This window comes from Paenibacillus mucilaginosus 3016, assembly GCF_000250655.1.
GTDB classification, from domain to species: domain Bacteria; phylum Bacillota; class Bacilli; order Paenibacillales; family NBRC-103111; genus Paenibacillus_G; species Paenibacillus_G mucilaginosus.
Window position 1 is genome coordinate 6,449,632 of record NC_016935.1, and the last position, 230,686, is coordinate 6,680,317.

220 protein-coding genes, 1 other RNA gene, 12 pseudogenes and 1 other annotated feature (1 of these 234 cut by a window edge) are annotated in these 230,686 nt (G+C 58.7%); of the genes and pseudogenes, 28 read left to right on the top strand and 205 right to left on the bottom strand.

All coding sequences use genetic code 11. The features are described 5' to 3' along the window. From PM3016_RS26495 to PM3016_RS26675, 37 genes are all read right to left on the bottom strand, one after another. Window positions 1-351: the 5' portion of a phage holin, LLH family gene (locus PM3016_RS26495; protein WP_014371554.1), read on the bottom strand. It extends 45 nt beyond the left edge of the window; 351 of the gene's 396 nt are visible here — the first part of the coding sequence; the start codon lies at window positions 349-351; its stop codon lies off the left edge, out of view. A 2-nt stretch (window positions 352-353) separates the two neighbouring features. Further along, on the bottom strand, window positions 354-1,745 hold the full coding sequence (locus tag PM3016_RS26500; protein WP_014371555.1) for a phosphodiester glycosidase family protein: 1,392 nt from the start codon (window positions 1,743-1,745) through the stop codon (window positions 354-356). A gap of 37 nt (window positions 1,746-1,782) precedes the next feature. Further along, window positions 1,783-2,157, bottom strand: coding sequence for a hypothetical protein (locus tag PM3016_RS26505; protein WP_014371556.1), 375 nt, complete (start codon window positions 2,155-2,157; stop codon window positions 1,783-1,785). Between the two features lie 3 nt (window positions 2,158-2,160). Continuing rightward, on the bottom strand, window positions 2,161-2,343 hold the full coding sequence (locus PM3016_RS26510; RefSeq protein ID WP_041619249.1) for a hypothetical protein: 183 nt from the start codon (window positions 2,341-2,343) through the stop codon (window positions 2,161-2,163). A 6-nt stretch (window positions 2,344-2,349) separates the two neighbouring features. After that, entirely contained in the window at window positions 2,350-2,622 is a 273-nt protein-coding gene (locus PM3016_RS26515; RefSeq protein ID WP_014371558.1) for a hypothetical protein, read from the bottom strand. Window positions 2,623-2,689: 67 nt separating this feature from the next. Then, complete coding sequence (locus PM3016_RS40925) at window positions 2,690-5,215, bottom strand: fibronectin type III domain-containing protein (protein WP_014371559.1); 2,526 nt, start codon at window positions 5,213-5,215, stop codon at window positions 2,690-2,692. Between the two features lie 103 nt (window positions 5,216-5,318). After that, entirely contained in the window at window positions 5,319-5,486 is a 168-nt protein-coding gene (locus PM3016_RS38865; protein WP_014371560.1) for a hypothetical protein, read from the bottom strand. Next, window positions 5,483-5,725 carry a hypothetical protein gene (locus PM3016_RS26525; protein ID WP_014371561.1) on the bottom strand — a complete coding sequence of 81 codons (243 nt, stop codon included), beginning with the start codon at window positions 5,723-5,725 and terminating at the stop codon, window positions 5,483-5,485. The genes PM3016_RS38865 and PM3016_RS26525 overlap by 4 nt, the downstream gene beginning before the upstream one ends. 10 nt (window positions 5,726-5,735) lie before the next feature. Continuing rightward, window positions 5,736-7,235, bottom strand: coding sequence for a hypothetical protein (locus PM3016_RS26530; RefSeq protein WP_014371562.1), 1,500 nt, complete (start codon window positions 7,233-7,235; stop codon window positions 5,736-5,738). A gap of 15 nt (window positions 7,236-7,250) precedes the next feature. Continuing rightward, window positions 7,251-7,889 carry a hypothetical protein gene (locus PM3016_RS26535; RefSeq protein ID WP_014371563.1) on the bottom strand — a complete coding sequence of 213 codons (639 nt, stop codon included), beginning with the start codon at window positions 7,887-7,889 and terminating at the stop codon, window positions 7,251-7,253. Next, window positions 7,886-9,061 carry a baseplate J/gp47 family protein gene (locus PM3016_RS26540; RefSeq protein WP_014371564.1) on the bottom strand — a complete coding sequence of 392 codons (1,176 nt, stop codon included), beginning with the start codon at window positions 9,059-9,061 and terminating at the stop codon, window positions 7,886-7,888. Before PM3016_RS26540 ends, PM3016_RS26535 begins: the two co-directional genes overlap by 4 nt. Beyond that, window positions 9,051-9,422, bottom strand: a complete 372-nt coding sequence (locus PM3016_RS26545; protein WP_014371565.1) for a DUF2634 domain-containing protein — start codon at window positions 9,420-9,422, stop codon at window positions 9,051-9,053. The genes PM3016_RS26540 and PM3016_RS26545 overlap by 11 nt, the downstream gene beginning before the upstream one ends. After that, complete coding sequence (locus tag PM3016_RS36840; protein WP_014371566.1) at window positions 9,419-9,802, bottom strand: Gp138 family membrane-puncturing spike protein; 384 nt, start codon at window positions 9,800-9,802, stop codon at window positions 9,419-9,421. The genes PM3016_RS26545 and PM3016_RS36840 overlap by 4 nt, the downstream gene beginning before the upstream one ends. Continuing rightward, a complete protein-coding gene (locus PM3016_RS26555; protein WP_014371567.1) occupies window positions 9,802-10,698 on the bottom strand; it encodes a phage protein in 897 nt (298 codons plus the stop codon). The genes PM3016_RS36840 and PM3016_RS26555 overlap by 1 nt, the downstream gene beginning before the upstream one ends. Further along, window positions 10,695-11,000, bottom strand: coding sequence for a phage baseplate plug family protein (locus PM3016_RS26560; RefSeq protein ID WP_014371568.1), 306 nt, complete (start codon window positions 10,998-11,000; stop codon window positions 10,695-10,697). The genes PM3016_RS26555 and PM3016_RS26560 overlap by 4 nt, the downstream gene beginning before the upstream one ends. Continuing rightward, window positions 11,000-11,548: a LysM peptidoglycan-binding domain-containing protein gene (locus tag PM3016_RS39160; protein ID WP_202948957.1), complete on the bottom strand. Its 549-nt coding sequence runs from the start codon at window positions 11,546-11,548 to the stop codon at window positions 11,000-11,002. The genes PM3016_RS26560 and PM3016_RS39160 overlap by 1 nt, the downstream gene beginning before the upstream one ends. Before the next feature lie 31 nt (window positions 11,549-11,579). Then, complete coding sequence (locus tag PM3016_RS36850; protein WP_014371570.1) at window positions 11,580-13,661, bottom strand: phage tail tape measure protein; 2,082 nt, start codon at window positions 13,659-13,661, stop codon at window positions 11,580-11,582. A gap of 147 nt (window positions 13,662-13,808) precedes the next feature. After that, window positions 13,809-14,108, bottom strand: a complete 300-nt coding sequence (locus tag PM3016_RS26575) for a hypothetical protein (protein WP_014371571.1) — start codon at window positions 14,106-14,108, stop codon at window positions 13,809-13,811. 44 nt (window positions 14,109-14,152) lie between these two features. Further along, window positions 14,153-14,557, bottom strand: coding sequence for a phage structural protein (locus PM3016_RS26580; RefSeq protein WP_014371572.1), 405 nt, complete (start codon window positions 14,555-14,557; stop codon window positions 14,153-14,155). 12 nt (window positions 14,558-14,569) lie between these two features. Next, entirely contained in the window at window positions 14,570-15,586 is a 1,017-nt protein-coding gene (locus PM3016_RS26585; RefSeq protein WP_014371573.1) for a DUF3383 family protein, read from the bottom strand. Between the two features lie 5 nt (window positions 15,587-15,591). Continuing rightward, a complete protein-coding gene (locus PM3016_RS26590; RefSeq protein WP_014371574.1) occupies window positions 15,592-16,071 on the bottom strand; it encodes a phage neck terminator protein in 480 nt (159 codons plus the stop codon). Then, window positions 16,064-16,459, bottom strand: coding sequence for a hypothetical protein (locus PM3016_RS26595; RefSeq protein ID WP_148279712.1), 396 nt, complete (start codon window positions 16,457-16,459; stop codon window positions 16,064-16,066). Before PM3016_RS26595 ends, PM3016_RS26590 begins: the two co-directional genes overlap by 8 nt. Continuing rightward, a complete protein-coding gene (locus tag PM3016_RS26600; RefSeq protein ID WP_014371576.1) occupies window positions 16,438-17,064 on the bottom strand; it encodes a hypothetical protein in 627 nt (208 codons plus the stop codon). Before PM3016_RS26600 ends, PM3016_RS26595 begins: the two co-directional genes overlap by 22 nt. Then, window positions 17,064-17,426 (bottom strand): DUF4054 domain-containing protein, encoded by a 363-nt coding sequence (locus PM3016_RS26605; RefSeq protein ID WP_014371577.1) that lies wholly within the window; start codon window positions 17,424-17,426, stop codon window positions 17,064-17,066. Before PM3016_RS26605 ends, PM3016_RS26600 begins: the two co-directional genes overlap by 1 nt. 14 nt (window positions 17,427-17,440) lie before the next feature. Further along, window positions 17,441-17,854 (bottom strand): hypothetical protein, encoded by a 414-nt coding sequence (locus tag PM3016_RS26610; RefSeq protein WP_014371578.1) that lies wholly within the window; start codon window positions 17,852-17,854, stop codon window positions 17,441-17,443. Beyond that, the gene (locus PM3016_RS26615; RefSeq protein ID WP_014371579.1) at window positions 17,854-18,750 is read right to left on the bottom strand and encodes a DUF2184 domain-containing protein; all 897 of its coding nucleotides are present in this window, start codon (window positions 18,748-18,750) and stop codon (window positions 17,854-17,856) included. The genes PM3016_RS26610 and PM3016_RS26615 overlap by 1 nt, the downstream gene beginning before the upstream one ends. 16 nt (window positions 18,751-18,766) lie before the next feature. Continuing rightward, window positions 18,767-19,249, bottom strand: a complete 483-nt coding sequence (locus tag PM3016_RS36855; protein ID WP_014371580.1) for a structural cement protein Gp24 — start codon at window positions 19,247-19,249, stop codon at window positions 18,767-18,769. A gap of 3 nt (window positions 19,250-19,252) precedes the next feature. Beyond that, the gene (locus PM3016_RS26625; RefSeq protein WP_014371581.1) at window positions 19,253-20,365 is read right to left on the bottom strand and encodes a DUF2213 domain-containing protein; all 1,113 of its coding nucleotides are present in this window, start codon (window positions 20,363-20,365) and stop codon (window positions 19,253-19,255) included. A 74-nt stretch (window positions 20,366-20,439) separates the two neighbouring features. After that, window positions 20,440-21,450 (bottom strand): YecA family protein, encoded by a 1,011-nt coding sequence (locus PM3016_RS26630; RefSeq protein WP_014371582.1) that lies wholly within the window; start codon window positions 21,448-21,450, stop codon window positions 20,440-20,442. Window positions 21,451-21,592: 142 nt separating this feature from the next. After that, complete coding sequence (locus PM3016_RS26635; protein ID WP_041619253.1) at window positions 21,593-21,880, bottom strand: hypothetical protein; 288 nt, start codon at window positions 21,878-21,880, stop codon at window positions 21,593-21,595. 216 nt (window positions 21,881-22,096) lie between these two features. Next, the gene (locus PM3016_RS26640; RefSeq protein ID WP_014371584.1) at window positions 22,097-23,467 is read right to left on the bottom strand and encodes an ADP-ribosyltransferase; all 1,371 of its coding nucleotides are present in this window, start codon (window positions 23,465-23,467) and stop codon (window positions 22,097-22,099) included. Further along, window positions 23,464-24,858 carry an anti-CBASS protein Acb1 family protein gene (locus PM3016_RS26645; RefSeq protein WP_014371585.1) on the bottom strand — a complete coding sequence of 465 codons (1,395 nt, stop codon included), beginning with the start codon at window positions 24,856-24,858 and terminating at the stop codon, window positions 23,464-23,466. Before PM3016_RS26645 ends, PM3016_RS26640 begins: the two co-directional genes overlap by 4 nt. A 10-nt stretch (window positions 24,859-24,868) precedes the next feature. After that, complete coding sequence (locus PM3016_RS26650; protein WP_014371586.1) at window positions 24,869-26,152, bottom strand: PBSX family phage terminase large subunit; 1,284 nt, start codon at window positions 26,150-26,152, stop codon at window positions 24,869-24,871. Further along, entirely contained in the window at window positions 26,139-26,663 is a 525-nt protein-coding gene (locus tag PM3016_RS26655) for a terminase small subunit (RefSeq protein WP_014371587.1), read from the bottom strand. The genes PM3016_RS26650 and PM3016_RS26655 overlap by 14 nt, the downstream gene beginning before the upstream one ends. A gap of 550 nt (window positions 26,664-27,213) precedes the next feature. Continuing rightward, window positions 27,214-27,459 carry a hypothetical protein gene (locus tag PM3016_RS26665; protein ID WP_014371589.1) on the bottom strand — a complete coding sequence of 82 codons (246 nt, stop codon included), beginning with the start codon at window positions 27,457-27,459 and terminating at the stop codon, window positions 27,214-27,216. Between the two features lie 110 nt (window positions 27,460-27,569). After that, on the bottom strand, window positions 27,570-28,181 hold the full coding sequence (locus PM3016_RS26670; protein WP_014371590.1) for a hypothetical protein: 612 nt from the start codon (window positions 28,179-28,181) through the stop codon (window positions 27,570-27,572). Between the two features lie 342 nt (window positions 28,182-28,523). Then, window positions 28,524-28,895: a hypothetical protein gene (locus PM3016_RS26675; protein ID WP_014371591.1), complete on the bottom strand. Its 372-nt coding sequence runs from the start codon at window positions 28,893-28,895 to the stop codon at window positions 28,524-28,526. A gap of 379 nt (window positions 28,896-29,274) precedes the next feature. Between PM3016_RS26675 and PM3016_RS38270 the strand changes: the two genes are divergently transcribed. After that, the gene (locus PM3016_RS38270) at window positions 29,275-29,628 is read left to right on the top strand and encodes a hypothetical protein (protein WP_014371593.1); all 354 of its coding nucleotides are present in this window, start codon (window positions 29,275-29,277) and stop codon (window positions 29,626-29,628) included. A 59-nt stretch (window positions 29,629-29,687) separates the two neighbouring features. Here the strand turns inward: PM3016_RS38270 and PM3016_RS38870 are convergent, their stop codons facing one another. The 19 genes from PM3016_RS38870 to PM3016_RS26770 all read right to left on the bottom strand — a co-directional run bounded on the left by PM3016_RS38870 (window position 29,688) and on the right by PM3016_RS26770 (window position 39,508). Continuing rightward, window positions 29,688-29,861 (bottom strand): hypothetical protein, encoded by a 174-nt coding sequence (locus tag PM3016_RS38870; protein ID WP_014371594.1) that lies wholly within the window; start codon window positions 29,859-29,861, stop codon window positions 29,688-29,690. Continuing rightward, on the bottom strand, window positions 29,858-30,280 hold the full coding sequence (locus PM3016_RS26685) for a hypothetical protein (RefSeq protein ID WP_014371595.1): 423 nt from the start codon (window positions 30,278-30,280) through the stop codon (window positions 29,858-29,860). Before PM3016_RS26685 ends, PM3016_RS38870 begins: the two co-directional genes overlap by 4 nt. A gap of 2 nt (window positions 30,281-30,282) precedes the next feature. Then, complete coding sequence (locus tag PM3016_RS38875; protein ID WP_014371596.1) at window positions 30,283-30,441, bottom strand: DUF6906 family protein; 159 nt, start codon at window positions 30,439-30,441, stop codon at window positions 30,283-30,285. Between the two features lie 12 nt (window positions 30,442-30,453). Further along, the gene (locus PM3016_RS38880) at window positions 30,454-30,603 is read right to left on the bottom strand and encodes a hypothetical protein (RefSeq protein ID WP_014371597.1); all 150 of its coding nucleotides are present in this window, start codon (window positions 30,601-30,603) and stop codon (window positions 30,454-30,456) included. 4 nt (window positions 30,604-30,607) lie between these two features. Beyond that, a complete protein-coding gene (locus PM3016_RS26690) occupies window positions 30,608-31,279 on the bottom strand; it encodes a hypothetical protein (protein WP_014371598.1) in 672 nt (223 codons plus the stop codon). Between the two features lie 6 nt (window positions 31,280-31,285). Next, on the bottom strand, window positions 31,286-31,774 hold the full coding sequence (locus PM3016_RS26695; RefSeq protein ID WP_014371599.1) for a hypothetical protein: 489 nt from the start codon (window positions 31,772-31,774) through the stop codon (window positions 31,286-31,288). Beyond that, window positions 31,767-31,952 (bottom strand): hypothetical protein, encoded by a 186-nt coding sequence (locus tag PM3016_RS26700; protein ID WP_014371600.1) that lies wholly within the window; start codon window positions 31,950-31,952, stop codon window positions 31,767-31,769. Before PM3016_RS26700 ends, PM3016_RS26695 begins: the two co-directional genes overlap by 8 nt. Beyond that, on the bottom strand, window positions 31,952-32,113 hold the full coding sequence (locus tag PM3016_RS38885) for a hypothetical protein (RefSeq protein WP_014371601.1): 162 nt from the start codon (window positions 32,111-32,113) through the stop codon (window positions 31,952-31,954). The genes PM3016_RS26700 and PM3016_RS38885 overlap by 1 nt, the downstream gene beginning before the upstream one ends. 189 nt (window positions 32,114-32,302) lie before the next feature. Next, complete coding sequence (locus PM3016_RS26710) at window positions 32,303-33,580, bottom strand: replicative DNA helicase (RefSeq protein WP_014371603.1); 1,278 nt, start codon at window positions 33,578-33,580, stop codon at window positions 32,303-32,305. Further along, window positions 33,580-34,563 carry a replication protein gene (locus PM3016_RS36860; RefSeq protein ID WP_014371604.1) on the bottom strand — a complete coding sequence of 328 codons (984 nt, stop codon included), beginning with the start codon at window positions 34,561-34,563 and terminating at the stop codon, window positions 33,580-33,582. The genes PM3016_RS26710 and PM3016_RS36860 overlap by 1 nt, the downstream gene beginning before the upstream one ends. A 24-nt stretch (window positions 34,564-34,587) precedes the next feature. Beyond that, window positions 34,588-35,208 (bottom strand): 3'-5' exonuclease, encoded by a 621-nt coding sequence (locus PM3016_RS26720; protein WP_014371605.1) that lies wholly within the window; start codon window positions 35,206-35,208, stop codon window positions 34,588-34,590. A gap of 190 nt (window positions 35,209-35,398) precedes the next feature. Beyond that, the gene (recT, locus tag PM3016_RS26730) at window positions 35,399-36,298 is read right to left on the bottom strand and encodes a recombination protein RecT (protein WP_014371607.1); all 900 of its coding nucleotides are present in this window, start codon (window positions 36,296-36,298) and stop codon (window positions 35,399-35,401) included. A gap of 2 nt (window positions 36,299-36,300) precedes the next feature. Continuing rightward, window positions 36,301-37,173: a YqaJ viral recombinase family nuclease gene (locus tag PM3016_RS26735; RefSeq protein ID WP_014371608.1), complete on the bottom strand. Its 873-nt coding sequence runs from the start codon at window positions 37,171-37,173 to the stop codon at window positions 36,301-36,303. Window positions 37,174-37,289: 116 nt separating this feature from the next. Further along, a complete protein-coding gene (locus PM3016_RS26740; RefSeq protein WP_014371609.1) occupies window positions 37,290-37,496 on the bottom strand; it encodes a hypothetical protein in 207 nt (68 codons plus the stop codon). Between the two features lie 84 nt (window positions 37,497-37,580). Then, complete coding sequence (locus tag PM3016_RS36865; protein ID WP_014371610.1) at window positions 37,581-37,874, bottom strand: AbrB/MazE/SpoVT family DNA-binding domain-containing protein; 294 nt, start codon at window positions 37,872-37,874, stop codon at window positions 37,581-37,583. A 546-nt stretch (window positions 37,875-38,420) separates the two neighbouring features. Beyond that, a complete protein-coding gene (locus tag PM3016_RS26755; RefSeq protein ID WP_014371613.1) occupies window positions 38,421-38,660 on the bottom strand; it encodes a helix-turn-helix transcriptional regulator in 240 nt (79 codons plus the stop codon). Between the two features lie 141 nt (window positions 38,661-38,801). Continuing rightward, window positions 38,802-39,080: a hypothetical protein gene (locus PM3016_RS26760; protein ID WP_014371614.1), complete on the bottom strand. Its 279-nt coding sequence runs from the start codon at window positions 39,078-39,080 to the stop codon at window positions 38,802-38,804. Further along, the gene (locus tag PM3016_RS26765; RefSeq protein ID WP_014371615.1) at window positions 39,046-39,270 is read right to left on the bottom strand and encodes a hypothetical protein; all 225 of its coding nucleotides are present in this window, start codon (window positions 39,268-39,270) and stop codon (window positions 39,046-39,048) included. The genes PM3016_RS26760 and PM3016_RS26765 overlap by 35 nt, the downstream gene beginning before the upstream one ends. A gap of 10 nt (window positions 39,271-39,280) precedes the next feature. Then, on the bottom strand, window positions 39,281-39,508 hold the full coding sequence (locus tag PM3016_RS26770) for a helix-turn-helix domain-containing protein (protein WP_041619257.1): 228 nt from the start codon (window positions 39,506-39,508) through the stop codon (window positions 39,281-39,283). Window positions 39,509-39,667: 159 nt separating this feature from the next. Here PM3016_RS26770 and PM3016_RS40930 point away from each other — a divergent pair, with 159 nt between their 5' ends. The 6 genes from PM3016_RS40930 to PM3016_RS26795 all read left to right on the top strand — a co-directional run bounded on the left by PM3016_RS40930 (window position 39,668) and on the right by PM3016_RS26795 (window position 45,037). Further along, window positions 39,668-40,039: a helix-turn-helix domain-containing protein gene (locus tag PM3016_RS40930; RefSeq protein ID WP_081484346.1), complete on the top strand. Its 372-nt coding sequence runs from the start codon at window positions 39,668-39,670 to the stop codon at window positions 40,037-40,039. Window positions 40,040-40,048: 9 nt separating this feature from the next. Further along, on the top strand, window positions 40,049-41,113 hold the full coding sequence (locus PM3016_RS26775) for a COG1361 family protein (RefSeq protein ID WP_014371617.1): 1,065 nt from the start codon (window positions 40,049-40,051) through the stop codon (window positions 41,111-41,113). A 99-nt stretch (window positions 41,114-41,212) separates the two neighbouring features. After that, window positions 41,213-41,701: an ImmA/IrrE family metallo-endopeptidase gene (locus tag PM3016_RS41185; protein WP_081484347.1), complete on the top strand. Its 489-nt coding sequence runs from the start codon at window positions 41,213-41,215 to the stop codon at window positions 41,699-41,701. Between the two features lie 6 nt (window positions 41,702-41,707). After that, the gene (locus tag PM3016_RS26785) at window positions 41,708-42,793 is read left to right on the top strand and encodes a tyrosine-type recombinase/integrase (protein ID WP_014371618.1); all 1,086 of its coding nucleotides are present in this window, start codon (window positions 41,708-41,710) and stop codon (window positions 42,791-42,793) included. 284 nt (window positions 42,794-43,077) lie between these two features. Beyond that, window positions 43,078-43,752, top strand: a complete 675-nt coding sequence (gene dapD / locus PM3016_RS26790; protein WP_238540638.1) for a 2,3,4,5-tetrahydropyridine-2,6-dicarboxylate N-acetyltransferase — start codon at window positions 43,078-43,080, stop codon at window positions 43,750-43,752. A gap of 148 nt (window positions 43,753-43,900) precedes the next feature. Then, a complete protein-coding gene (locus PM3016_RS26795; RefSeq protein WP_014371620.1) occupies window positions 43,901-45,037 on the top strand; it encodes an N-acetyldiaminopimelate deacetylase in 1,137 nt (378 codons plus the stop codon). Between the two features lie 105 nt (window positions 45,038-45,142). On the opposite strand, the pseudogene PM3016_RS26800 reads toward PM3016_RS26795, so the two are convergent. The 3 genes and pseudogenes from PM3016_RS26800 to lspA form a co-directional block, all read right to left on the bottom strand. Then, window positions 45,143-46,308: pseudogene (locus PM3016_RS26800) on the bottom strand (aminotransferase A). A gap of 18 nt (window positions 46,309-46,326) precedes the next feature. Further along, window positions 46,327-47,316 (bottom strand): RluA family pseudouridine synthase, encoded by a 990-nt coding sequence (locus tag PM3016_RS26805; RefSeq protein ID WP_014371621.1) that lies wholly within the window; start codon window positions 47,314-47,316, stop codon window positions 46,327-46,329. Then, on the bottom strand, window positions 47,313-47,849 hold the full coding sequence (lspA, locus tag PM3016_RS26810) for a signal peptidase II (protein WP_013917733.1): 537 nt from the start codon (window positions 47,847-47,849) through the stop codon (window positions 47,313-47,315). Before lspA ends, PM3016_RS26805 begins: the two co-directional genes overlap by 4 nt. Window positions 47,850-48,014: 165 nt before the next feature. Between lspA and PM3016_RS26815 the strand changes: the two genes are divergently transcribed. After that, window positions 48,015-48,776: a TraR/DksA C4-type zinc finger protein gene (locus PM3016_RS26815; protein ID WP_014371622.1), complete on the top strand. Its 762-nt coding sequence runs from the start codon at window positions 48,015-48,017 to the stop codon at window positions 48,774-48,776. Window positions 48,777-48,812: 36 nt separating this feature from the next. On the opposite strand, the gene PM3016_RS26820 is transcribed toward PM3016_RS26815, so the two are convergent. The 23 genes and pseudogenes from PM3016_RS26820 to PM3016_RS26930 all read right to left on the bottom strand — a co-directional run bounded on the left by PM3016_RS26820 (window position 48,813) and on the right by PM3016_RS26930 (window position 74,031). Further along, complete coding sequence (locus tag PM3016_RS26820; RefSeq protein ID WP_013917735.1) at window positions 48,813-49,163, bottom strand: DUF5665 domain-containing protein; 351 nt, start codon at window positions 49,161-49,163, stop codon at window positions 48,813-48,815. 148 nt (window positions 49,164-49,311) lie between these two features. Next, a pseudogene (ileS, locus tag PM3016_RS26825) lies at window positions 49,312-52,079 on the bottom strand (isoleucine--tRNA ligase). Between the two features lie 79 nt (window positions 52,080-52,158). Next, window positions 52,159-52,414, bottom strand: a binding site (T-box leader). A gap of 132 nt (window positions 52,415-52,546) precedes the next feature. Then, entirely contained in the window at window positions 52,547-53,026 is a 480-nt protein-coding gene (locus PM3016_RS26830) for a DivIVA domain-containing protein (RefSeq protein ID WP_013917737.1), read from the bottom strand. A gap of 215 nt (window positions 53,027-53,241) precedes the next feature. Then, window positions 53,242-54,024 (bottom strand): YlmH family RNA-binding protein, encoded by a 783-nt coding sequence (locus PM3016_RS26835; RefSeq protein ID WP_014371623.1) that lies wholly within the window; start codon window positions 54,022-54,024, stop codon window positions 53,242-53,244. Between the two features lie 15 nt (window positions 54,025-54,039). After that, window positions 54,040-54,309, bottom strand: coding sequence for a YggT family protein (locus tag PM3016_RS26840; protein WP_013917740.1), 270 nt, complete (start codon window positions 54,307-54,309; stop codon window positions 54,040-54,042). Window positions 54,310-54,335: 26 nt separating this feature from the next. After that, a pseudogene (locus PM3016_RS26845) lies at window positions 54,336-54,762 on the bottom strand (cell division protein SepF). Window positions 54,763-54,796: 34 nt separating this feature from the next. Beyond that, window positions 54,797-55,486, bottom strand: a complete 690-nt coding sequence (locus PM3016_RS26850) for a YggS family pyridoxal phosphate-dependent enzyme (RefSeq protein ID WP_013917742.1) — start codon at window positions 55,484-55,486, stop codon at window positions 54,797-54,799. A 64-nt stretch (window positions 55,487-55,550) separates the two neighbouring features. Beyond that, a pseudogene (pgeF, locus tag PM3016_RS26855) lies at window positions 55,551-56,404 on the bottom strand (peptidoglycan editing factor PgeF). 96 nt (window positions 56,405-56,500) lie between these two features. Continuing rightward, complete coding sequence (locus PM3016_RS26860) at window positions 56,501-56,800, bottom strand: YlmC/YmxH family sporulation protein (protein ID WP_238540326.1); 300 nt, start codon at window positions 56,798-56,800, stop codon at window positions 56,501-56,503. A 271-nt stretch (window positions 56,801-57,071) separates the two neighbouring features. Then, window positions 57,072-57,854, bottom strand: coding sequence for an RNA polymerase sporulation sigma factor SigG (gene sigG, locus PM3016_RS26865; RefSeq protein WP_013917745.1), 783 nt, complete (start codon window positions 57,852-57,854; stop codon window positions 57,072-57,074). Window positions 57,855-58,027: 173 nt separating this feature from the next. Then, window positions 58,028-58,750 carry an RNA polymerase sporulation sigma factor SigE gene (gene sigE, locus PM3016_RS26870; protein ID WP_013917746.1) on the bottom strand — a complete coding sequence of 241 codons (723 nt, stop codon included), beginning with the start codon at window positions 58,748-58,750 and terminating at the stop codon, window positions 58,028-58,030. 95 nt (window positions 58,751-58,845) lie between these two features. Further along, entirely contained in the window at window positions 58,846-59,745 is a 900-nt protein-coding gene (gene spoIIGA, locus PM3016_RS26875) for a sigma-E processing peptidase SpoIIGA (protein WP_014371627.1), read from the bottom strand. A gap of 351 nt (window positions 59,746-60,096) precedes the next feature. Continuing rightward, complete coding sequence (ftsZ, locus tag PM3016_RS26880) at window positions 60,097-61,248, bottom strand: cell division protein FtsZ (RefSeq protein WP_013917748.1); 1,152 nt, start codon at window positions 61,246-61,248, stop codon at window positions 60,097-60,099. Between the two features lie 47 nt (window positions 61,249-61,295). Next, window positions 61,296-62,549 (bottom strand): cell division protein FtsA, encoded by a 1,254-nt coding sequence (gene ftsA, locus PM3016_RS26885; RefSeq protein WP_014371628.1) that lies wholly within the window; start codon window positions 62,547-62,549, stop codon window positions 61,296-61,298. 220 nt (window positions 62,550-62,769) lie between these two features. Further along, window positions 62,770-63,633 (bottom strand): cell division protein FtsQ/DivIB, encoded by an 864-nt coding sequence (locus tag PM3016_RS26890; protein WP_013917750.1) that lies wholly within the window; start codon window positions 63,631-63,633, stop codon window positions 62,770-62,772. Between the two features lie 379 nt (window positions 63,634-64,012). Then, a complete protein-coding gene (gene murA / locus PM3016_RS26895) occupies window positions 64,013-65,281 on the bottom strand; it encodes a UDP-N-acetylglucosamine 1-carboxyvinyltransferase (protein WP_014371629.1) in 1,269 nt (422 codons plus the stop codon). A gap of 15 nt (window positions 65,282-65,296) precedes the next feature. Then, window positions 65,297-66,202, bottom strand: coding sequence for a UDP-N-acetylmuramate dehydrogenase (gene murB / locus PM3016_RS26900; protein ID WP_014371630.1), 906 nt, complete (start codon window positions 66,200-66,202; stop codon window positions 65,297-65,299). A 205-nt stretch (window positions 66,203-66,407) separates the two neighbouring features. Next, complete coding sequence (locus PM3016_RS26905; RefSeq protein ID WP_014371631.1) at window positions 66,408-67,484, bottom strand: undecaprenyldiphospho-muramoylpentapeptide beta-N-acetylglucosaminyltransferase; 1,077 nt, start codon at window positions 67,482-67,484, stop codon at window positions 66,408-66,410. 64 nt (window positions 67,485-67,548) lie between these two features. Continuing rightward, window positions 67,549-68,646, bottom strand: coding sequence for a stage V sporulation protein E (spoVE, locus tag PM3016_RS26910; protein WP_016362883.1), 1,098 nt, complete (start codon window positions 68,644-68,646; stop codon window positions 67,549-67,551). 80 nt (window positions 68,647-68,726) lie between these two features. Beyond that, window positions 68,727-70,148 carry a UDP-N-acetylmuramoyl-L-alanine--D-glutamate ligase gene (murD, locus tag PM3016_RS26915; RefSeq protein WP_014371632.1) on the bottom strand — a complete coding sequence of 474 codons (1,422 nt, stop codon included), beginning with the start codon at window positions 70,146-70,148 and terminating at the stop codon, window positions 68,727-68,729. A 2-nt stretch (window positions 70,149-70,150) separates the two neighbouring features. Beyond that, window positions 70,151-71,113, bottom strand: a complete 963-nt coding sequence (gene mraY, locus PM3016_RS26920; protein WP_013917756.1) for a phospho-N-acetylmuramoyl-pentapeptide-transferase — start codon at window positions 71,111-71,113, stop codon at window positions 70,151-70,153. A gap of 4 nt (window positions 71,114-71,117) precedes the next feature. Further along, window positions 71,118-72,509, bottom strand: coding sequence for a UDP-N-acetylmuramoyl-tripeptide--D-alanyl-D-alanine ligase (locus tag PM3016_RS26925; protein WP_014371633.1), 1,392 nt, complete (start codon window positions 72,507-72,509; stop codon window positions 71,118-71,120). A gap of 75 nt (window positions 72,510-72,584) precedes the next feature. After that, window positions 72,585-74,031 (bottom strand): annotated as a pseudogene (locus PM3016_RS26930) (UDP-N-acetylmuramoyl-L-alanyl-D-glutamate--2,6-diaminopimelate ligase). Here PM3016_RS26930 and PM3016_RS40260 point away from each other — a divergent pair. Continuing rightward, window positions 73,924-74,166, top strand: a complete 243-nt coding sequence (locus PM3016_RS40260; protein ID WP_238540662.1) for a hypothetical protein — start codon at window positions 73,924-73,926, stop codon at window positions 74,164-74,166. The pseudogene PM3016_RS26930 and the gene PM3016_RS40260 sit on opposite strands and share 108 nt — an antisense overlap. A gap of 88 nt (window positions 74,167-74,254) precedes the next feature. Here the strand turns inward: PM3016_RS40260 and PM3016_RS26935 are convergent, their stop codons facing one another. The 8 genes from PM3016_RS26935 to bshC all read right to left on the bottom strand — a co-directional run bounded on the left by PM3016_RS26935 (window position 74,255) and on the right by bshC (window position 85,022). Then, window positions 74,255-76,213, bottom strand: a complete 1,959-nt coding sequence (locus PM3016_RS26935; RefSeq protein ID WP_014371635.1) for a stage V sporulation protein D — start codon at window positions 76,211-76,213, stop codon at window positions 74,255-74,257. Between the two features lie 126 nt (window positions 76,214-76,339). Continuing rightward, complete coding sequence (locus PM3016_RS26940; protein WP_014371636.1) at window positions 76,340-78,778, bottom strand: peptidoglycan D,D-transpeptidase FtsI family protein; 2,439 nt, start codon at window positions 78,776-78,778, stop codon at window positions 76,340-76,342. 30 nt (window positions 78,779-78,808) lie between these two features. Beyond that, window positions 78,809-79,240: a septum formation initiator family protein gene (locus tag PM3016_RS26945; protein WP_014371637.1), complete on the bottom strand. Its 432-nt coding sequence runs from the start codon at window positions 79,238-79,240 to the stop codon at window positions 78,809-78,811. 14 nt (window positions 79,241-79,254) lie between these two features. Then, complete coding sequence (rsmH, locus tag PM3016_RS26950; protein WP_013917762.1) at window positions 79,255-80,214, bottom strand: 16S rRNA (cytosine(1402)-N(4))-methyltransferase RsmH; 960 nt, start codon at window positions 80,212-80,214, stop codon at window positions 79,255-79,257. A gap of 35 nt (window positions 80,215-80,249) precedes the next feature. After that, window positions 80,250-80,687 (bottom strand): division/cell wall cluster transcriptional repressor MraZ, encoded by a 438-nt coding sequence (gene mraZ, locus PM3016_RS26955; protein ID WP_014652279.1) that lies wholly within the window; start codon window positions 80,685-80,687, stop codon window positions 80,250-80,252. Window positions 80,688-80,812: 125 nt separating this feature from the next. Then, window positions 80,813-81,916, bottom strand: coding sequence for a DUF4349 domain-containing protein (locus PM3016_RS26960; protein ID WP_164923397.1), 1,104 nt, complete (start codon window positions 81,914-81,916; stop codon window positions 80,813-80,815). Between the two features lie 162 nt (window positions 81,917-82,078). After that, window positions 82,079-83,344, bottom strand: coding sequence for an adenosylhomocysteinase (locus tag PM3016_RS26965; protein ID WP_013917765.1), 1,266 nt, complete (start codon window positions 83,342-83,344; stop codon window positions 82,079-82,081). A gap of 49 nt (window positions 83,345-83,393) precedes the next feature. After that, on the bottom strand, window positions 83,394-85,022 hold the full coding sequence (gene bshC / locus PM3016_RS26970; RefSeq protein WP_236628849.1) for a bacillithiol biosynthesis cysteine-adding enzyme BshC: 1,629 nt from the start codon (window positions 85,020-85,022) through the stop codon (window positions 83,394-83,396). A 196-nt stretch (window positions 85,023-85,218) separates the two neighbouring features. Here bshC and PM3016_RS26975 point away from each other — a divergent pair, with 196 nt between their 5' ends. Beyond that, on the top strand, window positions 85,219-85,911 hold the full coding sequence (locus tag PM3016_RS26975) for a DUF4085 family protein (RefSeq protein WP_476638830.1): 693 nt from the start codon (window positions 85,219-85,221) through the stop codon (window positions 85,909-85,911). Window positions 85,912-85,988: 77 nt separating this feature from the next. Here PM3016_RS26975 and PM3016_RS26980 read toward each other — a convergent pair whose 3' ends face one another. From PM3016_RS26980 to PM3016_RS27015, 8 genes are all read right to left on the bottom strand, one after another. Continuing rightward, on the bottom strand, window positions 85,989-86,945 hold the full coding sequence (locus PM3016_RS26980; RefSeq protein WP_013917768.1) for an ABC transporter ATP-binding protein: 957 nt from the start codon (window positions 86,943-86,945) through the stop codon (window positions 85,989-85,991). Beyond that, a complete protein-coding gene (locus tag PM3016_RS26985; RefSeq protein ID WP_013917769.1) occupies window positions 86,942-87,979 on the bottom strand; it encodes an ABC transporter ATP-binding protein in 1,038 nt (345 codons plus the stop codon). Before PM3016_RS26985 ends, PM3016_RS26980 begins: the two co-directional genes overlap by 4 nt. 15 nt (window positions 87,980-87,994) lie before the next feature. Then, window positions 87,995-88,912 carry an ABC transporter permease gene (locus PM3016_RS26990; protein WP_014371641.1) on the bottom strand — a complete coding sequence of 306 codons (918 nt, stop codon included), beginning with the start codon at window positions 88,910-88,912 and terminating at the stop codon, window positions 87,995-87,997. A 5-nt stretch (window positions 88,913-88,917) separates the two neighbouring features. Continuing rightward, on the bottom strand, window positions 88,918-89,847 hold the full coding sequence (locus PM3016_RS26995) for an ABC transporter permease (RefSeq protein WP_013917771.1): 930 nt from the start codon (window positions 89,845-89,847) through the stop codon (window positions 88,918-88,920). A gap of 94 nt (window positions 89,848-89,941) precedes the next feature. Further along, window positions 89,942-91,603, bottom strand: coding sequence for a peptide ABC transporter substrate-binding protein (locus PM3016_RS27000; protein WP_014371642.1), 1,662 nt, complete (start codon window positions 91,601-91,603; stop codon window positions 89,942-89,944). A 368-nt stretch (window positions 91,604-91,971) separates the two neighbouring features. Next, window positions 91,972-92,364: a DUF3397 domain-containing protein gene (locus tag PM3016_RS27005; protein WP_013917773.1), complete on the bottom strand. Its 393-nt coding sequence runs from the start codon at window positions 92,362-92,364 to the stop codon at window positions 91,972-91,974. Beyond that, on the bottom strand, window positions 92,361-93,377 hold the full coding sequence (locus PM3016_RS27010; protein ID WP_014371643.1) for a ketopantoate reductase family protein: 1,017 nt from the start codon (window positions 93,375-93,377) through the stop codon (window positions 92,361-92,363). Before PM3016_RS27010 ends, PM3016_RS27005 begins: the two co-directional genes overlap by 4 nt. A gap of 206 nt (window positions 93,378-93,583) precedes the next feature. Continuing rightward, window positions 93,584-94,231 carry an RsfA family transcriptional regulator gene (locus PM3016_RS27015; protein WP_014371644.1) on the bottom strand — a complete coding sequence of 216 codons (648 nt, stop codon included), beginning with the start codon at window positions 94,229-94,231 and terminating at the stop codon, window positions 93,584-93,586. Window positions 94,232-94,538: 307 nt separating this feature from the next. On the opposite strand from PM3016_RS27015, the gene PM3016_RS27020 reads away from it, so the two are divergent. Then, window positions 94,539-94,769, top strand: a complete 231-nt coding sequence (locus tag PM3016_RS27020; RefSeq protein WP_014371645.1) for a DUF2626 domain-containing protein — start codon at window positions 94,539-94,541, stop codon at window positions 94,767-94,769. Between the two features lie 152 nt (window positions 94,770-94,921). Here the strand turns inward: PM3016_RS27020 and PM3016_RS27025 are convergent, their stop codons facing one another. Further along, the gene (locus PM3016_RS27025; RefSeq protein WP_014371646.1) at window positions 94,922-96,088 is read right to left on the bottom strand and encodes a class I SAM-dependent methyltransferase; all 1,167 of its coding nucleotides are present in this window, start codon (window positions 96,086-96,088) and stop codon (window positions 94,922-94,924) included. Between the two features lie 117 nt (window positions 96,089-96,205). Here PM3016_RS27025 and PM3016_RS27030 point away from each other — a divergent pair, with 117 nt between their 5' ends. The 3 genes from PM3016_RS27030 (at window position 96,206) to PM3016_RS27040 (ending at window position 98,974) form a co-directional block, all read left to right on the top strand. Beyond that, complete coding sequence (locus tag PM3016_RS27030; protein ID WP_014371647.1) at window positions 96,206-97,126, top strand: hypothetical protein; 921 nt, start codon at window positions 96,206-96,208, stop codon at window positions 97,124-97,126. 98 nt (window positions 97,127-97,224) lie between these two features. Beyond that, a complete protein-coding gene (locus PM3016_RS27035) occupies window positions 97,225-98,379 on the top strand; it encodes a hypothetical protein (protein ID WP_014371648.1) in 1,155 nt (384 codons plus the stop codon). 76 nt (window positions 98,380-98,455) lie between these two features. After that, the gene (locus PM3016_RS27040) at window positions 98,456-98,974 is read left to right on the top strand and encodes a hypothetical protein (RefSeq protein WP_014371649.1); all 519 of its coding nucleotides are present in this window, start codon (window positions 98,456-98,458) and stop codon (window positions 98,972-98,974) included. A 238-nt stretch (window positions 98,975-99,212) separates the two neighbouring features. Here the strand turns inward: PM3016_RS27040 and PM3016_RS27045 are convergent, their stop codons facing one another. Beyond that, window positions 99,213-100,547: a PhoH family protein gene (locus PM3016_RS27045; RefSeq protein WP_013917781.1), complete on the bottom strand. Its 1,335-nt coding sequence runs from the start codon at window positions 100,545-100,547 to the stop codon at window positions 99,213-99,215. Between the two features lie 111 nt (window positions 100,548-100,658). On the opposite strand from PM3016_RS27045, the gene PM3016_RS27050 reads away from it, so the two are divergent. Next, window positions 100,659-101,213, top strand: a complete 555-nt coding sequence (locus tag PM3016_RS27050) for a YhcN/YlaJ family sporulation lipoprotein (RefSeq protein WP_014371650.1) — start codon at window positions 100,659-100,661, stop codon at window positions 101,211-101,213. Window positions 101,214-101,994: 781 nt separating this feature from the next. On the opposite strand, the gene PM3016_RS27055 is transcribed toward PM3016_RS27050, so the two are convergent. From PM3016_RS27055 to PM3016_RS27105, 11 genes are all read right to left on the bottom strand, one after another. Then, window positions 101,995-102,267, bottom strand: a complete 273-nt coding sequence (locus tag PM3016_RS27055; protein WP_013917784.1) for a hypothetical protein — start codon at window positions 102,265-102,267, stop codon at window positions 101,995-101,997. A gap of 6 nt (window positions 102,268-102,273) precedes the next feature. Continuing rightward, window positions 102,274-102,708, bottom strand: a complete 435-nt coding sequence (locus PM3016_RS27060; RefSeq protein WP_014371652.1) for a hypothetical protein — start codon at window positions 102,706-102,708, stop codon at window positions 102,274-102,276. A 59-nt stretch (window positions 102,709-102,767) separates the two neighbouring features. Next, entirely contained in the window at window positions 102,768-103,046 is a 279-nt protein-coding gene (locus tag PM3016_RS27065) for a YlaH-like family protein (RefSeq protein ID WP_014371653.1), read from the bottom strand. 178 nt (window positions 103,047-103,224) lie between these two features. Further along, window positions 103,225-105,063 (bottom strand): translational GTPase TypA, encoded by a 1,839-nt coding sequence (gene typA / locus PM3016_RS27070; RefSeq protein ID WP_013917787.1) that lies wholly within the window; start codon window positions 105,061-105,063, stop codon window positions 103,225-103,227. A gap of 224 nt (window positions 105,064-105,287) precedes the next feature. Further along, the gene (locus tag PM3016_RS27075; RefSeq protein ID WP_013917788.1) at window positions 105,288-105,953 is read right to left on the bottom strand and encodes a TerC family protein; all 666 of its coding nucleotides are present in this window, start codon (window positions 105,951-105,953) and stop codon (window positions 105,288-105,290) included. 30 nt (window positions 105,954-105,983) lie between these two features. Then, a complete protein-coding gene (thiI, locus tag PM3016_RS27080; protein ID WP_014371654.1) occupies window positions 105,984-107,195 on the bottom strand; it encodes a tRNA uracil 4-sulfurtransferase ThiI in 1,212 nt (403 codons plus the stop codon). Then, window positions 107,192-108,364: a cysteine desulfurase family protein gene (locus PM3016_RS27085; protein ID WP_041618752.1), complete on the bottom strand. Its 1,173-nt coding sequence runs from the start codon at window positions 108,362-108,364 to the stop codon at window positions 107,192-107,194. The genes thiI and PM3016_RS27085 overlap by 4 nt, the downstream gene beginning before the upstream one ends. A gap of 152 nt (window positions 108,365-108,516) precedes the next feature. Then, window positions 108,517-109,221 (bottom strand): lytic transglycosylase domain-containing protein, encoded by a 705-nt coding sequence (locus PM3016_RS27090; protein WP_014371656.1) that lies wholly within the window; start codon window positions 109,219-109,221, stop codon window positions 108,517-108,519. A gap of 164 nt (window positions 109,222-109,385) precedes the next feature. Then, window positions 109,386-110,321: a hypothetical protein gene (locus tag PM3016_RS27095; RefSeq protein WP_014371657.1), complete on the bottom strand. Its 936-nt coding sequence runs from the start codon at window positions 110,319-110,321 to the stop codon at window positions 109,386-109,388. 52 nt (window positions 110,322-110,373) lie between these two features. Then, the gene (locus PM3016_RS27100) at window positions 110,374-110,577 is read right to left on the bottom strand and encodes a DUF1540 domain-containing protein (RefSeq protein WP_013917793.1); all 204 of its coding nucleotides are present in this window, start codon (window positions 110,575-110,577) and stop codon (window positions 110,374-110,376) included. A gap of 212 nt (window positions 110,578-110,789) precedes the next feature. Then, a complete protein-coding gene (locus PM3016_RS27105; RefSeq protein WP_013917794.1) occupies window positions 110,790-111,290 on the bottom strand; it encodes a YpuI family protein in 501 nt (166 codons plus the stop codon). 235 nt (window positions 111,291-111,525) lie between these two features. Between PM3016_RS27105 and PM3016_RS27110 the strand changes: the two genes are divergently transcribed. Beyond that, a complete protein-coding gene (locus PM3016_RS27110; RefSeq protein WP_014371658.1) occupies window positions 111,526-113,478 on the top strand; it encodes a S8 family peptidase in 1,953 nt (650 codons plus the stop codon). A 118-nt stretch (window positions 113,479-113,596) separates the two neighbouring features. Here PM3016_RS27110 and rnpB read toward each other — a convergent pair. From rnpB to PM3016_RS27220, 25 genes and pseudogenes are all read right to left on the bottom strand, one after another. Continuing rightward, window positions 113,597-114,017, bottom strand: an RNA gene (gene rnpB, locus PM3016_RS36890) — RNase P RNA component class A. Window positions 114,018-114,112: 95 nt separating this feature from the next. Next, window positions 114,113-115,228: a Nif3-like dinuclear metal center hexameric protein gene (locus PM3016_RS27115; RefSeq protein ID WP_014371659.1), complete on the bottom strand. Its 1,116-nt coding sequence runs from the start codon at window positions 115,226-115,228 to the stop codon at window positions 114,113-114,115. Continuing rightward, the gene (locus PM3016_RS27120) at window positions 115,195-115,968 is read right to left on the bottom strand and encodes a tRNA (adenine(22)-N(1))-methyltransferase (protein ID WP_014371660.1); all 774 of its coding nucleotides are present in this window, start codon (window positions 115,966-115,968) and stop codon (window positions 115,195-115,197) included. Before PM3016_RS27120 ends, PM3016_RS27115 begins: the two co-directional genes overlap by 34 nt. A 1-nt stretch (window position 115,969) precedes the next feature. Beyond that, complete coding sequence (locus tag PM3016_RS27125) at window positions 115,970-116,803, bottom strand: hypothetical protein (RefSeq protein WP_013917797.1); 834 nt, start codon at window positions 116,801-116,803, stop codon at window positions 115,970-115,972. A gap of 124 nt (window positions 116,804-116,927) precedes the next feature. Continuing rightward, complete coding sequence (gene rpoD, locus PM3016_RS27130) at window positions 116,928-118,064, bottom strand: RNA polymerase sigma factor RpoD (RefSeq protein WP_013917798.1); 1,137 nt, start codon at window positions 118,062-118,064, stop codon at window positions 116,928-116,930. Window positions 118,065-118,114: 50 nt separating this feature from the next. Further along, window positions 118,115-119,950, bottom strand: a complete 1,836-nt coding sequence (gene dnaG, locus PM3016_RS27135) for a DNA primase (protein WP_014371661.1) — start codon at window positions 119,948-119,950, stop codon at window positions 118,115-118,117. A gap of 40 nt (window positions 119,951-119,990) precedes the next feature. Continuing rightward, window positions 119,991-120,452 (bottom strand): YaiI/YqxD family protein, encoded by a 462-nt coding sequence (locus tag PM3016_RS27140; protein ID WP_013917800.1) that lies wholly within the window; start codon window positions 120,450-120,452, stop codon window positions 119,991-119,993. Window positions 120,453-120,543: 91 nt separating this feature from the next. Then, on the bottom strand, window positions 120,544-121,356 hold the full coding sequence (locus tag PM3016_RS27145) for a pyruvate, water dikinase regulatory protein (RefSeq protein WP_013917801.1): 813 nt from the start codon (window positions 121,354-121,356) through the stop codon (window positions 120,544-120,546). A gap of 281 nt (window positions 121,357-121,637) precedes the next feature. Beyond that, window positions 121,638-122,384 carry a DNA repair protein RecO gene (gene recO, locus PM3016_RS27150; RefSeq protein ID WP_014371662.1) on the bottom strand — a complete coding sequence of 249 codons (747 nt, stop codon included), beginning with the start codon at window positions 122,382-122,384 and terminating at the stop codon, window positions 121,638-121,640. Between the two features lie 35 nt (window positions 122,385-122,419). After that, window positions 122,420-122,563 carry a YqzL family protein gene (locus PM3016_RS37615; protein WP_013917804.1) on the bottom strand — a complete coding sequence of 48 codons (144 nt, stop codon included), beginning with the start codon at window positions 122,561-122,563 and terminating at the stop codon, window positions 122,420-122,422. Between the two features lie 157 nt (window positions 122,564-122,720). Next, the gene (gene era / locus PM3016_RS27155; protein WP_014371663.1) at window positions 122,721-123,632 is read right to left on the bottom strand and encodes a GTPase Era; all 912 of its coding nucleotides are present in this window, start codon (window positions 123,630-123,632) and stop codon (window positions 122,721-122,723) included. Next, window positions 123,629-124,045 carry a cytidine deaminase gene (cdd, locus tag PM3016_RS27160; RefSeq protein ID WP_013917806.1) on the bottom strand — a complete coding sequence of 139 codons (417 nt, stop codon included), beginning with the start codon at window positions 124,043-124,045 and terminating at the stop codon, window positions 123,629-123,631. Before cdd ends, era begins: the two co-directional genes overlap by 4 nt. 38 nt (window positions 124,046-124,083) lie before the next feature. Further along, window positions 124,084-124,785, bottom strand: a complete 702-nt coding sequence (locus tag PM3016_RS27165) for a diacylglycerol kinase (protein ID WP_013917807.1) — start codon at window positions 124,783-124,785, stop codon at window positions 124,084-124,086. Continuing rightward, entirely contained in the window at window positions 124,782-125,351 is a 570-nt protein-coding gene (gene ybeY / locus PM3016_RS27170; protein ID WP_013917808.1) for an rRNA maturation RNase YbeY, read from the bottom strand. The genes PM3016_RS27165 and ybeY overlap by 4 nt, the downstream gene beginning before the upstream one ends. Further along, window positions 125,348-127,614: pseudogene (locus PM3016_RS27175) on the bottom strand (HD family phosphohydrolase). Before PM3016_RS27175 ends, ybeY begins: the two are co-directional and overlap by 4 nt. 20 nt (window positions 127,615-127,634) lie before the next feature. After that, window positions 127,635-128,597: a PhoH family protein gene (locus tag PM3016_RS27180; protein ID WP_013917810.1), complete on the bottom strand. Its 963-nt coding sequence runs from the start codon at window positions 128,595-128,597 to the stop codon at window positions 127,635-127,637. A 255-nt stretch (window positions 128,598-128,852) separates the two neighbouring features. Continuing rightward, entirely contained in the window at window positions 128,853-129,908 is a 1,056-nt protein-coding gene (yqfD, locus tag PM3016_RS27185; RefSeq protein WP_337999642.1) for a sporulation protein YqfD, read from the bottom strand. Between the two features lie 61 nt (window positions 129,909-129,969). After that, window positions 129,970-130,053: pseudogene (locus tag PM3016_RS41480) on the bottom strand (hypothetical protein); the annotation flags it as partial. A gap of 21 nt (window positions 130,054-130,074) precedes the next feature. Further along, complete coding sequence (gene yqfC / locus PM3016_RS27190; RefSeq protein WP_013917812.1) at window positions 130,075-130,353, bottom strand: sporulation protein YqfC; 279 nt, start codon at window positions 130,351-130,353, stop codon at window positions 130,075-130,077. Between the two features lie 280 nt (window positions 130,354-130,633). Beyond that, the gene (locus PM3016_RS27195) at window positions 130,634-130,999 is read right to left on the bottom strand and encodes a hypothetical protein (protein ID WP_014371665.1); all 366 of its coding nucleotides are present in this window, start codon (window positions 130,997-130,999) and stop codon (window positions 130,634-130,636) included. Window positions 131,000-131,033: 34 nt separating this feature from the next. After that, window positions 131,034-132,026, bottom strand: coding sequence for a flotillin-like protein FloA (gene floA / locus PM3016_RS27200; protein WP_013917813.1), 993 nt, complete (start codon window positions 132,024-132,026; stop codon window positions 131,034-131,036). Window positions 132,027-132,053: 27 nt separating this feature from the next. Further along, window positions 132,054-133,458 (bottom strand): annotated as a pseudogene (locus PM3016_RS27205) (NfeD family protein). Between the two features lie 132 nt (window positions 133,459-133,590). Then, window positions 133,591-134,034 (bottom strand): GatB/YqeY domain-containing protein, encoded by a 444-nt coding sequence (locus PM3016_RS27210; protein WP_013917815.1) that lies wholly within the window; start codon window positions 134,032-134,034, stop codon window positions 133,591-133,593. A 14-nt stretch (window positions 134,035-134,048) separates the two neighbouring features. Next, on the bottom strand, window positions 134,049-134,222 hold the full coding sequence (gene rpsU, locus PM3016_RS27215; RefSeq protein WP_010491812.1) for a 30S ribosomal protein S21: 174 nt from the start codon (window positions 134,220-134,222) through the stop codon (window positions 134,049-134,051). Window positions 134,223-134,335: 113 nt separating this feature from the next. Beyond that, window positions 134,336-134,677: a histidine triad nucleotide-binding protein gene (locus tag PM3016_RS27220; protein WP_013917816.1), complete on the bottom strand. Its 342-nt coding sequence runs from the start codon at window positions 134,675-134,677 to the stop codon at window positions 134,336-134,338. A gap of 331 nt (window positions 134,678-135,008) precedes the next feature. On the opposite strand from PM3016_RS27220, the gene PM3016_RS27225 reads away from it, so the two are divergent. Then, on the top strand, window positions 135,009-136,940 hold the full coding sequence (locus PM3016_RS27225; protein ID WP_013917817.1) for an FAD-dependent oxidoreductase: 1,932 nt from the start codon (window positions 135,009-135,011) through the stop codon (window positions 136,938-136,940). A 348-nt stretch (window positions 136,941-137,288) separates the two neighbouring features. On the opposite strand, the gene PM3016_RS27230 is transcribed toward PM3016_RS27225, so the two are convergent. The 6 genes from PM3016_RS27230 to addB form a co-directional block, all read right to left on the bottom strand. Beyond that, the gene (locus PM3016_RS27230; RefSeq protein WP_014371666.1) at window positions 137,289-139,493 is read right to left on the bottom strand and encodes a stalk domain-containing protein; all 2,205 of its coding nucleotides are present in this window, start codon (window positions 139,491-139,493) and stop codon (window positions 137,289-137,291) included. A gap of 84 nt (window positions 139,494-139,577) precedes the next feature. Next, the gene (locus tag PM3016_RS27235; RefSeq protein WP_014371667.1) at window positions 139,578-141,269 is read right to left on the bottom strand and encodes an SbcC/MukB-like Walker B domain-containing protein; all 1,692 of its coding nucleotides are present in this window, start codon (window positions 141,267-141,269) and stop codon (window positions 139,578-139,580) included. Beyond that, window positions 141,266-142,999 (bottom strand): AAA family ATPase, encoded by a 1,734-nt coding sequence (locus PM3016_RS41485; protein WP_014371668.1) that lies wholly within the window; start codon window positions 142,997-142,999, stop codon window positions 141,266-141,268. Before PM3016_RS41485 ends, PM3016_RS27235 begins: the two co-directional genes overlap by 4 nt. A gap of 174 nt (window positions 143,000-143,173) precedes the next feature. Next, on the bottom strand, window positions 143,174-144,352 hold the full coding sequence (locus PM3016_RS27240; RefSeq protein WP_013917820.1) for an exonuclease SbcCD subunit D: 1,179 nt from the start codon (window positions 144,350-144,352) through the stop codon (window positions 143,174-143,176). A 45-nt stretch (window positions 144,353-144,397) separates the two neighbouring features. Then, on the bottom strand, window positions 144,398-148,552 hold the full coding sequence (gene addA / locus PM3016_RS27245; RefSeq protein WP_014371669.1) for a helicase-exonuclease AddAB subunit AddA: 4,155 nt from the start codon (window positions 148,550-148,552) through the stop codon (window positions 144,398-144,400). A 120-nt stretch (window positions 148,553-148,672) separates the two neighbouring features. Beyond that, window positions 148,673-152,260, bottom strand: coding sequence for a helicase-exonuclease AddAB subunit AddB (gene addB, locus PM3016_RS27250; RefSeq protein ID WP_014371670.1), 3,588 nt, complete (start codon window positions 152,258-152,260; stop codon window positions 148,673-148,675). Between the two features lie 43 nt (window positions 152,261-152,303). On the opposite strand from addB, the gene PM3016_RS40275 reads away from it, so the two are divergent. Both PM3016_RS40275 and PM3016_RS27255 read left to right on the top strand, forming a co-directional pair. Next, window positions 152,304-152,732, top strand: a complete 429-nt coding sequence (locus PM3016_RS40275) for a hypothetical protein (protein ID WP_238540330.1) — start codon at window positions 152,304-152,306, stop codon at window positions 152,730-152,732. 224 nt (window positions 152,733-152,956) lie between these two features. Next, window positions 152,957-153,838 (top strand): hypothetical protein, encoded by an 882-nt coding sequence (locus PM3016_RS27255; RefSeq protein WP_013917825.1) that lies wholly within the window; start codon window positions 152,957-152,959, stop codon window positions 153,836-153,838. A gap of 658 nt (window positions 153,839-154,496) precedes the next feature. Here PM3016_RS27255 and PM3016_RS27260 read toward each other — a convergent pair. From PM3016_RS27260 to PM3016_RS27345, 19 genes and pseudogenes are all read right to left on the bottom strand, one after another. Continuing rightward, window positions 154,497-155,082, bottom strand: a pseudogene (locus PM3016_RS27260) (nitroreductase family protein). A 260-nt stretch (window positions 155,083-155,342) separates the two neighbouring features. Beyond that, window positions 155,343-156,713, bottom strand: coding sequence for a class I SAM-dependent rRNA methyltransferase (locus tag PM3016_RS27265; protein WP_014371672.1), 1,371 nt, complete (start codon window positions 156,711-156,713; stop codon window positions 155,343-155,345). Window positions 156,714-156,858: 145 nt separating this feature from the next. Further along, a complete protein-coding gene (locus PM3016_RS27270; RefSeq protein ID WP_013917828.1) occupies window positions 156,859-157,287 on the bottom strand; it encodes an NUDIX hydrolase in 429 nt (142 codons plus the stop codon). A 174-nt stretch (window positions 157,288-157,461) separates the two neighbouring features. After that, window positions 157,462-158,868 (bottom strand): tRNA (N(6)-L-threonylcarbamoyladenosine(37)-C(2))-methylthiotransferase MtaB, encoded by a 1,407-nt coding sequence (gene mtaB / locus PM3016_RS27275; protein ID WP_014371673.1) that lies wholly within the window; start codon window positions 158,866-158,868, stop codon window positions 157,462-157,464. After that, window positions 158,869-159,639: a 16S rRNA (uracil(1498)-N(3))-methyltransferase gene (locus tag PM3016_RS27280; RefSeq protein ID WP_013917830.1), complete on the bottom strand. Its 771-nt coding sequence runs from the start codon at window positions 159,637-159,639 to the stop codon at window positions 158,869-158,871. It lies immediately after the preceding gene. Between the two features lie 134 nt (window positions 159,640-159,773). Further along, window positions 159,774-160,451 (bottom strand): site-2 protease family protein, encoded by a 678-nt coding sequence (locus PM3016_RS27285; protein WP_013917831.1) that lies wholly within the window; start codon window positions 160,449-160,451, stop codon window positions 159,774-159,776. 10 nt (window positions 160,452-160,461) lie between these two features. Continuing rightward, entirely contained in the window at window positions 160,462-161,436 is a 975-nt protein-coding gene (gene prmA, locus PM3016_RS27290) for a 50S ribosomal protein L11 methyltransferase (protein ID WP_013917832.1), read from the bottom strand. A gap of 252 nt (window positions 161,437-161,688) precedes the next feature. Next, window positions 161,689-162,084, bottom strand: coding sequence for a hypothetical protein (locus PM3016_RS27295; protein WP_014652293.1), 396 nt, complete (start codon window positions 162,082-162,084; stop codon window positions 161,689-161,691). 15 nt (window positions 162,085-162,099) lie between these two features. Then, entirely contained in the window at window positions 162,100-162,249 is a 150-nt protein-coding gene (locus PM3016_RS37625; RefSeq protein ID WP_013917835.1) for a YfhD family protein, read from the bottom strand. Between the two features lie 378 nt (window positions 162,250-162,627). After that, window positions 162,628-163,746 (bottom strand): molecular chaperone DnaJ, encoded by a 1,119-nt coding sequence (dnaJ, locus tag PM3016_RS27300; RefSeq protein ID WP_013917836.1) that lies wholly within the window; start codon window positions 163,744-163,746, stop codon window positions 162,628-162,630. A gap of 165 nt (window positions 163,747-163,911) precedes the next feature. Then, complete coding sequence (gene dnaK, locus PM3016_RS27305; RefSeq protein WP_013917837.1) at window positions 163,912-165,750, bottom strand: molecular chaperone DnaK; 1,839 nt, start codon at window positions 165,748-165,750, stop codon at window positions 163,912-163,914. A gap of 56 nt (window positions 165,751-165,806) precedes the next feature. Continuing rightward, entirely contained in the window at window positions 165,807-166,397 is a 591-nt protein-coding gene (gene grpE / locus PM3016_RS27310) for a nucleotide exchange factor GrpE (RefSeq protein ID WP_013917838.1), read from the bottom strand. 132 nt (window positions 166,398-166,529) lie between these two features. Beyond that, window positions 166,530-168,074: a TCP-1/cpn60 chaperonin family protein gene (locus PM3016_RS27315; protein WP_013917839.1), complete on the bottom strand. Its 1,545-nt coding sequence runs from the start codon at window positions 168,072-168,074 to the stop codon at window positions 166,530-166,532. After that, window positions 168,071-169,105 carry a heat-inducible transcriptional repressor HrcA gene (gene hrcA, locus PM3016_RS27320; protein WP_013917840.1) on the bottom strand — a complete coding sequence of 345 codons (1,035 nt, stop codon included), beginning with the start codon at window positions 169,103-169,105 and terminating at the stop codon, window positions 168,071-168,073. The genes PM3016_RS27315 and hrcA overlap by 4 nt, the downstream gene beginning before the upstream one ends. A gap of 190 nt (window positions 169,106-169,295) precedes the next feature. Then, window positions 169,296-169,763 (bottom strand): N-acetyltransferase, encoded by a 468-nt coding sequence (locus PM3016_RS27325; protein ID WP_013917841.1) that lies wholly within the window; start codon window positions 169,761-169,763, stop codon window positions 169,296-169,298. 201 nt (window positions 169,764-169,964) lie between these two features. Then, window positions 169,965-171,134 (bottom strand): radical SAM family heme chaperone HemW, encoded by a 1,170-nt coding sequence (hemW, locus tag PM3016_RS27330; RefSeq protein ID WP_014652295.1) that lies wholly within the window; start codon window positions 171,132-171,134, stop codon window positions 169,965-169,967. A gap of 166 nt (window positions 171,135-171,300) precedes the next feature. After that, window positions 171,301-173,115, bottom strand: coding sequence for a translation elongation factor 4 (lepA, locus tag PM3016_RS27335; protein ID WP_014371675.1), 1,815 nt, complete (start codon window positions 173,113-173,115; stop codon window positions 171,301-171,303). A gap of 202 nt (window positions 173,116-173,317) precedes the next feature. After that, on the bottom strand, window positions 173,318-173,689 hold the full coding sequence (locus tag PM3016_RS27340; RefSeq protein WP_014371676.1) for a hypothetical protein: 372 nt from the start codon (window positions 173,687-173,689) through the stop codon (window positions 173,318-173,320). Window positions 173,690-173,746: 57 nt separating this feature from the next. Then, complete coding sequence (locus PM3016_RS27345) at window positions 173,747-174,994, bottom strand: stage II sporulation protein P (protein ID WP_013917846.1); 1,248 nt, start codon at window positions 174,992-174,994, stop codon at window positions 173,747-173,749. 228 nt (window positions 174,995-175,222) lie between these two features. Here PM3016_RS27345 and PM3016_RS41490 point away from each other — a divergent pair, with 228 nt between their 5' ends. Both PM3016_RS41490 and PM3016_RS37635 read left to right on the top strand, forming a co-directional pair. Beyond that, the gene (locus PM3016_RS41490) at window positions 175,223-175,765 is read left to right on the top strand and encodes a methyl-accepting chemotaxis protein (RefSeq protein WP_420798976.1); all 543 of its coding nucleotides are present in this window, start codon (window positions 175,223-175,225) and stop codon (window positions 175,763-175,765) included. Then, window positions 175,662-175,904, top strand: a pseudogene (locus tag PM3016_RS37635) (methyl-accepting chemotaxis protein); the annotation flags it as partial. The gene PM3016_RS41490 and the pseudogene PM3016_RS37635, both read left to right, overlap by 104 nt. A 171-nt stretch (window positions 175,905-176,075) precedes the next feature. Here the strand turns inward: PM3016_RS37635 and gpr are convergent. Beyond that, window positions 176,076-177,074, bottom strand: a complete 999-nt coding sequence (gene gpr / locus PM3016_RS27355) for a GPR endopeptidase (RefSeq protein WP_013917849.1) — start codon at window positions 177,072-177,074, stop codon at window positions 176,076-176,078. A gap of 193 nt (window positions 177,075-177,267) precedes the next feature. Between gpr and rpsT the strand changes: the two genes are divergently transcribed. Continuing rightward, window positions 177,268-177,540, top strand: coding sequence for a 30S ribosomal protein S20 (gene rpsT / locus PM3016_RS27360; protein ID WP_013917850.1), 273 nt, complete (start codon window positions 177,268-177,270; stop codon window positions 177,538-177,540). A 191-nt stretch (window positions 177,541-177,731) separates the two neighbouring features. Here the strand turns inward: rpsT and holA are convergent, their stop codons facing one another. The 10 genes from holA to PM3016_RS27415 form a co-directional block, all read right to left on the bottom strand. Further along, a complete protein-coding gene (gene holA / locus PM3016_RS27365; RefSeq protein WP_013917851.1) occupies window positions 177,732-178,751 on the bottom strand; it encodes a DNA polymerase III subunit delta in 1,020 nt (339 codons plus the stop codon). A gap of 253 nt (window positions 178,752-179,004) precedes the next feature. Next, window positions 179,005-180,366 (bottom strand): zf-HC2 domain-containing protein, encoded by a 1,362-nt coding sequence (locus PM3016_RS27370; RefSeq protein WP_014371680.1) that lies wholly within the window; start codon window positions 180,364-180,366, stop codon window positions 179,005-179,007. A gap of 82 nt (window positions 180,367-180,448) precedes the next feature. Continuing rightward, on the bottom strand, window positions 180,449-181,006 hold the full coding sequence (locus PM3016_RS27375) for an RNA polymerase sigma factor (protein WP_014371681.1): 558 nt from the start codon (window positions 181,004-181,006) through the stop codon (window positions 180,449-180,451). A gap of 328 nt (window positions 181,007-181,334) precedes the next feature. After that, entirely contained in the window at window positions 181,335-182,261 is a 927-nt protein-coding gene (locus PM3016_RS27385) for an EamA family transporter (protein WP_236628764.1), read from the bottom strand. A 173-nt stretch (window positions 182,262-182,434) separates the two neighbouring features. Beyond that, complete coding sequence (locus tag PM3016_RS27390) at window positions 182,435-183,304, bottom strand: formate/nitrite transporter family protein (protein WP_013917855.1); 870 nt, start codon at window positions 183,302-183,304, stop codon at window positions 182,435-182,437. A 111-nt stretch (window positions 183,305-183,415) separates the two neighbouring features. Further along, the gene (gene nirD, locus PM3016_RS27395; protein ID WP_013917856.1) at window positions 183,416-183,751 is read right to left on the bottom strand and encodes a nitrite reductase small subunit NirD; all 336 of its coding nucleotides are present in this window, start codon (window positions 183,749-183,751) and stop codon (window positions 183,416-183,418) included. A 15-nt stretch (window positions 183,752-183,766) separates the two neighbouring features. Then, complete coding sequence (nirB, locus tag PM3016_RS27400) at window positions 183,767-186,202, bottom strand: nitrite reductase large subunit NirB (protein ID WP_013917857.1); 2,436 nt, start codon at window positions 186,200-186,202, stop codon at window positions 183,767-183,769. A 634-nt stretch (window positions 186,203-186,836) separates the two neighbouring features. Next, entirely contained in the window at window positions 186,837-189,482 is a 2,646-nt protein-coding gene (locus PM3016_RS27405) for a DNA internalization-related competence protein ComEC/Rec2 (protein ID WP_238540331.1), read from the bottom strand. A gap of 62 nt (window positions 189,483-189,544) precedes the next feature. After that, window positions 189,545-190,054 (bottom strand): deoxycytidylate deaminase, encoded by a 510-nt coding sequence (locus tag PM3016_RS27410; RefSeq protein ID WP_013917860.1) that lies wholly within the window; start codon window positions 190,052-190,054, stop codon window positions 189,545-189,547. A 102-nt stretch (window positions 190,055-190,156) separates the two neighbouring features. Then, window positions 190,157-190,816, bottom strand: coding sequence for a ComEA family DNA-binding protein (locus PM3016_RS27415; RefSeq protein ID WP_014371683.1), 660 nt, complete (start codon window positions 190,814-190,816; stop codon window positions 190,157-190,159). A 100-nt stretch (window positions 190,817-190,916) separates the two neighbouring features. On the opposite strand from PM3016_RS27415, the gene comER reads away from it, so the two are divergent. After that, window positions 190,917-191,750 carry a late competence protein ComER gene (gene comER, locus PM3016_RS27420; protein WP_014371684.1) on the top strand — a complete coding sequence of 278 codons (834 nt, stop codon included), beginning with the start codon at window positions 190,917-190,919 and terminating at the stop codon, window positions 191,748-191,750. A 656-nt stretch (window positions 191,751-192,406) separates the two neighbouring features. Here the strand turns inward: comER and leuS are convergent. The 20 genes from leuS to PM3016_RS27520 form a co-directional block, all read right to left on the bottom strand. After that, window positions 192,407-194,857 (bottom strand): leucine--tRNA ligase, encoded by a 2,451-nt coding sequence (leuS, locus tag PM3016_RS27425; RefSeq protein ID WP_014371685.1) that lies wholly within the window; start codon window positions 194,855-194,857, stop codon window positions 192,407-192,409. A gap of 795 nt (window positions 194,858-195,652) precedes the next feature. Continuing rightward, window positions 195,653-196,441 (bottom strand): class I SAM-dependent DNA methyltransferase, encoded by a 789-nt coding sequence (locus PM3016_RS27430; protein ID WP_013917866.1) that lies wholly within the window; start codon window positions 196,439-196,441, stop codon window positions 195,653-195,655. A gap of 83 nt (window positions 196,442-196,524) precedes the next feature. Continuing rightward, window positions 196,525-197,424: a CvfB family protein gene (locus PM3016_RS27435; RefSeq protein WP_014371687.1), complete on the bottom strand. Its 900-nt coding sequence runs from the start codon at window positions 197,422-197,424 to the stop codon at window positions 196,525-196,527. Next, complete coding sequence (gene rsfS, locus PM3016_RS27440) at window positions 197,421-197,765, bottom strand: ribosome silencing factor (protein WP_013917868.1); 345 nt, start codon at window positions 197,763-197,765, stop codon at window positions 197,421-197,423. Before rsfS ends, PM3016_RS27435 begins: the two co-directional genes overlap by 4 nt. 100 nt (window positions 197,766-197,865) lie before the next feature. After that, complete coding sequence (yqeK, locus tag PM3016_RS27445) at window positions 197,866-198,447, bottom strand: bis(5'-nucleosyl)-tetraphosphatase (symmetrical) YqeK (RefSeq protein ID WP_013917869.1); 582 nt, start codon at window positions 198,445-198,447, stop codon at window positions 197,866-197,868. After that, on the bottom strand, window positions 198,437-199,024 hold the full coding sequence (locus tag PM3016_RS27450; RefSeq protein WP_014371688.1) for a nicotinate-nucleotide adenylyltransferase: 588 nt from the start codon (window positions 199,022-199,024) through the stop codon (window positions 198,437-198,439). Before PM3016_RS27450 ends, yqeK begins: the two co-directional genes overlap by 11 nt. 42 nt (window positions 199,025-199,066) lie before the next feature. Then, on the bottom strand, window positions 199,067-199,360 hold the full coding sequence (gene yhbY / locus PM3016_RS27455; protein WP_014371689.1) for a ribosome assembly RNA-binding protein YhbY: 294 nt from the start codon (window positions 199,358-199,360) through the stop codon (window positions 199,067-199,069). 24 nt (window positions 199,361-199,384) lie between these two features. Beyond that, on the bottom strand, window positions 199,385-200,293 hold the full coding sequence (aroE, locus tag PM3016_RS27460) for a shikimate dehydrogenase (protein WP_014371690.1): 909 nt from the start codon (window positions 200,291-200,293) through the stop codon (window positions 199,385-199,387). Between the two features lie 73 nt (window positions 200,294-200,366). After that, window positions 200,367-201,473 (bottom strand): ribosome biogenesis GTPase YqeH, encoded by a 1,107-nt coding sequence (gene yqeH / locus PM3016_RS27465; protein WP_014371691.1) that lies wholly within the window; start codon window positions 201,471-201,473, stop codon window positions 200,367-200,369. A gap of 10 nt (window positions 201,474-201,483) precedes the next feature. Beyond that, the gene (locus PM3016_RS27470; RefSeq protein WP_013917874.1) at window positions 201,484-201,978 is read right to left on the bottom strand and encodes a YqeG family HAD IIIA-type phosphatase; all 495 of its coding nucleotides are present in this window, start codon (window positions 201,976-201,978) and stop codon (window positions 201,484-201,486) included. Window positions 201,979-202,301: 323 nt separating this feature from the next. Beyond that, complete coding sequence (locus tag PM3016_RS27475) at window positions 202,302-202,871, bottom strand: manganese catalase family protein (RefSeq protein ID WP_013917875.1); 570 nt, start codon at window positions 202,869-202,871, stop codon at window positions 202,302-202,304. 12 nt (window positions 202,872-202,883) lie between these two features. Next, window positions 202,884-203,156, bottom strand: coding sequence for a spore coat protein CotJB (locus PM3016_RS27480; RefSeq protein ID WP_013917876.1), 273 nt, complete (start codon window positions 203,154-203,156; stop codon window positions 202,884-202,886). Window positions 203,157-203,160: 4 nt separating this feature from the next. Continuing rightward, the gene (locus PM3016_RS27485) at window positions 203,161-203,400 is read right to left on the bottom strand and encodes a spore coat associated protein CotJA (RefSeq protein WP_013917877.1); all 240 of its coding nucleotides are present in this window, start codon (window positions 203,398-203,400) and stop codon (window positions 203,161-203,163) included. Between the two features lie 226 nt (window positions 203,401-203,626). After that, window positions 203,627-205,861 (bottom strand): transglutaminase TgpA family protein, encoded by a 2,235-nt coding sequence (locus PM3016_RS27490; RefSeq protein ID WP_014371692.1) that lies wholly within the window; start codon window positions 205,859-205,861, stop codon window positions 203,627-203,629. Continuing rightward, on the bottom strand, window positions 205,858-207,102 hold the full coding sequence (locus PM3016_RS27495; protein ID WP_041619264.1) for a DUF58 domain-containing protein: 1,245 nt from the start codon (window positions 207,100-207,102) through the stop codon (window positions 205,858-205,860). Before PM3016_RS27495 ends, PM3016_RS27490 begins: the two co-directional genes overlap by 4 nt. 4 nt (window positions 207,103-207,106) lie before the next feature. Then, window positions 207,107-208,066 (bottom strand): AAA family ATPase, encoded by a 960-nt coding sequence (locus PM3016_RS27500; RefSeq protein WP_014371694.1) that lies wholly within the window; start codon window positions 208,064-208,066, stop codon window positions 207,107-207,109. Between the two features lie 315 nt (window positions 208,067-208,381). Continuing rightward, window positions 208,382-208,747 carry a stage V sporulation protein AE gene (spoVAE, locus tag PM3016_RS27505; RefSeq protein WP_014652310.1) on the bottom strand — a complete coding sequence of 122 codons (366 nt, stop codon included), beginning with the start codon at window positions 208,745-208,747 and terminating at the stop codon, window positions 208,382-208,384. A gap of 4 nt (window positions 208,748-208,751) precedes the next feature. After that, window positions 208,752-209,774 carry a stage V sporulation protein AD gene (gene spoVAD, locus PM3016_RS27510; protein WP_014371696.1) on the bottom strand — a complete coding sequence of 341 codons (1,023 nt, stop codon included), beginning with the start codon at window positions 209,772-209,774 and terminating at the stop codon, window positions 208,752-208,754. Between the two features lie 3 nt (window positions 209,775-209,777). Then, the gene (spoVAC, locus tag PM3016_RS27515) at window positions 209,778-210,257 is read right to left on the bottom strand and encodes a stage V sporulation protein AC (protein WP_014371697.1); all 480 of its coding nucleotides are present in this window, start codon (window positions 210,255-210,257) and stop codon (window positions 209,778-209,780) included. Window positions 210,258-210,283: 26 nt separating this feature from the next. After that, entirely contained in the window at window positions 210,284-211,150 is an 867-nt protein-coding gene (locus PM3016_RS27520) for a DUF421 domain-containing protein (protein ID WP_014371698.1), read from the bottom strand. A 481-nt stretch (window positions 211,151-211,631) separates the two neighbouring features. Between PM3016_RS27520 and PM3016_RS27525 the strand changes: the two genes are divergently transcribed. Beyond that, window positions 211,632-211,796, top strand: coding sequence for a DUF1328 domain-containing protein (locus tag PM3016_RS27525; protein WP_013917885.1), 165 nt, complete (start codon window positions 211,632-211,634; stop codon window positions 211,794-211,796). A gap of 234 nt (window positions 211,797-212,030) precedes the next feature. Here the strand turns inward: PM3016_RS27525 and PM3016_RS27530 are convergent, their stop codons facing one another. From PM3016_RS27530 to PM3016_RS27545, 5 genes are all read right to left on the bottom strand, one after another. Beyond that, the gene (locus tag PM3016_RS27530) at window positions 212,031-212,267 is read right to left on the bottom strand and encodes a hypothetical protein (protein ID WP_013917886.1); all 237 of its coding nucleotides are present in this window, start codon (window positions 212,265-212,267) and stop codon (window positions 212,031-212,033) included. Between the two features lie 421 nt (window positions 212,268-212,688). Then, complete coding sequence (locus PM3016_RS27535) at window positions 212,689-213,252, bottom strand: L,D-transpeptidase (protein ID WP_238540332.1); 564 nt, start codon at window positions 213,250-213,252, stop codon at window positions 212,689-212,691. Between the two features lie 134 nt (window positions 213,253-213,386). Beyond that, window positions 213,387-213,620, bottom strand: coding sequence for a 1-acyl-sn-glycerol-3-phosphate acyltransferase (locus tag PM3016_RS40935; RefSeq protein WP_274379988.1), 234 nt, complete (start codon window positions 213,618-213,620; stop codon window positions 213,387-213,389). Next, complete coding sequence (locus PM3016_RS40940; protein WP_274379989.1) at window positions 213,610-213,939, bottom strand: lysophospholipid acyltransferase family protein; 330 nt, start codon at window positions 213,937-213,939, stop codon at window positions 213,610-213,612. Before PM3016_RS40940 ends, PM3016_RS40935 begins: the two co-directional genes overlap by 11 nt. Window positions 213,940-214,219: 280 nt before the next feature. Then, on the bottom strand, window positions 214,220-214,945 hold the full coding sequence (locus tag PM3016_RS27545; RefSeq protein WP_014371700.1) for a Crp/Fnr family transcriptional regulator: 726 nt from the start codon (window positions 214,943-214,945) through the stop codon (window positions 214,220-214,222). A gap of 289 nt (window positions 214,946-215,234) precedes the next feature. Between PM3016_RS27545 and PM3016_RS27550 the strand changes: the two genes are divergently transcribed. From PM3016_RS27550 to PM3016_RS38900, 3 genes are all read left to right on the top strand, one after another. Next, complete coding sequence (locus PM3016_RS27550; protein WP_013917891.1) at window positions 215,235-215,621, top strand: response regulator; 387 nt, start codon at window positions 215,235-215,237, stop codon at window positions 215,619-215,621. Then, window positions 215,621-216,484 (top strand): cyclic di-GMP-binding domain-containing protein, MshE-related, encoded by an 864-nt coding sequence (locus PM3016_RS27555; protein ID WP_014371701.1) that lies wholly within the window; start codon window positions 215,621-215,623, stop codon window positions 216,482-216,484. The genes PM3016_RS27550 and PM3016_RS27555 overlap by 1 nt, the downstream gene beginning before the upstream one ends. Before the next feature lie 313 nt (window positions 216,485-216,797). After that, window positions 216,798-219,257 carry a TPM domain-containing protein gene (locus tag PM3016_RS38900; protein ID WP_014371702.1) on the top strand — a complete coding sequence of 820 codons (2,460 nt, stop codon included), beginning with the start codon at window positions 216,798-216,800 and terminating at the stop codon, window positions 219,255-219,257. A gap of 256 nt (window positions 219,258-219,513) precedes the next feature. Here the strand turns inward: PM3016_RS38900 and PM3016_RS27565 are convergent, their stop codons facing one another. The 5 genes and pseudogenes from PM3016_RS27565 to PM3016_RS27585 form a co-directional block, all read right to left on the bottom strand. Further along, the gene (locus PM3016_RS27565; RefSeq protein WP_014371703.1) at window positions 219,514-219,723 is read right to left on the bottom strand and encodes a hypothetical protein; all 210 of its coding nucleotides are present in this window, start codon (window positions 219,721-219,723) and stop codon (window positions 219,514-219,516) included. Between the two features lie 84 nt (window positions 219,724-219,807). Then, window positions 219,808-220,731 (bottom strand): annotated as a pseudogene (locus PM3016_RS27570) (class I SAM-dependent methyltransferase). Then, window positions 220,691-221,269: a GNAT family N-acetyltransferase gene (locus PM3016_RS27575; RefSeq protein ID WP_014371704.1), complete on the bottom strand. Its 579-nt coding sequence runs from the start codon at window positions 221,267-221,269 to the stop codon at window positions 220,691-220,693. Before PM3016_RS27575 ends, PM3016_RS27570 begins: the two are co-directional and overlap by 41 nt. After that, entirely contained in the window at window positions 221,269-222,051 is a 783-nt protein-coding gene (locus PM3016_RS27580; protein WP_013917897.1) for a DUF3891 family protein, read from the bottom strand. Before PM3016_RS27580 ends, PM3016_RS27575 begins: the two co-directional genes overlap by 1 nt. 107 nt (window positions 222,052-222,158) lie before the next feature. After that, window positions 222,159-222,446: a GNAT family N-acetyltransferase gene (locus PM3016_RS27585; RefSeq protein ID WP_014652320.1), complete on the bottom strand. Its 288-nt coding sequence runs from the start codon at window positions 222,444-222,446 to the stop codon at window positions 222,159-222,161. 495 nt (window positions 222,447-222,941) lie between these two features. Between PM3016_RS27585 and PM3016_RS27590 the strand changes: the two are divergent. Then, window positions 222,942-223,962, top strand: a pseudogene (locus PM3016_RS27590) (LacI family DNA-binding transcriptional regulator). A gap of 1,521 nt (window positions 223,963-225,483) precedes the next feature. Here the strand turns inward: PM3016_RS27590 and PM3016_RS27595 are convergent. From PM3016_RS27595 to PM3016_RS27605, 3 genes are all read right to left on the bottom strand, one after another. Further along, the gene (locus tag PM3016_RS27595; protein WP_014371706.1) at window positions 225,484-228,333 is read right to left on the bottom strand and encodes a glycosyl hydrolase; all 2,850 of its coding nucleotides are present in this window, start codon (window positions 228,331-228,333) and stop codon (window positions 225,484-225,486) included. Between the two features lie 541 nt (window positions 228,334-228,874). Continuing rightward, window positions 228,875-229,906 carry an NAD-dependent epimerase/dehydratase family protein gene (locus PM3016_RS27600; protein WP_014371707.1) on the bottom strand — a complete coding sequence of 344 codons (1,032 nt, stop codon included), beginning with the start codon at window positions 229,904-229,906 and terminating at the stop codon, window positions 228,875-228,877. Between the two features lie 180 nt (window positions 229,907-230,086). Next, complete coding sequence (locus PM3016_RS27605; RefSeq protein ID WP_014371708.1) at window positions 230,087-230,605, bottom strand: DUF3231 family protein; 519 nt, start codon at window positions 230,603-230,605, stop codon at window positions 230,087-230,089. Window positions 230,606-230,686: the final 81 nt, after the last annotated feature.

The window sequence follows — 230,686 nt, forward strand, 5'->3', positions numbered from 1 at the left end:
GGCGGGCTGCACCTTGGCATTGTGATCCAGCCAAGCTGTATGGATCGACGCCTTAATCTCGTCCACGGAGAGATTGATACCCAGTTGCCCAAGCTTCTTGGATGCATACTGATAGGCTGCGTCCAGCTTGGCATCCCCGCCCATTCCCTTGTACAGCGTTTCGGCGTGAGCAAATGCCTCTGTGCCGACTTTATTAAGGACTTCACGCTGTGCATCAGTAGTCTGTGCTTTGTACAGCTCCAGAGCTTTCTTTTTGACTTGCCGGAGGCCCGCAAGTGCAATCAATGCGGCAATGGTAAGAACGGACTGCGCAATTTCTGTGATATGAGGTTGAATGATTTCCAGGATCATGATTAGATCGCTCCCTTTTCAATTAAGTTTTTGAGAATGACAGCCAGTTCGGCGAATTCCACCGATTCATCGGGCGAATGATCGTCTTCAATACCGCCCACTTCTTTCAGCCAGGCGACCGACTTCTGCTTCCAGTTATCACCCGATGGGGAGGCAGCCGGCGGCGTGATCGGCCCGTTCTCCACGATCCAGATCAGAAGAGCATGGTTCACCACACGCTCCCCGGCCCCCTGGTTCTGACCCAGGCTGCCCTTGCCCTTCTGGGCCAATACGCTGGAGCCGCCTCCATCGAAGTTCAGCGCCCAGGTGCATCCCTTCGACTGCATGTACAGCGTAGCTTCCTCGAGCGTCAGGCCCTGATCGTACTGCGTCCGACCGTCTGCCACAACAATATGCAGATCTCCCGACGCATCCAGGCCGAATACTGTCCGTTGCGCGCGGCTCATGCCTATGTCATCAGGCACTTCCTGGAGTACGCGGTAGTAATCCCAGCATGGGTTGCCATTTTCGATCAATAGGGGCGCCCCCTGCACCAGAACATCCCATTGCACGGTCGGGTCCAGCTGCCCAATCTGTGGCCGCCCACCCTTGACACCAAACTCGTACCAGCTAAGCATCTTGCCGTAGGCCTGGGCTATCACCTGGCCGTCAGCGACCGCATCCCCCAGCACTTTTCCGTCCCAGAAATACGGTGCATTAGTTGCAAAATCCGCTCCGTATTCCGCGAGCAACTCAGAGACCTTGGCGCCGGTCCGGGCCACAAACTGAAACCGAAGCTTTTTACCATCAAGCTTCAGGTACCGGACATCTGTGGCCTTAATCTTGTAATCCCCATCGCATCGCTTGAGCACGCCACTCTGGGCATAGATCCGTTCTTTCAAAACCGCAGGAAGCAACTTCAACCCCATCCTTTCAAATACATCCCTTTTGAATCTGTTGTGATCAAATAACGTGTGGTGTGGGCAATCCTTGCCGTATACCACTTCGTGCGGTTGCAGATTTTCCCATGACGTAAATCCTTGCTGAAGCATAATTTTGGCGACCACATCGACCGCGTTGCGGTATGTAGCCAGATCAAGCGGCTCTCCTGGTTCCACTGCCTCGCAGGCAATCTCCACGCCGATCCAGTAGGTGTTATAGTCGCCATTGCCGTCGCCGGCGTGGTACGCATTCTCATCATAGGGAATGTGCTGAGTGGCACTGTCCTTATCGACTGTCACATGCCAGCTGACGACCCGGTCCTTGACCGTGGCCATATACTCCCCATGCATTTCATCGCCCGCCCCGTCCTTCCAGTTGTTCGTGGTATGAAAAAGGACGCCGCGCGGCTGGCGCTTGCGTCCTGGACGATTCTTGCTCCCTGCAGGGATAAATTTTTGCTTGATTGTGATCATAGGGTCCTCCTTATGGATTGAACGTCTTCCCTCTTCTTCATGGCTGCTCTCCTTTCTTGTCGATCTTACGCAGGCAGATGAACAGGTCGAATTTATTCTTGTAAGTCATGACCGCGAGGATCACCAGCCCCGCCGTTGTCCCCACCTGTGCGAGCAGCCACGCGAGTAGCTGCCATGCTTCAATGTCAGGATTCCAAAAACCAAAGACTTCCGACGCCCGGATCCAGACCGCCACGAGCATCTTGACGGTATAGGCGGACAAAAAAAAGAGCATCGCCAGCAGAAATGCGCTGACAACACCCTTCTTGAATCTCTCCAGAAAGTACTTCCGATGCGCGGAGATGATATAAATCGAGCTGCTGAGCGTTACGGTGTACAGCAGCAAAAGCATCATGTCGATGAATTCGATCATGGGCTATTCTCCTTTTTCATAGATCAGGTATTTCGCAAAGTTGTTCCGCTGTATTTCCTCCTGCAGCTCCCGGGACACGTCGCGATAGCGGTCTATGCTGATAGAAACTCTTCTGGATGCATGGTTAAGTTCTATCTCTTTGTCCTGGAGCCACGGGGCGAGTCGTTTCAATAATCGCATAATCACGACGCCTCATCCTCCCCTAGGTTTATCCCTCTTCAAGTTCTTAACCACGTCGCGTATCTCTTCTAACGGCCCCCTGATCTCATTGATCGTTTTGGTTAGCTCATCACGGTCCTCTTCCGCCTTGTCCAGCAGTTCCCGCGGCACGATCTTGCCGGTCATGAAGAGCCGCAGGACGTAGAGCACAACGACCAATAAAACGATCGCCAGTATCAGGGCTACGCCATATCTTTCAGCGAGTCTTGCCGTCTGCTCCACTTGAACTAATTGATCCGGAGTCATCCCCTCGCTCCCCTCTCGGTCTATGATAATAGCCCCGATCGGCTCGGGGCTAACTTGTTTAGAGGTATTAAGCTGTGTTGCTTTGAACTGTGACTTCGTTCCATTGCGACTGGTTTTCGCCGCCCGCATACATACCAAATTTGGTTCTGCCGGCATACTCTGTCGCATCCGCTGCGGCGAGCGTGAAGTCCATAACAGCCGTCGCACTTCCTTCGAGGTACACCTTGATGTTGTTACCAGACACTACGATTTTGATTTCATGGCTCGTTGTCGTGTTGATCGTGGCGGCCACCTCGTGCAGCAACGTGGTGGTTGCGGCTCCCGTGGCGTCACTGCGTTTATACAGCTTGAGCTCTTTCCCCGCTGCAGCAGCATCGTACCTGACGTAGAGGTAGTTCGTGCCGTTCAGGCCACGGAATACGAAACCTTGTTTGCCTCCGGCCGCGAAGACTTTATAAATGAGCGTGTAATCTCCGGAAGGAGCTCCTGATTCGTTATAAATCTTGTCCCCGGTGGTTCCGATATATTTTGCCGAACCGTTGACAAGCTGCCAGTTAGCTGGCGTGGTAGCCACCAAAGTATCCCAAGGCTGTCCGGTTTCTGGTGTATGCCCATCAAGCGAACCGTCGGGACCAGAGAAGGTATCCCTGAAGTACACTGTAGGCCCACCTGTCGGCGCTGCATCCGTTGTGACGGCCAGTGCCGGTGAAGCTGTAGATGTATTTCCGTTCGCATCCCGAGCTTTTAAGGTGAAGTTGTACGGGGTCTCCGGGTTCAATCCTGGGATGGTCGTCTGTGTTTCCGTACCCACCGTAACCGCCGTAGGGCCTCCTTCGATAATGTAATTCGTGACGCCAACGCCTCCCGGATTAGGGTTATCGGTGACAGCAGTCCAGGAAAGCGTGACACTGTTATGTGTCTTGCTGACCAGTGTAGGCCGTGCCGGCACATTCGGTGCGGTGTTATCCGTTACAGGAGTGCTTGTCGCAGCGTTGCTTTGTACAGTGAGCTCGTTCCATTGGCTGGTATTTTCCCCGCCTGCATACATCCCTACTTTGGTTCTTCCCGCGTATTCCGTCGCATCCGCTGCGGCGAGCGTGAAGTCCATAGCAGCCGTCGCACTTCCTTCGAGGTACACCTTGATGTTGTTACCAGACACCACGATTTTGATTTCATGATTCGTTGTCGTGTTGATCGTGGCGGCCACCTCGTGCAGCAACGTGGTGGTTGCGGCTCCCGTGGCGTCACTGCGTTTATACAGCTTGAGCTCTTTCCCCGCTACAGCAGCATCGTACCTGACGTAGAGGTAGTTCGTGCCGTTCAGGCCACGGAAGATGAAGCCTTGTTTCCCGCCGGCTGCATAAACGTTATATAGGAGAGTGTAATCCCCCGAAGGCGCGCCTGATTCGGTGAGAATCTTATCTCCCGTTGTTCCGGTATACTTCGCCGCGCCGTTGATAAGCTGCCAGTTAGCTGGCGTAGTTGCTATTGAGGTATTCCATGGTGCCCCGGTCTCTGGCTGGTGTGCATTGAGGGGACCATCAGCACCGGTAAACGTATCCCTGAAGTACACTGTAGGCCCGCCGCCTGCCGGGGCTGCGTCGGTTGTGACTGCCAGCGCTGGAGAGGCCGCGGATGTATTTCCGTTCGCATCCCGGGCCTTCAAGGTGAAGTTGTATGAGGTTTCTGGATTAAGGCCGGAAATGGTAGTTTGAGTGCCGGAACTAACAGTTACGGGTGACACCCCACCTTCCACAATGTAACTTGCTACGCCGACGCCTCCCGGATTAGGGTTATCAGTGACCGCCGTCCAGGAAAGCGTGACACTGTTATGTGTCTTGCTGACCAGTGTAGGCCGTGCCGGCACATTCGGCGCGGTGTTATCCGCTGCTACTGGGGGCTTAAGCGTTGCAAGGAATCCGACTCCGGAATCAGCCATTTTCGTGCATCCCAATGGATTCGGATGGACACGGTCCCGCTGATAGTCCGTGTCATAGTCCATGCCAATACCGAACATGTCCCACACTGGGCATTTCATGTCGTAGGCGAGCAAACGCGCCTCCGCGTTATGGTCCATGAGGCTGTTGCCTAATTCGTTCTTATCTTCATTTCTTACCAGATCCTCTGGTGGGCCATCCCGCGGTAGGGAAATGGCAATGACGACGATTGCGTTAGGATTCCAACTCCGGATCAGGTTCACCGTTGCCCTAATCGTTCCCATATGGTTGTCGTCCGTCGTGGTATCGGTGTAGACACCTTTTTTAATCCTAAGCCTTGGATCGTTGCCGCCAGAGTACAGAATGTACACATCCCCGGTTCTATCCCATGAATTCCGGTTGGAGTAGATCGAGGTATTCGTCGCGCCAAGGGCTGTCTTCCAAGACCAGGGCTTCCCCGGGTATCCATATTTAATAACGGTCGCCCCTGATTTGGCCGCAAGTTTGGTAGACCATCCCTGGCCGTCAGGCACGTCCACTTCAGCAACTACAGAGTTACCGATCAGGATAATTTTTTTGCCTTTGAACGGTTGGGCAATGATAACACCTCCGCCATCGCCCCCCACCCCCTCTATAACCCCGGTGACACTACGCATTAGCCTTCCTGAACTTGTTTTGACTGGCGTTCGTTTCCTAACCCTGCTCATAACAAAATCACGCCTTTCTTCTGGATTTATGCAGAAAAAAGCAAGCAGCCGGCTATTCGGTGCTTGCTTCTAATGCCTTCTCTTCAGTTCCCTTTTCTTGATCGATCTGCTCTTGCCTCTCCAGTACAGAAAGAGCTGTGTACAATTCCCGCTCTTCCTGTTGCAGTACATACATTTGTGACTGAATCTGCATGATCCGTTGTTTGATCCCATCTTTCATCGCTGATTCTCCTCCTGTGTGGATATGCCCTCTTTAAGATTAATCCTCTCGGTAACAAACCCTTGAACTCCCTGCGTTGCTACTTCAATAGGACCGATCGCGTCCGGCTTGAGCAGCAACATTGCATTGGAGGAGAGCATGTTTCCCTCATTATCAAATTTCTGATAGGTGACTCGATACTGCATCAGCTCACCATCTTTATTGAAATTCTGAGTGATAGACATGATATTGATCTTCATGGTTTACCTCCTATCCCGCCGCGTAATTGAACCGTAGGTTGTGATATCCAAGACGCCATGCAAGAACCCTGTACATGAACTTCTTCCCGGCTGGCCCGTGAATCGTAAAGCTGTCCGCGCCCCGGACAGGTACGGTAAACCCGTTACCGTCAATCCCCGTAACATGAACCTGGTAATCATCCCCGTAAATCTCGACGGTCTCCAGGAAGATAGGGTCCATCTGGATCACAACGGATCCGTCATCCCCGATCTGCCCCTCACCAAAGTCCTCGAATCGGTTCTCTGGACTCTCCATGGCATACAGCAGCTGCTCGCCATGGCTGGCCGTTTGGACAAACGCTGATTTTGTACCGCCTACGCTAAAAGCTTTCTCTACGCGGAATTGGGTAGTGTTCCACCAAGCCGTCACCTGATTGTTCGCGAAAATCTCCATCTGTCCGTCCGAGTTCCAGTTAAACCCGGTGTCATGGTCGCCAATTGCTACGGATATCGCAGGCGCACTGTTCATGGGGTTTTGGGCCGCTCCGTTATGGAGGAACGTCTTTCCAAATACGTTAACCTGGCCACGGCCGCGTACGGAGAACATAGGATTCCAACCGTTAAACAAGCTCACCGCCTCGAAGATACTTGTATCGTCATTGGCATATCGATTCGCCACGATTGCACCAACTGAAGAAGTCGAATCCTCGTAGTTGACGATATATGCCCCGAGTTTTACTCCTGCTGGAACCCCAATGAAAGTATCTGCTTGAATTTGCCTCCCTGGTTGCCGGCGGACATCAAGCGAAATGTTGTAAAAATCATTCGCTATAGTTACGGTTGGATGAAATACACCTCCATTTGTTGCCCCATGATCCATGGTGCCTAACTGTACACCGCGGTTACCAGCAATACGGGTACCATCAATGTTTTTCGTTGAGGTCTCATCGAAGTAACGAATAAAGTGATTCGTATCGGCACCATTTGTACTCCGGAGGTAAAGCGGTCCTTCATTCAGGTTGAGGGAGTATCCGGTGCCTAGATTGAGATTCCGGCCGCTGGTCCAGATATCTCCGGTATTACCGCTTAGCTTCCAATCAACCGTCCGGCCATCGCTCGGCCTTACCGCCCGGAAAAGAAAACCCTCGCCACCCATTCCATCATTGGCGGTATTAAAAATCTGCTTAATCCGGTATTTGTCAGTACCCATCGTTTCATTTTCCATGTTAAGGACTACATCGTGGCCCGAAGCTCCAGTCGCCTTAACGGTGAGAAAAGCATTATCGGCATCTCTTGTAACGGTAAGACCGCTGAACTGAACAGCGTCAGCCTTCTTCAGTGATTGATCAAAGTCGCTCTTATGAACAGCATTCTTCTGCAGCTCATCAAGTGCGGCATATGTTCTGTGCCATTGCCAGTTAAGCCAATTCGCTGGCAAGGGGTCGTCAATTTTGTGACCTATGGTTTTGTCGTCCTCTGGCGGTTCCACCCCAGAAGCGTACCACTCTGCTAATGGTGAATTGAATGCCATAGCGCCTCTCCTTTCTTAAATCGGCAATTCTGGAGTATCATCGCCGGCATACACATTGCCGAGGGTTCCGCCCGTTGTTTTCGCATCGTCGCCAAGTCCAAGCCCTGGTCTCTTTGCCGCCCCTACATCGGACAGCCGCAACGTACCAGAGAACTCGATCGATTCCACTTGGACCCCCGGGGAAACAACGCTCTTCACCAGCTGCAGAAACTGTGTGGTGCTGATCCCCATGGTATCCAATCGATTGTACGGCAGGCCGGCCACCCGGATCGCCGCCGGCTTTGGATCCACCTCATCCTCCGACAGCTCCTCCAGCTTGATCGTGGATGGATCAGAATCCAACGCGAGAGCGAGCACCTCGATGATCGAATCGAGCGTCCCGGTGGAAAGGTTCCGTGCGATCTTTGACCGGATCAGGGCCCTATAGATCGGGTCGCTTACGACGCCCCGCGGCTGCCCGACGTTGGAGCCGATCAGGTCGAGCGTCGTGCCCTCTGCCTGGTCCAAATCGCGCCAGGCGTGGATCTGCCACAGTACAGCCTCGATTTCATCCATTGGCTCCGCGGCCAGCCTTAAAAACTTGCTGATGTTGCTCTCTGGATTTTTCTTGAACACGTCAGTAAGTCGTTTCCTCATTTGCTCCCAGAAGCTCATGCCACCGTCACCCCGATATCTGCAGCATTGATCTGTGCCACCTGCTGCTCCTGGATCCCGATGTCATTCGTGGAGTAACTGCCGGCGGTCGTTCCGATGCCTCCATGCACGTTTTCCACGCCTGTGACGGTGTATGCGGCCCGGATGATCTTCGCCCACAGGACGTCCTCTCCCATGGTGCCCCCGGCGTACACCGTGCCGTCCGCAGTTTCTCCGCCGATGTACTGCACGATGGCATCTTTCACCTGATCGGCCACGTTAGAGGCTGCCGAGGAGTTTGTCTCCACCTGCAGGTTGGCGAAGATTGGAACCGTCGTCGGCCGGCTGAAGCGAATGGTCCGCAACGTGCCGGATATGTCCGCAACCTGTTGGGTAATGCTTCCCCAGGTCCGTATTCCGCCCGCTTTGTTGTCAAAGATTGCCCGGGCGATAGCAGCCTGCTCTCCGCCCAAGACATAGGTCTCAAAGGAATTGGGAGGTCGTCCTTCACTGTCAGGCACTTCTTCTTCGTTCTCGACTACCTTTACAGCTCGGACGCCGGGCAGGGCAGCGACGGAAGCCTGCAGGGAGTTCAGCGTCGCGGATCCGCGAGCTGCCCGGGAGGTCCGGAAGCGGGCACGGAATGCTGCGTCGCTTTCGCGGTCGGCCCCGTTCTCGATGGCCTCAAGGTTGGTTATGGCTGTAAGATTCGCGTCCGGATTGACCAGGACGCTGATCTCCCCGACGTCTGCGTTCCCGCTGCTCCCTGGGTTTACGGCCTGCACGGTTGTAATGCCCTTGCCGTTGCCGCCGAGCGTGACCGCATTCGTGATCACATACTGCGTGCCCGAGGGCTTTTGCGCGAGCAGTCCCGGGTTTACCATATAGCCGGCTGTCCCTGTCAGCTCAACCGGCCCGCTGGCGTAGGTGTCCACGATTCTCCTGACGCCCGCCTGGACGCCGAGGCGGTCGAGGGAGACACCTTCCGCCGTATCAACGAATGCAGATAAATATACTTTCTCGGCAACCATCCAGAGCACGGAGAGAAACCAAGCAAAAACCCGCAAGACTATGCCCACGGGTGACATTCTTGATGTATTGATATCTTCGCCGAACAACTCGCGGGCTTTTGCTTCGCCCTCTGCAAGCAGGTCGGCATACGTCTTACGTTTGAAGCCGCTGCTATCCAGCACCAGGTATCACCTCGCTTGACTCCAACGTCCGGCCATTCCAGGCCGTCGCCTTAAATTTGATGGATAGCACCCGCTTCGCCCGGTCGAAATTGACGAATTCAATCTGGTCCACCGTGCGGATCCGCGGCTCCCGCAGAATGGCTGCCGTCAGCTCCGCCTTGATTACGGCGTAATTGGGGCTCTTAACAAGAATCTTCCCGTAATAGTCGACGCCCATATTTGAGTCGAGGAACCACTCGCCCTTGTAGGTTGAGAACTCGATGCGGATACACTGCAGCAGCTCCTCGTCACCTTCGACCATCAGCAGCTCGCCGTCCTGGATGACTAGGTCGCCATCCTCGCCCAGTTTGAAGCTCTTCATCCTCCAATCACTCCTATCACGATCGCGTCGGAAAGGTGGTGAGTGCGGTTGATCTTAGGGTCTGCCGGCTGTCCGGCCAGCACGTGATCGATCGCCCGCTCCGCGACAACCGTGAGGACGATGTCACCAGCCTGGTAGTGCGGCGAATACTCCCGCACCTCGCCGCCCTCTACCCGGTACCGCTGCCTCAAGCAGGGAGCATTCGTGATCGGAGGGAGAGTGAAGGCCGTCCCGTCGATCCGCACCTGCTGGAAGAGCGGCTGCAGGTCACACGTCAGGCTCCCCGAATCGAAGGAGAGCACCCGACAAAGCTGGGCCGTGTGCAGGTTAAGAACCGCCCGGTCAATCATGCTGCGCAGCATGTTCTCGAAATCCCCCATCACATCAGCTCCATTTCCGTTGTGAATTCTGAATCGTTGCAGATATGCCGGCCCCGGCAAATGCGGTACACGAAATTGTAGTTCACGCTGAGCACCTGCAGGATCTTCGCGGTACCGAACCGGTGATTCAGCAGGCTCTGAACCGTGAACTGCTCCTCCTGCTCCTCGTCCTTCTTGCCATAGGTGACCCGGGCGGTCGTGGACCGCTTACGTTTCGTCTTCGGCTGCTTAGCGACGTAATCCAGGTTGGTCTTCGCGATATCAACCATGGTCAGCCGCGGCGAGCCAATCAGCCCTGTGTCCTCGCTCAAGGTGAAGTCCGTCTCCTCCCCGAAGAAGCGGGAGCAGACATACACCTGGCCGCGCGCCATGAAGGCGAGAGCAGCGCAGTCTGTAGCCACCTGCTTGAGAGAGTCAACGATCCGGCCGTAAACCGAATAGCCCCGCGGATACGTGACATCGTCCGGGAGCTCTATTTTGCCGATCGGCAGACCGAGTTGCCTGATCAAATCGTTTATTATGGTGCTCCCGGTTGTGCCCGGGCCGTACGTTTTCTCGAGCTGGGCCTCCACATAAACGTGGCTGTCGATACCCTTGATCATGATCCGGCTGTCAGGTTTCTCATGGAACGGCATCATCTCGGATACTTCGCCGACAAAGATGCTGCCCCGGTCGCCGCGGTACCCGGCATTGATGATCAGCTTCTGGCCGGCACTGATCTGGTTGTAGGTGTCGGAGGAGACATTGTAGATCGTCACGGTCGCCTCGTTCGGGATGACGTCGTCGTCGAAGGGGACGTCGAATTCGATGTCCAGCCCGCTCTGGCCGTCCATGTAAAAGCGCAGGTCCCCGACCAGCACCTCCACCTCGCGACCGAATGCGTTGATCTGCGTCACGGCTCCACCTCCAGGAAGACTGTCTCCTGCAGTGTGCCCCAGGTGACCGTCTCGACGATCCCGCTCTGGTCCAGGGGAGTGATCGTGAAGCGGGGAAAGCGCTCATCGCCCATGGACTGAAAGAGGGAAGAGCCATAAACCAGGGGCTCGCCTACAACGAGCACTTCTCCGCCGGTGGAAAGGTCCACCGTGAAGAAATCGAACATGTCGTTATAGCGGATCTCCCACTGGTACCGGACGTTTGCGATCACCACTTCGAATCGATAGGGGACCGCGGCCTTGTTGATGTTCAGCCGGTACATTACACCACTCTCACTTTCTGCCCGACCTGCAGCTTACGCGGATCTACTCCTGGGTTCAGCGCCTGAATGGCTGCCGTGGTCGTTTTGAACGTGCCGGCCAGGCGCCAGAAGCTATCCCCGGACTTGATGGTCGCATACACCTCGCCAGTTTTCTGCTCGAGCTGCTGCATGCCTTGGTTGCCGGTCGCCGCGGCTGCCGTGCCGGTAGGGTCTGTGGACTCCGGTACCGACTGGGTCACCGTTACGATCCGAGCTTCCTCGAGCTCCAGAGTGAAGCGGAAGCCATTGGCGATCTTATAGTCATGCTCGGTCGGCATGCTTTTGATCAGCATGGTATAGGCGGCGTTCCGGCCGTCATACACGACCAGATCACCACGCTCGGCCATGGCCCAGATCTGAATCCGTTTATCGCCGGCATCCGGACCGACGACTTCGCCAGTGAGGGAAAGGCGCCTGGCCGTCCTTTTGACATGGTCAGCAATATCCTTGCCCTTCTCGACAGGCCTTGTCGGGATCTGGACTTCAAACGGTACCCGCTCCTCGACCACGTGTATCTCGATTCCGTTCAGCGCCGCCATGTCATCTCACCACCGGTTGAGGATCTCGTCTCATAATGCTACGGGCATAGGCATCGAGAGCTGCCATGGTTCCGTTGTACGCATCCTCCCGGCTGGTATTACCGTGAAAGTGCTGAACAATTGGAGGCAGCTGCATTCCGCCGCTAGGTGTTTGCCCGGAGTTGTATGCTCGGTTCTCTTCTGCCGTGAGCACCCGCTCTCCTTTATGGAGTTCCGCCCGATAACCATCGAATGGGATGTACGGATGTCCGTCTTCATGAGAACCGTCAAATTGGCGACCAATCTCCATCTGTTCGGCATTGTATGCCTCAGAGTTTGCGGTCGAACCGTACCCGTTATAATGGTTATTGACCATTGTTACAGCGGCATCGTAGGTGCTCTTTACATCCCCAATCGCTTGGAAAAGATCACTGACTCCCGTACTTACCTCTTGTACCAAAGGTCCAAGTATAGGTACAGATTTTGCAGCATCAGCGACACCCTGTGCCACGCCCTTAACAATACCTGCGCCTAGAGATACGCCAATTTGCGTTAAGGGACCCGAGGCTTCTGCGAGAGAGGTTGCAAGTGTACTTGTTATTTCACGAGATATGTTATACGCTTTTTCCCTTCCGGTTTTGTTATACCAAGCCATGAAGGTATCTTCAATGTCGTTAAATACGTAATCGACCTTTGCCTCAAAACTCAAATCTCTAAACGCTTGATTATCAATGTACTTTTCCCTAAGATAATCAGCCATCCGATTAGCAGAGGAAACGATACGGTCCTCATTGCGTTCAACCACGTTACCAAGTCCATCAAACAGCTGTCGGGCAAATGGAAGAAAAGGCTTGAGGGTACGGATCTGCAAGGTCTCGAATGCACCCTTTAATTCCTCGATAGAACCTCGTGTGTTATCCATTTTCTTTTTTGCGACATCATAAGCGGTTACGTTTAACATGTCTTTCTGGAACTGCCGCACGCCTTCGCTTCCATTCTTAAACAACATGGAAGCCGCTCGGATACCATCTGATCCAAAAATCTCATCAAACATTTTAAGTCGTTGTTGATCATTCATCGGTGCAAAAACCTTCTGAATTGCGTCCGCAATACCCTCTAGGTTTTTTATTTTTCCGTTGTCGAAGAACAGGTTTTTAGCGTCATTTCCAAGTCCAATCTCGTCAAAAAGGCCTGACTCTTTATCGCCCGATGCCTGCAGATTAAGAAGGAGTGACTTGATGCTTGTGCCGGGGTCAGATCCACCTATTGCCCCGTCATTCGACATAAGGCCTATCGCCGTAATTACATCCTTTAGGTTTCCTCCGGTCATATCCTGAACACCACCCACGGAAGCCAGCGCATAACCCAGTTCATGAACACTGGTAGCCGAGGTATTGGCCGCACCTGCAAGGATATTGGCTACGTCCGCTGCTTCAAGCCCATCCTTTTTGAACGTGTTCAGCGTACGCCCGAGCGTGGCCGCTGCTTCTTCGAGACTTAGCCCGCCTGCAGTAGCAAGATCGAGTCCAGCTTGAAGACCTTCACTCACAACTCGCTCGATCTTCATACCTGCTTTCAAAAGTTCTTCCGATCCCCGAGCTGCCTCGAGAGCAGAGTACTTCGTGGCAGCCCCTACAGCCAGCGCTTTATCTTCCACTGCTTTCATACCCTCATTCGAGAGACCAGTGAGTGCTTGTATGGAAGAGAGCTGGGCCTCAAAGTCCATTGCCCTACTCATTGAATTGCTAGCTAATAGTGTAGCTCCAGCTGCCGCGGCGACTCCGGACCCTACTGCAGTATTTCTCAACATACCCGTAGCAGAACCTGTAACCCTTTGAATGCTCTGAAAAGCACCTGTTGCACTCTTCTTCAGGGCATCCATAGCCGAGCTCGATTGGCAGATGCTACTTGTAAGCTTGTCCATTGATCGACTGGATTGGGTAGCCTTCGATCCTGCGCTGGCAAGCTCTCGTTCAAACTTCCTGGCAGTTCCGTCTCCCATCCTGCGTTTGAGCTCATCCATTGCCTTGTTGGCTTTACGTAGTGGGCCATCCTCAATCTCCCAGGCGACGGAAAGGGCGAGCTTCCGCAGGTACTTGTCCATTAAAAGTCACCTCTCTTTGCCTTCAGCCTTTGCCAGATTGTGACGGCCGCATTGGCCTCGTTCAGCTCATCCATATCCATTGCAAATGCTTCACTGTAGGAGATTCCTCCTGTCTCAAGAACCGGTCTCCAGAACAGCCAGTTCCTCTCAGCTTTCTTCTCCCACTCTTGCTGGCTCATCTTTTGGCCGGACGATAAGAAATCGCAGCGCCTCCGCGAAGACCTCCTTCATAATGTCTTCCCGCTCCGGCTCCGCATCCCACCACTCCCATGTGGTTTTAGGAAAAACGATGACGTGCTCCATCAACTGGGTGAACAGCGGCTCGTCTGCCAGGTGACCGTGCTGATCACGGCTAGTATCCTTGATCCTTGTGGCTAGTCGCAATCCTGGGTGCTGAAACGTGAACTCGATCCCGCCAGCGGTATATTTCATCTGTCTACGTTGCATACGTATTTCCCCCTTTAGAAAAGAGGCCCCATTCGGGCCCCCGATTATTGAGTATAATCAAACACTTGGAACTCGAAGGACCGATTACTATCTGTTGCATCATCGGAATAGTTCACGGCAGCCGGACGCTTGATTCGAGCTTGTGTTCCACCAATCTTCTCTTTTGGACGCCCGTTGTAGAACACCCAGATAGGAACCATCGTCTTGCTCACGGCCAGGCGGTTGAGGTATTCGACATACGGGGAGGATTGCTGGAGAGTGACGGTGATCGTCCCCAGCGGGTTGTTTACCTCCGACACGCTTACGTCTCCCTGGGCGCCGACGCTGGTCGTGAATTCGTCCTCGTCCTTGCTAGCGGTGACGAAAGAGTCCTCAGCAACGCCGGTCAGGAAGATGTTGTTGACTGTTATTGCAACGTCCTTCGCGTTGAACGTGCTTACGTTCTTCAATACTCACACCCCCTATGCGCTAACCGTGCCGGTGATCTCTGCTGCATGGATCGCCCCGGCCAGCTCGTATTTGAATTTTGCGTTACGCAGGATCCGCTCCGCCCGGTCGATCGTGGTCGTCTCTGCTCGCGATGGGAAGTCGGTGGAGTAGAGCGGGATGCCGTCCGCATCCTCGGCGATGATCTCCTGGCGATAGGCGATGCCCAGCACCGTCCGAACGACGCTCTCGATCTGCGAGATGCCGCCGTTCGTATAGCTGATCTTCTCGCCACTATTGAAGAGCGCCTGCACCTGCTCCTCGATGTTGGCCGCCACCCAGTGGTTGCCCATAATGACGTCGATGTATTCGCCAGTCAGCACCTGTCCTTCGCTCGTCACCGGCGTGCCAGCTTTGGTCACGTAGGCGTTCCCGCCGTTGTCGTGGACATCCTGCAGTCCCGCTGCGTCCAGGTCGTCCGGCAGGATTCCGACCAGCCTGTGGCCCTTCCAGGTCACGGTACCGACCGTGCGGCTGCCTACCCGGCCGACCCAAGCTGCATCTGGATACTTTGCAACCTCATCCGGATCGCTGTGGTACATGACGAAGGTCAGCTCGTTGCCCGTAGCTTTGAGGTCGACCAGATCGGTCAGGTTACTTGTCCGGGTGACGAAGAGCTTGCGGCCCTGGCCCTCCACGTAGTTGGAGAGTTCGATGACTTCCGCCTTCACCGTGGAGGTGCTGATGAGGAAGTACCAGTCCTTGCTGTAATTGGCCGTCAGCACATCGAGTGCGTCGCTCGTACTACCGCTATCGTAGGCAGCCACCGCGAACACCTGTGGCCGGTTATCTCCCTGGCCCATAACAGCTGCCGCCGCTTTGTATACCTCGCTGCCTACCGCGAAGCCATCCGCCACCAGTGCGGTAAGGTCGCTGTAATTCTTGTATGCCTGGCCGCCAGTCTTCGGACCGATGATCAGCGGCTTGCCGAAGCCGATCAGGCCCGCCGGCCGCGAGAGGCTGATCGTGACTTTCACGTCTTTTAAAGGCAATGCCTTCAACTCCCTTCTGTAATTTCTGCTTGCTCGATGAATTCTCCGGGCCCAACATGCCAATCTAAGGCCCTGAACCTGACGTCGGCACCATAGCGGCGTTCGTAGTGCTCAACGAGCGCTACGCTCCGATTCTGAACGTCTGAGATGCGCACCACAACCAAACCTTGCTCCGCCAGAACTTCGCGGTCCTCCCGGTTGAAATGATCCAGGATCCGCATGCACAGCTCTTCTGCCTCGTCGATATCCTCGGAGTAGACTGTAAAGGAGGCGACGAGTTCCACCGTGCGCACCCGCTCCAGGTTTTCGCCGACAACCTGCTCGATGTCCTTGCCGAAAATATCAATGTACGGAGATGTCAGGCTGTACACAACATAAGGGTAGGGCGGCACATCTCCCTCGTCATCGGCGCGGATCACGGGCTGCTGCAGCTTGGCATACAGCCCGGCCACGATCATCGAACGAATCGCTCTTAGATCAAGCATCCGGCCCCCGTCCTTTCGTGCTTACTCGTTTGGCGATATAGATCCGGTGATCTGAATATTCATCGTATGGCTTGGCCTCGAGCACTCGGTACTCCAGACCCTTATGCATAATCCGGTCATCGATGGCCAGCTCAGCCGGCAGTCGCACGTAAATCTTCCGGTCGTCCCGGGTATACGTGCCGCCAGTCTCCAGCTGCAGCTCTTCAAATGACATCGGAACGATGATCCCTTCCATTTCTACCGGTGCGCCATACCCCGGCACCCACTTTCCGCCGTTGGCATAGTCGTAATACCCCCCGCCTTTAGGGAAGCGGTGGAATTTCTTCCCCCACTCACCAAACACTTCGGCAAAATCAAAATGCGGCATCAGCTGCTCACCACCTTCCATGTCACGGACTGCCGCAGACGGCCGGTATCGATGAGCGGGCTGCTACTCTTCTTCCTGGAGCGGGTGATAGGGGCGTTCTCAGGCTCCATGTCACGCATGGTCTCCTGAATATCCCCGACGATGCGGGCGCCGAGTCGCTCATAGAACGTCTCCACACTCATCTTCCCGTCCAACACATCGGCCAGGAATCGCCCGGCCAGCTTGTTCCATTCGGCCTGCTTGGCATCGGTGGTGGAACGAATAAAGGAGCGTTCGGGTATCTTCACAGACGGGACCAGGATAAACATGATCTCCGACCGGGCGCCTACCTTCCCGCTCCTTTGCCGGTCCCGCACCAGGAGACCCTTCCGGCCGCCGTCGATCGGTACGAACCGAAGGTCATTAAACTCCCGTGCCGTCTTATCCCCGGCCAGCGCCGTTGGGATCGTCAGGAACCGCTTCTTCGCATTAATGGTCAATCCGAACTCGTGGACGCTGGCCAGCATAGCCATAAACGAATCGTCGGAGCCGAACACGCCGATCTCGATCGCCTTGCTGTTCAGTGCCCGGATGGTCCGGATTACGTCCGGTATCCGGTTGGTGTCCTTGATCGTGATCCTGGCCATCAGAGCACCATCAGCCCGAGCCCCGGGCCAGTCTCCGGCGGCTTCAGATCCAGGAGATCCAGCAACCTAAGGTACTCCTGGCCGTATGGCGTGGAGGCTAGGCCTTCGCCCTTGGCGCCGGTACCGGAGTCGTACGTGACTTTCATGTCCCCGACCTGCTGGGAAGTCGAGCGGCGGACGTTCATGCTTGCCAGGTGCGCGGCCAGGTACCGCGGCAGCCGCTCCTCATAGCCGGCGATCTTCTCAGCCGGGAAGGATGCGATCTCAATTATGGCGTCATCAATGAAGAGCTGCAGCTGCGGATCCGTAAGCGCACCGAGGTGCGAAGCGATCGCCCGCACCCTATCTGGAGTCGTTGGCATAAGCCGGCAGCCTCCTATTCGTTCGCCTTTTTGGCTTCTTTCTCGCGCGCTTCCTGGAAGGACTTCTCGATGTCCTCCAGCTGCTTGTCGATCGCTGCCAGTACAGTCTTTCTGTTCTGGCCAGCAGCCTCTTCATCACGGAGATCCCCAAGGAGCTCGCGGGAGAAGGTGTCCTTAACCAAGGATGCAACCTCTGCAGCGGTCATGTCAGCCAATCCCGCCGTCTTCTGTTCCCTCGTCACCTGGTTACCTTCAATACGTTCCACTGTACGGATCTGAGGAACGATCTCACCCTCATCGACCAGTCTCTGATTGAGCGGATGGGCAATAAAATCCGCCCAGTCCTCATCAGAAATGTTGTTGACGCCTGGCACAAGACGGACGCCGTTTTGATTGCGGACATAATTTCCCTTGTTGTGTACCAGCATTAGATTCCATCTCCTCTCGCAATAGCCATAGGATAGCGGATTACGACGCCGCCGCAGCGCTCTTCAACAACGAACTTCCATTTCGGGAACTCCCACTCCGGATCATGGCGCATCATGTCCATAGGAAGCAGCAGCTCCATGACCTCAGACGATGCGTCGAAGATCAGCATGGAGTCCGTGCCACCCGTGCCTGCGCCTCTCAGCTCAGGTGCACGGTCAATCGATCTGAACCAGTTGTAGCTCTGGATCACCTGCAGGACAGTACGGGAATCGTACTCGTTGTATCGGCTGTTCAGAATCTCGAACTGATTCGGAGGCAGGGCGAGAGCCAGTGGAGCGGTCATGTGTCCAGGGAGGACCGAGACCAAGGAGCGAACGATACGAACGTCTTCGACGATTTCTTCGCCCGTCTTATCCTTCCACTTCGTGCTTGTTCCGTCCGCTCTTGGCGGGACGTTCGTCGTCTGGATGCCCGTAGCGTTGATCAGGCCGGGGATATTGAAGTCCGGGTCACCGATCCAGGCCAGACGGTTCTCTTTCTCGGCCACAGCACGGCGGGCGACACCTGCTTTCGTCGAATCAATAGTCTGGCCGGTCATTTGAGCTGCGCGCTGTTCCTGAACCGTGTAGGCGAAGCCTGCCACGATGGAATAGATGCGCTGGAACTCCCGGCGCGTGTCAACGTCTACGAACGGCACGTCGTCTGCGTTGTTGGCCAGAATCTTGGCCACACCGGAGCGGGTCATGACATCATATGCATAGGTCTCTGCCCCTGCAGGGATATCAGTCTTGAGGTTCAGAATACGGCGAGCTGTGAGCTCCTCATATTTCAGTTCATATAATCTGCGGTCGATTGCCTCGAGGTCCATACCTCGGAAAGCTACTTGGTTCATCATTCAGGGGACACCTCCATTATTGGTTTGGCAGATTGAGTTCAAGTTGTGCAAGGCCGTTAGCGAGTGCGGAGGTTTTGAACTCACCCAGTACCCCCGACTTGCCGGTAGTCGCCGTAGTGGATGGGCGGAAGTCGCCGGTTGCGTTGTCCGCAACGGCCAGGTCGCCCTTAACCACGTCTTCCAGCACCTGCACCCAGATCACGCCTTTGCGCAGGATCGACGCAGCGTCGTTAGTCTCGTACTGGCCGACAATTTCGTTATTGATGTTCGTGACGCGGTTCTCAGCGTAGTGGTTAGCGATGGCCACGCCGGCCACTTTGCGGGCCCCGGTATACACCTCGCCGCGGTTCTGATTCGTTGCCGTGTAAGAGACCGCTTTGCCCCAAGGAACTACGCCGGCAGCTCCCACCGTATCAGCCCGGTGCTCAGGATAAAGAGCGACGCGGCCTTTACCTGTCGGTTCCTGCATGTACTGATCGTATCCGCTAGTGATAGGCATGGTTTATTTCCCCTCTTTCCAGTGGTCTTTTACGTTCAAACGAGCGGACTTTGCCTTCGCGATCTCGTCCTGTGTGTCAGAAGTGTAGCTTCCAGTGATTACACTGTTGGCGCCGGTGGAGGTGAATCCATCAGTGCGGGCCCGCTCTACCGATGCATCGTAGAAAGCATCGATGTACTCATCGCTCTTGCCATCTGCTTTGAAATCAGCGCCCTTCACCTTCTGGATCACAGCCACCTTCACATCGCGATCTGTCTTACCGGAGAAGTCAAAGGAATCGCCGAGGAACTTTCGGGCTCCGTCGATAAGAGCCACACGAGCAGCAATAGCTGCGTCAAGTTTGTCCGCCGTGAGAACCTGCTTTTTTGCATTCTCCAGATCTCCCTTCAAAGTATCGCGCTCTGCTTCCAGGGCGTCATACCGGCCCTGCAGCTTATCGTACTCGCCGACTTTCGTATTGGCTGCGTCCAGGCGGGCCTCCAGGACATCAAGCTTACTCTTCACTTCACTCGGCACCTCAAACTCCTTGCCGTCAATCGTGTACATTGCCATAGTTTGGCCTCCTTCGTTAATGTCTTCTTCATCAATCTCAAAGGCGGAATCTCCGCGGATTGCCACATGCGGGCCGGCGCGGCCCCGGGCCACGATAGCAATATGGTTGATCGCGATGTTCGTCTGTTTTGCGTCGTAACGCTGGCCCATGTATTCACCAGGCTCCTGGATCAGGTCGGTCTCAAAGCCGATGCTGATCTCCTTCTGCTTCCCGCTCCGGACCCGCTCGATCAAGGACCGGTCCGTCACCGTCATCGTGACCACAATCTTGTCATCTTCGACTCGGCTATCCGTATGGCTCATGCCCCGGGAGTATTTCTGAATGTTATCCAGGGTGACCGGCTCAGGAGGATGCTCGTCGGTGACCGGCTTTGCTCGGGCGCTTTGCACCACAGCATCAGAAAGAATGTCCTCCGGCAGCTTAGCTTCAAACTGGATCCCTCCGTCGCCGCGACGGTAAGGGAATACCCCCGGCCGAGTAATGCCGGCCCGCACGGTCAAGAAGCCGGCAGCGTCTTCCTGGTAGTCAAGCACCATGGCCCGATCAAATCTTTGCAGTTTCATCTTCGTTATCACCCCCTTTCCGGGTAACAAAAAAAGGACTTCTAAAAAGAAGTCCCTTTTTGTTGTCTAATATTCTATTCAAAAATCTCAAACATACTTTTTCTTACGTTTTCTGGATGTAGACCGTACTGTATTGGCTTAAGGATATTATAGTTTTTTTCTTTAGTGTACATATTCGCCGAAATTGTTTCAGGATCAATCTCTACAATTAGAGAATTATAATCTAAATCATAGTATTCTTTATACCCTGAATGATTGACATCTGGAAAGTTATTCTTAAGTTTGTCATTAAACTCTGGTTTAAAATAATTTATTAGCGCAGCTTCTGTTATATTAATTATCTGCTTGTTTATGTGTAGCGGCGGGTCCTTTATTATCTGCATCATATGTTGAATATCTTCTGACTCACTTACATCATAAACTTTACTTTTTCCATCAAATAAAGAAAATAACTTTGGTGTAAACTCCCACAAAGATATTGCTAAGTCTCTTACAGTACCGTTGAATAAAAGATCAGATTGAATTTCTTGTAATGTACTGTGTGATTTTAATCTGTCTAACGCCTGCCTCTCACCTTCTTTACCAAATGATTGGCCTATGTAAAGAATTTCACAGTCAATTTTTCCTGGAGTGTTCCTCAAGTAAAACGGCAATACCCTGAAAATAGTTCCTTTGCCTTGACTATCCGTGATCTGTATTGATCTAAGTGGCTTATCAAATTCGATATTCAGTGTTCTATGGTCAATACTGCTTTTAAATTTAAAATTAAAATCTTCAACGTAGTCAGCCGTTTCTGTTTGTACTCTTACTGCAACTGAAATAGCTTCCTCAGCAACTCTCAAAGTATCTTTTACAAATGTGAGTCTCGGAATGAGATTGATCATATAAATGTGGTACTTGAAATTGGAAAAATCAAAATTACCCATGTCGTTTGGATAGAAAATGGAAGCATGCGAGCTATAGGTGTGAAGTGCAAATTCAGCCAAGTATTTTCTTTTTTCTTGCTTCTTATTGATACAACAGCGTTTATATTTCAGTCCACTGCCACAAAAACATAGATCATTCCTACCGATTTTATTGGCCATTCTACACACTCCTGATGTGCTGTTTTCCCTTAATTATAGCAGATAATTACCTTTTAAATTGGGTCTACTGTACATCAATATAAGGATTTAGAACTGGCTTCCGTAATAAAAAGGCCGCTTTTTTAGCGACCAGTCCTGAATATCAGTTCTTCTTTTTCTCAGGTACACCAATTAAGTATTGGTCTACTGTCCACTTATGTACTGGATTCCCCCCCCTCCCAGGTACAATGCATCTGTGAGTTACTAGAGCACTTTTTGAAATTCCACGAAGTTTTAATATCTCCCCTATTTTTTGTCTTGAGGCCTTAAGTCCACCCATTTTAGCCTCCGGAATTCTCGCAACCTCACTTCCAATTCCATTGATCCACTCACGGACCACGTAGTCGCCACCTTCTCTAGCCCCTTCTATGGAAAAATCATGTTTGATCATTATCATCCTCTCCCTTCAGTCATTATCCTTATTATAAGGCAAGATTTTCCGAATTCTGAAAAGGTTTCACAAAAAAAGTCGCTCATTATCCTGAGCGACCATCATTCCTTCTTATCCTCTTTTGGCGGTTCGTCTTTCGGCTTCTTTTCCGGCCGTTTGATGATCAAACCTTCCGCACTCTTCCACATGAATTTGTCCGGGTTCGGTACTTCATGTTCACTCATTCTTCATCACCACCGCTAGGATTTGTATAACGCCCGATGCGTCCTTTGAAGCCTCGACGATCTTTATTGTGCTGCCCCTATCGAGAAGAAATTCATACTCCGAATCCTGAAACAGGCTGATCGGATTAACGAGTGCGCCCCTTGATCCGGCCGGCACCTTTATCTCCATCTTCACCGTGCCCGAGAAACTGGTTGAGCTGAGCAGACTGGTACTCATGTAACCCGGATCCGTGACCTCCAGGCCTACCATTTCATCTACAGGTCCGAATATGTTGCTGTAAAGTCCACGATAAACAGTGATGTGCTCCTCAAGCTCGAACTTCCGCAGCCCCGAGCTGATGTTGTTCACGAGATCATCAGGCGGATTCCCCGCTCGCAGGCTCTTGTTGATCGTTGCATACGCGCTGCCGGTATATTTCGTTATGGCGCTGGTCTCCAGTGCATTAAGGCTTTTTAGGTAGGCAGGCGCGACTTTCTTTTCCCATTCCTTGACCTCATCGGCGGTCTGGAAGACACGGGCGTTCTTTATTATATCACTTTCCGTCTCCTGCGGGGAATCCGCCGGCGCGACTACATCCTCGTCGTCATCATCGAAAACAGGGATCGCAACGCACCTGCAGCGATAATCTGTACCAGGAAGCTTATGCTTGCCGTACTCGTACACCTTCCCATCGTATCCGCGGTGTTCCGGCCGGACCCGCTCGTCGTGGGATGTAGACCATTTGAACTTACGGATCCCAGCAGATTGATGCCGCTTAGCAGTCATCTGCCCGAGAATGCTACCCGTTTGGTCCACAGCGATGAACTTGGCCTTGCTGTAGCTGACATCGGCCGCCTTCTTGATCTTGCCGGTGAGCTGCCGTAGGCTCTGCCCGTTCTTCACGCCCTGTAGGACGGATGCCTCGACCTTGGCGTAGTAGTCGTCCATGATCTTGGTGATATACCCGACGTTCTCGGTCACCGATGCCCGCATAAATGAATCGAGCCAGGGCTCCTGAACGGTGGGATCAATACCAACCACACGCTGCACCTGGTCTCCGATGTTTCGCTTATTGTACTGATTGATGCGGCTGACGAAGTGCTCAGCCAGCTTTGTGATGCGCTGCGGTGTGAATATGAAGGTCTTCGCTCGGTCTTTGGCTAGCCGCAGTGTAGCCAAGATCGTTTCGAGCGGGCCGTCATAACGGGCGCTATCCTGCTGGTATCGGCGCGCTTCCTCCTTCAGGATGCGATTGAAGATGTCCAGCGTGCCGCTGTGCATTTCCCGGATCAGGCCAGACACGGCCGCCGCATGACTCCGGGCGATGATGTCAGGGAAGCGGGTGGGGAGGGGCTTAAGCCGTCGTCTTGCCACCGCTGTCACCCCTTCATCCTCTTATCGAACCCTTCCATGAGCGTGCGCCATTCTTCTTCAGATAAGCCGTCCTGCTTCTGTTCGGGCTCCTCGGGTTCCTTCGCTTCTTCAACGCCCGGAGCGTCACCGTCCAAGCTGCCGAAACGAATCTTCCGGACTTCGTCGTCGGTTAAAACACCGTTTTGTAGATATATCTCATCCGCTTCGGCAATCATTTTGCGGATCTTTGCGTCGGTTTCCTGATCCACGTTCCAGAGCGGGTTGAATACCACTTCCCACTCCAAGGCGTCGGGGTCGATCTTCCCGCCTAGCTCACCATCAGAGATCAGCAGGTACCGGATCAGCCGCTCGATGTGAGGACGCAGCTCGGTCTCCTGGGCGGCCGCGATCCGGCTGTAATAGTTCAGCACGTCGTACTGTGCTCCAGCGATCGTGCCCGCTTCCTGCCCTTTGATGACACTCTTTGGCATCTTGGCAGCACCGCTGAGGGACTCCCATACGAAGTCGAGCAAGTAGTTGATGCCGGTGACGTTAGTAGTGACCTTGTCCAGATCTTCCTTCGTCCCAATGATCGCCATAGCCTCAGTGCGGAACATGAAGTCAGCGAGTGACTGGAATTCGTACTTTTCTTCACGTGTCATCTGATTCACGCCATCAGTTTTGTAACGTTTGAACGTGAAATCATACAGGATCTGCCCGACGGACCAGAGAGCCGTATCAAAAACAGTGAGAACATCCCACATTGGCTCCAGGATTGATTGGCCTTGGTACCTGTCCTCCATGCGCCTGGTCTGGTCATGGAATAGCCGGCTGCGATGAACCACTCCTGCATCCTGTACCCCGACAAGGATCTGAGAACCTATGGCACTGCGGCGGTTGATCTGAAATGACTCCACTTCTCCGTAATTAGGGGAGAACATGTCCTCATTCAAGTAGAAGTTGCCAACCTTGTAGGAGCTGAATGCATGCAAGTAGTCGATCCGAAGCAGCTGATTCTCTTCCAGCGGGTCAGATAGTTTAAAATCATTCTTTTGAGCCGCACCGATAGATACAAAGCCGTCCCCATGCAGGCGCTCATACCGGCGCATGTCACAGAATCGCTCCTTACTGCTTAGGTCCCGCAATTTACGCATGAGCATGTCCCGCAGATTCGTGTCCTTCATCCGGATGGTGATCCAGCTCCGGGTCAGGTCTTCTGCCGGTATGTCGACTAGATTCTGGACGAATTGACTGGAAGCATAGTAGTTCAGTAAGTCCTGCTCAGTCAGTTCCTTGCGGCTCGTCGCTATCCGTTGCCGGGTTAAGGAATCTTTTCCGGTTCCCTTACCATGCCCGACAAGAAAGTCATTGCGGTAGGCGTTATAGCTGCTTCTCATGTTGTCTAGTCGTGTATGTGGCATTCTCTCATCTTCACCTCCTTGCCCATCTGCGCAAGTTATCAAGGGAACTAGTGCCCTGTTTCATATCTTCTTCAAATGCGTAGCGGGTCGCGTCGATCGTGTGATTGTTGACGTCCTCGAGCTTTGGCTTTGGATTACCATCAGTATCCGTTTGATAATCGATGTCCTCGAACTCTTTCGCCAGGTTGGGAGTACGTTTCGGGTCGATTATGATCTCATCAAGGTCATCGAGCCATTTCTCTCCGAACTCAACGGATCCAGGACCTTTCTCGGCGCCGATAATTCTGATAGAGTGCTCATCCCGCATCTGATCAACTGATTTGGGTTCAGCACTATCAGCAATCGTCATATATCTCTCGTAACCCTTGAACTTCATCCGTTCAGCTGCTTCCCGGTTGGACATCTTCACGCCGCATATTTCATCCAATGCGAATATCCGCCGACGTGTTTTATCGTAGTGCCAACGAACAAAAGCGAAGGGATCGGTACCGTACCCCCAGTCGATACCTTGCCGGATGTTCTCGAACCGACCGAGCTCCTCCTCCGTGATCGTACGGAAGACCAGGTTATCGAAGGGAACGACGCCACTGCCGATCGCTTTACCTAGGTACTCCCAATCGTACTTGAGAGGCCGCTTACGCTTGACCTCTTCCGCCTCCTCGACGAATGCCTTGGAGATGTACGGGTTATCCAGATAAGTGGAATGATGAACGTATGTGTTCTTTGGAAGATCGACCTTTGACTCGTATACCTTGTTCACCCAGCTTTGCTTGCGCTTGGGCGGATTGTAAGAGTAGTAGAAGGCATAAAAAAGACCGTCGGGCAGCTCCGCGCGCAGCACGGACTTCTCGATGGTCGAAATATCATCTTCAGCTGTAAACTCGGCCAGTTCCTCGATCCAGAGGAAGGCGATTGGGAACTTGCTGACCTTAATCGATTTGATCTTCCCCGGATCGTCCGCCCCACGAAAGATGATCTTGTTCCCGCGGGGCAAGTAGATGAGCTGAAGCGGGCTCTTCATGATCTTCCAATATGCACTCACGCCGAGTATCTCGATCGCTTCCTTTAGCTGCTCGAATACTGACTCCTCGAGCGTCCTGCCGACCCGGCGAATACAAAGACCCGTTACTGGGTAACGCATCATATCAACAATGAACTTAAGTGCTATGTGAGTCGACTTGGCTGACCCCCGGCCGCCCTTCAGTACATGGCGAAGGTATTTACGGGAGTTGGCTGCTTTCCAGAAGGACTGAAAGTGCGGCGTGACGATCTCTGAAAGCTTAACCTGGATCATCCATCCCGCCCCCGATGTCGTCTACGATCTGCACACCAACATTTGCGTTAATATTCAGGTTGTCCTTAAACATCCCCAGGTGTCTTCCCAGCTTCTCCAGCGCTGCGCTCTTATCATGCAGCTTCAGCTTTTTGGTGCGTCTTACGTTGCCGCCGGCGATCTCCAGCTCCTGCTCCGTGATCTCAGCGATGCAAGCAGCATCATCGGGGCTTAGCTTGTCGCTGCTCTTAAAAGATACGCCGTCCTCATCCCATTCAGCGAAGTCGCTCATCTTGGCGAAGGCCAGCTTGGCCAGCTCCTGGAGAACCCGATCCGCGGTAACACCAGTGCGCTTAGAACGCTCCGCCTGGGCTTTGGCTATTGCTTCCTGAACTGAAGTTTTCTGAAGGAGCTGGTGTCCTTGTTCCATAGCGGTCTTAACGCTGTAACCGGCCCTTATGGCTGCCTGAGTCGCGTTTAGATCAATAAGATACTCCTCTACAAATCGTTGTTGCTTGGCTGTCAGTGCCATCTACACGATCACCACCTCCAAGAACAGAAAAAGCACCACTAGGGCGCTTCGCTGTCCTTCTCATTGTCTTTTGGGTTCCACCATTTGTTCTTCCGCGGAATCGGACGGCCTTTATCGTCTGTCCAATCTTCATAAATGGACCGGGATTCATCGTTGAGGCAGACGTAGAGTCTTGAGTACTCCCTGTTCCCCATGTAGTCATTGTCCTGGACATTCATCAGTTCATTGCAGTATAAACATCTCACGGTATCCCCTCCCTTAACCATTGTAGGGAGTACAAACCTGAGTTGTCTATAACATTCAGAACCGTACCTAATTTCGCTTTTCTACACAAAATCGAACATGTGTATGGCCAGCGACGATCATGTCTTAGAATCGATTCTCGGGACTCTCTTTCCCGTCATCAATCCGATAAACTTGCCATTCAGATATAGCGCGACAACTTGCTCCCCCTCAAACTCGCAAATATGCTCCCATCGGATATGGGACACCACACTCACTCACCTCCGTGAAAAGAAAAAAAGCACCTCGCGGGTGCTTTCTACAACTTTTATTGTGAATTTATGTGTTCTAAGAAAACCATTAATGTTTTTACACTATTACCCTCTTCATCAACTTCGATGTCAAGGATAGCATTATAAAATCTCCCTTGCCAAAAACTGTCTTTATCGGGCCATCTTAAATTAACCTCATTATGCTCCTTTAAAAAAGCAAGAAGTTCTGCTACGTTATCACATTCTTCAGCGAAGATCTCTCCTCCGCCTTCGTTGTCATGGTATGTCACTTTCATATTCATTTCCACCTCCCCCCAACCATTGATTCAACAACGTGAAGGAAATCCCTGTCAAACAATGCTAAAGATTACCTAAAGAAAAAACACCGCATGGGTGCTCTGTCAGATGAGTGTCATTTACTCAGTTTCTTGTATTTTTCTCTTATTAATTCCATCTGATCTTCTAATACCATAACTGCAGCTAACAATTGTTGGTATTCTCTCTTAAATTTTTCATATAAATAATTTTCATCTAGGCCATTTTCGTATTTTAAGAAATACTTCCAATGGCTAATAGTGAGCAAATACACATCTGTCATATCATAAAACTTTTCACTTACTAAAGCGGCTTTTTCTTTAAGGGCATCCTTTCCTTTGAGTATATCCTCAACGGCAAGTGAGACACCTACTATCTTATTATGAATTTCATATTTATCCCCAAAGAGATACTCTTTTATTACCCTGGTCATAGCATCAAGTTCTCCATGAACATCGTCTCCGTTAGTTCTCACTTTAAGATAGTCTCTTAAAAAATCTGCACTACGCTGGTTCTTAATAGTGATCCTAACACCAAAAAGGGTAATAAAACCTCCAACAATAGCACCTATAAACGCGAGTGGATCCCAGTTTGATGGAATTGCAGGTCCTAATTCTTTCAGGAGAATAATCAATATTAAGGTGGATATACAAACCATGATGAAGATAAAAATACGTGCCATCCAAAGAATGAATCTATCGCCCGACATCAGCCCACCGCTCCCTTGTCTTCATACCTCCTTGATTCGACAAAATATTTGTAATTCCTTCCTCTATTTATCCCTTCCTCAGTGGATCGGCCGGCACTGAGCAAGGGACAAAGTCCCTTGTTTAGGGAGACAAGTCAATCCCTAAAGTGGGGCATTTCACCCCACCTCATATCACACCCCTGACGACTGGCGTCTAAGGACCGAAATGCGTCCCACAGCATGACCGAGTGCCTGAGGTGATAAGGGTCCATTAGGCATTACCCGCAGCGGTGTTTCAGCTGCTGTAATGCTATGGTACCAACGAATATACGTTCGAAAATGCCACAAAAGTGACATTCTGCTCTACCACCATCCAAGCCTATTGGCTATGTCTTCGACGATCTCATCCCGCCAGCGGTATGCTGTTCTCTTAGTACAGTAGAGCTTCTGAGCAATGCCTTCCCAGGTGAGCAGCTGCGGCCGGGTCCAATACCTGAGCTTGATCAGTTCCTGCTTATCGGCCGGCAGTCGCAACACTACCCCATCTATAGCATCAATGATCCGCTGCATCTCGTCGTGCTTCCGGTACTGCATGATGAGAGTACCGGGGCAGCCAGTCTGATCCTGTAGCAGTTCGTTCTTTATTCTGATGATCTCTTTTCTGGTTTCGTGGTATTCCCGCAGCTCGTCCTCAACATGCTGATAGGTACCCCGTTTTATCTTTATCTGACTCATCCCCCGCACCCCTCACCGTATGTTATACTGTGGTTGTGCGATTTGCTCATTCATAGCCCCGCCGATCCTCCCAAGATCGACGGGGCTTTTTATCAAACGATGAATCCCAGCTGTGACAGCTCCCGCTTATCGACCTCAGCGCAGCCGCTGGAGGATTCCTTGCTTACACCGGTGATGCTTCGAAAAGCAGCCTGCAGGATCATGATAGATTGGCTATCGTATTTGACAATGTAATTGCCAGTTTCGTGTTTTTGGTATGAGATTATTTTCATTGATTTCCCTCCACCAATAATTTACCATAGATTTACATGTAATTTATTTACTTTTTTAACTCTATTTTGTATTATTAGAAAGTACCAAAAATTAGGAGGTTGAGAGAATGAAGAAAAAAGCACTAATGTTGATGACAGTTGTTGCTGCCGTACTTAGCTTTTCGACATCCGCTTCTGCCGCTTACTCTAAAGTGTTCGGGCCTCAAGATTTACAAGGGGTAGTTTATTTGGAAGGTGGGGTTAGTAACCCTACTTCCACAAAAGCTTATATTAATTTTAAGCTCTGGCAAGTAACCCCAAGTGGTGACGTGTTGATTCGTAGAGACCTTCTTGGCCTTGATGCTTATTCTAGTGCTCACTTTTCTGAGAGCAGTGTTGTAAGCCTTCCATGGGGGACTTACAAATACGAGATTGTTGCAAAAGATGGCGTCAGAGCTTCAGGCGTAATGGGCGCCAGATAAGTAATCAATCTTTTATATTACAGGCTAAGAGCACTCGTTTTCTTAGCCTGTTTTTCTATTTATTTTGATAAATGCTTAAGTTCATGTAAGAGCGAGGCAATCTGTTCTGCCTGCCGTTCTATCGTCTCGGCCATCTCCCGCAACTCGGAGACCTTAACCAGCTGCAGCACGATGCCTTGAGAGATAATCACCTGGAGTCCTTCCTTCAGCTCTTGCACCTGATCATTGTTCATGGTCTTCCTCCAATCTTCATGAGCAAGAAATTGAGCTGCAGCTTCGTAAGCCCAAGCCGCTCGGCTAACACCCTGCGACTTGTGCTTCTCCTGTGAGCGGCCAAGTAGAACTTTTGATCTTCGTTCAAATCAACGTTCAAAGATAATTCGATTAATGAGTCCGATCCTTCCTCATGATCAGGAGCGGGTTTCGGCCGCCCCCTATTTCCTCTGATCTCATACTCTCCATCCAGAGCCTTGAATCTGTAACTTCCCTTCACACCCGACCTGCTAACAAGTCCAAGCTTCATAAGCGTCCGCAAATGGGTATAGACGGTAAATGAGGCATAGCCTGTAGCACTTAATACTCCTTTGGTGGTACCGTGAATCCGTAAGGCCTCCAGGACATCGACTTCATTCTTTGTGATTTGTGGGTTCATGGTTATGCTCCCTTCCAGATCCGCTTAACCGTTGAGGTATTCCGGTGCATGATGACCAGCTCCTCTGGGGTTTCCCGCTCCACCAGCCAGTTCTCCGGGTTGAGCTTCACTTTAGCGATCACGATCTTCTGCCGGCGTGTCGGCCGCGTACCTTGTTTCATATGGCATCCTCCTTAGTCGATGCAGATCATACCGCTGGTAATGCGTTCTACATCATCGAGGGTGGCAGGCGTAATGATAAACGCCCGCCCCTTGATGACGATGATCTCCTGCTCGTGTTCCTTGAGCTCCAGGATCCGTTCTTCGTAGGGAAATGAACTCATTCTCTTACGCCGCCCCGTTCCTTTTCAGTTTCTGTGCCACACGTTTCTTGTACTTGCCCCAGGAAGCCTGCAGTTGCGTGGAGCTCAGTCCATGCTTGGAGGCGATCTCCATCCAGCTGCAATTCGTTTCGATCTTCTCGACGAAGAGGGCCGGATCGAATTCGACGTCATCGAAGCGGGGCTTCTCCTGCAGGATGTGGTTCTCGACTTCCTCCTTGCTCGGATCCGGACCGGCGCCCTGATCCTCATCTGCAGCGTAGGCCCCGTCGGCCGTTCCGCCTTCGTCAGCAGATTGTTCATCGGCAGCCGGCGCGTACCCGTCCTCGAAACTCAATTCAAGATCAGGATTCGGCGCTGCTTGATCTGCCTGCAGATTTTCTTGTGAGTCATCCGGCTGGTCAAGGATCGTTGCCTGGTTTCCATCCTCTGCCGACTGCACGACTCCCGATCTGTCTACTACAGCCTTCAATCCTTGGTGTGGGGCAGAGGAGGAGGCAAGGTAATCGGAGATGCTCATCTGCATGTCACCAAGAACAAAATCGACCTCTTCCGGGTCGCTTTCGAAGAACTTCGCGTTTTTGAAGAAGTCCCGCTTGCTGATCTCCAGTACGATTTTCACGTTCTTGGACCCTACAGTGATACCGCCGATATTTGCCTTTCCTTTTGCTGCTACCATGACCGATCATCCTCTCAGTTTTTGTATGACTTCCTGCTGGACCTTAATTAGCTTCACCGGCTCGTGCATCGCCCGGACGATCTGGGCGAGCACGTAGGCGTCGGTTACGTTGTTACTCTTGTGCTGGAATCCCCAGCGTTTGTATGTCTCCACCGCGACTTCTTCCTTCCCGGCATTCCCCCCGGAACCCGTGAATTTCTTCAGCTGCGATGGAGCTATTTCGGTGTATCCGATCTTTCTAGCGAAGAGGTTCAGCCGGATTCCCCATCCAATGCCGCCCAGCTCAAACCCTCGCTGGCTGGCAAAACCGAAACCCTCTACCGCAACCCGGTCGCCTGGCTGAATTAGCAGGCCTACCTGGCAAATCAGGTCATGCATCCTTCCCGGATTCTCGCCCTTCCCCTCGAGCTCCCGAGCCTCCCAGATCTCGCCGTCCTCATCCAGAACCACGAATCCAGTCTTGGTGCTGGGGTCAAGCCCGACGTATCTAGGCATCCTGCAGCACCTTCTCGAGCTCCATGCTCGCTTGGAAGAGCCCCGCACTTTTTCCGGTTTTGAACCCCTCCACATACTCACCGGATGCTCCGTGCATGTTAGGAACTTGTAGCTGCCTTGCCTTCGTTTCCAGATCATCGATTATCCGTCTAATGATTGCCCGCATCGTCGGGTCCATCAATAACCCACCGCCTTCACGCAGCGTAAGCCACGACGTGCTTTCTTCGGCGCAAAGATAAATCGATCAGCAAGGACATACACTGCGCCGAGCTGCTCCTTGCCCTCGTAGATCACGAAACGATGCGTCACCTGAAAGAGAGGATCACTTACCTTTCGCATGGTGCCGCCTCCTCTGTGGGATACTCCATGATCGCTATGAGAAATTCATCGATACCTTCAACCAGCTCACCCGGATCCAGCCGGCCTGAGAAGTGTTGCTGTGCTTGTCCCATGGAGGGAATGATGCCGGTTGCCATATATGTTTGCTTCAGCCACTCGTATACGTGCCATCGGTTCATGGCATTCACCTCACCCTGTGATTTTCTGAGTGTCCTTGTCGTAATTGAGCTTCACGGTGCCCGTTGGTCCGTTCCGCTGCTTCGCCACATTGACCTCTAGGATCCCCTTGTCGGAAGTCTCGGGGTTGTAGTACTCATCCCTGTACAGCAGGATGATGTCGTCCGCTACAGCTGCGATCGCCGCACTCCCTGACAGGTCTGAGACCATTGGCCGCTTGTTCGCCCGGCTGTCCACGTCCTGCTTCACCTGGGATAGTCCAATCACCGCACAATCGCAGTCTTTGGCTGCCGCACGGAGCTTCTGGCATACACGGTGGAGTGCTGAGCCGCCATTGTCGTTCTGCTCGGCCGTCTCGTTGATCTCCTGAAGGTAATCAACGACCACCAGGTCGAGTCCCTCTTGACGCTTCATCCGCCGCATTTCCGAGGTGATGTATTCCGTCGTTACGCCGCGGGAGTCATCAATGGGGATCTTAGCGAACTCGTCCAGCTTGTCCGCGATCTGGCCGATCTGGAAGTCCGTCAGATTCCCGATCCGGATGGCCTGAAGCGGGATCCCGCACATCGACGAGGCCATCCGGTTATAAATTTGCTCGATCGTCATTTCGAGACTGAAGTCGGCCACTCTGTTCCCTCGTGAGGAGGCACGCACCTTTATCTCGTTAGCGAAGGCCGATTTCCCCATACTCGTCCGGGCCCCGACCACAATCAGGTTGCTACGTTGGAATCCAAGGGTCATCTGATCGAGCTTCTCCCATCCGGTCAGGATACCGAAGGCGATCTTGGGATTTTGTTTGCGGAGAAGGAGGTTCTCGAACCACGTCCGGATCCGGTCCCCCGATTTGTTCTCTTGGCTTACTTTCGGCCGAATCTCCAATGCCTTCTGCTCGAAAGTGTCCAGGATCTCGTCGAACCTGCCGGCAGCCGGATCATCTATGAGTGTCCTGGTCTGATCGATAAGCTGCGAAAGCTTGCGGCGGGCGTCCAACTCGGCCAGCAGCTTCATGTTCTGCCTGATCTCGCTGACCGACACCACCGATCCGATGACCTTGAGGAGGTAATCGACGCCACCGATCTTGGCGACGTCCTTTGCGAAGTAGGTGGAGATGTTCGTGTAATTCACCGGGTGCCCGTTCTTGTCCAGCCACGACATCATCCGGTATAAATTTCGGTTCCAGGGCTGCCGGAACATATCAATCGTTACGGTGTTAAGCACTTCACGGGCGAGGCTGGGATCTTCAAAAACCGTCCCAAGGATAACCATCTCAAGAGCTTCAGTTTGCAGCATTAGAGTTGATACACCTCTCGTAATTTCTGGGCTATTGGATCGTCATCAGCCAACTGGTAATCAGCCGGGCCACCAACAATCTGAAGGTTTTTATCTTTATGCGGTCCGCCGCGTGCTTTGTATCCGTTCAGCACCCCGTTGATATAGGCGAGGGTGCGAATCTTGTGGCGGACGGCTTCGCGCATTGCTTCCAGCAGCCATTCGCCGCCGTAGGTTTCAAACTGGTCGGTAAGGTCCTGGACTTCAAACTCCGAAACGTTCCCGTTCTCGGTGAAGTGTTTCTCATAGATCGTGTAAATTTTTGAGAATGAAAAGTCCTTGCTACGGCTGGCTGCTGGCGCTGTACCTTGATTCAACATAAGTATCTTAGTACTACTACTGTCTGTGTTAATGTCTTTAATAATGTCTATAGGAGGCTGGGAGCCCGCGTCCTGATTGGGCTCATCGGGGGTCGAGTGCGTTATTTTAACGCGATTTCCTTCTAAATTCGCGTTATTTTGACGCGATGCGTCGCGTTGTTTTAACGCGATTTCGTTTTCGCTACCTTCAAAATCGCGTTGTTTTAACGCATTTTTTCGCGTTGTTTTAACGCGATTTTTCGCGTTAATTTGACGCGATTCATCGAGATTGAGAGCGAGTAACTCATCAAATTTGAACTCATTCCAGCCACCTCCGAGAGGCACTTTCCACTCGTCGTAATTCTTATTAATCTCGAATGTTTTCTTCTCTCGGTCGCGGATGAGCACCCCTAATGCTTCCAGCCGATCCAATTCTCTATGAAAATTTCCTGTAGGAATTCCGCAAAGTTCGAAGTAAACCAATTTGGGTATATAGGCTGTTTTCTGACCTTTGCATCCATATGATAGTCGCCAAATAAAGAAGATGATGTCCTTTTGCCGCTTGGAGAAGTCGCGACGGATGACTTCATCCCATAACTCATTCGCGATCCGTACTGTACCATTCTCTGGCTGTGGATTCGCCATCCGGCGCCCTCCTCTGCGTTAGGTTTATCCGGCGTAGCGGTTCTTCATAGGGACCAACGTAGCATGCTCAGGAGCCCAGGAAGGCGGTCCATACTTGTCCAGGTACCCAAGACGATTAACGTATCCAGAAACACTCCCCTCGGCGTCCAGGGCCTTCAGAAGGTCCCAGGTGGCCAGCACGTCGTTGAGCGCCCTATGAGCGCCTGAGAGGGCGATATCGTAACGATCGCACATGTCGGTAAGTTTGTGAGGATAGACGTGCCTGTCACGGCTAATTGTGCAGGTGTCGATGAAGGAGTTACCGTACGTCTTGCCGGCAAGTCTCATTAACGAGTGGTGGAGGAACGCCAGGTCAAAGGCTGCGTTATGGGCGACCAACAAGCTCTCGCCGATCAAGTTTTTCAGGATCTTAAAGGCGAGCAGCTCGTTCATGCCAGTGGAAAGCATATAAGGGGTGATCCCCGTCAGGTCTATGATCTTGGGGTCGAGCCCGCCAGGGAAGTCCTGGCGGACGATGGTGTCGAACTGCGAAACGATCTCGCCATTGATGCAGCGGATCGCGGCCATTTCGATTACTCTGCAGTTCTTCGAATCCAGTCCGGATGTCTCGAAGTCAAAAACAGTAACATCGTTCAGAATGCTCATAGTGTCCTCCTGCGGTCATCCCGCAAATAGATCAGGGGGTACTTCGCCCGGACGACAATGAATCCAGGGTACGTGCGGGCGAAGTATGATTTGACCTCCTGTTTGAACCGTGCTGGATCGGACTCCATCAGAGCCCATAAGCTTTGATGGATCATCGACTTCATCAGTGGAGTTTCGTTGTGCATGTTCATTATTCAAACTCGACCTGGTCATCCGGCGGGCGGTCATTCAGGAGGCCTGTATCAGGGTCCCGCTGCTCATCACCTCCCCCTGCATCCTCAGCCGACGACTCGCTCCAGTCGGTTACGTCAATGACCTCAGACATGTCATCGGAGACTTCCCGTTTGGTTGTCTCGTCCATGGATACGGCCTTCTGAAACTCTACGGATATCGGCATATATTTCATCAGGGCCTTGAGCACCGTTTTTTTCGCCATCTCATCGAAGTGGTCCACCCAAGGTCCAAACTTTGCTTTCGAGAACTTGTCACGGTGAAGCTCAATGTCCCGTTTACTCATGACCATGAAAGAGTAGCCGCCATCCTTGAATTTCGCGTAAGCATAGTACTTAGTAACGGGTCCGCGGTCACCGTCCGCCGGCACATGCCGGAGCTTTTCATTGATGCCGTATTCGTATTCGAACAGGTCCTTCTCGTGAACTGCTTGGGACATGATGCTGGAAATATGTCCAGTCCTGCGGGCCAGCTCGATCAGTCCTTTGTAACCGATCTGAAACTGAGCCTCGTCGACGAAGTATTCCTTGTTCCCTTCCTTCTTCTTGTTGCGATAGGGTACCAGGTAGGCATGGCCTAAAATGGAGGGCTCCAGACCCAGCTGGGCGCATTGCATAACGGCGCCGAGAAGGGACTCTGGGGTGCATACTTTCAATTTGGGGTTGGTCCGGATGGAGGTTGTTGCGATGCGCAACAACCTCTCCGGCGTGAGGTGCTTCGGAATGGCCTGGGCGATAGCCGGCTTCATCTCATCAAAGAGCTGGGCTATCGTCTTTCCCTGGCCATTTCCTGCCGCGGCCTTGTTGGCCAATGCCTTGCTGAGGTCTTTCTGATCTGTTGCTTTAGCGGGTGCTGCCATGGCTATTCGTCACCTCCGACAATTTTGAAGCTTCGGACGCCCTTTTTATTGGACTTCCAGGAGAATACCGGCTCGCCTTGGAACCAGGCCATTTCGTGATCCGCCATGACGGCCTTCATCCGGTTCTTGGCCGTCTCGTGCGTCTCCTCGGCGTGCTTGAGGGCTTTCTTGCTGTCCAAGACCATCCGCATAAGATCGTAATTCTCTTCACCCAGCTCGATATTCGAACCGGGCCGTGACTCAGGAAACCGATCCTTGAGGAGCCCGGTATCCTGATGTCCGTAAGCGGGAGGCTGCTTGGCCAGCACGTGATTGTTCCAGAAGTTATACTCGATCTCGATCAGGTTCCCGATCAGTTCCTCATCCCGTTCGATTACCCGCCATTGGAAGTCCCAGCCACCGATCAGTACAGCGACGTACCAGCGAACCGCACCGGTGACGGCCATGTAGTGATTGCACTGCAGCATGTACTCCACCGGCACTTTCTCGCCCGTCCACTCATCACGGTTGTATTCGGAGGTGTTCTTAATCTCGAGGCCCTCGTTCTTACCGATGACCCAGCGATCAATGTTCGCCAGCATGAAGTCGTGCTCCCGGTGCTGGAAGATCGAGTGCTGCTGCATGACCCGGATCCCCGTCTCCTCGGTAAACCACTTTGCGATCAACGGCTCGAGCATCCGGCCGGCTTTCATCTTGTCGTTATCTTCGAGAGGCGGCAGCTCACCGATCTTATCGAGGTAGACGGCCATTGGCGATCTGTACTTGGATAGTTCGCAGATCGCTGCTACGTCACTGCCGCCGATGCCTTTCCGGCGAAACTCGAGCCAATCTTCCTTGGGCATGTCCTTAACGCGGGCCAGCTTGAGAGCTTGCATGGTTATCATTCCCCCTTGATGTGGAGTCCGCCAGCATGTTACACTGGCGGCAAGTTGATTTTGTAAGGGCCCGCTGGCAGGCGGGTTCTTTTTTTGTTTCTCTGAAAAAGGAATTGCTACTTTGAAGCTACAGTCTCTGTAGCCTTTTTCATTGTTTTAAGCATGTAGTACACAGACTGGTCTTTACGAACGGGCTGGTTTTTGTGAAAAATAATGTTGAGCTGCTCGGCGATTTTTGATGCTGACATCTTCTCTCCGTGAAGCTTCTCCACCGTCTCTTTCTCTTCCGTCGTGAAACGAATTTGCACTTTACTCTTTGCCATACCTAGATCACTCCCATTATTTTTTATGATGTGGCTTGGCCGCATCTCTGAAGATCCGGCGTACCGGACCCTCACCAGATATGGTCAAACTGCGGACGTGATGATTTTCTCATCCGTTCTATAGAAAGCATCATCAGCTATTGCCTTGGAGCAGCTGGTGCATATCCGTTTGAATGGTGCGTATTCCTTCATGGGCTTGCCCAAACCGCCGCAGATCGTGCACCCTGGCGAGTACTTCCGCAGGATAACTTCGCCTTCGCTGGTGAATACTTCAAGTGAATCGCCGAGACCAATTTGAAGGGTCCTTCGCAGCTCGATCGGGATCACGATTCTTCCAAGCTCGTCGACCTTTCTTACAATGCCGGTTGCCATTCTCATCTGAATGCAGCTCCTTCGCTCATTTTGATTTCACGTGAGATCACGTATCGCGCATTTGTGTCTTGGCAGCTGGGGCAGGCTGGCTCATCGAGCTGTCCCGCTTCGACTGCATATCCCAAGCAGCACTCCTGGCATTCGTAGAAGTCGTAAATGATCGATTCAGGCATCCGGCGCCGCCCCCTTCCCACGAACAACCGTTCTGTGGTAAACTGACAGCACGAGGACTCTTAACCGGGATCTCAATGAGGCTCGCCCCCCCAGGCGAGTCTTTTCTATTTCTGCCGCATGCTCCATTTCTCGATCGGACTCAGCGATCAGCACGTCGATTAGCTCCATGCCCTCGATCACCGCCGGGCTCTTCTTCCAGGCAAGCATTTGAGCACGCCATTGGTGCTCCGTGATTGGGCTTCTCATATCCTCCGAATCTCCTCTTCATCAATTTTCAAATCGTCAAGCACTTCCGCCGTGCAATCCTTGCAAGCTTTGCCGATCTTATTAATCCAATACACAGCGGGCTCTTCGCATCCAGCGATCTCGCACATTTTGCTAAAATCCAACATGCTGCATGTTCCCTCCGTCATAATAGAATTGGAATTGCTTTGGTGGGTTCTTGCACACCCACATCCAGTTTTCGTATGTAACGGCGTCCGGAACTTGTTTCCCGTTCTCGATCCGGCTTACCGTTGATTGAGTCAAAGCTAGGTAATCGGCCAGCTGTTCTTGCGAGTAATGGGCTTTTAAGCGGAGCCAGCGCAGTTTTTCGCTTACCTCCCGTGTGGAGATCATCGCGCTCACCTCCTTTCCCATTTATGCTGAATCCGCATGGTACTCTGTCAGCCGAGGGGTTATGATTGGTTTATCAGATCACATCCCCCTCACCTCCCCCCCACCGCCCGTCGCCCTAGGAGACGGGCTTTCCTCTACCCATCAGGGCACTTCCCGCTTCAACCAGTTGATAAAATCCACTTTAAGTACGCAGTATGGTTTTTCTCCCCCATTAGCCAGCGGAAAGTCCGGCCGATTCATCACTGAGTATGTGTGGCTGGTGGACCAACGTGTCATTTCAATGATGTCGTTCGCCGACAGCAGATCCGGATAATCTGCGAATGGCTCCCGCGGCTGCTCCTTTTTAAGCAGCATCTCCGCCAAATTCCCCAACAACTCCATAACCTTATGCTCGTAAATCGTTGGTTGATTTTGCGCCATCTGAAATCGCATCTCCTTTCATTCGCGCTCCACTTTCGATCCCATCAAGCATCTCCAGCAGTTCTTCTAGGTCCTTCACGACCTCTTCGATCGTGTATCCCATATCCATCTCTGTCTGCAGCCCAACAATCGTCCGAAGCACCATTGCCTTCGCTTCGACCACCGACCATGCAACCTGAACGTCCTTCATAAGTCACCACCTATACGGACGATAAATTCAACTTTACGTTTAAATTTTCGTCAAAAAAATTTGAGACCGGCTCATCTAAAGCTTGAGCAATGCTCTCCAATTCTTGGACGGTGATGGCACGCTTGCCATTCTCCTTCATGTTGTAGTTAGCAATAGTCATTCCCACCTTCTTAGCCACGAAAGTTTGAGATACGCCCTTCGATTTCCTTACTTCTCTGATTCTTTCAAAGATTTCCACTCCATCACCGCCCTTAAACGTAAAGTTGAATCTTTAAGTAGAGTATATTTCAACAAATCGTTTAAGTCAACACGTTATTAAACTTAATGTTGATTCATTTTAACGCAACGTTAAAACGTGGTAACATATACTCAAATTATGGATAGGGCGGGCATACATATGTCATTAGGATCAAGATTGAAATCAGAACGTGAAAAGCGCGGTTGGTCTCAATTGTTGGCAGCAGAAAAACTAGGCATTACAAATGCTGTCCTTTCAAACTATGAGAGGGATTACAGAGACCCAGATACTGAGACACTTAAAAAAATGGCAGATCTTTACGAGGTGACCACGGATTACCTATTAGGCAGGGTAGAAGCAGAAAAACCAAACACTTATGAAGATCCCCTTGAAGATCCCTATCGAAGCATTCACTTTAATGGGTGGGATAAACTTTCACCTGAGGATCAAGAGGAAATAAAGGCGTTTTTTAGAGCAAAAATTATGATCAGAGAAGCAGAGGAAAGAAACAAGCGGAATAAAAAAAATTGAGGTGTTAAATTGGACAACCGAGATTTAGGGAAAATAGAGCATTCCCCCATTAAAACAAATGTCCAAATTAAAGAATCGAAGCAGCCAATAAAAACGCCTGGTTGTATGAGTTTTTTGGTGTGGAGCTCAATTATCATAGTCGTTCTAATTCTTATTGCACTCAGAAATGAAGACGAAAAGAAAACCGTAACCCAATCAATTACTAATACCAAAGTAGAACAAGCACGAAAAAACCTAGATCCAACAACACAGAGGCTTATCTCATTTAATGTAACACCTCATGAATCAGTTGTTCGATATGGCCAGCAATTAAAATATTCATTAATACTGAAGAATGAAGGAGATCATACAATAAACGGAGCAAACATCTCTGTAGATGGTGATTGGTATAAATATTCGAATATATCACTTTCTGAAAATGCAAAATTAGAAAATGGGATTTTGAGTGACAAGATCATATATTCCGATAAAATTGAGCCTCAGCAACAAGTGACAATTGAATTTACAGGTACTGTAAATGATGGTACCGAAATTGATCCCGCAGGTTTTATTTGTCAGTTTATTCCAACAACTACCTTTGATAATAGAAAATTTGTTGGCGATGTAGATAAACAGACATTGCAGGTCTACATACTCCCAGAAAAACAAGGTGCAGAAAACGTTAATGTCAGCGTATCGGAGGCGAAAAGGGAACTAGCAAACTATACACCTGCAATGATTGATTTCAATCTTGAAACTAAAATTAACACACTATCCTCTGGAGAAAAAGCTGAGTTAGTTTTAAATATAGAGAACAAAGGCGATCGGCCAATTGAGGGCCTGTATATGTATGCCAGCAATGATTTTAGCTACCTCGAGAATCTTCAGGTTTCCAGTGGTCAGATTGAACCTGGTCTGCTAACCCAAACAATTAAAATAGAAAATGTAATTAATCCAAACACTTCAATGACATTAACCATTACTGGAACACTCAATAAAATAACTAAAGAGAAACTAAAGTTAACTGTCTCTCCAGGAAGATCAGTCAATGGCGAAGAGGTTATTGTCTTAGGCGATTCAGAAAAAAAGAAATAGAAATTTCTCTTACAAATTAGTTATTCGCCCTTATGGGCTTTTCTTTTATAGCAAAAGGCGAACGTATATTCGAAAAACGACTCGCTGCCGAGGTGGATCATGAATTTGACAAAGTATCAGACCACGCACTTGGAAGACTTCGTGGACGAGCTTTATCGAAGGCTCAACGTTTCTAGCCCAGAGCAATTGACTGTTGAGTATATTTCAACAGCTTTGGGCATTCGAGTTGATTACGCGCCTATTAGCTGTAGCGACGAATGTGGAGGTCGTTTCATTATTTATTTGAATTTTAATCTCCCTCCAAGTGATCACTTTAAAGAATTCCTTCATGAACTTGGCCACGCAATGAGACATGAGGGGAATCAAATACATATGCACCCTCTCATGCGGGAATGGCAAGAATGGGATGCAGAAAACTTTGTACTCTACGCGAGCATACCTTTCCTCCTGCTTCGTATAATGGAACTCCCGAGAGACCAACATTCAGCGATCGAACTTATCGCAACTACATTCAGAGTAGATCCAGAGATGGCACACACACGATACCATCAAATTTTACGTAGGATATATTGTTCAATGTGGAGGTAATTTTCGATGGCCGTCAAACTGAAGGGCACGATCCGCGAACGCGGCGACAAATTTGAGTATGTAATCGACGTAGGTCGGCATCCAGTGACGGGGAAGCGAATGCAGGAAACGGGGACGAGGGCTACTTATGCCGATGCCGAACAGGCCCTGATAGAGATCAATCGGAACATTCAGCTGGGGCAGAATATAAGAAGTGTTACTCTAGGGGAGTTTATAACGAGGTATTACGAAGAAGTTGTGAAGTATGATGTTCGCCCTCCCACCTTCCACCAGCAAATGCATATGGTATCTTTGATCATTCCGAAACTCGGCGACAAGCGGATCGATAAAATCAGTTACGACGATATTGAAAACTTATACAAAAAATTGTTGGACGAAGGTCGTGGCAAAGCCACAATAAAAAACGTATGCATGGTGCTCCGAAAAACTTTCAAGCACGCAATGATAAAAAGACTTATAATGTATGATGTTGCTAAAGAAGTGAAGCCCTTTGCTTATAGGCCCCCACGGATGAACGTGTGGCTGCCAGAGCAGGTCAATCACTTTTTGATGACGATGAAAGGGACGGAGCGGCATGCCTTTTATTCACTCGCATTTTCAACCGGCATGCGGATCGGTGAGATTACTGGTTTATACCACTCCGATATAACACCACAGACAAATGAGGTCCATGTTAGGCGCGCTCTCAAGAAGCTGAGGGGTGTTGGATTGGTGTTCGATGATCCAAAGACGGAGAACTCAATTCGAAGCATTGAAATCCATCCGAAGCTCACGCAGCTCCTTCTGGAGATAAAACCTAAACCAGGCACACCGGTACTCTTCACGAATCGAGTAAATAAGCCGATGGATCCGAAGGCAGTCCGGGAAGTGTTCCAAAAAGATATAGCAGCGAGTAAACTGCCTCCCATTAGGTTCCATGATATAAGGCATACCGTCGCCACAACCCTCTTAGCCAGCGGCATCCCTGTCCACTCTGTAGCTGAAATCTTAGGCGACAAGGTGGAGACAGTCCTTACCACTTACGCTCACGTGCTCCCTAAAATGAGAACCGAAGCTGCTCATAGTATTCACAGATCTTTCTTTGAAATATGATCTTCAATCCGCCAAAACCTGTGGATAACTTGCTTATGTTTTCGGCATTGTGAGCAGAGATGTGAGCGTCCTAATTTCTTACAAGAAAGAAACCCCACAGTAAAAGGGGTTTCTGAATAAGTTGTCAATTAAGGGTGTTTTATGCTATAAAAGATGTAGTTCGCGAACCGGAGCCCTTCGGCTTTACCATTCATGCGGTTCGCTTCCTGGTACGTACTATTACATAAGGAGCTGTAATCCCCTCATGTCGATTGAAATGAATACGGAAGAAGTCATTAACCTGAATCAAAACAAGCAAAAAGAAAACCCCTGTCAAAGTCTACGTCAAGGGCGACCTTGCTTCCATCGCTTTCCCTGAAGGCATCCAGGCGTTCATCTCCGGCCCGAGCGGCGTGCTGTTCGGCGAATGGACCGAAATCAAGAGCGTGCTGGACGAGCATGCGGCGAAGATCGAAGACTACGTGGTCGAGAACGACCGCCGCAACTCCGCGATTCCGCTGCTTGATCTGAAGGGCATCAATGCCCGCATCGAGCCGGGCGCGATCATCCGCGATATGGTGGGCATCGGCGATAACGCGATCATCATGATGGGCGCAGTCATCAACATCGGCGCTTCCATCGGCGAAGGCACGATGATCGACATGGGCGTTGTCATCGGCGGCCGTGTCAAGGTCGGCAAAATGTGCCACATCGGCGCAGGCTCCGTCCTCGCAGGCGTCATCGAGCCGCCATCGGCCCAGCCGGTCGTCATTGAAGACGATGTACTCGTAGGCGCGAATGCCGTCATCCTCGAAGGCGTACGCGTCGGCGAAGGCTCGGTCGTTGCGGCCGGCGCCGTCGTTGTCGAAGACGTGCCTCCGTTCAGCGTCGTGGCCGGTACGCCGGCCCGTGTCATCAAGAAAGTCGATGACAAGACGAAGTCCAAAACCGAAATCCTGAAGGACCTGCGCACGCTGTAAGCTTTCTGCGACGCGAAACCATTCAGTGAGAGAAGGCCCGGCGCCCCGTGCGCCGGGCTTTTTGCTAAATGGCCGGCTTGCCGGATGTGAACTGAGATGCAAAGCATCCCTCGGCCGTCTATTCCAACTCCCAGAGGAGGCAGCTCTTATGACCACTACGTTTGATTCCGTCCGGATCCGCCGGGATCTTCACCGTATTCCCGAGCCCGGCTACCAGGAATTTAAGACCCAGCGTTACCTGCTGGATACTATCGCCGCCCTCCCCCAGGAGCATATCGAAGTGCGCACCTGGCGCACCGGCGTCCTGGTGAATGTCAAAGGCACGAACCCGCAGCGCAGGTACGGCTACCGCGCCGACATGGACGGCCTGCCGATCGAGGAAGAGACGGGCTATGACTTCCGCTCCGAGCATCCGGGCTTCATGCATGCCTGCGGACATGATCTGCACATGACGATCGGCCTTGGCGTGCTGTCCCGTTTCGCCCGGCAGCCGCTCCGCGACAACCTGACCTTCATCTTCCAGCCGGCTGAGGAAGGACCGGGCGGCGCCCTGCCCATGCTGCAGAGCGAGGAGCTGCGGGACTGGATGCCGGACGAGATGTTCGCGCTCCATATCGCGCCGGAATATCCGGTCGGAACGATCGCGACGAAGCCGGGCATCCTGTTCGCCAACACATCGGAGCTCTTCATTGACCTGATCGGCAAAGGCGGCCATGCCGCTTTCCCGCACAACGCCAACGACATGATCATCGCCGCCTGCCAGCTCGTCGGGCAGCTGCAGACTGTGATCTCGCGCAACATCAATCCGCTCGACTCCGCCGTCATTACGATCGGCCGGATGGAAGCCGGCACGAAGCAGAACATCATCGCCGAGAAAGCTCGTCTCGAAGGGACGATCCGCACCCTCTCCGCCGAGTCGATGAAGCTCGTGAAGTCCCGGATCGAAGCGGTGGTCTCCGGCATTGAGGCCTCCTTCGGCTGCCGGGCCGAGATCAATTACGGGTCGAACTACCGCCAGGTATACAACGAAGCGGAGGTAACCGGGCGCTTCATGTCCTGGCTGCGGGAGACGCGCGCCGGTGACGTTCAGCTCGTCGAGTGCACGGAAGCGATGACCGGCGAAGACTTCGGCTACTTCCTCGAAGCCGTACCCGGCTTCATGTTCTGGCTCGGCGTGAGTACACCTTACGGACTGCACCATGCGAAGATCGAGCCGGACGAGCGGGCGATCGATGTGGCTGTCAGCGTGATGACGGACTACTTCACCTGGAGATCCGCCGAGTAGCCGATAGGTCACATCCGAAGCACAAAAAAACCACACTTGCAGGGGATCCTGCACCGTGTGGTTTTTCTGTATCTTGGCACCATAAACCAGCTTTCCCCGGGCTCGTTACAGTCCCTTCACAAAAGCTTCCAGCCGGTCCATCCCCGCTTCCAGCACGTTCATGGCATAAGCGTAAGAGATCCGGATGTGCCCTTCGCCGTACACCGAGAAGGCATCCCCCGGCACAACGGCGACCCGCTTCTCCTCGAGCAGCCGCAGGGTGAACTCCATCGAAGGCATCCCGAACCGTTCGATGGACGGGAACAGGTAGAATGCCCCTTCCGGCTTCACGAGGTCGAAGCCCATCCCCTGCAGCCGGTCAAAGACGAAGTCCCGGCGCTTCACGTACTCGGCCTTCATCGGCAGCGCGTCGTCCCGGCCGGCCGTGAGCGCTTCGATCGCCGCGTACTGCGAGATGGAGCTCGCGCACGTCACCGTTGTACCTGGTGCGCCTTGACCATATGCTGCGACACGTAAGCCGGAGCGAAGGTAAAGCCGATCCGCCAGCCGGTCATGGAGTGCGACTTCGACAATCCGTTGATCACGATCGTCTTCTCCCGCATTCCCGGCAGCGAGGCGATGGAGCGGTGCGGCGCATCGTAGATCAGCTCGCTGTAGATCTCGTCGGAGACGACGAACAGCTGGCGGTCCTGCAGCAGCGCAGCCATGTCAGCCAGCTCCTGCTCGGTCATCACCCGCCCCGTCGGATTCGACGGATAGCACAGAATGATGCAGCGGGTGTTCTCGGTGAGATGGGGCTCGAGCAGCTCGGCCGTCAGCTTGAACCCGTTCTGCCGGGTGTCCACGTAGACCGGAATCCCCCCGCACAATCTCACGAGCGGTTCGTAGCCGGGATAAATCGGCCCCGGCAGAATCACTTCCGCTCCGGGCTGCAGGATCGTCCGGAGCGTGATGTCGAGCGCCTGGCTGGCGCCGACCGTCACGATCACTTCCTCGGCCGGATCGTACTTGAGGCCGTATTTGGCGTCCATGAATGCCGCGGCGGCTTGGCGGAGCTCAGGCAGCCCGGCGTTCGGCGTATAGACCGTCCGCTGATCGGCAATGGCCTGCTCCGCCGCGCGCAGGATATGATCCGGCGTCGGGAAGTCCGGCTGGCCGATCGTCAGCGACAGCGCATCCGGATAACCGGCCACCTTGTTCGCGATTTTGCGGATTCCCGAGATTTGAATCTCCTTGAGTCTCGGATTGATTAAGTGTTCAAGCTCTCCCATGACTTCCGTTCCCCGCCTCTACCTCATTTTCAACACTTCAAGCAGCCGGTTCATGTCTTCCGGCAGCGGTGCTTCGAAGAGCAGCTCTTCCCCTGTCCGCGGATGCTTGAACCCGAGAACCGCCGCATGCAGCGCCTGGCCGTCCATCGGAATTCCCTTGCTCTTCGACGGTCCGTACTGCGGATCGCCCACAAGCGGGTGGCCGATGAACTTCATGTGCACACGGATCTGGTGCGTCCGGCCGGTCTCCAGCTTGAGCTCCAGCAGCGTATAGTCGCCGAAGCGCTCCAGCACGATGAAGTGCGTTACCGCATGCTTGCTGTTCTTCTCCGTCACCGTATAGAGCTTGCGGTCCTTGGGATCGCGGCCGATCGGCGCGTCCACCGTCCCGTTCTCATGCGGGACATTGCCATGCACAAGCGCGATGTACTTGCGTGTAGCGCTGTGGGCCTTGAGCTGCTCCGTCAGTCCCGCATGAGCCAGATCGTTCTTGGCTGCCATAAGCAGGCCGGACGTGTCCTTGTCGATCCGGTGGACAATGCCCGGGCGCATGATGCCGTTGATGCCGGACAAGTCCTTGCAGTGATAGAGCAGCGCGTTCACGAGCGTGCCGCTGTAATGACCCGGAGCCGGGTGGACGACCATCCCGCGGGGCTTGTTCACGACGATCACGTCGGAATCCTCATAGATGACATCGAGCGGAATATCCTCGGCCGTCAGCTCCAGCTCCTGCGGCTCAGGGACGACCAGCTTGAGCGAGTCTCCCTCTCCCAGCTTGTAGTTCGGCTTTACGATCCGTCCGCTGACCGTCACGTGGCCGTCCTTGATCCACTGCTGGAGCTGGGTACGCGAGACGTCCAGACCGTCCTCAAGCATTTCGGCCAGGAACTTGTCGATCCGCTCCCCGGCTTCCTCTTCGCCTACGTGCCACTCCAGGGCGCCCTCGCCTTCCTCGGACCACATAATGTCTTCGCTCTCCTGGAGCTCACCTTCGAATTCGTCTTTCATGGCTGTATATCCCCGCTTTCCGCTTGTCGTGCATTCGTCTCTCTTGCTTCCCGTACCTCGCGGCGCCAGGCCAGGATCGAGTCGAGGAAAATCAGCCCTACCCCCGTGACAATCGCCATATCCGCGACGTTAAAGATCGGGTACGGATAATCCACCGGGTATCCGAAGAAGGAGAAGCGGAAGTGAAAATACAGAAAATCCACGACTTCTCCGAACAAGGCCCGGTCGATAAAATTCCCCAGCGCCCCGCCCAGCAGCAGCGAAAGGGCAAAGGGCAGCAGGCGCTTGCCTTCGCGCAGCATCTTGCGAAGATACCAGACGACACCGATCACTACACCGACGGTGATCAGCAGGAAGAACCAGCGCTGGTTCTGCAGAATCCCGAAGGCTGCGCCGCGGTTGCGGTGGGAGGTGATCTGGAAGAACTCCCCGATCACCGGTACGGTTTCGCCGATCGTCAGGTTGCTCACGATCATCCACTTCGTCGCCTGATCCACAAGCAGCACTATGAATGCGTAAATGTAGTATTTCAAAATAACAACTCCTTACCAAGGTGACTGCCAGGCACGGATGTGAAAACAGATGCTTCCCTGTGAAGGACGCCGCCCTCCCGGCAGGACATAATATCTGGCATTGTAAAACGGGCCCGGTCCGTGAAAAATAACGGCAGTGCGAGTGTATTGAAGGAGGCGCTGAAGGTGACTGAACATCAACCGAACCCCACACTGACCCGTGATCAGTTTCAGCAGTTGAAAAGCAAGCTCCAGGAAGAGCAGGCCTGGCTCCAGCAGCATCTGAACGAGAATGAGCACTTCGGACTCGGCGATTCCGTCCGCGTACAGACCGGCGAGCTCTCGACGAACGATAATCATCCGGCCGACATGGCAACCGAGATGTTCGAGCGGTCCAAGGACATCGCTCTGCTCGAGAATGCCGAGCGTCATCTCACCGGCGTGAACGAAGCATTGGAGCGGATGGCTGCCGGAGAATACGGCACCTGCCGGACCTGCGGAGCGGCGATCGATTTCGAACGACTGCAGGCCGTTCCCACCACGATGTACTGTGTCGAACACGTGCCCCATCCGGCTCCCGAGCCGCTCGAGAGGCCGGTGGAAGAGCAGTTCCTGAACCCGCCGTTCGGCCGCACGTCCATGGACGATCAGCCGGATCAGAACGGCTTTGACGGCGAAGATGCCTGGCAGATCCTTGAGAGCTACGGCTCCTCGACCTCGCCGGCCTATGCCGAGAACCCGAATGAATCCGACAGCTACAACGAAATCGAGATCGAGGCGGACGAGAATGCCGGCTACGTCGAAGCCTTCGAGAGCTTCGTCGCCACCGATATTTACGGCCAGGCCGTCACGGTGGTCCGCAACGGCACCTACAGGAACTATATGCGCAATGGGGAAGGCTACGGTCTGCTGGAACCCGATCCGACGGAGGAAGACCGCTACGAGTAAGCGAGCGCCGGCCCATAGGCTGACACTCCGGTCGGATCAATACCTCCGCATCTGATATTGGACATGCTCGATCAGGTCGGCGATGAAGCCGCCGATGATCGGCAGATCCAGGGCGCCGAGACCTTTGAGCATATAGAGGAGCCCGGTCGTGAATGCCGTGATGCCGAACGCAATGCCGACGCCGCGGGCCACTCCGCTGATCAGGTTCAGCCAGAGCAGCCGCTTCGGATCGTTCATCAGCTGAAGATACTCGGCGATCTGTTTCTTCTCCATACCGGCGGCAATCTCGGTCACCTTGTCATGCACCTGCTCGAGCAGCTCCTGCTGCCTTCCCGGCAGCGGGGGCCTCTGTGTTTCGGACTTCGGTACGATGCGGTTCGATTCCATCGAAAGCATCCCTCCTCCCGGTCTCGGACCCGGCCGTCATGCCGGGGTAAAACAACAGAACGAGCTGCTCCCGTAGCCCGCTGCTGTCAGCGGGCGGGCCGGGGGGCGGCTCGTTTTTAGCTTACGGGCTTGCCTGGTGTCCGATGCTTTATACGCCTGCGGTCTCCTCGATGACACCTGCGCAGCGTTGGCACAGTGTCGGATGCTCCTCGCTGTGTCCCACTTCCGGTGTCACAATCCAGCAGCGCTCGCACTTCTCGCCCTCCGCGGAGGCCACCTGCACGGACAATCCCTTGAACGCATGCGCGCCTTCCGGTGCCGCAGCGCCCTCCGGATGCACGACAACCGCCGAGACGATGAACAGCAGGTCCAGCCGCTCGAAGCCGCCAAGGAAGGAAGCCACTTCCGCGCTTGGGTAGAGATGGACAGCCGCGCTGAGCGAGTTGCCGATCAGCTTCTCCTTACGCGCCTCCTCGAGGGCCTTCAGCACATCGTCGCGGATGATTCCGAACTGCTCCCACTTGCGCTCCAGCGCTTCGTCGAAGAGGGAGGCGTCCGCTTCCGGCATGTAGGCCAGCTGTACGCTCGGCAGGTCCGCTCCCGGGATGTACTTCCATACCTCGTCCGACGTATGCGGGAGGATCGGCGCAATCAGTTTAGTTATTACCGTGAGCGCTTCGTATAATACCGTCTGCGCGGCGCGGCGCGCCGGGTCCTGCGGCAGGGAGGCATACAGCCGGTCCTTCAGGATGTCGAGGTAGAAGGCGCTCATCTCGACCGCGCAGAAGTGGTGAACGGCCTGGTATACCACGTGGAACTCATAGTTCTCATACGCCGCGACCACACGCTCGATCAGCCGGTTCAGCCGGAGCATCGCATAGCGGTCGAGCTCGCTCATCTCCCGGACGGAGACGCGGTCTGCCGCAGGGCTAAAGTCCGAGAGGTTTCCGAGCAGGAAGCGCAGCGTGTTGCGGATCTTCCGGTAGCCCTCCGACGTCTGGTTCAGGATGTTATCGGAGATGCGCACATCCGATTGGTAGTCCGTCGAGGATACCCACAGGCGGAGAATGTCCGCTCCGAGCTTGTTGCACACCTGGTTCGGATCGACCGTGTTGCCGAGCGACTTGGACATCTTGCGGCCCTCGCCGTCGAGGGTAAACCCGTGGCTCAGGATTCCCTTGTAAGGGGACTGCCCCTTCACGGCAACGCCGGTGATCAGCGAGGAGTTGTACCATCCGCGGTATTGGTCCGAACCTTCCAGATACAGGTCGGCCGGCCACTGGAGCTCTTCGCGCGCTTCCAGCACAGCCATGTGGCTCGAACCGGAGTCGAACCATACGTCCATGATGTCCGTCTCCTTACGGAAATGGTCATGTCCGCACTTGGCGCACGCCGTACCTGCCGGCAGCAGCTCCTTCTCTTCGCGCAAGAACCAGGCGTTCGAGCCTTCTTCTTCGAAGATCTTCGCCACGTGCTCGATCGTCGCCTCGTTCACCAGCGGCTCGTTGCAGCTGCGGCAGTAGAAGATCGGGATCGGCAGCCCCAGGCGCGCTGGCGGGAGATGCACCAGTCGCCGCGCTCTGCGATCATGTTGTGCAGACGGATCTCGCCCCACTCTGGCGTCCAGTTGATCTTCTTGATCTCATCGAGCATCTCGCTGCGGAACTTGTCAATCGAAGCGAACCACTGCTCCGTTGCCCGGAAGATGACCGGCTTCTTCGTCCTCCAGTCATGCGGATACTGGTGCTGAATCGTCGCCTGGTGAAGCAGATGCGCCGATTCCTGAAGCTTCTCGATGACCGCCTTGCTGGCCTTGTCGTAGAACAGGCCTTCGAAGCCCGGCGCTTCGGACGTCATATGCCCCTGGTCGTCGACAGGGCAGAGCACGCCGAGGTTGTAGCGCTGGCCGATGACGAAGTCGTCTTCACCATGGCCCGGCGCCGTGTGTACGCAGCCCGTACCGGCTTCAAGCGTAACGTGCTCTCCGGTCATGACAAGCGACGTACGGTCATAGAACGGATGCTTGCAGAGCACAAGCTCCAGCTCGCTGCCCTTATGGGTTGCGAGAACCTTGACGTCGGTCCAGCCGATCTCCTTCGCAGCCGCTTCGAGCAGGCCCTGTGCCAGCACGAACTTGCGTCCGCCGGTCTCGACGGTGACATAGTCGAAGTCCGGATGCAGCGAGATGCCGAGGTTCGCAGGCAGCGTCCAAGGCGTCGTCGTCCAGATGACGATGGCCGCGTCCTGCGGCAGCTTGCCTTTGCCGTCCGCCACGTCGAAGGCGACATAGATCGAAGAGGACGTCTTGTCCTTGTACTCGATCTCGGCTTCGGCCAGGGCGCTCTCCGAGGAAGGGGACCAATAGACCGGCTTCAGGCCTTTATAGATATAGCCCTTGTTGACCATCCCGCCGAAGAGGCGGATCTGCTGGGCCTCATACTTTGGCTGGAGCGTGATGTAAGGGTTGTTCCAGTCGCCGCGGATGCCGAGGCGCTTGAACTGGGTCTTCTGCTTCTCCACCCACTCGAGGGCATAAGCCTTACAGTAGTCGCGGAATTCCGAGACGCTCATCTTCTTGCGGTCGACCTTTCCGCCGTTGGCGATCGCCTGCTCGATCGGCAGACCGTGCGTATCCCAGCCCGGCACGTAAGGCGCGTCATAGCCCTGCATCGTCTTGAAGCGGACGATGATATCCTTGAGGATTTTGTTCAGCGCATGGCCGATATGAATGTCCCCGTTCGCGTACGGAGGACCGTCGTGCAGAATGAACTTCGGTTTGCCCTTGCGGCTCTTCTGGACCTGACGGTAAATGTCCGTCTCTTCCCAGTGCTGCTGCATCTTCGGCTCCGCCTGCGGAAGGTTCCCCCTCATCGGGAACTCCGTCTGCAGCAGATTCAATGTTTTGCCATAATCCATCTTGCTCTCCACTCCTTCAACTTGTCCGTGTCGGCTTCACCCGCTGCCCGGCAGGCAGCAAAAAAAGACTCCGTCATCCCATAGGGACGAGAAGTCTCGCGGTACCACCCTGATTAAGAACTCCATGGCCGCCATTCACGCATACCTGCGCAGGGCGAACAGGAGTGTCTTCACTCATTGATCGATAACGGGATCGGCCGATACTCTTTACTGGTTGCTTTCAAGAGATGCTCCCGGGGGATCTTCTTCCGGTGCCGAAGTCCGGGCTTCCACCATTCCCCGGCTCGCTGGCTTCGGTCAGAACACGGAATACTCGTCCCGGTCATCGCTTTCGCTCATGTTAACTTTATATGGAGTATAGCCGATAGCAGGTCCGCCGTCAACTTTGGGGCGGGAACAGCGGCTTCGCGGTCCTTGGTCCTCCGGTTCCCGGTGCCTGGGCACCGGGGTGCTTCCCCCTGACGGCCTTACGGCTGCTCGACTTCCGTACGTTCCAGCGAGCTCCAGTCTTCCTTGCTCAGCAGCTCCAGCTGCGCTTCAATCAGCGTGCGGAAGCGGGTACGGTAGATCGACGCCTGCTTCTTCAGCTCTTCGATCTCCATGGAGATTTTGCGCGACTTCGACAGCGACTCATTGATGATGCGGTCCGCATTCTTCTCCGCTTCCTTGATGATGAGCTGCGCTTCTTTCTTCGAATTGTGCTTGACCTCGTCCGCCGCTTCCTGCGCTACGATAATCGTCTTGCTCAGCGTTTCTTCTATATTGGCAAAGTGGTCGAGTCGTTCCTGAATGGTCAGCAGCTGGTTCTGCAGCTCTTTATTTTCACGGATCAGGGCCTCGTAATCCTTGATCACCTGGTCGAGAAATTCGTTGACTTCGTCTTCATCGTACCCGCGAAAGGACCGGCTGAATTCCTTGTTATGTATATCGAGCGGTGTTAAAGCCATCGGTGCACCTCCTGCAAATTTAGCGAAACCAACTTTGTTACTTCGGTATATTCGACACCATCCCAATTTTTCCTGCACTTCGGACCAAAATTTCCCGTAGAATGCGGAAAATCGATGGTTTCAGACGGAATCCGCCCGTTTTTCGGCCTGCCTTCTCCGCCGTTACCTGTGCGACTTACCCCGCTCCTTGCCCGGACAGCAGAAAAAATCGGCAGTCACGAGTACTTGCCGATTTTGACACGGGTTCTTCCCTTTTTGGTGACGCCTTCGATTTCAAGCACCTTGAACCGGCCCGCTCCCTGGAGAGAGACCACATCGCCTTCGCGCAGCGGCTTGCTCGGGTCCTCCTCCTGCTTCCAGTTGACCTTGCAGCGTCCCGCCTTGATCGGCACGAGCACCTTGGCCCGGCTCAGACGGTACACGTCGCTGACGATCCCGTCGAGGCGCAGGGACGCCACGGAGAGCTGAAGCTCCTCGAGCTTCACCTCGGTGAACTGCAGACGCTCGAGCGGCAGCACCTCGGTCATGACATGCACCCGGTGCACCTGGCTCAGGTTGAGCCGGAAGTAGTCCGCAATCTCGGAGGCCACGAGGATGTGGCAGCCGTCCGGCCGCACATGGATGTCGCCTACCTTCTCCCGCTTGATGCCGAGGCTGAGAATCGCGCCCATGTAATCCCCATGGTCGAGATCTTCGAGCTTCTCATCCGGAGAGGTGATCGACAGCAGCGTAATCCCCGGGTCTTCCGATTCCAGCACGCGGTAGTCCGGCGCCACCCAGGCCCGCCGGCGTTCGGCGGAGGGATGGCCGCCGTTCAGCAGAAGCTGCACATCCATGCTGCGGTTGACCAGGGTCGTAAGAATGAAGGCCTGCCGCGGGTCCAGGAAGTCGGTCAGCTTGGCTTCGTGCTGCTCTGCACGGGCCACCCATTCGGCCGCCTTGTCGACGAAACGGTGCTCGTCGGGATGAAAATGCGAGTAGATCTGATCGGTTGACATGGCTGGCTCCGTTCGCTAGACCAGGTAGCTTACGATCGCGATAATCCCTTGGCCCACGAACTGCAGGGCGATCAGGGCGACGATCGGCGAGATGTCGATCATGCCGCCGAGCGGCGGGATAATGCGGCGGAAGATGCCGAGATACGGCTCGCACAGCTTGCCGAGGAACTCACCGATAAAGCTTTCCCGGGCATTCGGCAGCCAGGACAAAAGCACATACGCGATGAGCAGATATTGATAGATTTGAATCAGGGTAGCTACATAGCCGACGATGTTGAAATTCAAGGAGTTCACCTCTCTAAGTATATGCGTTATCCTTCGTGGTTCAAGATCTCCGAGATCGAGCCGTGAATCTCCACCGTATCCGGCGTGCATAAGAAAATGTTCGGCCCGATCTTCGTAGATCGACCCGTTCAGCGCGTAAACGGTTCCGCTGATGAAATCGACGATCCGTGTCGCCTGATCGGAGCGGATCCGCTGCAGATTCACGACGACCGGACGGCGGGAGCGCAGGTGATCGGCAATCTCCTGCGTTTCCTCATAGGAACGCGGCTCGTGAAGGATCACGCGGACATTCTTCTGGGAATGGATCGAAACGATATTCCCCTTACTGCTTTTACGCGGCTCCTGCACCGGCGTTTCAACTTCTTCCTGGGCCTCCACGACGCGCTCGCGCTCCACGATCTCCTCTTCTTCCTGCAGGCCCAAAAAGTTCATGAATTTATTCATCACACCCATATCCTTTCCTCCTTCGCTAGCGGCTCTCCGGCGCTTATTCCTTACCCACCAGGACGGTTCCGAGACGCACCCACGTGGCGCCTTCTTCAATGGCAATCTCAAAATCATTCGACATGCCCATGGAGAGGCCGTGCACTTCGTAATCCAGCAGCCCCGATCCGTTCAGACGGTCCCGCCACTCCCGCAGCCCGCGGAATACGGGACGGGTCTCTTCCGGCTCCGCTTCATAGGGAGCCATCGTCATCAGACCCTCGATGCGGATATGCGGGCAGCTGCGCAGCTCGCTTACAAAATCCATGAGCGCTTCCGGCTCCATGCCGTACTTGGATTCTTCGCCGGAGATGTTCAGCTGGAGGAAGCAGGGCACGGTGATGCCGAGCCCGGCCGCTTTCTTCTCGATCTCCTTCGCAAGCGACAGCCTGTCCAGCGAATGAATATAGTGAAACCGGCCGACGACTTCCTTCACTTTGTTCGTCTGGAGATGGCCGATAAAATGCCAGATCGCCCGGCTTCCGAAGGCCTCCCACTTCGCCGCCGCATCCTGCCAGCGGTTCTCCCCGATCTGGGTGAGCCCCTGGTCCAGGGCGGCGCCGGTGGTCTCCATCGACACATATTTGGTTACCGCAATGACCCCGACCTCATCGGGACGGCGTCCCGCCCGCGCGCAGGCGGCTGCGATCCGGTCATTGACGTGCTGTATGCGTTCCTGCAAATTCGTGTTCACTTGTGCTGCGTCCTCCCGCTGCCGACAATCTCGGTAACATGAACCGGAGCGGGAGGCATGAAGCTTATCCCCGCAGTCCGATCCAGGCTGCCATCCGTCCCGTTCTTCCCTTCTCCTTGCGGTGCGAGAAGAAGAGGTCCGTGCGGCAGCTCGTACATAAACTACTTATTTCGATATGAGACGGCATAATTCCTGCTTTTATCATAATTTGTCGGTTGACAGCTTGCAAGTTTAAGCTGTATTTGCCGTCCGGCTTCGCTTCGTAGAAGGGCGGCTGTCCCGCCTCCAGGGCGGCGCCTCCCGTCGTCTCCAGCGCCTTGTCGATCCGCGAAATGACCGTATCGTCCACTTCGTAGCAGCAGGCGCCGATCGAAGGGCCGACCGCGGCGCGCAGATCCCTCGCCTTCGTGCCGTAAGCGGCTCCCATCGCCTCGACCATCGACCGGGCGATGCCGAGTGCCGTCCTTTCCAGCCGGCGTGGGCAAGGCCCACCGCCCCGCGGATCGGGTCATAGAAGTAGAGCGGCACGCAGTCCGCGAACAGAGCGTACAGGTACACGCCCGGCTCGTTCGTCATGAAGCCGTCCTTGGCCTGCAGCGCGCTCTCCCGGTCCCGGATACCCGATCCCCGCAGCGCGGAAGTCACCATCTGGATCTCCTTGCCGTGCACCTGCTCGGCGTACGTGCCCGCCTCGAACGGAATGCCGAGCGCCTCCGCCAGCCTGCGGCGGTTCTCGACGACGGCCTCCGGCGCATCGTCCACATGCAGCCCGCAGTTGAGCCCCTGGTACGGCTCTCCGCTTACGCCGCCGATCCGGGTCGTGAATCCGGCGGTCACGGATGCGCTGCCGTTCATGAAAGGGCTGAGCTTCATCCATCCCGTGCCGTTATCGGCTTCCTGAAGTACAAATGGCTCCATGGGCTATCCCCCTCATGTATAATGATTCCAGTATACATCAAAGCCCTCCGGGATAGCTATGCCCGGCAGGATTCGGGAGCTGCAGCTGCGGTCCTCTTAGCCCCGGTACTGCCGGTTATACTCGTAATTCACCTCCGGCTCTTCGCCCTGGCGGTAGGAACGCATGTCATCGAGCTTGACGAGCACGACGTCCATGCCGATCTTGACGATATTCCTCCACGGAATGACGATATCGTCCGTGCCGCCGAAGAGTCCGAAGAAGCGGGCGGCACCCGGCACGACGATCGCTTCGATGCGTCCATAGTGCAGGTCCAGCTCCAGGTCGCTGATCTGGCCGAGCTTTTTGCCGTCCACAATATTGATGACATCCTTCGTCTGAAAGTCGGATATTTTCACCGCGAGCACCACCGCCCCGCCCTGTCCCCTCCCTCCGAAGGCCGGTCAGGGCTTTTGTTACTACTATATGTGGGCTTAGGCAAAAATGTCCCCTTTCCCGGGAAATGACTCTTCCGGCCCCATCCGGAAATCGCTGGAATGCCCCCGTGCTTCCGGGCATATCCTAACGGCAGGGTCCTCTTCCCCATCTACAAAAAAAGACCGCTTGCCGTCCGGAGACGGTAGGGTCGGATGGTCACTCGGAAAGGTCGCGGCCGCAGCCGGACGGGGATTAATTCTTTACATGCTTCTGCATCTGGGAAATCGCCGACTTCTCGAGCCGGGAGACCTGTGCCTGCGAGATGCCGATCTCATCGGCCACTTCCATCTGGGTTTTGCCGTCGAAGAACCTCATGGAGAGGATCATCTTCTCGCGGTCGCCCAGCTTGCGCATCGCTTCCCGAAGAGCAATGCCCTCGATCCACGACACGTCCTTGTTGCGGTCGTCGCTGATCTGGTCCATCACATAGATCGGGTCGCCGCCGTCATGATAGATCGGCTCGAAGAGCGAGACGGGATCCTGGATGGCATCCAGGGCGAAGACGACGTCTTCTTTGGGTACGTTGAGCGCCTCGGAGATCTCGTAGATCGAGGGCTCGCGAGAGTTCATATTGGTGAGCTGGTCGCGCACCTGCAGCGCCTTGTAGGCGATATCCCGCAGGGAACGCGATACGCGGATCGGGTTGTTGTCCCGCAGGTAGCGCCGGATCTCCCCGATAATCATCGGCACCGCGTAGGTCGAGAATTTTACATTCTGGCTGAGATCAAAATTATCAATGGCCTTCATCAGTCCGATACAGCCTACTTGGAACAAGTCGTCAACGAATTCCCCCCTGTTGTTGAACCGCTGGATCACGCTCAGCACCAGCCTGAGGTTCCCGTTCACTAATTTCTCTCTTGCAGATCGTTCATTGTTCGTCTGAAGCGCCACGAACAGTTCACGCATTTCCGCATTCGTCAAAACCGGTAGCTTTGCCGTATCGACACCGCATATTTCGACTTTGTTTCGGGTCACCGTGATTACCTCCCAAGGAGAAACATTACTGTTAATTATCTCCTCGGTTTGGTTTTTTATGCGGGTGCCTATCCGCCCCTGTCCCCTCACGGATCCCCCCGCAGGGCATCCAAACCCAATGACATCAAGGCAGGGCACACTCGCACCGATCCCAAAAAAAGATTTTTTCCACTTCACACCATCTTGTTGAACTCCTTGCGCAGCCGCTTGATGATCCGCTTCTCGAGCCGGGAGATGTAAGACTGCGAGATGCCCAGCATATCCGCCACATCCTTCTGCGTCTTCTCTTCCCCGTCCTGCAGCCCGAACCGCAGTTCCATGATGATCCTCTCCCGCTCCGTCAGCTTGTCGAGAGCCTTGTGCAGCAGCTTGCGGTCCACCTGCTCCTCGATGTTGCGGTAGATCGTATCGTTCTCGGTGCCGAGCACGTCGGAGAGCAGCAGCTCGTTGCCGTCCCAATCGATGTTGAGAGGCTCGTCGAAGGACACTTCCGTACGGATCTTGCTGTTGCGGCGCAGGTACATCAGGATTTCGTTCTCAATGCAGCGGGACGCGTAGGTAGCCAGCTTGATTTTCTTCTCGGGATCGAACGTATTGACTGCCTTGATCAGGCCGATCGCCCCGATGGATACGAGATCCTCGATGTTGATTCCCGTGTTCTCGAACTTGCGGGCAATGTACACGACCAGACGCAGGTTGCGCTCGATGAGCATCCCCCGAATCGCCGCGTCCCCGGACGGCAGCTTCTCCAGCAGATACTCTTCCTCTTCGCGGGTGAGCGGAGGCGGCAGCGCTTCGCTTCCACCAATGTAGTAGATCTCTTCCCCTTTGAGCCCGAACAGCAGCAAGAGACGAAAATAAAAAATTTGCATCGACAGCTTCCACTTCAGCATCATGGTACGCTTCCTCCTCCAATCGGGTCGTTGGTCCACCGGTCGTTCGTCCGGACCCTGCCTGTCCGGCGGTTATCTGCCGTCTGCAACGGCTTGAGCTACGTATGGACGAGTGACGGATGAATGATGGCCTGGTACGCGTTGTCGGAGCTGAGACGTCCTCCGTCCAGTCCGACGAGCACCTTCATCGCTTCCATGGTTCTGCCCTCCATGGTGATGACTACCCGGTCGGGTTTGATTGCGAGCATGAACTGCGTGCTTCGGTTGACACCCCGGTAGGGTACAAGCCGCAGGCGGTCCTGCCAGATGAACGCGTCGGTGCCGATAGAATTCACAAGCTGGTCGACCTCGGCCTTGCGGATCCGGGGCAGCCATGCCTCCGGGATATGCTCGGCCCACTGCAGCGCCTCCATGACCATCACCGGCGTCTTCGTCAGCGGGTCATACAGCTGGTTGCCCGTGTCGATGAGACCGGTACAGGTGGTGAGCGAGTCGCCGATATGGATATCCACCTTGGCGAGAAACGAGCCCAGCTCCTGCTTGCGCCGCAGGGCGCCGATCACCTGCCGGCACAGCCACACACTGAAGGGAATGGCGAAGAGCAGCAGCAGCAGCGTCACGTCCCAGCTGCGGAAGGTCAGGATGCCGCTCAAGATTTCTCCGGCCGACTGCCGGAAGTAGATCAGCCCGACGATCCCGCCGGCTGCCACGAAGTTCACCAGGTAGAACGCGCCTAAGTTTCTCAGAAAGTGCTGCAGCCCTCCAAACCCGAATGCGGTAAGCAGCATGATCAGCGACAGGGTGAACTTCAGAGCGAGCGTATACAGGAACGAAAGCGGGGGAAAAAAAATCATCACGGCGTAGCTGCCCCCGATCGCCGCCGCCAGAGCAAGCCTCCACCAGCGAAACGCCATCCTGCGCGTCCAGGCGGTCGTCCACAGCAGCGCGCCGTCAATCAATAGATTCAGAAGGAAAATGATGTCGATATAAACAACCATCTCCCACCTCCTCCGCCTCCGCCCTGTTCCTTCCGCGAATGAGACAAGTATATAGTAACTGTATTCCAAAGTCTGTCTAAACATGCCGGGGGCGGCGAACTAATTTTGTCGGATGGCGGGGCCGCATGGAAGTGCTGTTCCGGCCCCGTCTCTCTCCTGATGCGCCCCGTACAGAGTGATAGATTGCACCGGCTTCGTCCTGCGAGTCCGCCTTCCACCGCTGATAAAGGTAATGCACAAAGCAGGACAAACGGCCTCCGCCGCCCTTATTTACGGGTTTATTAAACCTATCCGATGACAAAAAAAGCGGGTTCCCTGATAGGGAACCCGCCTTGTTTGATAGGCTGTGATCTACTTGTTGTCGAAGCCGCCTCCGCGGTTGCGGTTGCGGAGGAATGTCGGAATGTCGAGCTGGTCGCTCGACGGCTGGCTGCCTCCGAAAGGACGGAGGTTGTTCAGCCGGTTGTCCGTCTGTTCCTGCTGTGGAGCTGCTGCGGAAGGAGCGGCGCCTGCTCCGGCACCCGGCTTGCGCGGGCCTGGAGCAATCGCTTTATGTTCAAATCCGGTGGCAATGACGGTGACCATGATTTCTTCCTTCAGCCGCTCGTCAATGACCGCACCGAAAATCATATTCACTTCCAGGTCCGAAGCCGACGCGACAATATCTGCGGCTTCGTTGACTTCATAGAGCGAGAGATTCGCTCCGCCGGTAATGTTCATGAGCACTCCGCGTGCCCCGTCGATCGAAGTTTCGAGAAGCGGCGACATGATCGCCTTCTTGGCGGCTTCCGCCGCACGGTTTTCCCCTGTGGCGATCCCGATCCCCATCAGGGCGGAACCGCGCTCGGTCATGATCGTTTTGACATCGGCAAAGTCGAGGTTGATAAGACCCGGTACAGCGATCAAGTCGGAGATGCCCTGTACGCCCTGACGAAGCACGTTGTCCGCTTCACGGAATGCCTCGAGCATCGGCGTCTTCTTGTCGACGATCTCGAGCAGCCGGTCATTCGGAATGACGATCAGCGTATCGACCTTCTCCTTCAGTGCGGCAATCCCCTGCTCGGCCTGCAGCGCCCGCTTGCGGCCCTCGAAGGTGAACGGCCGGGTGACCACGCCTACGGTCAGCGCGCCGCATTCCTTGGCAATCTCGGCGATGACCGGCGCGGCACCGGTCCCTGTTCCGCCGCCCATCCCCGCGGTAACGAAGACCATGTCGGAGCCCTTGAGCGCATTCATAATCGCTTCACGGGATTCCTCCGCCGCCTTCTTGCCCACTTCCGGATTCGCGCCCGCTCCGAGACCGCGGGTCAGCTTGTCCCCGATCTGAAGCTTCTGCTCGGAATGAGCCAGATGAAGCGCCTGAGCGTCCGTGTTCACGGTAATGAACTCTACGCCCTTTACGCCGTTCTCGATCATCCGGTTCACGGCATTGCTTCCGCCGCCGCCAACGCCGATGACCTTTATTTTAGCCAGTTGGTCCATGTCCATGTCAAATTCAAACATACTAGCGTCTTCCCCCTCATTAGGCTTTCATCATGAGCTTATCCCTGCTAGATAAACTCGCTTAACCAGTTCTTGAAACGTTCCATGGCCGAGGGCTTCTGCTGCTCTTGACCGGGAGCCGGTTTCTTCGGAATCAGTTTCTTGACTCCCGAGTTTTGCGTTTGCTTCGAACTGCGCAGATAACGGGAAGCATACTGGATAATGCCAACACCGCTCGTAAACGAGGAATCACGGACACCGATATAATCCGGTACGGCGATTCGCACGGAGGTAGCAAGTTCCACCTGGGCGACAGCCAGCATCCCCGGCATGGCCACAGTGCCTCCGGTTAGTACATACCCACCGGGGAGGTCACCGAAACCGAGCCTCTGCACTTCGAGCCGGATCAAATGGAATATTTCTTGAACGCGGGGTTCGATGATATTGGCCAGATCCACCTGGGAGAATTCCTTATCCGTGTTGCTCCCAATCCGGTTCACCTTGAACACCTGATCGCTTGCCGCATGATCCACAAGCGCACAGCCGAATTTCAGTTTGATCTTCTCTGCGATATCCGCCTGCGTCTTCAGGCCATAAGCTATGTCATTGGTGATGTATTCCCCGCCGATAGGCAGCGTGGAGGTGGCCACCAGGTTGTTCTCATTGAATACGGCAATGGTCGTGGCGCCCGCCCCGATATCCACGAGCACCGTTCCGATGTTCTTCTCATCCTTGGACAGAGCCAGATGACCGCTCGCCAGCGACATCAGGATGAGCCCTGCAACCTTCAATCCGGATTTCTCTACCACGCGAAGCAGGTTATGTATGGCTGTCTTCGTTCCGGTAACGATTGTAGCTTCCACTTCGAGTCTTACGCCGATCATGCTGCGCGGATCGTGAATCTGATCCGTTCCGTCTACTACATACTGGTTCGGAACCACGCCGATAATCTCGCGCTCCGGTGCCAGAGGAATCACCTTGGCCGCCTGAATGACGCGTTCGATATCGTCGTCTCCAATTTCACGGTCTTCATTGGATACAGCAACCACACCATGACTGGACTGCAGAGCGATATGATTCCCGGCGATGCCGACATACACTTCCGCAATTTGAATGCCTACCATCCGCTCCGCATGGTCCACCGCACTACGGATCGTTTGAACCGTTTGATCAATATCCACGATGGATCCTTTGCGAATTCCCTCGGAATCGGCAGATCCAACTCCAATTATATTAATGGCGCCGTTTACGACTTCCCCAATAATAACCCGAACTTTGGATGTACCGATGTCCAAACTAACAATGATGTCATTGCTGCTCAACCCGTGGCACCTCCTGTGACATATATTCGATCTGAGCCTTGGTCAGCATAGTCAACCATTTTGTAAATATTCCACACGGCCCTGCGATTCCCTCTTTTTCTAGCATAATTTTTCAGGGAGAAGCTTAAAATATACCATAATTACAATTCTACCATTTTTTCATAGGCTTGAGTAGTTCTTTTTTATCAGACGAAAAAGGGCCCGATCCCCTCTGAGGGGATCAGTCCTGCTGCTTCGCCCCCTCCTCCGAGGGGGTCTCTTTGACCGCGGAACCGCCTTCCTGCGGCGTTTGCTGCGGGGTCTGCTCCGCTTGCTGGGTGCTCTGCTGCGTCTTCGGCTCCGGCGTATCGTCCACGGCGGTATAATAGTCCGCTTCGAGCATCTTGATTACGCCGCCCTTGATTCCGTCGCTTTGAAGATTCGCAATATAAGACTGCAGATACTTGATTTTCTCGGGCAGCTTGCCAATGGTCGTCTGCACCTCGTACTGGGTGCGGGTGTACAGCCGGATCTTGTCCGGGTACGCATTGCTTGGAGCCGGCTTGATCTCGGAGATGTCGGCGAAGTAAGAAGGCGGCAGCTTGGCCATAGCCAGACAGAGCCGGGTCTTCAGGGGATCGTCCGGACGCCAGCCTGTCAGAATGGGCTTGTCCAGCGGAACGCCCTGCACTTTGACGGGCAGGATGCTGGCATCGGCCAGCAGCACCTCCACCTGGCCCCCTTCACCGATCTGGTAGGCCACCTTCGGATGCTCTTTCACCTGGATGGTGATGCGCCCCGGAAAGTGCTTCGTCACTTCCGCCGATTCCACCATCGGCAGGGTCTGCACCCTCTCCTCGATATCGGATGAGGATACGGAGAAGAAGTGGTCCCCCTGCTTCACCTCCGCCTTCTGCAGGATCTCCGCCGGGTCCACCAGCTCCTGGCCGGCCACTTCGACATTCGAGATTTTGCTCAGGGAGGATTGGAAGAACAGAACCAGCAGCAGCCCGATGAAGAAGATCACGAGTACGGTCAGCAGCTTGCGGCTGCCCCGGCTTCGGGAGGGCGCCGGCTTTTTCATAACGGGGAGTCGATCATCCATGATGCAATTTCCCTCCTGGGGAGCGCTTGTCCGCACGGCGTCTGCCGTTCATCCGTACAGCCGGGGGTAAGCCCTACAGCCTGCCGAAGTCCGTACCTCATCTTGCTCCGAAGAAGAACGCGCGGACTGCGGCAGGCGCGGGCCGCCGGGAATGAAGAGCACTCCTCATCCCGAGCGGACGGAGGACACCCGGCGCCGAACCGACAAGCAAAATATGTAAACCGCCCGGTCCCTCTCTCGGAAGAAAAAGGGATAGAAGGGCGGTTGTGATCATAATAATAGGAAGAAACAGGAATCGAATGATACCGGAAAGGATGAGGCAGGTGAAAATGGATAGACAGAGCGGGTGTAAACCGGGTCCATCCAAAGACTGGAGAAGTTACTCCGATGGTACCGGTGATACCCTGTGAATGCTTGCGCCGAGTGCACTCAGCATAGACTCGATCCGGTCGTAACCGCGGTCGATGTGATGAATCTGTTCGATCACCGTCGTCCCCTGCGCTGCAAGGCCGGCGATCACCAGAGCCGCTCCCGCACGAAGGTCCGTGGCTTCCACCGTGGCCCCGTACAGCCGGGGAACGCCCCGGATCATGGCCGCATTGAGATCCACCCGGATGTCGGCTCCCATGCGGGAGAGTTCATCCACGTGCTTGAATCTTCCTTCAAAAACCGTTTCCTTCACTACGCTTACCCCGTCTGCGAGGCTCAGCAGCACCATAATCTGCGACTGCAGATCGGTCGGGAAGGCCGGGTGCGGCGATGTCACGATCCGCTCCACCGCTTTGGGACGGGTGGGAGCGCATACGTTCATTATATCACCACTGATTGCGATTTGAACACCTGCGCGCTTCAGCACGTGAATCGCCGAGGTCATATGCGCCGGACACACCTGCTCCAGCGTAATGTTCCCCTTCGTGACGGCTGCGGCGATCATGAGGGTTCCGGCGACAATCCGGTCCGGGATGATCCGGTAGGTGCCCGGGGTCAGTACCGGCACACCCTCGATGGTGATCGTGTCCGTCCCCGCCCCCATAATCTTGGCGCCCATGGAATTCAGGAAGTTCTGGAGGTCCTGAATCTCGGGCTCGCGCGCCGCTCCCGTAATCGTGGTGGAACCCCGGGCCGTGGCGGCGGCCATCATGATATTCTCGGTGGCTCCAACGCTCGGGAAGTCGAGTACGATCTCCGCCCCCCGCAGTTCCTTGGCCGTACAAACAATCTTGCTGCCGCTCTCCTCGATATGCGCACCGAGGGCCGTCAGGCCGCGCAGATGCAGATCGATCTTTCGCTCTCCGATCGCGCACCCTCCAGGCTGATACAGCTCCACCCGGCCGAGCCGTGCGAGCAGCGGGCCCATAAGGAAGATCGAAGACCGCATCTGGCTCATCAAGTGCTCCGGAATGTGGAATTCATGAACCCCCATCGTGTTCACGGTCACCGTATCCCCCTGGTATTCCGCCTGACAGCCGAGGGCCTGCAGAATCCCGAGCATCACGTGAATATCGGACAAGTCCGGCACATTCTCAATGACTACGGTGCCTTCCGCCATGATGCCGGCTGCCAGGATAGGCAGTGCGGCGTTTTTGGCTCCGTGAATCTTGATGGCTCCCGATAGAGGTTTCCCGCCTTCGATAACCAACTTTTCCAAAGTCCCACCTCCGATTTACCGCTCACCCACCACCAATACTTCCGGTATGAGCTGCACACCGAACCGGTCCGATACGGTCTGCTTCACATGTTCGATGAGGGTCAGCACGTCGAGGGCTGTCGCCTGTCCGGTGTTGACGATAAAGTTGGCATGCAGCGGAGACACTTCGGCGCCGCCGACCCGGTATCCCTTGAGGCCGGCGTCTTCGATCAGCTTGGCGGCAAAATGGCCGTCCGGGTTGCGGAACACGCTGCCCGCGCAGGCCAGCTGCAGGGGCTGCGTCCGCAGACGCCGGGCCTTGTAGGAAGCCAGCGTGGCTGCGATCTCCAGCCGGTCGCCGTACTTCAGCCCGAAGACCGCTTCCGTCACAATCCCGGGCTGCAGCTGCAGCACCGAATGCCGGTAAGCATACGCCAAATCGTCTTTTTGCATTGTGACCAACTCCCCGTCAGGGAGCAAAACTTCAGCCCGCAGTAGTATGCGTGACACATCGGACCCGTGCGCTCCGGCGTTCATGAAGACGGCTCCACCCACGGTTCCCGGAATGCCTGAGGCAAACTCCAACCCGGTCAATCCTTCCTTGCCCGCCATGACCGACAGCTTAATGAACGAGAATGCGCCGCCGGCATAGACGAGCTCCCCTTCGAACCGCGCGGTTTCGAGCGCATCCCCCAGTTTGATCACCACACCCCGGATGCCCTTGTCGGTAACAAGCATATTGGAGCCTCGGCCCAGCGCCGTCCAAGGCGTCTGATGCGCATGCAAAAGCTTGACGGCACGCACGAGTTCCGTCTTGTCGCGGGGGATCAGCAGGACGTCGGCGGGGCCGCCGATCTTCCATGTGGTGTAGGGAGCGAGCGGTTCGTTCAGCCGAACTTCACCGCAGGTCCCGTTCATAAGTTCTGTTATGACCTGTTGCATGGGTAAACCTCCTTCACAGAAACGCCGGGGCAGCCGGCTGCGGGAGTATTCCGGCAGCCGGGCGGGCGGTCAGCCGGCCGGCTCATTCTAACGGCTCTCTGGTGCCGGCTTGCGGCTGTCCGCCGCGCCTCCCGGACGTCTGTCACGGTTATAGTGTAGTTTATGTAGAAGACGCTAGAGTGTGACAATCGCCCAGTGAGAATGTTCACGAGCCCTCCTTCAGCCGGTGGGCTTCGATCAGACGGACGATCTGGGCTGTACCGTCCCCGTAGGGACTGTGCTCCATATTCGCCAGAACGCGCTCCCTGTCCGCATACAGGCTGCTGACGCCGGAGAGAAGCGAATCCGCCGTCAGCTCTTCCTCCTGAAGCACTTCGCAGTAGCCCTGCGAACGGAACGACTCGGCATTGAGAATCTGGTCTCCCCTGCTCGCCGCCCGGGACAGCGGAATCAGCAGCATCGGCTTGCGTGCGGCAAGGAATTCGAAGATGGAGGTGGAGCCCGCACGGGAGATCACCAGAGAGGCCGAGGCCAGCAGATCCGGCAGCTCATCCTTCACGTACTCGAACTGCCGGTACCCCCGGATCCCCTGCAGCCCGGGATCGGTGTTGCCTTTGCCGCAGATATGGATGATCTGGAACTCCTGGAGAAGCGAATCCAGGATGCTGCGGACCGCCTGGTTGATCTTCTGGGCGCCGAGGCTTCCGCCCATGATGAACAGCACCGGCTTCGAGGAATGAAAATCGCAGAGCTGCCTTCCCTTGGCGGCGCTGCCCTTCAGAATCTGCTCCCGGATCGGAAGCCCGGTGCACTCGGCTTTGCCGCCCCGCAGATGCTTCAGGGTCTCCGGGAAGGTCACGCAGATCCGCGAGACGAACGGCATCGAGATTTTGTTCGCAAGTCCCGGCGTGAGGTCCGACTCGTGCGCGATGACCGGAATGCCGGCAAGCCGGCAGCCGACGATCACCGGCACGGAGACGAAGCCTCCCTTGGAGAATACGATATGGGGCCGGATCCGGCGCAGCAGCCTGTACGCCTGCAGCGTTCCCTGGATGACGCGCAGCGGATCCTTGAAGTTCTTGAGGTCGAAATACCGCCTCAGCTTGCCGGAGGCGATATGATGAAACGGAATCCCTTCGTGATCGATGATGTCCTTCTCGATCCCGTCGCGGGAGCCGATATATTCCATGTCCCAACCCTGCCTGCGGAGCTCGGCCATGACCGCCAGGTTCGGGGTCACATGGCCGGCGGTGCCGCCGCCGGTGAAGACGATTTTTTTCATAGGGATGCTCACCTTTCTACTCACCTGGGATAGGTTGCCTTGGACCAGGTATCTGGAGTCAGGGTCACCTGGAATAACGGGAAATGTTGAGCAGCACGCCGAGCGAGGTCAGCATCAAGGTGAGCGATGAGCCGCCTGCGCTGATCAGAGGCAGCGTAATGCCGGTGACGGGGAACATGCCGATGACCACGCCGATGTTGATGATGACCTGGACGGCCACCATGCCTACGATGCCTGTGGCAAGCAGACTGCCGAACGTATCGGGGGCCGTAATGGCGGTGCGCATCCCCCGCCATACCAGCAGCGTGAAGAGCAGGAGCACGAACGTGCCGCCGATAAAGCCGAGTTCCTCGGCAATAATGGAGAAGATAAAGTCGGTCTGCGGTTCGGGGAGATAGCTGTACTTCTGCCGGCTCATGCCAAGACCGAGTCCCACGAGCCCGCCCGGTCCGATCGCGTAGAGCGACTGGATGGACTGGTAGCCCGCGCCGAGCGGATCGGCCCAGGGGTCCAGGAAGGCGGTAATCCGCTTGAGCCTGTACGGCGCAGCGATAATGAGGCCGACGAGTCCGGCGACCCCGACCATACCGAGATAAGATAGATGAAGCAGGCGTGCGCCCGCGACGTAGATAATAAGCAGGGATGCGCCGACAAGCACCGCTCCGGTCCCGAGGTCGGGCTGGAGCATGATCATGCCGAAGGCCAGTCCCACCAAACCGAGCGGAGGCATCAGGCCCTTGGCGAACAGCGTAATGGTGTTCTGCCGCTCCGAGAGCCACTTCGAGAGGAAGATGATCATCCCCATCTTCATGAATTCGGAGGGCTGGATGCCGAAGGAACCGATACCCAGCCAGCTGCGGGCGCCACCGCGCACCACGCCGATGCCCGGCACCAGGACCGCAACCAGCAGGACAAAGCAGACGATCAAGGCGATTTTGGCATACTTCTTCCAGATCCAATAGTCGGTATTCATAGTGAACACCATGGCTGCGACGCCAAGCCCCGCAAACAGCGCCTGCCGCTTCAAATAGTACATCGAATCCCCGAATTCACGGAATGCGAGCACCGCGCTGGCGCTGAAGACCATGACCACGCCGATGACCAGGAGCACAAGCGTGGAGCCGAGCAGCAACATGTCCGGTGACGACCTAGCTTTGACCATTTTTGTCCACACCTCTAACCTTCGTGACTTAGAGGCGCCTTTGCGTCCGCACCGAGCCCCGGAACGCCTGCAGCCCCCTCTTAAAGGTTATGCACGGACTGCCTAAACATGCTTCCCCTTTCCTCGTAGGAGGCGAACATGTCCCAGCTGGCGCACGCCGGCGAGAGAAGCACGACATCCCCAGGCTTTGCCATGGCGAACGCTTCCCGGACCGCCTTCGTGACCGTATCCTGCACCTGCTTAGCAGTATCGACGGTTTTCACCCGGCTCATGCCGGCCAGCCGGGCGACACGAACGATTTTTTCCTTCGTTTCGCCGATGGCGACAAGTCCCTTCACCTGCCGGCCGAACACGGGAAGCAGCTCCATATAGTCGGATCCGCGGTCGAGCCCCCCGGCGATCAGGATGATGTCCTGCGTGAGCGCCTCGATCGTCTTGATCGTCGCGGTCGGGTTCGTCGCCTTGGAGTTGTTGTAGAACTGGACGCCGTCCTTCGTGCCGACAAGCTCCAGCCGGTGCTCGACGCCTCCGAAGGAACGCAGGACGTCCGCGATCGCCTCCACGCCCACTCCGCTGGTCAGCGCAATCGCACTGGCGGCCAGCGCATTCTCCACGTTGAAGGTTCCTGGAATGCCGATCTCCTTCATGGGCAGAATCTCCTGGAGAGCGCCGTCCCGGCTGCGGTAGACGAGCATCCGGTGGGCATCGTCTTCGCTTCCCCCGCCGATCGGCGGCTGGACATACAGTCCGTAGTCCAGCTCCTGACGGATCGAGAACGGCAGCACCTGCGAGCGGAGGCCCTCCGCCACTTGACGGCAGATCTCATGGTCCCAGTTCAGCACGGCCGTATCCTCTTCGGTCTGATTGGCGAACAGCTTCGCCTTCGACTCGACGTAGTCGTTCATGGAGCCGTGATAATCGAGATGCGTCTCATACACGTTGGTCAGACAGCCGATCCGCGGGCGGAACCGGTCCGTTCCCTTGAGCTGGAACGAGCTCAACTCGACGACCATCCGGTTGTCCTGTTCCGCCTCCAGCGCCGCTTCGGTCAGCGCCCGGCCGATATTCCCGGCCACGATGGGCTTCAGTCCGCCGGCTTCCAGCATCAGTCCGGTCCACGTTGTCGTCGTGGTCTTGCCGTTCGAGCCGGTGATGCCGATGATCGGCGCACGGCAGATGCGGTAAGCCACTTCCACCTCCGTGACGACCTCGATGCCCAGCTCGGACGCCCGGCGCACCGGATCGACCGTGTAAGGGATGCCCGGGTTCTTGACCACGAGCGCGATGCCTTCATGCACCAGCCCGGCGGGATGGGACCCGCAGACAACAGAAATACCCAGAGCCTCCAGTTCGTCGGCCTCAGGGCATAGTTGGCGTTCCTTCTTATCGTTGACGGTGACATGCGCACCCTGCTCGTGGAACAATTTGGCCACGGCCACGCCGCTTCTCGCCAGGCCCAGAATGACGACCTGGCGGCCGCCGTATGATGATGGATGCTCCATGCCTACAACACCTCGTTAATGTATAGTCCGATGCCCGCCAGGATCAGCCCCGCCGTCCAGAAGGAGATGACCACGCGCCACTCCGACCATCCCACGAGTTCGAAGTGATGGTGGATCGGGCTCATTTTGAATACGCGCTTGCCTCGGGTCTTGAATGAAACGACTTGAATGATAACGGAGAGAATCTCCACCAGGAATACGCCTCCGATGAGAGCGAGCAGCAGCTCCGCTTTCGTCAGGAGCGCCACGACGGTAAGACCGCCGCCGAGGCCGAGCGACCCGGTATCTCCCATGAAAACCTTGGCCGGGTGCGCATTGAACACCAGGAAGCCCAGCACCGCACCGACGACGGCCGCCGAGAAAATCGCAATGTTCGGCTGCGTGTTGTTCAGCGCGATCACCGCATACGCGCCGAAGGCGATGGCCGAGGTGCCTGCCAGCAGACCGTCGAGACCGTCCGTGAAGTTCACGGCATTGGAGGTGCCGAGCATCAGGAAGACCACGAACGGGAAGTACAGCCAGCCGAGATCGAACGAAAAATGAAGATAAGGAATGCGGATATCCGTGCTGTGCCCCATCTGGACGAGAAGCACGCAGACGACGATCGAGACGACCAGCTGCCCGAGGAGCTTCTGTCGTGCCGTCAGGCCCAGAGAGCGTTTGAACAAGATTTTGATATAGTCATCAAGGAAGCCGACGAACCCGTACCCGAGGGTGGCGATGAGCAGCGTCACGGTCTCCATGTTGGGTTCCCCGAAACGGAGAACCGCCAGCGCGAGCGCCAGCATGATAATGATCCCGCCCATGGTCGGCGTGCCCGATTTCTTGAGATGGCTCTGGGGACCGTCCCCCCGCACCTGCTGTCCGAACTTGAGACGGCGTAGCAGGGGAATGAAGAGAGGCCCCATAATAACCGCAAGCAGAAAGGCTACGCCGAGCGTGATCATAACGATATTGAAATCCACCGAATTATCCCCCCAATTGCACTAAAAACGAAGCCACCTGCTCCATGCGCATGCCGCGAGACCCTTTGATCAGCACGACATCCTGCGCCGAAGCGGCTTCGGCCAGCTCGCGCGCCAGCGTTTCTTTGTCTTCGTAATGCCGCACGCGCTCCGGCGGAAACTTCTCCAGGGCGCCTTCGGCGATATGTCCGGCAAGCGGGCCGAAGAGGAATACCGCCTCCACGTGGGCGGGATCGAGCACCCGGCCGATCTCCCGGTGGAATTCGGCCTCCTTCTCCCCGAGCTCCAGCATATCGCCCAGCACCGCATATTTGCGTTCGAAGCCCTGCGCCTCATGCAGGAGGGCCAGCGCCGCCCGCATGGCCGTCGGACTGGCGTTATAGGCATCGTTCCAGACCGTGAGGCCGGACGGCGCCACGCTGACTTCGATGCGCATGCCGGTCATGACGAGGCCCTGCAGGCCTTCGGCCATCACCGGCGCCGTCAATCCGAAGTGCCGGCCGACCGCGATCGCCGCCAGCGCGTTGACCGCATTGTGGGCGCCGAGCATCGGAATGTAGTACGGCGTCTGCGGATCCGTGTTCACCGTCATCTGGGTCCCGGACTCCGTCAGCCGGAGATCGAGCGGGAACAGGTCGTTCGACGCTTCCCTGCCGAAGGTGACCCCGCGGAAATCCTGCGGCTCCCACTCCGGCAGCACCTCCCGGAGCAGCGGCTCGTCGCCGTGATAGACGAGCACGCCGCCCGGCTGCAGGCCTGCGAGAATCTCGGCCTTCGCCCGGGCGATCTCGAGGCGGGAGCCCAGCTGCAGCAGGTGGGCCTCGCCGATGTTCGTGATGATGGCGATCTCCGGCTCCGCCAGGCGCGAGAGCAGCTCGATCTCGCCCCGCCCGCTCATGCCCATCTCGAGCACCGCAATCTCGGTATCCTCGTTCATCTGAAGCAGCGTGAGCGGAAGCCCGATATGGTTGTTATAGTTGCCAAGCGTCTTGTGTACGCGGAACGTGGTCGACAGGACGGCGGCCGTCATGTCCTTCGTTGTGGTCTTGCCGTTGCTGCCGGTGATCCCGACGACCCGCACCGCCAGCTCCCTGCGGTAGCTCGTGGCGAGCTGCTGCAGCGCCTGCAGCGCATCCTCCACATAGATCAGGGGCGCGCCGGTCGGCCCGCTGCCGTGATCCCGCTGCCACAGAAGGCCCGAGGCCCCCTGTTCCAGGGCGGCTTCGGCAAAGTTGTGCCCGTCGAACGCTTCGCCGATAATCGGCACATACAGGTTGCCTTCGGCCAAGGTCCGGGTGTCCTTCGAGACGCCCTTCACGGGCCGGTCCGCCATAGCGGCATCCGCCAGCGTGCCTCCCGCCATCCTTGCGATCTCGCCCAGTGTCCGCTCTATCATGCTTTCCGCCCCTTTATCGCTTCGTTCTTGTTCTGATGATGAATGGCCTGTGATATTGAATGGCCTGCTTTGAATTCATGTCCTGCCCATGACGGCTTCCTTGGCCACCAGCCGGTCATCGAACGGATGTTTGACCCCGCCGATGTCCTGATACGTCTCGTGCCCCTTGCCGGCGATGAGCACGATATCGCCCGGCTGCGCTCTCTCCACCGCACGGCGGATCGCTTCCTTCCGGTCCGCGATGAGCTCGTAGCTCGCCGGGTCCAGGCCCGCCTGCTCGATCCCTGGAACGATGTCCTGCAGGATCGCCTCCGGATTCTCCGTCCGCGGGTTATCCGAAGTCACGTAGATGTAGTCGCTGTACTTGGCCGCCACGCCGCCCATCAGCGGACGCTTCGCGCGGTCCCGGTCTCCCCCGCAGCCGAACACGCAGTAGATGCTTCCTTCGGCAAACTGCGAGACCGTGGACAGCGCGTTCTCCAGGCCGTCCGGCGTATGGGCGTAATCCACCAGCACCAGGAACGGCTGGCCGGCGTCCACCACTTCCATGCGGCCTTCCACCGAGGCGATCCCGGCGAGGCTTGCGGCGATGCCTTCGAGCTCGAGCCCCTCTGCCAGGGCGGCGGCAATGACGCCCAGCACGTTGTACACGTTAAATCGTCCGACCAGACGCGTCCGGATCTCCGCCGTCCCCCGGTAGGTCACACACTGGAACCGGGTGCCCTGCGCCGTCATTTCAATGCCTTCGGCCCGCACATCCGCCTTCGGGTTGTCGATGCCGTAGACGATCGTCTCAGCCGCCGTCAGCCTCGCGTAGTCCGAGGAGGCTTCCTCGTCCCCGTTCAGCACGGCGAACCGGCGCTGTGCCGGATCCGCTCCGTAGTCGTTGCCCAGGCGGGAGAACAGCAGGCCCTTGGCGGCCTGATAGCGCTCCATCGTTCCGTGGAAGTCCAGGTGATCCTGGGTCAAATTGGTAAAAATGCCCGACCGGAATAGGCATCCCTTCACCCGGCCCATCTCGAGGCCGTGCGAGGATACCTCCATCAGACAGTAATCGGTCCCGGCATCCGCCATCTGCCGCAGAATCTTCTGCAGCTCCAGCGCTTCCTGGGTATTCGTCGCATGGTTCGGCAGATACTCGCCGCCGATCTTGATGTGGATGTTGCCCATCAGGCCCGTACGGTACCCCGCATCGCTCAGAACGCGGTCGAGCAGGTAGGTCGTCGTCGTCTTCCCGTTCGTTCCCGTTACGCCGATGAGCTTCAGCTCCCGGCTCGGATAGCCGTAAAAGTGATTGGCAAGCACCGCCATCGCATGGCGGGCGTCCTTCACCAGAAGCACCGGCACGCCGGCGTCCAGCTCCCTTTCCGCCACCAGGGCGGCGCCCCCGGCGGGCGGCGGCGGCGGCATAATCGTGGCCGTCGGCGACCAATCCCGGAATGCAGATGAACAAATCGCCAGGTACTACCTTGCGGGAGTCAGTCTGCAGCCCCTTGACTTCAGTCTCTGCCCTGCCGAGGATCCGGCTGACGGCCAGCTGCTTTGCCAGTTCTTTCAGCTGCATGAAGCGTCCCCTCCGTTTTTACACATGGTATCTATTATGGACAAAAAATCTCTCGCTGAAAAGCCTATTTTTCAATTTATCAGAAAGGCGTAACGCGAGTGTGACTCCCCCGTCATCCGGCTTGCGCCGCAGGCCCTCCCGCCCCTTTCCTTAAAAAGGAATCCCGGCGGGATTCCTTTTTTTATTGAGGGGTTTGGCCCGCTTTGGGAACCGGCGGCGGCGGAGCGGCATCCGACAAGTATACCCTAATCGTGGACCCCTGGTCCACCCGGCTGCCCGGTTTCGGAACCTGATTGACTACCGTCGTGCCCGTTCCCGACTTTGCGAGAGTGAAATTCATGTTGAGATCTTCATAGATATCCGATACGCTGCGCCCGATGAGATCCGGTACGACCGCGATCGGCGTGTCGCCGTAGACGTATTTGCGGTCAAGCTGATCTTTGCGCTGCGGCACGTTCATGTAGCGGAGCGTATCCTCCATGATGTTCTTGACGAGCGGAGCGGCGATGAGACCGCCGAACTGAATGCCCTGCGGATCGTCCACGGCCGCATAGATGACGACCTTGGGATCGTCCGCCGGCGCGAAGCCGATGAACGACACGATGTGCTCGCTGGAGGAGTAGCGCCCGTTGACGACCTTCTGCGCGGTTCCCGTCTTGCCCCCGACCCGGTAGCCGTCGATGAACGCGTTGCGCCCCGTGCCGTTGGCCACGACGCTCTCGAGGGTCTCACGCACCTGCTTCGACGTCTCCTCCGAGATCACCTGGCGTACGAGCTCCGGCTGCACCGCTTCCACCAGCTCTCCGGTCTCCGGCTCATACCACGCCCGGGCCACATGAGGCTTGAACAGCTTCCCTCCATTGACGGCCGCCGATACCGCGGCAATCTGCTGGATCGGCGTAACCGACACGCCCTGGCCGAACGAGATCGTGGCCAGCTCGACCGGACCGACGCGGGAGGGCTTGAACATGATGCCGTTCTCTTCCCCGCCGAGGTCGATGCCTGTCTTTTTGCCGAAGCCGAACTTCGATACGTAGTCGAGCAGCACGTCTTTGCCGAGCTTCTGGCCCATAACCACAAAGCCCGGGTTGCATGAGTTCTCCACCACCTGCAGGAACGTCTCGCTGCCGTGACCCTGCCGCTTCCAGCAGCGCAGCCGGGCGCCGGCAACCTCGATCGAGCCGGGATCATGGAACGGATCGGTAAGGTTCACCTTCTTCTCCTGCAGCGCCGCCGCCAGAGTAATGATCTTGAACGTCGAACCGGGCTCATAGGTCATCCAGATCGGCAGGTTGCGGTTGTAGTTCTGCACAGGCGAGGCCTGGAAGTTGCCGGGGTCAAAGCCCGGCCGCGAGCCCATCGCCAGAATCTCGCCGTTGTTCGGATCCATCGCAATGGCGATGACATGCTTCGGCTGGAATTTGACCATCGCCTGATCGAGCTCCCGCTCCATGATCTGCTGGATGCGGCTGTCGATCGTCAGCTGCAGGTTCAGCCCGTCAAGCGGCTTCTTGTATTCGTCGGTCGACCCCGGCATATACTTTCCTGCGGCATCGGCCAGATAAGAGATATTGCCTTTAATTCCGGTAAGATTTTTCTCGTACTTCAATTCTATGCCCGTCAAGCCCTGATTATAAGCACCCGTGAATCCGAGCACGTGCGCCGCCAGCTCCCCGAAGGGATAGTGCCGCTTGTTATCCTCGGTCACCCATACGCCCGGAAGGTTCATCTCCTTGATCTCCTTGGCTTTCTCCAGGGAGATTTTGCGGCCGCCGGGCTTCAGATACACGCTCATCTGGCGGGAAGTGATCTGCTTGAGAATGGCCGCCTGATCCATCCCGAGCGCCGCGGCCAGGCGCGCCGCCGTCGCTTCGGCGTCCTTGATCTGCGCCGGCACCGCCATGACGGTCGGTGAGGAGATATTGTAGGCCAGCTGGACGCCGTTGCGGTCCAGAATCTCTCCCCGCTTCGAGGTCACCGGAATTTCCCGGCGCCAGGACTCCTCCGCCAGTTTGTTGATGTCCGGCCCCTTCCATAACTGCACATACGCCAGCCGCACTGCCAGCGCGAAGAAAAGGATCGTTCCTACCATCAGTGCGGTGAACAATCGACGACGGACCGTTACATTCGATGCCCTCATGCCGGCTTCTAACCCCTTCCTGAACATTCTGCCGAGGGCCGGGATCCTCTTCCACTGCCCGTCCGCAGCTTTCTTCGTTCATATCATCCCTATTCGGGACAACCAGGGGTTAGAACAAGCCCTTCGTTATTCTCTCAATCCGGAAGCGCTGCTGCCGCTCTCCTCCGCTTCCTTCTCGGTTGTCGTTTTCTTAGCGGTACTGCCGGCGGATGCGGAAGAGGTCTTCGCCCCTTCCTTGCTGCCGGTCTCCGTGGTCTTGCCGCCCGCCGCCTTCGTGGACTTCTCGTTCTTGGCCGGCGTCTTCGTATCCTTGCTGTCGGTCTCCACCGTCTCCAGCAGCTCACTGTACGGCTTGAGCGTCAGGGTGACCGTCCGCGTCTCCCCGCTGCCTTCCACGACCTGGGAGGCTACATACCCTTCCCCGATGGACTGGCAGCGCACCTTCACGAAGGAGCATACCTCCACCGCATCGCGCAGCGATTTGCCGCTGAGGTCCGGCACTTCTAGCTCGGTCCCTTCTTCCAGCACTACATACATTCGCTGGGCTCCGCCGATTTCGGTACCGGGCGCCGGCGATTGGGCGAGTACCTTCGGACCGCTGCCCAGTGTCTCCAGCACGACCCCGAAAGCATCCGTAGCCGCCCGCGCCTCTTCAGGCGTCCGTCCGACAAGATTCGGCACCTTCGTGCCCGGCTCCTGTGCGGCGGCGTCTCCGCTTTTGACCTGCGTGGTCGGTGCGATGCCCCACTGCCGAAGCGTCTGGGAGACGATCTGCTTGAACGCGGGAGCCGCCACCTCACCGCCGAGGTGGTAGTCTCCGCCAAGATCCGGTTCATCCACCAGGATGGTGACGAGAATGCGGGGGTTATCGGCCGGCGCATAGCCTGCGAAGGAGATTACCCACTTGCCTTCGGCATACGTTTTCTCGCCCGGAAGAACCTTGTTCGCGGTACCTGTTTTGCCGGCAATCCGGTAGCCGTCGATCGCCGCATTCTTACCGGTACCGATCTTCTTGTCCGATACGACAGTCTCCAGATATTCGGTAACCTGCTTCGCCGTTTCCGGGGATACGACCCGGCGGATCTCCTCCGGTTTATTCTCATCGATAACTTCGCCTGTTAGAGGATTATAAATCTCTTTGATCAAATAAGGCTTCATCAGCGTCCCGCCATTGGCGATTGCAGCATAAGCCGCCGTCAGCTGCATGGCGTTGACCGTCAGCGCCCCCTGACCGTACGTCGCGGTAGCGAAGTCCGCGGGAACCCTGAGATTCACGATCCCGGGCACCTCTCCCGGGATATCCACCCCTGTTTTGGCGCCGAATCCGAATTTCTCGATATATCCCTTCAGCGCCTCCTGGCCGAGGGCTTCCATCCCAAGCTTAACGAAAGCCACGTTACTCGAACGCTTCAAGCCTTCGAGATAGGTAATTCTGCCCCAGCCGGAGATATTGTGGTCATGCAGCCGGCGGTCGAGAATTCGAATGGAACCGGACTGGTACTTTTCCTCAGGTAAAAACTTCCCTTCCTGCACCGCCCCTGCCAGCGTAACGAGCTTAAAGGTCGAGCCCGGCTCGTACTGGGAGGCTACCGCATGGTTAGTAAAGTTCTTGATATCGAATTCCCCGTACCGGTTCGGGTTAAACGTCGGATAGTTGGCAAGCCCCAGAATTTCCATCGTCATCGGATCGACGGCAATGGCCGTCATACTCTTCGGATTCCACTTTGCGGCCACTTTCTCCAGCGCGCTTTCCATATAAAACTGCACGTTCTTGTCCAGCGTCAGGCGGACGTTATTGCCGTTCACGGCCGGTTGGTAGCGCTTCTCGCCGTTGAGCAGTTCTACGCCTCTGCGGTCCTTTTCCAGGTGAAGGAACCCGTCCGTACCCTTGAGAACGTTATCCAGCTGCTTCTCCAGCCCCATCACAGGCTTCCCCTCTTTGTTCACATATCCCAGAAGATGGGCGGCCAGCTGCTGTCCGGGGTAGAACCGCTTGCTTTCTTCAGGAATCAAAAAGATACCGACCGGAGGGACCTTCGCTTTCTTATCCTTCCCGAACCGTTCCTTTAAGATGGCTTCCTGTTCTGCAATGAATTTATTAATAAGATCAATCTGCTCCGCTCCGATCTTCCAGCCTTCATTTCGGATTTCAACCTGCAGATTCTTATCGTTCTGTCCAGACTGGATCTTCTCCAAACCGGAGGTGATCCGGGAGCGGATTTTCTCTTCCAGCTGGAGCTGACTGGACGGATCGTCCGAGGTTTTGATAATCTGCGCAAGCCCGCGGACAATGTCCTCCTGCAGACCGTTCTCCGCAATATCGCCGGGCCTCAGAGCCAGCGTCGCAGCCGGGCCGTCCTCTGCCAGCACCTTATCCGACCGGTCCAGAACCGATCCCCGCTGCGCCGGGATTTTCGACTCTCTCACCCAATACTCCTGCGCCTTGCCGAGGTAGACATCTCCTTCGACCACCTGCACCCAGAAAATTCGAACTACCAAGACAGCAAAAAGGAGGGCGAACCCCCCTCCAATAAACAACGATCGAAATTTGATCTGCTTTTCCATTCCGTAAGTCCCCCTATTCCAAATGCCGGATCAGGGTTGATCCTTGGTTTTCTTGGTCGGCTGCGCCGATGCCGTTTCCGTCTTTTTGGACTTGTCCGTGGTTCCAGGCGTCTGCGGATCCTGGAACGAGAGGCCCAGCAGCTTCGCCTGTTTCTCGAGCTCGAGCGGATCGGACAGCTTGTCCACCTGCTGCTTCAAAATGACGTTCTGGGCTTCAATTTGTTTGATCCTTTGCTCCATCGCCAAGATATTTTGGTTCATTTCATAAATCTGGGCATACCGCCAGATGATCAGCCCCGCTACCATCACGCAGACGACAACCGTAAACAGGTACAGGAGCTTCTCTTGTACCGGCAGCGTTTTGCTGCGCACGACAACTTTCTTCGTTTCCTTGATGCGTACTTTCTTCTCAGGGCGCTGTGGTTGTTGAGTCGCAAGATTTCCATGCATGTAAGCCGGCAAGATTGGTCTCCCCCTTAGGTCTCTAGTTTTTCGGCGATGCGCAGCTTGGCGGAACGGGCCCGCGGATTCGCGCCGAGCTCTTCCCCGCCCGCTTCGATCGGCTTGCGGTTGATCAGCTTCACGGTGCCTTTGGTGCCGCAGACACACATCGGGAAGTCCGACGGGCATGTGCACCGCGCCACATACTTGTTGAACGTCTGCTTACAGATCCGGTCTTCCAGCGAGTGGAACGTAATGACAGCAGCCCGCCCGCCGGGGGCCAGGCAGCGGATCGTCTGCTCGAGCGCCTCTTCGAAGGCCCCGAGCTCATCATTCACCGCGATGCGCAGCGCCTGGAAGCTCCGCTTGGCCGGATGGCCCCCTGTGCGTCTGGCCGCGGCGGGAATGCCTTCTTTGACGAGCTCCGCCAGCTGGCCTGTCGTCTCGATCGGTGCAGCCGCACGGGCCGCCGCGATCTTCGAGGCGATCCGCCGGGCGAACTTCTCCTCGCCGTACTCGAACAGGATCTGGGCGATTTCTTTCTCGTCCCAGTCGTTCACGATATCCTTCGCCGTCAGCGGCGAGGTCCGGTCCATCCGCATGTCCAGCTCCGCATCATGGTTGTAGCTGAAGCCCCTGTCGGCCTCATCGAGCTGCGGGGACGAGACCCCAAGGTCGAACAGGATGCCGTCCACCTGCGGAACCCCGTCCTTCAGCACTTCGGGAATCTTGGAGAGCTCCCGCTCGAGAAAACGGAAATTGCTGCGAACCAGGCGCACCCGGTCACCGAATTCGGCAAGCTGCACCTTCGCATTGTTCAGCGCGATATCATCCTGATCGAAGGCGATCAAGAGGCCGCCCGGCCCAAGACGCGATGCGATCTCGCGGCTGTGTCCCGCCCCGCCGAGGGTACAGTCGACATAAATGCCGTCCGGCTTTATATGTAATCCTTCTACTGCTTCCTGCTTAAGCACCGTCACATGTTGAAACGTCATCACTTTCCTCCTACAACCTCGGCATCACTTCCGGGTTACAAATCAAAGTTAAAGTCGACCAGCTTCTCCGCAATCTCCGCAAACGATTCTTCCGACTGCTGGAAGTAGTTTTCCCAGATCGACTTGCTCCAAATCTCCACCCGGTTGGAAACGCCAATCACAACGCAGTCCTTCTCGAGCTTCGCATGCTCTACAAGGGTTTTCGGCAGGTTCACGCGGCCCTGCTTGTCCAGCTCGCACTCGGTGGCGCCGGAGAAGAAAAAGCGGGTAAACGCCCGTGCGTCGGATTTCATCAAAGGAAGCGCTTTGAGCTTCTGCTCAAGCACCGCCCACTCCTGCATGGGATAGACAAATAAGCATTGATCGAGTCCGCGGGTGACAATGAATGATGCTCCGAGGGCTTCACGGAACTTGGCCGGCACGATCATCCGGCCTTTCTCGTCCACGCTGTGCTGATACTCCCCCATGAACACCACCTGTCACCCCCTTTCCACCACTTTACCCCACTTTCCACCACTTGTATAGTTACAATTCGTTACATATGGCAAAAATCCTGCTCCGTCTTGAGACGAAGGCAGGATTTTTTGTAAAGAAATCTTTATTTTTCTGATTCTTTGGGTTCATCTTTGGGTATGTCCCCCACTGGAGAGGACACCGGATACGAACCGATGACTGGCTCCGGAGAGGAGATACTCCGCCTTCTGCGTCTCCACCGCCGGTAAAACCAGTACAATCCGCCTACCCCGGCGGCCAGCGGCAGGACCGGTAGCGCCCCCGCGAGAAACACCACCAGTCCCTCCAGCAGCAGGACCATGAAGGCGGCCGAGCCCTGCAGCGCCTCCGACGCACGGGTCCACAGCGGACCTCGCTCCACCGACTGGATTCGGTCTGCGGAGGTCACCTTCTGCTCCACCCGCAGCTCAACCGTCGAGTAAGCGACGTGCTGCTCCAGATAGCGCATGCGGCCGGTGATCCGCTCGATATCCTCCTGCACCTTGCCGAGCTCGGCGGAGAAGGCTACAAGCTCATCGGCCTTCTCCGCCTTCTCGATGAAGGAGAGCAGACGGGCTTCCACCGCCTGCTTGGCCTTCAGCCGGGCCGTCAGGTCTACGAACTCCTCGGTGACATCCTGTCCCTCCACGCTGCGCTGCAGCTGGGGATCGATGCCCTCGAGCAGCTGGATCAGCGGCTGGAACCCCCTGGCCGGCACCTTGATGACAAAAGAGCCGCTCTTGTCGGCACCCGCCGTATTCTCGCTGGAGGAAAGCACATAGGCACCCGACTGCCGGACTACCTCCTGAATCTTGGCGACGGCCTCGCTGTAGGTGTCCACCCGCATCGTAAGATTCGCCTTGTAGATGATTTGGCGTACGGGCGCTTCCTGCACTGCGGGGGCAGGCTGAGCTGTCATTGCGCCAGAACCTCCGCCTCCAGCCGCAGGGGCGATCCCCTTTTCATTCTGAACCTGCGCCTGGCCGGCAGCGGGAGCCCCCTCCGTTTCATTCTTCATCTGCAGCTGATCCGCAGAAGTACTACTGTTCGTTACCGCAGCCGCAGGACTCTCCGCCTCGCTCGCCTGCTTCGACGCCGCCCCGCCGCTGTCCGTACCGCCGCATCCGCTAACATAGGCCGCCAGCAGCAGCGAAGCCGCCAGTCCCCTGGTCCTTTGAAACCTGTTCCACACCGCTTTCTCTTTATTCACTTGCGGCACCCCCGTGTCCGTCAGTTTCCGGAAGCGTCCACCGCTTCCGTTACTTACCAGACGCGCAGGCGCCCGCCGGTGTTGCAGCTTCCCCCACAGCACAAAAAAACCTCTCTTGGACTCATCGTCCAAGAGAGGCTCTATCACGGGACTTCCTGCGGATCAATGCTCCGCCCAGGAGTCCAGGTATGCTTTTTGCTCGTCCGTCAGCGCATCGATGCCGATGCCAAGAGATTCCAGCTTGAAGCGGGCTACCTGCTCATCCAGCTCGTAAGGCACGTTGACCACTTTGCTGCCAATGGCCTTGTAGTTGTCGTTGACATACTTCAGGGACATCGCCTGCAGCGCGAACGTCATGTCCATGATCTCGGCCGGGTGCCCGTCGCCTGCCGCCAGGTTCACAAGACGCCCTTCCGCGAGAATGTAGAACTTGCGGCCGTCCTTCAGCGAGTACTCTTCGATGTTGCGGCGCACTGTGCGCTTCGACACCGACAGGGCCTCGAGCTCCGGCTTGTTCACTTCCACGTCGAAGTGCCCGGCGTTCGACAGAATCGCGCCATCCTTCATGACTTCGTAGTGCTCGCCGCGGATGACGTCACGGTTGCCCGTTACGGTAACGAAGAAGTCGCCCACCTTGGCCGCTTCGCTCATCGGCATCACTGCGAAGCCGTCCATGTACGCTTCCACGCCTTTGATTGCGTCGATCTCGGTTACGATGACGTTGGCGCCAAGGCCCTTGGCACGCATTGCCACGCCCTTGCCGCACCAGCCGTAGCCGACGACAACGACCGTTTTGCCTGCTACGACCAGGTTCGTCGTCCGGTTGATGCCGTCCCATACGGATTGGCCTGTACCATAGCGGTTATCGAACAGGTATTTGCAGAAGGCGTCGTTCACGGCCACCATCGGGAACTGCAGCTGGCCATCCTTCTCGAGCGACTTCAGACGCAGAATCCCTGTCGTCGTCTCCTCGGCTCCGCCGCGTACGTTCTTCAGCAGATCCTTGCGCTCCGAATGGAGGATCGTGACGAGATCGCCGCCGTCGTCAATGATGAGATCCGGCTCGGTTTCGAGCGTCTTGATCAGCAGTTCCTTGTACTCCTCCGGCTCCGGATTGTACTTGGCGAAGACGGTGATGCCGTCTTCCACGAGCGCCGCACACACATCGTCCTGTGTGGACAGCGGGTTGCTGCCGCAGATCGTGACGTCCGCGCCGCCGGCTTGAACGACCTTCGCCAGGTAAGCGGTCTTGGCTTCGAGGTGAAGCGAGATCGCAACCTTCAGCCCCTTGAACGGCTGCTCCTTCTCGAACTGCTCGCGGATCCGGTTGAGCACCGGCATGTGGGCGTTTACCCAGTCGATTTTGAGATGGCCTTCGGGGGCCAGCGCGATGTCGCGGATAATGCTGCGGTCTTTCGTATTTGCCATGAGTGAATCGCTCCTTTATGGATTCCAAAATAGGATTAGGGTGTTCCCATTACATATAAATGACTCGGTGCTTCCCATCGACCTGCAGCGGCTGCTCAAGCAGCTGTCCGATCCAGTCCCCACCGTAGCGGTTCAGGTAAGCAAAGATATTGTACACCCGCTCCTGCGGCCGGCCCGCCGGACAGATCGACGCTTCAATTCGCTGGAGCTGCCGGAGGCCCGACTCGTGCTGCGAGCGGAGGCCTTCTTCGGCTTTGTGATGCAGGAAGTCGATCTGCTCGAGAATCTTGCCAAGGTTCGTGTCACCGAGCTTCTTGAGCCCCGGATTGATCTCGCCCAGCGTACCGACCAGAGGCTCGTAGGCGCTGCGGAAGAGCGTCTTGACCTCGCCGAAACGGGACTCGAGCCCGTAAGCGTCCTGCTCTCGCAGCCACGCTTCCCGTTTCTCCTCCATGCGCTCCATGACATCCTCTAGGGAGAGGCCGTACTTCTGCATGTTCTTCTGGACGGTGCCCTCCACAAGCGTGAAGACAAGACGCGGCAGCAGAATCGGCATCCGCATCCCGAACAGCCGGAACGCTTCGCCGGTCTGGCCCCAGTAAGCGATCTCCGCCGGCCCCAGCACGGAGGCCAATACCGGGAACAGGTAGTCCTGCATAAGCGGCCGGGTCATGACATTGTTGCTGAGCTGCCGGGGCTCGCTCTCCGCCCGCTGCAGCAGTTCGTCCCGCGAGAAACGCCGCTCACCCTTGCGGTCGGCGAACCCGTCTTCCGTGCGGTAGAGCAGCAGGCGCTCCCCCTGTTCTCCATAGGTGAACAGGTTGGCCGAGGTCTCCTGCAGCTCCACCTGCGGCTCATATCCGAGCTCCTTAAGCTTGGCCGAACGGGCCAGCAGCGCCTCGTTCACTTCCGCGCTGCGCTCCAGCAGCCCGCGGAACATCGGTCCCTCGAGGGCGCGCAGCGCCGGATCGTCGGAGTCGATGAGCACGAGCCCGTGCGGCCCGAACAGGCGCGCCATGAGGCGGGCAAAGCAGTCCGTGAGCGTCCCCGACGCTTCAGCCGCTTCCCGGAGCGAGGCCAGGAGGCCTTCCTTGAACTCCGTATCCATCAGCGAGCCGCCCAGCTGGCCGATCGCTTCGGCCCACTGCTCTCCGGCGATCGCCATCCGGGATACCGAGGTCCGGATGCCTGCCGGATGCTCGAGCTTGATCCGCTCCACCGAGAGGGACGGGGACAGATAATCGATGTGGTTGACCTCATCGAAATCATGGTCCTCCCCGGCAATCCAGAAGATCGGAACGACCGGCCGGCCGAGCCGGACCGAAGCCTCCCGGGCCGCAGCGATGAGCGTCACCGCCTTGTACACGACGAGCAGCTGGCCCGTGAAGAGTCCGGCCTGCTGGCCGCCCGCAATCACCAGGGTGCGCGGATCCCGCAGCTTCTCGGCCGCAGCCAGAGCCTCGGGTGCCGCGCCTGCGCGCTCGTTGAAAGCGCGCAGCACATCTGCCACCCGCTGCCGGTCCACACCTGGGGGACGCTGCTCGTCCAGCCAGGCGGCCCGTTCCCGCCAGCTCTCTTCCTGCCATGGATTGTAGTCGAAGAGCCCGCCCGTCTTCTCGAACCGGGCGATATAATCATCGGTCAAAGGCTGGCCGGACTTCCATTGATATGCTTCCATCCGCAACTTCGACGCCGCCTTCCATGTGCTTAGTTCGTTATGTATGTATGCTTCCGCCCCTAACATCGATAGGGGCTCTTTCATTGTACACATCCGGCGGACAATCGTCAAAAATTAGAAACATTCGGCAGCGGCTCACCGTCCATAAAACGAAGGGGTATCAGAGAAGGCCCCGAACCGGAAGGAGGACGCCCCCATTCGTCATTTTACCGTCGCTTTATACGAAAGAATGCAGGTCCTCTCATATCTTCACCTGGTCCTGGAAGCCCAGGACGAGACAGACAATGACGAGAGCAGGAGTGAACTGCGCTCCAGCCTTTCGGGCTCCCTTACCGAGCTACGTCCGCTCATGACAAGATACCTGCCTCCCGGCATCGCCAGTGCCCTCTATCCTGCTGAAGATGCTCCTCCCCGCTTGGATTGGGATGCTGCCGCGAGGGATGCGGCAGCGGCTTGGTGTGCCGCTTGGAAGGCGGACTGGGACCGGGCATGCCGGTTGAGCCATGAGACCTTCCTGAGCATCAAGGATGCCCTGCCGGAGGCGCTGCAGCAGTTCCGGGAGACGTTCTCCCTGCATGATGCCCGCATCTTATCCGTTAACTCTGTAGAAGATGCCATCATCCTGTCCTTCGACTGTGCAGGCTGCCTCACGCATGCCGGAGCGCTCGAACTGCGCTTCCGCGGCGTGGAGATGACCGAAGAGCTTACTTCCGCCCTAAGAAGCGCGGTATGGCTCTACGACGAACTGGAGCTGACAGACAGCGGCTGCTTCGACTGGAAGGCACTCCTGCATGGCTTCCCCCATGGATTGGACTGCGAAGACGGCATCCTCGCCCTTCACGAGATCCGTATCGCTGCCCGGTCCTTCGATTACCGGCATACTGATTAAACCGGATCGTCTTATCACATTAAAAAAGGCTCCTCTCCCCGGGCGTATGAACGCTGCGGGGGCAGGAGCCTTGCTTTTCAGTACAGATGGCATGCCGTAAAGTGTCCCGGCTGGACTTCTTTGAATGCCGGCATGCTTGCGGCGCATTCCGGCATCGCCTTCGGGCAGCGCGTCCGGAACGGACAGCCGCTCGGCGGGTTCAGCGGGCTTGGAATCTCGCCTTCGAGAATGATGCGTTCCCGGGTGCGCTCCACATTCGGATCCGGAATCGGAATGGCCGAGAGCAGCGACTGGGTGTACGGGTGAAGCGGGTTCGCGTACAGCTCCTCGGAGGTCGTCACTTCAACCAGCTTACCGAGGTACATGACGCCGATCCGGTCGGAGATGTGCTTTACCATCGCCAGGTCGTGCGCGATGAACAGGTACGTCAGGCCGCGCTCTTTCTGCAGACGCTTGAACAGGTTCACGACCTGCGCCTGAACCGATACGTCGAGCGCGGAGATCGGCTCGTCCGCAATGATCAGCCTCGGATCAATCGCAAGCGCCCGGGCGATCCCGATCCGCTGGCGCTGGCCGCCGGAGAATTCGTGCGGGAAGCGCGTGGCATGCTCTTCGTTCAGACCTACCGCATCAAGCAGCTCGGATACGCGCTCCTTGCGTTTGCGGCCGCTGCCGAGACCGTGGATGTCGATCCCTTCGGCAATGATGTTGCCGACGGTCATCCGCGGGTTAAGGGAAGCGTACGGGTCCTGGAACACCATCTGCATATGGCGGCGGAACTCATGAAGCTTGCGGCCCGAGAGGGTGTGCACGTTCTCGCCGCCGAAGAGCACCTCGCCCCCCGTCGCCTCGTACAGACGGATGATCGTACGGCCGGCAGTGGATTTACCGCAGCCCGACTCGCCGACCAGACCGAAGGTCTCCCCTTCGGCAATCGAGAAGTTCAGGTTGTCGACGGCCTTGAGAATCTTGCCGCCGCCCAGGTTAAAATGCTTTTGAAGTCCGTTGACCTCCAGTAAAGGGCGTTTACTCATCGCGTGCCACCTCCAGCTTCAACGGGGCGCTCCACTTTCGGCGCATCCGGGTGCAGCAGCCAGCAGGCAGCTGAATGGGTTTCGGTCAGCTGGGTCTGCGCCGGATTTTCCTGAACACAGATGTTCATCGCATAAGGGCAGCGGGCCGCGAACGGGCAGCCCTTCGGTGGTGCGAACAGATCCGGAGGCGTGCCCGGAATCGGCACCAGATCGCTGTCCTTCGGCTGATCCAGCCGCGGAACCGAACGGAGCAGGCCCCAGGTATAAGGGTGTTTCGGGTTGTAGAAGATCTCGTCGACCGTGCCCTGCTCGGCCACCTGGCCGGCATACATGACGACAACGCGCTGGGCCATCTCCGCCACGACACCGAGGTCGTGGGTGATCACGATGATGGAGGCTTCCGTCTCTTCGGAGAGCTTCTTCATCAGATCGATGATCTGCGCCTGGATCGTTACGTCGAGTGCCGTAGTCGGCTCGTCGGCGATCAGCAGCTTGGGGTTACAGGCCAGGGCAATGGCGATCATGACACGCTGGCGCATACCGCCGGAGAATTCATGCGGATACTGGCGGATCCGCCCTTCGGGATTCGAGATGCCGACGAGCTTCAGGATTTCCACCGCGCGGGCGTCAGCCGCCTTCTGGCTCATGCCCTGGTGCTTGATCAGGCCCTCGGTGATCTGCTTGCCTATGGTCATCGTCGGATTCAGAGAGGTCATCGGATCCTGGAAGATCATGCCCATCTCCGAGCCGCGGATTTTTTCCATTTGTTTATCGCTGATTTTCGTAATTTCCGTCTTGCCGTCGAAGAGGATCGAGCCGCCTTTGATGACGCTCGGCGGCGAAGGAATCAGCCTCATGATCGTCTGGGCCGTTACGGATTTGCCGCAGCCGGATTCCCCTACGATCGCAAGCACTTCGCCCTTGTTCAGGTGAAACGATACGCCGCGGACCGCCTGCACTTCTCCGGCATACGTGTTGAAGGATACCCTAAGGTCCTTGACCTCGAGAAGGGGGTGGACTTTCGCTTTGGACATAGTGGTGCTCCCTCCCTACTTCCGCATCTTCGGATCGAGCGCATCGCGGAGGCCGTCACCGAGCAGATTGAAGCTCATGAGAATTAATGAGAATATGACTGTCGGAATCAGTACTTTATAAGGGTAGATCGTCATGCTCTTGACACCGTCGGAGAGAAGCGAGCCGAGTGATGCCAGCGGCGGCCGTACCCCGAGGCCGATGAAGCTCAGGAACGACTCAACGAAGATCGCGTTCGGTACGACAAAGGTAATCTGAACGATAATGATGCCGAGCGCGTTCGGAATCAGGTGGCGCAGGATAATCCGGGACGGCGAAGCGCCGAGCGTACGTGCGGCGAGGACGAACTCCTGTTCCTTCAGCGTCAGAATCTGGCCGCGCACCAGACGCGCCATCGGCACCCAGCCGGTGATCGAGTAAGCCAGAATGATGGTCCAGATGCTCGGACCGATCGTCATGATCATGAGGATCGTGATGAGCAGGAACGGAATCGAATATACGATCTCGATAACGCGCTGCATGATATCATCGACGCGTCCGCCGAAGTACGCGGAGATGCCCCCGTACAGGATGCCGATGACGAAGTCGATCAGAGCGGCGACAATCCCGATGAACAGGGAAATCCGCGTGCCCCACCATACCCGCACCCACAGGTCGCGCCCGAAATCGTCGGTGCCGAACCAGTGAGCGGCCGAAGGCCATTGGTTGCGGATCGTATACGTCTGTGTCGCATAGTCATAGCTTGAGAAGAAAGGCGCCAGGATCGCCATGACCATCAGGCTGAGGAGCGTGTACAGCCCCAGCATGGCCAGCTTGTTCTTTCTGAGTCTCCGCCAAGCGTCCTTCCAATAGCTCAAAGAGGGTCGTACGATCACTTCCTGCGATTGGCTTGACTTGGACAGAGGCTGAAATGCGTTGTTCTCCATTGTCTGCATCCCTGTTACCCCTTTCCTTTGGCCAAACGAATCCGCGGATCAATGAAGCCGTACGCAATATCCGTCAGGAACAAGACAAAGACGAGAATGACGGAATAGAAAATCGTAAGACCGCTGATCATCGTATAATCGTTGGTGAGAATAGACTGTACGAAGTGCTTGCCGAGACCCGGCACCGAGAAGATCTGTTCCACGACGAGCGTGCCGGTGATGACGCCGACGAAGACCGGACCGATGATCGTGACGATCGGCAGCAGCGCGTTGCGGAAAATATGCTTGAGCACGATGGACGAGCCCGAAAGGCCCTTGGCCTTGGCGGTCTTGATGTAGTCCTGGTTGACGACATCGAGCATCGAGGTTCTCATGAGACGGGCCAGGATCGCCATCGTACCAAACGACAGGGCAATGGCCGGCAGGATGCGGTGCTCCGGTTCGAACCAAAGGCCCGGAGGCAGCCATTTGAGCTTTACGCCTACAAAATAAGAAAGAAGAGGCCCGAGGACAAAAGACGGGATCGATACCCCTGCCACAGCGGTGAACATGGCGGTATAGTCCCAGTTGGTGTTATGGCGCAGAGCGGCAATGGTGCCAAGGGTGATGCCTCCGGCCAAAGCGAGAAGAATCGACCAGATGCCAAGCTCCATGGAAGCCCCCATCCCCTGTCCTATGACCTCGGTCACCTTGCGGGCGGGATATTGGAACGAGACACCCAGATCTCCCTTAATTACGTTGCCGAGGTACAAGAAATACTGCTCGGACAAAGGCTTATCGAGTCCGTACTGCCTGGCGAGAATCGCCTTCTGCTCCTGCGTCAGCTTCTCCGAATTCTCGAACGGGTCGCCGGGCAGATTCTTCATGAGCACGAACGTAAGCGTGACAATCAGCCATATGGTGATCACTGCGTAGAGAAGACGGCGCAGCGTATAGCGCAGCATAATCATTCCTCCTAACATTCAGTTTCTGCAATCAGACAGAAGGAGCCGCCCTTCGCTTAGCGGAAGACGGCTCTTTCCTATAAGTTGTTGCTTCTTACTTCACGGAAGCCCACTTCAGTTCGAACTCTACGCCGTATGGAGGGAAGAGCATGCCATCGATCTTCGTGCTCTTCACCCAGCTCAGGGCACGGAAGTAGTTCGGAAGAATCGGCATTTCCTGCAGGAGAATCTTCTCTGCATCCACCATGTACTGTGCACGCTTCGCTTTGTCCAGCTCGTTCTGTGCAGCTGTAATCAGCTTGTCATACTCAGGGTTGGACCAGTCCACATCGTTGAACTCGCCGCCCGTGATCCACATGTCGAGGAACGTCATCGGATCGTTGTAATCCGCGCCCCAGCCGGAGACCGAAGCCTGGTACTTGTGGTTGTTCTCGTTGTCGACACGCAGCTTGTGCGGCAGCGGCTGAGCTGTAACGTCTACGCCGAGGTTCTGCTTCCACTGGGCTACGATGAACTCAACGGATTTCGGACCGGTATTGTGGTCGTCAACCTGGATGGTGAAGTTAGGCAGCGACTGCAGACCGAGCTCGGCCAGACCTTCCTTGAGCAGTGCCTTGGCTTTCTCCGGATCGAACTTCGGCATCAGATCGCCTGCCGACTTGCGGAATTCGTTCCCGTTGCCGTCGCTTGTGCCGTTAGGTACGAAGCCGGTAGCCGGTACAGGACCTTTACCCATAACCGTCTCGATGTAAGCCTTGTTGTCGATCGCCATGCCGAGGGCTTGACGGACTTTCTTGTTGGCGAATGCCGGAACGTTCTTCTCGTTCAGCTTGATGTACCAGGAGGACAGCTCAGGCTGGAGCACGTACTCCGGCTTGCCTTCCCACAGACCGATATTGTCCGCGCTGATGACTTGAAGATCGGAAGCGCCGGTCTGGAACAGGTTCAGACCCGTGCTTTCTTCCTTCACAATGTTCAGGGTCACTTTCTCAAGCTTCACATTGTCTTTGTCCCAGTACTTGTCGTTCTTCACGAGAACGAGCTGTTGTTCATGCGCCCACTTCTCGAGCTTGAACGGACCTGCGCCGATAACGGACTCGGCATCCGCACCGTTTTTATTTCCGAACTTATCAACCACGTCCTGGCGCTGCGGGAAGAACGTCAGGAAGGAGAGCTGCTCGGTGAAGAACGGAATCGGACGCTCCAGCGTGATTTCAAGCGTCTTGTCGTCGATGGCCTTTACGCCCATCTCTTTCTTCTTCGCTTCAACTTCTTCCGGAGTCTTCGCTTTCTGCACGTCTGCGCCGCCCTTAACCCATGCCACCATGAAGGAATAGAGCGCCTTCGTCGCAGGGTCTACCGAGCGCTGGAAGGAGTATACGAAGTCCTGTGCTTTAACCGGTGTGCCGTCGGAATAAGTAACGCCGTCTCTCAGCGTGATCGTGTAAGTTTTGCCGTCCGCGGATACTTTAGGCATGTCCTTCGCAAGCGCAGGCTCCGCCTTGTTATCCTTATTCATGCGATACAGACCTTCACCTACAGCGTTCAGCACCGTGAACCCTGCGATCTGCGTTGTTTTGGATACATCGAGAGCACCCGGCTCCGTACGGTAGTTCAGCGTAACTTCCTGCTTCACAGCACCCGCATCTTTATTGTCGCCTGCGGCATTGTTGTTTGTCTCGCCGCTGCAGCCTGCGGCCGCGCCCCCGATAACGGTCAATACAACCGTCGTAGCCAAAAATTTACGAACGTTCATACAGTCGCTCCTTTAATTTCAAGATATATAAGATCAAGAACGATAATCGTTCATGACTTCGGGGAAGATAGGTTCACATGACGAAATATGTAATTTAATAGAAACGTTTGTCGTGTGAACATTCATGACATGTTAGTGACACGAAGAGCATAGAATAGATAATAACGAATTTACAGCGACTTGTAAACCTGCAATATCGAGTGAAAACGTTGCCAGATAGAAATTATACAACCATAGGTTAATAAAATCTACAAACATTTTTTTCCCGGCGGGAAAAACCTTAAAAAATGGAAAAGAGAGCCTTTTCATAGACTCTCCCAGTATAAGACAAAATTATGCATTTGTCGATTTCCAAGTATTCTCATAGGTTATGTAATCATATACTTGCCGATCCCGACCAGCAGAAGAAGCACGTAGCAGGCCGACAAAAAGACAAATCCCACCCGGCCCAGCGTCCGGGCGATCCGCACCAGATCGACTTTGCCCCTCTTGCGGTTCTGCATGTTGCCCAGCAGCCCGGCCGCCACAAGAAAGAGCAGCAGCACGGTCCAGCCGAGCATCCCCGATCCGAAGATGTTCCTGCTCATCACCGCCACGGAACCGATCAGAAACACGGATGTGATGTCCATGCTGTAGTGCGTTGCTTTGCGTTTGTCCCGCGTCAGCCCGTAGACCGCCCCCCAGGTCAGGAGGAACGCCGCAAAAGGCACCAGCGCGAGAAGCAGATAAAGCTGTTGAAGCCACTGCAGCAGTACGATCAATCTTCATCCCCCGATTCTATTGGCATTGTTGCGGGCTGCCCTCTCGTATGCCGCCCCTTCTCCTCCAGCGCACGGACCAGCGTGTACAGCGTCTCGTTGACGGGCAGCCGCACGTCCAGCCTCTGCGCTTCGCGCAGCAGTCCGCCGTTGATCGCCCCGATCTCCGTGGGCCGGCCCGCCAGCACGTCCTGCAGCATGGAGGACCGGTTGGCGGCCGTCGCCCGGCAGACGGACAGCACCTGCTCCCATAACCCCGGGTCCAGGGGGATCCCGAGACGCCGGGCCAGCTCCTCCCCCTCGCCGAGCAGCTCCCGCATCAGCTGCGGAACGCCCGGAAGAAGCGGCAGTTCGCCGTTCGGGACCTGCAGGATCGCCGTAAGCGGGTTGATGACGGCGTTCATGAGCAGCTTCTGCCAAACCCGTTGTTGGATGTTGTTCGACACCTCCGCCCGGAATCCTGCCCTCTCAAGGAGTGCCGCCAGATTTTTTTGTACGGAGAGCGCCGAACCTCCTTCCCCCGCGGCAGCACCGATCCAAGTCGTGCCTTTCCCGGTGTGGAGAGCCTCCGTGTCCGTCTGTTTGAGCGCGCCTTCCGTCGTGACGGCCAGGAGCAACCGCTGCAGCGGGAACGCCTCCGCCAGCACTTCCGCATGGCCGATCCCGTTCTGCAGACAGACCAGAACGGCATCCTCCGGGAGCAGGCGGCGGAGCGCCTCAGCGAAACCCGGCGTAACGGCGGTCTGCTTCACCGTAAGCAGCACCCAATGCCCACCGGGGGCTGCGCCCCGGTCCGGACCGTCACTGCCTTCGAGCAGGCGGACGGCGGGACGCACATGCAGAGGAGCCTGCGCCCCCCCGCCCGCTACGCCAAGTGTCAGCCCCTCCGCCTCAAGCCGCCGCCCCTGTTCGGGTCTGCGCACGACCAGCTCCACCGCAACGCCGGCTGCGGCGAGCCGCCCGCCGAAAAGCATCCCCAGCGAGCCCGCTCCAACGATCGTTACTTTTGCCTTCATTCTCATCTGCCCCCGCCCTTGACTTCTCTTGTTTCTTCATCATACCAAACCGGTCCGCCCGGGGGCCATCCCTCCCCTCCTCGCGGACATGCAAAAGCCCCCGGACCTAAGGACGCTGATGCGCCTTCGGGCGGGGGCTTGCGCGGCGGGGACTGCTGCTGCAATCGGAATATGTATCGCTTCTCCGGAGGACGACGCGGGAGAGCCTATTCGATCCGCTCCAGGTTCCCGTTCTCATCCATCTTGAACTTGGCCTTGCTCTCTTCCTCTTCTTCCGTCAGGAACGCCAGCTTGCGGGCACGGTCCATGATCTGAATGAGTGCTTTGTAATCATCGTTCACCACCCGGTAGTCCGTAGCGGTATCGTTCACCTGGCGGCTCAGCTCTTCATTGAGGCTTCGCAGTCGGTCGAGCTCATCCTGCTTATCGCCCAGTTCCTTCTCGAGCTGCCGGACATGGCGGGTCATCTCCTGGTAACTTCCCTTCCACTGCCGCAGGAACCGGATGACCGCATCGACCGAAAGTTCTTCGACGATCCCTTCGCTGCGTCCGCTCGGCTCGGGCAGTACCGTGCCGATGCCCGAAGCGACGGAAGCAAAGGCGGGAGCCGCCTGTTTCTTATGCTGGTTGCGCTTTTGACGCTGAGCCTTGGCGATGCCGATCGCCGCCTCGTATTTTTTGCGGACAAACGAGTTCCAGCGGAAACCGCAGGCGGCGGCGGTTCTGCCGATCTTCTCCCCGACTTCCTCGAAGGCGGCGAGCTGCGTGCTCCCTTCGCGGATATGCCGGAGCGTGACCTCCGCCAGTATCAAATCATCTTCCTCGCTCCAAGCGTCTTGTCTAATGGCCGTCATCGAAGCCGTCCTCCTAACCCCGGGGCCTTGGCCCCACATCTATGATCGGTGCTGCATGAATGTGTTGCGTTACTTTATCTCTATGCCCATGGTAGAGTTCATAGAATACTTTTCTAGTATTTTGTATTGCCATTTTTGCAGGACGTCATACATCATCCCCGCGGAAAAAGGAAACCGTATGGAGGAAGCCCCCGCCAAATGACTCAAATTCGTCACCGAATAACATTTACACTGATGGGCGCTTTCGTTATAATGTTGGTTAGTACGTAAAGTTTGGTAATGTTGACTGAAGAGAGGGGGATACAGGATGGATCGCATGTTTCGTGTTCTTGGCTTCTGGACACTTGTGATCGGGCTCGCGGCGCTCGCCGGCGACTTTATCCCGATGGCATTGATCTTTTTTGCCCAAACGGCGATTTTCATGCTCTTAGGATACATGAAATTGTCCGAACGTGCCTACATATTGATTTTTTGGGGATACATGATCCTCTCGTTCACGGGGTTCACGTATTGGTCTTTCTTCAAAATGCACGTGTAGTACAAGCCCTCCGGCCTTCGGCATAAGAAACAGGATAAACGGCTGCGCACTTCCCCGTGGAAGAACGCAGCCGTTTATTTGTGCACGGAAGGAAGGAGCATCCGGACTGCCGCGCCGCGGGTGTGGAAAGCTCCGCCCCCTCCCCCCTGATGTTAAAGTGTCAGTCCCCTGCCGCCTTTGATCTGGATCAGCACCTTGAACAGCTCCCCCATACTGTCACCGATCAGCAGCTGCCGGATCGCCCGGTTCCGCCGGGCCGCCGGGGAGAACGGATCCCTGGCATCATGATCCTGCAGCTTCTCGAGCACCCGGCCGTACCGGATCAGGAACGCCTTCTGCGTCATGAGCTCTTCGGCCGCAAGCCCGCACTCCCGCCCCTCCCCGATCAGCGCGCTGAAGGCGGTATGGGAAGTGATGTCCCGGCTGCCCGGAGCTTCGAGCGGCGTGTCCGAAGCCCGGTGCCCGTGATAGCAGAGGAGCGTGCCGTGCATACGGTGCGCCGCGTACAGCTCCTCGCGCTCGCAGCCGTAGTCGATCGTCATCAGGACGCTGCCCGGGGCGAGTGACCCGGAGACCCGGCGCAGCCAGGCCAGGGCATCCAGCGGAACCTCGAAGCGCTGGCCTTCCCGGCGGGGCAGCGCCTCCCGCTCGATGAACGAAGCGAGCTCTCCGCCGGCGGGTACCGGCCGCAGCACCTCGGCCAGCCGTCCCGCAGCTTCATCCCATCCGACGGCGATCTCCTGCCATTGGCCGCTGCGGTAGACGATACGGTAGACCGGCATGGCGTCCGGCAGCTCGTTCGAATACACCAGCGTATTCGGCCAGGGCCCTTCCGCCAGCCACTCGTCTTCGCCCAGGAAGCGGATGCGGTCCGCGTGCGCTCCCCATGCCTCGGCCTGCAGCCTGCGGTGATAAGGGCTGACCTCGACGCTGACAAAGGTCATCCGCCCGTACGCCTCCGGACAGCTCTCGCGGAGCCAATCCAGCACCTGCCCGGCCAGCCGGCCGCTGCCTCCGCCCCATTCCGCCAGCGTCCACGCCCCTTCCCGCCCTTCCGCGAACGCGGCGGCGTATCCGACAACGGCCTCACCGAGCAGGCTTCCCACCGAAGCGGCGGTATAAAAATCGCCCCCGCGGCCGATCTTCTCTTCATCCCGCATATAATAGCCGCAAGGCTCATGATACAGGCACAGCTGCATATAATCACGGAAGGACAGGAGTCCGCCCTGCTCCGCCATGGCCTGACGGATGATACCGAGAAGCAGCTCACCGGCCGCTGCCGCGGAAGCGTTTTTCTCTATTTGACCTGAATTTGTCACCACATTCCACCCGCTTTATCCATCAAATTCCAAGACAATCCGTGCGCTGTTCTTTATAATGGATATGAGTCTGCCTGCGTACAGGCAGCGAACGTTACCATGAAGGAGTGTCACCACTTGAACAGACCTTACGCGCTGCTGCGCACCCTTGCACTAGGCAGCGCTCTTCTGACCGCATCCGGCTGCACGGATCACGAGCTCTTGAAGCAGGAGCTCCAACAGGCGGCAGCCAAGCAGGAACAAATCAAGACCTACCGGTTCTCCGGCCATGCGGAGCTGGCACTCGATGCCTCCTTGTTCGAAGGGATGCTGCCCATGACCGCCGCCCTGCTCTCCCTCTTCAAGGACAGCCGGATCGAGTATAAAGGGGCCGCTTCCCTGGAGGCGCCGATCCGCATGGAGGCGGATATCACCGTGAAGCCCAAGGGGGCCGACGCCATAGAGCTTCCTTTGTTACTCCAAGATAACAAATTATACATACACATTCCAGCACTCAACCCTTCGGGCGAATATCTGCTGTTCCCGCTGCAGGAGTCCGAGAAGCTGCAGAACACCGGCCGCCTCTCCGCCCTCCTGAGCGAGCGCCTGCTTCAAGGGGTGAAGCCGGAGTGGATCGAGGAAGCGGAGGACACGCCGCCGGCGGATGCGGCCTCCAAACGGAGAATCATCTCGGTCACGAAAAAGAACCAGCAGGAGGTGGAAGCGTACCTCTCTTCCGTGCTCCCGGCCCTGCTCGAAGAGATGGTAAAGAACGGCCTCGGCACGCCGGCCCAGGCACAGGAGTGGACATCGGCTGCCGGCCGACTTCAGATCCAGCCCCCCGGCTCACTGGCCCTTGAGATCAGCAAGGACGGCTATCTGGAAGGACAGGAAGGCAAGCTCTTCCTGTCCACGGACGCGCATCCGGAACGCCAGCACGGAATCACCTGGAGCTACCGGACGACGGAGATCAACCAGCCCGTGGGCTTTACCCGGGAAATACCTGCGAAGGTCAAGACAGCGGAAGACCTTATGAAAGGCCTCCCCGCCCCCAAGTAAGAGGAACGATTCGGCCGTCGTCGGGCGGCCGTTTTTTGTTGTCATGAATTCCGGGCCGCATCGATACTCTTATTCTAAGAGGGATGGAGGGACATGCCGTGAGGTGGAGAACATGGATCAGCGCCGGAGCTCTTCTCGCCCTGCTGTGGTCGGGCACCGGCACAGGGGCCGCCCTTGCGGAGACGGCCCGTTCGGAGACCGGCCGCACCGGGATGGCGGCCGAGGACAAGCTGCTGCTCGAGAAAGGGCTTCAGCTCTATGAAATCGATCAGGAACTGGCCCGGATTACGGTGCAGGAAGCCGGGCTGCAGGAGAAAATAGCCGCCGCCCAGCGGGATGCCGAAGCAGCCCGGACCGCCGCGGATGAAGCCAGGAAGCATGCGGCACGCGTGATTCGCGCTTACAATATGGGAGAGCGGGATTCCTTGTGGGGCCTGCTCTTCTCGATCCGTTCCTTCAAGGATGCGCTCGTGGTCATGGACTATCTCCAGATGATCCTCGTACGTGACCGGAAAGCCTTGAAGGGGCATACGGCCGCCTGGACGGAGCTCAAGGCGAAGACGGCCGGGCTGGAAGAAGACGCGGCGCGTCTTGCCGAGACGAAGAGCAGGTATATCCGGCAGCGGGAACGCATGGCCGCCCTGCAGCAGGAGATTGACGCCGGCCTGGCCCGGTCGGCCGAGGCGGACAAGGTGCAGGAAGAGATGCGGAAGCTGAGCCAATCGTGGCGGGAGGAAGGCATTCCGCTGTTCCGCACCTATTTCCGGGCGCTGGCCAAGGCGCTCAAGGAGCTCCCCGATGCCGTGATGAATCCGGGCGCACAGACGACAGGCGGTAAACCTGCCGGTCAATTCATGCTCGACGGTCTGAACGCCTCCTTCCGCATCACCGACGGACAGCTTAATGCCTTTCTGCTCGAACAGAACGAGCTCTTCCGCCATATCCGCTTCCGCTTCGAAGACGGCCGGATTATCGCCTCCGGGACGCAGGATGGAACGGAAGTCCTGCTCGAAGGGCGGTATGAGCTGGCGTACAAAGGCGGCGATCCCGCGAAGCCCTATATCCGCTTCCGGACCGGGAAGCTCGAATATAACGGCTTCCAGCTTCCGGACACGACCATCGAAGCCTTCGAGAAGGAATTCGACCTCGGCATCTACCCCCAGCTCGTGTCCTCCCCGTTCCTGAAGCTTCAGGTCACCGGCGTGGAGCTCGAGACAGGGGCCCTGCATATTCTGCTGAAGCTGGCACTGTAACCTTAGCGGGTTGCAGCCGCCGGCTTTTTTGGCGCATAATGGGGCAAAAGGGAATCCCCGAAAGGAGCCGACCGACATGCCGATGACGCCAGTGTACGCCCTTCATATGGAACTGCCCGAGGACAAGCGTGCGGGCTACTACGCCCAGATTGTCAAAGGTCTGGCCGGCCGCACCCGGCTGCTGGACCGCGAGAAGGAGACGCTGATCTTTGCTTCGGCGGACGACCGGGACGCCGCCGTGCCGGTCATGGAGCAGTATAAGGTGCCCTGCGAGTTCGAGAACCTGCTGCGCCTGCCCTCTCCCCTGCGGCTCTATCCCGAGTTCAGCGATTATGGCTTCCTTAGCCGGCTTGAGCAGGCCTATCTTCCCGCTGAGCTCGCAGCCATCTTCCGGCTCGCCCCCGAACCCGGCACCGGACGCCCGGCCGAGCCGCGTCAGGCGGAGCTGCAGCTGCGGGAGCATCTGCTCGCCGATTGGCCAGACGAGGGTGAAGAGAAGACCTACGCCGTTCAGGCGCATCAGGCGGAGCTGGCCGAAGGCATCGCCCGCGCCTACGGCTGCAGGGCCGTGTGGCTGCACCGTCCGGAGGAATAGCTTCCGCCGGGATGACGGGCTCTCAGCGGCGGCGGACGCGAAGCCGCACATCCTTATGCGCCACACCGTACGGCCGGCCTCCCGCCCGAACCAACGTCCCTCCGGCCCTCCTCCCCGCTCAACCGCAGTATTTGCTCTAAGCGCCAAAAGACCCTTTTTCAGCGGACGGCCCGCCGAAAAAGGGTCTTTCTGTTCTGGGGCCCCGGTTACCACGCCCGGCGCCCCCTCACTCCGCCTGCTACAGCAAATCGGCCGCCAGCTGCGCCAGGTGCGACCGCTCCCCGCGCTCGAGCATGATATGGCCGGAGATGCTCTGTTCCTTGAACCGCTCCACCACATAAGTCAGACCGTTGCTCGACGCATCGAGGTACGGGTGGTCGATCTGCTCCGGATCCCCGAGCAGCACGATCTTGCTGCCCTCCCCGACACGGGAGACGATCGTCTTGATCTCATGCTTCGAGAGGTTCTGCGCCTCGTCGATAATAATGAACTGGCCCGGGATGGAACGGCCCCGGATGTAGGTCAGGGCTTCGACCTGAATGCTCCCGAGACCGGCAAGCACCTTGTCGATGTCTCCCGGCTTTTTCGTATCGAAGAGGAACTCCAGGTTGTCGTAGATCGGCTGCATCCACGGCCGCAGCTTCTCCTCCTTCTCGCCCGGCAGGTATCCGATATCCTTGCCCATCGGCACGACCGGACGGGCGATGAGCAGCTTCTTGTACTTGCGCTCGTCCTCGACCTTCATCAGTCCCGCAGCAAGCGTCAGCAGCGTCTTGCCCGTACCGGCCTTGCCGGTCAGCGTCACGAGCGGGATGTCGTCGTTGAGCAGCAGCTCCAGGGCCATCCGCTGCTGGGCGTTGCGGGCTGCAATTCCCCAGATGGGGTCATTGCTGAGGAAGAGCGGCTCGAGCTTCTTGCCGTCCGCATTGACCTTGAGCAGCGCCGACTTGCTCGAGCCCATCTCGTCCTTCAGTATGACGAACTCGTGCGGGTGAAGGGGGTAAGCCAGGTTCAGCGAGTTCGCGCTCAAATACCGGTACGTATAGAATTCGTCGATGACGGAAGGGTGTGCATGGATCGTGAGATGGCCGGAATAAATATCGCCCGGCATGTTCACGACCCGGTCCGTCAGATAGTCCTCCGCCGTCATTCCCAGCACGTCCGCCTTGATCCGCACCAATACGTCCTTACTGACCAGAATGACCGGACGGGGCTGAGGTTTTTCTTTTTCCTCCAGATGATAATTCAGCGCCACCGCCAAGATCCGGTTATCGTTCGTCACCTCGGCGAACGTTTCCTGCAGTTTGGCAAAGCTTTTATGATTCAGCTCCACTTTCAGGCTGCCGCCGCCGGGAAGCTCGATGCCCTCGAACAACCGGCCGCCGCTGCGGAGTCCATCCAGCATCCGGGAGATGTGCCGTGCATTGCGGCCAAGCTCGTCGGCATTGCGCTTCTTGGAGTCGATCTCCTCGAGCACCACCGCGGGAATGACCACCTCGTTATCCTCAAAGGCATAGACTGCATTGGGATCCTGCAGCAGCACATTGGTATCCAGCACATAAATTTTCTTCATGGTGAGTCCCTCCCAGGTATGGTGTTTGGCTTGCTTTAGCGAGAATACATAGATCCAGCCCCGAAGGACAAACTAACCAAAGCTGATGCCGTATAGAAAGGAAGATGGACTATGAGGAAGTTTGCCGCGGTGCTGCTGTTGTTGTCCGCTGCTGTATCTGGTTGTAACCAATCACCAAGGAATGGAGCTTCCCCCTCTCAGACAGATGATGCGAACCGGCAGGTACAGGTGAATCAAACGGCACCTCAGAAGAAGGAAATTACGGACTCCCGGGCCGTAGCCGACAGGCTGGAGCAGATTGCGACCTCCATACCGAATGTGGAAGGGGCCAACTGCGTCGTGTTCGGCAATACGGCAGTGGTAGGCATCGACGTACCGCAGGATATGGATCGTGCGAAAGTAGGTACGATCAAGCTGTCTGTGGCCGAGGCGTTAAAAAAAGATCCGTATGGTGTGGACGCACTCGTAACTGCGGATATGGATCTGGCGCAGCGCTTGCGCAAGGTAAGGGATGGGGTGCGTGACGGGCGGGGAATGAACGGTTTCGCCCAGGAGATGGCTGCCATCATTGGTCGTATTGTTCCCCAGCTGCCGCGCGATGTGGACCCGAACCAGACGAACCGGCCCCAGCATGCAAATCCGCAAATACCAGACAACAACTCGTAAGAACGTAAGAGGGCGGTAAGACCGCTCCCGTAAAGTCAGACCGTAAGAGTAAGATCAGCGTGTTCCTTGTTGAAGATAAGAATGGAGATAAGAAGGATAGTGGAGGTTGCCGGAATCCGGGCCTTAGCCAAGCAGGCAGCCCAGGGCTAGGTTCATTTTCGGGTATTTCAAAAAAGCCTGAGACCGTGATACTGTCTAGGCTTTTTTCATGACGCGAAACATCCGCGTGAGCGGAACTTGCGCCGCACGCTTGCTGCGAGTCTTCTCATATGGGGGTGGCGCGGATATGCGTCTGCTCCAGGCAGGGCATCACGCACCGAAGGAATATCTTGGGTCAAGCAGGCATGTGGGAGGGCTCCACCCTCAGGCGGCGTCAGCGCGCGCCCGCTGGCGGCATGAATGAAGCATTCATGGCCCACAGAGGTCACAGGGACAAGGGGATTCGACCCGATGGATGCCGACGCACGGAAACCAAGGGTGCCGCTGCGGATCCATACCCGCTGCCTGGCCTCCGGCCAAAGCTGCGCCTCCAAGCCGGGCGCCGGCAAACCGCATGCATGGTCGATGGTGCTTACGAGTGCGAAGGAATCATCTTGAAGTGCGAAGAGTTGTTCCGAAAGAGCTGTGATCGTTTCGGCCATAGGTTCCCCTCCTACCAAAGTGATCTCTACATCTGCTTCCATTATAACACAGAATCAAGCAAGCCAGCCACCGGCAGTTGTCACGATCTCTCCCTTCGGACGATGATAGTCTATTCTATCGGAACTCCGTGCAATATATGTCATTCATTGTATTTCGGGTTGGAATTAATATCGGTAAGAAGCTGGTCGGCCAGCTCGGCATCGAAGCGCTGCGTGCGGCTCTGTCCTTCCGCCGTGTAATCGATCCGGTAACGGTCCCCTTCCGGCTCATAAGCAAAGCTCTGGAGCCCGTGATCCTCCCGGAGAATCACTTCGAAGAATTCCCGCGTCTCCACAGCCGCACCGTCCTCCGGCCGGGCTGCGGCCACCAGCGAGATCTGAAGCCAATTGAACAAGGCATCCTGCAGATTCAAGCGCTCTCATTCCTCTCTCAGCAAAATGATTCCGCGGCCGCCGGACGCCCAGGACCGCATGATCCGTACCCACTCTTCCGCCTGCCCGTCGGCGGAAGCCAAATGCTCTGCGATCTCCGCCGCGGTCAGGAGCCGGTCGAGATAAGCTTCCGCGCAGTGGGACAGCACCCAGCCGTCTCCCGGTTCTCCGCCCGGATGGCGCAGGTGGATGCTCTCCCCGCCGCTCAGCGCAAACGCGCCGGCATCGAGGCCGCAGGCTTCCGCCTCCTCTTCCCCAGGCAGCAGATGGCTCTTGAAGGTCAGCGCCAGCCGCGGATGAAGCTCTTTGAGGGTCTCCATGAAGGCGGTCCGCCGCTCCTCCGGCTCCAGGAGGATCCGGTCCCCGCCAAGCACGACGGCTTCCTCCACCGCATCAAGCGGAACCAGCCAGTATGCAGCCATGCTCACTCCCCCTCTCTCCCTGCCGATAAGAACCGATCTTTGAACCGATCTTTTTTTCTTTACTGCTGCGACTTGCGGGAATTGCGGCCCTCGACAAAATAGCGGATCCGGACCATGAACATCAGCAGCACCGCTACGGACATGCTCGCTACCACCGGCAGCCCGAACAGCTGAAAATCAAGCAGCACGACGGAGAACACGGCCAGCAGAATATAAACGATAGCCGCTTTCAGGATCGGCAGCCTCCGTGTACGGAATACCCGGTTATAGACGAACGACATCAGCACGAATATCAAAAACCAGGTCAGCGCCGGATGGGCGCGGAACCATTCGGTCATCCTCATCTTCCCCTTTTGGTGTTGTTTGGATAAACGGCCGCGCCGCCCGGGATGGACGGCGCGCGTTTATGAACAATGGCAGAGAACCTACAATGGCGTCTTCTCCGTGGTAGAAAACGCTATGTAATTTCAAAGAAAGCTCTGATTGCTCAGAGCTCTCCTGCTTGTACCTGTATGCTTATACGTTCGCTTCGGCGTTCTTACGGTTCTTCTCGGCACGCTCGCGCTCGCCCTTATTCAGGATCTTCTTGCGCAGGCGGATCGACTTCGGCGTAATTTCGCAGTACTCGTCATCGTTGAGATACTCGAGAGCCGCTTCAAGGGAGTACAGGCGAGGCGTCTTCATCTTCACCGTATCTTCCTTCGTTGCCGAACGGACGTTGGTCAGCTGCTTTTCCTTACAGATGTTGACGATGATGTCGTTGTCGCGGTTGTGCTCGCCGACGATCATGCCTTCGTAAACTTCGGTGCCCGGCTCCAGGAACAGGGTACCGCGGTCTTCTACGGACATCATGCCGTAGAACGTCGAAGTGCCGTTCTCGCTCGATACGAGCACGCCTTCGTGACGTCCGCCTACGCCTGCGCCCGCATATGGACCGTAGGAATCGAACGCGTGGTTCATGATACCATAGCCGCGTGTCAGTGTCAGGAAGTAGGTACGGTAGCCGATCAGACCGCGCGCCGGAATCAGGAATTCCAGACGGACGTTGCCCGAGTTGTTGATCATGTTGACCATCTCGGCTTTACGCGTCCCGAGGCTCTCCATGACCGCGCCCATGCTCTCTTCCGGCACGTCGATGATGAGACGCTCGATCGGCTCCATCTTCACGCCGTCGATGTTCTTGATGATAACCTCTGGCTTCGATACCTGCAGTTCGAATCCTTCACGGCGCATGTTCTCGATGAGGATACCCAGGTGAAGCTCACCGCGGCCGGATACGATGAAGGCATCCGGGCTGTCGGTTTCTTCCACGCGCAGGGATACGTCGGTCTCCAGCTCCTTGAACAGACGCTCGCGCAGCTTGCGGGAGGTGACCCACTTGCCTTCGCGGCCCGCGAACGGGGAGTTGTTGACAAGGAACGTCATCTGCAGCGTAGGCTCGTCAATCTTGAGGACCGGCAGGGCTTCCGGATTCGCCGGATCGGCGAGGGTTTCCCCGATGTTGATGTCCTTGATCCCCGCGATGGCGATGATATCGCCCGCGCCCGCTTCTTCGATCTCGAGGCGCTTCAGGCCCTGGAAGCCGAAGAGCTTCTCGACGCGCGCCTGCTTCACTTGACCTTCGCGGTTGATAACCGCGATGGACTGGCCTTGGCGCACCTTACCGCGGTTGACGCGGCCGATGGCGATACGGCCGAGGTATTCGTTGTAATCCATCAGCGTCACGAGGAACTGCAGAGGCTCTTCCACGCTCTCGGTCGGAGACGGAATGTGTGAGATGATCGTCTCGTACAGCGCCAGCATGTTCTCATCCTGCTTCTCGGCATCCAGACCCGATGTTCCCATCAGAGCGGAGGCGTACACAACAGGGAACTCCAGCTGGTTGTCGTCCGCGCCGAGCTCGATGAACAGGTCGAGCACTTCGTCGATAACTTCCGCCGGACGCGCGTTCGGACGGTCGATCTTGTTCACGACGACGATCGGCGTGAGATGCTGCTCGAGCGCCTTGCGCAGAACGAACTTCGTCTGCGGCATCGTGCCTTCGAAAGCGTCGACGACCAGAAGCACGCCGTCAACCATCTTCATGATCCGTTCCACTTCGCCGCCGAAGTCGGCGTGTCCTGGGGTATCCACGATGTTGATCAGGTAATCTTTATAGGAGATCGCCGTGTTCTTGGCCAGGATGGTAATCCCGCGCTCCCGCTCCAGATCGTTGGAGTCCATGGCTCTATCCTGAACGGCTTCATTGTCGCGGAAGGTGCCGGACTGCTGGAGAAGCTTGTCTACAAGCGTGGTCTTCCCGTGGTCTACGTGGGCGATAATAGCGATATTACGAATCTTGTCTCTTGAATGCATTAGTCACAAAACCCTCTCTTCGATTTTGGGCTGCCCAGAGGGCGGGCCCGGTTGTTCCGTTATGAAAATAATCCGTCCGAGTTTCTTGGTTATCCACAAAAGAAGCGCCGGACGTAAGCGCCGACGCTACAATATAAGTTCATTATACGGGGACTTGCGACAAAACGCAAGGAAAGCCAACAGATTTACCTTACATTCACAATCCCCATCCCCGCAGGAATGGCTCAGGTTTCCCGAAGCCGGGACGGCAGCAGCCGTTTGGCGAGCCCGCAGCCGATGACGAGCAGGGCGGCGGTGAGCGGAAGAATGTGCGGCTCCAGATCGCCGAACACCCGGTGATATACCGCTTCGTCGGCGATAACCATCTCGCCGGCCGTGTAGCCGAGAATGCCGGCGCCGAGGTAGACCAGCAGCGGAAACTTCTTCAGCAGCTTCATGACCACGGTGCTGCCCCAGATGATGATCGGCACGCTGAGGCCGATCCCGAGGATGATGACAGCCTTATCCCCTTCCGCCTTGGCCGCGATGGCCAGGACGTTATCGAGGCTCATGACGAAATCGGCGACAATGATCGTCCAGATCGCGCGGCCGAGCGTGGAAGCCTCCTTGACATTCGCATGGTCCTCATCGTCGGTGAGCAGCTTGATGGCGATCCACAGGAGCAGCAGCGCTCCCAGCGTGTGGATGTACGGCACCCCGAGGATATACACTGCAGCGATCGTCAGCACGATCCGCAGCGCAATCGCTCCGAACGCCCCCCACCATACGGCCTGCCTGCGCTGCTCCGCCGGCAGGTTCTTGCTGGCCAGGGCGATGACCACCGCATTGTCTCCGCTAAGCACGATATTGATCAGCATAATCTCCATGAACAGCAGCAGCCAATCCCACATCTCTCGTCGCCCTCCGTCTTCCTCGATAATTTAGAATAAGGATGAGTAGCGGTCCTGCTCGGCGTCTTCTTCGGTAATCAGGATGGTTTCGGTCGCGCCCACCGCTTTGTCGATCTCTTCTTCCAACCAGACCAGATTCCGCTCGATGCTCTGAATCACTTTCAGATTCGGGTTCGTGCTCGGGCTCGGCGGCAGGAAGAGCGTGCAGCAGTCTTCATAAGGCAGGATGGAGGTTTCGTACGTATCGATCCGCTCCGCAATCCGGATGATCTCCGCCTTCTCCATGCAGACCAGCGGCCGGATCATCGGAAGCTCCACCACTCGCCCGATGGCATTCATTGAAGACAGCGTCTGGCTGGCGACCTGCCCGAGGCTCTCGCCCGTGACAATGGCACCGGCGCCGTGAAGCTCCGCGAGCCTCTCCGTAATCCGGAGCATCGTGCGCCGGAGTATCGTAATGAGCAGATTGTCACGGTACGCTTCATGAATGCGGGTCTGCACGCTGGTGAAAGGAACCATGTGCAGCTTTACCGGCCCGGCATAAGGGCACAGCTTGCGGGCGAGGTCCTTTACCTTCTCCTGTGACTTCTCGCTCGTGAACGGATAGCTGTGAAAATGCACGGCTTCGACCCTCAGCCCCTGCCGCAGCGCGAGGAACCCGGCCACGGGGGAATCGATCCCTCCCGAGAGCATCAGCATGGCCCGGCCGTTGGAGCCGAGCGGGAATCCGCCTGCCCCCTCGTCGGAGACACAGTAGATCAGAACTTCCTCTTCACGCAGCTCGATCCGCAGCTCCGCATCCGGACGATGCACGTCCACACGCAGGCTGGGGTACGCCCGCAGAATCGGACCTCCGACCAGCCGGTTCATCTCCTGGGAATCGTGCGGGAACTGCTTGTTCACCCGGCGGACATTCACCTTGAAGGTACGCGGCGTATCGCCAAGCGCAGCCATCACCTGCAGCGAGGCTTCCTGCACTTCCTCGAGGCTCAGACCGCAGGTCACCGCCGGGGAGAATGAACCGAGCCCCAGCACCTTGGCCAGACGCGGCCGGATGTCTTCATACGGAACGGTGCCGAGGGTAAGCACAATCCGCCCGAATTCCCTGCGGTAAGTGATGCCCGGCCACGGGGCCAGCACCCTTTTGACCTGCTCGTACACCGTTTTCTCGAAGCGGTGCCGGTTGCGCCCCTTAAGCACCAGTTCGCCAAGCTTCAATATGACTTTCTGCCACTGTATCATGATCTTCTTCCCTTCTGCGGTTCCGCCGTCACGCTGCCCAGCTCGCGCGCCACCCTCGTGAGGGCCTCGCACACCCGTTCGATATCCTCGGCCGTCTCCCTCAGGGAGAAGCTGAGCCGGACACCGCTGACCGCCGCCGCATAAGGGGCCCCCATGGCTTCCAGCACCCGGCTCGGCCGTTCCGTGCCGGACGAGCAGGCGGAACGCGCGGACACGCAGACTCCTTGCTGTTCTAAAGCATATACGAGAACTTCCGATTTCATACCGGGATATGAAAAATGTACGATATGCGGCGCCATCTCCCCGCTTTGGCGCGAGCCGTTATAGCGCAGGGCCTCTAGGGTACCGATGCGCTCCACCAGCTTCCGCCGAAGCGATGAAGTATGGGCCGCGAAGGCTTCCTGCCGCTCCACCGCCAGGCGCACGGCCTTCGCCATGCCGACCAGCGCGGGCACGTTCTCCGTACCCGGCCGCAGCCCGTCCTCCTGCCCGCCGCCGGCCAGCAGCGGCTGCAGCTCCACGCCCTCTCGGCAGTAGAGAAAGCCGGTGCCCTTCGGTCCGTGAAGCTTGTGCGCCGCGGCCGAAAGCAGATCGATGCCCCATCCCTTCGGCTGCAGGGGCAGCTTGCCTACCGCCTGGACCGCATCCACGTGAAAGAGCGTCCGGGGACGGGACTTCAGCAGCCGTCCGATCTCCTCGATCGGCTGGATGCGCCCCATCTCATTGTTCACGGCCATGACGCTGACGAGAATCGTGTCCTCCGTGAGGGCCGCTTCGAGTTCGTCCAAGCGGACAGCTCCGGTCTCATCCACGCCCAGGTAGGTCACGCGGAAGCCTTCCCCCTCGAGCAGACGGAAGGCTTCGTAGACGGAAGCGTGCTCCACCTGCGTTGTGATCAGGTGCGCTCCGCGGCTGCGGTAGCGGCGCGCAGCGCCCAGGATCGCCAGGTTATTGCTCTCCGTCCCCCCGGAGGTGAACCGGATCTCCGAGGAGAGTACGCCCACCGCGGCGGCGATGGTCTCCCGGGAGCGCTGGACGAGCTTCTCGGCCTCCACCCCGACCCGGTGCAGCGATGAGGGATTGCCGTAATGGGAGCGCATGACCTGCGTCATGGCCCCGATGACTTCCTCGTCCATGGGCGTCGTCGCCGCATAATCCATATAGATCAGTTTCACTTTCGGGTTCCTCCTCTATGTACATCATCCATGTTATCTTTTACTGAGTTTGACCCAACCGTGCGCATGAAAAGAAGACCAAGTCCGCTTCCACCGGTTCGAATGCCCGGCACAAGCCAACATTGGTCTCGCGTCAAGAGGTATGATTAAACCTCGAATCCTTCTTTGAACTGAAGCACTTTGCGCACATAGCCCTGCGTTTCCTTCGGGAACAGATGCAGCTTCTCCATCAGCTCCTGATCGCTCTGGATACCCAGGCGCTTGAGGCGTGCGGGCCCTCCGTTGTAAGCGGCCAGCGCCATGCCGGTGTTGCCGTCATACTTCTCAAGCAGGTTGGCCAGATACTTCGTGCCGCCCTCGATGTTCTGTTCGGGATCGAACGAATTGCAAACGCCCAGTCCTTGGGCTGTCGCATCCATCAGCTGCATAAGTCCCTTGGCCCCTGCATGCGACTGCGCATTGGGGTTGAACGAGGACTCGGCTTGAATGACTCCCTTGATCAGGCTCGTGTCCACACCGAACTTGCGTCCTGCTGCCTCGATCATTGCATCATAGGACGTCGGTTTGCTCCCCTTGGACTCGGAACGCACCGCTTGTCCCTCAACCGCCGGAGCAGATGAGATGCCCGCCGGAATGAGTGCAGGCTTGATCGATGCTGCGCCTTTGTCCGTGGACGGAGCCGCATTCTCCTGCATCGCCATCAGCTGGTTCAGCAGTTCCGAGAACTCTCCATCATCCGCAGTGGATGCACCGCTGCCGCCGCTGAGAAGACTGGACTTGGCCAGGATCTGCAGCTGAAGCAGTTCTTTGATTGTCCGGGGATCCATTGCAGGTACGGAATTTATGCTCATGGTGTCTGGATTCTCCTCCTGTTTCCGGTTGTCCCTCCTATTGTACACGGTTTTGCTCCGCCCGGCTACCCCTATTTCAAGGAACATTTTCCAAATACACAGAAAAAGCAGGCCCGCAAGGGACCTGCTCTCTTGGATGCTGGCTGCAGCGGCATCCCCGCTGTCTACGCATATAACGGCACTAGAATGAAATATCCTGCCAAGGAAATAAGACCGATCAGAATGGACAATGCCCCGATGGCACGCTGCCCGAGAACGAATGCAAAGAAACCGAATAAAGCTGCAGACGATCCGAGCAGTGCCGGAGCGACGAACAAAGAAAGGACGGCCAGAATCAGTGCCGTATAACCGATCCACTTCATCGCGGCGGTGGTTCCCGCACCTTCCTGTCCTTCGGCTTTGGAAACCGGCTGGCGGACATTTTGAACCGTCATCGGCGGAGCAACCTCTGCCGCGTATTCCTCGTTCACATTCAAATCCGCCTGTTCCGCACGGTCGGCACGGGCCTGCGCATCCGACATGGCTTGCAGCGCCGAAAGCTCCGCGATCGTAGCGGTATGATCCTCTGTTCCCGCCGCCGGTGCCGGTGCGATCTCAGAGGCATACTCCTCCTGCACATTCGCCATGGCCGGTGCCCCGGCTGCATCCGTACGCTCCTGATCGAGCCGGCGCTGGTCGTCCGACAAGGCTTGAAGCGCCGCAATCTCAGCGAGCGTAGCCGAATGATCTTCTACCGCGCCAGCCTGATTCCCGGCCGAAGACTGCGCCGCATGGTTCACAAACGGGGACACCTCGGTAGCAAATTCCTCGGAAGCGGAAGCGCCCGCTTTTCCTGCTCCTCCGCCCCCTGCCGGTGCAGCGCTCGTTCTCGCCTGTATATCGGAGAGCGTCTGCAGAGCCGAAATTTCAGCCAGGAACCTGCGGGTGCCGGCTGTTATGCCGCCGCCCTGCCCGCCGGCACCTCCGGGTTCGAGTGCGAATTCCGTATCCGCGCCTGCTCCGGATTCCAGCCCGATCTGCTGTTTGGACTTTATCCCCTGTTTCCCGTCAGTGGCATGGGAGCCGCCTGACTGCTGCCGTTCTTTGGACTTCTTTTTCATGCCTGCCCCATCCTTTCATAACGAGGTTAAGAAAAGTTCGTGCCGGGTAGGACTACTCCTTCTGTTCGAACGTGTGACAGCAGGTGCTGCGCTCACTGGCAGCCTTGTCTTTGTGGTCCTCGAAGTCGAGTCCGAACTCCGTATCATAAGCCAGATTGGCATGCTGATCGACTTCGATCATGATGGAGTTCGCGCCGCAGTTGTTGCCTTCGTCCCAGAACTTACAGTTGGACACGCTGCACTTGACATTTGGCATTCGGTTCACCCCCGTCTCAGGTTGCCCGCCCCCTTAGGGAGCTATGCGGCGAAAGGCGCCTGCGCGGTCTGTTATATCGCACCAACCGCCCGGGGACCCCCTGGTGAGATGGAATCGCCTATATGTAAAAAGAAAAGAGAGATGCCTGCGCATCTCTCCCGTGCTCTTACCGTATGAAATTCCATGCTTCGCTTCGTGGGATTACCCCTTCATTATACCTTGTCGCCCTGCATCCGCTTCTGGGTGATATAGTCCGTCTCGTAGTAGGCCAGATCGTCACGCAGCACTTCGAATACTTTGGAAAGCTCGATCGTCAGGTCGCGTACGGCGCGCACCGGCTTCTTGCGGAAGCGGATCGCATCCTGGCCTGTATAAGCATAGCGGCCGTCCTCCGAGTAGCACTCGTGCTTCGGATAGAAGAAGGCATTTACGCTGCTGTGGTACACTTCGTAGAGCACCTTTTCGGCATATTCCACATTGAAATTCGGACGGCGGAGGGCCACTCCAAGCTTCTCGTAAGCCACATCGGAGAAGACGAGCAGATGTCTCGTATCTGCCAGGTAACCTTTGTAGAATTCGTCCATGGCCTCATCGTTATCCGTATTCAGATCAGCAAGCGAGTGGCCGTTGAGGAACTCCTCCATCTTGGCGATGGCTCCGCTGAGCTGGTTTCTTGTCGTTTCACAGAGTGTTTTTACTTGGAATACTGCCATAGCTTAAAAGACCTCCTCAACATTAAAGCACAACATGGAATGGCAAAACGACTTTCTCTTTTCCCATGGTACCACAAATCGTAGCCAAAAGTAATATGAGCTCTGTCACAAGGGCCGTTTTTCCCCTCTTCGACGGGCAGTGGTCCCCTTGGATAACATTTCACCTGTTGAATTGGCTCCCCCTAGGGAAAATCTAACGTCAGACGCTATTCACACCGTTAGGGGGAAACTGCCCATGTGGAAACACGCAATGACTTTGATGCTCATCGTGGTCGGCGTCGCCCTCCTCTTCCCGAGGGGAGAAGAGAAGGCGAAGGTTACGCCGCCCGAAGAAATCACGCCGGCGGCGGAGATGCGCATGAAGCAGGCCACGCTGAACAGCGATATGGCCCTGACCGACGAGCTCTGCCGGACGCAGTGCAGCATGGAGCTGCGCCGCATCGCCCAGGGTGCCAAGGCCCGCTCCGGCGAGGATAACCGCTCGATGCTGCAGACGCTTCGCAAGGAGCATCCGCATATGGAGCTGCTGCTAGTCACCCGCCGGGGCGAGGGCATGGACCGGGTGGCTGCGGCCGCCGGCAGCCTGAAGCCGGACGTGCGCACCGCTGCGGCAGCTCATGTCGCCAAGGCGAAAATCGCGGTCGACAGCGGCCGCTCGTACCAGTCTCCTCCGGTGAAGGCCGACGGCGGTACGTACCTGATCGTCGGGGAACCGGAAGCCGGAGGATCCGCCGGGGTCATCGGCGTGGTACGCCAGCATATCCTGCAGCAGGTGGCCGACCACCAGAGGAAAAATCTGCGGATCGAGACGTACCCGAGCGACGGCCATTACAAGATCGAATCCGTCGACGCCCGTACGCTTCAGGATGTCAAGGTGGACCATCCCGAGGATAACGAAGGGACGAGCCACTACCACAAGAATCAGGTGGTCGTCCGGTTCAAGCAGGTGCCTAGCGAGACCGATTTCGAGAAGATGAAGCAGGAGATCGGCGGCGGCACGGTCCAGAAGCTCGGCTACACGTACGTGTTCGAATCCTCGAAGATGGAAGCCAAGCAGCTCATGGATTATTTCAAAAAGTGGAATGTCGCTTACTCCGAGCCTCATTTCCTCTACCTGACGAACCAGGACGCCGCGGTGGAGCCCGCAGCGGATCCCACCGCCGTGCTTACGCCGAATGATTCGCTGTACCGCCGATACCAGTACAACCTGCCGGAGATCGCGACGGAAGCCGGCTGGAACGTATCCAAGGGTTCGTCGGATGTCATTGTGGCCGTCGTCGACACCGGCGTGGATCTCGACCATCCGGACCTGAAGGACCAGCTCGTCAGCGGCATTAACATCGTGGACCCGAACAGCAAGCCGTATGACGATGTCGGCCACGGCACCCATGTCGCCGGCGTGATCGGGGCCCTGACCAACAATAATCTCGGCGTGGCGGGCATGAGCTGGTATAACCGGATCATGCCGATCAAGGTACTCGACCAGACGGGAGCCGGCAGCACCTATGCCGTGGCGCAGGGCATCATCTGGGCGACGGACCACGGCGCGAAGGTCATCAACATGAGCCTCGGCAACTATGCCGATGCCGAATTCCTTCACGATGCGATCCGCTACGCGTTCGATCGTGACGTCGTCCTTGTCGCGGCCAGCGGCAACGACAATACGGAGCGCCCCGGCTTCCCGGCCGCTTATCCCGAAGTGCTCGGCGTAGCCGCCGTGGACGCCAACAAAGCGAAGGCGACGTTCTCGAACTACGGGGACTATATCAGCGTAACCGCGCCTGGCGTCAGCATAGCGAGCACCTACCCGCAGAACCAATATGCCGCCTTGTCCGGTACGTCGATGGCCAGCCCTCATGCCGCGGCCCTGGCCGGTTTGATCCGGTCCGTGAACCCGGCGCTGAAGAACACGGAAGTGATGGACATTATGAAAAGCACGAGCGGCGACCTCGGCACGCCCGGGCATGACCGCTACTACGGCCACGGCCTGATCGACGTGGCGGCCGCTCTCCGGGCGGCTGCCGCCGCAGGAGCCGGAACAGGCCGAGACGCCGCCGGCGGTGCAGGGACGGCCGCAGGTCCGGAAACCGGCGGCGGAGGCACGGCGGCCGAATCCGCCTCCCCGGCCGCCGATGCCGGCATGACCCAGGAAGAATGGGAAGAGTGGGTCCGCCAGATGTTCCAGTAGGCTCCCGCCCACTTTACCATTCATTACCCGCCATACCCCCGAAAACAACAAAAAACCGCCTCTTGAGGCGGTTTTTTGCATGCTTACTGCATGCATCGCGCTGCGTATAAAATGGCTGAAAGAAAGTTTGCCGTAAGCCGGGTTCTGTACTTCCAGTGGTATAACGGGAGCCACCCTCCCACGACGGAAGCGACAATCATCTATCTAGGCCATACATTGCTGCATGGCTCAAGCGACCAACCCGAACGCGCCTCGGGCAAAGGCTGACCCTCGCGGGACGTGCGTTCCTCTAGGTCTTGCTCCAAATGGGGTTTACCAGGAATCATGTCACCATGACTCCTCGTGGTCTCTTACACCACGGTTCCACCCTTACCTGTGCATACTGCAGAGCCTTGCGGCGCTGCGGCAGCCATCGGCGGTCCATTTCTGTGGCACTAGCCTTCAGCTCGCGCTGACTGGACGTTATCCAGCATCCCGCCCTATGGAGCCCGGACTTTCCTCTCGCGGCCGAAGCCGCCAGCGATCGTCTGTCAAACTTTCTTGTGCAATTCGATGCAAGAGCTAGTATACAGGGATTCCGGTCAAATAGCAACCAGGTGCCTTCAGGAAGCTGTGACAGCTTTCCCCTCCCAGTCTAGACGAACCGGAACGGCTCCGTATTGATCTGTGAAGCGGCTACGGCCGTCGCCCACTTGCGCTCAGCCAGCTTTCGCTCCAGATAGGAGGCTACGCCCTGCTTCATGATTTTCTCCACATTGTGGCCCGGGTCGATGATCGCCATGCCGGCCGCCAGCGCATCGTGCGCCGTATGATAGTCGATATCCCCGGTCACAAGCACATCGGCTCCCGCAAACTGCGCATGGCGCACGTAACGGGCACCGGAGCCGCCAAGTACGGCCGCCTTGCGGATCACCTTGTCCGGATCTCCCACGACGCGCAGCATCGGCACTTCGAACGCTTCCTTGACCTTCTCGCACAGCTCCTGCAGCGTCACCGGCTTCGGCAGCCTGCCGGCCCGGCCCAGCCCGAAGGTGCGGGTCTTGAGATCGAGCGAATACAGATCGTAAGCGACTTCCTCGTACGGGTGCGCCTTCAGCATCGCCTGAACGACCTTGCGCTCCACGCTCTGGGGCAGAATCGTCTCGATGCGCACCTCACTGACCTCTTCCAGCCTGCCCTTGCTGCCGATATAAGGGTCGGTCCCTTCGCCCGGAAGGAACGTTCCCGTTCCGTCAATGTTGAAGGAGCAGTGGCTGTAATTGCCGATGCCGCCGGCCCCTGCGGAGAACATCGCCTCGCGCACCCTCTCCGCCGCCTCTTTCGGCACGAACACGACCAGCTTCTTCAGCTTATCCGTATGTACTTCATCAAGCGGCTCCGTTACGGTGAGACCGATCGCCTCGGCCATCATATCGTTGATGCCGCCGTCCGCCACGTCCAGGTTCGTATGCGAGATATAGACGGCAATGTCATGCTTGATGAGCTTCTCGTACAGCCGCCCTGCCGGCGTGTCGGTCTGAATATGCGGCAGCGGGCGGAAGATGACCGCATGGTGCGCGATGATCAGGTTGGCGTCCTCGCGGATCGCCTCCTCGACGACCTCGTCGGTAACATCGAGCGCGACGAGCACCTTGCGGATTTCCTTCTGCAGCGTTCCGATCTGAAGACCGATCTTGTCCTCGGCCACGGCGTAAGACTTCGGAGCGAGCTCCTCCATCAATGCGATGACGGCTTGTCCTTTGGCGTACATGCTGCAAGCACCTCCTCGATTCCTTCGATCTCGCGGCGGATCTCCGCCTGCTTCTCTCTCGATGCCTCCAGCTCCGACTGTCCGAGACGGGCGTGGATCATCTCGAGCTTCTTCACTTCGTCCCTCCACTTGTCGTGCCACACGGGCGAAGCTTCCCGGATCAAATACGGCCCCAGCTTCAGGAGCAGCTCGCGGTCTGCGGTCAGTCCGGGCCTCAGCTCCTGCGGACGGTAGACGTCCTCATTCGTCCGGTCCGCCTGCTCCGCTGTCACGGCCGTCAGCACTTCATACCGCTTGCCGTCCTCCTCCAGGATCTGCTCCCGGATCAGGACCCAGCCGTTGTCCAGCAGCCACTGGCGTACCGCCGGCTCGCCGACGTTCGGCTGCAGGATCAGCCGCCCGACGCCCATAAGCTTCGCCTTTCCCTCTTCGAGGATGGAGGCGATAAGCACGCCGCCCATGCCGGCGATCGTTACGACATCCACCTCGCCGGGTTCGAGCACGGCCAGCCCGTCGCCCAGCCGGACGTCGATCTTCTTGCTCAGTCCGGCCGCACGCACCTGCCGCACCGCGGCGTCGCGCGGGCCTTCATTCACTTCACCGGCCACTCCGCCGGTGATGATCCCCTGCTGCGCCAAAAAGGAGGGCAGCAGCGCATGGTCGGAGCCGATATCGGCTAGCCGGCTGCCTGCTGGGACCTCCTTTGCTATGGTTTGAAGCCTTTGCGATAAACGTATCATATCAGACAACCCACTCAATCCATTTTTTTCTCCAGAAGAACAGCAGGGCCGCTTCGATCACCATCTTGCCGAGAAGCATCCACTGAACCGTCTCCCCGCCATACTGCTCGGCATAAAGCATACCATATAACTCGGGCATATACCAAACAATGAGCGACAAAAGAAAAAAGACCAGGGCGCTCTGCCGGCTGCGCTCGTGAATCATCCAGGCAAGCCAGCAGAAGAGCAGGGAAAGCGGGACCCAGCTGAGCTCCAGTGTCGCCCAATCGATCGTCTCCAGCTGTTGATGGAGCAGCCAGCCGTAGCAGAAAGTCAGGGCTACCCAGCCGCAGAGCTGGAACAGGACGAACCGGGCCAGCATGCCCGTCCCGATCCAGAGCAGACTGCAGAGGAAGACGTAGCCCACGATCGGTACCGGCTGACCCAGTCCATGCGAATTCAGCAGATAAACACCGATGCAAAGCAGGAATAAAGAGGCCATACCCAGCAGAAGCTGCGATGAGAGCGGTTCCTTGGCCCGTTTGTACCCTCCGTAACCATACAGAACGGCCAGGAGAAGGAGGGAGATCCCCATTTGCATTGGTAATTCAAAAGCGTTAAAATTAAGAGCAGTTAAGGCCAAGACGACAGCCGCAACCAGTCCGAACGCCCATATTTTCCAATTGCTGTTCTTTATTCCGGAAGGAGACAGACCCAGCGGACCGCGCCGCTCCGGTTTGGGCTCATTCTGATCAAGGTACAGGTTAAGCAGAAAATCGCAGTAGTGTTCCGGAAGCAGCCGGCTGCGGCGCCAGTGCTCGATTTCGCGGATCATGATTTTTTTCTTGTCATCCATTCGCTAGCGACCCCCCAAAGCAGACGTAATCTTATCTACTTTATCGGACGGGCAGCGGCAAAATATAAGGCCTCCCCCCGCCGAAGCGGAAGAAGGCCTATGAAACGTCCACCAAGATGGACTTCTATTCCAGAAAATCTTTAAGCCGCTTGCTTCGGCTTGGGTGGCGCAGCTTGCGGAGCGCCTTGGCTTCGATCTGGCGGATCCGTTCACGGGTGACGCCGAAGACCTTGCCCACTTCCTCCAGGGTGCGTGTACGGCCGTCATCCAGTCCGAACCGCAGACGCAGCACGTTCTCTTCCCTCTCGGTCAGCGTATCCAGCACATCCTCCAGTTGTTCCTTCAGCAGCTCATAAGCCGCCGCGTCCGCCGGTGCGAGTGCTTCCTGGTCCTCGATGAAATCACCCAGATGGGAGTCGTCTTCTTCCCCGATCGGGGTTTCGAGCGAGACCGGCTCCTGCGCAATCTTCATGATCTCCCGCACTTTATCCGTACTGAGATCCATCTCTTTGGCAATTTCTTCCGGCGTCGGTTCGCGCCCGAGCTCCTGCAGCAGTTGACGGGATACCCGGATCAGCTTGTTGATGGTTTCCACCATATGTACCGGGATCCGGATCGTTCTCGCCTGGTCTGCAATGGCACGGGTAATCGCCTGGCGAATCCACCAGGTGGCATACGTACTGAACTTGTAGCCTTTGGTATGGTCGAACTTCTCGACCGCCTTGATCAGACCCATGTTGCCTTCCTGGATCAGATCGAGGAACAGCATGCCTCGGCCCACATAGCGCTTCGCGATACTTACAACCAGACGCAGGTTCGCTTCGGCCAGCCGGCGTTTTGCCTCTTCATCCCCAAGCTCGATCCGCTTCGCAAGATCGACCTCGTCTTCGGCCGACAAGAGCGGCACTCGTCCGATTTCTTTCAGATACATCCGCACCGGATCATTGATCTTGATGCCCGGCGGAAGCGACAAATCGTCGTCGAAATGAAATTCGTCGTGATCGCCATCGCGGTCCCTATCCCTATCGAGCGGACTCATCTCTTGGTCTTCGTCCGTTTCGTTCCCTACGTCAATGCCCATCTCCTGGAGCTGTTCGAAGAACTCGTCTATCTGGTCCGGGTCCTGGTCAAACGGGGCCAGCTTCTCCATGATTTCCTTGTACGTAATGGCGGAGCGTTTCTTGCCCTGCTCAATCAGCTGATCTTTCACCTGGTCGAGCGTAAGCTCTGTCTCTAGTTCCGTCCGTTGATCGTTTGCCATAATCTTAGCTCCCTCCTCCCTAGAATTCACCCGTAAAACGTATGGCCGAATCAGGATGATTTCAACTGCTTTTCTAGGGAAATAATCTCACTGCCTAATTGCAGGGCCTTGGTGATATCCCCTGAACGTTCTGCTACTTTCACTTCTTCTCTCTTCCGCTCAAGCGCCTGCAGCAAAGGAAATCTTCGAATCTGCCGGATATAATCGTCGATAACGGTATCATTGATTCCGCTGCGGTTGTCGCCAAGCGATAAGGAACTGGCCAGGCTCTCCAGCTTGTCATCCTGCAGCATGCCGATGAACGTACTTACGTTCGGTTCCGCCCCTTCGGCATAGTAGGCGTACAAGTAGGCGGCCAGGGCCGCATGAGCCTCCATATTGAACCCGTCCCCCAGCTCTCGCTCCACATAAGCGGCAATCTCACGGTCCTGCATCATCACGGCAAGGAGCTGCCGTTCGGCATATTGATAGGCGGGAACCATAGACGGAGCCTGTGCACGGGGCCTTCCTTCATTCATACCATTATTCCACGGAACGTCTTTATTATCCCCGGAATCTCTCTTTTTTTCCGCTTTCATCCGGTGCTCGTTCACCGTCTGCATGGCGGTATCATAGGAGTAATGAAATTCGGATATCAGATCCTTGACATAATGCTCCCGTTCAATCGGCGAGGGCAGTTCGGCTATTAGTTTGAGACTTTCCGTGATGTATTTGAGCCTGCCCGCATCCTCCTGCAGCTTGAAATTGCGTCTGGGATAAAGAAGTTTATATTTAAACGACGGTACGGCCGTGCCGAGCACTTCACGTACGAATCGTTCAGAACCGTTGTCCCGTATGTATTCATCGGGATCGAGCCCCCCCGGCAGCATGGCGACCTTAACCTCACAGCCCGCTTTCTCCAAGAGGGGAATGCTTTTGAATGCCGCCGACTGGCCTGCATGATCGCCGTCATAGGCGATGATGACCCGGTCGGCCAACCGCCGTATGGCTTCGGCATGCTCAGCGGTCAGTGCCGTTCCCATCGTCGCCACACCGTTGTGCACTCCGGCATCCCATGCGCGGATGACATCCATGTAGCCTTCGAAGAGCACCAGCTCCTGCTGCTTGCGGACCTGCGGCCTTGCGGCATGCAGATTGTACAGCGTCCGGCTCTTGTGGAACAAGAGACTCTCCGGCGAATTCAGGTACTTGGGCTGCACGTCGCCCATGGCCCTTCCGCCGAAGGCGATGACCTGCCCCTTCCAATCCTGGATGGGGAAGATGACGCGGTCGCGGAACTTGTCGTAATAACCGCCTCCCTCCCGCTCCGTAAGCAGTCCGCCGCGTTCCATGAGATCGAGCGGAAACCCTTTGCGGTCGAGCAGTTTTGTCAGCGTGTCCCAGGAGTTCGGGATGAACCCGATGCCGAACGTCTCCATGAGCTTGTCACTGATGCCGCGGGAGTGCAGGTATTCCTTGGCCGGCCGGCCCTGCTCCGTGTTATGGAGGATATACTGGTACAGCTTCGCCGCGAGTTCGTGCGCTTCGATCAGCTTCCTCCGCTCGGGATTCTCCCGGGGCTCGGAGCCGCCTCCGCCCGGCGAATCGGGACCGAGCTGCAGATGCGCTTCCTCGGCGAGCTTGCGTACGGCCTGGCCGAAGGACAAGCCCTCGACCTCGGAGATGAACCGGATGGCGTTGCCTCCCGCACCACAGCCGAAGCAGTGGTAGATCTGTTTCTCCGGCGTGACGGTGAAAGAGGGGCTCTTCTCGGAATGAAAAGGACACAGCCCTTTGAGGTAATGCCCCTGTTTGGTCAAATGCACGTGCCGTCCGACCACTTCGACAATGTCATGCGCCTTGAGCACGGTATCGATGACTTCCTGGGGAAAGCGTCCGTTACTCATCCTATCCACCTTCAATCGAATTAACACGTATACGTATTCGCTACTGCGGACGATTCTCCTGCAAGTTTCGCAAAACTTTTGTCAAAGTTTGTAGAAAGTGCCGCCGGTCCTCGTCCGTGAACGGCCTCGGGCCTTTGGAGTGCTTGCCTCCCCGCCTTTGCTTGGCCTGCTCATGCCGGCGTTCCAGCAAAAAATCGATCGAACGGTCATTGTACATCTGGCCCCGGTTCGACAAGGCGATGGCCTTCTTGCCAAGCGCCAGTGCCGCAAGACCGAAGTCCTGAGTCACGAGCACGTCTCCCGCGGCAATCTTGTTCGCGATATAGAGATCGGCCGATTGGTCGCTGCGGTCCACCTGCACGACCTCCACGCCTTCCGCCGCCTGAAGCCGGTGGTCGAACGAGGCGACCATGACGACCGGCGTACCGAAGCTCCGGGCCGCTTCCGCGATCTCGGCCTTCACGGGACAAGCGTCCGCGTCCACTATAATTTTATACGTCATATAACTCCTGCCGGATGCCTGCTGCCCCGGATTACCGTAATATTATATACGATGAAAGGATAAAAAATCCTGCTCCGCCCCTCAAAACCCGTTATCTGGACCGGTACATGTCAATAATGACGGAGGCGGTTTCCTCGACGGCTTTGTTCGATACGTCGATCACCGTGCAGCCGATGCGCTTCATAATGCTGTCCGCATACTGCAGTTCGGTATGGATCCGCTGCGCGTTGGCATACGTCGCGCTGTCCGGAAGGCCCAGCGTCTTGAGGCGCTCGGTCCGGATCATATTGAGCTTCACGGGATCGATCCGCAGTCCTACAATCTTATGCTTGGATACGTTGAACAAATGCTCGGGCGGCGCAATTTCCGGAACGAGCGGCACGTTCGCCACCTTGAATTTCTTGTGCGCCAGGTACATCGACAGCGGAGTCTTGGATGTGCGGGATACGCCGACCAGCACGATATCCGCCTGAAGAATGCCGGTAAAGTCGCGCCCGTCGTCGTACTTGACCGCAAACTCCACCGCTTCCACCTTCTTGAAGTAATCCTCATCCAGCTTGTGGATCATCCCCGGCTGGTGGCGGGACTCCTGCTTCAGGGCGGTCTCCAGCGTCTTGATCACGGGTCCCAGCAGATCAATGTGCTCTATGCGGTACCGCTCCGCCTGCTCGATCAGGTAATCGCGCAGCTCGGGAATAACAAGTGTGAATACAATGACGCCGCTGCGCTCGAGCACCGAGCGGACGACACGGTCGATATCCGAGATGTCCCCGATGAACGGGACCCGGCGGATCTCCACCTGCTGGGGCTCGAACTGGACGGCGGCGGCGCGGACGACCGCCTCCCCGGTATCTCCGGCCGAATCGGATACCACGAACACGACCGGTTTATGCACTGCTTCCATGTGCGCCCCCTCCTCTTTCTTACGGCTTCCCTTCCAGCCTTTTCCTTCTATACCCTCTCTAGTATTACTACGAAAGTGCGACTGGAAATGTTTCAGGAGAGAGCCGCCTGTGCGGGGCTTCATCCCTTCTTCCTCTAGTGTCGCCCCCATAACAACAAAAAATCCCGCTCCACAGCCTGAAAACAGACCTGCGAACGAGAAAATCCCTCTGGGTGTGTATCACATTATAATATCACGGACGCAAAAACATGTCAATTTTATTAAAACGGCCCGCTCCGCGTCTATACCCCGTATTTGTCCATCTGATCGAGGAAGTCGCGCGATTTGAGGCGGAGGCCGACATGCTGGTCAAAGTAAGCGCGCATCATCTCTTTGAGCAGCGTCTTGGTCTGCGGCTTGACATCGATCTGGCCGAGACGCCGCACATCCATCCGGACGAACAGCCTCAGCAGCTTGTACACGCCCGGCGTCAGCGGGAACGCCTGCGGGTCGCGGAGTCTGCAGCGCTCGCACATCATCCCGCCGAGTCCGATGCTGAAGACGGCGGGCTCGGCCGCCTGTCCGCATACGACGCACTGCTCAAGCTCCGGCTGGTAGCCTGCATGCATCAGCATCTTCATCTCATAGAGATGGCCGATGATCTGCAGGTCCTTGTCTTCCTGGATGGCCTGAAGGCTGGCCTTCATTTGGTCGAACAAAAAAGGCTCCCCTTCCTGATCCCCCATCATCCGGTCCGTCAGTTCCGCAAGATAGGAGGCGTGGGCGGCCTTATGCAGATCTTCCCTGATTTTATGGAAGGCTTCGATAATCTCCGCATGATTCAGCGTGCCGAGCCCTCCGGATTTGAAGAATGAATAATCACCGAAGGTAAAGAGCTGCACGGTCGAGCCGTACCGGCTCTTTACCTTCTTCACGCCGCGGGCGACGACGCCCATTTTCCCGTACTCCCGGGTGAACAGCGTGACAATTTTGTTGCCTTCCCCGTAATCCGTCGTACGGATCACAATCCCTTGCACCCTGTACTGCATGAACAGCCTCTCCCTGCGCGGCCATGCTTACTTGCTTACTGCATCCATTCCATGGATTCAGGGGCCGGCTCCTCTTCCAATTCCTCTTCTTCCCCGTTCTCCCCGTTCGATTGCTTGTATAGCAGGTAAGCATCCACATCTCCGGTCATTGAAAAATACTTCCACGAAAAATCCTTCATGGTCTCATCCTCCCCAGTGGTGACATGTCGATTACAATACCTGTTAATGAGTTTAGGATGGATCGATCGATCCCGAAGTATGCCCGCACAAAAACTGGCATGTATGCTCTCTCATTACACGTTTTCCACTGGGATGAAACAAGGCTTCCCGCCCAAATCAGTCGCCCCGGAAGCCCAGATCCTTCAGGATCCGCTCCTGGTTGCGCCAGTCCTTCTTGACCTTGACCCACAGCTCCAGGAACGTCTTGGAGCCGAGCAGCCGCTCGATGTCGCCTCTCGCCTGGCGGCCCACTTCCTTCAGGAGGGCGCCCTTCTTGCCGATGATGATCCCCTTCTGGGAGTCGCGCTCGACGAAGATCACGGCGGAGATATGCACAACGCCGTTCTCCTCCACCTTCATGTCTTCGATCGAGACGGCGATGGAGTGCGGAATTTCCTCACGGGTCATATGCAGAATCTTCTCACGGATGAGCTCGGCGCAGACGAACTGCTCCGGATGGTCCGTGATCTGGTCGGCCGGGTAATACTGCGGGCCCTGCGGAAGATACTTGATCACCTGCTCGAGGAGCGTGCCGACATTATTGCCGTTCTTGGCCGATACGGGCACGATCTCCGCGAACGAGTAGAGATCCTTGTAAGTTGTGATGACCTCGAGCAGCTTCTCGGGCTGCACCTGGTCGATCTTGTTCAGGACGAGAATGACCGGCGTCGTCACCTTTTTGAGCTGTTCAATAATGAACCGGTCGCCGCCTCCGAGACCTTCGACCACATCGATGAGGAACAGGATCGCATCCACTTCGCCAAGCGTCCCCTGCGCCGTCTTCATCATGTAATCGCCGAGCTTCGACGTCGGCTTATGGATGCCCGGCGTATCGAGGAAGACGATCTGGGCCGCATCCGTCGTGTAGACCCCGTGAATTTTGTTGCGCGTCGTTTGGGGCTTATCCGACATGATCGCGATTTTTTGGCCGATGACCTGGTTCATCAGGGTCGACTTGCCCACGTTCGGCCGCCCGATAATCGAGACGAATCCGGATTTAAACGCTTTGGTGCTGTTAGAAGACTTCAATCTGTTGTTCCTCCATCCAAATCTTGTGATGTAAATGCCCCCGGAAGCAGTGCGGACACCGTTGTTTGCTGCACGTCCCCCTTGAGATTCGAGAGGTAGACCGGCATATCCGGCGCGCACAGCTCGACGAGCACCTGCCGGCAGACGCCGCAGGGCGAGATCGGTCCCGCCGTATCCCCCGTCACGGCTATGGCCGCGAAGGTCCGCGGTGCCACCCCGTCCGCGATCGCCCGGTGCAGAGCTGTGCGCTCCGCGCAGTTGGTCGGGCCGTAAGCCGCGTTCTCGACATTGCAGCCCATATGCACGTGTCCGCTGCTGTCGAGCAGCGCCGCCCCTACCTTGAACCCGGAATAAGGCGTATATGCCCGCAGTCTTGCTTCCTGTGCCAGTCGGATCAGTTCTTGTGGATCCATGCAAACACGCTCCTTCGGGGGATAAGCATCCTAATAGCTTATAACGGATAGAGATAAAAAGCCAGCACGGTCAAAAACGAGCCGAACAGCGCGCCGAGGATCAGGGAGGGCAGGCTCCTTCCCTGCTTCTCGTACAGGGCGAACACCAGCACGGCCGCCAGGAAATAACCGAGCAGCGCCACCAGCGTATCGGCGGACCTGCAGGCCATCAGCGTGGCTACCGCGAAGGCGACCGTCGTGAGCAGGCTGGGCTTCACCCAGGTGCCCTTGGCCGAGAACCTCGTCTGCACCACAATGACGGTAAGCACGATCAAGGTCAGCAGAATCCATACGGTCCCTGCCGTAAGGGTGCCCGTCTCGCTCAGCCGCGCCGTCCGCAGCAGGCGCTCGACGGGATCGTAGAACACGATCATTCCCGTAATCGCAGCAAAAGCCGCAGTCACGAGCACCGAGGCTGCAGCTACGTCTTTGGCGATTTTGGCGAGGGGGTGCAGGTCCGGCATGGCCAAATCGACCGCTTTTTCGACCGCCGTATTGATGAGCTCCGTCACGATCATGAGCGTCACGGCCAGCAGAATGAACAGCACGTCGGTCTTCGAAAGACCGAACCACAGCGCGAAGGCGAGCACGAAGAGCGCCGCCCCGAAGTGAAACTGCATATTCCGCTGGGTCGCCAGCGCATACTTCACGCCTTCATAAGCGTAACGGAAGCTCCGCTGCCATTTGACCGGCTGTTTCACCGGGTCAGGCCTGCCTGCTGCAGAATCTCCTCCTGCTTGCCGAACATGACTTTCTCTTCCGCCTCGTCGCCGTGGTCATACCCGATCAGGTGCAGGAAGCCGTGAACGAACAGGAAGCCGAGCTCCCGGTCGACGGAATGGCCGTATTCCTCCGCCTGGGCGATGGCGCGCGGAACGGAGATGATGATGTCGCCAAGCGGCTCTTCGAAGTCTTCCCCCTCATCGTCCCCGGCATCCTCAGGCTCCTCGGAGGATTCCAGCTTGTGCGCGTCGCGCAGGTCCGCCTCGTCGGTGAACTCCTCTTCATCACCGTAGATGATCTCGATTTCGTCATCGCCCATCTCGAGCATGGCGAAGGAAAGAACATCGGTCGGCTTATCGAGCCCGCGGTATTGGCGGTTCAGCTCCCGGATCGCCTCGTCGTCCACGAAGGTCAGAGCGACCTCCCCGTCCGTGATGCCTTCCTGCTTGCCCGCAAGACCCAGCAGTTCTTCCAGTTTCCCGATCAGCTCGGGTGTAATTTCGTATGATTCCTGCTCGTTGTTCCAGGATAGCTGCAGCGTCATGGGTTCACCTCATCTTTGGTTTCGGAGACGGACGCGATCGCCGCCGGCTTCGAGGCCGGCAGCTCGGCCGTCGGGTATTCAATACGGGAGTGGAAAATCCCGAGCAGCGCCTCGTTCAGCGTCTTGGCCACCAGATCCAGCTCCTTGATCGTCAGGTCGCATTCGTTGAACTGGCCGTCATCGAGACGGTTCTTGATGATCTTGCGGACCATGGAATCGATCTGCTCGACCGTCGGGTTGCGCAGCGAGCGCACCGCCGCTTCAACGCAGTCCGCGATGCCGACGATCGCCGCCTCCTTCGTCTGGGCGTTCGGCCCCGGGTACCGGTACTCGAGCTCCTCCGGCGGCTTCTCGCCCTTCTCCTCCGCCTGCTTCTTCGCCTTGAAGTAGAAGAACGTCAGCAGCGTCGTGCCGTGGTGCTGCTCGGCGATGTCGCGGATCGGCTTCGGAATGCCGGCATCCCGCAGCATCTCGACCCCGTCGCGCGCGTGCGCCACGATGATCGATTTGCTCAGCGCCGGATCGATGCGGTCATGCGGATTCTCCATATTCGTCTGATTCTCGATAAAGTAGCTCGGCCGCTTCGTCTTCCCGATGTCGTGGTAGTATGCCCCGACCCGGCACAGCAGCCCGTCGGCCCCGATCGCCTCCGCAGCCGCTTCGGCCAGGTTGCCTACCATCACGCTGTGATGGTACGTGCCCGGCGTCTCCGTGAGCAGCTTGCGCAGCAGCGGATGGTTCGGGTTCGAGAGCTCCACGAGCTTCAGCGGCGAAAGAATCCCGAACGCCACCTCGAAGAAAGGCAGCAGGCCGATTACGAAGACGGCGGTCACCAGCCCGCCGCCGAGCGCGAAGCTCAGGGCGAACATGGCGCTGCGCCGGGTCTCCTGATCGTCCAGCAGAACCAGAGAGCCCACCAGGGCCATCGCCAGCAGGGAGATCATGATCCCCGCCTTGAGGATCGAGGAGCGCTGCGAAGCCCGCTGGATCGAGAAGATCGCGGCGAACGAGTTCGTCATCGCGAGCAGCCCGTATTTAAAATCGAACGGCTGGACATGGTCGCTGTTGAACACGACGCTCGCCGCCACGCCGATCAGCACCGTCACTACGACGGCCAGCTGCGCGTTGAGCAGAATGGTCGTCAGCATCGCCCCGACCGCTACAGGCGCAAGGTAAGCGATGTAGGGGTACTCCAGGCTCTGGATCAGGGAGAAGATCTTCATGACCGCCACCGTGAGGGCGATGATGAGAATGAGCATCAGCAGCTGAACGTTATTCTGGTTCACCGGCAGCTGGCTGTGGCGAACGAACATATAGAGCATCAGGCAGCAGAGGATGGAAAACAAAAGAGTCCAAGGTTCGGCCAGTAGCTCGTATTGTCCTTCAGCAGCTTCAGGGCGGCAAGACGCTGGTACAATTCGTCCGTGATCTTCTCGCCTTTGGCGACGAGCACATCGTTCTTGTTGACGTAGACCTGCTTCACGTTATCGCGGGCGTGGGTCTTGGCTTCCTCGGTTCCCTTCTGGTCATAGAACTTGTTCGGGGTCAGCGCCGCCCGCACAAGCTCCTGCACCAGCTCCCTGGCAATATTCTTGGTGAGGTTGGAGGCGTTGACGAGCTCCGCCACCTTCACGCGGGCCGCCTGCGCATCGAGAATCTGGTCGTTCATGATCCGGATGACGATGTCCTTCGCCACGCCTTCCATTTCGGTCAGATCTTCTTTGGTCAGCCGCGGGATCTTGTAGTAAGCTTCCTCTGGAATCCGGTAGTCCTGCTCCCGGAAGCTCTTGCGCATCTCCACCATCAGTTCATCGCTGTACTGCCCGCTGCCTGAGTACGTTTTCATCTGCCGCTCCAGGTGATCCTGGATCAGCGTCGGGATGACCGTTTTGTAAATGCTGACCTTGTCGGCCGGAGCCACTTCCGGGTCCGCGTTAATCTGCTGAAGCTTTTGGAAAATGGCCTCGACGGCCTGCTCGTTCTTCAGCGGGACGATGCGGTAGACCGGTTGGACCCGCTGGGCCGCTTCGTCCTTCGCTTTGTTCGTAGCGGCCTCATTGGGTATGGCGTAGGGGGCCAGAATGTCCTTCTCGGCAATCGAGCCCGGCTTGATATCGTAGGTCTGGGGGACAATCCGGTGAAGCAGCGTCCCGTACAGCACGAGCGCCAGCGCCAGAAATAGAAGAAAGCGCACGATGGCGCTGTATTTCCAGCCGGCGAGCCGGTACTGGAACTTGCCTTGAATGGAAACGCGGTTGTTCATGACGAAAGGTCAGCCCTTCCTCAGCCTTCTTTGTCCTCATTGTAGGCCATGATGATTTTTTGCACCAAGGAGTGACGCACCACATCCTGCTCCGCGAATACGATGAAGCCGATCTCTTCGACCCGGCTCAGAATGCGTCTGGCTTCCACGAGCCCCGATGACTTGCCGCGCGGGAGGTCGATCTGGGTCACGTCGCCGGTGATCACCATCTTCGAGCCGAAGCCGAGCCGCGTCAGGAACATCTTCATCTGCTCCGGCGTCGTGTTCTGCGCCTCGTCAAGAATGATGAACGAATCGTCGAGCGTTCTCCCCCGCATGTAAGCCAGCGGCGCAATCTCGATCAGACCGCGTTCGAGCGCCTTCAGCACCTGTTCGGGCCCGAGCACGTCATTAAGTGCATCATACAATGGGCGCAGGTAAGGGTCAACTTTTTCCTGGAGGTCGCCGGGCAGGAAGCCGAGGCTCTCGCCCGCCTCCACGGCCGGACGGGTCAGGACGATCCGCTTCACTTTGCCTTCCTTGAGGGCGGATACGGCGAGCACGACGGCGATGTACGTCTTGCCCGTGCCGGCAGGACCGATCCCGAAGACGATATCCTTCTTCTTGATCTCGGAGACATACTGCTTCTGCCCGATCGTCTTCACGCGGATCGGCTTGCCTTTGTGGGTGACTGCGATCTCGCCCTTGAAGAGGTCGAGCAGCTGGTCGGCCTTCATGTCCTTCGCCAGCTCCAGCGCATAGTGGATATCCCGCTCGGTCAGGTTATACTGGCCGCGGATGAGCTCCAGCAGCACGGTGAACAGCTGCTCGAGCCGCTCGGCGTCATGCTGCGAGGCCGAGATGATGATCTCCTCTTCCCTCGTATAGATGGTCGCCGGGATCTCCGCTTCGATCAGGCGCAGGAACTTGTCCTGCGGTCCGAACAGGGCTTGTCCTTCGGCGGGGTTCTTCAGTGCCACTTTGACGGTCGTCGCTTGGTCCATGTACAGTTGTAATCTCTCCTCCGGGTTTATGGCGGATCTTGAGGATCGTTCTGCCTCGGGAGACGCTGCGTCTTCGGGTGCGGCTGCAGCCTGCGGCCGCTCTTGAATTCGAATTCTTATATCATACCGGAAGCAGGGTAAGAATTCGAATTCAAAGGCGGCACGTAAACTCTCCGGCTGCACAGCTCCCTGCGACTTCGCTGCGCCCTCTGCATAAAGGAGCCTCAAGAGTCCGAAACCTCTTCGCTGTATTGGTTATGGTACGATCGGCCCGGCCACGATGGGCTGTTCGGCCGCAATAAGCTCTTCCACTTCGAGATGTACTTCCATATAAACTTTACCATTCTCCGCCTTTTCATGCAAAATTTTTTCGCCCACGACGCGCGCTTCCGGCCCGGCTTCCGCGAGAATTTGGCCCTTCGCCTGCTCCAGTCCGATGGCCGCAGCCTCCTTCGGATCGACCGGCTGCTCGACATACCGGACCTCCATCAGCTTCTCCTTCAGCCACCCGACCGGAAGGATGAAATTGCGCCACGAGAGCGTCTGGCGATCGGGGATCGTCTCATATGCTTCGAAGGGCAGCTTGCCGTAGCCGTACACCTGGATGCCGCGGTTCCCCAGCACGAGGTAGCTGCGCGTCTTGGTCTCGCCGGTGTAGACCTTGTAGCGCTGCGTCAGCGGCACCTCCACGGTCGGCTTGTACCATACAAGCCCCTTCACCTTCCCGGAGGCGACCACGGTCTGCTGTTTCGTTTCGTCCCCGAGGAGCCCGGAGATGAGGATGTCCCCTTTTCGCACATACGTATTGACTTTGACGGCCGGACGCCCCTTCTCCGCGAAGATCTGGGTGACCATCGCATTCTTCGAAGCGACGAGATGCCTCGGGTTCATCAGCGCCTTCGGCTCCGGGATCGTCGCCTCCACCACCTTGATGATGACGTGGGTGCCCTGGATCTCCACGCCGACCCACGAGGCGCCCGGCAGCTGTCCCTGCAGGCCTCTCGAGAGCTCCACAGGCTCCTTGAGCTTAAACTTCCACTGCATCGGCCGGATGCCCTGCGCTTTGGCCGCCGTCAGGATTTGATCGGTCTGGATTCTCTCATTACCCTCCACGCTCACTTTCCAAACCATGGAAGACAGCAAATACACGCCGATCATGAAGCCGAGCAGCCCGAAGGCAAAAAACTTCCGCCGCTCCAGCTTGTCCAGCAGAAACGGAAGCCCCTGCCTCCGGCGGACACGCACCCGAGCAGCCTCGTCTCCTTCTCTTGTCGACCGAAGGCGGAAAAAATCCGGCAGCGGCAGGCACAGCGACGCCTGATCGCTCCGCCGTAATCCGGATGTCCCACATGGACATCCGCCGCTCGGTCATGCGGTTCAGCAGCCTCTCGAGCTGCCTCCCCCTGACTTCCACCACCACAAACCCGCGTATGCGCTGCACTATCGAAGTTTTCACGGCCGACTGCCCCTTTCCGCCTTACGGAATATATTTGATATCCTGAATGACGCCTTCAACGAACACTTCTTCCGACAGGATCGCGCGGATCACCAGCCCGGATCCGTATACCTCGAGCCTCCCCTTGGAGAGAGCCAGCTTCAGCAAGTCACTTGAAAAATGCAGCACCCCGCGGTGATTCTCGATGTACAGCTGCATGTTGCCGATCATCGTCATGCGGGGGAGGTCCATGACCACGTCTTGAGGCAGGTCGAGCAGTTTGGCGGTAAATTGATTGAGCCGGCGGGTCAGAGAGCGCATGGGTAACCTCCTCCTCCACGATTTCCCGTTAGGGAAAACGACTTCAAAAGCCTACAGGGCACCAGGCCTGTCATGGCAGCTGCCTGTAGACGGCTAATCCTGCCCGGCTTCTTCCGAACACAGCTACCGGGGCTATTTACACCATATGCCCGCAGTACAAAAATATGCCGCAGCCCCGCCCCTTTCCCAAGGCCCCGGGACAGTAAAAACCGGGCCGGCATGCCCGCAGGGGCAGCACAAAGAGCCCTGCACCGGCCGGATCATCCGGTCGGTGCAGGGCTCACGATGTCAGGGCGCTTAGCGCCGGTAGGGCCGCTTGGCCCGCGGAGGGCCGAGAACCTCGGCCCACAGGAGGCCCTGTGCGGCATCCTGCGGCCTCAGCCGCAGCGGCTTGGCGCCAGCCTCCCCAGCGGCGGCGGAAGGGCGCTCCGCCGCCGCTGGGACGCTCTGCGGGCCGGGCTGCCGGAGGCGCCGCCGGCCGCGTCGGCCAGCCGCCCTCGCCTCCGCCCCCGAACGGCGGCATGGCCCTTCTCGGCGGCTGTTCCTCCCCGCCGCACCCGCGGGCTTTACGCAGGAAGGACGTCACAAGGATGTAGCCGATCACAAGAATAAACCAGTTGCTCAGCAGGAATTCCACAAACTTCATCCCGCATCACTCCTTTTTCGTAAGGACTGCGGATTTACGCGTCTTCCCCGTCTTTCCCCGGCTCATTCATCCGGCCGAGGTTCGAGCGCATCTGGGTATCCGCGTCGATATTTTTGAGATTCATATAATCCATTACGCCCATCTTGCCGTCCCGCAGCGCTTCGGCCATCGCCAGCGGCACCTCGGACTCCGCCTCTACAACCTTTGCCTTCATCTCGACGACGCGCGCCTTCATCTCCTGCTCCTGCGCTACGGCCATCGCCCGGCGCTCTTCCGCCTTCGCCTGGGCGATCCGCTTGTCGGCTTCCGCCTGCTCGGTCTGCAGGTGCGCCCCGATATTTTTGCCTACGTCCACATCGGCGATATCGATCGACAGAATCTCAAAGGCCGTTCCGGCGTCCAGCCCTTTGCCCAGCACCGTCCGGGAGATCAGGTCGGGATTCTCCAGCACTTCCTTATGCGACCCCGCCGAGCCTACTGTAGTGACGATCCCTTCGCCTACGCGGGCGATAATCGTCTCTTCTCCGGCGCCCCCGACGAGGCGCTCGATGTTGGCGCGCACGGTCACCCGGGCAATAACCTTGACCTCGATCCCGTCCTTCGCCACGGCTGATACGGTCGGGGTCTCGATCACCTTCGGATTGACGCTCATCTGCACTGCCTGGAGCACATCCCGGCCCGCCAGGTCGATTGCCGCCGCCCGCTCGAATTCCAGGTGAATATTCGCCCGGTGGGCCGCAATCAAGGCGTTCACCACCCGGTCAACGTTACCGCCTGCGAGAAAATGGCTCTCAAGCTGATTGATCGTAAGCCCCAGCCCTGCTTTCGTCGCCTTGATCATCGGATTGACGATCCGGCTCGGGATCACCCGGCGCAGACGCATGGCGACCAGCGTAATAATCCCGACCCGCACACCGGAAGCCAGCGCCGAAATCCACAGCATGACCGGCACGAAGGTAAAGAACACCGAAAGCGCAATGACCGCCAGGGCGGCAAGCAGCAGCACCGTAATTAATGAACCGTCCATTCGAGATCCTCCTTAAATTAGGCCTGCTCAGCTCTGATGAGCATCCCTTTGTTCTTTCACTACCACCCGGGAGCCTTCCACCTGCGTCACAACGACCCTGCTGCCTGCAGGGATGAACTGCCCGGAAGTCACGACATCCACCCTCTCCTCCCCGAACTGGGCCGTTCCTGCCGGTCTCAGCGGGGTGAGCGAGCGTCCGGTGGTGCCGATGAGATCACGGCGCTCCCGGGAGGAAACATAGCCTTCATCCGTCGTCAGCCGGTCGCTCAGAATAAACCGGTTCCATACGCCCCGGCGGCGGAACATCCAGATGACGGCCCCGGCCGCAATCAGCGCGACGACCGACGCGACAGCCAGATTCAAGGCGGCCTGCTGCGTATTGTAAGCGGCCATAACCACACCGCTGAACAGGGCGCCGGCGCCCAGCAGGCCCAGAATGCCGAACGAGGACACGAAGATTTCGGTCACGAGCAGCAGGATACCGGCCGCAAAGAGCGCCAGCTCCTCGAAACCGGCAAACCCCGCAATATAATGCCCGAAGAAATAGAGGCCGAATCCCAGCAGGCCCAGGATGCCCGGGATGCCGAAGCCCGGAATGAACAGCTCGATCAGAATGCCTGCAATGCCTATGATCAAAAGCAGCGAAGCGACCCAGGGCTCGGTGACGAACCTCGCCACCCGTTCGGCCGGGGTGGCCCCCACGTCCACGCGGGGATGGTCCGCTCCTCCGATAAACGAGATCACCGCCTCCATATCGGGCGCCACCGTCTCGGCATAGCCTACCTTGACGGCTTCGTCCGCCGTCAGTGTCACGATCTGTCCCTTGGGGACCGTCCGCCCCAGCTCCGGCAGATTCACGCCGGCCTGCTTGTCGACCATCGCTTCGGCGATCGCCGGATTGCGCCCCCGCAGCTCGGCAGCCGCTTTCATCATGCCGGACCACGCCGAGACCACCTTCACGCTTTCGACTTCATTGCCCGCACCGTCCACCACCGCGGCCGCCCCGAGGGAGCTGCCCCGGCTCCATGGCGATCTTGCCGGCGTTCAGCGCAATGTAGCTTCCAGCCGACAGGGCTTTGCCCCGCACGTAGGCAATGGTCGGGATCCTGCTGTTTTTGACGAGCTCCCCAATCGCCTGCGCCGAATCGACCCGTCCGCCGAAGGTATTCAGATCGAGCACGATATAATACGCACCCATCTCTTCGGCTTCAAGGAACGCGCGTTCGAGAAACGCCTGCAGACCCGACTCCACGCTTTGATGGGCGGGGATCACCACCACCGGCGCAGCCCGCGGCGCGGTGGAAGCCGATCCGCCGCTCGCCCCGGCACGGGGAATGTGCCATCCGAGCCAGAGAGGCAGCGCCGCCAGAAGCGCCATGAGCCAGATCATCCCCCTGGCAAGCGGAAGCCGGTATCGATGTCGTATCTCCATGGGTATCCTCCTTTACACCTGCTTTTACCACAGTTCGCCTGTATCCGAATAGTACGCAGGTTCGGCCCTTTCGATTCAGACCCAGGAAAAAAAAGAAAAGCACCCCGGAAACCGGAGTGCTTTTCGTTGATGTTAAGACAAGAGCTGCTGAACGAAGTTGTTAACTACTTTTCCGTCAGCCCGTCCTTTTACCTTCGGCATCAGTGCGCCCATGACCTTACCCATATCCGCTTTTGAAGAAGCTCCCACTTCTTGGATGGTCTGCTGTACAATGGCTTTTACTTCCTCATCAGATAGCTGTTGCGGCATGTAGTCCATGAGAATGGCGACTTCTGCTTTCAGGCTTTCGGCCAGATCGTCCCGGCCGGCTTTTTCGAATTCTTGGAGGGAATCTTTACGCTGTTTAATCTCGCGATTCAGAACGTCAAGCACTTCTTGGTCATCTAAGGTTTTGCGCGTATCGATCTCGATATTCTTGATCGCCGAACGAACCATACGGATTACGGAGAGTTTAAACTTGTCTTGACTCTTCATCGCAAGCTTCATGTCGTCATTTAATCTGTCGCTTAAGCTCATCGATTAAAAGCCTCCTAGAACTTTCTCTTGCGAGCAGCCTCTGACTTCTTCTTGCGCTTAACGCTTGGCTTCTCGTAGTGCTTACGTTTCTTAACCTCCGCCAACACGCCGTCTTTAGCGATGGAACGCTTAAAGCGGCGGAGTGCAGCATCTATAGTTTCGTTCTTGCGAACTCGAGTTTCTGACACCAGTTTTCCCTCCCTCCGAACAGACCGTCCAAGACAACAAAAGACATTCATCAAACTTCATTATAGGGGAAAGGGATTCTAGGTGTCAACCCAATTGCGGAAGTTTCTTGCAATCAGGCCAACAATGGTCCTAAATTCTCTCCGCCGAGCAGGTGATAGTGCAGATGGAACACGACCTGGCCGGCATCTTTCCCGCAGTTGTTGACAAGACGATACCCCGATTCCGCTACCCCCTGCTCTCTCGCGATCGTCTGGGCCGCACGCTGCACTTCGCCCAGGAGAGCCCAATCCCCTTCCTGCACGTCGTTCATCGACGCCATGTGCTTCTTGGGGATGATGAGAATATGTACTGGCGCTGCAGGCTGGATGTCGTGAAATGCGACGACCTGCTCGTTCTCGAACACCTTCTTGGAAGGAATGGTGCCTTCAACGATTTTACAAAAAATGCAATCCACTTCGGGGGCCTCCTCATCTTCAGTATGCCTTATCTCCTCAACTATACCTGAAAATGTGAAAAAAGAAAATCACGGTGCCGATAATAAAAACAGACTGTGGGTATGGCTTCTGATCCCCGGCTCTGCGGCCGCCGTTTGGATTGCTCTTATAAAATCGTTTTCAAGGTTCCGGGAAGCACAAAAACAGGGCTGCAGCCCCGCTCATCCGCGGCCTGCGCACCCTGTATTTCAACATTGGGCGGTTCGGATATAGACTAACAGTCTAAAAATAGAATATACTAGAGTCAGCACCGCGCAAGACCGGCTGCCGGTCTTCGAAGGAGGAACCCCCTTGAACCGTTTCATGCGCGCAGCGACGCGGAAGAAGCGAGACTATCTCATGGAAGTGGCCCTTCAGCTCTTCATCGAAAAAGGGTACGAACAGGTTTCCGTGGATGACATCATCGCGGCCACCCGTACCTCGAAGGGCACCTTTTATCATTACTTTAAAGGCAAAGATGAAATCTTAAGAGAAATTCCGCGCAAACAAACCGAGATTATCGAGGCCTGGTCCGCCCGCAAGCCGTCGGAGGTCCAGTCGCTCGAAAGCCATGTGAACCGGCTGATGCTCGATCTCGCGGAAGCCGCCAGCGCCTCCCCCCGGCTGATCCGCAGCTGGCTGGCCCTGTCCCTTCAGAACGAAGGGCTGAAGACCGCCATGGAGGAGTGGAGACGCCACCTGCACGAAAGTCTGCAGCGCTGGCTGCCGGATTACGGAAGAGCACACATGCTTGTCACCGTATATTTCGGCATACTGATCGAATGGTGCGCGGCTGAAGAAGAAGATGGACCGCCGCTGCCTGCCCGGATGCAGGAAGGGCTTGCCTGGGCATGGCACGGGATCCGCAGCCGCACGGGGGAAGGCCCCGTGTGGACAGAACCAGAGCGAAAGGGAGAACAAGTTATGAGAGTGGCCGTTATTGGTGGAGGGCTTGCGGGCTTGACCGCAGCCGCCTATTTGTCTGAACACCCCGGTGTGGAGGGAATTCTCTTCGAGCGCAGCCCGCAGCTGGGCGGAAGGGCCTTTACGTACGAGAAAGCGGGCTTCACGCTGAACTACGGCGCCCACGCCGTCTACGGCATCGACCGGCATTCCCTCAGCGAGATGGAGCGCGAGCTCGGCATGTCGTTCAGCTCCAAGCAGGTCGACAAGCGCAGAGTCATGTACGCCAAGCACGGCGAGCTTACGCCGGCTCCACTCGATTTTGTCAACCTGATGAGAACCGACCTGCTCAATCCGATGCAGAAGATGCGGTTCGTCGGAGAGATTACGGCCATTATCGCGAACATTCATACGCTGCGCAATTACGAAACGCTAGGTGACTATCTGGCCCAATCGGATGCCGACGAAGACGTCAAGGAGCTGTGGGAGCATCTCGTCTGCTCCAACTTCTTCATTGCACCGGAAGAAGCCCGCAAGGTGCCCGGCGCCGTCATCAGCGAATATTATCATAACCTGTTCCTGTCCATGCGCCCCGTGAACTATATCCTCGGCAGCTGGGCGGTCATCACGAACCAGCTCAAGCAGAAGATCGCGCTCGGCGGACGCTGGGACATTGCGATTCAGGAAGGCGTGGACAGCATCCGCTATGCGGACCGCAAGTTCGTGCTGGCGACCAAGACCCGCGAGGAAGCGTTCGACCGGGTGATCTTCGCGATGCCGGTCCAGCAGGTCGTCAAACTGCTGAAGGGTACGCCTTGGGAACCGTTCCTGGCCTCCTACGAGGACAATACGGCGACCGAAGTCATGGTCTACGATATCGGTCTGAAGCACGTGGTCGCCCGCCCGTTCAGCTACATCAGCGACATGGACAACAAGCTGTTCATCAGCGACGTATCCGCCACCGACCATACCCTCGTTCCTCCGGGCGGACAGCTGCTGCAGGGGATCGCATACCTCAGCGACAAGTTCGAAGACGACGCGGAGCGCAAGGCCTACCTCGACGACAAGACGAAGCAGATGGAAGCCCTCTTCGACCAGTATTACCCGGGCTGGCGCGAAGCGACGGAGGTCAAGCGCGTCTCGAAGAAAGCGATGGTGGCCTCGGTCAAGAACATCGCCACCAACAAGCTGCTGCCGGTCCGCGTTGAGAACGTGCCGTTCTACTTCTGCGGCGACGGCTGTGAAGGCAAGGGCGAGCTTGCGGAGCGCGCCTTCTCCAGTGCACGCCTGGCGGCGAAGGCGATTCTGGAAGATCTGCCGGTTGCAACGGAGCAGCGGTAGGCGGTTGATCTGCCCTGAATTGATTTCATGAGCCATAAGTAAGGTAAGGTCGCTGCATAAGCATAAAAAGCAAAAAAGCTCCACGCTTGTTTGTCCGCCTCTTCGGCGGAAACGCGCGTGGAGCTTTTTGTTTGGTTGGGGCTGGCCGGGCTTCCGGTGCCGGAGAACCGGTCCGGAAGCGGGAAGCTGCCTAACCACTGATGGCTGCGCTCTTGGAGCATGTGAGTTTGTTTGTTGGCCCGGGAGGCGCCGCCTTGGCTGATGCTTCCTTCTCGCATAAGTCACATCACAGTACAGCTGCAGAAGCTGATCCATACGATGAAGGAAGCCGTGCATCCCAAAGGCTTGCTATACCAGGCTGCCGATCAGACCGGCTACGCGGGCTACCTGCTGCTTCAGCCAGGAAATCCATCCCTGCTTTTCGCCGGATGGCTGAGCCGCGGGAGGCTGCGGTGCGGCAGCTCTCTTCGCTTCCTCGTAAGCGATGACGGGCTTGGTATCCGCCGCCGGCTTCACGGACACGGAGCCGCCCGCCCCTGCTGTCCGGATATCCACCGTACGGGTGCCGCCGTCCCACTTCACGGATGCGCCGAAGGCTTCGGAGACGAAGCGGGCCGGTACCATCGTATAGCCGTTGACAAGCTGAGCCGGCACCTCCAGGGTAAAGGTCTCTCCGTTGCGCTGGGCCTTGGCGCTGCCGATCGCAATGGATACCTTCGCTCCCCCTTTGACCGCCGTGGCCGTCTTCGTGGCCGCATCCCACGTCACTTCGGCGCCCATGGATTCGAAGATCGCACGGAGCGGCGTCAGCGTGCTGCCGTCCCGGATCACCGGCGGCTGCTCAAAGTCGAGCTCCCGGCCGTCCACCTTCACGGCTACTCCGGAGGTGATGCCGAACGAGCGCTCAGCGCGCTTCACTCCGTCCCGGTTGTACACGGCCAGCTTCAGTACGGAACCTTCCGGCACGCCGCCCGCAGCAAGCTCGACCGCAAACGGCGGAGCCGTCTGGGTATCGATCAGCTGCCCGTTCAGGTAATACTCCACCTTCCCGATGTAGACTTCGGGGATTTTGACGAACGGAACGATCCGGGTTCCCTGCGTGAACGGCGTCTCCGAAGAGAGAGGCACGTAGCCCGTCCGGTCCGCCGGTACGGCCGCGTTCTCTACTTTGGTCAGGAAGCGGTCCGGTGCAATAAGCCGGCTGTAGAGCTTCATCATCGCGTCGTTATCCCGAAGGAGGTAGTTGTTTTTGGATTCGGTCAGCTCAAGATTGACGTTAAAATAAGTGATGGACTTCAGCCGCGGATACTTCGCCGGGAGAATGTCATACACCCGCTGCAGGTTCAGCAGCCCGTAATCGGTGAACGATTCCTTCGGAATATTCGCATAGTGGGAGACCGCCGTCTCGCTGATCATCAGCGGCTTGCGGTGCGCGTACGTTTTGTACAAATAATCCAGTCGCTCGATCGGCGAAGTCGCCTGCATATTGCCCTGGGCCGGATCGCCGTTCTCATACGGCTCGTTGTAGGTGCTCACCCCAACCCAGTCCACATACGCATCCCCCGGATAATAGGCATCCATCGAATACATCGGCACTTCGCCCGGACTCCACACCATGGCGACATTCGGCGCTTCCTCCGCCATGATGTCATGCACCATACGGAACTTCGCGATATACTTCTGCGGATCTCCGTGCCAGATTACCCACGGACCGTTCATCTCACTGGCATAGCGCAGGAAAATCGGTACGCCCGCTTCCTTGGCTCCGCGCGCCCAGGAGCGCACGGTCTCTTCCGTCACGGAGTCAAGCCCCCCCGACGGCTCCCACCCGATCTGCAGTGCGGCACCGGCCTGCTTGGCTCTGACCGCATACTGCTTCGGGAAGGTCGCGTTCACCGGCGCATAGGCCAGATAGAGTGCATGCTTCTTGTTATAAAACTGCTCGGAGCGGTCAAAATAATTGTGCATCTGCGGATCGCGCTCCGTATACATTCCGATATACGTGCCGTACGCCGGCTCGAATTTCTCCAGCTTGCCTCCCGGCGGCTGGGCCTGACGCATCAGCACTTCCTCATCCGCGATGCGGATATAGGCTTCTACGGTCGTGCGGATCTGCTCCGCACGCTGCAGGTCCACCGCGCCCCAGTCTTTGCCCGCTTTGAGCCAGTACTGGTTCTCCAGCTCATAGTAGCGGATCGCCTGGTCATACTCGCCGGCCTTGTCGAAGTATTGGTTGAGACGGCCGGCAAACAGCGCGGCATTCTGCCAGTCGCCGATCGATGCATAGTGATCCGTCAGGAAGGTCCAGTGCGGAACCGCCTCCGCCGGCTTCCCCTGGGCCACCGCCTTATCGGCGGCCTGCCAGCGGTTCCAGATCGCATCCGCCTGTACCGGCGCCCCGATTCCGAAAATCGCCGTCCCCGCTATGGCCGATGCGAGCAGAAGCCGAAGCCCTGCCATGCCCATCTTCTTCTTCCCTATACGAAAAGCCGGACGGCCGCCGCGCCCGACAGGCGCAGCCGGCCTCTCCGGCAGCGAATGCATCTGTGGCATATCCTTGTCCCCTCCCGCAGTACCTGGTTGTCTCTCTTATTATACAACAGCTATGCGGGCGGAGATAGTTCTATGCCTCTTCCTTTACATGGTTTCGAGCTGAACCCGGCTGCCCTGCCCTCCCGGCTCCGCCGGATGGACGATGAGCCGGCGCGGCAGACGCGCGCGCAGCTCGGGAACGTGGGAGATGACGCCGACGGTCAGCTTGTCCATATGCAGCTTCTCGAGCGCCGAGATGACCGCATCCAGCAGGTCACCGTCCAGGGTGCCGAAGCCTTCGTCGAGGAAGAAGAACTCGAGCGGATGCTCCCCTTTGAGCTGGATCTGGGTGGAGAGCGCCAGCGCCAGCGAAAGCGACGTCAGGAACGTCTCCCCGCCCGAGAGCGTGGTGACCGGCCGGCGGACCCCGCCGTTGGCGTCGTCGCGAATGACGAAGCCGCCGCCGGAGTCGACCTCGATGGCATATTTCTGCCGTGTAAGCTGACCAAGCCGGTCTGAAGCCGCTCTCGACACGTGCATCAGCTGCTCCTCCGCAAGGTACTCGACGAACGCGTTGCCGCGGAGCACGCCCTGGAGCTTGCCGAGCAGCGTAAGCTCCTCCTGGCAGGCGGCACGCTGCTCTTCCAGCTCGGTCCAGCGGCGGTGCTTGCCCTGCAGCTCCTCCGCATCCCGCTCCGCGCGGGCGCGCTGCTGCAGGCAGGCTTCGTCCTCCTGCTTGCATGCCGCCAGCTCCGCCGACAGCGCCTGCCAGGCTTCTTCGCTGACCTCGCGCCCGGCAAGCTCGGCGTCGATCTCCGCCGCGCGGGCCGTCAGCTGATGCTCCTGCTTGCCGTGGGCCTCCACTTCGGCCGCCCACTGCTCCTGCTCGCCGGCGCCGATCAGGGCCGCCTCGACCTCGTCCCGGCTCGAGAAGCCCTCCTGCTGCGAAAGCTGGAGCCACTCCGTCTCGAGCTCCTGCACAGCCGCAGCGGCAGAGGCTTCCCCCTGCCGGGCGGCAGCTTCCGTACGCGCCGCATCCTGGTGCGCCGCCGAAGCCGTTTGGAGCGCATCAGCAGCCTCCTGAGCGGCGGAGCGCAGCCGCTGCAGTTCTCCCTGCACCTCGCGGACTAGCCGGCTGACGTCCTCTCCGCCGACCCACTCCTGCAGCCGGGCTGCGCCCTGCTCGGTCTGCCGCTGCAGCGCGTCCTGCTCCGCCGACAGCCGGACTGCCGTTTTCTCCGCTTCGGCCACCTGCCGCTGAAGCTCCTCCAGCCGCCGTCCCTTCTCTTCGAGGAACGTGACGCTCTTATCCAGCCGGGTGCGCAGATCCTCGGCCAGCCGGTCCTTCTCCTGCAGCTGCGCCGCCAGCTCCGTTACCCCGTCTACGGGGATGCCGGGGAACCGCTGCTCCCAGCCCGCTCCGGTAGTCGCCCGGGCTGCGGTCAGCTCGCGCAGCCTCGCCTCCGCGCTGTCCAGCAGGCCCTGTGCCGAAGCCGTCCGGGCCGCAAGCTCCTGCCCCAGACGCTCCGTCTCCCGGCTCTCCCGCGTCCACTGCTGCAGCTGACCGTGGAGCTCCTGCGTTTGCTTCTGCAGCTGCGTGAGCGCTTCAGCCGCGTCCTGAAGTCCATTGCGGACGGCTTCCGGGTCCGCCGGGACATCATCGGCAGCGCCAGGCGCTGTGCCGGCCGCAGCCTCGCGCAGCCCCGCGGCCTCCGGCAGCGCAGCGCTCTCCGCCAGGGCAGCCAGGCCTTCGGCCGCCGCCTGTAGAGCCATCAGCTGCCGGGCGGCGGCCGTCATCTTCTCGCGCAGCGGGAACTCGAGCTGCTCCCAGGCCTCGATAGCCTGCGCATGCCCTGCTCCGTCTGCCCCCCGGCCCGCTGGCGCAGGGTGCTCCACCGCGCCGCAGACCGGGCAGGCCTCGCCTTCATGCAGGTGCGCCGCCAGCTGCGCGGCCAGCACGCCGAGCTCCGCCTGCTGCTGCTCCCGGCGCAGCCGCGCAGTCTCCACGGGCACGCGGGCCGCCGCCGCAGCAAGCCACTGCTCCGTGCGCACGGCTTCGCCGCGCAGCGCAGCCAGCCGCTCGGCGCCGGGGAGCGCCGCTGCGCCTCCAGCGCCCGGCGCTCCTTCAGCTCCGCGCGCCTGCGCTCCAGCGCCTCGTGCTCGCTCTGCCGCTTGGCGAGCTCGGCCGTCTGCTCCTCGAGCTGCTTCGCCAGCCGGCCCAGCTCCCGCTTCTCCGCCACCGCCTCCTGCAGGAGGGTGCGGTAGGCGCTCGGCACCTCGGCCTGCTTCAGCTCGGCCTTGAGCTGCGCCTGGCGCTGCAGCGCCTTCTCACGCAGCTCCGCCTCGCGTGTGCGCTCCGCCCCGAGCGCGGCCAGCGCTTCGCCGCAGCGGGCGCCCTCGGCGGCCAGCGCCGCCAGCCGCTCGCGCCCCTGCGCGAGCTCGGCCGCGAGCTCCGCCGCCTGGCGCAGCTGCTCGAGCCGCGCGGCCAGCGGCGCCTCCTGCGCGGCCAGCGCGCCCTGCGCCGCAGCCTGGCGCTGCTGCGCGGCGGCCAGCGCCTGCTGCGCCGCGCCGAGCGCCGCCGCAGCCGCCTGCGCGGCTTCGCGCTGCTGCGCAAGGTGCGCCTCGGCGGCGCGCTGCCGGCGCACGAGCGGGCGCAGCCGCTCGGCCTGCGCCGCGCGCGCGAGGCGTGCGGCGAGCGCGGCGATGCGCGGCGCGTCGGCGGCGAGCGCCGCCTGGCGCGCGGCCAGCGCAGCGCGCTCGCGCTGCAGCTCGCGCACGGCGCGCAGCTCGGCCGTGCGTCGCTCGCAGTCCGCGAGCCGCTCGCGGACCGTGCGGGCGGCCTCGCGGGCTTCGAGCAGGCGGGCTTCCGCCGCCTCCAGCGCCTCCTTCGAGGCGTCGCCGAGGCCCTGCTGCTCCGCCTGGAGCGCGCGGATCTTCACGTCCGTCTCCTTGAGACGGCCGCTCGTCTTCGCGCTGAGGCGGTCGCCGTACGGCTCCAGGTGGAACAGCCGCTGGAGCATCGCCCGCCGGTCCTTGCCGGCCAGCGTCAGGAACTCGGCGAACTTGCCCTGCGGCAGTACGACCGCCCGGGTGAAGTCCGCCATCGCCAGCCCGAGGATTTCCTGGATGCGGCTGTTGACTTCGCCGGCCTTGTCGGCCAGCACGACCGCCTCGCCGTCCCGGAAATGAATCAGGCGCGTCAGGGAGCCGAGCACCGACACGTCTCCTCCCCGCTTGAACTGGCGGTCCACCCGGTACCGCTTCGGCCCTTCGGCCGACGTCAGCTCAAAGGTAAACGAGACGGACAGCGACTGCTCCGCCTGATTCATGATCGCCTGCGTGCCGCCGTTCGCCCGCTCGACCTTGCCGTATAAGGCAAGGGTCATCGCATCGAGCAGCGTCGATTTGCCGCTGCCTGTCGGTCCGAAAATCCCGAACACGCCCGCACCCGTCAGCTCCGTGAAATCAATCTCCTGCGCTTCCCGGTAGCTCTGCAGCCCCGCGATTTGCAAATGTATCGGCCTCATGAAGAAGCCTCCTTTCGTGTTCCCGCTCCCGCCGGCGGAGTGTCCCCTTTGATCTGCAGAATGGATCCTGAAGCTGGTTTACGTTTCCCGACGGTTCCAAATCCTGCAGGCTTCCGGCCTCCTTCCGGCCGCGAGCTGCTGTTTCCCTTGATCTCAAGCGGCTCCCCTGCCGCCCTACACCGCTGCGTCGTCTTCTTCCTCCGCCAGCAGCTCCAGGAAGAGCTTCACGAGCTCCGGCTCGGGCTGGGCTCCCCCCGTCTGCCGCTCATAGAAGCGGCGGAACAGCTCGTCCATCGGCGCTTTGGTGGCCGAGACGGCCTCCGACTGCAGAACCGCCTCCATCTCCGGATACACAGGGCGGATATGAATGAACCCTTCCCGGGTCTGGCGCAGCTTATGGATCTGCTCCAGCGACATCGTCTCCGTCAAATGGACCTCGAGATCGATCCACGCTGTCGGGTCCTTCCCCTCTTCCAGCCACTGGTGCACTTCGGAGAGTCCGCCCTTGGCTTTCCAATGGACAAGCGGCCGGCCGCTCGAGAGGAACATCTCCTCCATCTGCGGCTCGGCTCCCGGACGGATGTCGAGTACAGTGACCGACTTGGCCTGACCCGCTTCCGAGAAGCTGTAGGCCAGCGGAGAGCCGCTGTAGCGCATCAGTGACCCCGCCTTGATGTTCTGCGGCCGGTGAAGATGGCCGAGCGCCACGTATTGGGCACCGACCGAGAGCGACTGGGTATCGACGGTATAGGCGCCGCCGACCTGAATCGGCCGCTCCGACTCCGTCTCCTTGCCCCCGAGCACATACAGATGGCTCATGAGCAGATTGACCGTGTCCGGCCGGAACCGCTTCGCCTGTTCCTCGGCGATATGGCGCACGCGCTCCGAATAAGCGGCTCGCAGCACCGTTTCCTCCGCTTCGTCCGAGAGCAGCTCTTTGAGCCGGGACTCCGACGGGTAAGGCAGCATGTAGATCACCGCCGACTCGCCGGTCCTGGCGATATGCGTCTCATGGACCCGCGCTTCCGGCAGGCCCACCAGCGTCACGCCAAGGCGGTCCGCCAAGGGGGCCGCCGCGGCCAGGCGGTCCGGGTGGTCATGGTTGCCGGCAATGACATACACCGGCCGCCTCCCCTGATCGGACAAGCGGGAGAGCGCGTCGTAGAACAGGCTCTCGGCCGCTGCCGGAGGGTTGACGGAATCGTAGACGTCGCCGGCCAGGAGCACAAGGTCGATGTTCTGGTCGCGCACCAGCTCTACCAGCTCGTCGACGAACGCCTCCTGCTCCGGCAGCCGGCTCCGCCCTTCCAGGGTACGGCCAAAATGCCAATCGGCCGTATGTAAAATCCGCATCCTATCTCTTCCTTCCTCTACCGAACTAGCCAGGTCGCAGGCCTGCTAGATCTGCACGATATGGGCCCCGTCAAACAGGAATATATACTTGGCGGTAACCGGCCGCTTCCAGATCGCTTCCACCGCGCGGCCATACAGATCGAGCTGCATCTTGTACCGGGCGGCCGCCGCCTGCGGCGAGCTGCCCTTGAGCCGGTCGGTCTTGTAGTCGACGAGCACGAGCCCGTCCCCTTCATCGATCAGACAGTCGATGACCCCCTGCAGCATAACGGTTTCTTCTGCGGCCAGCGCTTCAACCGAAGGGTTGACGTCCGCCGCCCGCATGGCGAAGCTGAACGGCACCTCGCGGTGTAAGCTTACAGCCGACTGCAGCCGGGCCCCCAGTCCGCTCTCGAAGAATGCGAGGATGACCGAGGGATCCACCATGTCCATCTGCTTCGGCGTGATGAGCTCCCGCTCCACCATCCGGGCCAGCGTCTCCCGGATGCCGGCCAGCGTCGGAGCCGGCTTCAGCGGAATCTGCTGCATCACGGAGTGGAACACGGTGCCGCGCTCCGCCGCATTGCCCTTCTCCTGCTCGAGGAAGCGGGGCCGGCGCACAATCACGGGCCGGTAGCCCGCGCCTGTGCCAAGGGCTGCAAGCTCGCCCGACGCGATGGTTCCCTGCCGGCCGTCCGCCTCTCCCCACAAGGTCGGGGAAGGCTCGTCCGACAGCGTCTCGAGCAGCTTGTGATGCTCGGAGAGACGCTTGAGCTCCGTCACCGAGGTCTTCGACAGTACTTTGGAGGCTCCCCCGTCCGTATAAACCCAGTCCAGGCGGCGCCATACCTCGGCTTCATACCGCTCCGTGCCGTCCACCGGCTCGTAGCGCTGCACCTGCTCCCAACGCTCTTCGCTGAATTCCGACTGGGCGGCCGCCGCCTGCGCGAGCCCGGCGAACACGTCGCCCCGCAGCAGGTGGACATTCCACCGGGAGGCTTCCCCGGCCAGGAACGGCCGGGATTCGAAGTCCGCATCCGCCGCCGCGCGCAGCATCTCCGCATCCGGGTGCCGGATGACGGCCGGGCCGATCCAGTCAAGATAATTGCGCGCCTTGGCGAGCGCATCGTCGGGCAGCCGGGCATCCCGGTGCCGGACGAACCGGGTCCAGGACTTCGCCAGCTTCTCCGCCGACCGCACCGAGGCGACCAGGATCAGCTTCTCGCGCGCCCGGGTCAGGGCGACATAGAGCACGCGCATCTCTTCGGCGAGCATCTCCATTCCGATCTTGCGCTTAATCGCCAGCCACGGCAGCGTCGGATAGCTGACCCGGTTCACCGTGTCCGTCAGCTTCGGACCGAAGCCGAGCTCCTTGTGCAGCAGGAACGGGTCGGTGAGATCGCGACGGTTGAAGCCTTTATTGAGCCCCGCTACGAAAACGACGGGGAACTCCAACCCCTTACTCTTGTGGATCGTCATGATCCGTACAACGTCCTCCTGCTCGCCGAGCGCCCGCGCCGCCCCGAGGTCCCCTCCGGTGCGCTGCATCCGCTCGATAAACCGCAGGAAGCGGAACAAGCCGCGGAACGAGGTGTTCTCGTATTGGCGGGCTCGGTCATAGAGCGCACGCAGGTTCGCCTGGCGCTGCTGGCCGCCGGGGAGTCCGCCCACGAAATCCAGGACCTTCGTCTCGCGGTAAATCCGCCAGATGAGATCGGCTACGGAGCCTTGGGCGGCGTAATTTCTCCATGCGCGCAGCTGGCCTAGGAAATGCTTGAGCTTCTCCTGCACTTCCACCCTGCGGAGGAATCCGTCTTCTTCCCCGGCATCGCAGGCCGGCTCCGCATTAAGATCCTCGGCGGAGGATGTTTCCCGCCCTCCGTCACCGGCGCGTTCACTGGAAGAAGGGGGTACGGCCGCCGCAAGCAGTTCTCCGGCAGCCTGCTCATGCGGCAGTCCGTCCGTCTCGCCTGAGATGGCCGCCTCGGCTCCTTCAAGCCGGTCCTGGGATGAGTCATCCGCCAAGCGGTCCGCCTGCTCGGGAGAGACTCCTCCGCCTGCCTCTTCCTTCCGCTCCTCCCTCACATAAGCGCGCACCGCGTCATAGAACGGGCCGTGCGGCCGGCAGATCCGGATGTGGGCCAGCTCTTCGTCATCGAGGCCGGCCATCGGCGAACGGAGCACGGAAGCGAGCGGAATATCCTGGTAAGGATTGTCGATCACCTGCAGCAGGGAGAGCAGCATCTGCACCTCCACCGCCGTAAAATAGCCCGTGTTCAGCTCCGCATACGCCGGGATGCCCATCGCTCTGAGCTCTTCGATGAGCACAGGCCCCCACTGCTGCGTCGCCCGGAGCAGGATGACGATATCGCGGTACGAGACGTCCCGCGTCCCTTTGCTGGCCTTGTCATAGACCTGCAGCTTTCTGTCGCCGTCCGCCGCCAGCATGCCGCGGATCCGCTGCCCGATGTAACGGGCTTCGAGCTGGACGGCCTCGAGCTCCGCCGTTTCGGCCGCCAGGTCATCGCCTGCGCCGCCTTCCTCCTCCGCAGACTGCTCGGAGGCGTCCGCTCCCGCTCCCCGGACGTCCTCATCCGCCGAACGGTCGATGAGCACCAGATCCGCAGCGAAGTCCTCGCCCCCCGGCAGCGGATCGGGGTAACCCGCCCCGTAGGCAAGCTCCGCCCGTTCGTCGTAGTCGATCTCTCCGATCCCTTCGCTCATCAGCTGACGGAATATATAGTTCGTCCCGTCCACCACCTGGCGGCGGCTTCGGAAGTTCCTTGCGAGGTCGATGCGCTGGCCGGGTTCCGTCCCGTCGAGCCGGTAGCTCTTGTACTTCTCCTGGAACAGACCCGGCTCCGCCAGACGGAACCGGTAAATGCTCTGCTTCACGTCGCCTACCATGAACCGGTTGCCCGGGGTCTCCCGCGCGATGAGCTCGACGATCGCCTCCTGCACGCGGTTCGTATCCTGGTACTCGTCGAGCAGCACTTCCACGAACTGCTCCCGGTACTCGAGCGCAGCCGCAGACGGCGTCAGGCCTTCCGGTCCGGCGCCCTCGCCGGAGAGAATCTTAAGGCAGTAGTGCTCGAGATCGGCAAAATCAACCAACCCCTTGGCCAGCTTCGCCTTGCGGAAACGCCCGCCGAACTCCAGCACGACCTCCACGAGCAGCCGCATCAGCGGAGCCACCGTCCGCAGCTCCGCCGCATACTGCTCCGGCGTCCGGGCGAAGAGCTCCTCCTTCAGGTCGCCGATCCGGTCCTTCGCTTCTCCGCGCAGCTCCTTGACACGCTCCTGCAGCTCCTTGTCGTAGCCGTCGCCCTTGCAGGCCTTGAGCTTCCCGAACGATGCCGTCTGGAAAGCCTCGTAGAGCGAAGCCCACGTGCCATGCTCCGCTCTCCCGCACAGCTCCCGGACGACGGACAGGTCATCCTGCAGATTGGCGAGGTACGGGTCCGGCCCTCCGGGGAGGTTCGCCGTATCCTCGGCCTCGAGCAGCAGCGCCTCCGCTCCCTGAAGCTCAACTCGCACGTATGCCTTCAGGCTTTGGATCCAGGGGCTGTTCTCCTCCAGCTCCGCCGTCTCGAACATGGCGGCACACGCCTGCAGCCAGTGCTCCGGCCACGGATGGCTCCGCGAGTCGTCGTAGAGCCGCTGGATCAGCTGAAAGAGCGCGTCGTCGCTCTTGTCGCCGCTGAAGGAATCGGCCAGCAGCCAGAACGGGTCGTCCTCGGGGGATGAGCCGTATTTTTCCTCGAGCAGGTCTTCCAGCAGGTCCTGGCGCATCAGTGCCGTCTCGGTCTCGTTGGCGATCCGGAAGCCCGGATCGAGTCCGATCCGCTGGTAGTGACGCTGAATCACTTCCATACAAAAGGAGTGCAGCGTCGTAATGGACGCCCGGGGAATCAGGGCCAGCTGCCTGCGCAGATGCTCCGATTCCGGGTTCGCGTTCAGCGCCTTCTCGAGCGCCTCGGATATCCGGTGCCGCATCTCGGCCGCCGCCGCCTTCGTGAAGGTCGCCACGAGCAGCCGGTCGACGTCGACCGGATCGGCTTCGTCAGCAATCCGGCGGATAATCCGTTCGACGAGCACCGCCGTCTTGCCGGAGCCGGCCGCCGCCGCCACCAGCATGGAATGACCGCGGATCGCGATCGCATTCCACTGGTCGTCGGTCCACGTGCTGCCTTCCGGCTTGGGGATGTAACGGACACTCATTCTTTGGGACCTCCTTCTTCCGCCGTACGGCCTTCATTCATGTCTGTCAGCATCGGGTCATTCTCCTCGCCGTTCTCCTCGAGCCGGAAGAGAAGCTGCCCTTCTTCCGGAAGATGGCCTTCATCCTTCTCCTGCGGCTTGCCGCGTCCCCTCGAGCTCCGGGAGGAGCCTTCGGAACGCGCTCCGCTTCCTCTTCTCCTCCGCTTTGCTGTTCTTCTTCGCCATAAGATCCCACGCCAATTCCTTGCCCATCTGCGGAAGGATCCGGTACTCATTGTCTTCGAGCTGCGGATCGAACTGGCAGACGGGTCGGAAGGAGCAGGTACTGCAGGCGATGTTCTGGCCCATCCGGTAAGGATGCACCCCGATCTCGCCGTCCGTCATCGACGTGCCGATCTCCTGGATCGTGTTGCGCACGTGCTCCCTCACCGTGTTCCACTGCTCCTCCGACGCGACGGATGAGGTTTTGTAGAACGATCCGTCCGCCTTGAGCGCCGCAGGGAGCAGCTCCGAATGGCCGCTGGAGCCGGCAAGCCGGCTGTCCATGAGCGTGATGACATCCGGGTCGGCCTTGAGCAGGCCCCGCATCTTGAACCGCTTCTTGAGCTCCTTGTCGATCTGCTCCGCCGTCATGCCGTTCTTGGCGTTCAGCAGCGGATTGTGCACGTGGAAGTACAGCACGCCGGCCGGCTCGGCTTCTTTGCCCAGCCACACCGGGGCATGGGTCAGAATGACGTCGAGGTAAGTCAGCATCTGCAGCGACAGGCCGTAGTACACCTCCGCCATATTCAGCGACTTCGCGCTCGACTTGTAGTCGATGACCCGCAGCAGCGTCCCCTTGTCGGTGTCCGCGCGGTCGATCCGGTCAATGCGCCCCCGCAGCTCCATCTGCACCCCGTTCGGCAGCGCATAGTGAAGCGGAGGAATCTGCTGACCTGCGCCGAAGCCCACTTCGAGACCGATCGGCCGGAACTGCCCCCGCTTGGCGTGCTCGCCGAGCATCAGGGCGGCTCTGCCGACCACCTGTTTCAGCTTGCGGGCAATGTACAAATACCGCTCCGAGCTCAGGAGAATCTCCCCCTGAAGTCTCGGGGCCAGCGTATCGATGACGAAGGCCGCCCGCTTGGCGGACTCCTCCGGCGTCAGCGCGTGCCAGTCCATCTGCTCCCGCTCAGCCTGCTCCACGAAGCTGCTCAGCGCCGCATGGAACAGCTGGCCGACATCCGGCGCCTCGAGCCGGAAGATCCGCCGCTCCTTGAGCCGCAGCCCGTGGGAGGCGAACTGGGAGAACGGACAGGCCACGAAGCGCTCCATCCGGGACACGCTGGTCTGGATGAGATCTCCGTACAGCAGCCGGCTCGTCTCCGGCGACAGACGCATCGCCCCGCCGGTATACCGCAGCGCCTTCACCATCCGCGACAGTTCCTGGGCCTTATCGTGCTCGGGCAGGCGGGTAAACCAGTTGTACACCGACCACCATACGACGTTCATCGGGGCCCCGCGCAGCCACTGCCTCAGCTGAACCGACAGCAGTGAGAATGCCGGTCCCGGACGCGAGACGTATTCCATATGCTCGCCCGGGTGCCCTTCGGCTTCCGGATCGTGCTGCAGCAGCCTTTCCTTGACGGACGGGAACATTCGCTTGATCTGCCGGATGATATCCGACGGCAGCAGGCTGCGCCCTTCCTCATCCGCCAGCGGATAAGAGAGCCACAAGCCTTCGCTCGGCGTACAGAAGGCATAGTACATCAGGAACGATTCGTCGAGCAGCCTTCTGCGTCCGGTGTCCGCCGTCTCGAGCCCGCTCTGCGCGAGGAACTCGCGCTCGCTCTCGGTCAGCAGTCCTTTTTCCGGCATCTTCGCGGGCATAACCCCTTCCGTCGCCCCGAGAACAAACGTATGCTTGATGCGCCCCGAACGCGTCCGGTCCATGGACCCGACCAACACCTGGTCAAGCGTCGGCGGAACGAGGCCCAGCCGGATGCTCTCGAGACCCGTCTCCAGCAGATCCGTGAACAGCTCAAGCGTGACCGTCTCCTGCCCCATCAGCTCCACAAGCTGGTCGAGCACATCCATCACCCGGTCCCACACCTGTCCGTGCATGCGCGCCGTCTCCGGCTCCCCTTCGCCCAGCGCCTTCTGGCTCCAATACTCGAGACGCTCCGGCACGCGGAGCCCCGTCAGGAACCCGTAGAGATGCTCGACGCGTTCCCGGACCGTTTCCCTTCTCCCCTTCATTCGCCGGTACAGCTCGCCCATCGGAGCCGACACCTGTCTGCGGCAGGCATTGATCCGCTTCAGGAACGCCTCGTCCGCAGCCCGGGCTTCCCCGTCGTCCTCCAGCGTGGTCCGGTAGGAATAGGTCCAGTCCTTGTCGTCGGTCCAGCGGCTGCCCTGGATGCCGAAGGCAAGCACATAGTTCTCGAGCTGGTCCATGGCGTGGCGGTCGATGCGGATTCCCGTCTCGGGATCGACATTCTCCCCCGGCATCGGGATGAAAAAGCCCGTTTTGATGCTGCGGAACACCGCATCATATTTCCAGTGGTTGCCGCATGCCTCGAGGGAGGAGCGGATGAGCTCGACGAGCGGATGATGAAGGATCGACCGCTTCACGTCGAAGAAATGCGGAATGCCGTAATCCTCGAATGTGGCCTTGATCAGGTCGCAGTACGACTCCATGTCGCGCAGGGATACCGAGATGTCCCTCCAGCGCAGACCCCGGTCCCTCACGAGGGCGATGATATCGCGGGCGGCCCCTTCCACCTCGGCCCTTCTTCCCGCCGCCTGCGTTATATGAAGCGGCGAGAGGCTGCGTTCGAGCGGAACGACCGGACAGGGCTGCTTCACCCGGTCATCCCAGTGGGCTTCCAGGTAAGCGAGCATCGGCTGTGCGGCGAATCGGGCCGGAGGTGCGGCCGGCAGCACCACCGGCTCCAGCACGTCCACCTGCGCCTCCCGCAGGAGCTCCTGCAGCTTCTGCATCGTGCGCGCCGGAAGATGGAACAGCTCCAGCTCGTTCAGCGGCTCCCCTGGCAGATACGGCCGGTCCAGACAGAGCGTGATCGTCACCCGATCCGCGCGTTCCCCGAGCTTCACGAGGACCGCCAGCTCTTGGGGCGTAAAGCCGTGGAACCCGTCGACCCATACCTCGGCTCCCTGCGCATAAGCCGATTCGGGCAGCTGCCGGGCCAGCAGCGTCAGGTAATCCTCGCCGTCGAGGTACAGCTTCGAGAGCTCCGTCTCGAATTCGGCGTACACGACCTGCAGATCGTGGAGCTTGTCCTCCAGGGACCCTCCGCCCGGTCCGCCGTCCCCGAATTTGCGGGTATAAAAGGCGGCCAGATCCTCGGGAGCCACACAGTACCTTTTGAGCTCGCTGAGGATGTCGTTGAGATTGTCAATGAAGCCCATCTGGTCCGCCGAAGCATGGAATCTCCGCAGCCGGTCCTTTCCTCTATGTAAAATGCGGTGGAGCAGCAGCTTCTTCCCGATCTCGTCGATCGGCAGCCGCGCCGTTCCCCCCACCTCCTGCATCACCCGCCAGGCCAGCCGGCGGAAGCTCAGCACCTGCGCCCTCATCGTTCCGCCGAGGCCCGAGCCGTTCACAAGGGCATACTCCGTCTGGAAGGTTGCCTGCTCCGGCACGAGCCAGATGATCGGGCGCCCGTCCGGCCGCTCCCCGAGCCGCTCCTGAATTCTTTCAAGCAATATGTCGTCTTGCCGCTCCCGGCCCTGCCGAGCACGAAACGATATGCCATCGCTGCACCTCAATGCCGCTTTCGCCATCCGGCGTAAGCTGTTATTTAAAGGCCTGCCGCACGGGCCTGCCGATGTTTGCCTGCTGCGTTTCATGAGCTGTGGAGAAAAAAGCGTCCAGCAGCTGCGATTTTCTTCCGTTCGCACATTTCTTCTGTCCATGCAAATTTCTTCGCATCGTGCGTATGCTTTGTTGCTATTCGAGCTTTTCTTCTGTCTTCGTACGTTTCTTCTTTCATTTGCTTCTTCTTGCGGTCTTCATGCTTACTTCGTGCTCTTTTTCTGCAGCGGGTTCTCTCTATCGTTGGTTCTCTTCTATCGTTGGTTCTCTTCTATCGTTGGTTCTCTTCTATCGTCGGTTCTCTTCTATCGTCGGTTCTTTTCTATCGTCGGTTCTTTTCTATACATTGGCTCTTCTCTTTAACTACACCGCTTGGTGACCTTCCAGCTTTCCTGCTTCCAGCTTTCCAAGTTTCATCCTGTACTTTGGGAATTCTTCTATTCTACCAAATATTCGTTCGCCATGGGACAAGGAGACTTCTGGATGTTCTACCGATTATAGCACATTTTTTGATAGAGAACACTTGTTCTCCTGTTCGTTTTGTTGTAAAATGCTGTTATATGATCCTATTTGAAGGAGTGCTGCACATGATAGCTGAACACCCCGGTTTGGAATCGCTACTGACGGGTCTTGCTGCCGACGGCTCTTTCTCTCAACTTCTTAAGGCTTTGGATACTTCCGCCTCGCAGCTGTCCGGTGTGGAACTGCAGGCTTTCAAACATAGATCTCTTCAAGCGGTCGAATCCGCTCTGCTCAGCGACCCTGCCAAGCTGATGGAGCTGGCGCTCCGCTTCACGGAGACGGACAGCGAAACCGGCCAGGAGATGGCCGTATTCCTGCTCACGGGCCAGTACGCACTGCACCCGGGACCCGTATCGGACCGGTTGAAGCGTCTGGCCGGCAGCCCCCACGCCCCGGTGCGCAAGTGGGCGGCCGAGGCCTGCGGTACGCTGCTCGTGAAGCATTTTGACTCTTTCTCGCTGCAGCTCGTCGATTGGGTCACCGACCGCGTGCCGACCGTGCGTCTGTCCGCACTGCATGCGATCCGTGCGGCCGCCAAGACGCGCAATCCGGTCTGGGCCGGCACCCTCTTCGACCTCCTCGAACCTCTGCTGCGCGATACGCATGCTGACGTCAAAAAGACGCTCAGCGTTCATACTCTGGGTCCACTGCTCCTTCCCGCCTACCCGGAGGAAATCACCCACCGTCTATCGAAATGGATCGGCAGCGCCGATTCCAATGTGCGTGTACACGCGGTCTATCTCTTCGCTTCCGGCGAAGTCTCCGCTCATTGGGACCGGCTGTCCCGCTCGTGGAAGCGGCTGCTCAAGGATCCGACGCCGGCTGTCCAGAAGGCCGTACTGGCTACCTTGAAGCACGTCGAGAAGCGGACACCCGAGCGCATCTCCTCCCTGCGGATCGGCAGCGGCCTGCGAAGCCCGGCGCCGGGCTACAAGCAGGCGCTGTAAGCTGCAAACTATATTTGTACTGTACAGAAGCCCGGAGCTTGATGGTGAAGACAACCATCGCCCCGGGCTTCTATCGCTTTTAGCATCATTAGTACCACTTTTCGGCATAAGGAACACACGTTCCCCTGTCCAGCACAAGGCTTATTGGAGCCGACAGGGCAATCTTGGATGAATGCCCTGCAACGTATTCTTTATGTTTTCTTGATTGCCCCGCGACGTTTCTGTTATCTTTTCTTGGTTTTCCTGCCCCTCGACGTATCTGCTGTCTTTTATTGATTGCCCTGCGAAGTATCTGTTATCTTTTCTTGGTTTTCCTGCCTGCGATGTATTTCATTTTTGACAGCGACCTTTATGCGAAGCATAACGGAGCGCAAAAATGAAACTACGAGCCTAGGCATCTGACGTTCGTCTGCCCTGCGAAGTATCTGTTATCTTTTCTTGGTTTTCCTGCCTGCGATGTATTTCATTTTTGATAGCGACCTTTATGCGAAGCATAACGGAGTGCAAAAATGAAACTACGAGCTCTCTACGAGCCCTCAGGCACCAAAAAAGCCTACAAATCCATAGGATGTGTAAGCTTCTTTGACTTTGAGCCGCTGGGAAGCCCAGCAGGAGCGTGCGCCTACGTATTACGCCCGCTTATGAACACGCCGAGAGGTCAGTCCGTAAACCAGACCGTCTTCTCCTCCACCGGACGGCGCTTTCCTTCCGGCGCAGCCTGAGCCGGAAACCCGATATAGAGCAGGGCGACCATCTCTTCCTTCTCCGTGAGAGCAAAGGCCTCCTTCATCCGCGGGTGGTACATCGGCTCACCCGAGCGCCAGATCCCTGCAAGTCCAAGCGCATGAGTCATCAGCAGCATGTTCTGCACGGCGGCATGCGCCGCAGCGAACTCCTCGATGCGGATCACACCCTTCGCTTCCGAAGGCGACACCGCGACAGCGATGACCAGTCGGCGCCCGGAACGCCTTGGACCCATGCTTGCGCTGCAGCTCCTCCTGCGCCTCCGGCGTCAGCTCCCCGAGCCCTTCAGCCGCAATATCCACATAAGCGTCGGCCAATCGCTGCCGGCCGCTGCCCGTCAGGACAAAGAACCTCCACGGCTCCGTGCCGTGGTGGCTTGGCGCCCAGTTGCCCGCTTCCAGAATGGATTCAATCAGTGCCTGATCCACTTCTTCCTGCGTTACGCGTCCGGTTGTCCGCCGGCCTCGGATCGCTTCTTCAATACTCATGCCCGTATTCATTATCCGCACCTCCACTTTGTACCGCAGCCCCAGCTGCAGCAGCCATCCCAGTCATTATATCGCCTCCGGGGGCGAAAAGGAACCGTGCATCGGAACCTGCCGCTTCCATTCACTCCTCTTTTCAAGCCAAACGGTTCGCAGCATGCACAAGGTGAATCCAGCAGGTGTATTCCCCAACCAGCCCCAGCAGCCCGCGCCAAAAAGACCCGCCAGCCTCCAGATGGAGACCGAGCGGGTCAGGCGTGCTTCCGAGCCTCCGCTTATCGGCGGCTGCGGATTTCGAAGATCGCGAACTTCAGGTAGTTGCCTTCATCCACCCCGAGAATACGCGGGTGGTCCTTCGCCGCGTTGCGGAATTCCACCAGACGAAGCGTCTTGCCCGCATCCTGGGCGGCAGACAGCACCGTCTCCAGGAACAGCTCCGGCTTCATATGATACGAGCAGCTCGCCGTAACGAGATAGCCGCCTTCGTTGACCAGCTTCATGCCGTGCAGATTGATGTCCTTGTAGCCCCGGCAGGCGCCTTCCACGCTGCTGCGGGACTTGGCGAATGCCGGCGGGTCCAGGATTACCACGTCCCACGAGCGGCCTTGAGCTTCGAGACGAACGGACGTATCGACCTTCTTCTGCCCGGCCTGGCCGCGCTCCTGCCGCTGCTCCAGCCCTTTGGCCTGCTGGCGGAGGTAGTCGAACGCATCGGCCACAACGAACTCCACCCGGTCGCCGAAGCCGTTCAGCTCGACGTTGCTGCGGGCCGTCTCCACCGCGTGCTCCGAGATATCGAGGCACGTCACCTTCTTCGCCCCGTACTGGCAGGCATGAAGCGTAAAGCTGCCGGTATGCGAGAAGCATTCGAGCACCGTCGCACCATCCCAGAACGGGAATGTCACTTCCTTGCCGCTCTTGTTGACCGGCACGAGCTTCGAAGTGCCGTCATCCAGCACGAGCGGCTTCACTTCGATCCCGCTGCGCCGGCCCCAGCCCTTCATCAGCGGGGCAATGGCCGCGCGGTTCTCCCGCTGGTCGAAGAAGTAGCCGGTCTTCTGGCCTTCTTCGATGTCAACCTGCATCAGTAGCCCGTTCTCCCGGATCGTAATATGCCGCGGGGCTTCCCCGTAGAGCAGCCCTTTGCGCTGGTCCAGCCCTTCCAGCCCGCGGACCGACACATCGCTGCGTTCGTAGATGCCGGCGGGCGCCATGACTTCGACCAGCGCCGCAACCAGAGCTTCCCGTGCACGCTCCATGCCGAGCGTCAGAATCTGGACGACCAGCACATCCTCGAACTTGTCGACGATGAGCCCGGGGAGAAAGTCCGCTTCGCCATAGACCAGGCGATAGGAACGCGTATCCGGCAGGAACCGCTCCCGGTGCTCTCTGCAGTCCTGCAGACGGCTGACGAACCACTCGCGGGTAAGCTCCTCCACCCGTTCCAGAGAAACGATCCGTACAGCCAGCTGGGATGCGGGGTTATAGTAGCCCGTCGCCAAGTACTGCCCGTTGGCCGCGTGTACGGCAACAAGTCCGCCCGGCACCGCTTCGCCGTCCACCCGATCAATCTCGGACTGGTACACCCACGGATGGCCTTCTTCCAGTCTCTTCTTGCGCTTCTTTTGTAAAACCACTACGGCCATAAAACAGCCTCCAATGTCTTTAGTAGGACGGAATCCCTTGCAGCCCCGCAGGAACAGAGCAGCCGCAGGCAGCATCCTCACCCGCCTGCGGCCTGAACCCTTGGGATCATCCTTTTATGTAATGTCCATCAGACCGCCGCCCGATTCAGCCTACCTGAAAACCGAGGGCAGCCAATGCTTTTTGCAGTACCGTATCGTTGTTGCCATAGCCCGAATTCTTCTGCTGATGCCACGCTTCCATCGGATGGAGCCACTCTACCCCGCGGATCTCCTCCACCTGGGCCTGCAGCGTTCCGCCGGTCGCTTCCACAAGGTAGTAATGAACCTCCTTGTCCACTACCCCCACACCGCTGAGCGTAAACTGGTAGGTAATGGTCTCCAGCGGCTCACGGATCGTCCCCGTGATGCCCGTCTCCTCGAGAATTTCGCGCAGGGCCGTCTCTTCGACGGTTTCGCCCGGCTCCATCTTCCCTTTGGGCAGGGTGATCTTACCGTAGCGGTCCTGGATCATCTGCACCTGAATTCCTCCGTCAGCCCTGCGGTACACCACGCCTCCCGCCGAAATTTCTTTCATATGACCACCCTTCCGTCTCCAAATGGAAAAGACTCCATCTGCCGGCCCGGGGGAACCGGCGAACCCGCCCTCCCCGGCGCAGCAGATGAAAGCCTTCTGTGTATTCTCATCGCGCCTCGGTCACTTTCCTTGATCGGCCCATGGACGAACCGCTCCATTCATGCCCCGCCGCTCTCAGACAATTGCCTTGGCCGCCTGCCCCGGAATCGACTCGGCCGCCTGCTGTGCCGCCTGTCTCTTCGGCAGCGTGACCACGCCCGCTTCGCTCGGCACCTCGACAAGGGTGCCCCGGCACTCGTTTACGCCCGCTTCGGTGACCCGTACACGGCATACGCGGCCGATCCACTCCTCGCTGCCCTCGAACACGAGCTGCAGGTAGTTATCCGAGTAGCCCATGATGAGTCCGCTGCCCGGCTGCCCCTTGTAGTCGCGCTCCGGAATAACCTCCAGCACTTCGCCGACAAAACGCTCGGCATAAGCAAGCTGCATGCGCTCGGACAGGTCGATCAGCTCATGCACGCGGGCATTCTTGATCTCCTCGTCCACCTGGTCCTCCATCCGTGCGGCCGGCGTGCCGGTCCGCTTGGAGTAAGGGAACACGTGCATCTCGGAGAAGCCCATCCGCTCCATGAAGGCATAGCCTTCGCGGAACATCTCCTCCGTCTCACCTGGGAAGCCTACGATCACGTCCGTCGTGATGGCCACGCCCGGCATGATGCGGTGGATGTGCTCGATCTTCGACGCGAACTCGGCGGTCGTGTACTTGCGGCGCATCCGCTTCAGCACATCATCGCTGCCCGCCTGCAGAGGAATATGCAGGTGGCGTGCGATCTTGCCGGACTTCTGAAGCACCTCGAGCACCTCATCGGTGATCTGGCTCGCTTCGATCGACGAGATCCGGATCCGCTTCAGGCCTTCAACCTTGTCGAGATCCCACAGCAGCTTCGCGAGGCTGTAGTCTTCCATGTCCTCGCCGTAGCCGCCGGTATGGATGCCCGTCAGGACGATCTCCTGGAAGCCGGACTCCACGAGCATCTTCGCCTGGCTGATGACACTCTGCGGGTCCCGGCTGCGCATGAGGCCGCGGGACCATGGGATAATACAGAAGGTGCAGAAGTTGTTGCAGCCTTCCTGAATCTTGAGGAAGGCACGGGTCCGGTCGGCAAAATCCGGCACGTCCAGCTCCTCGAACGCCCGCGTCTTCATGATGTTGCGCACCGCGTTGATCGGCTGGCGCTCCGTTTCGATCTGCTTCACGAGCGTCATGATCTTGTCGCGGTCCTGTGTCCCGATGACGAGATCCACGCCCGGAATCGCCAGAATCTCCGCAGGAGACGTCTGGGCATAGCAGCCCGTCACCGCTACGATCGCCTCCGGATTGCGGCGGACCGCCCGGCGGATCATCTGGCGGCTCTTCTTGTCGCCGGTGTTCGTTACCGTGCAGGTATTGATGACGTACACGTCGGCCGTCGATTCAAAATCAACCTGCTCGTACCCCTCCTGCTTAAACAGCTGCCAGATCGCTTCCGTATCGTAGAAGTTTACCTTACAGCCCAGTGTGTGAAAAGCGACTGTTGCCATTTATTCTTCTCCTCCCATCTCTCCGGCTTCATATAAAATACAGGTCAGGCCCACCATTGCGGCCGTCTCTGTCCGCAGTATCCGTCTTCCGAGGGCGACGGGCCGGCAGCCTGCGTTCTCCGCCTCCATGGCTTCACGCTCGGTGAAGCCACCTTCCGGTCCGATGATGAGCAGCAGCTTCGCCCTGCCCTCCTCGGGCTTCCGGCCTGCGAGCACGCCGCGAATGACCGACTTCAGCGCCTGCTCCCCCTGCTTCTCATAGCAGAACAGAGCCGCGTCGGCTTCGCCTGCGAGCTCCATCAGGCTCTTCCACGTGCGGACCCCTTCGACCGAAGGAACCCGGTTGCGGTGCGCCTGCTCCGCCGCCTCCTTGGCGATTTTCTGCCAGCGCTCGGTACGTTTGCCTTCTTTCTTGCCGTCTAGCTGCACGACGGTCCGCTCCGAAGTGAACGGAATGAAGCGGGAAGCGCCGATCTCCGTACCTTTCTGGATCACGAGCTCCATCTTGTCGCCCTTGGGGAGACTCTGTGCCACCCAGACTTCCACCCGGGGCTCATTCTCCATCGGGAGCTCTTCCGCGACCTCCGCCAGCACCTGGCCGCCTTCCAGCGTCTGAAGACGAACCAGCGCCTCCCGGCTCACACCGTCGCTGACGATGCATTCGTCGCCCGGACGGGCACGCATGACCTTGATCAGATGGTGCGCGTCATCGCCTGTAATCGTTACCGTCATCCCGGCCCACTGCGCCGGCTCGATGAAATATCTCTGCATGCGGATTACCCTTCATTCTTCAGCCAAAATAGTCAGACCGCTTGTACATAGAAAATCATGTAGAAACGGTCATCCTCCATCATACACGTTTTGCGCCGGGAATACCAGCGTTCCCATCATTCTCCTGACGATGCTTACCTCATGCCGAGCAGGCCGGCTGCGAGCGCCTGCATTCCATTCATAATGGGATCCTGCAGCGCGAAGATCGGACCCAGGGTTACGTTACGCAGCGGCGGGATGAAGAACATGAGCAGGATCGCATAAAAGAGCCACTGCTCATAAGGCTTCACCTTCAGCATGACACGCCGCGGCAGCAGGTCCTCCAGAATCCGGTACCCGTCCAGCGGCGGGAACGGAATCAGATTCAGGATGAAAAGCAGCACGTTCAGACTGACCAGGTAGTTGAAGAACAGGGACAGGGCGTCCCTGACCCCCACTGAAGCACCGGTCAGCACTCCGAAGCGGATCAGCGCAAAATAAATGATAACTGAAATCAAAGCCAGCACGAGGTTGCTGACCGGCCCGGCCACGGAGACCAGGATGCCCATCAGCCGGGGCGAAGCGAAGCGGCTGCGGTTCACGAGAACCGGCTTCGCCCACCCGATGCCGATGATCAGGAAAAAGATCGTCCCGAGCACGTCTAAGTGCACCCGGGGATTCAGCGTCACCCGGCCCATCGAACGGGGGGTTGGGTCCCCGAACTTGTCGGCCAGGATCGCGTGGGAAAACTCATGCACGGTAAACCCGAGCAGCAGGGCCAGGAACACAAACGGAAGATGCTCAACAGGATAAGCCAGAAAATTCAAATCCACGAGGAGGCACCTACGGCTTTCTCGCGATGATGACGACCCAGTCTCCCTCGACGTTGCGGCCGGCAATCTCGAAGCCCTCCGCCTTCAGCGCCTCTTCCACGGATTCCTGCTTCGGCAGAATGATGCCCGAGACGATGTAGGTACCGCCGGACACCAGGGCGTCATAGACATCCTTCACGAAGAGAAGGATGATCTCCGCCAGGATGTTCGCCACCACGATCTGCACCGGCAGCTTCACGCCGACCGATGCCCCCTCCTGCGTGCCGCTCTCCTTCAGCACGCCGAGCAGGTCGCTCAGCTTCACCGTGATGCGGTCATCCAGGCCGTTCAGGTGCGTGTTCTCCGTTGCCGAGGAGACCGAGACCGGATCAAGGTCGAGCGCCAGCACATGCTTCGCGCCCAGCTTCGCCGCCGCGATCGCCAGGATCCCGGAGCCTGTCCCTACGTCGATCACGTCTTCGCCGCCTTGAATGACGCTCTCGAGCGTCCGCAGACACAGTGCCGTTGTCGCATGCGTCCCCGTGCCGAAGGCCATGCCCGGATCGAGCTCAAGGATGATTTCCTCCGGTCCCGGCGTGTACTCTTCCCACGTCGGCTTGATCGTCAGCCGCTCGGAGATGCGCAGCGGCTTGAAGTACTGCTTCCAGGCGTTCGCCCAGTCCTCATCGTCCACATCCTGCAGCTCGTACGTAGGATGGCCTGTATCGATATCGAATTCCGCCAGCTGCTCGATCCGCTCCTTGAGCTCGTTCACGATCGGGCCCATCTCCGTGCCTTCGGTGAAATAGCCTTTGATCACGGCACGTCCTTCCGGAATGTCGTTGAGCGGCATTTCGTACCACTGGCCGAGCGAGGTGTCCCGCTTTTTGTTCAGCGTGCCCGATTCTTCAATCGAAACCCCGCCGGCTCCCAGCTCATGTATAAAGTTAGAGATCATCTCGATGGCTTCTTCGGTTGTATGTACGGTAATTTCATGGTAACGCACAGGGTAGTCCCTCCTATAGTTCACTTCAGCAGTTGGCAGCACACAGGACTGTCTGCCCTCTACTATCCAAACATGCATAACTCCTAGTATACAACAAGTTAGGTCCCGGGTAAAAATATGGGTCTGCGGGCCGCAGGATATACGGCCTCCCCTGTCCATTCTTATGATGAAAAAAACGGCCCCCCGCATGAACTTATCATGCGAAGAACCGTTGTGAACTGCCGTACGGGAGACACGGAAAATGCGGACGCACTAAGCGGTCCCGCCAGCTTCCCGGATAATGTGTCTTGCCTGCTCCGCTACGGACTCGTCGATGATGACCGTCAGCAGCGTATCGCGGCGCGACACATCCTCCTGGGAGAAGGATTCCATAACATCGGCCATGGTCCCCCCGAATCCGCTGGCATCCGTTTCGGTGGCCGCCAGGACACCAGAGTTGCGGTCAAGTCCCGATGCGCCCAGAGTTAAGAAGCCCAGCGACGGAATATTCCCGGTGATCGGGTTCATCGTCTCCTGAACGCCCGGGCCCGGATACTCGCCGAACTGGTCTACGCGCACTTCCGATGCGCGCAGGGCCTTGAGCTTTCCGATACAGCTCTCGGCCTGCGCCGGAGAATGAAAATAGGCCATTATGCTCTGCTCTGCCATTGCTTCTATCCCTTCCTATTCCCGCTCTTGTCTGGCATCGGCCAGATCTGCGCGTTCCTGCGCTTCCAAATCATTGGCATCCGCCAGCTCGCTGGAGAATTCGACATCCTCATTTTTGGCGATAGGCAGCTGGCTTCTCGACCGCTCCTGATTTCCGCGACTCATGGTGGACACTCCCTTCCCTTCAATCTTGCGGATGTATGCCGCTTTGGTATTGTCCGCAAATTCCAGGGGAATATGCGCAGGGCGCAGCGCAAACCCTATCTACGCGTGTGTGCTGGGTGATGCTTTTGACGCGCTTGGAGGGAATACGTATGGGGTTCCAGCCGCTGTTGACCTCGTGTCCCATTAGAATTGGATTAGAGGTGAGGACACGAGGTCAAAGGCGGCGCGTAAACTTTCCACCCCATACGCATTCCCCGGTTTGCGCTGCTCCCTGCTTTTAAAAAATAAAAAAACACGGCAGCTGAGTTACCGCTGCCGTGCTCTTTTTGCGTGCTGAGCCATATTCTTGCGTGTGATAGGGTTGCTCCCTACACCAACTTAATCGCCCAGGAACGCTTTCTTCATCCGTTCGAAGATCGACTGGTTCTGCTCATGCGTATGCTCGCCGCTGGTGCGGGAGAATTCGCGGAGCAGCTCCTTCTGGTCTTCGTTAAGGCTCGTCGGCGTGACGACGACGACCTTGACGTGCTGGTCGCCTTGGCCGTAGCCGCGCAGGCGCGGAACGCCTTTGCCCTTCAGGCGGAAATACGTATCCGTCTGGGTGCCCGCCGGAATCTTGAGCTTGACCTTCTCTGTCAGCGTCGGGATCTCGATCTCGTCGCCCAGTGCCGCCTGCACGAACGTCAGGGGCACTTCGCAGTAGATGTCGTCGCCTTCGCGCTCGAAGAAATCATGCGGCTTCACGCGGAGCACCACGTACAGGTCGCCCGGAGGGCCTCCCCGGGTCCCCGATTCGCCTTCGCCCGAGACGCGAAGCTGGGCTCCGTCGTCCACGCCGGCCGGGATGTTCAGGTTGATCTTGCGCTGCTTCTTTACCTTGCCCGCGCCGTGGCACGTTGAACACTTGTCCTTGACAATCTGCCCCTGGCCTTGGCACGCGGAACAGACGCGGCGGTTCACGATACGGCCGAAGGCCGTGTTCTGCACAACTTCCTGCTGGCCGCTGCCGTGGCAGACACCGCAGGTCTCCGGCTTCGTTCCGGGCTTGGCCCCGCTGCCGTGACACGTTTCGCAGTTCTCGGTCCGCGGAATCTGGATGTCCATCTTCTTGCCGAAGATGGCCTCCTTGAACTCGATGGTCATCGTGTACTGCAGATCGTTGCCGCGCTGGGGCGCGTTCGGATTCCGGCGTCCGCCGCCGGCTCCGCCGAAGAACATGTCGAAGAGGTCGCCGAAGCCGCCGAAGTCCTGCGCTCCGCCGCCGCCCATGCCCTGGTTCGGATCCACATGGCCGAACCGGTCGTACTGGGCCTTGCGCTGGTCATCGCTGAGCACGTCGTAGGCTTCTTTGGCTTCCTTGAATTTCGATTCGGCGTCAGCCGCTTTGTTGACATCCGGGTGGTATTGGCGGGCAAGCTTGCGGTACGCCTTCTTGATCTCTTCCTGCGAAGCGTCCTTGCTGACCCCCAGCACCTCATAGAAATCACGTTTGCTCATCGTTCCACTCCTACTCCCAGGGCTGGCAAGGCTCCGGCACGACGGACCGTCCTTCTGTCCGCCGCCCGCCGGCATGCCTTCCGCACCCATCTTCTACAGACGGAAAGTCAAAGCCGGCGTGCGGCTTTGACTCCCCTTTGTACTATGCTAATGCTAACATACCTCTTACTTCTTGTCGTCAACGACTTCGTAATCGGCATCCACTACATTGTCTTTGCCTTTGCCGGCATTCCCCTGCGGCTCGCCGCCTTCAGGAGCTCCACCCTGCTGGGACGCCTGCTCATACAGCTTCACGGACAGCTGCTGCACCACTTCGGTCAGCTGCTCGGTTGCCGCTTTGATCTCCTCGAGGTTGTCGCCTTCGAGCGCCTTCTTGACTTTCTCCTTGGCTTCGTTGGCCTTCTCGATCTCGGACGGGTCAACCTTGTCGCCGAGGTCCTTGATCGTCTTGTCGACGGAGTAGACGAGCTGGTCCGCGTTGTTGCGCACTTCGACGAGCTCTTTGCGCTTGCGGTCTTCTTCGGCGTGAGCTTCGGCTTCCTTCATCATGCGGTCGATCTCTTCATCGGAGAGGCCGCTCGAGGAAGTGATGGTGATCTTCTGGCTCTTGCCTGTGCCCTTATCCGTCGACGTAACGTTAACGATCCCGTTCGCATCGATATCGAAGGTTACTTCGATCTGCGGAATACCGCGCGGAGCCGGAGGAATGTCGCCGAGGATGAAACGGCCGAGCGTCTTGTTGTCGGCTGCCATCGCACGCTCACCCTGCAGAACGTGGATTTCCACGCTAGGCTGGTTGTCGGCATACGTCGTGAACACCTGCGACTTCGTCGTAGGGATCGTCGTGTTGCGGTCGATCATCTTCGTGAAGACACCGCCGGCGGTTTCGATACCCAGGGACAGCGGAGTTACATCGAGGAGCACCACGTCTTTGACATCGCCCGTCAGGACGCCCGCTTGAACCGCTGCACCGAGGGCAACGACTTCATCCGGGTTGACGCCCTTGTGAGGCTCTTTGCCGATCAGGCGCTTAACGGCTTCCTGTACGGCTGGAATACGGGTCGATCCGCCCACGAGCACGACTTTGTCGATCTTGTCGGCCGACAGGCCGGCGTCGCTCAGCGCCTGGCGCGTTGGGCCCATCGTTCTCTCGACGAGAGTCGCGGACAGCTCTTCGAACTTCGCACGGGTCAGGGACAGCTCCAAGTGCTGCGGCACGCCGTCTACCACCGTGATGAACGGCAGGGAGATTTGCGTCGTGAGTACGCCGGAGAGCTCTTTCTTCGCCTTCTCGGCCGCATCCTTCAGACGCTGAACCGCCGCTTTGTCCTTGCTGAGGTCGATGCCGTGCTCTTTTTTGAACTCGGCTACGAGGTGGTCGATGATGACTTGGTCGAAGTCGTCGCCGCCGAGACGGTTGTCACCGGAAGTCGCCTTTACTTCGAAGAAGCCGTCGCCGAGCTCGAGGATCGATACGTCGAACGTACCGCCGCCGAGGTCATAGACCAGGATCGTCTGGTCTTCGGACTTCTCAAGGCCGTAAGCCAGAGCTGCAGCCGTAGGCTCGTTGACGATACGCAGCACTTCGAGGCCCGCGATCTTGCCCGCATCCTTCGTCGCTTGACGCTGGCTGTCGTTGAAGTAAGCCGGAACGGTAATAACCGCTTGGGTAACCGGTTGGCCGAGGTAGGCTTCCGCATCAGCCTTCAGCTTTTGAAGAATCATAGCCGAGATTTCTTGTGCGGAATAGTCCGTACCGTCGATGTTTTCCTTATGGTTCGTACCCATGTAGCGCTTGATCGACATGATCGTGCGGTCCGGATTGGTGATGGCTTGACGCTTCGCGGTTTCGCCTACTACGCGCTCGCCGTCCTTCTTGAAGCCTACCACGGAAGGAGTCGTACGGTTCCCTTCCGGGTTAGGAATAACAACCGCCTCGCCGCCTTCCATGACAGCTACGCAGGAGTTCGTGGTTCCAAGGTCAATACCGATTACTTTACTCATGAGGAAAAGGCCTCCTTAGAAATTTCATGTTGAATCCTTTTACTGCCATCTATATGCTATGAGCTCACTTTAACCATAGCCGGACGAAGAACCTTATCCTTGAGGAGGTAGCCCTTCTGGACTTCTTCCACAACGATGCCTTCCTCGTGTTCATCCGACTCCACCTGCATAATCGCCTGGTGGAACTCCGGGTTGAAAGGTGTACCCACGGTTTCCATCGGCTTCAGACCCTCGTTCGTAAGAACGCCGTCCAGCTGGCGGAAGATCATGTCAACCCCTTTGATGAGGGCGTCGTAGTCTTTATTGTCACGGCTGGCTGCCATAGCCCGCTCGAAGTTATCCACCACGGGGAGAAGCTGCTCGATCAGTTTCAGCGAAGCGTACTTGGCGAAGTCTTCCTTCTCCTTCAGCGTACGCCGGCGGAAGTTGTCGAAGTCGGCCTGAGCGCGCAGTACGCGTCCCTGCTGCTCTTCGAGCTGCTTCTTCAGCTGCTCGATCTCCTGGTTCACAGGGTTCTGCTCCACTTCCGCTTCCTCGTGGGCCGCTTCCGTTTCGCCATGCTCATATGTAGCCTTCGCTTCCTGTTCGGCTGCGTCACCGGCTGCCTCCGGGTTTACCCCTGCGCCGTCTTTCTGTTCCGTATTCAATATTGTCACCTCCTTAACCGATTCGGCCGCGGGGCGGCTGGTACTCCCGCCCCTTATGCCCCGTTTCTCTATAGTAGTGTGTCCATAGATAGAGTGAATGCAAACCTTGGCTTTGCGGCCGCCGGCCCCGTCCTACTCTTCGGTCCGCGGCTGCCGCATCTTGATGACCGTGTGAATGCGCAGGATCGCCGCCGCCACTTCGCCGGCCGCCTGAAGCGCATGAAGCTTCACATCGGCCGGGTCCATGACCCCGATCGCCGCCATGTCGGTCACCGCGCCCGTATCGCAGTCGATCGCGAGCGCATCATTGCCCGTGGCGATCTGCGCCGCCTTGACCTCCTCGACCTTCTCCAGCGGGTTGTACCCCGCATTGACGACGATCTGGGCCAGCGGCCGGCGCAGCGCTTCGGCGACGGCGGCGATGCCGAAGCCTTCCATGCCCTGCACCGTCTCGCGGTAGCGCTCGAGCTCATGGGCCACGGCCGCTTCGGCGGACCCGCCGCCGGGCAGACAGCCGCCGCGCAGCGCCGCCTGGACGCTTGATGCCGCGTCCTTCGCGATCCGCAGGCGTTCGCCGATCACCTCGCTGGTCGAGGCTCCGACCACGATCGTGACCTGGGCGCGGCCCTTGCCTTCGCCCATCCGGACACTCTCGAGCCGCTCGTCGTAGGAGACGTGGCCCGCGTAGCCGAGATACCCGGCCAGCTCTTCGGCCGGCTTGCCTAGACCGGTGCGCCGCAGCGGGCGCGCGCCGGTGTAGTCGGCGATTCGCCGAAGATCCGCGCGGGAGATGCGCTGCAGGACCATGATGCCGTGGTCCGTGCAGAACTGCTCGGCTTCGGGGTCGACGCCCCGGTCCGAGGCGATGAAACCGACCTGCAGCTCCACAAGCTTCGGCAGCAGGGAGCGGAACTGCTCCCGCAGCTGCATCTGCTTCTGGAAGCCGGAGTCGGTCATCAGCGCCTCGTCATGCACCGACTCGGGCTCGAACGCATCCTGGAACAGGAGCACACGGGCCGAGTCCGGCGGGAAGTCCGGCTGGGCGTTCGCGGGGCGCTTCTGGATGAGCAGCCCGGGCCATACTTCGTTACGGGCCCGGCTGTGGGATACGATCGTATCCGAGAAGCGGAACTGGGGATCCCGCATCTTCGGCAGGCCGAGCTTCTTCGCCCCCTCGATCACGAGCCGGGCAAGGTCTTCGTTCTCGCGTCCGGCGACATAAGCGATCGAGTACAACTGCGGGTCTTCCAGCCCTTCGAGCGGACGGGCCCGCTTCGCGAGCATGCGCAGCCCCGCGGCCACGCCCTCCTGCACGCCCCGCACGACCTTGGCTACAGGCACGCCCCGGGTAACCTGGGCGGTGCCTTCGGCCACGATCGCGCCGGCAAGCACCGTCGCGGTCGTCGTCCCGTCGCCGATCTGCTCCTGCTGGGAGCGGGCGACCTGAATAAGCAGCCGCGCCGCCGGGTGAGTGACATCCATCTGCTCGAGAATCGTCACCCCGTCATTGGTGATGATGACTTCGCCCCGGGGGCCGACGAGCATCGTATCGAGCCCCTTCGGTCCGAGCGTCCCCTCGACGGCGGACGTGATGGCCCGGATTGCCCCCGCGTTGTTGCGGAGCGTCGCGTACGCCTCATCGCCTTCCCCGCCGGCCGGTTTCACGCCGCCGCTCATTTGTACCATCTTCCCATGAGCTTCGTCATGTCCTTCGACAGGTAATCGAGCAGCTGAATCACCCGCGCGTAGTCCATCCGCGTCGGCCCGAGAATGCCGATCGTGCCGAGCAGCTGTCCGTCAATCGAGTAGGACGCGGTAATGAGCGAGCAGTCGTTCACGGCTTCCATCTTGTTCTCGCTGCCGATCCGCACCTGGATGCCGCCCGCTCCCGCCGCTCCTTCGAAGAGCTGAATAATGCGCGGCGCTTCGCCGAGAAGGTCAAGGATGCTTTTCACCTTATCGACATCCTTGAACTCCGGCTGCGTCAGCATGTTCGTCGTTCCGCCGAGGAAGATGCGCTCATCCTCGTCTCTGTTCGTGACGACATCGATCATGCCGAGAAGCTCTTCGTAGCCGGAAACATAGGAGCTCATCTCCGCGGCGATCTCGCTGTAGAGCTTCGATTTGAAATGCAGCAGCGGTACGTTCTGCAGCCTGGCGTTCAGGATGTTGACGAACTTCTCGATCTCGGACATCGGGATGCCCTCGGGAATCGTCACCGTCTTGTTCTCCACCTGGCCGGTGTTCGTTACGATAATCGCCACAGCCGTACGCTCATTCAGCGGTACGATCTGCAGGTGCTTCATCGTCGTGCTGAGCATCTCGGGCCCCATGACGATGGACGTATAGCTCGTCAGATTCGAGAGAATCATCGCCACCTGCTGGATGATCCGCTCCATCTCCTGCATTTTGTCCGCAAAAAACCGCTTGATGAGGTCCACCTCTTGAAACTCCTGATTCGCGGCATACGTCATCAGGTGATCCACGTAATACCGGTAGCCCTTATGCGAAGGAATCCGGCCGGCCGACGTATGCGGCTGCTCCAGGAAGCCCATCTCCTCAAGGTCGGACATTTCGTTACGAATGGTGGCGGGGGAGAACCCCACATTACCGCGCTTGGAGATGCTGCGGGAGCCGACCGGCTCTGCTGAACGAATATAGTCATCTACGATGGCACTGAGGATCTGTCGCTGGCGTTCGGTCAACATAATTCATCCCACCTTCAACCATTGGTACCTTGCTTATTCCTTATATAAACCCACGCATGCTGTACTGGCTTAAGAACATTACAAAGGGCCGCGCAGAGGAAAAACCCCCTGACGGGCTTGTCGTTAGCACTCCGTCGAAGTGAGTGCTAAGCTAATACAAAAATAACAGACCCAAAGGGTCTGTGTCAAGTCAATCCAGTCGTTTGAGCACCGCGATTTCGTCGCAGCAGTGCTGTTTTTTGCAGTGGATGCAGTCGCGCCACACCTTCTCCGGGAAGATCTCCTTCGGCACGACGGTGAACCCGCTGCGCTCAAAGAATTTGACTTCATAGGTCAGCGCCATCAGCTTCGGAATGCCTTGGGCTTTCGCCTCCTGCTCCAGCAGCGAGACGATCGCTTTGCCGATCCCCTGTCCCTTGTGCCCTTCCGTGACACCGAGCGACCGGATCTCCACGAGATCCTGGCCGAGCCGGGTCAGAGAGCCGCAGCCTACAAGCTCATCGCCGATCTCTGCAACGACGAACGTATCGAGCTGTGCCGCGAGCGTCTCCCGGGTGCGCGGAAGCATAATTCCTTTTTCCGCATACCCTTGAATAATATGATACAGTCTGTCAATATCCTGCTCCACCGCTTTGCGGCAGGTTAACGTCGTCGTCATTGCAGATCCCCACCATTTCCTCTAAGTCTGCCTTCAAGAGAGAACCGGCCCTGCATACTCCCTGCGGAGCCAGCAGACGCTTCTTCTCAAGGTCGATATCCGCGAACGTCCCTTCGGGGCGTCCGCCTCTATCAACTGAAGAAAATCATATGAATAAATATACAACACGACGTATAATCCATCAACCCATTTTTTACTCCGTCAGTCCTTTTTTTGCTCCGCGAGCCCCAAAAATTCACCGAACACCTCGTTGCCGAGCAGGATGCCCTGCGAGCTCAGACGGTATCCATCCCCCGTGTTCTCCAGCAGCCCCTTGCCGCACAGCTTGCCGAGCACATCGCCGAAGACGGATTCGAGAGAAACGCCGAACTGGGTCTCAAAGTCATCCCGCTTCACGCCCTGCAGCATCCGCAGCCCCACCATCATGAAATCCTCCATGGCCTCATCGGCAAGGATCTCTTCGGTGCTCAGGAGGGGACGCCCTTTGCGCGTCGCATCGATATACGGCTGAACGCCCTTGATATTGACGTGACGGAGGCCGTGCACATACCCGTGCGCCCCGGCGCCCAGGCCGTAATAGCTCTGGTTGCGCCAGTACATCGCGTTGTGCCGGCTCTCGTAGCCCGGCCTGGCAAAGTTGCTGATCTCGTACTGCCCGTACCCTTCACTCTTCAACCGCTCCATCAGGGCGAGGAACATCTCGAGCTCCGCTTCCTCTTCCGGCAGCTTCAGTTCGCCGCGCTGATAGAGGGTGTGGAACAGCGTGTTCTCCTCCACCTTGAGGCTGTAGATCGAATAGTGGGGCAAGTCCAAGGCGAGCGCCTTCGTCAGCGTATCCTGCATGATCTCCGGCGTCTGGCCCGGCAGACCGAACATCAGGTCGATTGACAGGTTCGTGAAGCCGGCCTTCCTTGCATTCTCCAGACTCCGGTAGACGTCGTCGGTGTTGTGAATACGTCCGATGCCCTCCAGCAGCCCGTTATCGAACGACTGCACCCCGAACGAGATGCGGTTGACCCCGCCCTCGCGCATCGCCTGGAGCTTCTCCAGGTCCGTCGTGCCCGGATTCGCCTCCATGGTGAATTCAATATGCTCCGACCAATCCGGAAAATAGCGCTTCACGCTGTCCAGAAACACCTTCATCTGCGGGGGGGTCAGCACGGTCGGCGTCCCGCCGCCCACAAAGATGGTCTGAATCTCCCCCGGGGGGACGAGGCGGACCGTCTCGGCCATCTCTCTCTCCAGCGCCTCCAGGTAGTCCATGACCGGCTGTCCCTTGAGCACGTAGGAATTGAAGTCGCAGTAATGGCACTTGTTCGTACAGAACGGGATATGAATGTATACCGCCGCCGGCGTTTGTTCTAGGTGCATTCTATGCATCGGCGTTCCCTCCTGCGCCCGTCCGGGCGCTCTTCTTTTATTTACCCGGCCCGGCTCCGATGACTCGAAGCCGCCGGCTTTCGTCCCCAAATCAAAAGCAGGTGCCGGTCTCCCCGCCAAGGGGGGGAGTCCGAAAGCACCTGCCGGCGTATCTGTCTTAGTTGTCGTCGAGCTTCAGGACGGCCATGAACGCTTCCTGCGGCACCTCTACGCTGCCGACCTGCTTCATCCGCTTCTTGCCCTCTTTCTGCTTCTCGAGGAGCTTCCGCTTCCGGGAGATGTCGCCCCCGTAGCACTTGGCAAGAACGTTCTTGCGCATCGCCTTGACCGTCTCGCGGGCGATGATCTTCTGGCCGATGGCCGCCTGGATCGGCACCTCGAACATCTGGCGCGGGATGAGCTCGCGCAGCTTCTCGCAGATGATGCGGCCGCGGTTGTAGGCGCGGTCGCGGTGCACGATGAACGACAGGGCGTCGACCTGCTCGCCGTTCAGCATGATGTCCATCTTCACGAGGTTCGACTGCTTGTAGCCCGACACCTCATAGTCGAACGAGGCATAGCCCCGCGTGCTCGACTTCAACTGGTCGAAGAAGTCGTACACGATCTCGGACAGAGGGATGTCGTACTTCAGCGTCACCCGCGTCGCATCGAGGTATTCCATCGTATTGTACTCGCCGCGCTTGTTCTGGCACAGCTCCATGATCGTTCCGACGTAATCCTTCGGCACGATGATCGAAGCCTTGACGTAAGGCTCCTCCACGAAGTCAATCTTGCCCGGTTCCGGGAACAGGGACGGATTCTCGATGTTCAGCACGTTGCCGTTCGTCTCATGCACTTTGAACACCACGCTCGGCGCCGTCGTGATCAGCGGAATATCGAACTCGCGCTCGATCCGCTCCTGGATGACGTCCATGTGCAGCAGTCCGAGGAAGCCGCAGCGGAAGCCGAAGCCGAGCGCCGTCGAGGTCTCCGGCTCGAAGCTCAGCGACGCATCGTTGAGCTGCAGCTTCTCGAGCGCCTCGCGAAGGTCGTTGTAGTCGCTCGTCTCGATCGGGTACAGTCCGCAGAACACCATCGGGTTGATCTTGCGGTAGCCCGGCAGCGGCTCCGGCGTCGGATTCTTCGCATCAGTGACCGTGTCCCCGACCCGCGTGTCGCCGACATTCTTGATCCCGGCCACGATGAAGCCTACGTCGCCTACTTCGAGCGACTCCACCGTGCTCATCCGCGGCTTGAACGCCCCGACTTCGATGACATCGAATACCGCTTCGGTCGCCATGAACTTGATCTTCGAGCCCGCGCGGATCGAACCGTCTACCACCCGCACGTAGACGATAACGCCCTTGTACGGATCGTAGTGCGAGTCGAAAATAAGCGCCTTCAGCGGGTTCTCCGACTGCCCGGTCGGCGCCGGCACCTTCTGGACGACCTGCTCGAGGATCTCCTTGATGCCGATCCCCGCCTTGGCGGAAGCCAGTACCGCTTCGCTCGCGTCAAGGCCGATAACATCCTCAACCTCGGTCTTCACGCGTTCAGGGTCTGCGCTCGGCAGATCGATCTTGTTGATGACCGGAAGGATCTCGAGGTTGTTGTCGAGCGCGAGGTACACGTTCGCCAGCGTCTGCGCCTCGATCCCCTGCGCCGCATCCACGACGAGCAGCGCGCCTTCACAGGCCGCCAGGCTTCGGGAGACCTCATACGTGAAGTCGACGTGTCCAGGGGTGTCGATAAGGTTCAATATATAATCCTCGCCGTCGTCGGCGCGGTAGTTCAGCCGTACAGCCTGCAGCTTGATCGTAATGCCGCGTTCGCGCTCGAGATCCATCTGGTCGAGCACCTGATCCTGCATCTCCCGCGAGGTCAGCGCCCCGGTAAACTCGAGAATACGGTCCGCCAGCGTGGATTTCCCGTGGTCAATATGGGCGATAATGCAAAAGTTTCTGATCTTCTTCTGTCTGGCCTGAATATCCATCGGCAGCTAAACCTCACTAACCTGCAATTTTTACAATACTTCTTATTATAGCAGTTGTGGGGCCGTGCATCAATGTACCCTGCCTATGGACTTTCATCCAGGGGAGATCAACGGCTTCGCCGCCCTTTATGGACGATGAAAAAGAGAGCCCCCTGCCCACAGCTTCAAGCCGCGAATCGGAGCTCCCTCCCTAAGTCCGACCCTATTCCAGCACCGCCTCCACCATCGAAACGAACAGCTTGATGCCGTGGCGCGTGACGATCTGCAGCAGCTCGCCCGCCTTGTTGCCGAGCCGGTTGATTCCCGTATCGGCGGCAGGCTCCTCCGCAGGGCGGGGCAGGGGCCGGTCGTTCCCTTTGACCTGGGACACCGCCGCCTCCTTGACCGGCTGGGGCGCCGCAGACTTCCCGGCCGGGGCCGCGGTGTAAGTCCGCGGCTGGACGGCGGTCTGCACCCGCTCCAGCGGCCCGTTGATCCGCTCGGTTCCCTGCGTGGCCAGGGAGACGCCGAAGAAGATACAGAACCCCATGGCCAGCGCCACCCCGCCGAACATCACCGCCGCATTCCCCTTCATCGCCATCGTCCCCCTGTCCGTTATCGTCCTGGGAGCCCTCTCCGGGCCCCGGCTCCGCTATCCCTGCTTTTTGCCGTCTCCTTCGCCCTGCGGTTTCGCATCGACCTTCTCCGCGTTCAGGATCACCTCGGAGATCGCGTCCGCCAGGGCGTCGACCGTCCGGTAGCATTCCTCCAGCGTGTTGTCCACTCCGCCGACTTCGATTAATACGCTGTTCGGAGAAAAATTCTGGTTATACACCCCGTTGCCTTCACCGCTCTTCGCGTGGATCCCCTTGGAGAGGCCCGGATACTTCTCCTGCAGCGCCTTGTCGATCCGCTCCGCGAAGGCGTAATTCTCCTTCCACTTCGGGTTCTTCCCCCCGATGATGAAATAGATCTGGGCGTAATCCTTGCCGCCGATCCGGGCGGTGGTCTTGTCCCTGCGCTGGGAATCACGGTGGATATCGAAGTAGAAGTCGAGGTCGGGATGCCCTGCCATCGCCTCCTGCAGCGTTTTGAAGGAGTACTTATAAGAATAGTAGTAATTGAAGGTCTTCTCGATCGCGGGATAGTTCTTGTCCGAATGCACCGCGCCGATGCCCTCCTTCTCCAGCCTCTGCGCCAGACGCAGCCCGACCAGCGTCACATTCTTCTTGGGGTCGTACGCCTTGTCCGGATCTTTGACGCCCGGCAGCTCCGGAAGATAGGATTCCTGGTTGTGAGACTGATAGATGAAAGCCACGTTCTTGCCCGCCGAGCTCGGCGGCTTGGCCTGTGCCGGAAGCGCAGGTCCCATCACCGGCCCTTCTTCGCCTCCCGGGTTCGCGGTAATGGAGCCCGCCTCCCCGACGTTCTCCCCTTTGAAGAGGTCCTGGGACGTCGGCCCGTAATCCTCCGGCGAGTCGACGACGAGTCCTCCCTGCGGCGTGCTCAGCACCACCGGCCGGTCCATCCCCGGCATCTCGCGGGCAATCAGCGTCTTCGGATCATCCGGATTGATATCCGTGACGAGCGAGAAGAGAAAGCCCGAGATGTTCGACTGGGAGAAGGTGAACGACTGCCGGTCCGCCTGGAGATGCGGCACCTCCATCCCCATCATATCCATGAAAAACCGGCTCGATACCGAGGCTGCCAGCCCCTTCATGGAGGAGGACGGCGCCGTCCCCGTCAGCTTCGACTGCATATACCCGAGGACCCCGAGTCCCAGGAAAAACACCAGGCTTCCCGTCATCAGAATCGTAAGCGTGCGCGTGTACACGCCGATGGCTTGTCCCGTTTTTTTATACCTGCTCCAGCTTGCCGTTACGGCTGACCATTTCATCATAGCCCTTCCTCCTTCAGCCCTTCTCTACTATCTAACTCTATGAGCGGAGGCCGGAGGGTAGAACCAAAAAAGAAGAATAGAACGACTATGCCGATAGAGGCGCATGATAGAATCAAATCCGGGAGAGAAACCTGTCCTTAAGCTGCAAACTGGGTCTCAGCTTCGGGCTTCTGACTCGCCCGGGCGCTCTCCCGGCCGATCCGCAGGCTCGCAGAGCTGACCGACCGGATCGCCCAGTGCGATCTGACCGTAGAAGTCAGGACGTCTTCCCGGGACGAAGTCGGCGTCCTGGCGCAGAGCTTCAGCACCATGGTGGGCTCGCTGAAGACGCTGATCCGGGAGGTCGATGAGAGCTCCGCGCAGGTTGCGGCGAGCAGCGAGCGGCTTACCGCCAGTGCGGGGACGACCTCCGGCGTCACAGGACATATCGCCGAGCTCATGCAGGAGCTGGCCTCCCAGACGGAACGCCAGACGGCATCAGTCCACGCTTCCAAGCAAGCCGTGGACGAAATGAGCGTTCAAGTGGACCGGATGGCCAGGGATACGGATCAAGCAGCAGCTGAGGCCCAATCCGCAGAAACACAGACCGCTTCCGGTCTTCAGGCGATTCAATCCGCAGTGGAGGGGATGGACTGCGTGGATACGATGACTGCCCGCATGAACGGTTATCGAAAGCCTTGCGGCCCGCTCCGTGGAAATCACGGAGATGAACCGCGTCATCCGTGCCGTGGCCGTTCAGACGAATATGCTCGCACTGAATGCCGGTATTGAAGCGGCACGGGCCGGAGTACACGGGCAGGGCTTCTCGGTCGTCGCAGCGGAGATCCGCAAGCTGGCCGAGCAGTGCGCCGCCTCCTCCGCCGCCGAAGAGCAGCTCGCCTCCATGCAGGAGTTCGCCCACTCGAGCGCGCAGCTCTCCTCCATGGCCGATGAGCTCGGACGCATGCTGCGCCGGTTCAGAACCACCCGACACGCGGCAGCGCCAAGCAGGCCGGCTGTGCAACATAAAGAGGCATCCACCTGCCGCAGCAGGCCGGATGCCCCTTGTGCTTGGTCCCACCTTCCGGTCGTACGGAGCCGTTCAGTGGGTATAAGCCGATACGTTATTCGTGTCCACCGCTTCATGCAGCGCCGCATTGAGGCCGTTCGCGATGATGTTCGCAATGTCCTCGATGAACTGGTCGATCTCCTTCGGCGTAACCAGCAGATCGTGGCCGAGCGGGTTCAGGACTTCCTTCACGAGCTGCAGCCGCTCCCCTTCCTGCATCGCATCCAGCAGGCCGAGGATGTGGCCCGTGTTGGAGGTCTGCTTCTGGAAGTGGTTGTGCATCATGTCGAAAGCGTTGTTCACGATCGTGGAGGCATACACCACGGTCGGCACGCCGATTGCAATGCAGGGCACACCGAGCGTGTCGATGGTAAGGCCCTTGCGCTTGTTGCCGATCCCGGAGCCCGGGTGGATGCCCGTGTCGGCGATCTGGATCGTCGTGTTCACGCGCTCGAGCGAGCGGGACGCCAGCGCATCGATCGCGATCACGAGATCCGGCTTCGAGCGGTCCACGATCCCTTGGGCGATCTCGCCGGTCTCGATTCCGGTCGTTCCCAGTACGCCCGGTGCCACGGCACTCACCGGCCGGTACCCCGGGGAAACCTGGCCGGGCATCAGCTCGAAGAAGTGCCGGGTGACCATCACGTTCTCTACGACCATCGGTCCGAGCGCATCCGGCGTCACGTTCCAGTTCCCGAGGCCGACGATCAGCACGCTGGCATTCGGCCCGATATTCAGCTTCTGCAGGAAGCGTTCGAATTCTTTGGCGAACAGGGTCGCCACCCGGTCCTGCAGCTCCGTATCCTTTTTGCGCAGCTCCGGCACGTCGATCGTAATGTAATGCCCCGGCAGCTTGCCGATCGTCTGCGAAGCTTCGGGTGTGGTGATATCAATGAGGGAGACCCGGATTCCATCCTCGTCATAATTGGTCTTATGTAATCCCGGAATCAGCGTTCCTCCCGCCGAGGCCATATCATGCGCCTCCAAGGCCAGGTCGGTGCGGACCGAATATTCGCTCAGGTCGAGACTCATGAACCCATCTCCTTTCATCTGGTGCACTCTTCCTCGGTTTATTGTGCCAAGCCGAAAGAGCCGTTATGCAAAAGTTTTGCAGGCTTTCCCACACTCTATTGCAATTTGGATGGGCTCATGTTAGAATATCAAGAGTTGTCAATAGACCGCTTTTTTGTGTCTTTTGCAAGTTGTAGTAGGAGGTGAATCGTCAATGCCAAACATTAAATCCGCAATCAAACGCGTGAAAGTGAGCGAGAAGCGCCGTCTGCGCAACGCATCTCATAAATCCGCTCTCCGCACGGCTGTGAAGTCTTTCGAGACAGCTGCAGCAGGCTCTAACGTGGAAACGGCTAAAGCCGCTCTGATCGCTGCCAGCCAAAAGCTGGACAAAGCCGCGACTAAAGGCTTGATCCATAAAAACGCCGCAGCCCGCAAGAAGTCCCGCCTGGCGAAAAAGCTTAACGCTCTTTCCGCTCAAGCGTAATGCTTGCAAAGCGATAAATAAACGCGTACCGTTCTTAGAACGGTGCGCGTTTATTCTTTTTACAGGCAGGCGCAGTGAGATCAGCTTTCCATCACACAAAAAAGATCCTCCCTTCGGGTTTCCGGGGAGGATCTTTTTGCTTGTTCTTCTATTATACTCTCGCCTGCCAGGCAACCTTCAAGCCTGCACCTTCAGGAAGCCAGCCTGAGCAGGAACAGCTCGAGACCGAGCACTTTGTCGATCCGGCCGCTCTTCATCTGAAAGTCAAGGTCCGCCAGCTGCTGCAGGATCGACCCGAGCCGCTTGAGGTCGAACCGGTTCGCCTGCCCCGCCGCAATCTTGACGCCATAGGGATGAAGGCCGATCTGGCTTGCGATCTGCTGCTGCGAATACCCCTGGCTCATCAGGTCCTTGACCTGGAACATGATCCGGAACTGCCGGGCCACCAGCATGACGATCTTGATCGGCTCTTCTTTACGCCGCAGGAGCTCGCTGAGCATGGTGAACGCCGGATCCATCTGCATCTGAACGATATGCTCGATGAGCTGGAAGATGTTCTGCTCCGTCGTGCGGCTGACCAGCTGCTCGAGATCATCCGCCGTCAGCGTCCCGCCCTGGCCTGCGAAGAGCGCACACTTCTCCACTTCCTTCGTCAGCGCCTGCAGGCTTGTACCCGTATAGAGAATGAGCCGGTCCACAACGCCCGGCGCGAACTCGAACCCGCGGCGCTTTGCTTCCTGCGTCACCCACTGGGTCAGCTCATCGGCGGAGAGCATCGTGCAGGGCACAAGCACATCCGCCTCTTTCAGCGACTTGACAATTTTCTTGCGCTCATCGAGCTTCTCCGCGTCCACCGTGAAGATCAGCACCGAATAATCGACCGGAGACTTCATGTATTCGGACAGCTTCTCCAGCCGGTGCTCGACTTTGTTGCTCTCCTTGGCTCCTGTCAGGAACAGGGCGTTCGACGCCACAACGAGCTTGCGCGGCACCATGAACGGAAGCGTCTCCGCCTCCTCGATAACCGACTCCACCGGCGTCTCCGCCAGATCGTATCTCGTCACGGCGAAGGCCCTGTGTTCGGGCTCCACCAGCTTGTCCGTCAGCCGGGAGATCAGCTCCTGAATCAGGTAGGTCTCGCCCCCGTAGCACACATAGATCGGTGCAATCTCTCCCCGGCCGATCCGCTTTACTGCCGTTTTATAATCCATCCTGCGCGATGCACCCCGTTCTTCTTCTATGCTCCCATGATAACAACAACAAAGGGATTACGTCAAAACCCCGGAGGGTTTGACCTAATCCCTTTGCCCGAAACCCATCTATATAAACACCCCGTTCCGGGCTCTAGAAACCCGGGGTGAGGTGGTCATACGACGTGGATCGATGAATTCTGTATAGTTCAGTATACGCCGCGAGGGCCGAAAGTGTGCATGATTTGCATCCGATCCGTCAGACGATGCCGGACTACGGCGTTTTCTTCGCTTCGGCTTCGGTGCCCGCCTTGGCATCCACGATAAAGCAGCGGATCTGGCCGCCGGTCTCCATCTCGACGTGGTAGGTCAGCTTGCCGTCCGACCACTTCTTGAGGTCGATCCGGTCGGCGTCCGACCAGTCCATGCTCGTGAAGACCAGCTTGCCGTCCTTATCCTTAATCTGTACCTTGCCGTCTGCCACGACGGCCGTATAAGCTCCGCCTTCGGCGGCCAGCTCATGAACCGGCACTGCGGAACGAATGCTGCTGCCGCCCATAAGGGAAGTGCTCTCCCCCGTTCCACCCGGCGCTTCCGGCGGGGACTTGGCATCGGGTGCCGTCAGCGACTGCGCACTGCCTTCACTGCCGCCCTCGGCCGCGCGGAACGTATCTGCCGCTTCGCCGGAAGGCTCACCGGCAGACTCCTGCTCCCCGCTGCCTGCCGCGGCGCCTTCAGGCGCTGCCGGCTCGCTAGACGCCGGTTCCTTGGCTGCACCCGCCGGCGGCACGACTTCAGCTTGCTGGCCGGTGCCGGTCTCTTCCGTCTTCGGCGGCAGAGCCGGCTGGTTCTTTGACGCCGCCCTCTGCGACGGCTGCTCCTGCTTGGGGGCCGGAGCTTCCTTAGCCTCGGTACCCGCAGGCTGCTTCGTGGTCGAGCCTGCCGGAGGCGCCGGTTGTTCGCCCTCCGGTGCCGTGCTGCCGGTGTTCGTATTCGCGCCGTCGGCCGGCTTCACCTCATCCGTCACAGCCGGCGGATTCAAGGCATCCGCCTTGGGCGGTTCCCCGCCGCCGTTCTGGCCGGCACCGCCGCCTGCCGCATTCTGCTCCGCCGCCCCAGCGGCCGCCGGTGCCGGAGAGGCACTCTCTTGAGCGCTGCTGCCAGTAAACCCGCTAAGAAGTTGATCGGCATCTTGTCCCGGCTGTCCCTGGCCGAACAGGAAGAATCCCAGCACCAGCCCCGCGGCCACTACGCCGCCAAAGACCGGGAACGAAACCCATTCCCGCACGTTCTTGCGCCAGCTCCCCCGCTCCGGCCGCGGAGCCAGCCGCGGCTCCGCGGCTGCCGGAGGCGCGGACGGCGCCTTCTCCATGCCGGCCGCCAGTCCCTTCTCCGCAGTATCCATCCCCTGCGCTTCCAGCTCTTCCAGCTTTGGCAGAATGGCGTCGACCAGGGAGAACGGAGGCAGCACCTTCGGCAGGCTTTCGAGCTCCTGAGAAACGTTCACAAGACGCTCGAACAGCTCCGTGCAGTCCGGACAGGCTTCCAGATGCACCAGCATCCGGCGGTATTCCGTCTCGTCGAGATCCCTGTCTAGGTACCTCTGCATCAGTTCGATCACCTCTTGACACATCATCCCCGTACACTACCTTTCTGCGTTGTGGCTGTATCCCTTGATCTCATGTTTGATTCCAATACTCTCTCTCTGCTCATGATCATTACCCCCGAACCGCGTCCCGGCTCGGCTTCTTGTACTCTCCGAGGATCGTCTGGAGCTGCTGCCTGGCCCGGAACAAATACGACTTCACCGTATTGATCGGCAGGTCCAGCGACTCCGCAATTTCATTATAAGAGAAGTCCTGCAGATACCTCAGCACGACGACGGAGCGGTGATGCTCCGGCAGCTTGTCGATCGCCTCCCGGATATCCTGGGCGACGTAAGCGGACAGCACCTCATCTTCCACGCTCTTGTGGTCGGTAAAGGTGAGGTCATGCTGTTCGATGGACACCGTCGGCTTCGCTCTGCGGAACTTGTCGATACACAGATTCGTCACAATGCGCTGCACCCAGGTTTTGAACTGGGCTTTCTCTTCATAAGACCCGATCTTCGTATAAATCCGGATTAACGCTTCCTGTGCCGCATCCATCGCATCCTGTTCATTCCCAAGAATGTAATAGGCTGTGCGGTACACATGGGTTTCTATTTCACGCAGTAGGGTAATTAGAGCGTCGCGATCGCCCGACTGGGCAGCCTTGATTAATTCAGGCGCTACCACTGGGATCCCCCTCTCTTGCAACCTTATAAACGTGCGGGGCCGCAAAAATGTTGCAGCTCTCTTCCGATAACTCTACCAGCATATCAAATTCCTTTATGTACGGATAGGGTGACCCGCCCGTCCCCTTCAGCCAAATTTTGTCACCTATTATACGTGCAGACGCCTGTTTTGTTTCGGTGCCGTTACACAAAAAAGCGGACCGTCCGTCCGCCTCCGAGAGGAAGCTTACGCAAGGTCCGCCGTGTACTCTATACCGTCCGATAAGCATGAAGCAGCAAAAATCAAACTCCTGCCGCTGGGAGCGGCTCACCGCCGCCCCCGATCGCAATCAAACCTTCAGTTCTTCCGTACCCGCGGGTACGGCGGCTTCAGGCTCGCGGTTCTTCCCGCTTCCGCTTCGCTCCGAGAAGACGATGCCGGCCAGGATCAGCGCGATCCCGAGCCACTCCGTGATTCCCGTCCGCTCATGAAGCAGCAGGGAAGAGCACAGGATGACAACCGGCAGCTCTATCGCGCCAAGGATCGCTGTAAGACCCGTATCGAGGCGGGGCGCCCCCTTCGCATATAAATAGGAAGGAAGAATCATCCCGAAGAGTCCGAGCAGGAACCCCCACATCAGCAGGCCGTTACCGAGTGCGCCGTTCCACAGGAACTGCGGAGGATACACGACCGACACCCCAAGGGAAGCCCCGGTCAGCATCCAGGCGCTTCTCCAGAGCGCAGGCACCTGAACGGCCACCTTGCCGCTGAAGTAGATGAAGAGCGTATAGCTCGCCGCGGCGGCCAGCCCGAGACCGATCCCCGAAGGAGATACGCGGTCCAGCAGCGAGCCGTCCAGCACACCGGAGGCCAGCGCTGTGCCCGCCAGTACGATAACGATCCCGGCCACACGGTAGCGTGTCGGTACCCGGCCCTGAAGCACCCAGTCCGCCACCAGCCCCATCCAGGTGAACTGGAACAAGAGTAGGACGGCGAAGGAAGCGTCCAGCGACTGCAGCGCATAATAGTAGAACACGCCAGTCAGTCCCGTGAAGACGCCGCTGCCGATCAGCTTCCACCGTACACGCGGTGCGATGGACGGGATCCCTCTGCCGCTGCCAAGCAGCACCAGCAGCCAGGTTACAGCGCAGCCGAGCAGCACTTGGCTGCCGGTCACCTCGCCCGGCGTGAACCCGTCGGCATACGCCAGCTTCACGAAGGTGGACAGCACGCCGTAAGAGGCGGCGCCCAGCAGCACGAGCAGACTTGCTCTCAAACGTGCATTGAACATTCCTAATCACTCAACTTGTCTTGCAATCCCTCTCCCACCCGCAGCACCCCGGTACGCCGGGGCCTGCCAAGGATTGAATATATCAGAACCCCTGCGGTTATTCAAGGACAAATGTCCGTCCGCTCCCTTCCTGCCTATACGAAAAAAACTGCACCCGCCTAGCGGCGGTGTGCAGCGGGTGCAGCCAGGAGCTCCACCTTCCCCGGGACGGCGGAAGCCGCCGGCTCAGCTGCGGAACTCTTCTTTTTCTGGGAATGCGTGTAGTAAAGGAACAGCCCGGTGAAGATCAGACCCCCGGCAAAGTTGCCGAGCAGGACCGGCAGCTGGTTCCACAGCCACCATCCGCCGAGCGTCACATTCGCCCCATACATCATGCCCGCCGGAATTACGAACATGTTCACGACCGCGTGCTCGAATCCCTGGGCAAAAAACGTAAGAATCGGAAGCCACATCGCCAGAATCTTGCCTGACGTGGACTGGGCCGTCATCGCCATGACCGCTCCCAGCGTGACCATCCAGTTGCAGAGCACCGCTTTGGCGAACACCGCGGCCAGCCCGTCGTAACCGAGGGCCGCATACCCGTTCGTCTTCGTCTCGGCCGTCTTGATGATCGTCTGGATCACATTCTGATCCTGGATATGTCCAAAATTCGTTACCGCCGCATAGAACAGGGCCGCGTACACGGCGGACCCCAGCAGATGCCCCAGGATCACCCAGAAGAAATTGGCGAGCATGGAGCGGACGGTCGCTTTCTTCTCCAACACCGCCAGCGGAATAAGCGCGAAGCTGCCGGTCACCAGCTCCAGGCCGAGCAGAATGATGATGACAAACCCGATGGGAAACACCAGCGCACCGATCAGCGGCAGCTTGGTCTGTGCTGCGGCCGTATAGGCCAGCGTGGTGGCGAAAGCGAGGATCGCGCCCCCGAGGAACCCCCTCAGCAGCGCATCCTTCACACCGAGTGCCGCCTTCGCCGCGCCGGATTGGACCATAGAGCCCACCACCTGGTCCGGTTTCACATAATCCATGGTCAGCCTCCTTCAGTACAAATGTCAGAAACCGCCCCGTGCCGGTGGTACGCGGCGGGGCGGATCTGCTTGTGCTCTATGGGAGACACCGCCTCCCGGGCGGCATCCGGTTTAAGACGCCAGGGAGCTTCCCTGCTCCACGAGGAGGATGATATTGCCGGTTGCTTCTTCCACCTCTACGCTGTACGTCCGTACACAGCCTTCATCCGGCTCCTGTACCAGCCCGTCGTTGAGGTTGATTTTCCAGTCATGCAGCGGGCAGAAGACGTGGTGGTCGCAGACAATGCCTTCGGAGAGCTTGCCGTTCTTGTGCGGGCAAAGATTCTCGATCGCCCGGAGCTTGCCGCCCGTCAATTTGAAGATGGCGATCTCCACACCGTCCACATGGACGATCCGCGATCTTCTTTCGGTTACCTCAGAGCTGTGTCCCACTACTACTCTTTTCATCTATGTCGTCCTCCCTTAGTCCGCTACCGTCTCAAGCGCCGGGGCCTGAAGCTCTTCGAATGTCGCACGCAGTTCGTCTTTCTCGATGATTTCCTTCCACGGGTCGGTGGTCAGGCTGAGCGTCTTGTCGATGCGCTCGTTGAGGGCTTTGCGCTCTTCCTCGCTCGCCAGCGCTTCCTTGATCGACTCCAGGCCTACGCGGCTGACCCATTCGCTCGTCCGTTCGTTCCACTTGGCCGCTTCACGGTAGTACTGCAGGAACGCCCCCGCCCACTCCTGCACTTCCTCTTCCGTCTTCACCTTGCAAAGGAGCTCCGAAGCGCGCACCTTCACGCCGCCGTTGCCGCCCACATACAGCTCCCAGCCGCCGTCGATCGCAATCACGCCGAAGTCCTTGATGGTCGATTCCGCGCAGTTCCGCGGGCAGCCCGATACGGCAAGCTTCACCTTCGCCGGCGTGTTCAGCCGCTCGAAGCGCTTCTCGAGGTCGATCCCCATCTGGATCGAATCCTGGGTGCCGAAGCGGCAGAACGTCGAGCCTACGCAGGTCTTGACCGTACGCAGCGCCTTGCCGTACGCATAACCGGACGGCATGTCGAGCTCCGCCCACATCTTCGGCAGGTCTTCCTTCTTCACACCGAGCAGGTCCAGACGCTGGCCGCCCGTGAACTTCACCATCGGCACATCGAACTTCTCCGCAACTTCCGCAATGCGCTTCAGCTCAGCCGGAGAAGTTACGCCGCCATAGATCCGCGGAACGACGGAGTACGTGCCGTCCTTCTGGATGTTGGCATGGTTACGCTCGTTGACGAAGCGGGACTCGCGCTCTTCTTCGTGCTCTTCCGGCCAAGCCATGCCGAGGTAGTAGTTGAGCGCCGGACGGCACTTCGAGCAGCCTTCCTCCGTCTTCCACTCGAGCACGTTCATGACTTCCTTGGAGGAAGTGAGGCGCATGCTGCGGATCGCTTCCACGACTTCGTCGCGGGAGTGCTCCGTACAGCCGCAGATCCCTTCCTTCACCGTCTGCACGCCATCCGCCCCGAGAGCCAGCGCCAGCAGGTCGGCCACCAGCGGCTTACAGCCTCCACAGGATCCGGATGCCTTCGTGCACGCCTTGATTTCGTTGACGCTCGTACAGCCCTTCTCGCTGATCGCATTCAGAATGGTGCCCTTCGATACCCCGTTACAGCCGCAGACAATCTCGCTGTCCGCCATCGAAGCGACATAGTCCACTCCCGACTTCGCTCCACCGCCGGAGCCTTCGCCGAGCAGGATCTGCTTTTCCTTGCCGGTCACGTCTTCGCCTTCGCGGATCATCTTGAAGAGGCGGGAACCGTCGCTCGTGTCACCGAAGAGCACCGCACCGATCACTTTGCCGTCTTTGATGACGACTTTCTTGTAGACGCCCTCAAAGTCATCCTGCACCCGGACCGAAGCCGTGTCTTCCGCATCCGTGAACTGTCCTGCGGAGAAGACGTCGACGCCCGATACCTTGAGCTTCGTCGATACCACGGAACCCTGGTAGCCTGCGGAAGGCACACCAGCCAGACGCTTCGCCAGTTCATTGCCCTGCTCATACAGCGGCGCCACCAGACCGTACGCGATGCCGCGGTGTTCGGCACACTCGCCGACGGAGTACACGTGCGGGATGCTCGTCTCGAGGTAGTCGTTCACCACGATGCCGCGGTTCACTTCGAGACCGCTGTCCTTGGCCAGCTGGACATTCGGCTTGATGCCTACCGCCATGACCACCAGATCGGCATCGACGACGGAGCCGTCTTTGAACTTGACGCCCGTAACGCGCTTCTTGCCGAGAATCGAGTCCGTGTTCTTCTCGAGCAGGAAGTTCATGCCCTGCTTCTCCAGCTCTTTGCGGAGCATTTGCGAAGCGGTTTGGTCGAGCTGGCGCTCCATCAGGTCCTTGAAAATGTGGACAACCGACACATCCATGTTCAGGTTGAGCAGGCCGCGGGCCGCTTCAAGACCGAGCAGACCGCCGCCGATGACGATCGCTTTCTTATAATTCTTGGCCGTTTCGATCATCGTGTTGCAGTCATTGATATCCCGGAACGCGATTACGCCTTCCTTGTCCGCGCCAGGGAGGGGAAGCATGAACGGAAGCGAGCCTGTCGCGATGATCAGGTCATCGTACTCGGCGGTGATGCCCGAAGCCGTCGATACCGACTTGCGCTCCGTATCGATCTTGGTTACCGTATGGCCGGCGTGCAGCGTAACGCCGTTCTCCTTGTACCAGTTCCAGTCATTGATAACGATGTCATCAATCTTCGCATCGCCTGCAAGCACCGAGCTCAGCAGGATCCGATTGTAGTTGGGATGAGGCTCGCTGCCGAACACCGTGACTTCGTATTGGTTAGGCGCCAGCTTGAGCAGCTGTTCTACGGCCCATACGCCTGCCATCCCGTTGCCGATGAGTACTAATTTCTTCTTCATACCTTCCTCCACACTCCCTAGCGTTAGTTATTATAACATTACATCAGATGATTCCTTCATAACCGCTATATCTTTGACCCCAGCCTAATACGTGTTAGGTTACATCACATTCAACTTGATTCTAAGAGTACCGAAATTTCACGTATATTTCAAGTGTTATTTTGGGATTAATTTCTTTTTTAACTTTTGGTTTTCTTTTATAAACGAACAATAATTAAAATGTAAGTCTTAAATATTCGTCTTTAAACCTAAGTACCCGTAGGCTTCAGGAGAACATTCAGTTTTACTCGCTTGGAGACCGGGCATTTATCAGCATTTTTTATGTTACTTTATCTTCCTCATTATAGAAATACCGATATCCGAAAAATGAACCTGACATCAAAAAAGCTCATTCGTTTTTTGCTGTTTTTCACCCAATTTATAAAAAAAGCCTCTGCGGGAAGGAAAAATTTCCTGCAAAGGCCTCTTATGTCATGTTTTTTGCCGTATGATCGTTGACCGTTTCCGGAGAGTCACGAACCCCGTACTTCTTTCGAAGCAGCATGCGGCCGAGATCAGGCCATACTACCCGTGAACGGCGCTTTCGGGAAGAAGATTCCCCCGGATGCACCCGCGCCAGACAATGCACCTCTGTCTATTCCACCTCCGGGAAGCGGGTGCGCAAGGAGATCCGCCCGCTGCGGACAACCATCTGGATCTCCCCCTGCCGGTCGGTCCGGTAGACGGCCGTGCCCTGTGCGCCCAATCGGTCCAGGACGGCGGGACTCGGATGCCCGTACAGATTGTTGACGCCGGCCGAGATGACCGCCTGCTTCGGACGCCAGGCGTCCAGCCACGCCTCCGACGTGGATGACTTGCTCCCATGGTGGGCCACCTTCAGGACATCCAGCGGTGCCGGGCGAAGCCCCCCGTCCGCCCCAGCGGACAGCCGCAGCTCCGATCCCCCGTCTTCCCCCTCCCGTTCCGGTTCTCCTGCCGCCCACCGTCCAAGAAGCAGCCGTTCCGTCTCCTGCCCGATATCTCCCGTGAACAGCCAGCGCGTGCCCTGCATCTCCATCAGGAAGACGACCGATTGGGGATTCTGGTCCTCCTCCCACACCAATCCGGCATGTTGTCCCGGGTCAGCCGGATGCAGGAAATGAAGCACCGTGTCCTTCCCCAGCGCCAGCCGGTCTCCGTCCCGGACGGGCACCAGCCGCGTCCCCCGCTCGAGCGCGGTGCGGAACAGCTTTTCCACACCAGCCTCCCCCTTCACTGTTCCGTTGAAGAGCAGACGGCGGACCGGAATCTCCTCCAGGACCGCCTGCAGCCCGCCGTAATGGTCGGCATCCTGGTGAGTCACAATCAGCTCGTCGATCTGCTGCACTCCCCGCTTCTTCAGAAGGGGCACGAGCAGCTTCCGCCCCACCTCATACGGATCCCGGCGCACACGCCAAGCTTCTCCCTCCCTGCCGAAGGCCACTGTGCCGCCTCCATCGACCAGCACATTGCGCCCTTCCGGGAGCACCTGAATGAGAATGCTGTCCCCCTGGCCGACATCGAGAAATTGGACGCGCCCTTCCTGCACGCCCCGATCCGGATGGTACGCATACAAGAGCAGCACGGCCCAGACCGCCAGCGCACCCGGAAGCATGAATCTGACCTTGAGGCGCTGCCGGCGGAGCCGCCTCTCTTCCTCTCCCGAAGTGAACAGCATGGGCTGTACCTGCCCCGCCTCCGCCTCCCTCCGGCTGCGCTCCCGGATGAGCGCGATGAGCAGAAGCAGTACGGCATAATACGCGCCGATCCAGAGCAGGGAAGGGCTGCGCCAGATCGTCCGGAAGAAGCTCCATGCCGAGCTCCACTCCACGGCAGCGAAGAGGAATGCATTCACCTGCGTCACCAGCCAGGCGATCCACCCTGCCCCCGTGCCGCTGACGAAGCCGAGCAGCATGGCCACCGTTCCCGCCGGCATCACAATGGTGCTGAACACCGGCACCATGACGAAGTTCGCCGGCAGCGATAGCAGCGAGAAGCCGTTGAAATAATACACCGTCAGCGGAAAGGACATGAGCTGCGCCACCAGGGCGATCGATACCGCATCCTTCCCCTTTCCGAGCCGATCCGGCAGTACCGCATTCATCGCGGGCACACCGAGGATCAACCCCAAGGTCACAAGATACGACAGCTGGAACGAGACATCCGTCAGATAGTACGGATTCCAAAGGAGCATCCCCACACCGGCCAGCAGTGCGATATGCAGTCCGTCTTTGAGCCGGTGCCGGTAAGCGGCATACAGAGCGATCATCGCCATCAGCCCGGCACGCACCACCGAAGGCGAGGCTCCCGTCACCGCGATGTAGAGCGGCATGAGATACAGCGCCGTGAGCAGCGTCGCTTCCCGCGTCAGGCCGAAGCGTTGAAGCACCCATACGAGGCAGCCGACAAAAATGGCCACATTCAAGCCCGAGATCGCAATGATGTGCGTAAGCCCCAGCTGCGAGAACCGGCTGAAGAGCTCCGGGTCGATGGTCTCGGTCAATCCGACGAGCATCCCCTGCATGAAGCCCGCCTGCTCCGGCGGAAACAGCCGGTCCACCTGCCCTCCGAGAGCTTCCCTCACTTTGTCATTCCATCTCAGGGGAAGCCAGATCCCCCAGTCTCCCTGCTCCGGAGGGCGGACCTGTACTTCGCCAAGCCCCTTGGCCGTCAGCTGCCAGTGAATCCCTTGGTAGTAAAGGTACTTCCTGTAATCGAAGGCTCCAAAATTCCTCGCAGCGGACGGAGCCGCCAGCTTGCCCTTCAGCCCGATCCGATCCCCTCTCTCCCACTTCAGGGCCGCTGCCTGCTCGGCCTCCGAGGCCAGCCGGATCGACACCTGGACCCGTTCGCCCCTCCCCTGTCCTTCTGATGACCCCGGCTGCGGTACTGACAGCTCCCCGGCCTCCGCCTGAAAGCTGACCCGGTCCCCGTCGACCGTGACGGATGTAACAATGCGGCCCTGCAGCACCGCCGCCGGCTCTTCCATCCCCGCAGGGATAATCCGGCTGACGTTCCGGTGATCGTATTCGCCATACCAGCCCATCGCTGCCGCTGCAAGGAACAGGCCGGCAAGCCCGGCGGCTCCCGGCGGTCTCAGCAGACGGATCAGGCAAAGCAGCAGCCCCGCCCCGACCGCCAGCAGCGCATTGTGCCAAGGCTGCGGCCAGCCGAGTGCCAGGGCGTATCCCGCCGTCCAGCTAAGCGCCAGCAGCACGACCGGTCTTCCCTGCAGCATGTTGCTCTCTCCCCCTTTTGTCAACAAAAAAGAACCCTCCCTGCGCACGAATCCCGTGCCCAAAGAAGGTTCTTCCTTCCTGCCTCTTAATTGTGAACTTCCGTTAATGTTCCTGCCGGAGGCTCATACTGCTCCAGCATCCGGAACCGCATCCCCCTGCTGTCCATCAAACCGCGCACCTTCGCCGCATCCTTCGGATACGGGCGGTGGTACACAATCTCGGCGATCCCGCTGTTCGCGAGCATGTTCGCGCACGTCCAGCAGGGCTGGTCCGTCACGTAGACGACCGAGCCCTCGCGGTCCTCCCGGTCCGTGAAGAGCAGCAGGTTCTGCTCCGCATGAATTGTGCGGATGCACCGCTGCTTCTTGACCACCTGCTCCCCGCCGTCCGCATTTACGAGCTCGAACTCCTCGACCAGCATACAGCCGGCTTCCGAACAGTCCGGCACGCCCATCGGCGCCCCGTTATATGCCGTTCCCAGCAGCTTCTTCCCCTGCACGAGCACCGCGCCGACATGCCTGCGGCCGCACTGCGAACGGGTCGATGCCATATAGGCGATATCCATGAAATACGTGTCCCAATCCTTGCGTGTCATAGATGTCACCTGCCTGCCTTTCCCAACGTTTCATTCATTTTCGCATATTTTCCTGCAAAACAAAAGAAGTTTCGTGCCAAGCGACAGAGTTCCGCCCCACGTCTACAAAGTCAACAGCGGCTTCAGCTTCTGGAGCGACTTCTCGCCGATGCCCTTGATCTCCAGCAGCTCGTCAAGGGAGCGGAACGCCCCTCCCCGCTTCCTTCGCAGCTCGATGATCGCCGCCGCACGGCTCGGCCCGATGCCCGGCAGGGCATCCAGCTGCTCCGCCGTAGCCTGGTTGAGATTGAGCAGAGCAGCGGACGAAGCAGCCGGGCTTTGCGATGCGGGGGGACTGCCGGCAGCGGCGGCCCCTCCGTTTGCCGCAGGCTGTCCCGCGGCAGAGACCCTGCCGCCCGCTACCGGCGGTCTGCCGGCTGACGGCACGGAGCTGCCGCCTCCCTGCGGCTTCGGCCCGTCACCGGCCTCCGCCGCTTCTGCGGACTGTAGCGTCCCTGCCGCCCCGGCCTGGCCGACTCCCTGCGCCTGCACGGCCGCCCGGCTCTCCGAGGCCGTCGCGGCTTCGCCCTGCTTCGGGGGCTGCGCCGGCTTCTCTTCCGCCTCCGCTGTCTCCAGCATCCGGCGCATCTCGTCATCGACGGCGACGAAGCCGTCCGCCGCCCCGCTGCTCCAGGGCTTTGCCGCCCCGAGCACCAGGAACAGGCCGCAGGCCGCCAGCACGACGGCCAGCAGGGTCATTTTCATATCCAACTTGCGTAACACGGGAACCTCCCACCAAAATGGTTTTTTTCAGTCATAAACCCCCATGCCCCCCGATATACATACATGAAGAAGGCTGCAATCTAATCAGGGGGGGATGATCATGCGGGTAGGATTCATTGGAACAGGCAGCATGGGCAGCATACTGATCGAAGCATTCATCCGGTCGGGCGCATTGAACCCGGAGCATATTGTGGCAACCAACCGAACCCTTGCCAAAGCCGAGCTGCTGGCCGAGAAATACCCCGGCATGCAGGTGGCAAGATCCAGTAAGGAAGTGACCGTAGGAGCCGACCTGCTGTTCCTGTGCGTGAAGCCCTCGGAATACAAGGCCGTCATCGACGAAATTCAGGATCATGCGCTTCCCGGCCAGATCGTCATCTCGATCACCAGCCCCGTCCTGATCCGTCACCTGGAGGAGCTGCTCCCCAGCAAAATCGCCAAAATCATTCCCAGCATCACCAACTTCGTTCTCAGCGGCGCCACCCTTTGCATCTATGGAGACCGGCTGACCCCTGAGGACAAGGAGCTGCTCGACAACCTGTTCTCCCACGTCTCCGCTCCGATCCGCGTCTCCGAGCAGTATACCCGCATCTCCTCCGACCTGTCCTCCTGCGGCCCGGCCTTCCTCGCTTACTTCGTCCAGAAGTTCGTCGAAGCCGCCGTGGACACGACAGGCATCTCGGAAGAAGAGGCGACCCAGCTCGCCAGCGAAATGACGCTCGGCACCGGCAAGCTGCTCACTACGGGAGGCTTCTCACCCGCCCAGCTGCAAAAGCGCGTCGCGGTTCCCGGCGGCATCACCGCCGAAGGACTCCGCCTAATGGAAAAAGAGCTGTGCGGGGTCTTTTACGACCTGATCCGCACAACTCATTCCAAATACGAAGAAGACTTGGAAAAGGTGGAAGCCCGCTTTTTCGGGACCAAGGTCGATTGACGCGATGCTTTCACGTTTTCCGGTATGAACCGCTGTCCGGAGGACAGGGGTTGGGAGAAAAGAAATGATAAAATTGATCCGATGCTGAGTGAGACCGGTGTGATATTCCCCTCCAGCCGCTGTTGAAACCCGTGATGAACCGATTAAACTATTCAGAGGAATCATCACGGGTTTCAAAGGCGGGCGCCGCAAAGCGGCTCTTCCAGGGAATATCTTACCTGCCACTCCAAACCGATCAACGTTTCTTTTCCCGCAATCGCTGTGTCCGTCCGGACAGCGGTTATTTGTTTATTAGTAGGTTACTCCCTCGCTGGACTGCGAAGCGCTCAGTCGAGGGAGCCGGCGAACAGAAGCTTCAAGACGCAGTCTTGAGGTGGGGATCCGCACGCCCTGCCTCCCCTTGCGCCGATTCCCCGGGTCTGCTCCAACAGGGCAGCACGTCCCGGGGGAACGCCGCATGAGAGCGTGTCCCCGCAGCCAAGATGCCGGTGGCAGCTTGACTGCGGGGACGAAAGCGTTCCTGCTCCCACGTCCCATCAACGCCGGCCCCGCCGCTCCTCCGGCCCTTTTGGGGGTCCAGGGGGCGAGAGCCCCGGTCCTCCCCCTTACAGGTAAGGGGGAAAGAGGGGGATGGGTTCCCACCGAGGGGGAGCGCGTTATCCCACTACGATATTGACCAGTTTGCCCTTGACCGCAATGATCTTGCGGACGGTTTTGCCGGCAGTAGCTTCCTTCACCTTGTCGAGACCAAGCGCGAATTCCTGCATGGCCGCTTCGTCGGCGTCCGCGGCAATCGTCGCACGCTCGGCGATTTTGCCGTTGACCTGGACCACGATCTCCACTTCGTTGTCGACCGTCCAGGCTTCTTCATAGACCGGCCAGGACGCGTAAGAGATCGTCCCGCTGCGGCCGAGCTTCTCCCACAGCTCTTCGGCCAGGTGTGGCGCGATCGGTGAGAGCATCTGTGCGAACTGCTCCATGGCGGCCTTCGGCAGCGTCTCGGTTTTGTACGCTTCGTTGACGAAGATCATCAGCTGGGAGATCGCCGTATTGAAGCGCAGCGCCTCGAGATCCTCCGTCACCTTCTTGATCGTGCGGTGCCAGATACGCTTGAACGCGTCGGTGCCGGCATCGGCGCTGTCCGTGATCTTCGCGCTGAGGCTGCCGTCTTCGCTGATGAAGAGGCGCCATACGCGGCTCAGGAAGCGGTACGCCCCGTCCACCCCGTTCGTGTTCCAAGGCTTCGTCGCCTCGAGCGGGCCCATGAACATTTCGTACAGGCGCAGCGTATCCGCACCGTACTCGTTCACGATCTCGTCCGGGTTGATGACGTTGCCGCGCGATTTGCTCATCTTCTCCATGTTCTCGCCGAGAATCATGCCCTGGTTGACGAGCTTGTAGAACGGCTCCTTCGTCTCCACCACGCCGAGGTCGTAGAGCACCTTATGCCAGAAGCGGGCATAGAGCAGGTGAAGCACCGCGTGCTCCGCACCGCCGATGTAGAGATCGACCGGCAGCCACTTGCGCTGCAGCTCCTTCGAGCAGAGCGCGTCGTCGTTCTTCGGATCGATGAAACGCAGGTAGTACCAGCAGGAGCCGGCCCACTGCGGCATCGTGTTCGTCTCGCGGCGTGCCGGCTTGCCCGTCTCCGGATCCACCGTGTTCACCCAGTCGGTCACGACAGCCAGCGGCGATTCGCCGGTGCCGGACGGCTTGATCTCGTCGACTTCCGGCAGCAGGAGCGGCAGCTGGTCTTCCGGCACGGTCTTCATCGTGCCGTCTTCGAGGTGCAGGATCGGAATCGGCTCGCCCCAGTAGCGCTGGCGGGAGAACAGCCAGTCGCGCAGACGGTAGGTGACTTTGCCCTGGCCTTTGCCGCTCTGCTCCAGCCACTCGATCATCTTCGCAATGCCCTGCTCGTTGTTCAGGCCGTCGAGGAAGCCGGAGTTCACGTGAGGGCCGTCGCCCGCGTAAGCTTCCTTCTCGACATCCCCTCCGCTGACCACCTCGAGGATCGGCAGGTCATACTGCTTCGCAAACTCCCAGTCGCGCTGGTCGTGGCCCGGTACCGCCATGATGGCGCCGGTGCCGTAGCCGGCCAGCACGTAGTCCGCGATCCAGATCGGCAGTCTCGCGCCGCTGACCGGGTTCACCGCATAAGCGCCCGTAAAGACGCCGGTCTTTTCCTTCGCGAGGTCCGTACGCTCCAGATCGCTCTTGCGCGCCGCACGCTCCTGGTATTCCTTGACGGCAGCGGACTGCTCGCCGGCAGTAATGCGCTCCACCAGCTCATGCTCCGGCGCCAGAACGCAGTAGGTTGCGCCGAACAGCGTGTCCGGGCGCGTCGTGAAAACCTTGAGCCCTTCGCCGTCATGCCCGTCGATGGCGAACGTCACTTCCGCCCCCTTGGACTTGCCGATCCAGTGGCGCTGCATGTCCTTGATGCTCTCCGACCAGTCGAGCTCCTCGAGATCCTCGAGCAGGCGCTCGGCATACTCGGTGATGCGAAGCACCCACTGGCGCATCGGCTTGCGGATGACCGGGTGGCCGCCGCGCTCGCTGAGGCCGTCGATGACTTCCTCGTTCGCCAGAACCGTACCGAGGGCCGGACACCAGTTAACCGGCACTTCGTCTACGTAGGCCAGGCCTTTGTTGTAGAGCTGGATAAAGATCCACTGCGTCCACTTGTAGTAATCCGGATCGGTCGTCGAGATCTCGCGGTCCCAATCGTAGGAGAACCCGAGCGACTTGATTTGGCGGCGGAAGTTGTTGATGTTCTTGACCGTGATCTCACGCGGGTGCTGTCCGGTATCGAGTGCGTGCTGCTCGGCCGGCAGGCCGAACGCATCCCAGCCCATCGGATGAAGCACGTTGTAGCCGCGCATTCTCTTGTAACGCGAGACGATATCCGTCGCCGTGTACCCTTCCGGATGGCCTACGTGCAGCCCCGCACCCGACGGATACGGGAACATATCGAGCGCATAGAACTTCGGCTTGCTCTCGTCGTCAAGCACCTTGAAGGTTTTGTTCTGATCCCAATACTGCTGCCACTTCGGTTCAATGGCTAACGGGTTATACCCTTGGTTTTCTCTGGTTTCCTGTGACATGATCTCTGCTCCTCCTTCAGCTCCTGCAGCGGCATCACCGGCACCTGCCGCGGTGGGTGCCAGCTGTGCCGTTCGTCCGGACGCTGCCCTCAGGGACATTTTACTTCAAGGTCCTCCGGACAGGGCCCGACTCTGCGATCTTTCAAAAATGCAACAAAAAAAGCCGTCTCATCGCTAGCGCAACGCTAGGGACGAGAGGCTTGAATTCCCGTGGTACCACCCTAGTTGACCCGGGCATGCTTTGCCCTGATCCACTCAAACCCCTTAACGCGGGGGACACGATCCGGTTAGGCAGACCAGGGAACATCCCGCCGGGTCCTGCTTCACCTTCTGGCTCCAAGATGAGTTCGCCGCTGCCGCCGCCGGTTCGCACCTTCCACCGGCTCTCTGAAGTAACGGTCATGGGCTACTGCTTCTCTTCACAGCCTTGCCATATTTGTAAACAAAATATGTAGATTCCATCCAATTAGCATTCATTATAAAAGCTACGGTTCCCCCATGTCAAGCGGGGCCTCCCCGGAATAGTACAGGACACGCCTTCGCCGGTACCATGGGGAAGCCTCAATCAGGCTTCGCGCCCCAAGCGGCGGTACATAGAAACGCCCGGCTTCAGGGATACCCCTCTTTCAACTTGTCCATACTGGGTAGTAAAAGGACCCGTACCCGGTTCCAGGAAGAAAGGGGGCCTCCCCATGCGAGGCTTGCTGAACGGCGCGGCCCTGGCGCTGCCGCTGTGGGGAATCATTCTATGTATCGTCCAGCTGCTGCTGCACCTTGGGCAGCAGCCCTGAAGCGTTATTTCACCGCCGCAAAAAAAGCGCGCCGCGTATCCTCCGATGCCTGCTTAAACAGGAAGTCGCCGTAGCAGACCACCTCGCGGAAGCCGGCTTCCCTCAGCTGCGCCTCCAGCCACGGAAGGGGGTAAGCGCGCTGCGTGTGCGTCTCTTCCACACGGTTGAACCACTCCGACGGCGTGTCGTCCCCCCTGTGCTGCTCTTCTTCCTGCACAAAGATCGTCAGCGCATGCTCGATCTCGCTCCGGCTCTCGTCATACCCGCAGGTCCAGATATAAGCGATATCGTCCTCATTGAGGAAGAACGGCTGGCTCGCCGCATAATCCAGCAGCTGCTCGGTCGTGTGCACGTCGAAGATAAACACGCCGCCCGGCTTCAGCCCGGCGTAAGCCTGGCGGATCGCCTGCGTGATGTCCTCTTCCTCCAGCAGATAATTGAAGCAGTCGCAGAAGGACACCACGCTGTCGGCCGGACGGCCCAGCTCCCAGTCCCTCAGGTCCTGCTGCAGGAAGGTGACGCTTCCTCCCGGCGGCAGCGAGCGGTGCAGCCGCGCTTCATCCGCCTTGCTCTGCGCCACGGCCAGCATGTCCTCCGAGAGATCGATGCCGATCACCTCGTAGCCCTCCTGGGCCAGGGGAACCGCAATGCTGCCGGTGCCGCAGCCCAGATCCACCACCGTGCGGGGATGGCCGAATTTGTCCCAGCAGCCTTTGGCGAACCTCAGCCACTCCTCGTACGGCATGTCCTCCATCAGGCGGTCGTATACATAGGAAAACCGCTCATAAGCCATTCCTCTCATCCCCCGATTCCGGATTCGCGCAGGGTGCGCGGTGCTGCAGCAAAAGAGAAAACCGGTTCCGTAAGCCCGGAGGCTTACTCGGAAACCGGCTGTTCTTCGCTTTGCTTCAAGTAGGTCCAGCTGCCTTCCTGGTACACGAGCCCTTCCTTCATCAGCTTGCCGAGGGCACGCTTGAAGGCCGACTTGCTCATGCCGAAGCGCTGGGAGATCAGGTCCGCCGGCGTTTCGTCCGAGAACGGCATCGCCCCGTTGCGGCGTTCCTTCAGGAAGTCGAGCAGCTTGTCCGCATCCTCGCCGCGGCCCGTCTCCTTGCGCTCGCGCATCGAGCAGTTCACATTGCCGTCCTCGCGGACGAACGTGATCCGCGCGCTGACCTTCTCCCCCAGCCGCAGCAGCCGGGTGCGCTCGGACGCATGAATGAAGCCGATGACGCCAAAGCCGACGACCCCGCCTTCACATACGACGAAGGTGCCCATCTGCAGCGGCTTGTATACCCGGGCTTCAACCGTCGTGTTGCGCCACGACTGCGGCGCATCGAAGCACAGCGGCTTCAGCAGGTCTTCCCCGGCCACCTTGGCCACGAGGCGTCCCTGACGGTCATGGGTCATCGTGACGAAGACCTTGTCGCCGACCTGCGGGCGAAGCTCTTCCATCTCGGGAAGCTCCCGGAACGGAAGGAGCAGCTGGCGACCGAGCCCCATCTCAAGGAAGCATCCGAAGCGGGGGTGAAAATCGGCGACCTCCAGCAGCGCCACTTCGTTCAGCTTGATGAGCGGCTCACGCATGGTGGCGGCCAGCCGGTCCTGCGTGTCGTAGAACAGGAAGACCTCCACCTGGGTGCCGGTCTTCACTTCACCGACCACTTCGCTGTAATGGAGCAGAATATCCTGCGTGCCGTCCGTCAGGAAGAACCCGTGGGGCGATACCTCACGGGCTACTTCGAGACGCTGGTTCGTGCCTGCTTCGAGCCTCATACGCGCTCAACGACCTTGGCATCCGACCACAGACGCTCGATGTTGTAATATTCGCGGTCATCGCGGTGGAACACATGCACCACGACGTCCCCGAGATCCACGAGCACCCAGCGTGCCGTATCCATGCCTTCGAGTCCGCGCAGGCGGGCGCCCTTCTCCTCGGCGCGCTTGCGGATCTCGGTGGCGATCGCCTGCACCTGTGTCTCCGAGTTCCCGTGACAGATCATAAAGTAGTCCGCAATCAGCGAAATGCCCTTCAGGTTCAGGGCGACGAGGTTCATCGCTTTCTTGTCTTCGGCCGCATCGACCACGAGCTCCAGCAGCTCTTCCGGTTGTATCATAGAAGTTCCTCCTAATAAGCTGATCTTTACCAGCTCCATTTCTTCAAACGAATTGCCCTTGGCCCTCCCTGCCGCAGCTTGCGGGGCCCGGAGCTTCCAGCTATTCCTGCGCTTCTTCAGCTTCCAATTCCACAATAAGACCGTTGCGTGCCGCCAGGGTCAGCGGATACACCCGCTTGCGCTTGTCCAGCAGGAAGCGGATCGTACCGTCGAAGCCCGCAAGCAGCGCCTTCTCTAAACTATGTTCGGCGTTTTCCCGAATATTATGCACTCCCGGAAAATCCCGGCCCGGCTCCATATAATCCGCCAGGCAGACGACTTTGTCGAGCAGCGTCATCTTCTCCCGGCCGGATGTGTGGTAGCGGATCGCATCGAGAATTTCCTCGTCATCCACGCCGTACTGCGTCCGGGCCACCCAGGCGCCGGCGTGGGCATGCCACAGCTCCTTGTCGTACTCCAGCAGGTCCTGCGGAAGCCCGTTCTCCCGGATGATCCGCGCCTGCTCGTCCACCCGCCAATACTTGCACACATCGTGAAGAATGGCGGCGAGGTCCGCCTTCACCGGATCCGCTCCGTAGCGCTCCGCGAGCCGGACCGCCGTCTCCATCACGCCCAGCGTATGGGTCCAGCGCTTCTCGGGCATCTGCGAGCGGACGGACTCCATGATCTCCTCACGTTTCATACAGCGAGTTCACCTCGATATAATCATTTACCCGGTCCGGTACGCGGTAACGCGCCGAACGGCCTTCGGCCCGGCGCTGCCGGATCTCCGTGGAGGACAGCTCCACCTGCGGCATGCGCACGAGCCTCACCGCCTCCCGGATCGGTCCGGGAAGGGTCTCGTATTCAGTCGAATAGCCCGGCCGCTCGAGCCCCACGAACGTCACCAGCCGGACAAGCTCCTCGATGCGGTACCACTTCGGCAGGTACTGGACCATGTCCGCACCGATAATGTAATAAAACTGCTTGTCCGGGTGCTCCTTCCGGAGCCTGGTTACGGTCTCGATGCTGTAGGACACGCCGCCCCTGCGCAGCTCCACATCCGATGCACGGAACCGCGGATGGCCCTCCACCGCGAGGCGCACCATCTCCAGCCGCTCGGCGGCCGAAGCCCCCGGCTTATGCTCCTTGTGGGGCGGGACGTTCGTCGGCATGAACCACACCTCGTCCAGCTCCAGCGCCTCGCACACACTGTCCGCGGCAAGGAGATGTCCGAGATGGATCGGATCGAACGTGCCGCCCATCAAGCCGACTTTCATTCCTGGTCTCTCCTCTCCCGGGAGCTGCCCCTGGACTCCGGCTTACACCGGGAGCTCGATCGTTTTGTGCTCGCGGGACTCCTTGTAGAGCACCACGATCTTGCCGATGACCTGGACGAGCTCCGCTTTAGCTCCGTCAGCAAGCTGCTGCGCCACTTCGTCCCGGTCCTCCATACAGTTGTTGAGCACGGTCACCTTGATGAGCTCCCGCGTTTCGATCGCCTCGTTGATATGGCGGATAATATGATCATTCACGCCGCCCTTCCCCACCTGGAAAATCGGGTCGAGATGGTGGGCCAGCGATCTCAGATATCGTTTTTGTTTGCCTGTCAGCATGCTGTCTTCATCCTATCTTGTGCTCTAGTTTGGTTGTTTCTGTCTGTCTGCTTCGGCTTCGCCGAACGAGTCCAACACCGCTTTGCGCATAGCCTCGACCGGTGCCGGCTGTCCGGTCCAATATTCGAAGGCGTACGCCCCCTGGTAGATGAACATGCCTAGTCCGCTGTGCACCGTGGCGCCCTGCTTCTCCCGGGCTTCCCTCAGCAGCCTCGTCTCGAGGGGATTATAAATGAGGTCGCTCACGACATGATCCTCCCGGATCAGCGAGATGTCCATCGGCACCTCATCCACGTTCGGATACATACCGACGAGCGTATTGTTCACGATAAGCGCCGCGTCTCCCGCCAGCTCGTGGATCTCGTCGAGCCCATGGCCGCTGATGCTGCCGTAGCCGCCGAGTGCGTCGGCCAGATCGAGCGCCTTCTCCTTCGTCCGGTTCGCGATGTAGATATGCTCCGCGCCTTCCTGCGCCAGCGCATATCCAACGCCCCGGGCCGCCCCGCCGGCACCGATCATGAGCACCTTGCGTCCCTTAAGCTCGATGCCCGTCTCTTCCTTCAGCGAACGGATATAGCCGATGCCGTCAGTGTTATAGCCGATGAGGCGGCCGCCCTCGTTCACGACGGTGTTCACCGCCCCGATCACCCGGGCGCCCTCGTCGATCTCATCGAGATACGACATCACTTCCAGCTTGTGGGGCACCGTGACGTTCACGCCGCGGAAGCCGAGCGCACGGATGCCTGCTACCGCGTCCTTGAGCGTTCCCGGCAGAATATGAAATGCGCCGTAGGCCGCGTTGATGCCCGCCACGTCGAACGCCCGGTTCAGCATGACCGGCGACTTCGAGTGCCGCACCGGGTCTCCGAAGACGCCATACAGAATCGTGTGGCTGTCCAGCCCCTGCTTTCTCACCAGCACCAGCTTCTCCATTAGGTAACGTTCCTCCCGATTCGTTGGTAACTCGTACGCACTCTATTGCCCGTTCCCCAAAGGACGGTGCGGTCTAGATCAGGGATTCCCTGACCGCCACTTTCACCCCGCGGGGCACGTGGATGGCCAGCTCCGCTCCCTGGACGCCGTTCGCCTTCACCCAGCCGAGGCCGGAGATCGAGACGTCGAGATTGCCGCCCTTCGGAATGCGGATCGCATGCTTCGTCAGCTTCGGCAGCTCATCCAGGTTCTCGAGAACCGGCGGCTGCAGCAGCACGCCCTTGTGGTTCTCGTAGAGCTCGTCCGCCTTCTCCAGCTTCGTCCGGTGCGCCTCGAGCGAGTTGGACACATAGAAGGTGAACGACTGGCGTTCGCCCTGCAGGAAGTCAAACCGCGCCAAAGCGCCGAAATACACCGACTGCCCGCTGTTCAGCTGGAACACGAGGGGTTTCATCGGCTTGTCCGGCATGACCTTCATGAGGTCCTTCTTGTTCACGAGCTCCGTGAGGCGGTGCTTATATACGATGCCCGGCGTATCGATAATGGAGCCGCCGTCATCGAGCGGAATGCGCACGAGATCGAGCGTCGTTCCCGGATACTGGGAGACGGTCAGCTCCGCATCGAGGTCGCTGTAATCGTGGATCAGGCGGTTGATCAGCGTGGACTTGCCGACGTTCGTCGCGCCGACGACGTAGATATCCCGGCCCTTACGGTGCTCGTCGAGCGCCTCGATCACTCGTTCGAAGCCCATGTTCTTGCGGGCCGAGCAGAGCACGATGTTGGCCACCTTCAGCCCGGCTTCCTTCGCCTGGCGCTGCACCCAGTTCAGGATGCGGTTGTAGTTGGTCACCTTCGGCAGCAGGTCGATCTTGTTCACGACGAGGATGATCGGATTGTTCCCTACGAAGCGGGGCAGACCGGAGATCATGCTCCCCTCGAAGTCGAACAGGTCGACGATGTTGACGACGAGCGAATCCGTCGTGCCGACATGGCCGAGCAGCTTCAGAAAGTCATCCTGGTTCAGCGTAATCCCGGATGCTTCATTATAGTTCTTGATACGGTAGCAGCGCTGGCAGATCACCGGCGTACGGGACAGAGCCTGCTCAGGCACGAAGCCGAGCTGATCCGGGTTCTCCTGCTGCAGCGCAACGCCGCATCCCGCGCAATTCTTGTTTTCCAAGGGTGGATTCCTACTTTCTCATGAGCGTTTGGGCAGCCTTCTCGAGGGTGCGGTTGACCTTGGTGAAAAAGCCTTCATCGGAGGGCGAGATCGGCGTCACGAGGATCGTATGGAGCCCCATCCGGTTGCCGCCCAGCACATCGGTCAGCATCTGGTCGCCGATCACGACCGTCTGGTTCGAACGCAGATTCATCATGGTGAGCGCCTTGCGGAAGGCCGCGGTAGTCGGCTTCTTCGCCCGGTAAATGAAAGGCAGGGATAACGGCTCCGCGAACTTGGTCACCCTCGTCCGCTGGTTGTTGGATACGACCACCACCTGAAACCCGATCTGACCGACAACCTTCAGCCAGTCGATCAGCTCCGGTGTGGCGAGCGGCGCTTTGGCCCCAACCAGCGTATTGTCCAAGTCCGTAATAATGCCCCGATATCCCTGCTCATATAGCTGCTGCAGATTAATTTCGTATATCGAATTGACATGTTGGTGCGGAATCAGCTTTTTCAGCAATGCGTTCACCTCGTAAGACGATAGGCTGTATACGTCAAACTATACCATAGATGTCCAATTCCTTGCAAAATGGTTCTTGAAGCGGCGAAAATCGACGGCAGCGGCTTTCAGGCGGCCGATTGCTCAGGCTCCTCTGCCTTTATCATGCCAATCTCTGCAAGAAGATAGTCGGTTTCGCCGTCAACGGGGCGCCGCCCTGCCGGTCATCCATGTCGAGATCAGAAAGCTTCAGCTTCGCTGAAAACTTATACTCTCTTATATCTAAAAAAATCCGCAGGTCTCCCCGCGGACATGCTCTTTCCCTTTTTCGAATGAGGACATTCCTAGAAAAACTTCTGCGCCGCCTGGTCTTCCTTCAGCATCTCCACCGCTTCACGGAAGCGCATCGAATGCACAATCTCCCGCTCGCGCAGGAACTTCAGGCTGTCCTGCAGGTCGACGTCGTCGGTCATGTCGATCAGCCATTGATAAGTGGCCCGCGCCTTCTCCTCCGCCGCAATGTCCTCGTAGAGGTCGGCGATCGGATCGCATTTGGCCTGTATGTAGCTCGCCTGCCAAGGTACGCCAGCCGCGTTCTGGTAGAACAGGGCACTGCCGTGGTTCGCATAATGGTCGCCAAGGCCCGCCTCGCGCATCTGCTGCGGGGTCGCATCCTTGGTCAGCTTGAGGATCATCGCCGCGATCATCTCCAGATGGGAGAATTCCTCCATGGTGACATCCGTCAGCAGGCCGACCACCTTGTCCGGCAGCGAATACCGCTGGTTCATATAACGCAGCGCCGCCGCCAGCTCGCCATCCGCGCCGCCGTACTGTTCCATGAGGTATTTGGCCATCCGGGGATCGCATTTGCTTACGCGTACGGGATACTGCAGCTTCTTTTCATATAAGAACATCGGCTTCTCCTCCTATACCTGCCACGGCCATGGCGTCGTATTCCATTCGGCCGGCTCTTCGGCCTGGCTGCGTCCGTTGTGAATCAGCGGTCCGTACTTGCGCTCGAACGGCTCCACGAGCTCCAGACGCTGGGCCGACAGCTCCTTGTACTGCCGCAGCGCTTTCTCGTCCGCCGGATGGGTATCAAGGTAGAGCTGCAGCTCCGTGAGAACAAAATCCAGCGCCTGCAGTTCCTCAAGCGCCGTGTAGTAGGCCTGCGGCAGCGGTTTGGGCTTGGCTGTCATCTTCTCACTCCTCCTCGTAACGCTTCGGTTCGTAAGGACTGTACAGGTCCGGCCACAGCGTGCCTCTCTTCAAAGCTTCCTTCGGGCTGTACTGCTCCTGGTCCGCCGGTTGATACGTCAGGAACAGCTGGGGCGGGGTCACATAAGTCTTCTCGACAATGGGGGGACAGGGATCGAATCTGCCCGCCGGGGGCTGGAATACGCGGGTCTGCTCCTCCAGCTTCTTCTGGTCGGCACGTGTCATGGGAATCCTCCTCTACCCTTGCTTGGATGAATGACATCCTCCTTCATTACCACAGTTTGCCTGTAGGGAAACATGCCTCTGTCAAGATCATTCACACGGGCGCTTGGAGCCCCGGCGAAATATAGATTCTTCTAGTTGAACGAAAAAAAGAGAGCCTCCGCATCCGTTGGAAGGATGGGAAAAGCTCTCTTTCACTGCAATACTCGCCTGCAGGGGCATCCCCTGCCTACATCTGCGAACGAAGCTTGTCGATGAGCATCGTCGCGGTCTTATAGTCGTCTTCGGTAATCTCGGCCTTGCCGTACTTCGCCTTCTCGAAGAGAAGCAGCACGGTCTCGACGTCCATCCGCATCCAGCGGCTCTGCCGCGTCCAGCGGGCGACCGCTTCGCGCAGCGTCTCATGCTCCTCGCGGACGTAGCCGCTGCGGCGGAAGATCCGCAGCATCCGCTCGCATTCGACGATGACCTTCTGCTTCAGCAGCGAGGCCCGGCGCCGGCGGGCGCGTTCTCTCCACAGCTCCACCACCTGCAGCTTCCAGGCCAGGAAGCCGGCCAGTGCGGCCAGCACGGCGAGGCTGCCTGCGATCACAAGGCCATGGCCCTCTTCTTCTTCGGCGGCAGGCTCGGCTGCGGCCGGTTCGACTGCAGGCGCCTCGGCCGGTTCCACAGCCGGTATTTCCGGAAGGGACGCACGCGGCATCGCGAAGCCCGCCGTCGGCTCGAACGGCACCCAGCCGTAGCCGCTGAAATAAATCTCGACCCACGAGTGGGCGTCGGAGTTGCGGACCGTATAAGTGCCCGACGCATTCGGGTCCATCATCGCCTGGCCTGGAATGAGCCCCATGAGCTCATACTGGTCGACCGGCGTGGAGCCGGAAGAGTAGCCTTTGACCCAGCGGGCCGGCAGGCCGACCGAACGGGCCATGACCGCCATGGCGGAGGAGTAGTAGTCGCAGTAGCCTTCCTTGATCTCGAATAGGAACCGGTCCACGAAGTCGCGGCTGCGCCCCTTGGTCAGATCCGGTTTGTTCGTGTACGGGAAGGTCGTCTGCAGGTACTGCTCGAGCTTCTTCGCCTTGTCGTAAGGGTTCGTCGCATCCGCCGTAATCTCGGCGGCCAGGCGCCGCACCCGCTCCGGCAGATTCGCCGGGAGCATCAGGAATTCGTCCGCTCCGGCGGGAGTGCCGGCCGGCAGCGCCCGCAGGGCCGCTTCATCGACCACCGGAACCTGCGAGACGACCTCGTAGGTCTTCGGGTACGGCTGGCGCTCGCTGAAGCGCAGCTCCCCCTGCGTGGCGGACCACTGCAGCGGCTCGAAGCCGTTCTTCAGGTTGTTGATCCCCGTCACCTTCTGGATGCTGTAAGCGCCGAAGAGCACCGGGTACCGCTGCTCGGTCAGCAGCGTCACCTTCTGGGTGACCTCCACGGTCTTCATATTGCCGGAAGGAAGCCGCGGATCGGAGGCCAGGACATTGTCGGCCCGCACCGGATTGCGCGCATTGCGCCGCTCCGATTCGCTCTCGTCCCAGCCACGTCCGGTGTAGAGTGACCGCGTCTCCCCGCGCCAGTACGCGCGCTGGGTCGTCTCGACCTCCATGACCGGCGTATAGTCGAACTGGAAGCCGCCGCCGAGCGCCGCGTCGCTGCGGCTGTAGCCCGAGGACGTATCCATCGCCTCGGATGGCGGTACCGTGACACCCTTGCCGGTCGCGAAATTCATCGGCTCCCCGCGCAGGCTGCGCCAGGCCGTGTAAGGATCGGTCAGCGCCGGCCCCACCTCCGGCATCATGGCACCGATAAGCACCGTCAGGGAGACCAGGCCGACGACCGGCAGGGCGATCGAAGCCGGGTAATCGGCCAGATGCCGCCAGGCCGCCGGATCCCGGCGCCTCAGCTGGGCGAAGTGACTCAGGATGATCAGGAACAGCCCGCATCCTACGATCACAGCCACCTGAGGCCACAGGTAGACCGAAGAGAACGAATCGCGGATGCAGAGCACGAGGACGCTGATGACAAGCAGGCTGTAGATGCGCCATTTGGCTTCCACCCACCAGATCATGAAGTGGTAAGCTGCCCAGGCGCCCAGCGCGAACCAGAGATATGGCGTCAGCTCGTACAGATTCAGGAACAGTCTGGAAGAGAAGAAGCTTCCAAGGGGCATCGTGTCCACGATGCCGTAGTTCTCCAGCACCTCCACGTTGATCGCCAGGATCAGGACGAACTGCAGCAGCCCCCGCAGGAGCCAATGCAGCTTCTGCACATGCTCGAGCACGCAGACCACAAGCAGCGTCAGCTGGACGATCCGGACCGTCTCGGGCAGCCAGAGGCCGTCCTCCTTGCCGAACCACAGCGTGAACTGCAGCAGGATCAGGCCGCTGAGCAGCAGGGTGAGCCGGTGCGGCCAGTCGTCCCAGAAGAAGCGGCGGAGTGCGGAGCGGCCGGTATCGGATCGGGTTGTCATGGGTTCCTCCCTCCCAGCAGGCCCGGCAGCTCGGTGAGCGTCTGCACGGGGTAGCAGGTGATCCCCCGGGTGCGCAGCTGCTTCACCCAGGCGTCCTTCACCGTCGGCTGCGGCGCGATCCAGAGATGGCACGGGTTCATGCCCTGCTGCTTCAGCCAGATGAGCAGCTGCAGCATGGCCTCGCCCGCTTCCGGCGAGATCAGGGTAATGAACGAGCCGGGCACGAGCCGCGAGATCCGCGTCTTCAGCACCTGCCACACCGGGTGGGCGCCGTCGGCCTCCACGTCGATGAAGTGCTGCATCAGCGCATGCTGCTGCGACTGGGCCGATTTCGGCTCAAAGTACACATTGTCCGCTCCACTCGACAGGAGTCCAAGCGACAGACCGCGGTGCGCACCGTATTGAAACAGCGACGCCGCCGCGGAAACCGCGAGCTCGAGCTCCTCGGGATCATCATAAGCCTTCATGCAGCGGTCCAGCACGACGTAGGTTTTGGGCAGGGATTCCCGCTCGAATTCCTTCGACTTCCATGTGCCGGTCTTCGCCGTCGCATTCCAGTGAATCCGCGACAGGCGGTCGCCGTAGTTGTACTCCCTCACCCCGTTGATCTGGGTCGTCTCGCGGACGGCCCGTGTCGTCGAGGAATGATGATTCGTTCCCTTCATCATCTGGTGGAACTGCTGCCACTCGCGGATCGGCACCGTCTGGGGCATGACCGCGATGCTCTGCGGCAGCTCCAGCTCGCCGCGGTGCTCGAACAGCCCGAAGATATCCTCCGTCACGCATTCGGTCCGGCCGAAGGTATAGTGGCCCCGGCGCATCGCCGGCGTCCGGTACTCCCAGTCCGCGCGGCGGCGCCAGTCCGGCACGACCGTCGCTTCGAAGGTCAGCTCCCGGCCGCTCTTGTGGTAGAGCCGGTCCTTGACGAAGAGGTAAGGCATCGGCCAGAAGCCGGGAATGCTCAGGTCGATCTTGACGCCGAGCGAGGTGCCGGCTTCAATCACCGAACCGAAGTCGGTGTTGTTCAGGGTGCGGGTGCCCTGGGTGCGCTTGATCCCGCTCCACTGCCCGAGCAGCAGGTAGATGCTCAGGATCAGCATGATGACGAACAGCATCAGCGCCAGCTTCCCGCCCTGGAAGAGCAGGAACCCGAGGCTGCCGAGGAAGGCGCCGAACACGGCCCAGAATTTGCGGGTGAAGCGCGGCAGCTCCGACAGCTTGTCGGCGAAGGTCATTCTCATGGCCTCACCTCTCCAGGCGTACCGGGACCTTCACCTGCTGGAACACGGATTGGAGCACGCTGCCGACCGTGGCGCCCTCCATCCGCGCCTCCGCCTGCAGGATGATCCGGTGCCCAAGCACAAAAGGCGCCAGGAACTTGATATCGTCGGGGATCACGTAATCGCGGCCCTGCAGCAGGGCGTAGGCCTTGGCCGCCTGCACCAGCGCCAGCGTCGCACGCGGGCTGGCGCCCAGGTAGATCGACGGATTCTCCCGGGTGAGCCGGATGACCGAGACGAGGTAATTCGCCACCGCTTCGTCGAGGTGCACCTGCTTCACCAGCGCCTGGATGGCCAGAATCTGCCCCACCTCGGCCACGGGCTCGAGGGAGTCCAGGGGATGGGCCACACTCTGCGACACGATCATCCGGGTCTCCGTCTCCGCGTCCGGATAGCCCATCGAGAATTTCATCATAAATCGGTCGAGCTGGGCTTCCGGCAGGATGTAGGTCCCTTCGAAGTCGATCGGGTTCTGTGTGGCGAGCAGCAGGAACGGCTTCGGCAGCTCATGCGTCTCTCCGTCCACGGTGATGTGGCGCTCTTCCATCGCCTCGAGCAGGGCCGACTGCGTCTTCGTCGTCGCCCGGTTGATCTCGTCGGCAAGCAGAATATGGGTCATGATCGGACCCGGGCGGAACAGGAACACTTCCTCCTTCGGGTGGTAGATCGACACGCCGGTTATATCGGTAGGCAGCAGGTCCGGGTTGCATTGAATGCGCCGGAACTGGCCGTGAATGGACTTCGCCAGAGCTTTGATCAGGACGGTTTTGCCCGTACCCGGGACATCTTCAAGCAGTACGTGCCCGCCGGCCAGCATGGCGGTGAGCAGCAGTAAAATTTCATCGGTTTTGCCGAGGATGCAAGCTTCCAGGTTGGATTGTATACGCTTCAGCACGGCAAGTTCCCCATGAGTGACAGTTTCCATTGACGTCCGGCCTCCTCCATAAGATGGTACAAACTATATACGCAGCAGCAGACAAAAGGTTATGCGTGCAAGCGATTTGACATCAAACTGTAATATTAACGCGAAAAACGCCTGTTTTGCGCGCATAAAGTCCCAGAGTTCTATTGTACAGGATGGCGTGCGGGCAAGTATACGGATAAAATGGATGAATTCTTTTGGCAATTTCTACGTTTGAAGCCATGGCAAAAAGCCCCCGGGGCCCTTCACGGAGGCGCCTCGGAAGCTATGGGGAAAAAGCGGACGGAACGTATGGCGGCTTCGCCCGGCCCGGCCTCTTCAGCCTTGCGGCCTGAAGGCCAGCGCCGCCAGGAATGAGAAGATGATCGCCGCCGAGATGCCCGCCGACGTAATCGAGAAGATCCCGGTGATGATGCCGATCGGACCGTCCTCCACGAGCTCGGTCAGGGCCCCGTGCACCAGCGCGTTCCCGAAGCTCGTGATCGGCACGGTCGCTCCGGCTCCGGCGAATTCGATCAGCCGGTCGTAGACGCTCTTGCCGCCGGCCGGAATGCCGTCCAGCAGGGCGCCGGCGACCACCAGCGCACTCATCGTATGGGCGGGCGTCAGCTTCTTCACGTCAATGAGCAGCTGGCCGATCACGCAGATTGCGCCGCCGACCAGGAACGCCCATAAGTACTGCATGGCGTCATCCATTCTGCACTTCTCCTCTCTCGATGGCCACCGCATGGGCAATCCCCGGGATGCTCTCTCCCTGCTGGAAGGATAGCGGCGAGAGCAGCGCCCCCGTGGCCACCACCAGAATGCGGTTCAAATCTCCCTTTCTTAATCGCTTCAGGAGCGGTCCGTAAGTGACGGTCGCCGAGCAGCCGCAGCCGCTTCCCCCTGCCTGGACGTTCTGCTTCTCGAGGTCATAGATGAGTTTGCCGCAGTCCTGATAGACGGTCTGCGTCATATCGAGCCCCCGCTCCCGGAGCAGGTCGCAGGCGATGTCGTACCCGACTGTGGCCAGATCGCCCGTCACGATCAGATCGTAATATCCAGGCTCCCTGCCGAAGTCCCGGAAGTGCGCGGTCAGCGTATCCACCGCCGCCGGAGCCATGGCCGCGCCCATGTTGAACGGGTCCTTGATCCCGAGGTCGACGACCCGGCCGATCGTCGCCCCCGTCACGACGGGGCCGCTGCCCTTCAGCCCGAGCACGGCCGCCCCTGCTCCCGTTACCGTATACTGCGCGGTGGGAGGCTTCTGGGAGCCGTATTCGGTCGGATAGCGGAACTGCTTCTCCGCCGTGCAGTTATGGCTGCAGGTGCCGGCCATGACCCGCTCCCCGAAGCCCGAGTCGACGATCATCGAAGCGATGGCCAGCCCCTCCATGGAGGTGGAGCAGGCACCGAAGATGCCGAGGTACGGAACCTGCATCGTCCGCACGGCGAAGGAGTTCGAGATGATCTGGTTGAGCAGGTCTCCCCCCACATAGAACTGGAGCTGCTCCTTCGGCATGTTCGCATGCTTCAATGCCAGCTCTGCGGCTTCCTCAAGCATTTTTTTCTCGGCCTTCTCCCAGCTGTCCTGTCCGATCAAGGTATCCTCATGGACCACATCGAACTGATCCCCGAGGGGCCCCTTGCCTTCATCCGGCCCAACGACGGACGACGTGCCCAGAATGACAGGCCGTCTCTTGAATTCCCAGCTTTGTTCCCCGATCAGCATCGGTCAGCCGACCCCCCATCCGAAGATCCAATGCACGATACCCACGAAAAAGGCGGCCACGACACCGAACACGATGACCGAGCCGGCCAGTTTGAACATATTGCCCCCCACCCCAAGCACGAACCCTTCGCTCTTGTGCTCCAAGGCGGCCGAGCAGACCGAGTTAGCGAATCCCGTGACCGGAACTGCCGTACCCGCGCCGGCCCATTGAGCGATCTTGTCGTACACGCCAAAGCTTGTCAGAAGGACGGAAATGATAATAAGGACGGCCACCGTCGGGTTGCCCGCCGTCTCTTTGGTAAAACCGAACCCGTGGATGAACAGCTCCATCAAGCCTTGTCCGATCAGGCAGATGAACCCGCCGACCAGGAACGCCCGCAGGCAGTTGCGCAGAACCGGACGGGCCGGCTCTTTCGTTTTGGCGAATTCCTGGTACTGCTTTTTGTTCCATGGGGTCTTTCCGTTTTTCACATTCGTTGCCATGGGCTGAACACTCCTTTCTTCGCTGCCTACTCCCGCATGCCATCCATTCTATCGTTCTCAACCCGCCGGATAATGTCTCCCAACATAGAGGCGCATTCGGCATAGACCCCGTTCGTATAGCTGCTGTCCGTATGCTGTCCCTGTGCTATCAGGTAAGTCTCACACTGCTTCAAGGCGGTCAGAAGACCGGAGGGGGCCTGAAGGACCGGCGGCTTGTCACCATCCTCGTACAAATCAACATACAGCTTCCCCTTGGCGTCGATCTGGGCAAGAAAGACATCCTGTACCGTTAAGCCCTGCTTGTCCAGTTCTCCAAACAGCCATTCCCGAGTCATGCCCATGCTGCACAGAGCGTCGTCCATCAGATGACCGTCCATAATGACGGCCTGCGGGATGCATTCGTCCGCGGCGCCCGCGTCTTCCGGCTTCAGCATTCTGGCCTCTTCCTTGGTCAGAATGCTGAGTTCCCCGCTGGCCTCCAGCATAGCGAACTCCACATCCGCCAGACGAAACACCTTCTTCGCCCTCAATTCCTCCATCAGCTCGTCTGAAGAAAACCGCTCTTTCCGAAGGTTTTCCTCCAGCACCTTGCCATGCCGGATGAAGACCGTTCCCTTGCCTTCAAGCACGTCCCGCAGCCGCTTGCTCTTTAGTGTGAGGTGTTCTAGGAACAAAGGAACCACGAACCAGACCAGCATAGCGGTAAGACCGTGAATGAAGTGGGCCTCGAGCTCCGTCGAAATGAACCCGGCCAGCTCCCCTATAACGATCCCCGTGATGTACTCGAAGAAGCTGAGTTGGGAGATCTGCTTCTTGCCCAGCAGACGCGCGATGGTGAACAATACGGCGACGGCAGCAAGCGAGCGAAGGCCAATATGCCACCAATCCTCCATAGGTACCCTCCCTTTTCCGGCAGTACGTTGCAACATATACATTATGAGCCTCGCCTGTCCAAGTTATGGGTGGGAAGAAGATGCAGCTAGGGAAAAAATAGGGGCGTTGATCCCACTTAGTCTGCGGGCAGCGGGCGGGAGGGCACAGGGCTTCCTCCCCCGCCCGGGATGGCGCACTGCCTACAGGAAAAGCAGCAGCACGATCATCAGCAGAATAAACAGCACGAGAATCAAGACTATCGATTCGAACAGTTCCACCGGCGGTCCTCCTAAGCAGCGCAGTCTACTATGCCGTATCTCATGCTATGCCGGCAGGCGGACATCGGCCCGGGCGGCTGCCCAGCCTGCAAAAGAGGCGCCGCTGCGCTGATGACATGCCTGCCGCCATGGGCCGGTGTGGTTCAGGCCCGGCGGCCCGCGGGTAAACAGGAGCTATAGAATGAACTGCGGCGCTTCGCCCAGCCTTAAGGAGGGAATTCCGATGATCACCTGGTCCTTTCTGTTCCTTCTGGTGGCCGTCGCTGCGGGGATCTTCGGCTTTCTCGGCATCGCGGGAACAGCGGCGGGTATCGCCAAAATGCTGTTCATCGCGTTCCTGATCCTTTTCGTGGCGAGCTTTTTTACGGGACGAAAGGGCAGAACATGACCCCTCGCGGATCGGCACTGCTTGTCTTCATCTGACTGGAAACGATATGGGGTTGTACAAATGGATGCGTATGCAAGAAGCAGAATTGATGTCTGCCTGAATCACAAAGGCCTCACGCCGGCAATGCGGCGGAGGCCTTCTTTTGTTGCTTTTCGGGAGGGTCCGGTCATGGGCCGGCGGCAGCTTAAGGTGTATTCTAGCGGTCTGTATAAGCCTGATCGGAACGGTTTAAGTTCAGCGGATGCGGCGGAATACCCAGATGCCCTGCGTACGGGCGATCAGACGGAAACCGCTGCGCACCAGGCAGCGCAGCGCGGGGGCCAGACGGCTGCCCGGCGCTATCAATGCCGCGCAGGGAGCCGCGCTGCCGATGACGCTGCTGCCGGTGATGATACGGCGGCCTGTCAGCGGATTGCGCACCACGCTCAGCGTGACGACATCCGGCGGCTGGGGAATACGGGGAGTTGCCATCTCTCTCATCTCCTTCCCTCTCAGGATAATTCAGTAGATGAGAGAGAAGAGAGATTGGTAACGGACGAATATGGAGAGGACGCCAAATTGATGCATTCGTCACAAATTTCGGGAAGAGTGATGAAGAATGGGAACAAAGGAAAAAGGACCCCTTGCGGAGTCCTTTCCAACGGTGAAATGAATTTGGTATTGCCTTGAACCTCGACCTCGCTTCGGACTACCTCACCCACACTACTGCAGTACAGGACTACATTAACGTGTCTTTGGCACATCCCTCCGCTCTATTTCGAGTCAGAAGCAACTTCCTGATACTCCATTGATGCACTCAACGGTACCACACCTCGCTCTTTCACCGTTGATATTATATTGCACCGGAAGCACGCCATCTATACCTGCCCCCGCAAAAAAAGATCCGGCCCGCTCATTCCTTCACAATCACTACAGTCCCGAGCGGCAAATGCCGGTACAGCCATTCGATATCCCGGTTGTGCATCCGGATGCATCCGGAGGAGGCGCTGTGACCGATGGAATACGGCCGGTTCGTGCCGTGAATGCCGTAGGTGTATCCCCCGGTGCCCGGTACACTCAGCCCCATCCACCGGCTGCCGAGCGGATTGGCCGGATCGCCGCCCGGAATTTGTTTGCGGATATACCACGGCTTCTTGATCTTCGTGATGATATGGAACGTTCCTGCAGGCGTCAGCCAGCTCCTCCGGCCGGTGGCCACGGGAAAGGTGCGGTAAGGCGCACCGTTCATGTACACCGTCAGCCGGTTCGTTTTCTTGCTGATCACGACGTAGACGCCTTCCTCCTGCAGTCCCGGCGGCGGCGCATCATTCTTCTGTGCCGGACCGGGCGCAGGAGCGGCCGCACTCACGGGAGAAGCGGAAGCGGACCCGCCCCATACGGCGGACAGCAGGCATACCGCCAGCATCCCCATCAAAAACAGCCCCCTGAAGGGGGCCTGCGAACGATGTCTGTTCAAGAGAAGGTCCTCCACTGGAAAGTCAGGCATGGAATCCGGCCCTTGGGTCCCGGACTCCCCTATCTTTCCACTGGACCTCCCGCTTATTCCTTTTCGAAGGGAGGGACCGAGCTGTACGGCTTCGCTGCAGGCGCTTAAGCCAGCTGCTTGATGGCCCCCGCCACCTGCCGGGCGATATCTTCATAATCCCGGCTTTCGAGGACCAGCGGCTCGCCGAACGTGACGGTGGCCCTGGAGAACCAACCTCCCGCCGCGCCCTGGATCAGCACCGGAACGACCGGGGCCCGGCTTTTGGCCACGAGAAAGCCGATCCCTTTCTTCGGATCCCCCATCTCCTCCGACTGCGAACGGGTGCCTTCAATGAACAAGGAAAGCAGGCCGCCCTCTTCGATCAGCTTCAGGGAATGCTTCAGGGAACGCAGATCGGCAACTGCCTCGCTTCACCGGGAAAGCCCCCATCTCCGTAATAACCCAGGCGCCAAGCTTGCTGCGGAAGAGCTCTTCCTTCGCCATAATATGCATCTTGCGCGGCGTATGGACGCCGACCAGCAGCGAATCATAATTACTCCTGTGGTTCATCGCCAGAATGCAGCCCCCCTCGGGGATATGACGCACACCCTTCACCTGGATGCGGAACCTCAGATAAAGCCACAGCTTGACGGCGTTTCGTATTATCCAATAGACCACGTTCACTGCTCCTACTCTTCTATAAATGGAATCATGCCTCCGGCTGTCATGGCAGCCGTCCCCATCATAGCATATTTCCGGGGGAAGGAAACCTGCTAAGATAAACGGCTTCGCCGTCAGATAACCATTTGGGCATTGAAAAAAGAGACCGTGATCGCCCCGCGCTCACCGTCTCCGCCGCTTATGTAATGGTGCGCGGCCGTTCCCTTCCTCCCTAAGGAGGAATCCGCTGCCGCTTGCCCCCTGGAGTCAGCAGGCCGAAGGCCCTGCTCCGCCGGCCTTAGATGCGGCAGAGCTCCAGCGGGATGTCGGTTCCGCCAACCATGTCCTTGAAGAACGCTTCGTCCTTGACCGTGATGTAGCCCTTCTGGAAGTCCAGCGCGCCTTCCGCACGGTATTCGGAGATGAGCCGGTTCACGCTCTCCCGCGTGGACCCGATCATGTGGGCCAGGTCTGTATGCGTCAGTCTCATCGAGATCCGCACCCCGCGCTCGGTGCGGATGCCACAGGAGCTCGCCAGTCGGATCAGCGTGGCCGCCAGGGCGCCGCTCTTGCCGTACAGGAGCAGATCGCGCAGCTTCGTCTGGGCGGCTCTCTGCATCAGGCTCTGCCACTTCACGAACTCGACTGCGAAGTCGCCGCTGGATCTCATGAGGTTCTCCAGGTCGCTCAGGGCGATGACGCCGAGCGTCGCTTCCGCCAGGACGACCGCGTCGTAACCGAAGCTCATGGCGCCCGGGTCGCCAAACTCTCCGAACAGGTCGCCCGCCTGGGCGATCTGCAGGATGATGGACCGTCCGTCTTCCGTCGACTTCATCAGCTTGACCGCGCCTTTTTTGACAAAATACAGCTTGTCCGCCGTATCGCCTTCCCAGAACAGGTGGGAGCCTTCGGAAGCACGCTGGAGAACCATAACCTTCTCCAGACGCTCCATATTGGCGGAGGACAGGAACTGCGGAATGTGATAAGGGCGCTCGGTCATCGTCTGCTTTGTCGCGGTTTGCATGGGGATCATCATCCTTTGTTTGAAAGTTGGGTCCTGCGGGTTTTACCGTTTGTTGTCGTTTCTTGGAGGTCTGACCGCTCTTTTGTCGTTAAACCCATACTAACAGACCTATTTTAGGAAACTGTTAGGATCGAATTAAAAGAGTGTTATTTTGCACGGTTTCCTCCCGCGATTGTTAAAAAGCCCCCTTGCCCCGCGCCTCAGGATAAAAAAATGGTAATGATCCCGCTTCAAATTGACGATAATACAAAAACAGGAAGCCTAAACCACCGTCAGGGAGAGTGGGACCATGAACCCCAAAGAAGTAAAGATCATGTTATGCGACGATTCCCTTCTTGTCCGCAAAAAGCTGAAGAGCGCACTGGAAGAGCAGGGCTACACCGGCATTCTGGAGGCGTCCGACGGCCTGGAGGCCGTTGCGCTCTGCCGGGAGCAGAAGCCCGACCTCGTTCTTATGGATATTGTTATGCCCCGCAAGGACGGCATTGAAGCCCTAAAGGAAATCAAGGAATTCGACAAGAGCATCCATGTCGTGATGGTGTCCTCCGTGGGAACACAGGGCAACCTCATCAAGGCGCTGAAAGCCGGCGCGGATAACTTCATGCAGAAGCCCGTCACGATCGAAGCACTGAACGAGCTGATTCACAAAATGGCCCAGGATCGGAGAGAAGCGTGATGTTCGCACAATATTTTGGCCAATACCTGCTGTCTCAGGGGCACCTGACCTCCACCCAGCTCTATGAGGCGCTCACCGCCCAGAAGGATGCCAGACCGAAGCTCGGCGTCCTGGCCATCAACCACGGCTGGATGACCGGCTCCCAGGTGGAAGAAGTGCACGCGGAGCAGATGAGCCGCGACAAGCGCTTCGGGGAAATCGCCGTGGAGCAGGGCTACCTGACGGAAGAGCAGGTGCAGGAGCTGCTCCTGTCCCAGAAGAGCGAGCACCTTCTGCTCGGACAGACCCTCATCGACCAGGGGCTGATGACCTACGACTCGTTCTCTGAAGTACTGGGTGCGTTCAAGGAGGCCTACAGCCTATCCAGCGACCAGTTCTCCTCCATCCTGCAGGGCAATGTGGACGCACTGGTGTCCGCGGTCCTGCTCAAGGACGGGCTGCCGGCCGGCGAATGGCTCTCCGGGTATGTCTCTCTCTTCGCCAAGAACCTCATCCGCTTCGCGGATACGGGCGTCCGGCTCGAGATGGCGATTGCCCCCCGGCCGAGCGTGTACGACTGGGTCTTCTCCCAGGAGATCACCGCAGAGGGAACCGCGGAAGCCGGCTACACGGCTGTCGCGGGGAGCCAGGAATCGATGCTCCGCCTCGCCTCCCGTTTCGCCCAGGAGACGGATCTCCGCGCCGGACGAGCTGTTCGAAGCGGCGGCAGGCGAGCTGCTCAACCTGCACAACGGCATCTTCCTCGTCAATATGTCGGACCGCGGCACGGAGCTCAGCATGGAGCCGCAGCACACGGCCCGCTCCATCCCGGAAGACACGCTCGCCAAGCTTCAGGCGATCCGCATCTACGGTACGGATTATGAGGTCGATCTGCTCATCTCCGATCTGACTCCGCTGCTCCGTCAGCCGTCTTAGTCTTATATAGTAAGAAGAGAAAGAGCACGCCTTGCCCGATTTACAATAAGCCCCGCGCCGGTCCGGATGATGTATGTCCGGGGCGCAGGGCTTATTTGTGCTGCCGAGCCCCTGCGGATGTCCTCCCGGTTTCGGGTACCGCTCGAAGGCTTGCCGGCGCTTGATCTCCCGGAGATTGGTTTAAGTAACGGTAGAACCCCTTCCCTGTCCCTCACGGGGAAGCAGCCGAAACGACAATCTCCCAGGAAGTGGAGGATGCCCATGAACAAGCTTATCTCACTCACCTTAACCCTGGTCTTCCTGCTCGGTTCACCGGTGTCGGCCGCCGATGTGCCCCCCAAAAGCGGCGCAGTCCAGGATACGGCCGGAATGCTGTCCGGCAGGAGCCTGTCCGCGCTCGAACGCGCAGCCGAAGGCCCCTACTCCTTTCATGTTCTGACCGTCGAGAGCCTCCAGGGCCGCCCGGCCGATGCCTACGCCACCTCCGTCTACCGGGCATGGAACCTGCAGCGCGAGGACGTGCTCGTCCTCCTCTCGGAGAGCGACCGCCGCATCGAAGTCCAGTTCGAGAATCCCGGCCTGCAGCGCCGGCTCGATGCGCTGCCCGCCGACTACGACCGGGACGGGCTGCGCGAGAGCTCCATCGACGAGTGGGTCGGGGCGCACTTCCTGCCCCATGCCCAGCAGGGCGACTTTGCCGCCGGGCTGCTCGAGCTGATGCAGTCCGGCCAGCAGCTCGCCTCCTCCGTGCCGGCCACCGGCACCCCATCCGGGGCCGGCACGGCGGCCGGCGTGAGCCCGGGCTTCGGCGGGCTCCTGCCCCTGCTGGCCGGGGGCCTCGTCCTGCTGCTCGCCGGCTGGTTCGTCATGGCGCTGCTGAAGCGCCGCCGGCTCTCCGCGCTGCAGGAGGAGCTCACCGGATCGGCGAAGACGCTGATCGTCGAGATCAGCCGGACGCAGGAAGCGCTGACGCCGATCCGCGAGCTGTATCCCGGCGAGCGGACCAGCGAAGCCGCCGATCGGCTCGAGGAGGAGCTGACGGCGCTGTCGGCCGAAGTGCAGGGCCGCCTCGAGCGCATCAGCGGCTATGCCGTCCCGCTGCTCGGCGCAGGCTCGGCCGCACGGGACCTCGAGGCGGTGCGCGCGGAGCTGGCCGCCTTCCGCACCCGCTTCGAGGAGGCCCGCCGGGAGGTGGACCACCTTGCCGGACTCGACCGCTCCATCTCCGAGGAGATCGGGAAGCTGCAGAGCAAGGCGGCGGCGGCCGAGGCCCGGGTGGCGGAGCTTTCCGCCCGGCACGGCCTGCCGATGGACGAGCTGAAAGCGGACCTGTCCGGCATGCGGGAGGAGCTGGAGCGCTCCTCCGCGCTGCAGGTCTCGGATCTGCTCGCAGCCGAGCAGGAGGTGCTGCCCCTGCAGGAGAAGCTGGCCGCGGTCCGCAGCGAGCTGGACAAGCTGCCGGGCTATCTTGAGGAGCTCGAGCGGCTCCCCTCCCGGATCGAGACCCTGCGGGCCGAGACCGGGCGCGAGCTGGCCGCCTCGGGGCTGCGGCCGGCCGAGGCGTGGGACCCGTACGCTCCGCTCGCGGAGGCGCAGCGGTCCGGCGAAGCGATGAGGCGGGCGCTGGAGCGCGGCTCCCTCGAGGAAGCCGGCAGCGCCTCGGCCGCCATCGCCGGCCTGCTGGAGCGGGCGCGCGGCGAAGCGGCCGGCCGGGCCGCCCTGCGGGATGCGGTAACCGGCCGCCTGCAGCAGATCGAAGCGGCGCTGACGGCCTATGCCGCGGCGGACCGCACGTACCCGGAGGAGCGGACCAAGGCCCAGGCCGAGTTCGCCGAGAAGCACTGGGGCCCGGCGGAGGAGAGCTACCGCTCGCTGAAGACGGCGGCAGCCGGGCTGCGGCAGGGCCTCGAGGCGGCCCGGCCGCTGGCCTCGCCGCAGACTCAGGCGTATACGGAGGCCGGCCGGCTTACAGAGGAGCTGCTCCTGCGGCTCAAGGAGGCGGAGGCGCTGTATGCGGCAGTGCTCGGCGTGTACACCGGGCCGTCGCGGCGGCTTCAGGAGCTCCGGGATGAGGAGGCGCAGGCGTGGTCGCTCTTCCGCAGCGGCAAGTCGCTGGCGGAAGCCCGCTCCCTCCCCCTCCACACCCAGGGGAACCGGCAGCTGGCGCTGCTGGAGCGCGAGCTCCACGGGCAGAAAGAGCATATCCATGCCGCGCTCGCCTCACCGCCCTACGATCTTGAGGAGCTCGCCGCGCTCATCGCGCGCCTATCCTCCGATGCGCGCGCCTATCAGGCCGGCATCTCGCGGATGGCCGAGGAGAAGGAGCAGGCGGAGCGGATGCTGCGCGAGGTGCATGCCCGGTACCAGGCCGTGGCTCTGCGGGCCGGCTCCCGGCTTACGCATACCGGCTACACGCGCAGCTATGCGGCGAACATGAGCGAGATTCAGAACCTGTTCGTGCTGGGGCTCTACGGAGATGCGCTGCAGCGGCTGGCCGCGGCCGACCAGGCCGTCTCCCAGCTGGACATGGCTTATCACGCCCTGCTGCAGGAGGAGCAGCGGCAGATCCCTGATGCGCCAGAGGTCCTCCGGGTACGGCGGAGGCTGGAGCAGCGGCGGACGTTCCTCCGGCGGCGGCAGCTGGGGAGGCGGCGGTGGTGGCGGACGCTCCTCCGGCGGGGGCGGCTGGTAGCAGGCGCGGGCAGGGCGTGCCCCCCGTGACGGCCGGCTGGCACCGCGGGCGGGGCCGCTCCGGCGCGATCCCCGGCAGATTCAGCGGGCGGTCGCGGCCCCTCTGCCGCGGGCCTCAAGAGAATCCGCCGCTTCCGGAGTCTCTCCGGGAGCCCTCACAGCAGCCGGCCTGCCGCCAGCAGCGTAAAAGCCGCCCGGTCCATGGACCGGGCGGCTTTTTGCTGTGAATGAATCATGTATGTAGCTGGCATAACCCTTGGCATAACCTGCGGGGAAACGGAACCTTTCAGCGAAGCGACCTGCGCGCCGTTTCGATCAGCGTCCTGGCTTGGTCAATACTGCGGAACGACTTGTCGATCTGTTCGGAATTCCGGTGGACTGCACGCCTGATGTTGTGGTAATGCGCTGTCGCTTTGCCAACGACATTCAAACTGACATCCATCAACTTGTCGGTTCTCTGCATTAGCTGCCCCTCATCATCCAAGAACGTTTGCATTTGCAGCACCTCCCCTAACCGGCCCTCGCTTGACGGACCTTTCCTATTTATTACCCGCCATCCCTCTGCTTGAACCACCGGACATCAAAAATTAAGGAATGATGATCCCTCAATCCTCTGCGGCCCCACCGTACCAAAGGTGATTTTCATCCCCGGCGCGTAGGCCAGGGGCGAATCCACCTGAAACCGCTCGGCGTACAACCGCTCCGCCTCATACTGCGCTTCCGCTTCCCGAAGGCTCAGCCCCCGGTCCAGAAGCCCCTGCACAAAGTCCCCGCGCTCCCCCGGCATCGTGCCGACTCCCTCCTGCTTCAGCGCGTGGAACAGCTCCTGCCGCTCCCTTCACCGGACAGCGGATCCAGAAAGTTCACCTTGTCGCTGACCCGGCACTCCACGTTCCGAAGCCCCAGCCTGTTGAAATAAGCCGGAAAGCTTAAGACCGATATTGCCGTCCCTCCCCGTCCGCTGCCTGCCGTCTTCATACAGCTTCTGCAGTACCCCAAGGGGGACCACCTCCGACGCATCCCCTTCACCGGACTGGTGACCGGCCATGCCGCCGATCCAATGCGGCTCAAAGCAGATTACGCGCCCGCCTTCCCGCACACAGCCGGCCATCCGGCCCAGCGTCCGTACGGGGTCGGGCAGATGCAGGAGCAGCGCATGGCAGACGGCCAGATCATACCGGCGGTCCAGTTCCACCTCACCCTCGAGGTCGGCTTCAATAAATTCGGCGCGGTAAAAGGTGCCCTGGAAGGCATCCCGGGCCCGCTTCAGCAGCTCCCCGGACCGGTCGATCCCCGTGTAGGTCGATCCTTCCGGAAGGAGAGGCAGCAGCTTTAGGCCAAGGTAGCCGTAGCCGCAGCCGAAATCGATCATATCGACGGGCCGGTGGAGCTTCCATACGATTCTCACGAGAAACTCCAGATAATCCTCATTGTAATAAAGGTCCCGTGTATCCCGCAGGTAGTCATACCGGTCGTCCCAGACCCATTTCTTCTCCGATGTCATGGCAGCCTCCCCGTCTCCCCGTCTTCCCGTCTTCCCACTCAAAATACATCAGGTCCTCATCATAGAACGTACCGTCATAGTGCAGCGATCTCGGCTCCGTGCCGTATACCTGAAAGCCTGCGGAAGCATACAGCCTGCACGCGCCGCCATCCGTACGGATCACGCCGAGATTGACCCTGCGGATCCCCGGCAGAAGGCGGGCCCGGTTCAACAGGGCCTCAACCAGCGCCCGTCCTGCGCCCTGTCTCCGGACCCGCGCCGTAACGTACATGCCCCAGAGGATGCCCTTGTGGCTCAGCTTCGGCTTGTCGTTCGGCTGGAAGCCGGCCATGCCGACCAGCTCCCCCTCCGCATCGAAGGCGCCCAGTACGAAGCTTCCTCTCGCTCCGGACAGGAGGAGGGCCGCCTCCTCGACGCTCTTGGACCGCCAATCCGCTTCATCCGCAGAGAAAGCGGCGGGGTGCTCTCTCAGGGCCTCCAGCCGAAGCTTCAGGAACGCCTCTGCATCCTCCGGACTCAGGGGTCTGACCGACGCCATCACGCTTCCTCCTCTCCCGTACGGCCGTGGAATACGACCTCCTGCTCCGTTTCCTCGGTCCTTCGGTACGCTTCGGCCAGTCCGATCTCGCCGGCCAGAGCCTTCGGCACCCGCTTCTGGCGGACGGAGGTACGGAATGTATGCTCAAACGGGTTCGGCGCCATCTCGATCTCCGACTTGCTGATCCACCTGGCCGCCAGTATGCCCGAGCCATCCGGGTGAAAGGACTCCGATTGTCCGAACCCTGTCCGGTACGGCGGATATTCCTGCTCCTTGCCCGCACCCGGCTCATTTAACGTCACATACAAAGAGATGCGGTCGCACAGCTTCAGCAGGCTGAACGGCTTTTGCAGCTCCTTCGCCCCCGGGATACCCAGCTCCTTCCGAATCCGCTCCTGCCTGCCGGTTTCGTAACGGTGGAATGCACTGCTTTCCTCATCCGTGCTGCCCTCGACAAAGGCGGCATAGTGCATGCTGCACAGCAGGGCGGCGTACGGATTAAGCTCCTCCACCTGATCCAGCCCCAGCCGGTAATGGGTCAGCTTGGGCAGCAGCGGATAGTCGATGAACGAGTAAGGCGCCGAAGCGCGGTCGTTCCAGACCGGCGTCTCATCGAGCCGCACCCAGCCCAGATCATGCTGATATACGGCCGTCACGAGGTCCTCGAAGTGCGGGTCCCCCTCAAAAAAAGGCCGGAAGCGCCGGGCCGCATCCCCTGACAAACGGGCATGCTCATGCTGCGCCGTCAGCACCCAGGCGTCCCCGGTATCACGTACGATCATGCGGATCCCCTCTCTTTCCTCAGCTAACCGGCTCTTGTGCCAGTTTCGTCTCATACATCTTTGGAGACAAGATAAGAATCGAGCCTCTCCGCCCGAATCCGGGTCCCTTATAAAAACGGTGGACTCCCTCCCGGTGAAACCCCAAATCGAGCTCCACCTTCCTGCACCCGTTCGCCCCCGCGATCCCGGGACAGCTCCTCGATCAGCGTACGCCCGATGCCCCTGCCGCGCATCCTCTCTTCCACGACGAGTGCCGTAATGCGGCCCACATACGACTCCTGCCAAAAACGGTTCTTGATGACCATCGAACCGAATCCGACGGCCCGCCCTTCCTCCTCCGCAATTAATCCGCAGATGATCCGCCGCGGCTCCCAAACTTCTCCGGTATACCTCAAGGGTCAGGTCCGAGTCGAGCGTTCTCCCGGGCCACAGCTCCCCCAGCAGCCCCGTCACCCGGGCCGCCTCCTCCGAAGTCGCACGGGGAGTAATCATGAAGCCTCTCCCTCTTTTGTATGTACTTTTCCTGTCACGCATCGTGTCGGCTCCTGCCTTGGCTTGATTCTTTAGTCCGAAACCAACCCTCCATGGGATGGGGTGTTCGCCGGACACTCTGCTCTTGATTAGAATTTATTCCATGGGCACCAGATCTTTTCCTCTTTTTGGAAGACAATGAACTGATGGATTGCGCATCCGCTGAACCATCCGCCAAGGCACCACTGTAACGAAACCATTTTCGTTACTTAAGTGATATCCCGTACGGTTATAAGATCGGGAGATTTTCGGAGTGCTCCCCTTCCATTGACCGCCATTTCATCCCTGGGATACAATGAGAGCAGCCTGTTTTAGCGAAAAGGTTTCGGAACAAACCAAACAAAGGTGGGTCCAGCAGCGTGAATATCAAAACCGTGGCCAAGCTGGCGGGCGTATCCGTCTCGACCGTCTCGAAGATCATCAACAATTACAGCGACATCTCCGCCGAAACGCGGGAGAAGGTGCTGGGCATTATGAAAGAGACCGGCTACATTCCGTCGAATTCGGCCAAAACGCTGGCCACCAAAAAATCGGGGCTCATCGGGGTCGTGTTTGCGGGGAAGCTCAACATCGATTTTACCCATCCGTTCTTCGTGGGGGTGCTCAACGCGTTCAAAAGGCAGATGGGTCTGCTCGGGTACGACCTGCTCTTCTTCTCGAACGAGAAGTTCCATGCCTCCGGTGAGGATTATTTGGCCCGCTGCCGGCACTTCCAGGTGGAAGGCTGCATTCTGCTCTCCGGCCAGGAGCTCGAGCCGGCCATCCATGAGCTGGACCGCAGCCCCATTCCCTGCATCGGCGTGGACCTGATGCTCTCCGGGGCGAGCTCCGGCCACATCATGTCCGACAGCGAGCGGATGGCGGCCCAGGTCGTCGAGCACTTTTTATCTGCTCGGCTACCGGGACATCGGCTATCTCGGCGCCTCGGCGTATTATCACATCTCGTCGATGCGGGAGGCGGGGCTATTGAAGTCGCTCGACCGCTGGGGACTGCCGATGCAGCCGGACTGGTTCATTCACGGCGACGACTTCTCCGAGAGCAGCGGCTGCGAGGCCATGAAGCGGCTGATCGCGGGCGGGAGCCTGCCGCGGGCCCTCTTCGCCGGATCGGATCATCTCGCGATCGGAGCGATCCGCGCGCTCATGGAACACGGCCTGCAGGTGCCGGGCGATGTGGCGGTCATCGGCTGCGACGACGTCGAGGCCGCCAGGTATGTCAGCCCCCCGCTGACAACCATCCGGCAGAACAAGGACAAGATCGGCAAGCTCGCCGCCATGATGCTCTACGATCTCATCAACAACCAGATGAGATCAAGCAGCGTTCTGGTCGAGCCGGAGCTGATCGTGCGCGCGTCGTGCGGCGCCCGCCGGGAGGGGTAGCGCCGGCGGACGCGTACCGGCGAGCAGGAGGCACGCGGGCCTGCTGCACAGCGGCGGGCCGTGCGAAGGTGGCACGCTCGACTGCGCTCGGGCATGCCCCGCGGGCCGGCTGGATGTTAGCGTGCGGGGGGCTGCCACGGGGGGGCTGCCACGAGGGGGCTGCTCCACTGCGCTCGGGCATGCCAGCAGGCCTGCTGAGTGTCAGCGTGCGGGGGGCTCTGCCACGGGGGGCTGCTCGACTGCGCTAAACCATCGCGCTTGCTGCAAGGCAGCTAGCCAAGCGCCTTCTCCTGCATCAGCTCGACTGCGTGCAGAAAGTTCCGCGAGCCCGCTGCATAACATTCGAGCGGCTGCTCCACTGCGCTCGGGCATGCCCAGCGGGCCTGCAGGATGTCAGCATTTCCACCCAGAAACCAAATAACGGAACTCAGATGTCTTATTTGCCTGAAAAAGAAGCCCTCGCAGCAAATAGCGGAACTACGATTCTTTATTCCGCCTTTTATGCCAGCAGAACCCCCTCTAGGCGTACAATAGCGCATCTGAGTTCCGTTATTTTCATTTTCACCTTGCATTGGGCCCCGATAACGCATCTGAGTTCCGTTATTTCAACCCGGGCCCGGGAGGTCACCCCAGAACTGCCAGTCCGAGCACAAAAATACACCTTGCTCTCTGCCACTCTCCTTCTCCCCGGCTGCCTTTCCTCTCTACTCCTACTCCTACACTCCACCGCTCAGCTCAGCCGCTCTCGCTCTCCATCGCTGCCTCCTCCGCTCTGCATTCTCACTTCACCGCTGGTTCCCCCTCCCTCTACCCTGCTCTTCTGTCCATCTCCATTCCCCCATCCCTGCACTCCCCTGACTTCCCTCTACTTTCCTCTCTACTCCTACTCCTCCGCTCCACCGCTCAGCTCAGCCGCTCTCGCTCTCCATCGTCGCCGGCTCCGCTCTGCATTCTCACTTCACCGCTGGTTCCCCCTCCCTCTACCCTGCTCTTCTGTCCATCTCCATTCCCCCATCCCTGCACTCCCCTGACTTCCCTCTACTGTCCTCTCTACTCCTACTCCTCCACTCCATACTCTCCAACTCAGCCTTACTCGTTCTCCCTTTCCTTCACCGTCCCCCTTGACTTCCCTCTACTACACTTTTTCTCCTACTCCTCCCCCCACTTTCCATCTCAGCCGCTCTCGCTCTCCATCGCCGCCCGCTCCGTTCTGCATTCTCACTTCACCGCTATTGCCCCCTCCCCCTACCCTGCTCCACTGTCCATCTCATCTTCCACTCCCCCTGCTTCCAACTCTCCCTCACTCCCTCCTCACTCCCTCCACTTTCCCTGCTTTTCCTCCCAATGCTCCAGTTCCATCACCATCCCCCCGCTGCCTCCCCCGCCCAAAAACCCATAAGTCCTCCCCTCTGCTGTACCCGTCCCCGCCCCCGCAAACGCCAAAAGAGCCAACATCCGAAGACGTTGGCCCCTGGCAAATCGGTTTCCTACTCAGTCCATCCGCGGGACGTGACCGTCCCCTTAGTGCGTGTACGTGTACTGCGGCGAATCGTACTGCGGGCCGGACTTCTCGTACGTGAACCAGTACTTGAGCACGCTGCCGGCGCTGAGGCCGTCGACCGGCTGCTCCCACGTCGAACCGTTCTTCGTCATGCGGTAGTTGAGCTGCGGGCCGCCGTTCACGGTGTAATGAACGTCCACATACAGCGCGTTCACGGTCGGCGTGAACGCGATCTTCGCCTGCGTCGCACTCGTCTTCGTCACACTCGCCGTATAATCCGGCGTCGTGATCACACCGCCTCCGCCGGCGCTGTCGGTGGTCACCGTCACGGCGCTGCTGGCCGCCGAGACGTTGCCCGCCGCATCCTTGGCCGTCACGGTGAACGTGTAGGCCGTGCCGGCAGCCAGGCCGCTGACCGTCGCCGTCGTGCCGGTCACGTTCAAGCTGTTCCCGCCGTAGCTGACCGTATAGCCGGTCACGCCGACGTTATCCGTCGAAGCGTTCCACGACAGGGAGACGCTGGAGGACGTTTTGCCCGTGGACACGAGACCGCTTGGAGCCGACGGGGCGACCGTATCCCCACCGCCGGTGCCGCCGCCGTTCCCGGTATTGAAGCTGTTCGCCGGCACGCTGACGGAGGTGCCGTCCGAGAAGGTGACGGTTTTGGCGCTATTACTGAAGTTGTAGGCGACATAGGTCTTCACGCCGCCCTTGTTGAAGACCGCCGCGGTCGGTGAATTCGCCGTGATCGCCGGATCGGCGTTGCCCATCGCGTCCAGGTTGTAGATCCAGTGGTACGCGTTCGCCTTGGAGTTGCCGGTCTCCGGTCCGCCGGAGCCTTCGGCCCCGCCTGTCGCCATGGAACCGACACCCGCCGCGAACTGGTTCTTGGCGTCCGCCGGCGAGGAGATCGCGCGGTACATCCAGATCAGGTCGCGCCAGATATCCCAGTTCGTGCCGCCGTTCTCGCTGACGAGGGCGTTGTAGTTTTTGGCCGCGTAGCTTGGGTAGTGGGTCAAATAAAGATGCCCCGCGGTGATCGGCAGCCAGTTGATGCCGTGCACCTGCTCCGGATTGGCGGTGAACCAAGTAGCGTTGGCGCCCTTGCCGCCCCAGATCATCGTCACCACCGACGGCGTGTAAGCGGCCGGGTGCGTGTTGTCCTGCACATCGAACCAGTAATCGTTGATCGCATTCATCTCCGTCGTGTACAGATAAACGCCGAGATCGCGGATCGTCGTGTTGCCCGTTGCTTCGCCCCACAGGATCAGACCTGCCCACGCATTCATCGCCTCGGAGGAAGACTCGTTGTTGTTGCCGTCGCCGAATCTCGCATGGCCGGAAGCCCAGGAATGGCCGGCATACGGGTCAAAATTGCGCAGGAACGGGAACATCGTGTCGCTGCGGTTCCAGTTCGCAATGTCGCGGACGAGCAGCTCGACCATCGGTCCCCAGCTCTGCGCCCAGGCCTTGTCGGTGCGTGCAATCTCCGCCGCCGCCTTGATGTAGTAGCCGTAGTGGAAATGGTGGTCGTTCAGCTCGCCGTCGCTCCCGAAGCTCGCGGGATAGCCGATCAGCGTGCCCCAGTTGTTGTTGTAGTAGAACACGTTGCTGCCCTTGAGATGGCCCGACGCATCGCTCGCCTTGAACCAGTCCTGCAGACGGCTCTTAATCTCGCTGCGGAACTTGGCGGAGGCGGTTGTATCGCCGACCTGGTCGGCGATCGGGGCGAGGGTGGCCAGCTTGCCGAGCCGCTTGCCGAGCCAGTACGTATCCGTGCCGCCCGTGTAAGCCAGCGCCTCTTCTTCGTTGATGTAGCCGCCGAGGGTGGTTTTGTTATACGTGCCCTTATCGGGCAGCGCCGGCAGGACGCCCGTGAATTTCATGCGGGTGGTAAAAGACGCCCCTTCCCCCGTCTTCATGGTGCCGCGCACGGAGTTGTACGTGTATGGCAGCAGGGCTTGGGAGGAATTCTTCCACTGGTGCGGATACAGGGCAAAAATCGTCCCCGTCTGCGTGCCTTCCTTGGCCGACGTCGTATAGTTGAACGTCGTGGTCACTTCGCCGGCAGCCGCGTTGTAGCCGTAGCTGATCTTCGTGTCGGTCACGTGGGAATAGGCGTACTGCTTGAACTTGTTCAGCGTGGCCGCGGTATTATCGGGCTGCGCCGCGATGGAGAAGTACGTCTTGCCGTTCAGCGCGTTCGTCAGCGCATTCGTTCCGATACCCGACCAGGTGCTGCCCGTGGGGCCGAACAACCCGTAATGCGCGCCTTCGATCGTAATGCCGAGCACGCTGCTGCCGGCGCTGCCGGACCAGACAGTCGGCGGCGTATAGAACTTCAGCTGCGGGTTGCCGCCGCCGAAGTTGAAGTAAACGTACGGGGAACCGTGTCCGTAAGACACGTTCATGGAGCTGGCCCCATTCTGGTACTGCGCCTTCACGAACCAATCGCTGAAGCCGTCCACCTTCGCATCCGTGAACGTGCCGCTGCCCGTATGGCCGACCGTGAAATCGTGAATGTCGTTGATCCAGCCGCAGACGCAGGACGAGTTCGCCGTGATCCGCCCCGATGGATTATAGATCCGGAAGCCGTCGCTCTGGTTCTTGACCGCCAGCGGATGGGGATACTGGGCCTCGGAATGCTGCACCCAGGCCAGCGAGCTCCACCAGTCGTTGGTCGGCATCTTGCCGGTCACATTCCCGGTTTTGTAGATCTGCGCCTGCACATCCGCCGCCCCTGCGGGCAGAACGGTCGAGTAGCTGCCCGCGCCGAGCGGCACTTCGCCGGTGAACGCCTGGCCGGTTCCCGGTAGCAGCCCGGCAGCCAGTACAGTCGCAAGAGCCAGCGATAACATCTTCTTTTTCATAACAAACCTCCTTGTGAATGGTGCACCTGTACAAAGTGACGATAAGCTGCGTTCGTGCCTTATTCCCTCCCTCCTTGCTTCTGCCCACATTAGGAACAGGGCTCATGACAGCGCTGTCAAAAATAACTCTTGAACCTCAGGGATTACGGAGGAATCACCCTCCCGGGTGACCGGAGAGCAGGCATATGTCCAAGGGGTCATTTCGAGAACAGTTCCGAAACCCATTTCGCTGTCACCCTCTTCCCACCCTGCGAAACGCCTTCCCCTCTGACACCATCCCCCTGCTCAGTCCCACTCTATCACCCGAAACTGTTTTCGTAAATATGGACCTGAAAAACCGTTCCCCAACCTAAAAAACGGGCACCCTCTCGGGCTGCCCGCCAATTCTTCCAGCTGTACCGCTTCTCATCCGCTCATCTGCCGCCCATCTCCCTGCTCCCGCAGTCCTGCCCTTCCTGAAGGCACGTACGCTGCCTCTTAGAGCCGGTCCCCCGCCCAAACAACCGATGGACCCGCTTTCCGCTAGGCACGATCCGCCCCCTTACCCATGGCCTCCGTCACGCCGCTCCCCGGATTTCCCTCCGTGCCACAAGGCCAGCAGCTCCCGCTCCCGTGCCGCGGACAGTCCCGCCTTCCAAGCATCCCCTTCCCCGCGGTGTCCGTGGTAACGCACGGTATCTCTGACGGTCTCCTCCACCGGCCGGAAGGTCAGCCCCGCCTGCACAGCCTTCGAGTAATCGGCCTGGAGCATCCCCCTGAACTCGGATAGCTCTCCTTCGGCAGGAAGCCAAACCGGCATATCGCTCCACCCCCGCACTCCCTGCTCGGCCAGGAAAGACTCGCCGCACCAGGTAAACACGGCGCTGCTCCCCAGCGCTTCCCTCGCCCGCTCAAGGAGCTCCCTCATCGTAAGCCGCACTCCCGGCCCCGCTGCGTTGTACACGCCGGTCCGTCTCGCTTCGGTCATGGCCACGGTCCACTCCGCCAGGTCCCGGACATCGATGAACTGCACCTCGCTGTCCCCCTGGCCTGGGCAGAGAATTTCCCCGCCGCGGCTGATGCGCACCGGCCAATAAGTGAAGCGGTCCGACAAATCCCTGGGGCCCACGATCAGCCCCGGCCGCACGGTGAGGACCCGTCCCGGCATGAAACTCTCCAGTATTTGTTCGCAGCGCGCCTTCAAAGCCCCGTAGTGGTTCGGAATATCCTCGATCGATTCGTCCTCCAGCTCCCTTACGTCCGAATGCTCGTGATTCAGCGGCACGCTCAGGTCCTTGTAGACCGAAATGCTGGAGATGAAGGTGTACACCCCCACCCGGTCCGCGAGCTCTTGTCCCGAAGCCCTCACGAGACGGGGCAGATAACCGCAGGTATCGATGACCGCATCCCATGTCCCGCCCCGCAGCACGTCAAGCCCACCGTCCCGGTCCCCGTAGAGCTCTTTCACTCCGCTGTGCACGCCTTTGGCCGTCTGCCCCCGGTTGAAGGTCGTTACCTCATGCCCCCGACTCAAGGCGGACAAGACCACCTCATAGCCCACAAAGCGGGTTCCTCCGAGCACAAGCAGTTTCATGAAGCACGCTCCTCTACACAAAAAAATATTTGTACATAATACTATTTTATTATGTAATCCCGCTTCTCTGCAATCCTTTTTTGGGGAACCGGCCGTGCATGCCCGTGCCGGACCACGGCAAACAGCCCGGACATCCTCCGCTGCTGCGGAAGACTGCCCGAGCTCTTATCGATCCTTGCGTTACACCTTGACAAGATCCTCGCTCTTGACCTGAAGCGGAGGCGGGATCAGCCAGCCCTTCTCCTTGTTCATCCGGAGAATGCGGGTGGAGATCGCCGCCTTGGTCGCATGGTACTTGGCGAACAAGGCGCCGATGTCCTCACGGATCGACATGCCCATGACCTGGCTGCAGGCCACGAGGCCCATCGATTGGTCCGCGGCAATCATCGCCGCGATCTCCGGATCGCCGAACCGCGCTCCCGCCGGAATGCTCTCCAGCTCCACTTCCGGCCGGGCCGGCAGCGCCGGGGCCGGCATAATGCCGTTATGCATCAGCAGCTCGTCGCATTCTTTGGACTCCAGCCTCGCCTGGTCGAGAATGTCGCCCAAAATGGATTTCAGCGTCCGGTCACCCGCATGGTTGCGGTACAGTTCGGTGGCCGAAATACAGCCCTTGGCTGCCATGGAGAACTGCCATACTTGATGAATCTCTCCGTAATGCATCGGTTCATGCTTGGGGTTGCCGCTGAGAATACCCATCGTCTGCACACTCCTTCGGGAAGGAATCACTTCCTGCTGCCACCCGGTTATTCTCGCCCAAGCCCCCGCTCTTATACCGCC

Bases quoted from the DNA above. Each gene is read 5' to 3' on its own strand.
- PM3016_RS26685 (WP_014371595.1), bottom strand. From the start codon at position 30,280: ATGAACCCACAAATCACAAAGAATGAAGTCGATGTCCTGGAGGCCTTA.
- sigE (WP_013917746.1), bottom strand. From the start codon at position 58,750: ATGATGCTGAAGTGGAAGCTGTCGATGCAAATTTTTTATTTTCGTCTC.
- typA (WP_013917787.1), bottom strand. From the start codon at position 105,063: ATGCATTCAAGAGACAAGATTCGTAATATCGCTATTATCGCCCACGTA.
- PM3016_RS27235 (WP_014371667.1), bottom strand. From the start codon at position 141,269: ATGACGGCCGCCGCCCGGCAGCTGATGGCTCTACAGGCGGCGGCCGAA.
- PM3016_RS27120 (WP_014371660.1), bottom strand. From the start codon at position 115,968: ATGATACGTTTATCGCAAAGGCTTCAAACCATAGCAAAGGAGGTCCCA.
- PM3016_RS27605 (WP_014371708.1), bottom strand. From the start codon at position 230,605: ATGGGTATTCTCAGCGGCAACCCCAAGCATGAACCGATGCATTACGGA.
- PM3016_RS37625 (WP_013917835.1), bottom strand. From the start codon at position 162,249: ATGAGTCGCGGAAATCAGGAGCGGTCGAGAAGCCAGCTGCCTATCGCC.
- PM3016_RS27195 (WP_014371665.1), bottom strand. From the start codon at position 130,999: ATGAAGTTTGTGGAATTCCTGCTGAGCAACTGGTTTATTCTTGTGATC.
- PM3016_RS27325 (WP_013917841.1), bottom strand. From the start codon at position 169,763: ATGACGACGACGTTAACCTGCCGCAAAGCGGTGGAGCAGGATATTGAC.
- PM3016_RS38875 (WP_014371596.1), bottom strand. From the start codon at position 30,441: ATGAAACAAGGTACGCGGCCGACACGCCGGCAGAAGATCGTGATCGCT.
- PM3016_RS27000 (WP_014371642.1), bottom strand. From the start codon at position 91,603: ATGAACGTTCGTAAATTTTTGGCTACGACGGTTGTATTGACCGTTATC.
- rpoD (WP_013917798.1), bottom strand. From the start codon at position 118,064: ATGGCAAACGATCAACGGACGGAACTAGAGACAGAGCTTACGCTCGAC.
- spoVE (WP_016362883.1), bottom strand. From the start codon at position 68,646: ATGGTCAAAGCTAGGTCGTCACCGGACATGTTGCTGCTCGGCTCCACG.
- PM3016_RS26710 (WP_014371603.1), bottom strand. From the start codon at position 33,580: ATGCTGCAAACTGAAGCTCTTGAGATGGTTATCCTTGGGACGGTTTTT.
- PM3016_RS27140 (WP_013917800.1), bottom strand. From the start codon at position 120,452: ATGACGTATAAAATTATAGTGGACGCGGACGCTTGTCCCGTGAAGGCC.
- PM3016_RS36850 (WP_014371570.1), bottom strand. From the start codon at position 13,661: ATGGACAAGTACCTGCGGAAGCTCGCCCTTTCCGTCGCCTGGGAGATT.
- recO (WP_014371662.1), bottom strand. From the start codon at position 122,384: ATGCAGTACAGGGTGCAAGGGATTGTGATCCGTACGACGGATTACGGG.
- PM3016_RS26635 (WP_041619253.1), bottom strand. From the start codon at position 21,880: ATGATCAAACATGATTTTTCCATAGAAGGGGCTAGAGAAGGTGGCGAC.
- PM3016_RS26595 (WP_148279712.1), bottom strand. From the start codon at position 16,459: ATGGAAGGTGGTGAGCAGCTGATGCCGCATTTTGATTTTGCCGAAGTG.
- PM3016_RS27600 (WP_014371707.1), bottom strand. From the start codon at position 229,906: ATGAAACTGCTTGTGCTCGGAGGAACCCGCTTTGTGGGCTATGAGGTG.
- recT (WP_014371607.1), bottom strand. From the start codon at position 36,298: ATGGCAGCACCCGCTAAAGCAACAGATCAGAAAGACCTCAGCAAGGCA.
- PM3016_RS26600 (WP_014371576.1), bottom strand. From the start codon at position 17,064: ATGGCCAGGATCACGATCAAGGACACCAACCGGATACCGGACGTAATC.
- PM3016_RS26735 (WP_014371608.1), bottom strand. From the start codon at position 37,173: ATGCAAGCTCTCAAGCTGGCCCGCGTTAAGGACATGCCCAAGGAAGAT.
- PM3016_RS27550 (WP_013917891.1), top strand. From the start codon at position 215,235: ATGAACCCCAAAGAAGTAAAGATCATGTTATGCGACGATTCCCTTCTT.
- PM3016_RS26940 (WP_014371636.1), bottom strand. From the start codon at position 78,778: ATGGAAAAGCAGATCAAATTTCGATCGTTGTTTATTGGAGGGGGGTTC.
- holA (WP_013917851.1), bottom strand. From the start codon at position 178,751: ATGGATTATAAAACGGCAGTAAAGCGGATCGGCCGGGGAGAGATTGCA.
- PM3016_RS26575 (WP_014371571.1), bottom strand. From the start codon at position 14,108: ATGCAACGTAGACAGATGAAATATACCGCTGGCGGGATCGAGTTCACG.
- PM3016_RS27495 (WP_041619264.1), bottom strand. From the start codon at position 207,102: ATGAGAATGACCTTCGCCGACAAGCTGTCGGAGCTGCCGCGCTTCACC.
- PM3016_RS26985 (WP_013917769.1), bottom strand. From the start codon at position 87,979: ATGTCCAAAGCGAAAGTCCACCCCCTTCTCGAGGTCAAGGACCTTAGG.
- PM3016_RS27545 (WP_014371700.1), bottom strand. From the start codon at position 214,945: ATGCAAACCGCGACAAAGCAGACGATGACCGAGCGCCCTTATCACATT.
- PM3016_RS27500 (WP_014371694.1), bottom strand. From the start codon at position 208,066: ATGGAAACTGTCACTCATGGGGAACTTGCCGTGCTGAAGCGTATACAA.
- PM3016_RS26760 (WP_014371614.1), bottom strand. From the start codon at position 39,080: ATGGCGCAAAATCAACCAACGATTTACGAGCATAAGGTTATGGAGTTG.
- PM3016_RS26925 (WP_014371633.1), bottom strand. From the start codon at position 72,509: ATGATAGAGCGGACACTGGGCGAGATCGCAAGGATGGCGGGAGGCACG.
- yqeK (WP_013917869.1), bottom strand. From the start codon at position 198,447: ATGAAACGTGAGGAGATCATGGAGTCCGTCCGCTCGCAGATGCCCGAG.
- PM3016_RS41485 (WP_014371668.1), bottom strand. From the start codon at position 142,999: ATGAGGCCGATACATTTGCAAATCGCGGGGCTGCAGAGCTACCGGGAA.
- nirD (WP_013917856.1), bottom strand. From the start codon at position 183,751: ATGAAAAGAGTAGTAGTGGGACACAGCTCTGAGGTAACCGAAAGAAGA.
- PM3016_RS27110 (WP_014371658.1), top strand. From the start codon at position 111,526: ATGTGGAAACACGCAATGACTTTGATGCTCATCGTGGTCGGCGTCGCC.
- mtaB (WP_014371673.1), bottom strand. From the start codon at position 158,868: ATGGCAACAGTCGCTTTTCACACACTGGGCTGTAAGGTAAACTTCTAC.
- PM3016_RS26965 (WP_013917765.1), bottom strand. From the start codon at position 83,344: ATGGCAAATACGAAAGACCGCAGCATTATCCGCGACATCGCGCTGGCC.
- PM3016_RS38900 (WP_014371702.1), top strand. From the start codon at position 216,798: ATGAACAAGCTTATCTCACTCACCTTAACCCTGGTCTTCCTGCTCGGT.
- PM3016_RS26650 (WP_014371586.1), bottom strand. From the start codon at position 26,152: ATGATCCAGGTTAAGCTTTCAGAGATCGTCACGCCGCACTTTCAGTCC.
- PM3016_RS26785 (WP_014371618.1), top strand. From the start codon at position 41,708: ATGGCCGTCAAACTGAAGGGCACGATCCGCGAACGCGGCGACAAATTT.
- PM3016_RS36840 (WP_014371566.1), bottom strand. From the start codon at position 9,802: ATGGGGGATTTCGAGAACATGCTGCGCAGCATGATTGACCGGGCGGTT.
- PM3016_RS27370 (WP_014371680.1), bottom strand. From the start codon at position 180,366: ATGATGTGTCAAGAGGTGATCGAACTGATGCAGAGGTACCTAGACAGG.
- PM3016_RS26530 (WP_014371562.1), bottom strand. From the start codon at position 7,235: ATGGCATTCAATTCACCATTAGCAGAGTGGTACGCTTCTGGGGTGGAA.
- thiI (WP_014371654.1), bottom strand. From the start codon at position 107,195: ATGATACAGTGGCAGAAAGTCATATTGAAGCTTGGCGAACTGGTGCTT.
- PM3016_RS26655 (WP_014371587.1), bottom strand. From the start codon at position 26,663: ATGGCACTGACAGCCAAGCAACAACGATTTGTAGAGGAGTATCTTATT.
- PM3016_RS26835 (WP_014371623.1), bottom strand. From the start codon at position 54,024: ATGTCAACCGATCAGATCTACTCGCATTTTCATCCCGACGAGCACCGT.
- PM3016_RS26590 (WP_014371574.1), bottom strand. From the start codon at position 16,071: ATGCTTGATCTAAGAGCGATTCGTTCGATGATCGTGGCCGGGCTGTAT.
- PM3016_RS27115 (WP_014371659.1), bottom strand. From the start codon at position 115,228: ATGTACGCCAAAGGACAAGCCGTCATCGCATTGATGGAGGAGCTCGCT.
- nirB (WP_013917857.1), bottom strand. From the start codon at position 186,202: ATGAAGAAGAAATTAGTACTCATCGGCAACGGGATGGCAGGCGTATGG.
- PM3016_RS36860 (WP_014371604.1), bottom strand. From the start codon at position 34,563: ATGGCGAATCCACAGCCAGAGAATGGTACAGTACGGATCGCGAATGAG.
- PM3016_RS26610 (WP_014371578.1), bottom strand. From the start codon at position 17,854: ATGCTGGTACACAACAAGGGAAATTATGTCCGCAATCAAAACGGCGTC.
- rsmH (WP_013917762.1), bottom strand. From the start codon at position 80,214: ATGACGTTTCAACATGTGACGGTGCTTAAGCAGGAAGCAGTAGAAGGA.
- PM3016_RS26755 (WP_014371613.1), bottom strand. From the start codon at position 38,660: ATGATCTCCACACGGGAGGTAAGCGAAAAACTGCGCTGGCTCCGCTTA.
- PM3016_RS27345 (WP_013917846.1), bottom strand. From the start codon at position 174,994: ATGATGAAATGGTCAGCCGTAACGGCAAGCTGGAGCAGGTATAAAAAA.
- PM3016_RS27580 (WP_013917897.1), bottom strand. From the start codon at position 222,051: ATGATCGTACGTGATACCGGGGACGCCTGGGTGCTGACGGCGCAGCAT.
- PM3016_RS40930 (WP_081484346.1), top strand. From the start codon at position 39,668: ATGTCATTAGGATCAAGATTGAAATCAGAACGTGAAAAGCGCGGTTGG.
- PM3016_RS26505 (WP_014371556.1), bottom strand. From the start codon at position 2,157: ATGATCGAATTCATCGACATGATGCTTTTGCTGCTGTACACCGTAACG.
- PM3016_RS27475 (WP_013917875.1), bottom strand. From the start codon at position 202,871: ATGTTCTTATATGAAAAGAAGCTGCAGTATCCCGTACGCGTAAGCAAA.
- PM3016_RS27390 (WP_013917855.1), bottom strand. From the start codon at position 183,304: ATGGATTATGTGAAACCGGACCAGGTGGTGGGCTCTATGGTCCAATCC.
- PM3016_RS26630 (WP_014371582.1), bottom strand. From the start codon at position 21,450: ATGGCCAATAAAATCGGTAGGAATGATCTATGTTTTTGTGGCAGTGGA.
- PM3016_RS26765 (WP_014371615.1), bottom strand. From the start codon at position 39,270: ATGAAGGACGTTCAGGTTGCATGGTCGGTGGTCGAAGCGAAGGCAATG.
- PM3016_RS27125 (WP_013917797.1), bottom strand. From the start codon at position 116,803: ATGGATGACAAGAAAAAAATCATGATCCGCGAAATCGAGCACTGGCGC.
- yhbY (WP_014371689.1), bottom strand. From the start codon at position 199,360: ATGCTGACAGGCAAACAAAAACGATATCTGAGATCGCTGGCCCACCAT.
- PM3016_RS26665 (WP_014371589.1), bottom strand. From the start codon at position 27,459: ATGAATATGAAAGTGACATACCATGACAACGAAGGCGGAGGAGAGATC.
- floA (WP_013917813.1), bottom strand. From the start codon at position 132,026: ATGGACGGTTCATTAATTACGGTGCTGCTGCTTGCCGCCCTGGCGGTC.
- PM3016_RS26720 (WP_014371605.1), bottom strand. From the start codon at position 35,208: ATGAGCATTCTGAACGATGTTACTGTTTTTGACTTCGAGACATCCGGA.
- PM3016_RS27240 (WP_013917820.1), bottom strand. From the start codon at position 144,352: ATGCGGATTTTACATACGGCCGATTGGCATTTTGGCCGTACCCTGGAA.
- dnaJ (WP_013917836.1), bottom strand. From the start codon at position 163,746: ATGAGCAAACGTGATTTCTATGAGGTGCTGGGGGTCAGCAAGGACGCT.
- PM3016_RS26605 (WP_014371577.1), bottom strand. From the start codon at position 17,426: ATGCCAACGACTCCAGATAGGGTGCGGGCGATCGCTTCGCACCTCGGT.
- dnaK (WP_013917837.1), bottom strand. From the start codon at position 165,750: ATGAGTAAAGTAATCGGTATTGACCTTGGAACCACGAACTCCTGCGTA.
- PM3016_RS38880 (WP_014371597.1), bottom strand. From the start codon at position 30,603: ATGAGTTCATTTCCCTACGAAGAACGGATCCTGGAGCTCAAGGAACAC.
- PM3016_RS36855 (WP_014371580.1), bottom strand. From the start codon at position 19,249: ATGCCTATCACTAGCGGATACGATCAGTACATGCAGGAACCGACAGGT.
- murB (WP_014371630.1), bottom strand. From the start codon at position 66,202: ATGCAACAGGTCATAACAGAACTTATGAACGGGACCTGCGGTGAAGTT.
- PM3016_RS26545 (WP_014371565.1), bottom strand. From the start codon at position 9,422: ATGAAGAGCTTCAAACTGGGCGAGGATGGCGACCTAGTCATCCAGGAC.
- PM3016_RS26625 (WP_014371581.1), bottom strand. From the start codon at position 20,365: ATGAAACTGCAAAGATTTGATCGGGCCATGGTGCTTGACTACCAGGAA.
- PM3016_RS26740 (WP_014371609.1), bottom strand. From the start codon at position 37,496: ATGGCAAAGAGTAAAGTGCAAATTCGTTTCACGACGGAAGAGAAAGAG.
- PM3016_RS26980 (WP_013917768.1), bottom strand. From the start codon at position 86,945: ATGAGTAAACGCCCTTTACTGGAGGTCAACGGACTTCAAAAGCATTTT.
- PM3016_RS36865 (WP_014371610.1), bottom strand. From the start codon at position 37,874: ATGAGAATGGCAACCGGCATTGTAAGAAAGGTCGACGAGCTTGGAAGA.
- lepA (WP_014371675.1), bottom strand. From the start codon at position 173,115: ATGGATATTCAGGCCAGACAGAAGAAGATCAGAAACTTTTGCATTATC.
- PM3016_RS27270 (WP_013917828.1), bottom strand. From the start codon at position 157,287: ATGAAAGAAATTTCGGCGGGAGGCGTGGTGTACCGCAGGGCTGACGGA.
- PM3016_RS27265 (WP_014371672.1), bottom strand. From the start codon at position 156,713: ATGGCCGTAGTGGTTTTACAAAAGAAGCGCAAGAAGAGACTGGAAGAA.
- rpsT (WP_013917850.1), top strand. From the start codon at position 177,268: ATGCCAAACATTAAATCCGCAATCAAACGCGTGAAAGTGAGCGAGAAG.
- cdd (WP_013917806.1), bottom strand. From the start codon at position 124,045: ATGGATCCACAAGAACTGATCCGACTGGCACAGGAAGCAAGACTGCGG.
- PM3016_RS26515 (WP_014371558.1), bottom strand. From the start codon at position 2,622: ATGACTCCGGATCAATTAGTTCAAGTGGAGCAGACGGCAAGACTCGCT.
- PM3016_RS40925 (WP_014371559.1), bottom strand. From the start codon at position 5,215: ATGCGTAGTGTCACCGGGGTTATAGAGGGGGTGGGGGGCGATGGCGGA.
- leuS (WP_014371685.1), bottom strand. From the start codon at position 194,857: ATGTCACAGGAAACCAGAGAAAACCAAGGGTATAACCCGTTAGCCATT.
- PM3016_RS26795 (WP_014371620.1), top strand. From the start codon at position 43,901: ATGACCACTACGTTTGATTCCGTCCGGATCCGCCGGGATCTTCACCGT.
- ftsZ (WP_013917748.1), bottom strand. From the start codon at position 61,248: ATGTTTGAATTTGACATGGACATGGACCAACTGGCTAAAATAAAGGTC.
- PM3016_RS27555 (WP_014371701.1), top strand. From the start codon at position 215,621: ATGTTCGCACAATATTTTGGCCAATACCTGCTGTCTCAGGGGCACCTG.
- PM3016_RS27090 (WP_014371656.1), bottom strand. From the start codon at position 109,221: ATGAGCATAAATTCCGTACCTGCAATGGATCCCCGGACAATCAAAGAA.
- PM3016_RS26700 (WP_014371600.1), bottom strand. From the start codon at position 31,952: ATGGACCCGACGATGCGGGCAATCATTAGACGGATAATCGATGATCTG.
- PM3016_RS26560 (WP_014371568.1), bottom strand. From the start codon at position 11,000: ATGTACCGGCTGAACATCAACAAGGCCGCGGTCCCCTATCGATTCGAA.
- hemW (WP_014652295.1), bottom strand. From the start codon at position 171,134: ATGCACCTAGAACAAACGCCGGCGGCGGTATACATTCATATCCCGTTC.
- PM3016_RS27045 (WP_013917781.1), bottom strand. From the start codon at position 100,547: ATGAAGAAAATTTATGTGCTGGATACCAATGTGCTGCTGCAGGATCCC.
- PM3016_RS27280 (WP_013917830.1), bottom strand. From the start codon at position 159,639: ATGCAGAGATATTTCATCGAGCCGGCGCAGTGGGCCGGGATGACGGTA.
- PM3016_RS27525 (WP_013917885.1), top strand. From the start codon at position 211,632: ATGATCACCTGGTCCTTTCTGTTCCTTCTGGTGGCCGTCGCTGCGGGG.
- PM3016_RS26525 (WP_014371561.1), bottom strand. From the start codon at position 5,725: ATGAAGATCAATATCATGTCTATCACTCAGAATTTCAATAAAGATGGT.
- murD (WP_014371632.1), bottom strand. From the start codon at position 70,148: ATGGAGCATCCATCATCATACGGCGGCCGCCAGGTCGTCATTCTGGGC.
- PM3016_RS27105 (WP_013917794.1), bottom strand. From the start codon at position 111,290: ATGGCAGTATTCCAAGTAAAAACACTCTGTGAAACGACAAGAAACCAG.
- PM3016_RS27095 (WP_014371657.1), bottom strand. From the start codon at position 110,321: ATGAAAAAGAAGTCCAAAGAACGGCAGCAGTCAGGCGGCTCCCATGCC.
- PM3016_RS27490 (WP_014371692.1), bottom strand. From the start codon at position 205,861: ATGACAACCCGATCCGATACCGGCCGCTCCGCACTCCGCCGCTTCTTC.
- PM3016_RS37615 (WP_013917804.1), bottom strand. From the start codon at position 122,563: ATGAAGGATTTTTCGTGGAAGTATTTTTCAATGACCGGAGATGTGGAT.
- PM3016_RS27575 (WP_014371704.1), bottom strand. From the start codon at position 221,269: ATGGCGTCGGTCAGACCCCTGAGTCCGGAGGATGCAGAGGCGTTCCTG.
- PM3016_RS27295 (WP_014652293.1), bottom strand. From the start codon at position 162,084: ATGGCAGAGCAGAGCATAATGGCCTATTTTCATTCTCCGGCGCAGGCC.
- bshC (WP_236628849.1), bottom strand. From the start codon at position 85,022: ATGGAAGCATATCAATGGAAGTCCGGCCAGCCTTTGACCGATGATTAT.
- PM3016_RS26805 (WP_014371621.1), bottom strand. From the start codon at position 47,316: ATGAAAGACGAATTCGAAGGTGAGCTCCAGGAGAGCGAAGACATTATG.
- PM3016_RS26615 (WP_014371579.1), bottom strand. From the start codon at position 18,750: ATGATGAACCAAGTAGCTTTCCGAGGTATGGACCTCGAGGCAATCGAC.
- PM3016_RS26500 (WP_014371555.1), bottom strand. From the start codon at position 1,745: ATGATCACAATCAAGCAAAAATTTATCCCTGCAGGGAGCAAGAATCGT.
- PM3016_RS26670 (WP_014371590.1), bottom strand. From the start codon at position 28,181: ATGTCGGGCGATAGATTCATTCTTTGGATGGCACGTATTTTTATCTTC.
- spoIIGA (WP_014371627.1), bottom strand. From the start codon at position 59,745: ATGGTTGTTTATATCGACATCATTTTCCTTCTGAATCTATTGATTGAC.
- PM3016_RS27565 (WP_014371703.1), bottom strand. From the start codon at position 219,723: ATGCAAACGTTCTTGGATGATGAGGGGCAGCTAATGCAGAGAACCGAC.
- gpr (WP_013917849.1), bottom strand. From the start codon at position 177,074: ATGAGTCTCGACCTGAGCGAATATTCGGTCCGCACCGACCTGGCCTTG.
- PM3016_RS26820 (WP_013917735.1), bottom strand. From the start codon at position 49,163: ATGGAATCGAACCGCATCGTACCGAAGTCCGAAACACAGAGGCCCCCG.
- PM3016_RS27230 (WP_014371666.1), bottom strand. From the start codon at position 139,493: ATGCCACAGATGCATTCGCTGCCGGAGAGGCCGGCTGCGCCTGTCGGG.
- PM3016_RS27010 (WP_014371643.1), bottom strand. From the start codon at position 93,377: ATGAAGGCAAAAGTAACGATCGTTGGAGCGGGCTCGCTGGGGATGCTT.
- comER (WP_014371684.1), top strand. From the start codon at position 190,917: ATGCGGGTAGGATTCATTGGAACAGGCAGCATGGGCAGCATACTGATC.
- PM3016_RS27480 (WP_013917876.1), bottom strand. From the start codon at position 203,156: ATGACAGCCAAGCCCAAACCGCTGCCGCAGGCCTACTACACGGCGCTT.
- spoVAE (WP_014652310.1), bottom strand. From the start codon at position 208,747: ATGCAGTACTTATGGGCGTTCCTGGTCGGCGGCGCAATCTGCGTGATC.
- PM3016_RS38865 (WP_014371560.1), bottom strand. From the start codon at position 5,486: ATGAAAGATGGGATCAAACAACGGATCATGCAGATTCAGTCACAAATG.
- PM3016_RS27530 (WP_013917886.1), bottom strand. From the start codon at position 212,267: ATGGCAACTCCCCGTATTCCCCAGCCGCCGGATGTCGTCACGCTGAGC.
- PM3016_RS26935 (WP_014371635.1), bottom strand. From the start codon at position 76,213: ATGAGGGCATCGAATGTAACGGTCCGTCGTCGATTGTTCACCGCACTG.
- PM3016_RS26690 (WP_014371598.1), bottom strand. From the start codon at position 31,279: ATGGTAGCAGCAAAAGGAAAGGCAAATATCGGCGGTATCACTGTAGGG.
- dnaG (WP_014371661.1), bottom strand. From the start codon at position 119,950: ATGAGTAACGGACGCTTTCCCCAGGAAGTCATCGATACCGTGCTCAAG.
- PM3016_RS27255 (WP_013917825.1), top strand. From the start codon at position 152,957: ATGATAGCTGAACACCCCGGTTTGGAATCGCTACTGACGGGTCTTGCT.
- PM3016_RS38870 (WP_014371594.1), bottom strand. From the start codon at position 29,861: ATGAACAATGATCAGGTGCAAGAGCTGAAGGAAGGACTCCAGGTGATT.
- PM3016_RS27065 (WP_014371653.1), bottom strand. From the start codon at position 103,046: ATGACCGAATGGTTCCGCGCCCATCCGGCGCTGACCTGGTTTTTGATA.
- PM3016_RS27100 (WP_013917793.1), bottom strand. From the start codon at position 110,577: ATGCCAAATGTCAAGTGCAGCGTGTCCAACTGTAAGTTCTGGGACGAA.
- PM3016_RS27595 (WP_014371706.1), bottom strand. From the start codon at position 228,333: ATGAAAAAGAAGATGTTATCGCTGGCTCTTGCGACTGTACTGGCTGCC.
- PM3016_RS27050 (WP_014371650.1), top strand. From the start codon at position 100,659: ATGAGGAAGTTTGCCGCGGTGCTGCTGTTGTTGTCCGCTGCTGTATCT.
- PM3016_RS27520 (WP_014371698.1), bottom strand. From the start codon at position 211,150: ATGGAGGATTGGTGGCATATTGGCCTTCGCTCGCTTGCTGCCGTCGCC.
- yqfC (WP_013917812.1), bottom strand. From the start codon at position 130,353: ATGCGCTCTCTGACCCGCCGGCTCAATCAATTTACCGCCAAACTGCTC.
- spoVAD (WP_014371696.1), bottom strand. From the start codon at position 209,774: ATGCTGATCGGGGAACAAAGCTGGGAATTCAAGAGACGGCCTGTCATT.
- PM3016_RS40275 (WP_238540330.1), top strand. From the start codon at position 152,304: ATGCCATCGCTGCACCTCAATGCCGCTTTCGCCATCCGGCGTAAGCTG.
- PM3016_RS26830 (WP_013917737.1), bottom strand. From the start codon at position 53,026: ATGGCTTTAACACCGCTCGATATACATAACAAGGAATTCAGCCGGTCC.
- PM3016_RS27015 (WP_014371644.1), bottom strand. From the start codon at position 94,231: ATGACGGCCATTAGACAAGACGCTTGGAGCGAGGAAGATGATTTGATA.
- PM3016_RS26645 (WP_014371585.1), bottom strand. From the start codon at position 24,858: ATGCCACATACACGACTAGACAACATGAGAAGCAGCTATAACGCCTAC.
- PM3016_RS26675 (WP_014371591.1), bottom strand. From the start codon at position 28,895: ATGAGTCAGATAAAGATAAAACGGGGTACCTATCAGCATGTTGAGGAC.
- PM3016_RS27060 (WP_014371652.1), bottom strand. From the start codon at position 102,708: ATGGCTGCATACTGGCTGGTTCCGCTTGATGCGGTGGAGGAAGCCGTC.
- PM3016_RS27020 (WP_014371645.1), top strand. From the start codon at position 94,539: ATGGATCGCATGTTTCGTGTTCTTGGCTTCTGGACACTTGTGATCGGG.
- rsfS (WP_013917868.1), bottom strand. From the start codon at position 197,765: ATGATACAACCGGAAGAGCTGCTGGAGCTCGTGGTCGATGCGGCCGAA.
- PM3016_RS27430 (WP_013917866.1), bottom strand. From the start codon at position 196,441: ATGGCTTATGAGCGGTTTTCCTATGTATACGACCGCCTGATGGAGGAC.
- PM3016_RS27410 (WP_013917860.1), bottom strand. From the start codon at position 190,054: ATGACACGCAAGGATTGGGACACGTATTTCATGGATATCGCCTATATG.
- PM3016_RS38885 (WP_014371601.1), bottom strand. From the start codon at position 32,113: ATGCGAAAGGTAAGTGATCCTCTCTTTCAGGTGACGCATCGTTTCGTG.
- PM3016_RS27450 (WP_014371688.1), bottom strand. From the start codon at position 199,024: ATGAAAGTCGGCTTGATGGGCGGCACGTTCGATCCGATCCATCTCGGA.
- PM3016_RS27075 (WP_013917788.1), bottom strand. From the start codon at position 105,953: ATGTGGGATTGGCTGCTGCTGTTCATGGAGATTATGCTGATCAATATC.
- addA (WP_014371669.1), bottom strand. From the start codon at position 148,552: ATGAGTGTCCGTTACATCCCCAAGCCGGAAGGCAGCACGTGGACCGAC.
- aroE (WP_014371690.1), bottom strand. From the start codon at position 200,293: ATGGAGAAGCTGGTGCTGGTGAGAAAGCAGGGGCTGGACAGCCACACG.
- PM3016_RS26535 (WP_014371563.1), bottom strand. From the start codon at position 7,889: ATGAGCTTCTGGGAGCAAATGAGGAAACGACTTACTGACGTGTTCAAG.
- PM3016_RS27315 (WP_013917839.1), bottom strand. From the start codon at position 168,074: ATGAGCGGCGGCGTGAAACCGGCCGGCGGGGAAGGCGATGAGGCGTAC.
- spoVAC (WP_014371697.1), bottom strand. From the start codon at position 210,257: ATGGCAACGAATGTGAAAAACGGAAAGACCCCATGGAACAAAAAGCAG.
- PM3016_RS26890 (WP_013917750.1), bottom strand. From the start codon at position 63,633: ATGGATGATCGACTCCCCGTTATGAAAAAGCCGGCGCCCTCCCGAAGC.
- ybeY (WP_013917808.1), bottom strand. From the start codon at position 125,351: ATGACGCTGCAGCTATCCTGGAACAACGAGCAGGAATCATACGAAATT.
- PM3016_RS27180 (WP_013917810.1), bottom strand. From the start codon at position 128,597: ATGGACCAAGCGACGACCGTCAAAGTGGCACTGAAGAACCCCGCCGAA.
- hrcA (WP_013917840.1), bottom strand. From the start codon at position 169,105: ATGTTGACCGAACGCCAGCGACAGATCCTCAGTGCCATCGTAGATGAC.
- PM3016_RS26905 (WP_014371631.1), bottom strand. From the start codon at position 67,484: ATGAAAAAAATCGTCTTCACCGGCGGCGGCACCGCCGGCCATGTGACC.
- PM3016_RS41185 (WP_081484347.1), top strand. From the start codon at position 41,213: ATGAATTTGACAAAGTATCAGACCACGCACTTGGAAGACTTCGTGGAC.
- PM3016_RS27485 (WP_013917877.1), bottom strand. From the start codon at position 203,400: ATGACACGTGCCGACCAGAAGAAGCTGGAGGAGCAGACCCGCGTATTC.
- PM3016_RS27340 (WP_014371676.1), bottom strand. From the start codon at position 173,689: ATGAAGGGGAATGCGGCGGTGATGTTCGGCGGGGTGGCGCTGGCCATG.
- PM3016_RS26990 (WP_014371641.1), bottom strand. From the start codon at position 88,912: ATGCAGACAATGGAGAACAACGCATTTCAGCCTCTGTCCAAGTCAAGC.
- PM3016_RS38270 (WP_014371593.1), top strand. From the start codon at position 29,275: ATGAAGAAAAAAGCACTAATGTTGATGACAGTTGTTGCTGCCGTACTT.
- PM3016_RS27210 (WP_013917815.1), bottom strand. From the start codon at position 134,034: ATGAGCTTAAGCGACAGATTAAATGACGACATGAAGCTTGCGATGAAG.
- PM3016_RS26995 (WP_013917771.1), bottom strand. From the start codon at position 89,847: ATGCTGCGCTATACGCTGCGCCGTCTTCTCTACGCAGTGATCACCATA.
- PM3016_RS27145 (WP_013917801.1), bottom strand. From the start codon at position 121,356: ATGGAAGCAGTGCATAAACCGGTCGTGTTCGTGGTATCCGATTCGGCC.
- PM3016_RS27040 (WP_014371649.1), top strand. From the start codon at position 98,456: ATGCCGATGACGCCAGTGTACGCCCTTCATATGGAACTGCCCGAGGAC.
- PM3016_RS26695 (WP_014371599.1), bottom strand. From the start codon at position 31,774: ATGCCTAGATACGTCGGGCTTGACCCCAGCACCAAGACTGGATTCGTG.
- PM3016_RS27435 (WP_014371687.1), bottom strand. From the start codon at position 197,424: ATGAGGCTCGAAGCAGGCACGAACCAGCGTCTCGAAGTAGCCCGTGAG.